Source organism: Paenibacillus sp. VMFN-D1, from assembly GCF_003386155.1.
GTDB classification, from domain to species: domain Bacteria; phylum Bacillota; class Bacilli; order Paenibacillales; family Paenibacillaceae; genus Paenibacillus_AQ; species Paenibacillus_AQ favisporus.
Genome location: NZ_QRDU01000004.1, coordinates 344,578 through 575,263, shown reverse-complemented (window position 1 = coordinate 575,263; position 230,686 = coordinate 344,578). Strand labels below are relative to the sequence as shown.

General features: G+C 54.3%; 191 protein-coding genes and 1 riboswitch (2 of these 192 running past the window's edge). Of the genes, 35 read left to right on the top strand and 156 right to left on the bottom strand.

What is annotated here, in order from left to right; all coding sequences use genetic code 11:
- Nucleotides 1-555 carry the 3' end of a molybdopterin-dependent oxidoreductase gene (locus C7820_RS26385; protein WP_116233536.1) on the top strand. It extends 693 nt beyond the left edge of the window, so 555 of the gene's 1,248 nt are visible here — the last part of the coding sequence; its start codon lies beyond the left edge, outside the window; its stop codon occupies nucleotides 553-555.
- A 21-nt stretch (nucleotides 556-576) separates the two neighbouring features.
- Here the strand turns inward: C7820_RS26385 and C7820_RS26380 are convergent, their stop codons facing one another.
- From C7820_RS26380 to uvrB, 16 genes are all read right to left on the bottom strand, one after another.
- The gene (locus C7820_RS26380; protein ID WP_116233535.1) at nucleotides 577-2,439 is read right to left on the bottom strand and encodes a transglycosylase domain-containing protein; all 1,863 of its coding nucleotides are present in this window, start codon (nucleotides 2,437-2,439) and stop codon (nucleotides 577-579) included.
- A complete protein-coding gene (locus C7820_RS33340) occupies nucleotides 2,436-2,678 on the bottom strand; it encodes a hypothetical protein (RefSeq protein ID WP_147306307.1) in 243 nt (80 codons plus the stop codon). The genes C7820_RS26380 and C7820_RS33340 overlap by 4 nt, the downstream gene beginning before the upstream one ends.
- Nucleotides 2,679-2,771: 93 nt before the next feature.
- Complete coding sequence (locus tag C7820_RS26375; RefSeq protein WP_116233534.1) at nucleotides 2,772-3,056, bottom strand: hypothetical protein; 285 nt, start codon at nucleotides 3,054-3,056, stop codon at nucleotides 2,772-2,774.
- Between the two features lie 271 nt (nucleotides 3,057-3,327).
- Nucleotides 3,328-5,349: an NAD-dependent DNA ligase LigA gene (gene ligA, locus C7820_RS26370; protein WP_116233533.1), complete on the bottom strand. Its 2,022-nt coding sequence runs from the start codon at nucleotides 5,347-5,349 to the stop codon at nucleotides 3,328-3,330.
- A 34-nt stretch (nucleotides 5,350-5,383) separates the two neighbouring features.
- Nucleotides 5,384-7,711 (bottom strand): DNA helicase PcrA, encoded by a 2,328-nt coding sequence (gene pcrA / locus C7820_RS26365; protein ID WP_116233532.1) that lies wholly within the window; start codon nucleotides 7,709-7,711, stop codon nucleotides 5,384-5,386.
- Between the two features lie 162 nt (nucleotides 7,712-7,873).
- Complete coding sequence (pcrB, locus tag C7820_RS26360; RefSeq protein WP_116233531.1) at nucleotides 7,874-8,560, bottom strand: heptaprenylglyceryl phosphate synthase; 687 nt, start codon at nucleotides 8,558-8,560, stop codon at nucleotides 7,874-7,876.
- A 195-nt stretch (nucleotides 8,561-8,755) separates the two neighbouring features.
- Entirely contained in the window at nucleotides 8,756-9,628 is an 873-nt protein-coding gene (locus C7820_RS26355; protein WP_116233530.1) for a phosphatidylinositol-specific phospholipase C/glycerophosphodiester phosphodiesterase family protein, read from the bottom strand.
- A gap of 199 nt (nucleotides 9,629-9,827) precedes the next feature.
- Nucleotides 9,828-10,712, bottom strand: a complete 885-nt coding sequence (gene rfbD, locus C7820_RS26350; protein ID WP_116233529.1) for a dTDP-4-dehydrorhamnose reductase — start codon at nucleotides 10,710-10,712, stop codon at nucleotides 9,828-9,830.
- Entirely contained in the window at nucleotides 10,709-11,737 is a 1,029-nt protein-coding gene (gene rfbB / locus C7820_RS26345) for a dTDP-glucose 4,6-dehydratase (protein ID WP_116233528.1), read from the bottom strand. Before rfbB ends, rfbD begins: the two co-directional genes overlap by 4 nt.
- Before the next feature lie 23 nt (nucleotides 11,738-11,760).
- Nucleotides 11,761-12,306, bottom strand: coding sequence for a dTDP-4-dehydrorhamnose 3,5-epimerase (rfbC, locus tag C7820_RS26340; protein ID WP_116233527.1), 546 nt, complete (start codon nucleotides 12,304-12,306; stop codon nucleotides 11,761-11,763).
- Nucleotides 12,307-12,651: 345 nt separating this feature from the next.
- Nucleotides 12,652-15,165, bottom strand: a complete 2,514-nt coding sequence (locus C7820_RS26335) for a U32 family peptidase (RefSeq protein WP_116233526.1) — start codon at nucleotides 15,163-15,165, stop codon at nucleotides 12,652-12,654.
- Nucleotides 15,166-15,629: 464 nt separating this feature from the next.
- A complete protein-coding gene (locus tag C7820_RS26330) occupies nucleotides 15,630-17,594 on the bottom strand; it encodes a copper amine oxidase N-terminal domain-containing protein (protein WP_258875428.1) in 1,965 nt (654 codons plus the stop codon).
- Nucleotides 17,594-18,748 (bottom strand): S1C family serine protease, encoded by a 1,155-nt coding sequence (locus C7820_RS26325; RefSeq protein WP_116233525.1) that lies wholly within the window; start codon nucleotides 18,746-18,748, stop codon nucleotides 17,594-17,596. Before C7820_RS26325 ends, C7820_RS26330 begins: the two co-directional genes overlap by 1 nt.
- Before the next feature lie 237 nt (nucleotides 18,749-18,985).
- Nucleotides 18,986-19,195 (bottom strand): hypothetical protein, encoded by a 210-nt coding sequence (locus C7820_RS26320; RefSeq protein ID WP_076174517.1) that lies wholly within the window; start codon nucleotides 19,193-19,195, stop codon nucleotides 18,986-18,988.
- A gap of 653 nt (nucleotides 19,196-19,848) precedes the next feature.
- Complete coding sequence (uvrA, locus tag C7820_RS26315) at nucleotides 19,849-22,710, bottom strand: excinuclease ABC subunit UvrA (RefSeq protein WP_116233524.1); 2,862 nt, start codon at nucleotides 22,708-22,710, stop codon at nucleotides 19,849-19,851.
- 100 nt (nucleotides 22,711-22,810) lie between these two features.
- The gene (gene uvrB, locus C7820_RS26310; RefSeq protein ID WP_116233523.1) at nucleotides 22,811-24,802 is read right to left on the bottom strand and encodes an excinuclease ABC subunit UvrB; all 1,992 of its coding nucleotides are present in this window, start codon (nucleotides 24,800-24,802) and stop codon (nucleotides 22,811-22,813) included.
- Between the two features lie 173 nt (nucleotides 24,803-24,975).
- On the opposite strand from uvrB, the gene C7820_RS26305 reads away from it, so the two are divergent.
- Both C7820_RS26305 and C7820_RS26300 read left to right on the top strand, forming a co-directional pair.
- Entirely contained in the window at nucleotides 24,976-25,773 is a 798-nt protein-coding gene (locus C7820_RS26305; RefSeq protein WP_116233522.1) for a flagellar motor protein, read from the top strand.
- Nucleotides 25,757-26,554 (top strand): OmpA/MotB family protein, encoded by a 798-nt coding sequence (locus C7820_RS26300; RefSeq protein ID WP_116233521.1) that lies wholly within the window; start codon nucleotides 25,757-25,759, stop codon nucleotides 26,552-26,554. Before C7820_RS26305 ends, C7820_RS26300 begins: the two co-directional genes overlap by 17 nt.
- Nucleotides 26,555-26,656: 102 nt before the next feature.
- On the opposite strand, the gene C7820_RS26295 is transcribed toward C7820_RS26300, so the two are convergent.
- The 5 genes from C7820_RS26295 to ftsE all read right to left on the bottom strand — a co-directional run bounded on the left by C7820_RS26295 (nucleotide 26,657) and on the right by ftsE (nucleotide 32,573).
- The gene (locus C7820_RS26295) at nucleotides 26,657-27,979 is read right to left on the bottom strand and encodes a PDZ domain-containing protein (protein ID WP_116233520.1); all 1,323 of its coding nucleotides are present in this window, start codon (nucleotides 27,977-27,979) and stop codon (nucleotides 26,657-26,659) included.
- Between the two features lie 66 nt (nucleotides 27,980-28,045).
- Nucleotides 28,046-29,470 carry a S41 family peptidase gene (locus tag C7820_RS26290; RefSeq protein WP_116233569.1) on the bottom strand — a complete coding sequence of 475 codons (1,425 nt, stop codon included), beginning with the start codon at nucleotides 29,468-29,470 and terminating at the stop codon, nucleotides 28,046-28,048.
- Nucleotides 29,471-29,606: 136 nt separating this feature from the next.
- Nucleotides 29,607-30,908, bottom strand: coding sequence for a murein hydrolase activator EnvC family protein (locus tag C7820_RS26285; RefSeq protein WP_116233568.1), 1,302 nt, complete (start codon nucleotides 30,906-30,908; stop codon nucleotides 29,607-29,609).
- 77 nt (nucleotides 30,909-30,985) lie between these two features.
- Nucleotides 30,986-31,897 carry a permease-like cell division protein FtsX gene (ftsX, locus tag C7820_RS26280; protein WP_116233519.1) on the bottom strand — a complete coding sequence of 304 codons (912 nt, stop codon included), beginning with the start codon at nucleotides 31,895-31,897 and terminating at the stop codon, nucleotides 30,986-30,988.
- The gene (gene ftsE / locus C7820_RS26275; RefSeq protein WP_089550485.1) at nucleotides 31,887-32,573 is read right to left on the bottom strand and encodes a cell division ATP-binding protein FtsE; all 687 of its coding nucleotides are present in this window, start codon (nucleotides 32,571-32,573) and stop codon (nucleotides 31,887-31,889) included. The genes ftsX and ftsE overlap by 11 nt, the downstream gene beginning before the upstream one ends.
- Nucleotides 32,574-32,786: 213 nt before the next feature.
- Here ftsE and C7820_RS26270 point away from each other — a divergent pair, with 213 nt between their 5' ends.
- Nucleotides 32,787-34,226 carry a VanW family protein gene (locus tag C7820_RS26270; RefSeq protein WP_116233518.1) on the top strand — a complete coding sequence of 480 codons (1,440 nt, stop codon included), beginning with the start codon at nucleotides 32,787-32,789 and terminating at the stop codon, nucleotides 34,224-34,226.
- Nucleotides 34,227-34,341: 115 nt separating this feature from the next.
- Here C7820_RS26270 and C7820_RS33580 read toward each other — a convergent pair whose 3' ends face one another.
- Nucleotides 34,342-34,497, bottom strand: coding sequence for a hypothetical protein (locus C7820_RS33580; protein ID WP_163882621.1), 156 nt, complete (start codon nucleotides 34,495-34,497; stop codon nucleotides 34,342-34,344).
- Nucleotides 34,498-34,664: 167 nt separating this feature from the next.
- Here C7820_RS33580 and C7820_RS26265 point away from each other — a divergent pair, with 167 nt between their 5' ends.
- Together C7820_RS26265 and dnaN are read left to right on the top strand one after the other, a co-directional pair.
- Complete coding sequence (locus C7820_RS26265) at nucleotides 34,665-34,910, top strand: ribbon-helix-helix domain-containing protein (RefSeq protein ID WP_258875424.1); 246 nt, start codon at nucleotides 34,665-34,667, stop codon at nucleotides 34,908-34,910.
- A 9-nt stretch (nucleotides 34,911-34,919) separates the two neighbouring features.
- Nucleotides 34,920-36,047, top strand: coding sequence for a DNA polymerase III subunit beta (gene dnaN / locus C7820_RS26260; protein ID WP_116233516.1), 1,128 nt, complete (start codon nucleotides 34,920-34,922; stop codon nucleotides 36,045-36,047).
- Between the two features lie 121 nt (nucleotides 36,048-36,168).
- Here the strand turns inward: dnaN and C7820_RS26255 are convergent, their stop codons facing one another.
- The 85 genes from C7820_RS26255 to C7820_RS25830 form a co-directional block, all read right to left on the bottom strand.
- Entirely contained in the window at nucleotides 36,169-37,701 is a 1,533-nt protein-coding gene (locus tag C7820_RS26255) for an MDR family MFS transporter (RefSeq protein ID WP_116233515.1), read from the bottom strand.
- 37 nt (nucleotides 37,702-37,738) lie between these two features.
- Nucleotides 37,739-38,476, bottom strand: coding sequence for a cytoplasmic protein (locus C7820_RS26250; RefSeq protein ID WP_116233514.1), 738 nt, complete (start codon nucleotides 38,474-38,476; stop codon nucleotides 37,739-37,741).
- 137 nt (nucleotides 38,477-38,613) lie between these two features.
- On the bottom strand, nucleotides 38,614-39,339 hold the full coding sequence (locus tag C7820_RS26245; RefSeq protein WP_116233513.1) for a bactofilin family protein: 726 nt from the start codon (nucleotides 39,337-39,339) through the stop codon (nucleotides 38,614-38,616).
- A 4-nt stretch (nucleotides 39,340-39,343) separates the two neighbouring features.
- Nucleotides 39,344-39,979, bottom strand: a complete 636-nt coding sequence (locus tag C7820_RS26240) for a YhbD family protein (protein ID WP_116233512.1) — start codon at nucleotides 39,977-39,979, stop codon at nucleotides 39,344-39,346.
- Nucleotides 39,980-40,125: 146 nt separating this feature from the next.
- On the bottom strand, nucleotides 40,126-41,529 hold the full coding sequence (gene argH, locus C7820_RS26235; protein WP_089549762.1) for an argininosuccinate lyase: 1,404 nt from the start codon (nucleotides 41,527-41,529) through the stop codon (nucleotides 40,126-40,128).
- Nucleotides 41,530-41,638: 109 nt separating this feature from the next.
- A complete protein-coding gene (locus C7820_RS26230) occupies nucleotides 41,639-42,871 on the bottom strand; it encodes an argininosuccinate synthase (protein WP_076174549.1) in 1,233 nt (410 codons plus the stop codon).
- A 26-nt stretch (nucleotides 42,872-42,897) separates the two neighbouring features.
- Entirely contained in the window at nucleotides 42,898-43,854 is a 957-nt protein-coding gene (gene argF / locus C7820_RS26225) for an ornithine carbamoyltransferase (RefSeq protein ID WP_089550484.1), read from the bottom strand.
- Between the two features lie 46 nt (nucleotides 43,855-43,900).
- Nucleotides 43,901-45,097, bottom strand: a complete 1,197-nt coding sequence (locus C7820_RS26220; protein ID WP_116233511.1) for an acetylornithine transaminase — start codon at nucleotides 45,095-45,097, stop codon at nucleotides 43,901-43,903.
- Between the two features lie 71 nt (nucleotides 45,098-45,168).
- Nucleotides 45,169-46,002 (bottom strand): acetylglutamate kinase, encoded by an 834-nt coding sequence (gene argB, locus C7820_RS26215; protein WP_089549760.1) that lies wholly within the window; start codon nucleotides 46,000-46,002, stop codon nucleotides 45,169-45,171.
- A gap of 33 nt (nucleotides 46,003-46,035) precedes the next feature.
- Entirely contained in the window at nucleotides 46,036-47,265 is a 1,230-nt protein-coding gene (argJ, locus tag C7820_RS26210; RefSeq protein ID WP_116233510.1) for a bifunctional glutamate N-acetyltransferase/amino-acid acetyltransferase ArgJ, read from the bottom strand.
- A gap of 17 nt (nucleotides 47,266-47,282) precedes the next feature.
- On the bottom strand, nucleotides 47,283-48,347 hold the full coding sequence (gene argC, locus C7820_RS26205; RefSeq protein ID WP_076174555.1) for an N-acetyl-gamma-glutamyl-phosphate reductase: 1,065 nt from the start codon (nucleotides 48,345-48,347) through the stop codon (nucleotides 47,283-47,285).
- Between the two features lie 480 nt (nucleotides 48,348-48,827).
- Nucleotides 48,828-49,715, bottom strand: coding sequence for a YitT family protein (locus C7820_RS26200; protein WP_076174557.1), 888 nt, complete (start codon nucleotides 49,713-49,715; stop codon nucleotides 48,828-48,830).
- A gap of 128 nt (nucleotides 49,716-49,843) precedes the next feature.
- Nucleotides 49,844-50,957, bottom strand: a protein-coding gene (gene prfB / locus C7820_RS26195; RefSeq protein ID WP_116233509.1) for a peptide chain release factor 2 whose coding sequence is annotated in 2 segments (ribosomal slippage) — nucleotides 49,844-50,884 and nucleotides 50,886-50,957 — 1,113 coding nt in all. Because the reading frame shifts where the segments join, the coding sequence is not laid out codon by codon here.
- 184 nt (nucleotides 50,958-51,141) lie between these two features.
- On the bottom strand, nucleotides 51,142-53,649 hold the full coding sequence (gene secA / locus C7820_RS26190; RefSeq protein ID WP_116233508.1) for a preprotein translocase subunit SecA: 2,508 nt from the start codon (nucleotides 53,647-53,649) through the stop codon (nucleotides 51,142-51,144).
- Nucleotides 53,650-54,096: 447 nt separating this feature from the next.
- Entirely contained in the window at nucleotides 54,097-54,675 is a 579-nt protein-coding gene (gene hpf, locus C7820_RS26185) for a ribosome hibernation-promoting factor, HPF/YfiA family (protein ID WP_116233507.1), read from the bottom strand.
- 284 nt (nucleotides 54,676-54,959) lie between these two features.
- Complete coding sequence (locus C7820_RS26180; protein ID WP_116233506.1) at nucleotides 54,960-55,157, bottom strand: cold shock domain-containing protein; 198 nt, start codon at nucleotides 55,155-55,157, stop codon at nucleotides 54,960-54,962.
- Nucleotides 55,158-55,379: 222 nt separating this feature from the next.
- Entirely contained in the window at nucleotides 55,380-55,577 is a 198-nt protein-coding gene (locus tag C7820_RS26175) for a cold shock domain-containing protein (RefSeq protein ID WP_105444832.1), read from the bottom strand.
- Nucleotides 55,578-55,789: 212 nt separating this feature from the next.
- Nucleotides 55,790-59,353, bottom strand: coding sequence for an S-layer homology domain-containing protein (locus C7820_RS26170; protein WP_116233505.1), 3,564 nt, complete (start codon nucleotides 59,351-59,353; stop codon nucleotides 55,790-55,792).
- A gap of 279 nt (nucleotides 59,354-59,632) precedes the next feature.
- Nucleotides 59,633-59,968, bottom strand: coding sequence for a flagellar protein FliT (locus C7820_RS26165; protein ID WP_116233504.1), 336 nt, complete (start codon nucleotides 59,966-59,968; stop codon nucleotides 59,633-59,635).
- Nucleotides 59,961-60,353 carry a flagellar export chaperone FliS gene (gene fliS, locus C7820_RS26160; protein ID WP_116233503.1) on the bottom strand — a complete coding sequence of 131 codons (393 nt, stop codon included), beginning with the start codon at nucleotides 60,351-60,353 and terminating at the stop codon, nucleotides 59,961-59,963. Before fliS ends, C7820_RS26165 begins: the two co-directional genes overlap by 8 nt.
- A gap of 23 nt (nucleotides 60,354-60,376) precedes the next feature.
- The gene (gene fliD / locus C7820_RS26155) at nucleotides 60,377-61,870 is read right to left on the bottom strand and encodes a flagellar filament capping protein FliD (protein WP_116233502.1); all 1,494 of its coding nucleotides are present in this window, start codon (nucleotides 61,868-61,870) and stop codon (nucleotides 60,377-60,379) included.
- Nucleotides 61,871-61,890: 20 nt separating this feature from the next.
- Nucleotides 61,891-62,283, bottom strand: coding sequence for a flagellar protein FlaG (locus tag C7820_RS26150; protein ID WP_116233501.1), 393 nt, complete (start codon nucleotides 62,281-62,283; stop codon nucleotides 61,891-61,893).
- A gap of 150 nt (nucleotides 62,284-62,433) precedes the next feature.
- Nucleotides 62,434-64,209, bottom strand: coding sequence for a flagellinolysin (locus C7820_RS26145; RefSeq protein WP_116233500.1), 1,776 nt, complete (start codon nucleotides 64,207-64,209; stop codon nucleotides 62,434-62,436).
- Nucleotides 64,210-64,283: 74 nt separating this feature from the next.
- The gene (locus C7820_RS34055) at nucleotides 64,284-65,975 is read right to left on the bottom strand and encodes a flagellin N-terminal helical domain-containing protein (protein ID WP_116233499.1); all 1,692 of its coding nucleotides are present in this window, start codon (nucleotides 65,973-65,975) and stop codon (nucleotides 64,284-64,286) included.
- 153 nt (nucleotides 65,976-66,128) lie between these two features.
- Nucleotides 66,129-66,368, bottom strand: coding sequence for a carbon storage regulator CsrA (gene csrA / locus C7820_RS26135; protein ID WP_116233498.1), 240 nt, complete (start codon nucleotides 66,366-66,368; stop codon nucleotides 66,129-66,131).
- A 3-nt stretch (nucleotides 66,369-66,371) separates the two neighbouring features.
- Nucleotides 66,372-66,821: a flagellar assembly protein FliW gene (gene fliW / locus C7820_RS26130; protein WP_116233497.1), complete on the bottom strand. Its 450-nt coding sequence runs from the start codon at nucleotides 66,819-66,821 to the stop codon at nucleotides 66,372-66,374.
- A gap of 162 nt (nucleotides 66,822-66,983) precedes the next feature.
- Nucleotides 66,984-67,550, bottom strand: coding sequence for a DUF6470 family protein (locus tag C7820_RS26125; protein WP_116233496.1), 567 nt, complete (start codon nucleotides 67,548-67,550; stop codon nucleotides 66,984-66,986).
- Nucleotides 67,551-67,571: 21 nt separating this feature from the next.
- On the bottom strand, nucleotides 67,572-68,528 hold the full coding sequence (gene flgL, locus C7820_RS26120; protein ID WP_116233495.1) for a flagellar hook-associated protein FlgL: 957 nt from the start codon (nucleotides 68,526-68,528) through the stop codon (nucleotides 67,572-67,574).
- Between the two features lie 21 nt (nucleotides 68,529-68,549).
- Entirely contained in the window at nucleotides 68,550-70,109 is a 1,560-nt protein-coding gene (flgK, locus tag C7820_RS26115; RefSeq protein WP_116233494.1) for a flagellar hook-associated protein FlgK, read from the bottom strand.
- 158 nt (nucleotides 70,110-70,267) lie between these two features.
- Nucleotides 70,268-70,768: a flagellar protein FlgN gene (locus C7820_RS26110; RefSeq protein ID WP_116233493.1), complete on the bottom strand. Its 501-nt coding sequence runs from the start codon at nucleotides 70,766-70,768 to the stop codon at nucleotides 70,268-70,270.
- A 10-nt stretch (nucleotides 70,769-70,778) separates the two neighbouring features.
- Nucleotides 70,779-71,063: a flagellar biosynthesis anti-sigma factor FlgM gene (gene flgM / locus C7820_RS26105; protein WP_116233492.1), complete on the bottom strand. Its 285-nt coding sequence runs from the start codon at nucleotides 71,061-71,063 to the stop codon at nucleotides 70,779-70,781.
- Between the two features lie 178 nt (nucleotides 71,064-71,241).
- A complete protein-coding gene (locus C7820_RS26100; RefSeq protein WP_116233491.1) occupies nucleotides 71,242-71,652 on the bottom strand; it encodes a TIGR03826 family flagellar region protein in 411 nt (136 codons plus the stop codon).
- Between the two features lie 128 nt (nucleotides 71,653-71,780).
- Nucleotides 71,781-72,545, bottom strand: coding sequence for a ComF family protein (locus C7820_RS26095; protein WP_116233490.1), 765 nt, complete (start codon nucleotides 72,543-72,545; stop codon nucleotides 71,781-71,783).
- A gap of 285 nt (nucleotides 72,546-72,830) precedes the next feature.
- Nucleotides 72,831-75,047 carry a helicase-related protein gene (locus C7820_RS26090; RefSeq protein ID WP_116233489.1) on the bottom strand — a complete coding sequence of 739 codons (2,217 nt, stop codon included), beginning with the start codon at nucleotides 75,045-75,047 and terminating at the stop codon, nucleotides 72,831-72,833.
- 350 nt (nucleotides 75,048-75,397) lie between these two features.
- Nucleotides 75,398-75,808, bottom strand: a complete 411-nt coding sequence (locus tag C7820_RS26085) for a hypothetical protein (RefSeq protein ID WP_089549740.1) — start codon at nucleotides 75,806-75,808, stop codon at nucleotides 75,398-75,400.
- Between the two features lie 165 nt (nucleotides 75,809-75,973).
- On the bottom strand, nucleotides 75,974-76,696 hold the full coding sequence (locus tag C7820_RS26080) for a response regulator transcription factor (RefSeq protein WP_076174607.1): 723 nt from the start codon (nucleotides 76,694-76,696) through the stop codon (nucleotides 75,974-75,976).
- 4 nt (nucleotides 76,697-76,700) lie between these two features.
- Nucleotides 76,701-77,855 carry a sensor histidine kinase gene (locus C7820_RS26075; RefSeq protein WP_076174609.1) on the bottom strand — a complete coding sequence of 385 codons (1,155 nt, stop codon included), beginning with the start codon at nucleotides 77,853-77,855 and terminating at the stop codon, nucleotides 76,701-76,703.
- A gap of 93 nt (nucleotides 77,856-77,948) precedes the next feature.
- Entirely contained in the window at nucleotides 77,949-80,663 is a 2,715-nt protein-coding gene (locus C7820_RS26070) for a stalk domain-containing protein (RefSeq protein ID WP_116233488.1), read from the bottom strand.
- A gap of 297 nt (nucleotides 80,664-80,960) precedes the next feature.
- A complete protein-coding gene (locus C7820_RS26065) occupies nucleotides 80,961-84,956 on the bottom strand; it encodes an Ig-like domain-containing protein (RefSeq protein WP_181909202.1) in 3,996 nt (1,331 codons plus the stop codon).
- 289 nt (nucleotides 84,957-85,245) lie between these two features.
- Nucleotides 85,246-86,448 (bottom strand): methionine adenosyltransferase, encoded by a 1,203-nt coding sequence (metK, locus tag C7820_RS26060; RefSeq protein WP_076174616.1) that lies wholly within the window; start codon nucleotides 86,446-86,448, stop codon nucleotides 85,246-85,248.
- A gap of 205 nt (nucleotides 86,449-86,653) precedes the next feature.
- Nucleotides 86,654-86,926 carry an alpha/beta-type small acid-soluble spore protein gene (locus C7820_RS26055; protein WP_089549734.1) on the bottom strand — a complete coding sequence of 91 codons (273 nt, stop codon included), beginning with the start codon at nucleotides 86,924-86,926 and terminating at the stop codon, nucleotides 86,654-86,656.
- A gap of 113 nt (nucleotides 86,927-87,039) precedes the next feature.
- On the bottom strand, nucleotides 87,040-87,582 hold the full coding sequence (locus C7820_RS26050) for a hypothetical protein (protein ID WP_116233486.1): 543 nt from the start codon (nucleotides 87,580-87,582) through the stop codon (nucleotides 87,040-87,042).
- A gap of 128 nt (nucleotides 87,583-87,710) precedes the next feature.
- Nucleotides 87,711-91,004 (bottom strand): immunoglobulin-like domain-containing protein, encoded by a 3,294-nt coding sequence (locus C7820_RS26045; protein ID WP_181909201.1) that lies wholly within the window; start codon nucleotides 91,002-91,004, stop codon nucleotides 87,711-87,713.
- A gap of 455 nt (nucleotides 91,005-91,459) precedes the next feature.
- A complete protein-coding gene (locus tag C7820_RS26040; RefSeq protein WP_116233484.1) occupies nucleotides 91,460-91,801 on the bottom strand; it encodes a hypothetical protein in 342 nt (113 codons plus the stop codon).
- A gap of 132 nt (nucleotides 91,802-91,933) precedes the next feature.
- Nucleotides 91,934-95,869, bottom strand: a complete 3,936-nt coding sequence (locus C7820_RS26035) for an S-layer homology domain-containing protein (protein ID WP_116233483.1) — start codon at nucleotides 95,867-95,869, stop codon at nucleotides 91,934-91,936.
- A 259-nt stretch (nucleotides 95,870-96,128) separates the two neighbouring features.
- Nucleotides 96,129-96,650, bottom strand: coding sequence for a stalk domain-containing protein (locus tag C7820_RS26030; RefSeq protein ID WP_116233482.1), 522 nt, complete (start codon nucleotides 96,648-96,650; stop codon nucleotides 96,129-96,131).
- A 233-nt stretch (nucleotides 96,651-96,883) separates the two neighbouring features.
- A complete protein-coding gene (locus C7820_RS26025; RefSeq protein ID WP_116233481.1) occupies nucleotides 96,884-98,005 on the bottom strand; it encodes a glycosyltransferase family 4 protein in 1,122 nt (373 codons plus the stop codon).
- Between the two features lie 113 nt (nucleotides 98,006-98,118).
- On the bottom strand, nucleotides 98,119-98,883 hold the full coding sequence (locus C7820_RS26020; protein ID WP_258875419.1) for a WecB/TagA/CpsF family glycosyltransferase: 765 nt from the start codon (nucleotides 98,881-98,883) through the stop codon (nucleotides 98,119-98,121).
- A gap of 19 nt (nucleotides 98,884-98,902) precedes the next feature.
- Complete coding sequence (gene csaB / locus C7820_RS26015) at nucleotides 98,903-100,033, bottom strand: polysaccharide pyruvyl transferase CsaB (RefSeq protein WP_116233480.1); 1,131 nt, start codon at nucleotides 100,031-100,033, stop codon at nucleotides 98,903-98,905.
- Complete coding sequence (locus tag C7820_RS26010; RefSeq protein WP_116233479.1) at nucleotides 100,006-102,024, bottom strand: DUF5693 family protein; 2,019 nt, start codon at nucleotides 102,022-102,024, stop codon at nucleotides 100,006-100,008. The genes csaB and C7820_RS26010 overlap by 28 nt, the downstream gene beginning before the upstream one ends.
- A gap of 86 nt (nucleotides 102,025-102,110) precedes the next feature.
- Nucleotides 102,111-103,832 carry a phospho-sugar mutase gene (locus C7820_RS26005; protein WP_116233478.1) on the bottom strand — a complete coding sequence of 574 codons (1,722 nt, stop codon included), beginning with the start codon at nucleotides 103,830-103,832 and terminating at the stop codon, nucleotides 102,111-102,113.
- Nucleotides 103,833-103,869: 37 nt separating this feature from the next.
- Nucleotides 103,870-104,307, bottom strand: a complete 438-nt coding sequence (fabZ, locus tag C7820_RS26000) for a 3-hydroxyacyl-ACP dehydratase FabZ (protein ID WP_076174644.1) — start codon at nucleotides 104,305-104,307, stop codon at nucleotides 103,870-103,872.
- A 285-nt stretch (nucleotides 104,308-104,592) separates the two neighbouring features.
- A complete protein-coding gene (locus tag C7820_RS25995) occupies nucleotides 104,593-104,811 on the bottom strand; it encodes a DNA-directed RNA polymerase subunit beta (protein ID WP_076174647.1) in 219 nt (72 codons plus the stop codon).
- A 10-nt stretch (nucleotides 104,812-104,821) separates the two neighbouring features.
- Complete coding sequence (locus C7820_RS25990; RefSeq protein ID WP_116233477.1) at nucleotides 104,822-105,646, bottom strand: flagellar hook-basal body protein; 825 nt, start codon at nucleotides 105,644-105,646, stop codon at nucleotides 104,822-104,824.
- A gap of 30 nt (nucleotides 105,647-105,676) precedes the next feature.
- Nucleotides 105,677-106,558, bottom strand: coding sequence for a flagellar hook-basal body protein (locus C7820_RS25985; RefSeq protein WP_116233476.1), 882 nt, complete (start codon nucleotides 106,556-106,558; stop codon nucleotides 105,677-105,679).
- A 196-nt stretch (nucleotides 106,559-106,754) separates the two neighbouring features.
- Nucleotides 106,755-107,753 (bottom strand): rod shape-determining protein, encoded by a 999-nt coding sequence (gene mreB, locus C7820_RS25980; RefSeq protein ID WP_181909208.1) that lies wholly within the window; start codon nucleotides 107,751-107,753, stop codon nucleotides 106,755-106,757.
- Between the two features lie 233 nt (nucleotides 107,754-107,986).
- Nucleotides 107,987-108,274, bottom strand: a complete 288-nt coding sequence (spoIIID, locus tag C7820_RS25975) for a sporulation transcriptional regulator SpoIIID (protein ID WP_089549722.1) — start codon at nucleotides 108,272-108,274, stop codon at nucleotides 107,987-107,989.
- Nucleotides 108,275-108,510: 236 nt separating this feature from the next.
- Entirely contained in the window at nucleotides 108,511-109,266 is a 756-nt protein-coding gene (locus tag C7820_RS25970; RefSeq protein ID WP_116233474.1) for a M23 family metallopeptidase, read from the bottom strand.
- 69 nt (nucleotides 109,267-109,335) lie between these two features.
- Nucleotides 109,336-110,670: a stage II sporulation protein D gene (spoIID, locus tag C7820_RS25965; protein WP_116233473.1), complete on the bottom strand. Its 1,335-nt coding sequence runs from the start codon at nucleotides 110,668-110,670 to the stop codon at nucleotides 109,336-109,338.
- A 562-nt stretch (nucleotides 110,671-111,232) separates the two neighbouring features.
- Nucleotides 111,233-112,588, bottom strand: a complete 1,356-nt coding sequence (gene murA, locus C7820_RS25960; RefSeq protein WP_116233472.1) for a UDP-N-acetylglucosamine 1-carboxyvinyltransferase — start codon at nucleotides 112,586-112,588, stop codon at nucleotides 111,233-111,235.
- A gap of 398 nt (nucleotides 112,589-112,986) precedes the next feature.
- Entirely contained in the window at nucleotides 112,987-113,244 is a 258-nt protein-coding gene (locus tag C7820_RS25955; RefSeq protein ID WP_116233471.1) for a DUF1146 family protein, read from the bottom strand.
- A gap of 343 nt (nucleotides 113,245-113,587) precedes the next feature.
- Nucleotides 113,588-113,992, bottom strand: coding sequence for a F0F1 ATP synthase subunit epsilon (locus C7820_RS25950; protein ID WP_076174668.1), 405 nt, complete (start codon nucleotides 113,990-113,992; stop codon nucleotides 113,588-113,590).
- 53 nt (nucleotides 113,993-114,045) lie between these two features.
- Nucleotides 114,046-115,449 (bottom strand): F0F1 ATP synthase subunit beta, encoded by a 1,404-nt coding sequence (gene atpD, locus C7820_RS25945; protein ID WP_076174670.1) that lies wholly within the window; start codon nucleotides 115,447-115,449, stop codon nucleotides 114,046-114,048.
- 248 nt (nucleotides 115,450-115,697) lie between these two features.
- The gene (gene atpG, locus C7820_RS25940) at nucleotides 115,698-116,561 is read right to left on the bottom strand and encodes an ATP synthase F1 subunit gamma (protein ID WP_076174672.1); all 864 of its coding nucleotides are present in this window, start codon (nucleotides 116,559-116,561) and stop codon (nucleotides 115,698-115,700) included.
- A gap of 219 nt (nucleotides 116,562-116,780) precedes the next feature.
- Nucleotides 116,781-118,295: a F0F1 ATP synthase subunit alpha gene (gene atpA, locus C7820_RS25935; RefSeq protein ID WP_076174674.1), complete on the bottom strand. Its 1,515-nt coding sequence runs from the start codon at nucleotides 118,293-118,295 to the stop codon at nucleotides 116,781-116,783.
- Between the two features lie 16 nt (nucleotides 118,296-118,311).
- The gene (locus C7820_RS25930; protein ID WP_089549717.1) at nucleotides 118,312-118,860 is read right to left on the bottom strand and encodes a F0F1 ATP synthase subunit delta; all 549 of its coding nucleotides are present in this window, start codon (nucleotides 118,858-118,860) and stop codon (nucleotides 118,312-118,314) included.
- The gene (gene atpF / locus C7820_RS25925) at nucleotides 118,857-119,345 is read right to left on the bottom strand and encodes a F0F1 ATP synthase subunit B (protein ID WP_116233470.1); all 489 of its coding nucleotides are present in this window, start codon (nucleotides 119,343-119,345) and stop codon (nucleotides 118,857-118,859) included. The genes C7820_RS25930 and atpF overlap by 4 nt, the downstream gene beginning before the upstream one ends.
- A gap of 142 nt (nucleotides 119,346-119,487) precedes the next feature.
- Nucleotides 119,488-119,712: a F0F1 ATP synthase subunit C gene (atpE, locus tag C7820_RS25920; RefSeq protein WP_036706394.1), complete on the bottom strand. Its 225-nt coding sequence runs from the start codon at nucleotides 119,710-119,712 to the stop codon at nucleotides 119,488-119,490.
- Nucleotides 119,713-119,800: 88 nt separating this feature from the next.
- The gene (gene atpB, locus C7820_RS25915; RefSeq protein WP_076174681.1) at nucleotides 119,801-120,610 is read right to left on the bottom strand and encodes a F0F1 ATP synthase subunit A; all 810 of its coding nucleotides are present in this window, start codon (nucleotides 120,608-120,610) and stop codon (nucleotides 119,801-119,803) included.
- A 30-nt stretch (nucleotides 120,611-120,640) separates the two neighbouring features.
- Nucleotides 120,641-121,018, bottom strand: coding sequence for an ATP synthase subunit I (locus C7820_RS25910; RefSeq protein ID WP_076174683.1), 378 nt, complete (start codon nucleotides 121,016-121,018; stop codon nucleotides 120,641-120,643).
- On the bottom strand, nucleotides 121,011-121,268 hold the full coding sequence (locus tag C7820_RS25905; RefSeq protein ID WP_116233469.1) for an AtpZ/AtpI family protein: 258 nt from the start codon (nucleotides 121,266-121,268) through the stop codon (nucleotides 121,011-121,013). Before C7820_RS25905 ends, C7820_RS25910 begins: the two co-directional genes overlap by 8 nt.
- Before the next feature lie 177 nt (nucleotides 121,269-121,445).
- Nucleotides 121,446-122,606, bottom strand: a complete 1,161-nt coding sequence (gene wecB / locus C7820_RS25900) for a non-hydrolyzing UDP-N-acetylglucosamine 2-epimerase (RefSeq protein ID WP_089549714.1) — start codon at nucleotides 122,604-122,606, stop codon at nucleotides 121,446-121,448.
- A gap of 15 nt (nucleotides 122,607-122,621) precedes the next feature.
- Nucleotides 122,622-123,251 carry a uracil phosphoribosyltransferase gene (gene upp / locus C7820_RS25895; RefSeq protein ID WP_076174689.1) on the bottom strand — a complete coding sequence of 210 codons (630 nt, stop codon included), beginning with the start codon at nucleotides 123,249-123,251 and terminating at the stop codon, nucleotides 122,622-122,624.
- A gap of 580 nt (nucleotides 123,252-123,831) precedes the next feature.
- Nucleotides 123,832-125,079, bottom strand: a complete 1,248-nt coding sequence (gene glyA, locus C7820_RS25890; protein WP_116233468.1) for a serine hydroxymethyltransferase — start codon at nucleotides 125,077-125,079, stop codon at nucleotides 123,832-123,834.
- 62 nt (nucleotides 125,080-125,141) lie between these two features.
- The gene (locus tag C7820_RS25885) at nucleotides 125,142-125,756 is read right to left on the bottom strand and encodes a TIGR01440 family protein (RefSeq protein ID WP_116233566.1); all 615 of its coding nucleotides are present in this window, start codon (nucleotides 125,754-125,756) and stop codon (nucleotides 125,142-125,144) included.
- Between the two features lie 21 nt (nucleotides 125,757-125,777).
- Nucleotides 125,778-126,233: a ribose 5-phosphate isomerase B gene (gene rpiB / locus C7820_RS25880; protein WP_089549712.1), complete on the bottom strand. Its 456-nt coding sequence runs from the start codon at nucleotides 126,231-126,233 to the stop codon at nucleotides 125,778-125,780.
- 147 nt (nucleotides 126,234-126,380) lie between these two features.
- A riboswitch (ZMP/ZTP riboswitch) is annotated at nucleotides 126,381-126,462 on the bottom strand.
- 109 nt (nucleotides 126,463-126,571) lie between these two features.
- Nucleotides 126,572-127,159, bottom strand: a complete 588-nt coding sequence (locus tag C7820_RS25870) for a low molecular weight protein arginine phosphatase (protein ID WP_076174699.1) — start codon at nucleotides 127,157-127,159, stop codon at nucleotides 126,572-126,574.
- Between the two features lie 39 nt (nucleotides 127,160-127,198).
- Entirely contained in the window at nucleotides 127,199-127,759 is a 561-nt protein-coding gene (locus C7820_RS25865; RefSeq protein WP_089549710.1) for a manganese efflux pump MntP, read from the bottom strand.
- A gap of 86 nt (nucleotides 127,760-127,845) precedes the next feature.
- Nucleotides 127,846-128,928 carry an L-threonylcarbamoyladenylate synthase gene (locus tag C7820_RS25860; protein ID WP_258875437.1) on the bottom strand — a complete coding sequence of 361 codons (1,083 nt, stop codon included), beginning with the start codon at nucleotides 128,926-128,928 and terminating at the stop codon, nucleotides 127,846-127,848.
- A 196-nt stretch (nucleotides 128,929-129,124) separates the two neighbouring features.
- Nucleotides 129,125-129,847 (bottom strand): stage II sporulation protein R, encoded by a 723-nt coding sequence (spoIIR, locus tag C7820_RS25855; RefSeq protein WP_116233565.1) that lies wholly within the window; start codon nucleotides 129,845-129,847, stop codon nucleotides 129,125-129,127.
- 313 nt (nucleotides 129,848-130,160) lie between these two features.
- Nucleotides 130,161-131,357 carry an FtsW/RodA/SpoVE family cell cycle protein gene (locus tag C7820_RS25850; RefSeq protein ID WP_076174703.1) on the bottom strand — a complete coding sequence of 399 codons (1,197 nt, stop codon included), beginning with the start codon at nucleotides 131,355-131,357 and terminating at the stop codon, nucleotides 130,161-130,163.
- Between the two features lie 83 nt (nucleotides 131,358-131,440).
- Nucleotides 131,441-132,679 (bottom strand): FtsW/RodA/SpoVE family cell cycle protein, encoded by a 1,239-nt coding sequence (locus C7820_RS25845; RefSeq protein ID WP_116233466.1) that lies wholly within the window; start codon nucleotides 132,677-132,679, stop codon nucleotides 131,441-131,443.
- Between the two features lie 71 nt (nucleotides 132,680-132,750).
- A complete protein-coding gene (locus C7820_RS25840) occupies nucleotides 132,751-133,797 on the bottom strand; it encodes a HemK/PrmC family methyltransferase (protein ID WP_181909207.1) in 1,047 nt (348 codons plus the stop codon).
- 25 nt (nucleotides 133,798-133,822) lie between these two features.
- Nucleotides 133,823-134,890, bottom strand: coding sequence for a peptide chain release factor 1 (gene prfA / locus C7820_RS25835; RefSeq protein WP_076174707.1), 1,068 nt, complete (start codon nucleotides 134,888-134,890; stop codon nucleotides 133,823-133,825).
- A gap of 168 nt (nucleotides 134,891-135,058) precedes the next feature.
- Nucleotides 135,059-136,357, bottom strand: a complete 1,299-nt coding sequence (locus tag C7820_RS25830; RefSeq protein WP_116233465.1) for an amino acid permease — start codon at nucleotides 136,355-136,357, stop codon at nucleotides 135,059-135,061.
- 193 nt (nucleotides 136,358-136,550) lie between these two features.
- Here C7820_RS25830 and C7820_RS25825 point away from each other — a divergent pair, with 193 nt between their 5' ends.
- The 5 genes from C7820_RS25825 to C7820_RS25805 all read left to right on the top strand — a co-directional run bounded on the left by C7820_RS25825 (nucleotide 136,551) and on the right by C7820_RS25805 (nucleotide 140,117).
- Complete coding sequence (locus C7820_RS25825) at nucleotides 136,551-137,456, top strand: LysR family transcriptional regulator (protein ID WP_116233464.1); 906 nt, start codon at nucleotides 136,551-136,553, stop codon at nucleotides 137,454-137,456.
- 90 nt (nucleotides 137,457-137,546) lie between these two features.
- On the top strand, nucleotides 137,547-138,080 hold the full coding sequence (locus tag C7820_RS25820; RefSeq protein WP_181909200.1) for an RNA polymerase sigma factor: 534 nt from the start codon (nucleotides 137,547-137,549) through the stop codon (nucleotides 138,078-138,080).
- Nucleotides 138,077-138,499, top strand: a complete 423-nt coding sequence (locus tag C7820_RS25815; RefSeq protein ID WP_116233462.1) for a zf-HC2 domain-containing protein — start codon at nucleotides 138,077-138,079, stop codon at nucleotides 138,497-138,499. Before C7820_RS25820 ends, C7820_RS25815 begins: the two co-directional genes overlap by 4 nt.
- Entirely contained in the window at nucleotides 138,496-139,017 is a 522-nt protein-coding gene (locus C7820_RS25810; RefSeq protein ID WP_076174717.1) for a hypothetical protein, read from the top strand. Before C7820_RS25815 ends, C7820_RS25810 begins: the two co-directional genes overlap by 4 nt.
- Nucleotides 139,014-140,117 (top strand): DUF4097 family beta strand repeat-containing protein, encoded by a 1,104-nt coding sequence (locus C7820_RS25805; protein ID WP_116233461.1) that lies wholly within the window; start codon nucleotides 139,014-139,016, stop codon nucleotides 140,115-140,117. Before C7820_RS25810 ends, C7820_RS25805 begins: the two co-directional genes overlap by 4 nt.
- A 184-nt stretch (nucleotides 140,118-140,301) precedes the next feature.
- Here the strand turns inward: C7820_RS25805 and ychF are convergent, their stop codons facing one another.
- From ychF to fni, 5 genes are all read right to left on the bottom strand, one after another.
- Nucleotides 140,302-141,402 carry a redox-regulated ATPase YchF gene (gene ychF, locus C7820_RS25800; RefSeq protein WP_116233460.1) on the bottom strand — a complete coding sequence of 367 codons (1,101 nt, stop codon included), beginning with the start codon at nucleotides 141,400-141,402 and terminating at the stop codon, nucleotides 140,302-140,304.
- Between the two features lie 327 nt (nucleotides 141,403-141,729).
- On the bottom strand, nucleotides 141,730-142,557 hold the full coding sequence (locus C7820_RS25795) for an energy-coupling factor transporter transmembrane component T family protein (protein WP_116233459.1): 828 nt from the start codon (nucleotides 142,555-142,557) through the stop codon (nucleotides 141,730-141,732).
- Entirely contained in the window at nucleotides 142,550-144,259 is a 1,710-nt protein-coding gene (locus C7820_RS25790) for an ABC transporter ATP-binding protein (RefSeq protein ID WP_220376675.1), read from the bottom strand. Before C7820_RS25790 ends, C7820_RS25795 begins: the two co-directional genes overlap by 8 nt.
- A gap of 41 nt (nucleotides 144,260-144,300) precedes the next feature.
- A complete protein-coding gene (locus tag C7820_RS25785; protein ID WP_116233457.1) occupies nucleotides 144,301-144,861 on the bottom strand; it encodes an ECF-type riboflavin transporter substrate-binding protein in 561 nt (186 codons plus the stop codon).
- Between the two features lie 291 nt (nucleotides 144,862-145,152).
- Nucleotides 145,153-146,220, bottom strand: coding sequence for a type 2 isopentenyl-diphosphate Delta-isomerase (gene fni / locus C7820_RS25780; RefSeq protein WP_258875412.1), 1,068 nt, complete (start codon nucleotides 146,218-146,220; stop codon nucleotides 145,153-145,155).
- 447 nt (nucleotides 146,221-146,667) lie between these two features.
- On the opposite strand from fni, the gene C7820_RS25775 reads away from it, so the two are divergent.
- A complete protein-coding gene (locus tag C7820_RS25775) occupies nucleotides 146,668-148,017 on the top strand; it encodes an Nramp family divalent metal transporter (RefSeq protein WP_116233455.1) in 1,350 nt (449 codons plus the stop codon).
- Between the two features lie 193 nt (nucleotides 148,018-148,210).
- Entirely contained in the window at nucleotides 148,211-149,740 is a 1,530-nt protein-coding gene (locus tag C7820_RS25770) for a phospholipase D family protein (RefSeq protein ID WP_116233454.1), read from the top strand.
- Nucleotides 149,741-149,956: 216 nt separating this feature from the next.
- Here the strand turns inward: C7820_RS25770 and C7820_RS25765 are convergent, their stop codons facing one another.
- A complete protein-coding gene (locus C7820_RS25765; protein WP_076174732.1) occupies nucleotides 149,957-150,784 on the bottom strand; it encodes an ABC transporter ATP-binding protein in 828 nt (275 codons plus the stop codon).
- Nucleotides 150,785-150,956: 172 nt separating this feature from the next.
- On the bottom strand, nucleotides 150,957-152,462 hold the full coding sequence (gene cls / locus C7820_RS25760; RefSeq protein WP_076174735.1) for a cardiolipin synthase: 1,506 nt from the start codon (nucleotides 152,460-152,462) through the stop codon (nucleotides 150,957-150,959).
- Between the two features lie 238 nt (nucleotides 152,463-152,700).
- On the opposite strand from cls, the gene C7820_RS25755 reads away from it, so the two are divergent.
- The 6 genes from C7820_RS25755 to C7820_RS25730 all read left to right on the top strand — a co-directional run bounded on the left by C7820_RS25755 (nucleotide 152,701) and on the right by C7820_RS25730 (nucleotide 158,934).
- Entirely contained in the window at nucleotides 152,701-153,282 is a 582-nt protein-coding gene (locus tag C7820_RS25755) for a TetR/AcrR family transcriptional regulator (protein ID WP_076174738.1), read from the top strand.
- 40 nt (nucleotides 153,283-153,322) lie between these two features.
- On the top strand, nucleotides 153,323-153,670 hold the full coding sequence (locus C7820_RS25750; protein WP_076174740.1) for a DMT family transporter: 348 nt from the start codon (nucleotides 153,323-153,325) through the stop codon (nucleotides 153,668-153,670).
- Nucleotides 153,670-153,984 carry a DMT family transporter gene (locus C7820_RS25745; protein ID WP_076174742.1) on the top strand — a complete coding sequence of 105 codons (315 nt, stop codon included), beginning with the start codon at nucleotides 153,670-153,672 and terminating at the stop codon, nucleotides 153,982-153,984. Before C7820_RS25750 ends, C7820_RS25745 begins: the two co-directional genes overlap by 1 nt.
- Nucleotides 153,985-154,071: 87 nt before the next feature.
- Nucleotides 154,072-154,518, top strand: a complete 447-nt coding sequence (locus C7820_RS25740) for a carboxymuconolactone decarboxylase family protein (protein ID WP_076174745.1) — start codon at nucleotides 154,072-154,074, stop codon at nucleotides 154,516-154,518.
- A gap of 214 nt (nucleotides 154,519-154,732) precedes the next feature.
- Entirely contained in the window at nucleotides 154,733-155,656 is a 924-nt protein-coding gene (locus C7820_RS25735) for a TetR/AcrR family transcriptional regulator (protein ID WP_181909199.1), read from the top strand.
- Between the two features lie 44 nt (nucleotides 155,657-155,700).
- On the top strand, nucleotides 155,701-158,934 hold the full coding sequence (locus C7820_RS25730; RefSeq protein ID WP_116233452.1) for an efflux RND transporter permease subunit: 3,234 nt from the start codon (nucleotides 155,701-155,703) through the stop codon (nucleotides 158,932-158,934).
- A 147-nt stretch (nucleotides 158,935-159,081) separates the two neighbouring features.
- Here C7820_RS25730 and mobA read toward each other — a convergent pair whose 3' ends face one another.
- Complete coding sequence (mobA, locus tag C7820_RS25725) at nucleotides 159,082-159,768, bottom strand: molybdenum cofactor guanylyltransferase (RefSeq protein WP_116233451.1); 687 nt, start codon at nucleotides 159,766-159,768, stop codon at nucleotides 159,082-159,084.
- Between the two features lie 225 nt (nucleotides 159,769-159,993).
- Here mobA and C7820_RS25720 point away from each other — a divergent pair, with 225 nt between their 5' ends.
- Nucleotides 159,994-161,232, top strand: a complete 1,239-nt coding sequence (locus C7820_RS25720) for an MFS transporter (protein WP_116233450.1) — start codon at nucleotides 159,994-159,996, stop codon at nucleotides 161,230-161,232.
- 169 nt (nucleotides 161,233-161,401) lie between these two features.
- Here C7820_RS25720 and C7820_RS25715 read toward each other — a convergent pair whose 3' ends face one another.
- Nucleotides 161,402-163,090: a glutamine--tRNA ligase/YqeY domain fusion protein gene (locus C7820_RS25715; protein ID WP_181909198.1), complete on the bottom strand. Its 1,689-nt coding sequence runs from the start codon at nucleotides 163,088-163,090 to the stop codon at nucleotides 161,402-161,404.
- 262 nt (nucleotides 163,091-163,352) lie between these two features.
- Between C7820_RS25715 and C7820_RS25710 the strand changes: the two genes are divergently transcribed.
- From C7820_RS25710 to C7820_RS25700, 3 genes are all read left to right on the top strand, one after another.
- Nucleotides 163,353-163,613: a DUF2164 domain-containing protein gene (locus C7820_RS25710; RefSeq protein WP_397334222.1), complete on the top strand. Its 261-nt coding sequence runs from the start codon at nucleotides 163,353-163,355 to the stop codon at nucleotides 163,611-163,613.
- A 93-nt stretch (nucleotides 163,614-163,706) separates the two neighbouring features.
- Nucleotides 163,707-164,255, top strand: a complete 549-nt coding sequence (locus C7820_RS25705; protein ID WP_089550478.1) for a GNAT family N-acetyltransferase — start codon at nucleotides 163,707-163,709, stop codon at nucleotides 164,253-164,255.
- Nucleotides 164,237-164,431 carry a hypothetical protein gene (locus tag C7820_RS25700; protein ID WP_116233448.1) on the top strand — a complete coding sequence of 65 codons (195 nt, stop codon included), beginning with the start codon at nucleotides 164,237-164,239 and terminating at the stop codon, nucleotides 164,429-164,431. The genes C7820_RS25705 and C7820_RS25700 overlap by 19 nt, the downstream gene beginning before the upstream one ends.
- Here the strand turns inward: C7820_RS25700 and C7820_RS25695 are convergent.
- The 5 genes from C7820_RS25695 to C7820_RS25675 form a co-directional block, all read right to left on the bottom strand.
- Nucleotides 164,428-165,087 carry an MOSC domain-containing protein gene (locus C7820_RS25695; protein WP_116233447.1) on the bottom strand — a complete coding sequence of 220 codons (660 nt, stop codon included), beginning with the start codon at nucleotides 165,085-165,087 and terminating at the stop codon, nucleotides 164,428-164,430. The genes C7820_RS25700 and C7820_RS25695 overlap by 4 nt on opposite strands.
- An 89-nt stretch (nucleotides 165,088-165,176) precedes the next feature.
- Entirely contained in the window at nucleotides 165,177-165,962 is a 786-nt protein-coding gene (locus C7820_RS25690; protein ID WP_076174766.1) for an SDR family oxidoreductase, read from the bottom strand.
- A gap of 237 nt (nucleotides 165,963-166,199) precedes the next feature.
- Complete coding sequence (locus C7820_RS25685) at nucleotides 166,200-166,703, bottom strand: GNAT family N-acetyltransferase (RefSeq protein ID WP_116233446.1); 504 nt, start codon at nucleotides 166,701-166,703, stop codon at nucleotides 166,200-166,202.
- A 60-nt stretch (nucleotides 166,704-166,763) separates the two neighbouring features.
- Nucleotides 166,764-167,990, bottom strand: a complete 1,227-nt coding sequence (locus C7820_RS25680; protein ID WP_116233445.1) for an MFS transporter — start codon at nucleotides 167,988-167,990, stop codon at nucleotides 166,764-166,766.
- 214 nt (nucleotides 167,991-168,204) lie between these two features.
- Entirely contained in the window at nucleotides 168,205-170,271 is a 2,067-nt protein-coding gene (locus tag C7820_RS25675; protein WP_116233444.1) for a molybdopterin-containing oxidoreductase family protein, read from the bottom strand.
- A gap of 331 nt (nucleotides 170,272-170,602) precedes the next feature.
- Here C7820_RS25675 and C7820_RS25670 point away from each other — a divergent pair, with 331 nt between their 5' ends.
- Nucleotides 170,603-171,250, top strand: coding sequence for an SDR family oxidoreductase (locus tag C7820_RS25670; RefSeq protein WP_116233443.1), 648 nt, complete (start codon nucleotides 170,603-170,605; stop codon nucleotides 171,248-171,250).
- 171 nt (nucleotides 171,251-171,421) lie between these two features.
- Here the strand turns inward: C7820_RS25670 and C7820_RS25665 are convergent, their stop codons facing one another.
- Nucleotides 171,422-171,898, bottom strand: a complete 477-nt coding sequence (locus tag C7820_RS25665; RefSeq protein WP_076171834.1) for a glutathione peroxidase — start codon at nucleotides 171,896-171,898, stop codon at nucleotides 171,422-171,424.
- Between the two features lie 45 nt (nucleotides 171,899-171,943).
- Nucleotides 171,944-172,354, bottom strand: coding sequence for a YjdF family protein (locus tag C7820_RS25660; protein ID WP_116233442.1), 411 nt, complete (start codon nucleotides 172,352-172,354; stop codon nucleotides 171,944-171,946).
- Between the two features lie 299 nt (nucleotides 172,355-172,653).
- Between C7820_RS25660 and C7820_RS25655 the strand changes: the two genes are divergently transcribed.
- Entirely contained in the window at nucleotides 172,654-173,865 is a 1,212-nt protein-coding gene (locus tag C7820_RS25655; RefSeq protein ID WP_116233441.1) for an oxalate decarboxylase family bicupin, read from the top strand.
- A gap of 156 nt (nucleotides 173,866-174,021) precedes the next feature.
- On the opposite strand, the gene C7820_RS25650 is transcribed toward C7820_RS25655, so the two are convergent.
- The 18 genes from C7820_RS25650 to C7820_RS25565 form a co-directional block, all read right to left on the bottom strand.
- Entirely contained in the window at nucleotides 174,022-175,041 is a 1,020-nt protein-coding gene (locus C7820_RS25650) for an LLM class flavin-dependent oxidoreductase (protein WP_116233440.1), read from the bottom strand.
- A gap of 335 nt (nucleotides 175,042-175,376) precedes the next feature.
- On the bottom strand, nucleotides 175,377-176,915 hold the full coding sequence (locus C7820_RS25645; RefSeq protein ID WP_116233439.1) for a DEAD/DEAH box helicase: 1,539 nt from the start codon (nucleotides 176,913-176,915) through the stop codon (nucleotides 175,377-175,379).
- 201 nt (nucleotides 176,916-177,116) lie between these two features.
- Complete coding sequence (locus C7820_RS25640) at nucleotides 177,117-178,787, bottom strand: ABC1 kinase family protein (protein WP_076171844.1); 1,671 nt, start codon at nucleotides 178,785-178,787, stop codon at nucleotides 177,117-177,119.
- A gap of 1 nt (nucleotide 178,788) precedes the next feature.
- A complete protein-coding gene (locus C7820_RS25635) occupies nucleotides 178,789-179,118 on the bottom strand; it encodes a phasin family protein (protein WP_076171846.1) in 330 nt (109 codons plus the stop codon).
- A 73-nt stretch (nucleotides 179,119-179,191) separates the two neighbouring features.
- Complete coding sequence (locus C7820_RS25630) at nucleotides 179,192-179,830, bottom strand: ThuA domain-containing protein (RefSeq protein WP_076171848.1); 639 nt, start codon at nucleotides 179,828-179,830, stop codon at nucleotides 179,192-179,194.
- Nucleotides 179,831-179,970: 140 nt separating this feature from the next.
- Nucleotides 179,971-180,783: a uroporphyrinogen-III synthase gene (locus tag C7820_RS25625; protein ID WP_116233438.1), complete on the bottom strand. Its 813-nt coding sequence runs from the start codon at nucleotides 180,781-180,783 to the stop codon at nucleotides 179,971-179,973.
- An 88-nt stretch (nucleotides 180,784-180,871) separates the two neighbouring features.
- On the bottom strand, nucleotides 180,872-181,414 hold the full coding sequence (locus tag C7820_RS25620) for a DUF2062 domain-containing protein (protein ID WP_116233437.1): 543 nt from the start codon (nucleotides 181,412-181,414) through the stop codon (nucleotides 180,872-180,874).
- A 142-nt stretch (nucleotides 181,415-181,556) separates the two neighbouring features.
- Nucleotides 181,557-182,648 carry a GerAB/ArcD/ProY family transporter gene (locus C7820_RS25615; RefSeq protein ID WP_116233436.1) on the bottom strand — a complete coding sequence of 364 codons (1,092 nt, stop codon included), beginning with the start codon at nucleotides 182,646-182,648 and terminating at the stop codon, nucleotides 181,557-181,559.
- A 30-nt stretch (nucleotides 182,649-182,678) separates the two neighbouring features.
- Nucleotides 182,679-182,894: a hypothetical protein gene (locus tag C7820_RS25610; RefSeq protein ID WP_116233435.1), complete on the bottom strand. Its 216-nt coding sequence runs from the start codon at nucleotides 182,892-182,894 to the stop codon at nucleotides 182,679-182,681.
- Nucleotides 182,887-184,074 carry a Ger(x)C family spore germination protein gene (locus C7820_RS25605; protein WP_181909197.1) on the bottom strand — a complete coding sequence of 396 codons (1,188 nt, stop codon included), beginning with the start codon at nucleotides 184,072-184,074 and terminating at the stop codon, nucleotides 182,887-182,889. The genes C7820_RS25610 and C7820_RS25605 overlap by 8 nt, the downstream gene beginning before the upstream one ends.
- Nucleotides 184,075-184,081: 7 nt before the next feature.
- Nucleotides 184,082-185,653, bottom strand: a complete 1,572-nt coding sequence (locus tag C7820_RS25600) for a spore germination protein (RefSeq protein WP_116233562.1) — start codon at nucleotides 185,651-185,653, stop codon at nucleotides 184,082-184,084.
- Between the two features lie 183 nt (nucleotides 185,654-185,836).
- A complete protein-coding gene (locus C7820_RS25595; protein WP_116233433.1) occupies nucleotides 185,837-187,795 on the bottom strand; it encodes a methyl-accepting chemotaxis protein in 1,959 nt (652 codons plus the stop codon).
- A 359-nt stretch (nucleotides 187,796-188,154) separates the two neighbouring features.
- Nucleotides 188,155-188,571, bottom strand: a complete 417-nt coding sequence (locus C7820_RS25590; protein WP_076171861.1) for a MerR family transcriptional regulator — start codon at nucleotides 188,569-188,571, stop codon at nucleotides 188,155-188,157.
- A 150-nt stretch (nucleotides 188,572-188,721) separates the two neighbouring features.
- Nucleotides 188,722-189,129: a ribbon-helix-helix protein, CopG family gene (locus tag C7820_RS25585; protein WP_116233432.1), complete on the bottom strand. Its 408-nt coding sequence runs from the start codon at nucleotides 189,127-189,129 to the stop codon at nucleotides 188,722-188,724.
- 131 nt (nucleotides 189,130-189,260) lie between these two features.
- Nucleotides 189,261-190,628, bottom strand: coding sequence for a glycoside-pentoside-hexuronide (GPH):cation symporter (locus tag C7820_RS25580; RefSeq protein WP_116233431.1), 1,368 nt, complete (start codon nucleotides 190,626-190,628; stop codon nucleotides 189,261-189,263).
- Nucleotides 190,629-190,882: 254 nt separating this feature from the next.
- A complete protein-coding gene (locus C7820_RS25575; RefSeq protein WP_116233430.1) occupies nucleotides 190,883-193,168 on the bottom strand; it encodes a beta-glucosidase family protein in 2,286 nt (761 codons plus the stop codon).
- A gap of 304 nt (nucleotides 193,169-193,472) precedes the next feature.
- The gene (locus C7820_RS25570; RefSeq protein WP_116233429.1) at nucleotides 193,473-195,983 is read right to left on the bottom strand and encodes a GH39 family glycosyl hydrolase; all 2,511 of its coding nucleotides are present in this window, start codon (nucleotides 195,981-195,983) and stop codon (nucleotides 193,473-193,475) included.
- Nucleotides 195,984-196,223: 240 nt separating this feature from the next.
- The gene (locus C7820_RS25565) at nucleotides 196,224-197,165 is read right to left on the bottom strand and encodes an aldo/keto reductase family protein (protein WP_116233428.1); all 942 of its coding nucleotides are present in this window, start codon (nucleotides 197,163-197,165) and stop codon (nucleotides 196,224-196,226) included.
- Nucleotides 197,166-197,376: 211 nt separating this feature from the next.
- Here C7820_RS25565 and C7820_RS25560 point away from each other — a divergent pair, with 211 nt between their 5' ends.
- Nucleotides 197,377-198,924: an FAD-dependent oxidoreductase gene (locus tag C7820_RS25560; RefSeq protein WP_116233427.1), complete on the top strand. Its 1,548-nt coding sequence runs from the start codon at nucleotides 197,377-197,379 to the stop codon at nucleotides 198,922-198,924.
- A 41-nt stretch (nucleotides 198,925-198,965) separates the two neighbouring features.
- Nucleotides 198,966-199,286 (top strand): antibiotic biosynthesis monooxygenase, encoded by a 321-nt coding sequence (locus C7820_RS25555; RefSeq protein ID WP_076171875.1) that lies wholly within the window; start codon nucleotides 198,966-198,968, stop codon nucleotides 199,284-199,286.
- A gap of 154 nt (nucleotides 199,287-199,440) precedes the next feature.
- On the opposite strand, the gene C7820_RS25550 is transcribed toward C7820_RS25555, so the two are convergent.
- The 3 genes from C7820_RS25550 to C7820_RS25540 form a co-directional block, all read right to left on the bottom strand.
- Nucleotides 199,441-199,911 (bottom strand): hypothetical protein, encoded by a 471-nt coding sequence (locus C7820_RS25550; RefSeq protein ID WP_116233426.1) that lies wholly within the window; start codon nucleotides 199,909-199,911, stop codon nucleotides 199,441-199,443.
- A gap of 123 nt (nucleotides 199,912-200,034) precedes the next feature.
- Nucleotides 200,035-201,159, bottom strand: a complete 1,125-nt coding sequence (locus C7820_RS25545; protein ID WP_116233425.1) for a nitric oxide synthase oxygenase — start codon at nucleotides 201,157-201,159, stop codon at nucleotides 200,035-200,037.
- 197 nt (nucleotides 201,160-201,356) lie between these two features.
- Nucleotides 201,357-203,576, bottom strand: coding sequence for an MMPL family transporter (locus C7820_RS25540; protein WP_116233424.1), 2,220 nt, complete (start codon nucleotides 203,574-203,576; stop codon nucleotides 201,357-201,359).
- A gap of 375 nt (nucleotides 203,577-203,951) precedes the next feature.
- On the opposite strand from C7820_RS25540, the gene C7820_RS25535 reads away from it, so the two are divergent.
- Complete coding sequence (locus C7820_RS25535) at nucleotides 203,952-204,512, top strand: TetR/AcrR family transcriptional regulator (RefSeq protein WP_258875408.1); 561 nt, start codon at nucleotides 203,952-203,954, stop codon at nucleotides 204,510-204,512.
- A 75-nt stretch (nucleotides 204,513-204,587) separates the two neighbouring features.
- Here the strand turns inward: C7820_RS25535 and C7820_RS25530 are convergent, their stop codons facing one another.
- From C7820_RS25530 to cidR, 6 genes are all read right to left on the bottom strand, one after another.
- A complete protein-coding gene (locus C7820_RS25530) occupies nucleotides 204,588-205,562 on the bottom strand; it encodes a DNA-3-methyladenine glycosylase family protein (protein WP_116233422.1) in 975 nt (324 codons plus the stop codon).
- A 214-nt stretch (nucleotides 205,563-205,776) separates the two neighbouring features.
- On the bottom strand, nucleotides 205,777-207,657 hold the full coding sequence (locus tag C7820_RS25525; protein WP_116233421.1) for an ABC transporter ATP-binding protein: 1,881 nt from the start codon (nucleotides 207,655-207,657) through the stop codon (nucleotides 205,777-205,779).
- Nucleotides 207,654-209,381 carry an ABC transporter ATP-binding protein gene (locus C7820_RS25520; protein ID WP_116233420.1) on the bottom strand — a complete coding sequence of 576 codons (1,728 nt, stop codon included), beginning with the start codon at nucleotides 209,379-209,381 and terminating at the stop codon, nucleotides 207,654-207,656. The genes C7820_RS25525 and C7820_RS25520 overlap by 4 nt, the downstream gene beginning before the upstream one ends.
- Nucleotides 209,375-209,917, bottom strand: a complete 543-nt coding sequence (locus tag C7820_RS25515; protein WP_116233419.1) for a MarR family winged helix-turn-helix transcriptional regulator — start codon at nucleotides 209,915-209,917, stop codon at nucleotides 209,375-209,377. The genes C7820_RS25520 and C7820_RS25515 overlap by 7 nt, the downstream gene beginning before the upstream one ends.
- A 156-nt stretch (nucleotides 209,918-210,073) precedes the next feature.
- Nucleotides 210,074-211,444, bottom strand: a complete 1,371-nt coding sequence (locus C7820_RS25510) for an MATE family efflux transporter (protein WP_116233418.1) — start codon at nucleotides 211,442-211,444, stop codon at nucleotides 210,074-210,076.
- Between the two features lie 276 nt (nucleotides 211,445-211,720).
- Complete coding sequence (gene cidR, locus C7820_RS25505; protein WP_116233417.1) at nucleotides 211,721-212,614, bottom strand: cidABC operon transcriptional activator CidR; 894 nt, start codon at nucleotides 212,612-212,614, stop codon at nucleotides 211,721-211,723.
- Nucleotides 212,615-212,870: 256 nt separating this feature from the next.
- Here cidR and C7820_RS25500 point away from each other — a divergent pair, with 256 nt between their 5' ends.
- Both C7820_RS25500 and C7820_RS25495 read left to right on the top strand, forming a co-directional pair.
- Entirely contained in the window at nucleotides 212,871-213,242 is a 372-nt protein-coding gene (locus C7820_RS25500) for a CidA/LrgA family protein (protein WP_116233416.1), read from the top strand.
- Complete coding sequence (locus C7820_RS25495) at nucleotides 213,242-213,916, top strand: CidB/LrgB family autolysis modulator (protein WP_116233415.1); 675 nt, start codon at nucleotides 213,242-213,244, stop codon at nucleotides 213,914-213,916. Before C7820_RS25500 ends, C7820_RS25495 begins: the two co-directional genes overlap by 1 nt.
- Nucleotides 213,917-213,920: 4 nt before the next feature.
- Here the strand turns inward: C7820_RS25495 and C7820_RS25490 are convergent, their stop codons facing one another.
- The 3 genes from C7820_RS25490 to C7820_RS25480 form a co-directional block, all read right to left on the bottom strand.
- Complete coding sequence (locus tag C7820_RS25490; protein WP_116233414.1) at nucleotides 213,921-214,895, bottom strand: Gfo/Idh/MocA family protein; 975 nt, start codon at nucleotides 214,893-214,895, stop codon at nucleotides 213,921-213,923.
- A 174-nt stretch (nucleotides 214,896-215,069) separates the two neighbouring features.
- Entirely contained in the window at nucleotides 215,070-217,385 is a 2,316-nt protein-coding gene (locus C7820_RS25485; protein WP_116233413.1) for a helicase C-terminal domain-containing protein, read from the bottom strand.
- A 166-nt stretch (nucleotides 217,386-217,551) separates the two neighbouring features.
- The gene (locus tag C7820_RS25480; RefSeq protein ID WP_116233412.1) at nucleotides 217,552-219,759 is read right to left on the bottom strand and encodes a methyl-accepting chemotaxis protein; all 2,208 of its coding nucleotides are present in this window, start codon (nucleotides 219,757-219,759) and stop codon (nucleotides 217,552-217,554) included.
- 501 nt (nucleotides 219,760-220,260) lie between these two features.
- On the opposite strand from C7820_RS25480, the gene C7820_RS25475 reads away from it, so the two are divergent.
- Together C7820_RS25475 and C7820_RS25470 are read left to right on the top strand one after the other, a co-directional pair.
- Entirely contained in the window at nucleotides 220,261-222,105 is a 1,845-nt protein-coding gene (locus C7820_RS25475; RefSeq protein WP_258875406.1) for an LTA synthase family protein, read from the top strand.
- A 254-nt stretch (nucleotides 222,106-222,359) separates the two neighbouring features.
- Nucleotides 222,360-223,352 (top strand): glycoside hydrolase family 113, encoded by a 993-nt coding sequence (locus C7820_RS25470; protein WP_397334221.1) that lies wholly within the window; start codon nucleotides 222,360-222,362, stop codon nucleotides 223,350-223,352.
- A 191-nt stretch (nucleotides 223,353-223,543) separates the two neighbouring features.
- On the opposite strand, the gene C7820_RS25465 is transcribed toward C7820_RS25470, so the two are convergent.
- On the bottom strand, nucleotides 223,544-224,614 hold the full coding sequence (locus C7820_RS25465) for a LacI family DNA-binding transcriptional regulator (RefSeq protein WP_116233410.1): 1,071 nt from the start codon (nucleotides 224,612-224,614) through the stop codon (nucleotides 223,544-223,546).
- Between the two features lie 334 nt (nucleotides 224,615-224,948).
- On the opposite strand from C7820_RS25465, the gene C7820_RS33575 reads away from it, so the two are divergent.
- From C7820_RS33575 to C7820_RS25450, 3 genes are read left to right on the top strand one after another with little or no spacing between them, the layout of a single operon-like run.
- Nucleotides 224,949-225,395, top strand: coding sequence for a hypothetical protein (locus C7820_RS33575; protein ID WP_181909196.1), 447 nt, complete (start codon nucleotides 224,949-224,951; stop codon nucleotides 225,393-225,395).
- A 10-nt stretch (nucleotides 225,396-225,405) separates the two neighbouring features.
- A complete protein-coding gene (locus C7820_RS25455) occupies nucleotides 225,406-227,151 on the top strand; it encodes an ABC transporter ATP-binding protein (protein WP_116233409.1) in 1,746 nt (581 codons plus the stop codon).
- Entirely contained in the window at nucleotides 227,135-228,982 is a 1,848-nt protein-coding gene (locus C7820_RS25450; protein WP_397334220.1) for an ABC transporter ATP-binding protein, read from the top strand. Before C7820_RS25455 ends, C7820_RS25450 begins: the two co-directional genes overlap by 17 nt.
- Before the next feature lie 194 nt (nucleotides 228,983-229,176).
- Here C7820_RS25450 and C7820_RS25445 read toward each other — a convergent pair whose 3' ends face one another.
- Nucleotides 229,177-230,181, bottom strand: coding sequence for an alpha/beta hydrolase (locus C7820_RS25445; protein ID WP_116233408.1), 1,005 nt, complete (start codon nucleotides 230,179-230,181; stop codon nucleotides 229,177-229,179).
- Nucleotides 230,182-230,349: 168 nt separating this feature from the next.
- Nucleotides 230,350-230,686, bottom strand: the 3' portion of a protein-coding gene (locus C7820_RS25440; RefSeq protein WP_116233407.1) for a hypothetical protein. The gene runs 68 nt beyond the window's last position; only the last 337 of its 405 coding nucleotides appear in the window; its start codon lies beyond the right edge, outside the window; its stop codon occupies nucleotides 230,350-230,352.

Genomic DNA, 230,686 nt, shown 5'->3' with positions numbered 1-230,686 from the left:
GAATCCCTCACTCCAATCGGTGGAGGGGCTAAGGGTAATTTTCGCATCTACACGGTAACCCCCATTCCCTCATTCGATAATGCCAACTGGTCTTTTACCGTAGATGGGCTCGTTAATAAACGGCTGCAGTGGAACTGGGAACAATTCGTAAACCTCCCACGTCTGGTCCAGGTCAGCGATTTTCACTGTGTCACCGGTTGGTCAGTGTACCATAACACTTGGGAGGGCATTCCCCTTAAAAAATTGTTGGATGAAGCCGGGGTTCAGCCCGCGGCACAAACTGTGAAGTTTTATTCGGGCGACGGGGTCTACACGGACTCTATAACGATGGAACAGGCTCGCATGGACGACATTATGGTGGCCGTTCTGCACGACGGCAAGCCCATTCCAAGCGATCTCGGCGGTCCGGTACGGCTGATCGTTCCCCAAATGTATACTTATAAGTCCGTCAAATGGTTAAACCGGATTGAATTGATTCAAGGCGACCATATCGGCTATTGGGAAGAACGGGGTTACGATAAAAATGCCTGGCTTCCGGACGCCAAAAGGACATAACTCGCTCCGGCAGCCCTTCAATCAACGTTCAAGCCCCCTCCTCATGACCGCTGAAAACAAGGCGGCGGCCTTCCCGCTGCCTGCGGTCATGTAATGATCCGCATCCGTTCTGTCAAACCCCATCCATACAGCCCCAGTCCATTCCGACGTATAGCCGACGAACCAAAGATCGCGGTTTCCCTTGCTGCTGCCGCCGGGCAGGTCAAGCTGCGTCGTGCCGGTTTTGCCCGCTACCGGCCGGTTCATCCTCGCTTTCATGCCTGTACCCTCGTTCACGACGCCGCGCAGCATGCTCGTCATATTTTCCGCCGTCGAATGCGAGATGACTTGGCGTTCATCCGGACGGTAGGCATACAGCACCCGACCTTTTGAATCCGTAATCTGCCGTACGAGATGCGCGTCACGATAAATCCCTCCACTGGCAAACACGCTGTACGCCTGCGCCATTTTCAAGGGAGAGACGCCGGAATGAACGCCGCCAAGCGCAATGGACAAATTAGCATCCTCAGATGTAAGCGGAATGCCCAGCTTCGCTGCGAACTGTGTCGCCTTTGTAATCCCTACCTGCTGCAGCAGCCATACGGCTGGAGCATTTACAGACTGCTGCAGCGCTTGCCTCATGGTCATTTGCCCCTGATAAGCTCCACCCAAATTCTGAGGCTTGTAGCTCCCGTAAGCTACCTTGCGATCCTGAAGCATGCTGTCCGGTGAAAATTCACCGCTCTCAAGGGCCGGGCCGTAAGCGATAATCGGCTTAAAGGCGGAACCCGGCTGCCTGGCATCAACCACGGCCCGGTTCAAGCTGCCTGCAGCAGGATGCCTGCCTCCGGTCAGCGCCACGATCTCTCCCGTCCGATGATCCATAATCACCATCGCTGCTTCAACCTGCTGATCCTTGCCGTCCGGCGGAAAGAAATCCGGGTTGGCGAAGGTATCTTCCAGTGCAGCCTGTGCAGCCATATTCATTCCCGTTACAATGGTATACCCACCTGTCTTCAACTCTTCCAACGTTTTGCCTGTTCGCTGTGAGGCTTCCTTGAGAGCAGCATCCATATAAGAGGCCCCCAGCACAAGAGGATTCACCTTTGCCGGCGGCTGATATTTCGTATTCATAGCAGAGATCATGTCTTCACGGGTGATCAAACCTTGCCGCTTCATAATACCAAGCACTACGTTGCGCCGTTGTATGGGCAGGTCGCCCTTATGTAACGGATTGTAAATGGACGGTCCCTTCGGAATGGCAGCCAAGGAGGCGATTTGCGCCACACTGAGCTTTTTCAGATCCGTCACCCCGAAATAATGCTCCGCCGCAGATTTGATGCCGAATTGCCCATCCCCCATGTAAATCTCATTCAAATACAATTCCAATATGTCATGCTTGGACAAGCGTTTCTCCAGAGACAAAGCAATAGAAGCCTCGTTCAGCTTGCGCAGCAGCGTTTGATCCCGGTTCAGATACAGATTTCGGGCCAGCTGCTGTGTAATGGTGCTGCCGCCTTCCGAAATCCGCATATGGGTGGAGTTGGTGTATACCGCACGCGCAATCCCTTTGTAATCCAGTCCATTATGTCTATAAAAACTCCGGTCCTCCACCGCCAAAAAAGTGTCCAACAGCAAATCAGGCATTTCTTCCAGGTGCGCCTTGGCCCTGTAGCCCGACTCCGGCAGTGGTATTTTCCGAAGCTTGGTCCCATCCGATGCCACCAGGATGCTCGACTCCGGCAATACCAGTTTCTCGGGATGACGCCCCACGACGATGCCTCCGTACGTATGTACATAAAACAAACCCGCCAGTACGATCACCGTACCGATGACCGCGACATCGAACGAGAGGTAGAACCCCCTCATCACCTTACGCCAAACCTTTGCCTGCAGGCTGTTCATGACGCCGTCATCAGGCTTTCCAGAAGCCTCTCCAGTCCTTGCGCTTCCCGCTTCACGGATTCCATATCGAAGTCTGGCGGCCGCTGACTGTCCAAATCCGCAGCCTCCAATGTGCGGAGCAGAGATTTGATTCGCAAAATGACCGCCATGACCTCTTCGTTGTCCAAAAGCGGAGTCGTTTCATTTTGGATGGGCGGTGTGGATATTCGATCGGCTGAAGATGCTGGAGATGTTGTCATCCATCTACGAATACCTTGTAAGTGGCTCGCCAATGCCTTCAACTCACCACCGGTGGCAACTTTCAGTTCACGGAAGGATCCTCGATCTGCCAGCTACTCCGCCGCTCTCACGATCTGTTTCATATCATCCGCAAGCTTTTGCGAGCGAAGCATGAACAAACCGGCAAACACGATCAAAAAAACAACGGCGGCTATCGGCGTTCTACCAATATAGTTCACCAAACCACGGGCCAGCCTGGCAAAAAATGAATCGGGCGAAACATGCGCATAGGACCACACAAAGACACGGTATGTCAAAAAGAGAACGATACCGCTCAACAAAGTGCTGCCCGTCACTGTATACAGATAAGCAGCCCGAACCGTTAACCATTTTCTCAAAACTCAGGCCTCCTCTCAGCAAAGCGGAAAACTCACCTACCTATGCGCAAAAGGATACCAGACAATTCTTAACAAACACCCGCGAAATCCTTAACATTCCCTTAAAATTCCACCGCAAGCAGAAATCCGGCTTCATGCAGAGAGCCCCTTCATGCGAGTTCCATCGAAGATCAAAACAGCAATGTCAGCATGAGATAAAAAGAAAAAGCCCTGGACCCATTTTTCAATGAGCCAGGACTGTGTTATCACTTCCTAAAGTCACGTTCTATAACTAGTTCGATTCTTCGTTCAAAAGACGGATGAACTCGTCCTCGTCCTCGATCACCTGGATGCCGAGCTGCTTCGCTTTGGCAAGCTTGCTGCCGGCCTTCTCTCCGGCAATGAGCAGGTCCGTCTTGGCCGAGACGCTGCCCGTCACTTTCGCTCCCAGCGCCTCCAGCTGCGCCGACGCCTCGTCGCGGGTCATTTGGTGCAGCGTGCCGGTCAATACGACCGTTTTCCCACTAAAGAAGGAGTCGGTTTTAACCGCCTGAGGTGCCTCAGGAGCCTTCGCCTGCACGCCGAGGGAGAGCATTTTCTCGATGCCCGCTACCACAAACGGATCAGCAAAGAAGTTCACGATGCTCTCGGCGACAATGCCGCCGACATCCGGAAGAGCGATTAACTCCTCTATGTCGGCTTTCATCACGGCGTGGAGATCACGGTAATGGTCCGCCAGCATTTTGGCTGTGGATTTGCCGGTGTTGGGAATACCCAATGCGTACAGGAAGGAAGCGAGATCCCTTCCCTTGCTTTTCTCAATCGCCTCCAGCAGATTCATCGCCTTTTTCTCGCCAAAACGATCCAGCTTCACCAGCTGCTCAAACGTCAGCTCATACAGCTCCGCCGCTTCGCGCACGTTCAGTTCGTCGTACAGCTGTCCTGCCGTTTTATCGCTGAACGTCTCGATGTCCATCGCGTCACGGGAGGCGAAATGCGTAATCCGTCCGATGATTTGCGGCCTGCAGTTCAGCTTGTTGTTGCAGAACAGATGGGCGCCGCGCATTTCCAGCGGGAAGCCGCACGCCGGGCAATGCTCCGGATAAATGATTTCACCGCCGTCGTTCTCTTCGGTCACTTTACCCAAAATCTCCGGAATGACGTCGTTAGAACGGCGGATAAACACGCGCGTACCCAGCGCATATTTCAGGTTTTTGCGCTCGATGTCCCCCACGTTGTTCAGCGTACAGTTCTGGACGGTAACGCCTGCCAGTTCCACTGCTTCTACCCGGGCGAGCGGAGTTACCTTGCCAGTGCGGCCTACGTTCCAGCTGACGGATTCCAGCACGGTCGTCGTCTCTTCCGCCTCGAATTTGTAGGCTACCGCCCAGCGAGGGAATTTGTCCGTATACCCGAGCGCCTCGCGCGTGCGCATGTCGACGATTTTGATAACCGCTCCGTCAATGAGATAGTCCAGGCTGGAACGGCGCTCCTGAATTTCGGCAAGCTGTTCCATCACATCGTCGAAGTTATCGAAATACGTGATGTAAGGATTGACTTTAAAATGATTTTCCCGCAGAAAATCCATCATTTCCTTATGGCTGTCGAACCGGATGTTATCCGAATAGCCCACGTTGTAGAAATAGGCATTCAACCGACGCTCGGCGGTCACCTTCGGATTCAGGTTGCGCAGCGCTCCTGCTGCCCCGTTCCGGGCGTTCTTGAGCGGCTCAGCCGCCGTCTTGTTGTACTCCTCAAGGACAGAAAGGTTCATAATCCCTTCGCCCTGCACCTCGATCGTTCCGTCCTTATATGGAATGCTCAAAGGCACAGACTTAATCGTCTTGATCTGCGGAAGGATGCCTTCGCCGACTACACCGTTTCCGCGCGTGGCCGCCTGGACCAATCTTCCGTTGGTATAAGTCAAATTAAGCGTGAGCCCGTCAAATTTCAGCTCCACCGCATAGCTCAGCTCGGGCAGAGGGTTATCCGGGTTTTTCTTGTTATAGTCTTGAACCAGCCTTACAGCCCTTGCGTTCCAGCTGCCAAGCTGTTCGATATTTTGGGCCTTATCCAAGCTCCACAGCGGAGCCAGATGACGATGCTGGACAAATCCTTTGAGCAGCTCTCCCCCTACACGCTGTGTCGGAGAATCCGGCAGCGTCATGCCGGTCTCCTTCTCCAATGCAACGAGCTGGTCGTACAAAGCGTCGTACTCTTTATCGCTAATGACAGGCGCATCCAGCGTGTAGTATTGATAATTGTGCTTATTCAGCTCGGCTACGAGCTGCTCCATGGTCAACTTCGGATCCATGCAGGGTCATCCCTCCGTCTATAGATTCATAATTTTAATTTTCCACTTTGGTGATCGGCGCAAACCCGGCTAAAAGGCGTTTCACGCCAACCGGGGCCGGAAAAGCGATCTGCAGCTCCGTATCGTTGCCGCTGCCTTTGACCGAAACGACCGTCCCGATGCCCCATTTGCCGTGGGAGACCTTGTCTCCCGCCTTCAGGGCGGTGAGGTCCGAGGTGCTGCCCGCTGCTGCCATTTTGGCTGGAGTGGAGGTAGTCACCGTCACCCGGCTCTCCCGGCCAACCGAAGTGGCCGTCGAACCGCTCTGCGAAGATGGCGCAGCACTTCTGCCGAAGTTGCTTCCGCCGCTGCCAAAACCTCTGCCGCCATAAGAACCGCCAATGTTGCCTCCGCGGCGGTAGCGATCACGGGCAACGACCGTATCTTCCTTCAGCTCTTCCGGGATCTCATCCAGGAAGCGGGAAGGCGGGTTCGCCGTCGTCCGGCCGAACAAGGTGCGCATCTGCGCGCAGGAGAGGAACAGTTGCTGCTCCGCGCGGGTAATCCCGACGTAAGCCAGCCGGCGCTCCTCCTCCAGCTCCTCATTATCCTGGAAGGCCCGGCTGTGCGGGAATACGCCTTCTTCCATGCCGATGATAAACACCACCGGGAACTCCAGCCCCTTGGCGCTGTGCATCGTCATCAGGACAACCGCATCCGAGCGGTCTTCCTCGCTGTCATTCATGCTGTCGATGTCGGCGATGAGCGCCAAATCGGTCAGAAACGCCACCAGCGACTTATCTTCATTATTCTTCTCAAATTCCATCGTAACAGACAGGAACTCGTCGATATTTTCCAGGCGGGACCGGGATTCAAGCGTATTCTCGCGCTGCAGGTCGACCCGGTACTGGGACATTTCCAGTATTTTTTCGGTCAGCTCAGTGACGGACAGGTACTCCACCATCTGATGAAGGGCCGAAATCATATCGTAAAACTCCACCAGCGCATTCCGGGTCCGTCCGGCAAAGCCCAGATCGTCAACGAACTCCAGCACGCGGAAGATGGACGCTCCCCGTTCGGCAGCCGCTGCTGCGAGCTTCGCCACCGTCGTATCGCCGATGCTCCGTTTCGGAACGTTAATGATCCGCGTCAAGCTGATATCGTCATCCGGATTGGAGAGCAGGCGCAGATAAGCCAGCATATCCTTGATCTCTTTGCGGTCGTAGAACTTGATGCCGCCGACGATTTGGTACGGAATGTCCGACTTGATCAAAATTTCCTCGATCACCCGGGACTGGGCGTTGGTCCGGTACAGGATGGCGTGATCCTGGTACGACTTGCCCTGATTTACGTTCTTGCTAATTTCCGAGGTGACGAAATACCCTTCGTCATGCTCCGAGTCGGCCCGATACACTTTAATCTTCGCGCCTTCGCCTTTATCGGTCCACAGCTTCTTCGGTTTACGTCCGGTGTTCTGTCCAATGACTTCGTTCGCTGCGTTCAGAATCGTCGCGGTGGAGCGGTAGTTCTGTTCGAGCAGAATGGTGCGCGCTTCCGGATAGTCCTCTTCAAAATTCAAAATATTGCTGATGTCCGCACCGCGCCAGCGGTAAATGGACTGGTCGCTGTCGCCGACGACGCAAATCCGGTGATGGCTGTCGGCCAGCATCCGGCACAGCATGTACTGCGCCCGGTTCGTATCCTGGTATTCGTCGACATGAATGTACTGGAACTTTTTCTGATAAAAATCCAGCACTTCCGGCACTTCCTTAAACAGCTGGATCGTAGCCATGATCAAATCGTCAAAATCCAGCGAGTTGTTGGCCTTGAGCCGCTTCTGGTACATCGTGTACACCTTGGCGACCAGGCCTTCGAAATAGTCTCCCGCCTTCTGTTCATACTGCGCCGGCGTCACCAGTTCGTTCTTCGCCGTGCTGATCACGGATTGGATCGCCTTCGGCTCGAATTTCTTCGTGTCAAGGTTCAGATCCTTCATGCAGTTGCGGATAACGGACAGCTGGTCTGTGGAGTCCAGAATGGAAAAGTTCGAGGTGAATCCGATGCGTTCAATATCTCTCCGCAAAATGCGGACGCACATCGAGTGGAACGTGGATACCCAAATGTCCCGGCCCTCATTGCCGACCAGCTTGGCTACCCGGTCCTGCATCTCGCGTGCGGCTTTGTTGGTAAACGTAATGGCCAGAATACCCCAAGGCGGAGCTTTGCGGGTTGCAATCAGGTAAGCGATCCGGTGTGTGAGAACCCGGGTCTTGCCGCTCCCCGCGCCGGCCATGATGAGCAGCGGCCCATCCGTGGCTTCCACGGCTTGGCGCTGCTGCGGGTTCAATCGTTGTATTGCCTGTTGTATATCAATAGGTTGCATGCGTGCATGCTCCTTCCTGCTATAGAAATTCACAAATATGATAGGACATCATAAAAGCGGTATGCAGTGTGGCCCAACGGCCAGCATCTATTATACCGGTTAGCGGTTATATGCATTTGGGGATTAGAGGTAGTACCGACGACGGTCTAAATCCACTTACTTTTATTCCTTAACAGCCTTAACCGTCAGCAGCGCCTGCTTCAAATTTTCGTAAACGGCGTTGCCGACGACGATGGTGTCGCATACGTCAGCAGCCTGACGGGCCGATTCGGCATCCTTGATGCCTCCGCCATAGAACAGCTTGGCCCCGTTCAGCGAGCGGTGAATGTGACGCACGGTCTCCATGTCCCCGAACGTCCCGCTGTACTCCACATAGACAACCGGCAGAGACATCAGCTTGTCCGCAACCTGGGCATACGCCGCTGCTCCGGCCGCATCTAGCTCGGTCTGTGCTCCGGTCAAGCGGGCAACCGTGGAATCCGCGTTCAGGACGATATATCCTTCGGGAACGAGCAGCTCCCACGGGATCATGTAACCATATTCCTCTACCGCCCGCTGATGATGGCCAACGAGCCATGCCGAATCCGAAGCATTGAGCACCATGGGGATCATATACAGATCAAAACCCGGTACGATCGCCTCCAGATCGGATACCTCCAATACGCAGGGCACCTCATATCGCCTAATACGGGACAGCAGCTCCACGGTGTTATCGAACGTTATCCCGCTGGACCCGCCCACCATGACGGCGTCCGTACCGGACATACACACCGCATCCAGCGCCTCATCGGAGATCTCCTTATCCGGGTCAAGCTTAAACACATGCCTCCATGGCATAATCATTTGCATCAAACGGCATTCCTCCACGACAAATCTTCATAAATCTAGTCTATGTCAGCACCGGGTGAGTGTCAATTTGTGTTCGCATAAAATACGAACATTTTTTCGCCAATCCGCCGCACGCAAAAAAGAAGATATGCTCCGGGTAGAGAAGCATATCTTTCAGGTCATAAACGATTCATCCGATGAACAATATGGATGCAATTACCACCCGAGGGCAACCAGCCAGCGGTTGTCTCCAAGCTCTTGTTCCGTTACAAAGTCAGAATACACGCCCGTAACCCCCATTCGCTGCAGCCTGCCAATTTCGGAAGGATCGTTAATCGTATTCACATAAGCCGTGATGCCCGCTTTTTTCAGCTTGGCCAGAAAGTCTGGCTTCGCCCGGGATTCCGGGATCGTAACCGCCTCAATCGAATGGCTGGCAGCGAAATCGATGACTTCCTGATCCGTATCCTTGGTCGCATACAGCGTGTATATAATGGACGGAAACTCATAAATACCGTTCACCATGTCCAGCATCGGCTGATCGTAAATTTGCGGCACGACCCTTTTCAGCAGCGCGGGATCGCGTTTTTTCGCCGTATCTACGAGGATCTCCAGCTCTTTTTGCATATCCGCCGGCTCCTGCTCCTTCGTATCCGTCACGATATAAATATCGGGATAATGCTCCATCAGGTCCAAAATATCCGACCAATCCAGCGGCTCGTATGTGCCGAGGATTTTACTGTTTTTAAAGTCGCTGTAGGTCAGTCTCCCCGACTGCTTGTCCTCCGGAAGCTCACCCTTTTGCCCCAGCAGCTCGGTCATGTACTGCGTCCATTCGTGCCTGGCCACCAAATGGCCGTCCGCCGTCAGAAGCAGATCCACCTCGAATACACGGTTTCCTTTTTCGTAGTTGGCAATAAACGCCTCGTAGGAATTTGTATACGCATGCTCGCGGATTCCGCCCATCGCGTGGGAAATGACCCGGTAATCGGTAAAATTGTTGTTGATGTCCTTGGAGCTTCCTTGGGGAACCCACATCATCAGGCCGGCCGCCACGACCAGCGCCAGCAATGCCACCCATTTCCTCATCGATATCACATCCTTTTCACCAGCGTAAGCGTGAGGGGAGCGTGTCTGATTCGTTGGGAGCCGAAGAAAGAGATTAGTATGTAGAGATTACCCGGACGGGAGGGGTGTCAAACGATGAGGGGGGAGGGGAATGCTGGGAAAAGAAAAAAGCACCGCAGCAGACGGTGCCTGATCGAACTTTTCATTAGAGAGTTCTAATCTACTCTATTCCTTGATTTTTGATTTTTGGTAGGTAGATTTGAATAAAATCATGCAGTCCCTCTCGCCAATCCCTCAAATCAGTCAGCCCATTGGCCCGAATCGCCATGTGATCCATGACCGAATATGCAGGACGGGGAGCAGGACGTGGAAATTGAGCCGTTGTGCAGGGTTCAAGTCGGGCGGTCAGCTGGATTCCAGCTTTGCCCGCTTCGTCAAAAATAGCCCGGGTGAAATCAAACCAGGTACACTGCCCCGCATTGGAGGCGTGGTAAATCCCGTATTTCTCCGTTTGGACGAGTTCGAGCAGAAAGCGGGACAAATCTACTGTAAACGTAGGAGAACCCAGTTGGTCGTTGACGACCTGCAGCACGGGCTTTTCTTGACCGAGGCGTAGCATCGTTTTAACAAAATTGGCTCCATGCGCACCATATACCCAAGAGGTCCGAACGATGAAGTACCGGGAAGACAGGCTCTGCACGAATTGCTCACCAGCCTGTTTGGTTTTGCCGTAGACGCTCTGGGGATCAGTCACGTCATATTCTCGGTAAGGAACCGAAGACCTTCCGTTAAAAACATAATCCGTGCTGATGTATACCAGCTTGGCTCCGCAGTTCTCCGCTGCCGTCGTCATATTCCTGGTGCCGATCGCATTAACCCGGTAAGCCCCGTCAATGTCCGTTTCTGCCGCATCCACGGCCGTGTAGGCCGCGCAGTGGACAATCGTGTCCGGCCCGAAATCAGCAACGGCCTGCTGGCATGCATCCAAACGGGTAATATCGAGCATGGAGCGCCCGCAGCCCAGAACCTGATGCCCCGCTTGCTGGAACAAGGCAGTCACATCCCGGCCAAGTTGTCCTTCAGCTCCTGTCACAAGGACTTTCATAAGCCGTCCCCCAAACGGGAACCGTACTGCTTCTTGTAATAATCCTGATACTCACCGGACTGAATACGCGCCCACCAATCCTTATGATCCAGATACCACTGAATCGTCTCCTTGATGCCGGATTCAAAATCGTACTTCGGCTTCCATCCAAGTTCCCTCGTTATTTTGGTAGGATCGATTCCGTAACGGCGGTCATGCCCCGGCCGATCCTGAACATGCGTAATTAATGATTCCGGTTTACCTAGTTCCTCCAATATCGTTCTGACGATATGAAGGTTCGTCCGCTCATTGTTGCCTCCAATGTTATAAACCTCGCCCGGCTTGCCCTGATGGATGACAAGGTCGATGGCAGAACAGTGGTCTTCGACGTACAGCCAGTCCCGAATATTCAACCCGTCGCCGTAAACAGGCAGCGGCTGCTCGTTGAGGGCGCGGGAAATCATGAGCGGAATCAGCTTTTCCGGAAACTGATACGGACCGTAATTGTTGGAACAGCGGGTGATATTTACGGGCAGTCCAAATGTTTCATAATAGGCCCGGACCATGAGATCTCCTCCGGCTTTGCTCGCGGAGTAAGGACTGTTCGGAGCCAGCGGTGTTTCTTCCGTAAAAAGGCCCGTATCACCCAGCGTACCGTATACCTCGTCGGTGGACACCTGAACGAATTTGGTCACCCCATGCTTCCGGGCTGCATCGAGCAGCACCTGCGCCCCCAGCACATTCGTCTTCACAAAAATATCCGGTTCCAGAATGCTCCGGTCCACATGGGATTCAGCCGCAAAGTTGACGACGATATCGATCCCCTGTTGAAACCATGATTCCACAGCCTCCGCATCGGTAATGTTGGTCGCCGTAAATGAATAATGAGGATGATTCTGGACGGAGCTGAGGTTTTCAAGGTTGCCGGCATAGGTCAGCGCATCCATATTGACGATTTCCAGTTCAGGATACTTTTGCAGCATGTATATAATAAAATTACTTCCGATAAACCCTGCTCCGCCGGTAACGAGCATTTTCCTTTCCATCGTTTGATCCCTCCTGGTCGTAATCAAAAGTTAAGCTCCGCATCCTTCAGCAGAGGATGGCGCTGATCTTTATCCGACAGGATCGGACTGGAGACCGGCCAATCGATGCCAAGCGCAGGATCGTTCCACAAGATGCCCCGGTCATGTTCAGGAGAATAATATTCATCCACCTTATACAGAACCTGCGTACCCGGAACCAGCGTGCAGAATCCGTGGGCGAACCCTTTGGGGACAAGCAGCTGCCGCTTGTTATACTCACTAAGAATCACGCCGGTCCACTCTCCAAACGTCGCTGAATCCCGCCGGACATCCACTATCACATCATAAATCACACCGCTCAGAACGCGGACCAGCTTGGTCTGGGCTTTGGGGTTCAATTGATAGTGAAGGCCGCGGATGACGCCCGCCTCTGCGGAGAGCGATTGATTATCCTGAACGAATGTGTGCGTAATTCCCTGCTGGCGCAGCACAGCCTCGTTATACCCCTCCATAAAAAAACCCCGGTTGTCACCATGAACAACAGGTTCAATCCATATGGCATCTGCCAAGCGTAATTGATTCACTTTCACACGGAAGGCCCCCTAATGGTAGTCTTGTAAGTAACCAAAATCGAATTCATTCTTATTAATATATGGTGCTACCAAACCGTAGGGTGATCTATTGGTCCGCCCTTTTTAAGTCATAAATCATCTTAGGGAAAACTGTTTCAAGGGAGTGGGGTCAGAGAGGATTAGGGGAGAATCGAATGAGCTGTAGTTAACACTTCCAAATTCCATATATATACAATACACCATACATCCAGCACGAGGAAATGAATATTTTAGAGATAAAAAACAAGCCATTATCATAAGCATTAGCACATAAAAAGGCAGAATCCGCACGACATGGCGGGATTCTGCCTTCATTTATTTTTCTTATTTCACCAGCTGTCCACGAGTTACCCCCAGCTGATTCGTCGCCTTCAGCGTCTTCCACACCTGCGTGCCGCTGATTTCGCCGCGCAGGGCACGGTTGTACAGGTCGATGACCTCGTGCACCTGTTCAGGCGTTTCCTCCAGGAACTCGACGCGGTAGGTCGAGACGCCGAGGTCCATGAAGTTCGTCAGGTACTCGGAACCGGACTGCTCGATGGCGTTGTAGACCGTGTTGCGGCAGCCCTCGTCCACGCGGACCGGATGGGACATGCCAATGCGGTCCTGCAGGGACGCCCGGTGCGATTCGCACGGACGGCCGCAGTTCGTGAAGTCGGTGCCTTCGCTCAGGAAGGTACAGTACACGCAGTGCTCCGTATGGAACATCGGCAGATGCTGGTGTATGACGATCTCCATCTGCGACGTTTTGGAGCGCTCCAGCAGATCGACCATTTGCTGGATGTTCAGGTCGTAAGACGGCGTGACCAGGTCACAGCCGGCTTCGAGGAACAGATCCACCGCTTTGTGGTTGGCGATGTTCAGCGAGAAATCGCCAATCAGCTGCGGATGATCGGCATCCGGGTTTTCCATCCGGTGGCGCAGGTAGAAGTACAGCGCCCCGGTGTTGCGCACAAGCACGGCGTCCGGCTTGAGGCGCAGGATGTTTTTGTGGTAGCCGTTCTCGTTTGGCATATGGATGCGCGGCGTCGCCAGCGCGATCCGCTTGCCGGCGGCATGAACGGCTTCCACCGCTGCCGGGAACTGCTTGATGAACTCGAAGTCGGCGTATATCATCTCTACGCCGGCTTCGAGCGCAGCCTCAACTTGCGGGAGGCTGCGGCACAGCGCGGTGAGCTTCGCCTCACCGCGGGCCACCGGCGATGCGCTGTGCGCGGCATCGCCGTACACGGTTGCCGCCCGTTTCACGTACACGGGCGGCTTCGGGCGCTCGCCTGCGAGCAGCTCCACCGCACGGCGGCGGATATTGTTCAGCTCGCGCATCGGCACGATGACGTCACCCTGCAGGTCGACGTCCAGCTTCTCGAGCTGGTAGACGGTGCCGCCCAGGCGGCCGAACTGCTCCTCGAGCAGAGCGTAATCCATCGGCCGCTTCTTGGCGATTTCCAGCTCCATCTCCGAGTCCACCTGCACCGTCGTGCCCTTCTGCACGTCGGTCCAGACGGTGGTCAGGAGACCGCCGGCATGGCCCACGGCTTTCACATGTACCGGGAACACCCGGTACGGCTTCTCCGTTTCGAACGTTTGACGCAGACGCTTGTCGAGCGCCGGATCGTTCGTTTTCCAGATGCGGTCACCGACATGCAGCTTACGCAGGTCCACGTCGCTCCGGCCCGGAACGATGTCCACGATCCAGCCTTCGCCGGCCTCCCCGTCAATCTTGACGCCTTTGCGTCGCAAATCGTAAATCCGTCCGCCCTCTTCCTGCTTTGTCGGGTCGCCGGCGTCGAACACGATGCCATCCCCACGCTTCAGCGGAGCTTCGATCTTGCAGACGACGCCGTCGCGCAGAATCTTTTCGACCCGGCCGACGTACACGCCGCGGCTTTTCGGGAACGTGCCGTCGACCAGTTTTTTATTGTTCGTGCCTTCGAGGAATCCGTGCGTAAAACCGCGCGAAAAGCTCTGCTGCAGCTCGCGCATTTCCTCTTCGCTCGGCGGCGTATTGTCGCCGTCAAAGTAACGGTCGATCGCCTTGCGGTACTTGCTGACCACGTTGGCCACGTACTCGGGGCTCTTCAAGCGCCCTTCAATTTTAAAGGACGTGACGCCCGCCTCGATCAGCTCAGGCATCAAATCGATGGCCGCCAAGTCTTTTGGCGACAGCAGATAAGCCACATCGCCCATCGGCTTCTGCTCGCCGTCCACGATCAGGTCATACGGCAGGCGGCAGGCTTGCGCGCATTCGCCGCGGTTGGCCGAGCGGCCGCCCCACATTTCCGACGTCAGGCACTGACCGGAATAGGAGACGCACAGGGCGCCATGCACGAACACTTCCATCGGAAGCTTCGCCTGTTCCCCGATTTTTTGAATCTGCTTCAGGTTGTTCTCGCGCCCAAGCACGACACGCTCCATGCCCCACGGCTTGGTGAATTCCACCGCTTCCGGTGAAGTGATCGTCATCTGGGTTGAGCCGTGAATCGGGAAGTCCGGGGAAATTTCCCGGATCAGCTTCACCAGCCCCAAATCCTGTACAATCACAGCATCCACGCCCGCATCGATACAGGCGTCGATCAGTTCCTTGGCATCCTCCAGCTCGTTTTCAAACACCAAAATGTTAAACGTCAAAAAGCCCTTCACGCCATAGCTGTGAAGAAACGACATGATCTCCGGCAGCTCCGCCATCCGGAAGTTGTTCGCCCGGGCACGGGCGTTAAACTTTTCCACGCCGAAAAAGATCGCATCCGCTCCGTTGGCTACTGCCGCACGCATGCAGTCCCAGTCGCCGGCCGGCGCCAGAAGCTCCACGTCTTCCCTTCTTAATGCTTGTTTGTTCATCTATATCCTCCCAAACCGGTCCTGCCGGTTCAAATTCTAGAATTCTCGTACTCATTGCTGACCTAACGAAAAGAATCACCAGCACCACTTCTGCTTTAACTTATCTAGTGTACCAGACATCTTCCGATCCTTCTACTATCCCCACGAATTATCTCGATTCCCATAGGAAGGCAGCAATTTTCGCATTACATACTATCAGGTTATCCGTGTTTGGTAGGGTGCAAACCAGGTGAATGGACCAGCGAGCATTATATAGTGTGCAAAACTCCATATGCAGCAAAACCAAAGCACCTCTAAGACGTTACCGCAGACGCCCGGCACATCACAAGCCAAGCCATCACCCTCTAACGCATTTCAGATCCCGCCAGCCACACCAAAAACCGGAACAGCCTTCGGCTATCCCGGTTCCTGATCAACATATATTCTACTGCTCTTATTTGCAGCAGCTATCTAACGTCCACCGGTCAGCTCTGTCCGGCAGCCGCAGTGGTCTTGACGTCATCTTTTTTCGTAAACGTAAAAGAATTCAGCGTCTCATCCAGCGTCTTCTTCTGAATATCCGTGGCGTTGGCGTCATTCAGGGACGCGGACAGCGTGTACACCGTGCCGTTATGCTGAACGACGATTTGGCGTGCGCTGTACGGAATGCCGTCCTTCACCTGGTGGATGGAAAAGACGACAGCCGGCTCGCCGGCAAAGGTCGTATTCTCTACCTTTTCCAGCTTCAAATCTTTCTGATACTTCACGGCTTCATTGTAGAACGACTTCAGCTGGCTTACGGCTTCTTCAAAGGAGCTATCCTTCTCGGCCGTGATCATCATGCGTCCGCCCACGAACTGATACTCCACCGGCGACAGCTCAAACTGGTCGCGATTCGCGCTCCAGTACTGCGGAATACGAATTTGGTACTGATAGGTTTTGGACGTCTTGGTCGTTCTCTTGGATTTATCGATCAGGAACGTGTTCTCTTCCATACTCCCGAAGGATTCCGGTACGACGGTAAAATCAATGTTGATCCCGTTCATCAAATCTTTGAACTTGGCCACATCCGCCGGCTGGTCTTCCGGAGCTGCATATTCCACATAATAGCGGTAACCGTCCTTCAAAATCATCACTTCATATTCACGGATCCAGCCGTCACCGTAGTTATACCTGGCTTCGTTCACCAGCGCCTGTTCCCCGGATACCTCCAGCGGGTAAGTATTGACGACCTCATACGAAGTTTTGACGAAAGACTCTTCCAGCCATTTCTTCATCTGTCCGCCCCACTGGTCGAGCGAGTCGCCTTTGGGTCCAGTGGACACGTTCAGCTTCAAGTAGCTGCCGTCCTTGCTTTCATAATACATGTCCGCATTGTCCATGCTCCAGTCGGCCGGGATGTCTAAAGCAATGCCGTAATCCTCGTTATACACGCCGCGCATGCCATTTTTGACAGTCGACAGATCCTTCACAGTTTTGTCCGCCGGATTAAAGCTCGTATCAAAAGAGTTCAGCAGCCCGGCATATTTATTCAGGTCCTTGTAGTTGGACGCCTGCAGATCAGCAAAATACAGCTCGTACAGACGATTATGGCTCGAATACATCCGGCACTCCCAGAAGGTTCCGTCCCCGTCCTTGGTCACAATACGGGCATACGGCACCTTTGCTTTCGGGAAGGTCCCCCGGTCCACTACCATCTCGCCGCCTTTTTTGGCGTCCTCCACCAGCCGATCCAGCAAATCATCGGTGCTTAGATCCGCATCCTCATCAGAAGCGTGGACTTCAATGTAGTACTTTTCCTCTGCATCGTTAAAAGACGCAATACTCTCGGTCTCATCGCCGCTGCCGACGATCAGGCCGCTCGGATAATTCATTGTCCAGCCGTAGTAGCTGTTGCCGATCTTCGTCTTGCCTACGTCCGAATCGATCCCCGGATCCTGCGGACTGGCATCATCCTCCGAAGGTTTCAGGCTGATCACCCATTCCCCCGCCGACCCTGTATTCATTTGCGCTCCGATGCCTTGCGCCACCACACGAAGCGGAACCATCAGGGTGCCGTTCATCATGGACGGGGCAGCCTCCAGCTTCACTTTGCGTCCGTCCACCCAAGCCAGATGGCTGTCGATCGTTAAGCTGATCTGATGAGGGCCGTATCCGATTTTGACCACATTGTTTTTTTCCAGCTTTACTTCGCTGCCGAACGCTTTGCTGAACACGCCCAGCGGAACCATTACGGTTCCATTTTTCTTGAACGGCTTCAAAATTTGTACGGTCTGCCCGTTAATCACCGCCGCGGTGCTTCCCGTCTTGAGCTGCAATGTCAGCTTGTCCGAGCTGCTGTCCGCCCACGCGGGCAATGCGGCTGCCAGCATGATGATGCCGGCCAGTGCCGCCGATCCGATGTTACGCAATGCGCTTCCCTTCATCCGTGACTGTCCCTTCTTCCCCATTAAAATTCCTCTCCCGGTCCGCTCTCGTCATTGTAGGCGTCACCATCGGCGCCCGCCTGCGACAGAACCAGCTTCCGCTCCACGATATCCCCGCCGCTCTGCATCAGCAGCTTAACCGTTTGCCCCGGTAAAAAGGACTTAAACATTTCGTTGATGTCCACGACCGAGGTCACCCGCTTGCCGTTAATGCTGTAGAGCACGTCGTCTTCCTGAATGCCGGCTTTTTTGGCCTGATCCGAAAAGACCTTCGTAACGGTTAACGGATCATCCGTCGGCAGTCCGACAATGGCAGACCAGCTCTCTTCCATGTTGAAACCGAGGCTTGGGCGCTTCACTTCCCCATACTTGAACAGTTGTCCCATCACGTACTGCACCGTATCCGAAGGGATGGAAAAGCCCATATTTTCCACGCCGACGGCTGCGAACTTCAGGCTGTTGATCCCGATCACCTCGCCCCGCATATTGACGAGCGGCCCCCCGCTGTTGCCAGGGTTAATTGCCGTATCGCTTTGGATCAGCCGGTAAAAAGCGTTCACGCCCCGGTTTAGACCGCTGACAACGCCCACCGTCGCTGAATTGCGCAGGGAAAAAGAGATCGGCGTACCGATCGCGATGACCTTCTCCCCTACCTGCGCAGTTTGTGCGGACTTGGCAAAGACCGCTGGCACTAAAGATTTGGCATTGATTTTGATTAAGGCAATATCACTTGTTTCGTCTATGTATGAATCCACAATGCTATACGATTTGCCGTCGGATGTGACGACCAGCGTACCTTCCAGTCCGTTCACCACATGCGCATTGGTAACGATCCAACCGTTGGACTTCACGATGACTCCTGTACCGTGCGCCAAATTGTAGCGGTTGGTCGCGCCTCCCGTCAGCGTCGTATCCGTCGAGCGGCCGATAATCCCTACAACCGAAGGCGATATGTCTTTGACGATTTGCGGGACCGGATCCGCTGCCACCTGGATGTTGACCTTTTTTGCTGTAGATGCGCTTGATGCTGCTGTTTTTGCCTTCTGCGCAGCTTGTCCCGCCTTGGATGCCGTTGTGGCCGTTTTGCCTGTGCTCTGTGCCTCGGCCGCAGCGCTTCCACTGACGAGCACGATCGTGCTGAGCAGCGTAATGACCCACTTTTTCCCCGTCGGTTTCATTCCCTCACCTGACCTTATCTTTATCTTGATCTGCAGATCTCCGGAGTCTATCCTTTCCCCTGAATCATAGCCTCAATGTATCACACAAACCGGGCGTGTACAATTGCTGGAAGCCCTATATTTAATAGGAAATTTCCACAGCCTGAATCCCAATGGCTTAAACAAAAAAAGACCCCTTGTCCGCCGGTTAGCGAAAGGTGTCTTCATTCGTCGCAATTTCGTTGGAGTTGTATCCGTTTAGCTCATCCAGTTCTGGATCATCGCAAAGTCGGACGCTAAAAAGACCAGCAAGCAAATCACGCTGAATCCGATTGCAAATTTGTTCTTAACCGGTTGCTTCACCAGACGGATAATCCCGATCAGGATCAAAATCGTAAACAGAATCATGAATACGTCAAAGGTATTGAATTTGGATGCAGCCGATGCAGCAGCTTCTGCAAGCAACATGGTTGGACCTCCTCTTGTGGCTTCGCTCAATTTACATATCTCTCTACATGTTATCGTTCTGGGCGATGAGATGCAAGACTTCGGATGTAAAAAATTGAAATTGTCATAAAATCGCCTTTTTCTGGTAATTGGGGCTTGTCGCCTCAGATCAATTACCATGTGCATGTGTAGAAACCTAATCCTTAATATTATTACCCCGGTTGGCTGCAATTTATGAAAAATGGCGCTTATTTCCGGATGGCTCATGGATCCTGCTCAGTCACCATGGAGGTTGGGATGGCGGATATATCCTAACGTATAAGAAATCCATATAAGTGAAAATTGAATTGGATGATGGGGCAAGTACGTAAAATGTCCCTACGATCCCTCTTGTTTTCGGATTTCTTGATTGTATTGAACCCACGTAAGGTAAAAAATCCGAAAGCCAAATGTGACCGCTTCGCTTCTTCGGAATCATTTTACTCCCTTGCTTACATCGTATTCTTTGGTTCAACTTACACAGAATCTCCAGAACATATACCTTCTTCATTACAAAAAAATCATGCCTCCCCCGCCTCGCGGCGGAATGGAGACATGATCAGATCTATATCCTTATTTCGTGTAATCGTTCCACACTTGACCCTGGTTACATCATTGGTACAAGCTGGTCGCTATTAGCTCGTCACCTTCAAAGCTTCGCTGCGCGCCGTGTCGCGCTCCAGGATCGGCTTCAGGTACTTGCCTGTGTACGACTGCTCGACCTTCACGATTTGCTCCGGCGTACCAGAGGCAATGATCGTTCCGCCGCCGCTGCCGCCTTCAGGACCCAGGTCGATAATGTGATCGGCCGTCTTGATGACGTCCAGGTTGTGCTCAATGACGAGCACGGATTCCCCGGAATCAACCAGGCGATGAAGCACAGTCAGCAAACGGTCGATATCGTCGACATGCAGACCGGTCGTCGGCTCATCCAGAATGTAGAGCGTCTTGCCAGTGCTGCGCCGGTACAGCTCGGAGGCCAGCTTCACACGCTGCGCCTCGCCGCCGGACAGCGTCGTGGCCGGTTGTCCCAAGGTGACATAGCCCAGGCCCACGTCGAGCAGCGTCTGAAGCTTCCGGTGGATCTTCGGAATGTTTTTGAAAAACTCCGTCGCATCCTCCACCGTCATTTCAAGCACGTCGGCAATGCTCTTTTCCTTGTACTTAACCTCCAGCGTTTCCCGGTTATAGCGTTTGCCTTTGCAGACTTCACACGGCACGTAGACGTCCGGCAGGAAGTGCATCTCGATCTTGATGATGCCGTCCCCGCGGCAGGCTTCGCATCGTCCGCCCTTCACGTTAAAGCTGAAGCGTCCCTTTTTATAACCGCGGATTTTGGCCTCGTTCGTCTGTGCGTAAATGTCACGGATATCATCGAACACGCCGGTGTAGGTTGCCGGGTTAGAACGCGGCGTGCGGCCGATCGGCGACTGGTCGATGTCGATGACCTTCTCCAGATGCTCGAGCCCGCGGATTTCCTTGTGCTGTCCGGGTCTGACCTTGACCGCCTTGTTGAGCTCCCTGGCAAGCGTTTTGTATAGGATCTCATTCACGAGCGTCGATTTGCCTGAACCGGAAACCCCCGTTACTGCCGTGAAGACACCTACCGGAATTTTGGCATTGATGTTCTTCAGGTTGTTCTCTTTCGCTCCGCGGATCTCCAACCAGCGGTTATCCGGCTTACGGCGTTCCGTATTGACCGGGATGAACTTGCGTCCGCTCAGGTATTGGCCGGTCAAGGAGTTCGGATCCTTCATGATTTCCTCCGGCGTGCCTTGAGCGATGACACGGCCGCCGTGAATACCCGCACCCGGACCGATATCGATGATATAGTCTGCGGCCATCATGGTGTCCTCGTCATGTTCTACGACGATGAGCGTATTGCCGATGTCCCGCATATGCTCCAGCGTAGAAATCAACCGATCGTTATCCCGCTGGTGCAGACCGATGCTCGGCTCATCGAGAATGTAGAGCACGCCCATCAGGCTGGAGCCAATCTGCGTAGCCAGGCGGATCCGCTGGGCCTCTCCCCCGGAGAGTGTGCCCGCGGCCCGGCTCAGCGTCAGGTAATCGAGCCCGACATTCACGAGGAATCCGAGGCGCGCGTTAATTTCCTTCAAGATCAAATTCGCAATCGAGCGTTCCTTCTCGGACAGCTCAAGCTGGTCAAACAGCTTCATCGCTTCGCCGATGGACAGGCTCGTCACATGCGCCATGTTGTAGTCGTTAACGGTTACGGCAAGCACTTCTTTCTTCAAACGGTGACCCTTGCAGACTTCGCATGGCTTCGCGCTCATGAAGTTTTCGATGAATTCGCGGATGCCCTCGGAAGCCGTTTCACGGTAGCGGCGTTCCAGGTTGGGAATGACGCCCTCAAACACCACAAACGCTTCTTTCCGCTGTCCGAAGTCATTTTCGTAACGGAAGCGAACCTTCTGGTTACCCGTTCCGTACAGCAGCTTGTTCATGTCTTCTTCCTTCAGTTGGCTGACCGGAACATTCTGAGGAATGTTGTAATGCTCACATACCGATTTCAAAAATTGCGGATAATAGTTGGACGTACTGCCTGTCCACGCCAGAAAAGCGCCGTCATCGATCGATTTCTCCCGGTCCGGAATCAGCAGCTCAGGGTCGACGATCATCTTCACGCCAAGTCCGTCGCATTCCGGACAGGCCCCGAACGGACTGTTAAACGAAAACATCCGCGGGGACAGCTCCTCAATGCTGAATCCGCAGATCGGGCAGGCGAAATTGGAGCTGAAACGCAGCTCTTCCTGGCCCATAATATCGACCAACAGCTGGCCTCCGGACAGCTTCAGCGCCGTCTCGATGGAGTCCGCCAGGCGCGCCTCCACACCTTCCTTAACGACGATCCGGTCGACAACGACCTCGATCGAGTGCTTCTTGTTTTTCTCCAGTTCGATATTTTCGGAAAGATCGCGAAGCTCGCCGTCTACCCGTACGCGTACGAAGCCCTGCTTGGCCACGTCGGTAAACAAAGACTTGTGCTCGCCCTTCCGGCCGGAAATCATCGGTGCCAGCAGCTGCAGACGCGTCTTCTCCGGATACTGCATAATCCGGTCGACCATCTGTTCCACGGTCTGGGACGTGATTTCAATGCCGTGCTCCGGACAGTGGGGATGGCCCACACGGGCAAACAGAAGCCGCAGGTAATCGTAAATCTCGGTTACCGTTCCGACGGTAGAGCGCGGGTTGCGGCTCGTCGTCTTCTGGTCAATCGATATGGCCGGAGACAGCCCGTCGATCGAGTCGACGTCCGGCTTCTCCATCTGCCCCAAAAACTGCCGCGCATACGCGGACAGTGACTCCACATAACGGCGCTGCCCTTCCGCATAAATCGTGTCAAACGCTAGGGAAGACTTGCCCGAACCGCTCAGTCCGGTTAAAACGACGAATTTATCACGGGGAATCGTGATATCTATATTTTTCAAATTGTGGGCCCTGGCACCCTTAATGACGATATTCTCGCTGGCCAATGGTCGCTCATCTCCTTTGAAAGGATCTATTTATGGGATTTATCCACAAAGAGAACGACCAGTACAAGCGGCCGTTCCCTTATCTTATCCATGTTCTTGTTTATTCCGCCTTCAGTTCCAGCAGGGCGTCACGCAGCTCGGCGGCGCGCTCGAACTGCAGGTTCTTCGCGGCATCCTTCATTTCCGCTTCCAGACGCTGGATCACCGACTGGCGCTCCTTCTTCGACATCTTGCCTCCGGTGCCGGTCAAATACTCCGCCTTCGACTCGGCCACCTTCGTCGCCTCGATGACGTCCCGCACCTTCTTGCGGATCGTCTGCGGCGTGATCCCGTGCTGCTCGTTATAGGCAATCTGCATGGTGCGGCGGCGCTGGGTTTCTTTGATCGCTTTGTCCATCGACTCCGTAATTTTGTCGCCATACATCAGAACAAAGCCCTCAGAGTTCCGGGCCGCGCGGCCGATCGTCTGAATGAGCGACCGCTCCGAGCGGAGGAAGCCTTCCTTGTCGGCGTCCAGGATCGCAACCAAAGATACCTCAGGCAGGTCAAGTCCCTCTCTCAGCAGGTTGATCCCGATCAGCACATGGAACGTACCCAGACGCAGGTCACGCAAAATCGCCATCCGCTCCAACGTCTTGATATCCGAGTGTAGGTACCGGACCTTGATCCCAATCTCTTTCAAGTAGTCGGTCAAATCCTCGGCCATCTTCTTGGTCAGCGTCGTCACGAGCACCCGCTCGTCGCGGTCGATCCGCTCCCGGATCTCCCCGATCAGATCGTCGATCTGCCCTTCGGTCGGCCGGACTTCGATCACCGGATCCAGCAGTCCCGTCGGCCGAATGATCTGCTCGACCATCGTATCGCAGTGTTCGATCTCATACGGCCCCGGCGTCGCTGACACGTAGATAATTTGATTCACTTTACTCTCGAACTCTTCGAACGTAAGCGGCCGGTTGTCCAGAGCCGACGGCAGACGGAATCCGTGCTCCACCAGCACCGTTTTGCGCGCCCGGTCCCCGTTGTACATCGCGCGGATCTGCGGCAGCGTCACATGGGACTCGTCGACGACGATCAGCATATCATCCGGAAAATAGTCCAGCAGCGTATATGGGGTTGCTCCCCGTTCCCGGAACGTTAACGGTCCGGAATAGTTCTCAATCCCCGAGCAGAAGCCGACTTCCTTCATCATCTCGATGTCGTAGCGCGTGCGCTGCTCCAGGCGCTGAGCCTCGAGCAGCTTGCCTTGGGAGCGAAGCTCCTCGAGCCGCTCTTCCAGCTCCCGCTCAATATTAACCAGTGCCACACGCATCGTCTCTTCCTTCGTTACGAAGTGAGACGCCGGGAAAATCGCGATATGATCGCGTTCACCGATCAGCTCGCCGGTCAGGACGTCGATCTCCGTAATCCGTTCGATCTCGTCCCCGAACAGCTCCACGCGGATCGCCTGTTCCCCCTTGGAAGCCGGGAAAATCTCAATGACGTCGCCGCGCACGCGGAACGTGCCCCGCACGAAGTTAATATCGTTGCGCTGATATTGGATGTCCACCAGGCGCGACAAAATCTGATTGCGCGGCTTCTCCATACCTACGCGCAGCGACAGCAGCATGCTGGAGTATTCCATCGGCGAACCCAAGCCGTAAATACACGAGACGCTCGCTACGATAATAACGTCCCGCCGCTCGAACAGCGAGCTGGTCGCGGAGTGGCGCAGCTTATCGATCTCTTCGTTGATGCTCGAATCTTTCTCAATATACGTATCCGAAGAAGGGATGTACGCTTCCGGTTGATAGTAATCATAGTAACTCACAAAGTAATCGACGGAGTTGTTCGGGAAAAACTCCTTGAATTCGCTCGCCAGCTGGGCGGCAAGCGTCTTGTTATGCGCGATGACCAGCGTCGGCCGCTGCACCTTGGCGATGGTCTGCGCAATGGTAAAGGTCTTGCCGGTACCGGTCGCACCGAGCAGCGTCTGATGCTTCTTCCCCTGCTTCAGGCCTTCCACCAGCTCGGTAATGGCCTTCGGCTGGTCGCCCTGCGGTGTGTATTCCGACTCAAGCTCAAACGTCTTGGTACTGACGACAATATCGCTCATTGCCCAACATCACCCTTATCATCTAAAATAGATATTCTAAACTATATGTCGAGATTTCCCGATATAAGCTATAGGAAATCATTGTTGAAATAAGAATATTTGTTCCCGTCTATTATACTCTGATCAAGTGCCGTATGCAAACCCTAACTCATGAACAGGAGTGATAGCACAACATGGAAATCACAACAATACTGGGCATCCTGGCGGGACTTGCCGCGCTGGTAGGTGGCTTTTTATGGGAAGGAGGTCAGATTAATGGATTAATGCAGGCAGCGGCCGCCCTGATCGTATTCGGGGGAACTATTGCCGCTGTCGTTGTCAGTTACCCGCTTCACCGGCTCAAATCGATTCCCAAAGCGCTGCGCTTTGCCTTCAGCAAACCGGCCGAGGATACGAACCAGCTGATCGAAGACTTGGTTGGCATGGCAACAGCAGCCAGACGCAATGGGGTGCTCTCCCTTGAAAGAATGGCGATGGACCATCACAACTCGTTCCTTCGCGAAGGCATTCAGCTGGTCGTCGACGGAACGGAAGAATCCCAGATCAAACAGATTATGGAGCTCGAAATGGACGCTGTAGAGCAAAAACATGAAAACTACGCCAAAATATTCGAGTCCGCAGGCGGCTACGCCCCGACCATGGGTATCATCGGCACCGTTATGGGGCTGATCCATGTCCTCGGCAGCTTGTCCGAGCCGACCGATCTCGGGCCGTCGATCGCGGTTGCTTTTACCGCTACGTTATACGGCGTGGCAAGCGCCAATATTATCTTTTTACCCATTGCGTCAAAAATTAAGTCCCGCAGCGCCGATGAAATTCAGCAATTGGAACTTTTGATGCAGGGCATTCTGGCGATTCAGAACGGCGAGCACCCCAACATGGTGCGTAAAAAGCTCGTTTCCTTCACACCGGTGGACAGCTATCATGCCCCTGCCGTGAAGGAGGAATTCATCGATGAGACAGCGGAATAGACGACAGGGCCGGAGGAAAAGCGAAGGAGACGGCGGCCGGGACCGGTGGCTGATCACCTACGCGGACCTGATCACGCTGCTCCTGATCTTTTTCGTCATGATGTTCGCGATGAGCCGGCTGGACGTTGAGAAGTACGAAGCGATCACACAATCCCTGCAGCATACGTTCAAAAGCGGCGACTCGATCCTCGAAAAGGGATCCGGCATCACCGGTCAAGCGGACAAAAATACGCATCGAAATCCCGACACGGCCAAAAAACCGCAGAACAGCGGTTCTCAGGAACTGACCGAACGGGAGCTTGCCTTCCGCAAGCAGGAGCAGGAGCTCCAGAACCTGATGCAGGTTATCTCGCAGTATGTGAAGGATAACCGGCTGGAGGACCAGATATTTGTGGCGGACGAGCCTCAAGGCATCTCCATTACGCTGAGCGACCAATTTATGTTCGATGTCGGCAAAGCGGACCTGAAGCCCGGCTCGGCACCGGTGCTGGACAAGCTCGCCAGCCTGTTCAAGAACCTGAGCACGGTGATCAGCATCGAGGGCCACACGGACAATCTGCCTATCGTGCATGCTTCAAATTACAAGGACAATTGGGAGCTTTCCGGAGCGCGGGCGCTGTCGGTCCTGCGGTTTTTCCTCGATCAAAAGCATCTGAACCCGGACGAGTTCCAGTACGCCGGATACGGCGACACGCGTCCTGTCGGGGATAATGGCACCGAAGCCGGAAGGCAGAAAAACCGCCGGGTGGAGATCATCGTCCTCCGCCAGCTTCAGGAATAATCCGTAACCTCCTGTTTCGCAAAAACCACCCGTTGGTTCTTTCATAAAGACAAAAAAAGCGTGGAAGCTTCAGAGCTCCCACGCTTTTTTTGCGTTCTTGCCTTACATGTCGGCTTCCCGCACATCATGCGATGCAGGGGTGGACGACTTGCTGCGGGCATGAATTTTCATGCCGATCAGCTGAAACAGATTGACCGGCTTAAGCACCAGCGCCACACCTGCATCCGGGTCCGGAGCCAGAATAACGCCCAGCTGGTGATGATCCCCGTCGTAGATCGCCCGCTGCAGGAACTTGACTTCACCCTGCAGGTTTTGCACTTCCAGCTTGCAGAAGGCCGGGTTTTTACGGATCGCCAGATGCAGCTGCTCTTTGGACCGGATCGCCACGCCGTTGACCTTCATAATCGATTCGCCAGCCGCAATGCCCAGCTCTTCGGCGGGGCTCCCGGGAATGACGGCCAGCACCTTCAGCCCCTGCGCAGGATGGACAAACACCGGACTCCGGTGCTGCTCCTCATACCGGCTGTACCAGGCCAGCCCTTCATGAAGCACGAAGGCGATCAAGGCCGCCACAAGGGCGAGCGGGCTCCACCAAGCCGACAGAATGCTGAAAGCCAGCAGTACGACGCCATAGATAAGAAGGCGTTTGAACGTCCGTTCGGCCTTCACCTGCGGAAGCAGGCTCTGCGTCATTTCGCTGAAGCCGATCACCACCGGCAGCGCCATCATGCTAAAGCCGCCGCTCCATCCTTCTCCGCCAAATAAAGGGGTCCAAGGCAGAACGGTATCCGAAGCTCCCGGAATCAGCAGAAACAGAGGAATCGGCCAGAATACCTGCATCTGATAGCCTCCAACGAGCTTGCCTCGCTTCCCTTCAATAAAGAGCGGATTAGCAAAGGACGCTCCCTGCAGGCGGATAAGCAGAGCCTCGGCCAAGTGCAGCACTGCGACCAAGGCAAGCAGGGCAGGAATATCCAGACCCGCTACCGTATCCTTCACCGTTTTCAGGAACCCGTCCGGACTCCAGGAAAACAGCCCCATCACAAACTGAATCACGCCCAAGATCCCAATGGCGTAGGCAAAGCATAAATACCTTACCCGGAACAGCAGCAGCACGATGGCTACCACCCAAATGCATATGACCGCTTCCGTGGTCAGCGAAATTCCCAAAAACGCTGCGGCCACCGAGACGCCAATTCCGGCCAGCAGTCCGCCCCAAAAGGTCCGCCAAGTCTGCAGCCCCCAGCTGTGCAGCCGGACGGAGAACAGCTTTCTCTCCAGCAGTACCTGCCTACGGTACACAAGTGCCATCAATATGATCGAAATATAATAAAACGGCTGCGTCAGCAGCTGTAACAAAGCATCCCCCAACTTCCACAGCAGTTCCAATGCGACATCCAATCCGTCACCACGCTCCTTTACCATGACATTTACGCACATCCAGGACAGACATCAGACGCAAGAAAAAAAGAAGGCTAAAGATCAGCCTTCTTAACGATTCGACGCGGCAGCGGTAATTTCCTTCCGCACCTCGTCGATCCCGCGGTTCAATTGATTATCGTATTTCGGATCGCGGATGTGCTCGATCAGCGCGTTCTCGAGTGCTTCCGCCGTCTTCACGTCAATGACACCGTTCGCTTTCAGCTTCGCGCTGCTTTGGAACGACTTGACGGCTGCCACGGTTTTCTCATCGAAGAATCCGTCTTTGCGTCCAGGCTTGAAGCCAAGGCCGTCCAGCATGATCTGCGCACTCTTCACGTCAGTGTTATTCATGTTGTATTCCAGCGATTTGTCCTTGTTGATCGGAGCCACCGAGAAGTAATCCGGCTGATCCACCGCAATGTCAGGCTTGATCCCCTTCTTGTGGATCCAGCTGCCGTTTGGCGTCAGCCATTTCGCGATCGTAATCTTGAGCAGGCTGCCGTCGCCCATTTGCTTGTCGAAGCTCGTCTGTACAGTTCCTTTACCAAAGGAATTTTCACCGATCAGCTTCGCTCCGGCCGATTGCTGCAAGGCACCTGCCAGAATTTCGGATGCGCTGGCGCTTCCCTTGTTCATCAGGAGGGCGACCGGATAGTCTTTGCCCGTTCCCTTGGACTCGCTCTTCTCGCGCTTCTTGTTCTTGTCTTCAACCTGAACGATCAGCTTGCCTTTCGGCACGAATTGCTCGGCGATATCGATCACGACGGACAGTACGCCGCCGGGATTGTTCCGGACATCAATGACGAGGCCCTTCATGCCTTCGCTCTCGAGCTTCGCCAGCTCTTCCTTAAAGCGATCACCCGTGTTCAGAGAGAACTGGGTAATTTCAATCACGCCTACCTTACCCGGCTCCATGTGGGCATTGACGGTCTCCAGATCGACATCGTCGCGTACGATAGTGTACTGAAGCGGCGTCGATACGCCGCTGCGGCGGACCGTCAGCTTCGCCTCGCTGCCTTTTGGACCGCGGATTTTCGAAACCGCATCGTTCAGCTCAAGCCCGCTCAGCGATTCTCCGTTCACCGTCAGGATGATATCCTTGGCGCGGAGTCCTGCCTTTTCCGCAGGCGATCCCTTGATCGGAGACACGATGACGACATTGCCGTCTTCCGAGGACACTTCGGCACCGATGCCGCTGAACGAGCCCTCGATGCTCTCCTCAAATTCCTGTGCCGTTTGCTTACCCATATAAGTCGAGTACGGATCTTCCAGCGATTCCATCATGCCGTTGATGGCACCGTCCACCAGCTTGCTCCGGTCCACATCCTCATAATAATTCCCTTGGATGAGATCCAGAGCCGTACCGATTTTCTTCGCTTCATCCTGCTTCAAGCCGCCGCTGACCACGCTCGCTAACACGCCCTGGCCCGTCGAGGCCTGATTCGCAAAGCTTGCGCTTGTTAACACGAGGGTCAGTACGCTTCCCAACAGCATACCTACGACGACCAACAATGCGACCGTACGTTTCTTCAAAGTAAGTTTCACCGCCTTTTATTTTCCGGCCGAACCTCTTATGACCAGACTTAACCATCCTAGTATATGTTCGGCTTGTACGGAATATTTATACGGTCTACAGATACGGCATCGGGTCCACAGGCGTTCCATTCTGACGGACTTCAAAATGAAGGTGAGGCCCCGTGACTTGTCCCGTTGCGCCGGATTCTGCAATCACCTGACCGCGGCTGACATGCTCGCCTACCTTTACTTTAATACCGCCTTCACGTATATGTCCATAGAGGGTCCACATTCCGTCCCCATGATCGATGATGACACAGTACCCGTAACCGCTCCACCATTCGGCCAGCGTGACGGTTCCCGTTTCAGCGGCGTGGATCGGCGTTCCCTGCGGAACGGCAAGGTCCACCCCTTTATGCATCTTGCCGACTTCACCCGTAACCGGATGGACTCTTCGGCCGAAAGACGAAGAAATGCGGGCTCCGCTAACCGGCATATACAGCGGTCCGCCGCTGCCCGAGAAGCCGCCCGAGCTTTCAACTGTCGTTGTCGTTGTGGCGCTCCTCTTCTTGGCCGCTGCCGCTGCTGCTGCAGCCGCTCTCTTTGCAGCAGCAGCCTTGGCTGCCGCCGCCTTTCTCGCCGCTTCTTCAGCCTTCAGCTTGTTCTTCTCCTGCTCCAGGGAAGCACGCTTGCTGACGAGCGTGACGAGCAGCTGATCCTGCTCTTCACTGGTGTCGTCGGATTCTTCAATCTTCTGGTCATACTGCGCGATCAGAATCTGCTTCTGCCGCTCGTTTTCAGCCAGAATGGCCTTCTGGTCTTCCATCTGGGCATACAAATCCTTGGCTTTGGCGTAATCCGACTCCAGTTCCTTTTTCTTAGCCAGCACCAATGCCTTGTCCTTCTTGTGCTGTTCCAGCAAATCCTTATCCTGGTCTACGAATTCCTTCAGCGCATCGGCCCGTTCCAGGAAATCGGAGAAGCTGGTCGATGAGAGCAGCACTTCCAAGTAGGATACGTTACCGTCGGTATACATAAGACGTACCCGGGACTCCAGCATTTTCTCCCGCGACTGAATCCGCTCCTCGGCGGCATCCAGCTCGGCTGCGGTCTGATGGAGCTTGTCCTGCGTGTCGTCAATTTGAACCGTCAATTTGGTCATCGTGTTGCTCACCGTATTAATCTGGTTCATGACGTACTGAAGGTTTTGGGTCGTTTTATTTTTGTAATGCTGCGCTTCCTGCTTCTGGGCTTCCGCCTTGCTCTTCTGCTGCTTGGCGGTCTTCGCCTGCTGCTGCAGCACTCTCAGTTCATGGTCGATCTGATCGACCGTTTTTTTCTTTGCCAGACCTTCCGAAGGCTGAAATACAGCCGCTGCGATCATAACTACAGCCAAACATGTGGCGATCTTTTTCAACTTGCGTTCCCCGTCCTTTTCCAAAAGTTTCTCCTGTATAACCAAGACTCTCCGTCAGCTGCTTATCGTTCTTGTTCTTATACCTTCAAAAATTTGCGAATAGATAGGGTCGTTCCCCACATGCCGATCAGCACGCCGAGGACAATCAGTAATCCTCCCCACTGCCACAGCTGGCTCAGCGGGAGAAGTGACATCTGGAGCGTAAAATCCGAGCCGATGGAGGCGGCCAGCCGGTCATAACCGATGAACAGCAGCGCCACCGTGATGACGGACCCGATCAGGCCGATCAGGGTGCCCTCCACGAAGAACGGCCAGCGGATAAAATAATTCGTCGCCCCGACCAGCTTCATAATGCTGATTTCCCGGCGGCGGGCAAGAATCGTAACGCGAATAGTGTTGGAGATCAGGAACATCGACATGACGGCGAGGCCGGCTACGAAAATAAACCCGATGTTGCGCACCAGGCGCGTCACTTTAAACAGCGTTTCGATTGTGCCTTTGCCGTACTTCACTTTCATGATCGGCTGCTCCGTATGGCTCGTGTTCAGCGCCTCGATCTTCTGGGCGACGAACGGAACCGTCGTCGGCTCGATCACCTCGACCATAATGGTGTCCGGCAGCGGGTTGTTATCCTTGCTGAAGCCTTCCAGCAGCTCCTTCCCCTCATCTCCCATACTGTTGCGGAAATCGGTGAGGCCCTGCTCCTTGGAAATGAACTGCACCTTGCTGACCTCCGGCATCGCGGAGATTTCGTTCTGCACCTTCTCGCGCAGCTTCTGGTCGACGTTCAGGTTGAGATAAGCGCGGATCTGCACTTGTTTATCGGCCTTGTCGGCCAAAGCGTTGACATTAAGCACCAGGATGATAAATACCCCGAGCACGAACAGGGATACCACGATGGAGGTAACGGAGGCTACGGTCATCCACCCGTTGCGGAAGATGCTGTTAAACCCGACCCGCAAATGCCGCAGAAAGGTGTTAAAAGTCATACCCGTACTCCCCTCTCTGCTGGTCGCGTACAATGTTGCCGTGCTCGATCGCGATGACGCGCTTGCGCATCGTGTTCACGATCTCCTTGTTGTGGGTGGCCATGACGATGGTCGTTCCGCGGAAATTGATCTCATCAAGCAGCTGCATGATGCCCCACGACGTTTCGGGGTCCAGGTTGCCGGTAGGCTCGTCCGCGATAATGACCGCCGGGTTGTTCACAATGGCTCTCGCGATCGCGATCCGCTGCTGCTCCCCCCCGGACAGCTGCGCCGGAAGGCGGGTGGCTTTGGACTTCAGTCCAACCAGATCCAGCACCTCCATCACGCGCTTTTTCATCTGCCGCTTCGGCGCTTCGATGACTTCCATGGCAAAAGCCACGTTTTCATATGCCGACAGCGTCGGAAGAAGGCGAAAATCCTGAAAAATGACGCCGATATTCCGGCGCACATACGGAATTTTCCGCTGCTTCAGCTTGCCGATATTAAAACCGTTCACAGAGATTTGTCCTTTGGTCGGCACTTCTTCTCTATAAATAAGCTTCATGAATGTCGATTTGCCTGCGCCGGACGGTCCGACGACGTATACGAATTCGTTGCGGTCGATCTTGACCGATACGCCTTGCAATGCATGGGTTCCATTCTGGTAGGTCTTCCATACGTCCTGCATTTCAATCACTTCGTTCATCACTTCCTAATTACATAATCAGCCATTATAAATTCGACACATTCCAGCTAATTCCTTTAAAAAAGCGTAGGAATCATCACGATGTGTTTCATTGTAACAAAATTGTTACCTTTTGAGTACCCGAAATTTTTCCACTTTGCCTACATATATATGGAAAGACAGCATCAATCACGATGAAGAGGAAGCGAAAGAGGTGGGAACCCTATGAAAAAAATTCATTTGAGCCTGATCATTATCGCCAGCATCCTGCTGATCGGTTCCGTCACCGCCGGGTGGGTACATCTTTATATCGGACAAAGCACCCTTCCGGATAAGATCCAAGTTGCCGGCTACCCGCTCGGAGGAAAAGATTCAGATGAGGCGCTTAAGCTGCTGGACGCCCGCCTCAGACAGATGGAGAGCATTCCCTTGACGCTGTCCGTGGCCGCCAAAGGCATTCCCGATGCCCAGCTGACGCTGAAAGAAGCCGGCGTTTCGTTTGAAGCGGACGCCTTTAAAGAGGCGGTTGTGAAGCTGCATGAAGGGAGCTGGCTGGACCAGCTGAAATACCGCTGGCATTTTCAGACGGACTGGAACATCGTGCCCCACTGGGACATTTCCGCGCTGAAGGAGAAATTTACGCCGGAGTGGGAGCAGGAGCATTTCGGGCTTCCGGTGGAAGCCACGCGGCGGATCTCAGGTAAAGACGAGGTCGTGTACACGCCGGAGGTTTCGGTCTCGCGGATTGACTGGAACACGCTCAAGGAGCAGATGACGGCGCTGATTCCGAAGGACTTCGCCCTGATTGCCGGCGGCGAAAAGCCCAAGCTCAGCCTGGACCTTCCCCTGTACCGGATGGTGCCGAACGTCACGATCGGCAGCCTCAAGGAAGAAGGAATCGAGCGAAAAATCATCGAGTTCTCCACCGGGCTCGGTTCGAGCGGGCCGGGCAGGGTATACAATGTCGATTCCGCCGCCAAGGCGGTGAACGGCATGGTGCTGAAGCCGGGTGACGTGTTTGATTACAGCAAGGTCATTGCCAAGGCGGAGGAAAAATACGGGTTCCAGGAGGCGCCGGTCATCCTGAACGGGAAGCTGGTACCCGGAGTAGGCGGAGGCATCTGCCAGGTGTCCAGCACGGTGTACAATGCGGCGGTCCGGACCGGGCTTGAAATCGTCGAGCGGCGCAACCATTCCCTTCCGGTCAGCTACTTGCCGAAAGGACAGGACGCTACGTTTGCCGAAGGCTCGATCAACTTTCGCTTCCGGAACAATACCGGCAAATCGCTGCTGATACAGGCCGAAGTCAAGGATCGGAATCTGATCGTCAAATTTTTTGGCACCTTCCCGAAAAATGTCACCTATGACCTCATGTCCCGCACGGTCGAAACTCTCCCGGTCACCGAGAAGTTCGTGCAGAATCCGACCCTTCCGGTCGGCGGCCAGGAGATCCTGCAGAGCGGCAAACCCGGCTACGTCGTCGAGACCTATCAAATCAAGAAAGTGGACGGCAAGGAGGTATCGCGCAAACGTATTTCCCGTGATACGTACCGTCCGCAAAGCCGGCTGATCGCGGTCCATACAGAAGATTCCAGAGAGGGCAGCCCTGCTCCGGGATCCGAAGAACAAATCGTGGAGGACGGCGTAAGCGGGCCGAACTTCTGAGGGCAGTTGAAGGGCAGCAATGGATTGTCAGCTATAATCCAAACGAAGCAAAAGGGTGCCTCCGCCGGTTTATCGAAACCGCTGGAGACACCCTTTTTATCATCATATGTGAGCTCTACTGAATAATCCCGATCCGGCGCGCCTGCTCCTCCGTCAAAATGTACTCCTCGCTCGGCCACACTTCCTCCTCGGCCTCGACGCCGAACATCTTCATGACTTCGCCCCAGATGCCTTTCTCTACCGCTTCCGCCTGCGTAATAATGATTTTCATGACGCTCACTCCTTTTCGATTCTTTTACCCTTTTATACCCCGTTTTGGGTGGGTTGATTCGCTTGGCGCTAAAAGGAGTACTTCTTGCCCAACACTTTCGAACTGTGATAGATTAATATTAGAAAACATTTGAAATAAGTTACCTTATTCAAACAGGAGGCATGATCATGGAGCGGCAAAACAAAGTAAAAATCGGCATCCCCGATAAGGAAGGGCAGTTGAGCTTCATGTTTACCCGTGGCGGAGCGCGCCGAGGAGCAGGCAGAAAAGGGATCGGGACGACCCGCAAAGTATCGTTAACTTTATCCGAGACAACATGGGACCGTCTGGATGCCTACTGCGACGACCATCAGTTTACTCGGTCTGAAGTTCTGCGTGGAATGATCGAACATTATTTTTCCGGTCAAAATTAAAAGAAAAAGGTGACGCCCGTGCTCGTCCGTATCCCAGGTGATCTTCTGGCTCAAACCGTTCAACAGGTTGCCGTCGCAGCGTCGGTATCCTCGGCACAACCGCAGAACTCTGTGATTCATTTACATACGAGTCTGAATGGACTGACACTTGCATCAGGAACAAGCTCGGGAATGGTCATTCAAGCAAAGCTTCCACTCGATGAGGGACACTATCAAACGGGGTCCATCGCCGTACCCTCGCGTCTATTCGCGGATATGATTCGCAAGCTGCCTGCCGGAGTCGTGGCCCTGGAAACACAGCCGCCTTTCCTATTAAAGATTAGCTCAGGCAGTACTGTATTCCGACTCTACGGAATGGATCCAGAGGATAGCTGTTCCGTTCCAGACCTCGGAAACCAGCTGTTGGATGTGGAGCTATCGAGCTCTCAATTTAAAAAAATGGTTCAGCAGGTCGTTTTTGCATCCGCCAGATCCAATGAACCCAGGCCAGTATTAACCGGCGCCCTGTTTCACATTGCAAATGGCTCAATGAAGCTGATGGCTACAGACGGTGTGCGCCTGGCTTCATGCACAATCCTTCTTAACCGCAATCTGAGCAATGAAGTTGAGGCTATCATACCTTCCGCATATTTAAAGCATGTCTCCAAGCTGCTGTCCGGAGAGAAGCTGCGGATCTCCTTCAGCAATCACCGGATGGTTATACATAATCAGGTTCTCGCGGCTTACATTCCTCTAATGACAGGATTCTTCCCGCCAATGGAAACGATGACCAACGCCACATATGTAACAGAAGTTCGGGTTTCCTCAGCAGCCTTTCTCAGCGCGATCGAGCGGGTTAATCTGGTTGCAGGCGGACAAACGGTTCTGCTGAATGGAACACCCCATTCCTTGGAATTAAGCTCCAATACGCCGGAGGTTGGCGATGTTCATGAGACTACTCCTGTGGAGGACTTTCAAGGGGAGCCATTTCGTATTGCTTTCAACGGGAAGTATATGCAGGACATCATACGTGTAATTGACAGCGAATGGATCAGCATTCAATATGCAAGTCCTTTAAAACCCCTCATTGTTACTGCTGCTTCTAAATATGAATCCCTGGTTTATCTAATCACTCCGCTAAGGACTAGAGCTACATAGATACATAGATACAAGCACCATGAATTGCAATCACCCGCCAAAATAAAGAAGAAGCCAGGGCACTGAACTGCACCCCAGCTTCTTCACTTCCAACAATGTAAGCTTTCAAATCACGGTTTCATTAATGATGCGCCCCATCCTTACGCGCTCCCGGTCTCATCTGGGACATTTGCAGCCGTGATCCGCCCATCAGGGAGACCGAAACCAGCGCCAGCGCCGCCGGTATCACGGCCCACAGGAACGCATGGTCCACGGAGACGGACAGCGCGCTGCTGATCTTCTCCATGACCGGTGCCGGAATAAGCGCTCTGCGCTCCGGCGAGAGCATCTGCTGCGGATCCATCGTGGCCGGCATATTCTGGCCGGAAGCTCCGCCCAGCGTGCTGCTCAGCCGGTCATGGAAGTCATTTCGCTGGATGATGCCGAAGATCGTAATCCCCACCGTCATTCCGAGCGAGCGCAGGAAGGAGATCGTTGAGTTGGCCGAGCCCCGCTGTCTGGCATCCACGCCCTGGATGGCCGACATCCCGAGCACGGAGAATGAAAATCCCATCCCGAAGCCGGCGACCAGCATATAGATGGACAGCATCGTCCGCGTTGTCTCCGGCGTAATCGTGCCGAGCAGCAGCATGCCGCCGCCGAAAATGACTGCCGACAGGATCATGACGCTGCGGAATGACATTTTGGTGGACAGCATGCCCCCTACTTGCGAGGCAACTACGGAACTCAGTGTCATCGGAAGTAGTATCAACCCGGAGTTAGTTGCATTTCCGCCCATTACCCCTTGCACGAAAATCGGAATGTACACGGCTGCGGTAATGAAAGCCGCTCCATAGAACAAAGCCGCTGCGCTGCTGAAGGCGAACAGTCTTTTGCGGAACATGTCGTAGGACACGATCGGTTCGGCCACCTTGGCCTCCACGGCCAGGAAGACGATCATCAGCACGGCAAACGCGGCGAACAATCCGATAATGACCGGCGAATCCCAGGCATATTTGTTGCCGCCCAGCTCCAGCGCGAACATCAGGCTGACCACGGAGCCCACCAGCGTAGCGGCTCCCCAAATGTCGATCTTTTGCTTGGAATGCTCATGTGATTCATGATAGAACAGCACCACCAGCAGAAAGGCTGCAATGCCTAAAGGCAGGTTAATATAAAATATCCAGCGCCACTCCAGATAATCGGTGATATACGCTCCGAGAAGCGGCCCGAACAAGCTCGACACCCCGAATACGGCGCCAAACATGCCCGCCATCTTGCCTCTGGACTCCACCGGGAAAATATCAAACACGATCGTAAATGCAATCGGCACCAGTGCCCCGCCGCCGATTCCCTGGATTGCCCGGTAAATGCTCAGCTCGGTAATGCTGTGCGCCGTCCCGCACAAGGCCGAGCCCAGCAGGAACATGATGATCCCGAATACGAAAAATCTTTTCCTTCCATACATATCGGACAATTTGCCGAAGATCGGCATGCCGGCCATCTCTGCCACCATATACGCGGAGGTGACCCAGACGAATTGGTCCAGACCGCCCAGCTCGCCGACGATCGTCCCCATTGCGGTGGAGACAATCGTGTTGTCCATCGCGGCGATCAGCACGCCGAGCAGCAGACCGGCGACGATCAGACCCAGCCTGTTCTTTTTCTCTGCCATGTTACGCACTACCCCTTTATATTGTTTGTAAAATATCTTATCCCAGCCGGACAAACCGTCCTACACTTGCCGCCGTGTCCTGCTTGAATTCGTCCGTATACTCCACCAATCCGATCTCGCATCCGCTCCCGATGTTCACCCTTCTGCCCCGGACGACGGCAGCCTTGGTGTTCTCCAGATAAACGACGTCGCCTTCAATGCTCTCCGCGCTCAGATCCCCGCCGTCGTAATGGGAAGTCATCTTCCCGAACAGCGGAATCTCCAGCCCTTTCTTGACGGTGATCTTGGCACCTACGAGCTCTCCAATCCGGCTCGGTCCATACATTTTAATCTCGACGAGCTCGCCGTTCAGCATGCCCGGGACTTCCACCACGCCCCGCACGAGCAGCTCCTCCGTCTGGCCGGACGCCGCCCGAAGGCCGCCGTTGATCTTGACGAAATCCGAAGACACATTGCCTCCGACGGCCAGCTCGCCGTTAATGCTGATGCTTTTCAACTGAAGATCCCCGGACACGCTTACCTCGCCCTGAGACTTCAGCAGTCCGCCCTGAAGGTTCTCCCGGACGTTCAGCGTTCCGTTGACGGATGCGGTTTCCGCGATCAGGGAGCCGTTCACCTGCGCCGTGCCCAGGCATTTAAACAGCCCGCAATCCGCCGTACTGCTGATTTCCGCGTCACCCATAATTTTGACCTGGTTAAAGGTTCCGCCTCCCGAGCTCCCGCTGCCCGTAATTTTGATATCGCCAAGCCCTTGGCGGTTTCCATTTGCCGTCATGACCTTTTCCTCCCTTATGAATACCCGGTCGTCCGGGCATTCCCTGAATGTTGTCTCATGCACCCGTATTGGGATTTTGCTCTGTTGCTGCCTAGCAGCTGGTTTCAGCGCAGATTCAGATCTGCTTCAACGCTGCTTCAGATTTGCTTGGCCGATCCGACCTGAGCGTCTCCGTCCCGCTTGAAATCGACCTTGTATTCGACTCTGCCGATTTTGCAGCCGGGGCCGATCCGTACTTCGCTTCCGCGGACGACATCCGCTTCGGTATATTCCAGGTCCACAAAGTCCCCTTCAATGAGATCGGCCTTCAGGCGGTTGTTGAAGACCGGGGCCAACTGAAGCAAAATAGGCGCTTTTTTCAACCGGCGCACGGTAATATGATCCCCGCCAATTTCCTTGGCTTTGCTGGCCAGACTCATCTTCAAGTCGATCTCGCCGGCGTTCACCAGCCCATCCACGTTAAAGCCGCCGTGAACCGAAAGCACCTCGCACTGCACGTCCCCTCTCGACTTCAGGCTGCCCGACACTTCCACTTTCTCGCTGTTTAGCCCCTTTTCCAGGGTGACCTGGCCGTTGATCGCAGCCGATTCGCTGCAGCGGGTCATCTCTTTGACCGATCCCATGCCGTCCAGAATCAAACGTTCGGCCGATAAATTGCCGCCGATCGACATCGTCCCGTTGATCTTGACCGTTTCCCCAAGCACCGAACCCGAAATGTTCAGGGTGCCGTTGGAATCCAGCGTAATGCAGTCGATATCTCCCTTCACCTTGCTGATCCCGTCAATCCTAACCGTTTTATACACACCGGACGCCACCGTCCCGATGCCCGACATCGACATGTCATGTCTTTGTTCCCGCTCCATCGCCTCAAACCTCCGATTGGTTGATTTTTAGTTTCAATTCCTCGATACAGCCCCTTAAAGGCAGGCGGAACACCCACTTGGCATCCCGGTCCATATATACATGCTCGGTAGTCTCGATTAGCAGCAGCAGCGGCACGCCCATTTTGCGGACGAGCGCCAGCTCGCACGGTCTGCTTGCCACTTTAGCGTAATGATCCCGCATGAGGGATAACAGCATCTTGCCTTCATCCCGGGTTATTTCTCCGCTCTTGAGCAGCTTCTCCAGTACATAGACCGAGAGAATGTCGGCGAACGTCAGCACGTCCTGTTTCCCCAGCTCCTGTTCGAACAGATCCAGCGTCATATTTGTAACAATGTTACGTTGTAAAAGCTCGCCTGGAGTGATCGATACTTCGCCGGAGCTCGGTGAAAACACATCGGCCAGCTCGTCGAGGGACAAACCGTCCTTCATATTGAGAATGCGGTCTATACGCTGCAGTATTTTTTGCTTTGGAAAAAAGGTCTCCTGTCCCGTGAAGGAAGACTTGCGGATAAACCATTCCTCGGGAATGAGGTTTTTCCGCTTCCAGCGGTACAGCTGTCCATAGGAAATCCCGGTCAGTTCCAGCAGATCCTTTTTGGAAATCTCTTCTTCGTTCATTGCACATCCTCCTCGCAGAAATAATGTAACATAACATTGTTACGTTGTAAATACGGCAAATGAAAAATATGGGGGACCCAACGAAAAAAGACGCCTCCACAAGGGAAGCGCCTTTCTATCTGCTATTTCTGATCTGCAATGTATCGTTATACGTGCTCGGCAAGCCACTGCTCCGTCATGCTGAGCAGTACCTCACCGCGTTTAATCGCCTCAGCCACCTGATCTGTCGCCGTGCCCCCGTACACATTGCGGGCGTTCACGACGGTTTCCGGCCGCAGCACCTCATAAATCGTGTCGTCGAACAGCGGCGAGAACTGCTGGAACTCCTCCATCGTCAGGTCAAGCAGGTACTTGCCCTGCTGGATGCAGTACAGCACCGTTTTGCCGATAACTTCATGCGCCTGGCGGAACGGCAGCCCTTTGCCGACGAGGAAGTCGGCGATGTCCGTCGCGTTTGAGAAGTCCTGGTTGACCGCTTCGCGCATGCGGCTCTTGTTCACCTTCATCGTCGCGATCATCGGCGCAAACAGCTGCAGGGCTCCCTCCAGCGTGGCCACCGTGTCGAACATGCCTTCCTTGTCTTCCTGCATATCCTTGTTGTACGCCAAAGGCAGCGACTTGAGCACCGTCAGAAGGCCCATCAGGTTGCCGTACACGCGGCCGGTTTTACCGCGAACCAGCTCCGGTACGTCCGGGTTTTTCTTCTGCGGCATAATGCTGCTGCCGGTACAGAACGCGTCGTCCAGTTCGATAAAGTTAAACTCCGTGCTGCTCCACAGCACCAGCTCTTCGGACAGGCGGGAGAGATGCATCATGATGATGGACGCGTGGGACAGGAACTCCACGATAAAATCTCGGTCGCTGACCGCATCCAGACTGTTCTCGTAGACCCGGTCAAACTGCAGCTGCTCCGCCACAAAATGGCGATCGATCGGGAACGTCGTCCCGGCCAGGGCGCCAGCGCCGAGCGGCAGGACGTTAATGCGCTTGTAGCTGTCCATAAGGCGCTCAATATCGCGCTGGAACATGGAGACGTACGCCATCAGATGATGGGCGAACAGAATCGGCTGCGCACGCTGCAGATGCGTATACCCTGGGATGATCGTATCCAGGTTGTCCCTTGCTTGTCCGATCAGCGATTTTTGCAGCTCATGCAGCATGCCGGCCAGCTCGACGACCCGTTTGCGCAAATACAGGTGCATATCGGTCGCCACCTGATCGTTCCGGCTGCGTCCCGTATGCAGCTTGCCGCCGACCGGGCCGATCTCGGCGATCAGATTTTTCTCCACGTTCATATGGATGTCCTCGTCCGCCACCGAAAACTCGATTTCGCCGCGGCGGATTTTATCCAACACGGTTTGCAGCCCCGCCTTGATCGTCTCCACGTCTTCCTGCGGAACGATTCCGCATTTGCCCAGCATCGTCACATGAGCCAGGCTGCCTTGAATATCCTCCTCGGCGAGCGCCTGGTCAAAACCGATCGAAGCCGTATATTCGTCTACCAGATGGTTGGTCTGCTTCGTAAAGCGCCCTCCCCACAGTTTGCCCACTATCGTTCTCTCCCCTCTTGCTTGACAGCAGAGGGCCGCTCCTTCCCGTGACCGACAAGGAACGGCCTCCCTACGACATGCTTGTGCTGTTGATTATATCATGGAAAAATTATTTGTTCTGTGCCACACCTGTGCCGACTTTAAGACGCAGGGCGTTCAAATGGATAAAGCCGGTAGCATCCCCTTGATCGTAAGCTTGGGTTGGATCGGCTTCCATCGTGGCGATGTCCGGGTTGTACAGGCTGACCGGGCTCTTCACGCCGGCAGCGATGATATTGCCCTTGTACAGCTTCACGCGCACTGTACCGGTCACGTTCTTCTGGCTTTCGGTCACGAGCGCCTGCAGTGCCAGACGTTCCGGTGCGAACCAGAAGCCGTTGTACACGAGCGTGCTGTAACGGGTGATCAGGCTGTCGCGCAGGTTCATCACTTCGCGGTCCATCGTGATTGACTCCATTTTGCGGTGCGCGGTGAAAAGGATCGTGCCCCCTGGCGTTTCATACACGCCGCGGCTCTTCATGCCGACAAAACGGTTCTCCACCATGTCCACGCGGCCGATGCCGTGTTTGCCGCCAAGCTCGTTGAGGCGCTCCATCACGGCCAGCGGGTTCAGCTTCTCGCCGTTAATGGCGACGCAGTTGCCCTGCACAAAATCGAGCTCCACGTATTCCGCTTCATCCGGCGCATCTTCAGGAGACACGCTGAGCAGGTACATGTCTTTATTTTCGGGAGCGCTGGCATCGAACCAAGGATCCTCGAGCACGCCGCTCTCATAGCTGATATGCAGCAGGTTGCGGTCCATCGAATAAGGCTTCGCCGCCGAGGCGGTTACCGGAATGCCGTGCTTCTCGGCAAAAGCGATCATTTCCGCGCGTCCCGGGAACTCGTTGCGGAATTCCTCCAGACGCCATGGGGCGATAACTTTGATGTCAGGTGCCAGGGCCGCAGCCGCCAGCTCGAAACGCACCTGGTCATTCCCTTTTCCCGTTGCGCCGTGCGCGATTGCCGTTGCGCCTTCCGCGCGGGCGATGTCCACCATGCGCTTGGCGATCAGCGGGCGCGCAATACTCGTGCCGAGCAGGTACTGACCTTCATACAGCGCTCCCGATTGGAACATCGGGAAGATAAAATCCTGTGCGAACTCGTCGCGCAGATCGTCAATGTATACTTTCGAAGCGCCGGTAGCCAGTGCCTTTTCCTCCAAACCGTCCAGCTCTTCCTTCTGTCCGATATCGGCCGTAAATGCGATGATTTCAGCGTCATACGTTTCCTTAAGCCATTTCAGAATGACCGACGTATCCAGACCTCCGGAATACGCCAGTACGATTTTTTCTTTTGCCATGTCTTAACTCCCTCTCCTGACTAATCTTAACCCATCAATGCGGCCATCAGCGCTTTTTGCGCGTGCAGACGGTTTTCGGCCTGGTCGAAAATAACCGAGTTTTTGCCGTCGATGACTCCTTCGCTCACTTCTTCCCCACGGTGTGCCGGCAGGCAGTGCATAAACAGGTAGTCTGCCTTCGCCAGCTGCGCCAGCTTCTCGTCGACTTGATAGTTTTTGAACGCCGCCTCGCGGACCTTCTGCTCTTCCTCAAAGCCCATGCTGGCCCATACGTCGGTATAAATGACATCCGCGTCCTTCACCGCTTCTTCCGGACTGTGCGTAACGACGATCTGCGCGCCGCTCTCCTTGGCAATCTCTTGGCTCGCCTTCACTACAGCCGGATCCGGGGTGTACCCTTCCGGACTTGCGATCGATACGTTTACGCCCAGCTTGGCGCCGCCGATCATCAAGGAATGGGCCATGTTGTTGCCGTCGCCGATGTAGGCGAGCTTCAGGCCTTTCAGTTGGCCTTTGTGCTCATAGATCGTCTGGTAATCCGCCAGCACCTGGCACGGATGCGCCAGATCGCTCAGGCCGTTGATGACGGGAACGGAGGCGTATTTCGCCAGATCCGTCACATTGTGATGCCCGAAGGTGCGGATCATGATGCCGTCCAGGTAACGCGACAGCACCTGCGCCGTATCGCTGATAATTTCTCCGCGTCCGAGCTGAATGTCGTTTTTGCTTAAAAAGAGCGCGTGGGCTCCGAGCTGGAATGCCCCCACTTCGAACGATACCCGGGTACGGGTGGATGATTTTTCGAAAATAAGTCCGATCGTTTTGCCCTTCAGCGGCTGGTATTCCTCGCCGTTCTTCTGCTTGCGCTTGAGTTCGATCGCCAGATCGATCAAGTACTGAATTTCTTCCGGTGTATAATCGTCGAGCTCCAGCAGGTCTCTTCCCTTCAGGTCGATATCCTGCAGCAGCCCGGTTTGGCTCAACATCGTTACGTCCTCCTTTATCAGTGCATGCTCTAATGCTGCCCGGCTACGCCTTGTTTACTGCGGTATGATCATGGATCAGCTCGGCAATCATGCCGACGGCCTGATCGATTTCTTCTTTGGTAATATACAGGTTCGGAAGCAGGCGGATCACGTTCGGACCGGCGGTCACGAACAGCAGCCCGCGTTTCTGCCCTTCCAGCACGATGTCGTTCACCGGCTCCTTGCACTCGATGCCGATGAGCAGCCCCAACCCGCGCACTTCATTGACAAAAGGATGCACAGCCACCTTTTCGTTCAGCTGCTGGATCAAATACTCGCCCATGTCCGCGGCGCGTTGCGGCAGCTGGTCCTCGAGAATCGTCTCGATCGTGGCGATCATCGCTGCCGTCGCGATCGGCGTGCCGCCGAAGGTAGAGCCGTGGCTGCCCGGCGTAAACGCGTCTTTCAGATAGCCTTTGCCGAGCATTGCTCCCGCCGGGAACCCGCTGGCAATGCCTTTGGCGAGTGTAAAAATATCCGGCTCAATGCCGTAATGCTCATACGCAAACAGCTTGCCTGTACGCCCCATGCCGGTCTGCACCTCGTCGAAGATGAGCAGAAGCCCATGCTGTTCGCACAGCGCCTTCACTGCCTTCAGGAAATCCGGCTGAACGACAAGCACGCCGCCTTCCGCCAGTACCATCTCGATCATGATCGCAGCCGTATCCGGTCCGATAGCTGCTTTCAGCGCATCCAGATCATGCAGCGGTACGCTCTTGAAGCCGGCAGGCAGCGGCAGAAAGCCGTCTTTTACCTTGTCCTGGCCGGTTGCCGTCAGGGTAGCCAGCGTGCGTCCGTGGAAGGATTGATGGAAGGTGATGATTTCAAAGCGTCCGGTGCCTTTCACTTTCTGGTGGTAGCGGCGGGCCAGCTTAATGGCCGCTTCGTTCGCTTCGGCGCCGCTGTTGCAGAAGAACACCGCATCCGCGCAGCTGTTCGCCGTCAGCAGAGTAGCTGCTTTTTCCTGGTTCGGAATGTGGAACAGGTTCGATACATGCCACAGCTCATCCAGCTGGGCTTTCAGCTTCTCGGTCACTTTCTTCGGCGCATGGCCCAGATTGGTCACCGCCAGACCGCACATAAAGTCGAGGTATTTGTTCCCTTTATCGTCCCACAGCCAGCTCCCTTGCCCTTTCACCAGGCTGATCGGATATCTGGCATAGTTCTGAAACAATGAGCTTGCCTGTTCGCTTGCACTCATCCCTAATCACTCCTTCTCCCGGAGCCGCAGGTCCCTCCCTGTGCCCCTGTTTAAATGGTCCTGTCTTTATCTTAATCCCGCACGATGCGGGTACCCAACACTTCACCCTGTAGCACCCGGCTCAGTACCCGGGGCTCACTGCCGTCCACGATAACGACTTCCTGCACGTCTCCTTGAATGCAGCTCACCGCGGCCCGAACTTTCGGAATCATGCCGCCGTAAATGTCGCCGCTGGCGATCATGTCTTCGATTTGCTGCACCGTCACCGACGGCAGCACCTGCTTCTCGCCGTCCACGGCTTTCAGGATGCCGGGCACGTCCGTGACCACGATCATCCGATCGACTCCCAGATGGGAAGCGACGGCGCCTGCCGCGGTATCGGCGTTAATGTTGTAGCGCTGCCCGGCCGCGTCCACCCCGACCGGTGCGATGACCGGCATGTAGCCCATGGCCGTAATGCCTTTAACGATCGCCGATTCCACGTAGGTCACGTCGCCGACATGGCCAACCTCGGCCGCATTCGCAACCGGCTCGGCCTGGATCAGTCCCCCGTCGACGCCCGACAGGCCAAGAGCCCGGCCGCCCGTGCTCTGGATCCGCCGCACGATCTGCTTGTTGATCGTTCCGGCCAACACCATCTCCACGACATCCAAGACGTCCTCGGTTGTCTTGCGCAGGCCGTTCACGAATTCCGTTTCAATGCCCAGCTTGGCGAGATTGTCCGAAATCGCCGGACCGCCCCCATGGACGATGACCGGCTGCACGCCCTGCTGCTGCAGCTGCTTCAGATCCTCAAAGAAGGAATCCGGCAGTGCCGCCAGCGTGCTTCCCCCGCACTTCATGACAAACGTCTGCTGGCCATCCGCCCCAATATGGGAGCCCTGCTCATTCTCCAGCGTCTTCATATGCATTCACTCTCCCCTGCAGCTGCCTTCGCCTTATGTCCGGTAAGCCGCATTGATCCGTACGTAGTCATAAGTCAAATCGCAGCCCCAGGCGGTGGCTTGCCCGGCTCCGCCGTGCAGATCCACGACGATGCGGACGGTGTCCCCTTTCAAGTAGGCCAACGCTTTATCTTCATCAAAAGCGACGGGACGCGATTGTTCCAATACGCTGATATCGCCGAGCCGGATGTCGACCGTCTCCGGATTTACCGGCTCGCCCGCACGCCCGACAGCTGCGATGATCCGTCCCCAGTTGGCATCGGCGCCAAACACGGCCGATTTGACCAAACTCGAGCCGATGACCGTCTTGGCAATCGCCCGCGCCGACAGGTCGCTGACTGCGCCGGTGACGCTGACTTCGACCAGCTTCGTCGCACCTTCGCCGTCCCGCGCAATCGCTTGGGCCAAGCTCCGGCACACATACGTAAACCCTTCGGCAAACGGCTCCCAGTCCGGATGCGCCGGTGTCAGCACTTCGTTCCCTGCCAGCCCGCTGGCCATGGCAATCAGCATGTCGTTCGTACTCGTGTCGCCGTCCACCGTAATCATGTTGAACGTCACGTCCGTCGCCTGCCGCATCAGCTGCTGCAGTGCTTCCTGGTCAATGGCCGCGTCCGTCGTCATAAAAGCGAGCATCGTCGCCATGTTCGGATGAATCATCCCCGAACCCTTGGCCGCGCCGCCAATCGTCACCTCTTTGCCGTTCACCAACACCGATACGCAGGCTTCTTTTTTCACCAGGTCCGTGGTGAGGATCGCCTGCGAGAAGTCCTCCGCGCCTGAATTGGCGCTGCTGAGCCGCGGCGGCAGCGATTCGATGCCCGCGTTCACGCGGTCCATCTTGAGCAGCTCGCCGATCACGCCCGTGGACGCGACGGCCACGTCCTGCTCCGCCACACCGAGGTGGCGGGCTGCGGCCGCCCGCATGTCATAGGCATCGGCTTCGCCCTGCTGCCCGGTGCACGCGTTGGCGTTGCCGCTGTTCACGATCACAGCCTGCAGCGTGCCATTCTGCAGGCTCTCGCGCGTCACCTTCAGCGGTGCCGCTTGAAATACATTCGTGGTGTACACGGCCGCAGCCACGGCCGGCACCTCGCACAGGATCGCGCCAAGGTCATGGCGATCCGTCTTCTTGAGTCCGCAGTGCACGCCTCCCGCCGAAAAGCCTTTCGGCGTGACGATCGATCCGTCCTTCACCTGCGTAAACGTCGTTAATTGTCCCATGTCTATGTTCATCCCGCTTACGGATACACCGGAGTATAGCCGAGTCCGAGATTCTCCTCCCATCCCATCATCAGATTCAGGTTCTGTATCGCCTGGCCTGCCGCACCTTTGACGATATTGTCAATGACCGAAATAATGGTGACCCGGCCCGTCCGCGGATCCGCCGCAAAACCGATATCGCAATAATTGGAGCCCAGCACTTCCTTCGTCGCCGGCCAAATGCCCGTGTCGCGCACGCGCACGAATGGCCGTCCTTGGTAATACTGCCGGTACAGCTCCACAAAATCTTCGTCGTTATACACGCCGTTCAAGTTCGCATACATCGTGCTCATAATGCCACGGGTCATCGGCACGAGCTGGGTCGTAAACGTCACGGTCACCTGCTCACCGGCCACTTGGCTAAGCACCTGTTCAATTTCCGGGATATGCTGATGCTTATTCACTTTGTAAGCTTTGAAATTTTCATTAATTTCCGCAAAATGGGTCGTCAAGCTCGTTCCGCGTCCCGAACCCGATACGCCGGACTTGGCATCGATGATGATGCTGTTCGGGTTAATCCAGCCGGCGCTGATAGCCGGAACCAGACCGAGCAGGGTAGCCGTCGGGTAACAGCCGGGATTGGAAATAAAGTCCTTGCCGGCGACTTCTTCCCCAAACAGTTCGCACAAACCGAAAACGGCTTCTTCCAAATAGGCCGCATCCGGCGCGGTGTGCTTATACCATTTTTCGTACGTGGCGCCGTCCTTGATCCGGAAATCCCCGGACAAATCAATGACCTTAAGTCCTTCTTCCAGCAAGCCCGGCACCAGCTTGGAGCTCACGCCCGAAGGGGTAGCCGTAAAGACGACATCCGCCTTGGCGGCGATTTCCTTCGGATCGGTACCGTCCAAATTTTGCACGATAATATCCGTTAAATGCGGAAAACCTTCCGAAATCGGCGTTCCCGCGCTCGATGATGAAATCACTGACGTAATGACTGCTTTGGGATGCCCCTGCAGCAGCCGGATCAGCTCAACCCCGCCGTAGCCGGTCGAACCGACAATCGCAATCCTAACCTTCTCCCCAGTACCGTGTTCTCCCATTCCCCGCGTTCCCCTCTCTACTGCCGCTTCTGTATAAATCATGAATAATTATGTATTATTATACGACCGCTTTTATATAAATACAACACTTTGGAACGAATTTCCCTTATCCTGTAAGGGCTTTTCCGCTCCCGTCTCCTATGGTCCGAGCCTACGTACCTTTCAATCTCCAAGAAAAAAAGACCCTGCTCAAGGTCCGCTTCGCTTCATGCCTATTGAAAACTTACGCGTCGCTCATTCATTGACTGTATGGATATCTGCTCGGAGTGCCGCCATCTGCACCATTCATATGCAGAAAACTCCCCTTGTTATGTATGCTGTTATTTATTTTTGATGCCGTATCGGTCCGGACAGGTGTGAACATCTAACCATTCCCTCCAACCTTTTCATAATGAAAAAGAGGCTGCCCAGTCCGCATGGATAACTGTTCGCCTCTTTTTGTTGTTCATTATTAAGCTATGATGGGTTGTAAAAAAATGCTCAGCTGCCCTGCAGCTTAAAGCCCTCGCCCAGCACCTCATGCGCATTGCTGATGATAACAAAAGCCTCCGGGTCCACCGACTGCACCAGCGTCTTCAGCCGCGTCGTTTCGCTCTGGCCGATGACGACCATCAGCACGGTCCGGTCCGTCCCGGTATAGCCGCCGGTGGCGTTCAGCTTGGTACAGCCGCGGTCCAGGTCCTTCAGCACCGCCGCCGTTATCGGCTCGATATGGTCCGAAATGATATAAGCCACCTTCGAGTAATTGAAGCCGAGCTCAATGGCGTCGATCACCTTACCGGTGACATACAGTCCCACCAGCGCATACAGCGCCTTCTCCAGAGACAGCGTACAGGCAGCCAAAACAATGACCGATCCGTCCAGGATCACGACGCACAGGGAAAAGCTGAGTCCGCTGTATTTCTGAATAATTTGGGCCAGCGTCGTCAGTCCGCCAGTGGAGCCCCGTCCCCGGTACACGATCCCGATGCCGAGACCGACCGCAATCCCGCCGTAAATCGAAGCGAGCAGCGGGTTGCTCGTCGGCAGCGGCCAGTCCTTCGTCAGATAGACGAACAAAGGCAGCACCACGCTGCCCAGCAGCGAGCGGATGCCGTAATTTTTTCCGAGCAGCAGGATGCCCAGGATAAACAACGGGATGTTGAGGGCCCATTGGGTAAAGGCCGGTTCCATGCCAAACCAGGCTTCGGTTAATACGGAAATCCCGGATACCCCGCCGGAAGCAATCCCGTTCGGCAGGAAAAACAAATTAAATCCTAAAGCGATAATAAAGGAACCGACAATGATGAGCAGCGTGTCCACCACGTGGCGCCGGGGTCCGCTCATAGGCAGAGATGCCTTTCTGCGGTTCGATGACTTCTGAGACATGAACAATTTTCTCTCCTTACCTAAAATATAAAATAGGCCATCCAACAGCCAAGCCTTCCGGAATGCTAAAATCAGTCCTTTACACCAAAAAATTCCTACACGAATAGCGTGTAGGAATTCACTTGGTTTTATTCGGTTTCCACCTTGATTTGGCTGCGCAAATAACCGTCGATGAACAGATCCAGGTCCCCGTCCATGACAGCGCCGACATTGCCGGTCTCCACTGAGGTGCGGTGGTCCTTTACCATACTATAGGGATGAAACACGTAGGAGCGAATCTGGCTGCCCCAGGCAATATCCGACTGTTCCCCTCGGATTTCATCCAGCTGTTTTTGCTGCTCTTCGAGTTTGCGCTCGTACAGCTTCGAGCGAAGCATCGTCATCGCGCGCTCCCGGTTTTTGATCTGCGAGCGTTCGTTCTGACAGGTTACGACCACGCCCGTCGGGATGTGGGTAATCCGAACCGCGGAGTCTGTCGTGTTGATGTGCTGACCACCAGCGCCGCTGGCCCGGTACGTATCGATCTTGAGATCCTCTGTCCGGATCTCTACGTCGACGTCCTCGGTAATCTCCGGCACGACATCGCAGGAGACGAACGACGTATGGCGGCGTCCCGACGAGTCGAACGGCGAGATGCGCACCAGACGGTGCACGCCCTTCTCGGCTTTCAGATAGCCGTAAGCGTTAAAGCCTTTGATCAGCAGCGTAACGCTCTTGATCCCGGCCTCGTCACCCGGCAGATAGTCCAGCGTTTCGACTTTGAAGCCATGCTTCTCTGCCCAGCGGGTGTACATCCGCAGCAGCATCTGTCCCCAATCCTGGGACTCGGTGCCGCCGGCACCCGGGTGAAGCTCGAGAATGGCGTTCATTTTATCGTAAGGCTGGCTCAGCAGCAGCTTGAGCTCAAAATCGTCCAGCTTCTTGGTTAACGACTCCACCGCTTCGGCGATTTCGGAGGCCAGCGATTCGTCGCCTTCCTCGTCGGCCAGCTCCGCCATCATGGAGGCGTCGTCGTATTCCTGCTGCAGCTTCTCATACTCGTCAACAGATGACTTCACCGCGTTCATTTCTGCGATGACCGATTGAGCCTTTTCGTTGTCATCCCAAAAGTCGGGAGCCGACATTTTCTCTTCGAAGTTCGCGATCATTTCCTGCTTCAGATCTAAGTCAAAGAGACCCCCTAAGATTGGTGAGTTTCGTTGCAATTTCCCGCAGGTCGTGCTTAACGCTTGGATCTAACATGGTTTACTCTTCACCTCTTTATCGACATAAACTCCCTTAAGCGGAAAGACCCTGCGGTACCCTCCTCTTCAGAGCAGCGCCCGCATTGGGTCTCCCGGTTTAAGGGAGTTTTGGCTCCGCTTCTTAGAGTTGCCTAAGAAACGGCTGTTGTATGAATGACTTTAACATTTGCTTCTATATTATCTTATGCTTCTTGACCGTGGCAGTGTTTGTACTTCTTGCCGCTGCCGCAAGGGCACAAATCGTTGCGTCCGATCTGTTCGCCGACTTGCACCGGCTTCTTCTCGGTCGGCTCGCCATTCGTGGATACCTTGCTCTCTTCCACGACCGCCTGGCGCTCCTGGTTCGCTTCGATATGAGCCTTCATCACGTACATGGCCACTTCCTCCTGGATGCTGGCCGTCATCGTGTTGAACATCTCGAAGCCTTCGAACTGGTATTCGCGAAGCGGATCCGTACCGCCGTATGCACGGAGGTGGATACCTTGACGGAGCTGATCCATCGCGTCGATGTGGTCCATCCACTTGCTGTCGACGGAGCGAAGCACGATAACTTTCTCGAACTCGCGTACCAGCTCGGAACCGATCCGCTCTTCGCGCTCGTCGTACTTCTTCTTCACCTTATCGAAGATAAACTCTTCAATCTCCTCAACCTCTTTGCCCCACAGATCGTCGCGGGTAATCGAGCCTTCGTCGAGAAGCTTGCTGTTCACGTAATCAGCCACTTCCTGGAGCTCCCAGTTTTCCGGAATATCGTCGGAGCAGTGTACCTCAACCGCGCGGTCAATGACCGGCTTGATCATCTCCATGACGATATCCTTGATGTTGTCGGATTCCAAAATTTCACGGCGCTGCTTGTAGATGATTTCCCGTTGCTGGTTCATGACGTCGTCGTATTGGAGGACGACCTTCCGCAGGTCGAAGTTGTTGCCTTCGACGCGTTTTTGCGCGGATTCGACCGCACGGGTAATCATCTTGCTCTCAATCGGCTGGTCTTCCTCGAAACCGAGGCGTTCCATCATGTTCAGCACGTTGTCGGCGCCGAACCGCTTCATGAGTTCATCGCCCAGCGACAGGTAGAACTGCGTCGAGCCCGGGTCGCCCTGGCGTCCGGCACGGCCGCGAAGCTGGTTATCGATCCGGCGGGATTCGTGGCGCTCCGTACCAATGATATGCAGACCGCCAATATCAGCCACACCTTCACCCAGCAAAATATCGGTACCCCGTCCAGCCATGTTGGTGGCGATCGTTACCGTACCCGGCTGACCGGCGCGGGAGATAATGTCCGCTTCCTCGGCATGGTACTTGGCGTTCAGCACCTGGTGCTTGATGCCCTTGCGCTTCAGCATTTCCGAAATCAGCTCGGAGTTCTCGATGGATACCGTACCAACCAGCACCGGCTGGTTCTTTTTGTGGCGTTCCACGATCTCGTCGACAACGGCCTTGAACTTGCCGTTCACGCTCTTGTACACGATGTCCGGCATGTCGTTCCGTTGGTTAGGTTTGTTTGTCGGTACCTGGATAACTTCCAGGCCGTAAATTTTCTTGAATTCTTCTTCTTCCGTCTTCGCCGTACCGGTCATGCCGGCCAGCTTGCGGTACATCCGGAAGTAGTTCTGGAAGGTAATCGTCGCGAGCGTCATGCTCTCGTTCTGCACCTCGATGCCTTCCTTCGCTTCGATCGCCTGGTGCAGACCGTCGCTGTAACGGCGCCCGGCCATCAGGCGGCCCGTAAACTCGTCGACGATCACCACTTCGTCCTCTGTTACGACGTAGTCAACATCGCGGCGCATGATGACGTTCGCCTTCAGCGCCTGCACGATGTGGTGGTTCAGCGTAATATGGCTGTGGTCATACAGGTTCTCGATGCCAAAAGCGCGTTCCGCTTTAGCCACACCCTTTTCCGTCAAAGCAACGGATTTAACCTTAATATCGACCGTATAGTCTTCTTCCTTCTGCAGCTGCTTCACAAAGCGGTCCGCTACGTAATACAGCTCCGTCGATTTCTGGGCTTGTCCTGAGATGATCAGCGGCGTACGCGCCTCATCGATCAGAATCGAGTCCACTTCGTCAATCGTACAGAAGTACAGCGGGCGCTGCACCATTTGTTCCTTATACAGCACCATGTTGTCACGCAGGTAGTCGAAACCGAACTCATTGTTCGTACCGTACGTAATATCACAGGCATAAGCCAATTGTTTATCCGCATGGTCCATGCCGCTCAGGTTCACCCCGACGGTCATGCCCAGGAATTCGTAAATTTGTCCCATTTCCGCGCTGTCCCGCTGAGCGAGATAGTCGTTGACGGTGACCACGTGCACACCTTTGCCGAGCAGGGCGTTCAGGTATACCGGCAGGGTACCTACCAGCGTCTTCCCTTCACCGGTCTTCATTTCGGCGATCTTGCCTTCGTGCAGCGTCATGCCGCCGACCAGCTGAACGTCGTAATGACGCTTACCGAGCACGCGCTTGGATGCTTCGCGTACGGTGGCAAACGCTTCAGGCAGGAGATCATCGAGGGTTTCACCCTTCTCCAGACGCGCACGGAACTCCTCCGTCTTCCCTTTCAGCTGCTCATCGGAAAGGTTGACGAATTCCGGCTCTAATTTGTTGATCTGATCAACCGTCTTCATCAGACGCTTAACCTCACGATCGTTGACGTCACCGAAGATTTTTTTGACAATACCTAGCATGGTTAACCCCTTTCGCGCAAAACAATTGTTAGAATCAACTTCAGTTATTTCAGGGTTATGTTCAAATGAAATAGATTCTTCATGAACCAATTCACACAGACACCGGCTGAATGAGATGGATTCAAAAAGAATCGATTCATACAGGAGTATTGAAGATCTGCTGCTTGTTGAAATTGATCCGGACAGAATCGGCTTCATACAGACAAAATGCAACTGCTTGAAGTTCATTCCAGTCGTGTTCAAACCGGTAATTAAAATAAAAACGGGTTTGCATAAATTGTAACAGTTTGTAAGAGATGCCGCAACAACTTACAGCCCTTACAAACGGCCTCTATTTATATACGCACGAAGAGCCCCATCCGTTGCAGGACAAGGGCTCTTTTTTTACTCGAAACTCAATAAATATTTACATAATCATGAAAATTGTTACAACGGACCGTCATTTTGTTAATACGCGCTGCCTTCATTTTGCTCGATCAAACCGTATTTTCCATCATTCCGTTTGTAAACGACATTCACTTCCTGGGTATCAATGTTCGAAAAAACAAAGAAATTATGTCCGACCATGTTCATCTGCAAAATGGCCTCTTCCACGTCCATCGGCTTCAGAGTGAAGCGCTTAGTGCGGACCACTTCCAGATCATCGTGCTCTTCCTCCGTCATCGTCGGCAGCAGGCCGGTACCGGTCGCGGCTTCTTCCGTGAACAGCATCTTCAGGCTTCCTTCCTGGCGGAACTTGCGGTTGAGCTTGGTCTTGTGCTTGCGGATTTGACGTTCCAGCTTGTCCACGACGGCATCAATGGACGCATACATGTCATCGCTGCGGTCTTCGGCCCGGAGCATCACTCCAGGGAGCGGAATCGTTACCTCCACGCTGTGCAAACCTCGAGTAACTCCAAGTGTCACATTTCCTTCTGAGGCGGGGGGTGCATCGAAATACTTCTCAAGCCTGCTGAGCTTCTTGTCGACATAGTCCTTCAAAGCGTCAGTAACCTCGATTTGTTGACCTCGAATAGCTAAATTCATAGGGCACTCCTCCTTTGCAGTTCCATTATATCACAATTGTTAACGCTAAGTAAAAAGGCGTTTTCGGGCGGCTGTCCGCCAAATGAAAGCCCTTTACTCACCCCCGCTGTCCGCCTAAAGCAGGGTAAAATTCCTTAACCGCTCAGGAGGAAATGAAACAGGCTTGATCATGGTAAAATCCGCCGAAACGCAAAGAAAGACCCTGGAGATCCAGGGTCTTATCGCTACCGTTCTTCAATTACTTAACCATCGAACCGTATATGTAGGTCGGCCTTGCCGGATGATTATAATTTCGTTACGTTAGCTGCTTGCGGTCCACGAGCGCCTTCGACGATGTCGAATTCAACGTCTTGACCTTCTTCCAAAGTCTTGAAGCCTTCAGATTGGATTGCGGAGAAGTGTACGAATACGTCGCCACCTTCAGCAGTCTCGATGAAGCCATAACCTTTTTCTGCGTTGAACCATTTAACTTTACCTTGCATGCACTAACATTCCCTTCGTCGTCAAATAAAGTGTGACTTACGCCCACATTCCTGAATATACCACCCAAACTTGTCCATTGTCAATTGGAATGGAAAGGGGTTTAATTGTATAAAATTCCATATCGATTTACATTTATGTGATTTATAAAGAAGGAATTTAACAGTATTATCATCTGTTTTTCTTCGTTCCATAAATTCATATGTAAATCGATTTAATAAAAACTATAACTTAGTTACATTAGCTGCTTGAGGTCCACGAGCACCTTCGACGATATCAAATTCAACGTCTTGTCCCTCATCCAATGTTTTAAAACCGTCTGTTTGAATTGCGGAGAAATGAACAAATACGTCGCCGCCGTCAGCCGTCTCAATAAAACCATATCCTTTTTCTGCGTTAAACCATTTCACTTTACCTTGCATGTGTTAACATTCCCTTCGTCATCAAATAATATGAGAGTCCAATATATCTCTGAAACTATTACTGGGAAGGAGAGGTACACGTGCCTCTCCCTTCTGCAGCATAACTAGAAAGTTTAGTTTGTTCAGAGATATCCTGTACATCACATAATATATTTATCTTTTAACCCAATAATTCCTTTAATGAAACAAAGGAAGTTTCATTTTATCATTTATTATGTTTCTGTAGTTGGTACAACCGTTACCTCTTTTTCTACCGTCTCACTAACACGACCTTCATTATCCGTTACGACGATTTGGACCACATACGTCGCCGGATCGTTCCAGTTGATATCTACATAGTCCATGTCTCCGCCTACACCATGAAGACCTTGGTTTACTAATGTCGCCAGTTTGGTTCCCGCCGCGATCTGATCCGAGTAGTCTGCGTTCCCTAATTCTCCCGAAGAATAGTTCTTATGAGTTTCTACATCCCATAGGTATCCATCCCACAGTTTGTTCTTAACTAGATCCGAATCACTGATCGTGTTATGGATCGGTACTAGGTTGCCCTCGGCATCTTTCGTAAAGTAGATAATCTTCACATCTGCTTTTGTTTTCAGATCTATCGCTTTGTCGATGCTGAAGTTTAACAGAAGTCCGTTCGAATCCACAGACAGAGCCGCATCTTGGATCACTGGTTTTTGCACGGGCGCTTCTACGGTTACCTCTTTTTCTACCATCTCACTGACACGGCCTTCATTATCCGTTACGACGATTTGAACCACATACGTTGCCGGATCGCTCCAGTTGATATCTACATAGTCCATGTCTCCATCTACTCCATGAAGACCTTGGTTTACTAATGTCGCCAGCTTGGTTCCTGCTGCGATCTGATCCGAGTAAGCTGGGTTCCCTAGGGCTCCTGAAGAATAGTTCTTATGAGTTTCTACATCCCATAGGTATCCATCCCACAGTTTGTTCTTCACCAAATCCGTATTGATTTTCGTATTGCGAATCGCCGTTAGTGTTCCATCAGCATCTTTCGTGAAGTAGCTAATTCGAACATCTGCTTTTGTTTTCAGATCGATCGCTTTGTCGATGCTGAAGTTTAACAGAAGTCCGTTCGAATCCACAGACAGAGCCGCATCTTGGATCACTGGTTTCTGCTCTGGTGCTTCAACCGTTACCTCTTTTTCTACCGTCTCACTGACACGGCCTTCATTATCCGATACGACGATTTGGACCACATACGTCGCCGGATCGTTCCAGTTGATATCTACATAGTCCATGTCTCCATCTACTCCATGAAGACCTTGGTTTACTAATGTCGCCAGTTTCGCGCCTGCCGCGATCTGATCCGAGTAGACTGGGTTGCTTATGGCTCCTGAAGAATAGTTCTTATGAGTTTCTACATCCCATAGGTATCCATCCCACAGCTTGTTCTTAACTAGATCCGATTCACTGATCGTGTTATGGATTGGTACTAGGTTGCCCTCGGCATCCTTCGTGAAGTAGCTGATCTGCACATCTGCTTTTGTTTTCAGATCGATCGCTTTGTCGATGCTAAAGTTTAGCAGCAGTCCGTTCGAATCTACGGATAGAGCCGCATCTTGGATCAATGGTTTTTGCTCTGGTGCTTCAACCGTTACCTCTTTCTCAACCGTCTCACTGACACGGCCTTCATTATCCATTACGACAATTTGGACCACATACGTCGCCGGATCGTTCCAGTTGATATCTACATAGTCCATGTCTCCACCTACACCATGAAGACCCTGGTTTACCAATGTCGCCAGCTTGGTTCCTGCCGCGATCTGATCCGAGTAGACTGGGTTGCTTATGGCTCCTGATGAATAGTTCTTATGAGTTTCTACATCCCACAAGTATCCATCCCACAGTTTGTTCTTAACTAGATCCGAATCACTGATCTTGTTATGGATCGGTACTAGGTTGCCCTCGGCATCTTTCGTAAAGTAGCTGATCTTCACATCTGCTTTTGTTTTCAGATCGATCGCTTTGTCGATACTGAAGTTTAGCAGCAGTCCTTTCGAATCGACAGACAGAGCTGCATCTTGGATCACTGGTTTTTGCACAGGCGCTTCTACCACGACCGTTCTAGTCACTTCTTTTGCTTTATTCCCTGCTGCATCGCTCACGTTGTAGTGAATCGTGTAGGTACCGGCTACTTCCGTATCAATTTTATCTACAACCTTACCGTCCTTAGAATAAGTGACTTTAGCTTTCAAGCCAGTGTCTTTGTTATCCGCAATGGTAACACCTGCATCGACATAATCCGCGCCATACGCGAGAGTTACGGTAGCTTCGCCTTTCAGGGTAATAACAGGAGCTACTGTATCCACTGGATTCGTCGTTCCCCCACCATTATTTCCTCCGCCATTCGATCCGCCGGAAGAACCGCCGCTGCTGCCCCCATTACTGGAACCACCGGAACTTCCGGAAGAAGCAGGAGTGTTCACTTGGATGGAATCTTTTTGAGAACCTTCCGTTTGGTTCGGCTTAGTTTGGAAAGTAGAACCTTTGGCGCCGTCGTTAATCGTTGCAGTTTGAATCTGGCCGGAACCGAGGAGTTTCGCAACCGCATCCAAAACAAGTTTCACGATCTTCGCTTCACTGCTCAGTTCGATCGATGTATTTCCTGCAGAACCATCAACTTGAACATTTTCGATGGAACCCTTAACCAATTGAACAGAAATGGATGCAGCAAAAACTTCAACATCATCGAATGTTCCGTTTAGCGTGACTTTTGCATTGGCCGGGAGTTCCTTGGACAATTCAACATTTGTAAAGCCCTCACCGCTGGCATGGTCTTCTTCCAATTTGGCCGACGACTTTACAACGACGCTTTGGGTAACTGTAGATCCTTCAGCAACGATACGTACGGTCCCGTCTTTCTTGTTAACAACAATATTAACTAGCACGGAATCAACGAAGTGGATCGAGTTTTCGCCGCCACCCTCAACGTTGGTGGTTCCATGAACTTTGACGTTTTTCAGGGTAGCATCTCCGCTGCCGATTCCTTCGGCAAGGGTCAGATTGCCCTGGATCTCTACATTTTGGAGTGTCACTCCTGGAGCGCTGATGACAACGTTTCCATGAATAACCTGGATTTCTTGATCCTTACCGCCGTAGGTGCCTGCCTGATCAAAGGTCACAACCTCCGATGTTTTCTTCGCAAAGGCTGCGTCAATCAGCACTACCGCTTCCGCTCTCGTTAAACTTTTCTGCGGTTCAAAAGTTTGATTCGGGTAGCCATTCATGATTTTACTTTCCAGAACTGCGGCGACACCTTGCTTGCTCCACGCAGAGATGCGGTCGGCATCCTTCAAAGTGGACAACGAATCCGTCTGTCCCGCGGTCAGTCCCACGACTTTGCCGATCATAGCCGCAGCTTCTTGCCGGGTGACATCAGCAGAAGGGTGAATCGTCTGATCTTGGTACCCTTGGACGTATCCTGCTTTAACCGCTTTGGCCACATCAGTATAGGCCCAGTTGCTGCTGGACAAATCGTTAAATTGAACTTGAGCAGATTCGGTGTATCCAAAAATACGATTGACCAACGCGATAAATTCAGCCCGAGTAATCGATTGATTGGGTCTAACTGTACCATCCTCAAAACCTTTCAAAGTCCCTTGGTTTACCCACTCCTGCAGCTGTTTTTCAGCCCAGTGACCATTGATATCTTTTACAGGTTGCGCTGCAAATGCGGGACTAACAGCCCCCAAAGTCATCCCCAAACCTAGCAATCCAGTTAACGTACCATGCAAACCTATTTTCACAAAATATCCTCCTATGGACTTATGTAATCATACATCAAAACGAAAAATATGAACTAAATCGACATTATTTTCATCCGATATTGCTTTACCCAACCTCCCTTTCCCAAAAAAACAGAAAATTTATAACAATAGAACCAGGACTTAAAGACTATCAACACTTCTTGTATCCTACCATATTTAGACAAAGAAAATCCATACTTTTGTTCCTTTTGTTTCCTGCTTATAACAAAAATAGAGCTACGATCCTATGATCATAGCTCTTAAATCATACTATATTAATTAATTTCTTCGATCCATTAAAATGCTGTCTGGTGTATATTTCGCCTCATATGCATTTCGATGAACCTTAGCATCGCTTCGATTTTTCAACCAATTCGCTGCCTCATCCTTATAAAAGTTCATTCGATACAGGATAGCTCCATCATGCTTTAAAACATTTTGTAATCGTGCACGCTGCTCCATTGTTAACTGGTCCGCTGAGGAATTATTGGTGATCCGGCTGATATACTGTCCACGCTGTTGAACAAAATCCACCAGTTCTTCATAAGAAGATATCATAATTCTCTCCATCATCTCAGACGTGAGTTCTTCAATTTCGGTAATAAGCTCATCCATTTTGCGCCTCTTGTCCTGCCAAAGCAATTTTCGCAGCTTGAGCCCATGTTTCCCGGAGATCGGTTAAATATCCTAAAGCCTCTTCGGCCGACTCACTGCTCTTTTTTATGTTTGCTTCAATAAGTAGATGGTTGGTATATTCGTAAAGCGCATAAAGGCTTTGAGATACCTCATATTTTTGATCAAGGGTCGACATTAGCTCGCTTACAATTTTTTGAGCTTTCCCAAAATTCAGATTCGTATTTTGAACATCCTGGACTTTCAAAGCTTCTAGACCAGCGCGAACAAACCGAATCGCTCCATCAAAGAGCATTAATAAGAGCTGTGAGGGGCTAGACGTTTGAACTGACGATTGACGATATTTTTCATAAGGAGAAGTAATCAAGTCATTCACCCTTTACTTGAAAATTAGGAACCACCCAAATAACTAGTTAGACTGGCCGACTGAGAGTTGTATTGGTTCATAGCAGTTTCCATGGCCGAAAATTGTTTATAATAACGGTCTTCCATATCACTTAATCGGTTCTGTAAATCTAGAATTCTTTTATTGTAATCTTTCAGCTGCTTTCCCATTACGCTTTCTTCTTTATACACACTGTTGAGATCGCCGCTATATTTCGTGGTACCTGCTTTATCTGATAAGCTGCCCATGGCATCATTCATAATATCAGACATTTTATCGAAAATTCCATCCGATGACGCACTTGCAGGGCCTTGAAATAAATCCATGACTCCTTGTGGATCTTTCTCAATTGCCTGTTTTAGCTTAGACTCATCTAAGTAGAGCTTACCACCCTCATAATATTGTCCCGTTGTAATTCCCAGGTCGCTAAGTTTGCCCATGTTCTCAGAAATAGTCATACGCATACTGCTGATTGCTGAACTCAGAATGGAATCATTCTTAAGAAGACCACTCTTGGCCTTATCTTCCCAAAGCTTTATATCATTGTCAGTCATTTCTTTCTTCTGATCATCTGAAAGAGGAGGGAAGTCTCGATATTTCTCTTCCCCAACTTTTGTATTCAGCGTGTTTATTAAATCATTGTAATCGTTAATAAAGGATTTAATGGTTTCAAGCGTCTTGGTGGCATCAGGCTGGATCTTTATCGTAGCAGGCTTGTCGTCTGCCATGCTAACTGGGTCCCTCATCGTAGTGGATAAAAGCGTAAGCTGAACACCATTGATCGTAAATATGTTACTCTCAAAAGAGAGGGGCTCATTATTAATAACTACCGATGCATTTTTACCAGGTACCGCAGACTCTCCTCCTCCAAACAGGTCCAGGAGTGTACTCGGTTTAGTAGAGTCTTCGCTTAGTGTAATTGATTGCTTATCTCCAAAATCCTTAGATAAAATGGTCAGCTTGCCCGTAATCTCATCAAAGCTTGCAGTAGCATTTGCTTTGGTATCACTGCTAATTTTATTTATGACATCAGCAATGGTTAGCGATTTATCAAACTTGAAATCTACACCATTAACATGCAGCTCATAAGCATCCGGACTTTTGGTTCCATCCACTTTTTTCTGTATGTCTGCTAAAGTCGTTTTTGTAGTAATACCGTAACCAACACCTTGAGTCCCCATGCTTGCTTGTGTAGCCAGGCTCTTAACGCTAATGTCCATAGGTACTTTGTTAGCGCTCGGCGTTGCTTCCGCTTTTACGGCATCTGTATTCCCGGACACGACAGCATTAAAACTGTTCATTGACGAGGATTGGCCATATTTCATCAATTTATTATTTCTAAAGTCGAAGAACTTACTGTTCATCTCCCGATAACTATCCCGAGTCCATTGCAAGACTTGTTTTTGCTGGTTCAATTTATCCAAGGGTGCACGCTGAGCTGTCATTAGGGATTTAACCATGCTGTCAATGTCCATTCCTGAAAATCCATTAATACGCATCTTCTATCACTCCACCCTTCTTAAACTTTTTTATCGACGAGAATGCCGGCAATTTCCATCATTTTGGCTACCAAATCCAAAGTTTTTTCTGGCGGAACCTCGCGGATTAGCTCACCAGTGTCTTTATTCAGCACCTTGACCATAATTTCTCTTGTCTTTTCGTGAATACTTATATCTAATACGGTTTCCGGACCTTGAAGCGATTTTACTGCCCGGTCTATCGTTCGGATTAGCTGCTCTTCACCGATAGAAACAGGTACACCTTGCTTTTCAAGTTGGGCCAGTCCTTTAGTGTCCTTAATAGCTGCCACACTAGAGGGAGTTGAGCCTGAACCCTCTGGCTGTGAAATATGATCTGAATGTTGACTGACTGATGATGAAGTACTCGCAGAAATCGAGAATTGTACGTTCATCTTTCCTAGATCCTCCGACAATATGATTTACATATTATATCGGTATTTTTTCAATTTACATTTAGGATTTTCCCATAAAATTATAAGGGGTAGCTGGACTTCCCCATAAAAAAACCTTAGGAGTATCTCCTAAGGTTAGATAATTTCGATTTAGCGAAGCAACTGCAGAACGCCTTGAGGCTGTTGATTGGCCTGAGCCAGCATGGCTTGGGCTGTCTGGGTTAAAAGACTAGCTCTCGTCTGCTCCATCATTTCTTTGGCCATATCTACGTCCCTGATGCGAGATTCGGCATCGGTTAAGTTGGTTTTATTGATCTCTGTAACCGATAATGCATGTTCCAATCGGTTCTGCATCGCACCAAATCGAGATCGTATACTGGATACCTGCGAGATGGCCCGGTCGAAGGATGTGATCGCTTTACCTGAGTCGGCTGCAATATCAACATTATCCAATTTTAGCACGGCCGTACTGACATTAGCTAGTTCAACACCCATCGTCTGTCCTGCATTTGCACCAAGCTGCAAGATCAATGGCTCTGGTGCAACAGTATCCTCTGCCCCAATGGTTCCTGGAAAGATGACATTCCAGTACTTCAGCGGATTCATGGCCTTATCCGGGTCAGATAAATCGTCTTGAACAACATCCTCCTGATTAACAGGAGAAGCGGGTGAGCCGACATCTTTCGAGTTTTCAAAATCGTCATACAACTGCTTTACTGTATTAAGCCCGTTTTCCTTAAAATCTGCGACAAAGTCTGCCATACTTCCCCAACGCGTACTGGCATTAGAAGATGTAATCTGAGCAAAAATGCTATCTACCGTTTGCGCTCGGGATCCGCTATCGTATAGCGCATTCAAAAAATCCTTATATCCTGTAAAAGCTCCACCCGACTCAGTAGAAATGTTATTATTCAAATATACTATTGCTGCATAGGCCGCGGCATAGTCCACGCTTCCACCGCCCCAGGCTTGTCCATCGTCGCCCAATGAATTCATCACTTCAGTAGCCGCATCATCAAAGCTCTGGCCGCCATTCACACGGTTTGCAATCTCTGCATACAACCGATCGGCCCCACCTTTAATGTATTCGGCTGATCCTTCGTTAAACCATTTGGGTACAGCTAGATCTCCGGCCGTCCCATCATCATTTAAATCCTGGTCCATATTTAACGTTCGATCAAAAACGGCATGTACCATTTCATGAGCAATAGTCCTGTCCAAATAATTAAAAGGATCGCTATTTCCATTGGGAGCAATGTATTTCGGGAAATCGGACATATCGATATGAAGCTCAACATTTTTCCCCTCATTCCCTTGTACGGATGCGCTTACAAAGGCGAGTGTCCCGCCCGGTCCATCATAGCTGTCATCGAGGAATACAGTCATATTTGAAAAATCGCCATGAAGTCCAAAGTAATCCTCAATCATCTTTTCGGAATTTTCCAAAATACCCGGTAGTGCATCTAACACCTGCTGCTTTATATCCTTTTCTTCGGTGACAGGGGTGCCCCCAACATTCAATAGCTTTATCCCGTTAAACTCTGTCCGATTAGAAATGCCGTTAATCTCGTCTTTTATCTGATCCACTTCTTTTTGAAGCTCTTCTTTATCGCTTGTGGTTAAGGTATCATTCGCTGACTGCACCGCCAACTCTCGCCCGCGCTGTAACAAGGCGTGAACCTCATTTAGGCCCCCTTCAGCCGTCTGAATCAGAGATATACCATCTTGAATATTTCTAGAGGCCTGATCTAAGCCCCTGATTTGCGACCTCATCTTCTCCGATATAGCCAGACCGGCTGCATCATCCCTGGCACGGTTAATTCTCATCCCGGAAGAGAGCTTTTCGATTGATTTATTTACCTGGTTAGTATTAAGGGCAAGCTGTCGGTGAGTATTCAGCGATGCTAAGTTATGATTAATGCGCAATGGCAATCCTCCTTCGTTGAACTAGAAAAAAAGCCAAAGGTATAAAATACCTAAGGCTTTTATTCAAATCAAAATTAACGGAGCAATTGCAGAACGCCTTGTGGCTGTTGATTCGCTTGAGCCAACATCGCTTGAGCAGCTTGTGCCAAGATGTTGTTCTTCGTTTGTTCCATCATTTCCTTAGCCATATCCACGTCACGAATACGGGATTCAGCTGCTGTCAGGTTCTCGGAAGAAGTTCCTAAGTTGTTGATGGTGTGCTCAAGACGGTTTTGTACCGCACCCAGTTTAGCACGTTCGCTGGAAACTTTGGAAGTAGCGGCATCAAGAACAGTAATTGCATTTGCTGCATTTTTAGCATTCGTAACATCAAGTGCTTTCTCTACGTTGGTGTTGTTTGTTCCATCTGTTACATTAGCTGCGGAAGAGAATCCATCACCAGTACCAGTGATTCCCAAAGCTGCAGCGCGCATATCATTAACGCCAAGGCTCAAGGATTGGTTTTGGTTAGCACCGATTTGGAACGTAGCGGACTTGTCTTCAGTTACTTCGCCTACGTTGGTTGTAGTTTTTGTGTCCTTAGTATCTAACTTAATAGTTGCATCGAAGGTACCAGTTGCCCCTGTACCTAATGTAAAATCAAACTTAATTCCGTTAGCATCGTAATTAAGTGTCTCGCCGGCTGCAAGAGAGAATGCAGTGCTGCTTACTTTAGAACCGTCTGCCTTCTGAAGTTCTACCGTTGCATTAGTACCATTCCATTTAATAGAAACCTGCGATGCACCATCAAGAAGTTGATCACTATCACCATCAACCTTAAAGTTACTGATTGTAGAATCAGCTGTTCCCGTTTGAGTTGCAATAGCTTGTGTACCAGAGTTGGTGCTAATTGCTCCACCAGTCAGATTACCAGAAGCAGCCTTAGCAGCTTGATCCAGGTCTACTGTTACAGAATCACCAGTTTTCCAAGCATCCGCTTGTTCTTTTGTAAAGGAAAATTTAATTCCGTGATTGTCATATGTGTAGACATTCTTGCTCGAGTCAAATGCAACTGCATCAGCGTCAACTGTTAAAGTTTTAGCACTACCATCTGTAGCTTTAATGTCAACTGTGAAACCAGCAGCAGTTTTGCTAATTTTCAATTGCTGGGCATTATCACTTGTACCATCATCAACGCTCGACCAGTCAAACCCATTGTCAGCGGTACCAGTGAAGGTAATGTCAAACTTTTGTTTATCAGTGCCAGACCAGGTAACTGGATCGTCACCTACAGCAATTTCTTGAGTAATCGCTTTTGTAACTGTTGTTGTTGTCGGAGTACCTGCAGTAACCACTTTCTTGTCGGACAGGTCACCGTTCAACAGTTTCTTCGTATTGAACTCAGTTGTGTTACCGATACGGTTGATCTCGGAAGTCAACTGGTTCATTTCTTTTTGCAGTTCTTCACGGTCTTGAGTTGTGTTCGTATCGTTCGCAGATTGAACAGCAAGCTCACGCATACGCTGCAAAATGGAATGAGTTTCGTTCAATGCGCCTTCAGCTGTTTGGATCAAGGAAATGCCGTCTTGGGCGTTACGAGTAGCTTGGTCCAAGCCGCGGATTTGGCCGCGCATTTTTTCGGAGATTGCCAGACCAGCAGCGTCATCACCAGCACGGTTGATGCGAAGACCGGAAGACAGTTTCTCGATATTTTTGTTTGTGTTTGTTGTGTTGATAGACAGTTGGCGGTGAGTGTTCAGCGCCGCAATATTGTGGTTGATAATCATGAGTAAATGCACCATCCTTGAAATAAATTAGTTCCACGTCCATGTGGTAACGCTACCTCATTAAAGGTCGGCCGCCCTGCCGAAGCAGCGTCTAATTTATATATCGACACAGCCCAATCAACACTTTAGAGTTTTTTTGATATTTTTTGGATTCTATTTCTTGTTGTGATCTCTCATCCGCTGCATGAGCACCTCCAGATTGGCAGGTGCCGGAGCGGCGGATTCCCGGTTACTCTCTTTGATAGAAAGGTAAACTTCCTTGCGGAATATGTCGATATGGGGTGGCGCGGAGATCCCGACTTTTACCGTATCCCCTTCCACGCTTAGAATGGTCAGCTCGATCTGATCCTGGATGACGATCGATTCGCCTTTCTTCCGAGATAATACCAGCATTGCTTATTCACCCGCCTTTTCTGACGACGACATGACCGGATCCGACCACAGGAGATGCTTTGTCTGATATTTGGAATTATGCAAGACGACCTGTTTGCCCAACCGATGATCCGGATTAAGGATAACAGGGGCCAACAAGTTCATCGTGGATTGTTCCACTTTCTCTTTTAGTGAAATGATGCAGCGCACGAAGACGTTCTGCTCAATTTTGAGCTCTTCTTTGTCCGCGGCAGGCAGCTCAAACTCATACTCCGGATAATAGACAAAAGGATCACCGAGCAGAAAAGCCAGCTCCTTCTCCTTCGTTGACTGTAAATAATCGAAAGGGCTGTCTTCCAGCGTAATCAACGCAAATTCCGTCTCTTCCTCAAATCCGGGCATTCCCTTGGGGAATCCATAAACCTTTTCATCTGATACTTCCAACTCTCCCCACGAAGATGTTTGTATAATCACGATGCTCACTCCTTTGTTCATTTATCAATATTAGTTATCAATCTATATAAACAAAAAAGAAACTATAGAAGGCAGTCAGGCCCATCTATAGTCTTTCGTCTGCGTAGTTTCATAACTTCATGACTTAATAAGTTCATCACTTATAATCTCTTACCTTCCCAATCAGCGCTGGGTATCAATCGCCGACGGGATATACTGCACGGACGCGTACTGCTTCATATAAATGTCCAGCTTGCCGCGGGTATATTCGATCTCCGGCCGATTCACCTGCACCTGAATATCCGTATGCGCCTTCCGGAACTCGATATCCGGCGGACGCGTGTCGATCTGAATGTCGACGTTATCGATGGAAGCTGGCGTGCGCGTCTCCGGAAAAGGAACCGGCTGCCAGTCCTCGCCATAAATATTCGCGATCGTGTTGCTGGCAATATGAATGGCCGCGGCACGGTTGCCTTCCTCGACCCTTCGAGCAATCCCCTGCAGGTACAGCTCCTGAAAGCCGGAATAGATCCGGCTGTTCATATCGATAAAGTTGCCGCCGGTGAAGGCCGAAAATGCCTTGGACTGATCCACATGAAGCTCCGGCTTGTACTGGTGAATTTCCAGCTCCGACGGCGTAGTGTTCATGGTCACGTCAGCCTTAGGCTGGCGGATGGAATACTGGCCCAGGTCGGCATCGATCCCAATCTGGGCCCGGGTCTGGCGGATTTGCAGAATAGGCTGTACCATACCTTCCTCCTACAAACGATACTATCTCAGAAAATCAACCAGGGATGGTTGAATGATTTTGGAGCCGGCAGACAGCGAGGCGTTATAAATGTTCTCCTGGATTTTGGAGTTCATGATCAGCTCCGCATAGTCGGCGTCTTCGGTTTTAGCCTGAAGATCCGTCAGGTTGATGTTGAGATCGGACAACCGGTCCTGCATCAGCTCGATCCGGTTCGTTTTGGCACCAAGCTCCGCGCGGGACGTGAGCATTTTCTCGGTGCGGCTGTCGATCAGTTCGAGCTGGGAGGACAGGCCGGCAAAGTTCCCATCGTCGAGATTTTTGGTGATATTTTCGATAATGGTGAAAATGTTATCCGGATCGTTCCCGTTCCCGAACACGTCTGTACCGGTCATGTTGATTGGGAGCTTCACGCTTTCGCCAACGCTGAAATTGATGAGACCCTTATCCGTAACGATATCGGCAATCCCCATACCATTGGAGGACCCGTCCGCGTTCAAGCCGGTCGTGTTGGAGGTACCGTCATCGTTTTTCGGAAAATCGTACGGCTTCTTGTCATACGCTTCCCCGTTAAAAACATATTTCCCGTTCAGCTTGCTGTTTGCAATATCAATCAGCTGTTCCTTCAGCTGGGACACTTCCTGCTTGATACTATCCAGGGCAGACTGCGGATTCGTGCCGTTCGCCGCTTTGGTTGTCAGCTCGCGCAGACGCTGCACGACATCTCCAGCTTCGCTGAGCACTGTATCATTAAAATCCAGCCAGGACAGCGCACTGTCCACGTTGGATGTGTATTGGTCATTGGAAGCCAGCTCCGAACGGTAGCGCAGCGAGTAAGTAATGCCCACGGGATCGTCCGAAGGACGATTCAGCTTGCGGCCGGTGGCCAGCTGGTTCTGCGTGTTGTTCATCTCGCGCGCGTTGCGGTTCAAGTTCAGGAGCAGCTGGGAGTTCATCATATTGGAAGTCACTCTAAGCATTTCGTTAACCCACCTTTACCGTTATCTTCCTACAGTTCCTGTAGAGTTGATCAGTTTATCCAGCAGCTGGTCGAACGTGGTCATAAAACGCGCGGACGCGCCGTACGCATGCTGGAACTTGATCAGGTTCGCCATCTCCTCGTCGAGAGAAACGCCGCTGACCGACTGGCGCTGGCTCTCGACCTGCTGTACCAGAATGTCCGAGTTTTGCGTCTGCCGGCTCGCTTCCTGGGCTTGTACCCCCAGCTGTCCCACCATCGAGCTGTAATAGCCGTCGATCGTCGTGGAGCGGGTGCCGTCCGGCGAAGTAAAGTTGGTCTGCTTCATATTAGCCATGAGCAGGGCCAGCGTATTGCTTCCTTTGACAACCTTCTCGTCCGTTCCCGAACCTTCAGTTCGCATTGAGGTAGCAATCAAGGTGGGATCTTCCGCAATCTTCGTGTTCAGGCGGATATTTCCCGCCGTAATCGGACCACCGTCGCTAGATTCAAAGAAAGGCAGACCGCCCGTGGTGGTCCCATCCATCGTATATCCCAGCTGGTGCAGGCCGTTCAGGCCTTTGACGTTTACGACCGTATCCTGATCAACAACGCGCCCGGTAATGCCCGGGATGGTGACGCCGGCCGGCAGTACGCTGCCTTTAGGAATCGTGATCTGGATATCGCCGTTCGCCAAGGTGTTGGCCAAGTCATTGAGCTGCTTCTGGTAATCCTTCACGTAGCCTTCGCGGGACGCAATGATGCCGTAAACCTCTCCGCCCTGCAAATTTCCTGACGCGTAGGCTGCTTCAAGAAAAGCACCGCGGTCATCCGGACCCGTACCATCCACATCCGCACTCACGGCAAACCCTTCGACGAGGGCTTGTCCGCCCACCGAAATATTATATCCCTGGTCGGTGTCCTGGACCGTGATGTTAATGATTTTGGACAGCTTGTCCGTCAGCAGGTCGCGTTGGTCTCTAAGGTCATTGGCGTTGTCCCCGAGCCCCTCAATCCGCGTGATTGACTGGTTCAGGTCCGCGATGGAGTTCAGGTAGTTTTGAACCTCGCTGGCTTTGACGCCGACGTTGGCGGTCAAATCCTGGCTCATTTTATCCAATTGGCCGCTCATATAGTTCATTGCATCCGTCAGGGCCGTTGCATTTTCCTTCACGACTTTGCGCGCCGCGGCGCTTTCCGGATCTTTGCTCAGGTTGGACCAGGAGTTCCAGAAGTTGCCGAGCACCTTGCTGATGCCCGTGTCCGACGGCTCGTTAAAAATACCCTGCAGCTTGTCCAAGGTGTCCGATTTGATCGTCCAGCTGCCGTTGGCGTTGCTTTCGCTGCGGAACTGCGTATCGAGAAAGCTCTCGCGGATCCGTTCAACCGACTGGTATTCAACCCCCGTGCCCAGCTGTCCAGGCGCAGTGGAGCGGTTCATGCCGTAAGCCTCAATCGGACGGGATGCCTGCATTTTTACGGTTTGCCGGCTGAAGCCTTCCGTATTGGCGTTGGCGATGTTATGGCCGGTCGTACCCAGTGCAGCGGTCTGCGTAAACAGACTTCGCTTCGCCGTCTCGATGGAATGAAATGTGGATGTCATGCAACAAAATCCTCCTTCACGTTCGGGGGAGAGCCGGGCTCACCCATGTCTCAATTGCCCCACGTTGTGGGTCTCTGCTTCGTCGTTGGTTCATGTGAAAATCTGCGGGGAGCCCCGACACTCGTAATGCTCGTAAGAAAAATACTTTAAAGGAACAACTAAGCCCTTGAATCGAAAAGGCCGCTCCGGGCCATGTTCCCGCTCCGATCCGCCGGATGGTGGTAGGTGACATCCTGATTCGGTCGGCCGACCAGAATATCCAGGGACAAATCTATAAACGAAAGCGACTGCTCGATCAGCTTCTGGTTCAGCTCGTTCGCCCTTTTCAGCTTCTGCAGGGTCTCCGACAGCTTCTCCTGAATGGCAAGCAGCCGCTTCTTCTCTTCCACGTCAAAAACAAGCCGCGACAGTTCCGTCAGATTCAGGTTCAATTCCGACTTGATGCCGCGTTCGCGTAAATACTGCTGAGCGGAGGCCGCGCGCTTCTGTTCGAGAATTTCGATCTGCTTCACCAGCTTGGCTTCCTGGTTCATGATCTTGATGAGAGACTCTACTTCGTTGGCAATGATGACTTTCTTCTTCTCTGCAGCCAAGTCCAGCATATGGTGATGAACCGTGTCCAGCTGCTCCAGCAGGTCGATTAAAGTATGAACAGACATATGGGGTCACCTAATTCCTTGGGAACTCTTTAAAATAGGGCATCAGCTTATCGGCCAGTTTACCTGCATCTACTTGGTAGGTGCCGGATGCGATTCTCTGCTTCAGATCCTCGAGCTTCTTCACTCTCTCCGGGTCATTGGCACGGCTCTGGGCCTCAAGCATTTCAATCGCCTCCGAGGAAATGGAAACTTGGTCCTTCTTGCGTGCAGGCTTTTGCGCTTCCTGCCGCTGCGTCTCCATATTCCGTTGATAAGGGTTAACTCCACCAATTCTGCCGGTATCATTAATTTTCATATCTTCCACCTTCTTTCACAATATGCGGGCTGCTCCGCCGGGTACTCACCCGGCCTCCCAAGCCGACACGTCAGCCCGTTCGCATGCAAAATGCAAACAACCGATAATCTTTACTAAGTTTATCGGTCGTCACTGAAACATTATTAATAGCTGCTGCCGTTTTTAGTGCGGCAGTCGGTTATTTGTGGAATTTATCCACGACACGGTAGGCACCTTCACCCGGTTTTCTAGGACCTGAATCCTGATCTTGGCCTGCTTGTGCAGCCTGGCTGAGCTCTCGGGTCAGACGGGTGCGGCAAGAGTCGCACATATGCCCCTCACGAATCAGTGTACCGCAAACCTCGCACGGATACATCAAGTTCGGTGCATTCACGACCGAGATCCGGCCCTCACGGACAAAACTCGTAATCTGCTTGACGGAAACACCCGTGGCTTCCGACAGCTCCTGTATATTGGCACCCTTCTGCTCCCGCAGATAATCCACGCAAATCTCATATTCGCGTTCGATCTCCTTGATGCAGTTCGGGCAAATGTCTCTGAAATTGGCAGCAAACAATCTGCCGCAGCGTGGGCAATTCGCAAGTTCCACAATAACTCTCCCCTTATCGAATACCAAATCAAGCCATGATGACATGGTTCTAGATTACCTTATTCCGGCTCCCCTCGTCCATCTTAATTTACGAATTTCGGTAAATCTTGACAAGGTTTTTGTCGTTATTACGACCTGGCCCATGTCAGGCTATACACTTCAGAGGCAAGCCCCAATCCCTGGTGCAAAGTATCACGCAGCACCTCTGCACACGCATTGATCGTGCTTCCCGTCGTATAAATGTCGTCTATTAAAAGAATTTGCATGGGCAGAGGGGCATCCTGAGCCGTTATAGCATGTCCATGGCTTTCATGACGAGTCATCTCGCTATTACTATGACTTATATTAGTTGGTATCCCATATGTACGTATATACAACGATAAGGCAGCTTCTAATCCCTCCTCATGAACAGAAAACACATTCTTCATCGAATCGATCCGCTCCTGACGGGATTTATAGCTCTGCTTGGCGGTGTGCTCCCTGCGGACCAAAAGCGGTATGACGGGAATCCGATGCTTGCTTCCAAGCCCTCTCGCCAACACCTCCGCCTGATTAAATCCCCGCTCCTTCAACCGGACGTTGCTTACGGGGACATAAGTAATCAAGTCCGGCTTCCATAAAGCCTGTTGCGATGATTCTCTTAATTTATGGAAAAGGGGCACCTCTGGCAAAACGAAATCGACCCTTGAAATAACCTTGGAAATAACCGCTGAAAAGAACCCAATAGAGGCATCCGATTGAATACGCTGATTTGGGGTATCAGAGTTAAGGTCAAGCATAAACATGCCGAGCTCCTCCTGCATCTGCACAAAAGCTTGATTCAGCATATGGACAATCAGATCCGCGTATTTCTCATGCCCGCGATACTTATATTGGGCCAGCCACTCCCTCATTCCCCCGTTATACTGGACGGCACTCCGGTTACAGACAAAAGATCGGTGTCTCATCTCTTCCCTCAGACAGTCCGGACAGCCGATGGCACGGCCGCAACAGAGGCAGCGGGGTTTGTGAATCCAGGGGATCGCCTCCGCACAGGATCGGCAAATGCCCGGCCATTCGCGGACAAGACGGCTAACGCTGCCGCAGGTCAGGCACGTTTCGCCGGGTGGAGACAGCAAATACTGCATCATCTGTAACAATGAACTACTGGACTTCAACTTATCATCCCTCCTATCGGCTTATGACTTAGAAGGCTGCTCCTTTAAATATCCGTGCTTGCCGGCAATCCGGTTCATCGCCTTGATCTGGTTTACGGCCAGCTTTTGGGACAATGTCCACTGGGATGAAGCAAAAATGACCCTTCCTGCCGGATCTTCCGAAGACCGCCCGGCCCGGCCAGCCATTTGGACGAGCGACGCCTCGTCGAACAGGCTGCTGTCTGCGTCCAGAATATATACGTCGCTGCGTGGAACGGTGACACCCCTCTCCAGAATGGTCGTCGTGACGAGCAGGCGGATGTCCTTCTTCCGGAAGGCCATGACTTTCTCACCCCGCCCAGAGTCTTCCGAGGATGTCCCTTCCACCGCAATATCTTTGAACCGGCGGCGTAAAATCTCGACGAGCGGTCCGATATGACGTATCCGGGAAACGAACAAAAAGATCTGCGCTCCCCGGTCGATCGACCGGCGAAGCTCCGCGGCAAGCGGCCCTAGCAGCTTCGGCTGCCGCAGGCAGGTTTCCACGCTGCGCATTGGGATCCTCCTGGGCACGGGCAGCGGGTGGCCGTGGTACCGGACGGGTACCTTGGCATGCGGCAGCGTGCCCCGGGACACCTCGCGCTGCAGCGGACGCGGCGGCGTCGCCGACAGGTACACAAATTTCCCGTCCGGCTTGCAGGCATGCTGCGCCGCATAGGCCAGCATAGGGTCGTTATGATAGGGAAATGCGTCGAGCTCATCGATCACCACCAGGTCGAATGCGTGATAGAAACGCATCAGCTGGTGGGTGGTTGCGAGCGTCAGGGCGCCGCTTACCCAGCGCTCGGCGCTGCCGCCGTACAGGGTGACGATCCGGACACCGCTGAACGCTTTGGCCAGGCGTGGGGCGAGCTCGAGCACCACGTCCCGGCGCGGCGTGGCCACAAGCACGCGCCCGCCCACCGCCAGCACGGAGTCCAGCAGCGGAAAGATCATTTCGGTTTTGCCCGCGCCCGTCACGGCCCACAGGAGGAAGCGGGAGGGCGCGGTGCTGGTGCCGCTTCTCCGCGCGGCACCCCATCTCGGCCGCATCCAGCCGGTGCGGCCGCCTGCCGCGGAGCCCCCTTCGGGCGGCTCCGCCAGGAACCCCAGCGCGGCCCAGGCAGCATCGCCTTGGGCTGCGCTCAATCCCCACCGCCCCGCGACGGCGGCGGTGGATTCCCCGGCCGTGCCCCGCACGGCCGGATCCGCTGCTGTGCGAAGCAGCAGCGAGCAGGCGCGGCTGCGCCCAAGCGCGAGGCATGCCTCGCAGTAGGCGCAGGCCGCGAGGCCGCACGCAGCGCATGCCGTGCGGCCCGTGGCTTCGCTGCCGCACCGGCGGCAGCGGGGGGCCTGGCCGCGGCCGGCGCGAAGCGCGCCGCGGGGCCCTTTGCGTGGGCTAGCGGCAGCCACGCCCGCGTCGAGCGCCAGCTGGCCCTGAAGGTAGGCCAGCTGCGCAGCACTGTGCCAGGCGCCGGCAAGCCCCGGCGCCCGGTCGCTCAGCAGCGAGTCGACCTCCGCTGCGAGCAGCGACCTGCCGCGCAGCCTGTCCACCAGCTGCGCGGCATGCTCCGCAAGCACCCTGAGCACAACCGGATCCCTTACGTCTCCTGCCCACTGCCCTTCCTCCGGCTGACGCATCAGCCCCTGCCATACGGCAGGAGATAGCGGCTCGCCGAGCTCCCAGCTCCACATTCCTGAACAGCCATCCCCGACTTTTCTGTCATTGCCTTTTGTGTTGATTCCATCCCGCGCTGACCCGTCATACCCCTTGACCTTGAGTCCATCCTGAACAGCACCGCCATGGTCCTTGGATTCGAAACTATTCCAAACTCCCATTCCCTGATCCTCCATGCCCTTTAAACGGCCCCTTGTTACAGGATCATGTCTTTTCCCGGCAGTAGCCAACCACCCATTCTTTCCCGACCGAGACCTATCAAAGCCAATCTGTTCCCGCTCCCTCTCCTCCCTTAACTCCGCCTCCAACCACCCCTTCCACTGCTGCATCTTCCAGTGCACCATCTCCGGCCCGCCCACAAAATCCTTAGCCGCCTTGCAAGCCCAGCCTAGAGGCATATCCCCTGACAGCAAAACCATCGTTCCATCCATCCCGGTATTCCTGCTCACATACTCCCACCATACGATATCAATACGCAGGTCCAGCGAAATTTTCATCCTCCACCGTTGCCCTTGCCGGATGGCATATACGGCGATACGCATGCGCCCGCCTCCTTTCTCCCTTCCCGTTTCGGTGAAACGTAAAAGCCGAATATCCTGTCCTCTTACGGAAAACCTCAATCTCTTCAAGAATCTTTTCAGCACGAGTGATATGTAAATCTACATAGAACGAACTAAAAAAAATGAAAAGAAATGAATGTTATAGACCTCTATTGGGCCGTTATAACAAGAAGTCCAATACAACATCTATACAAGTCCTTAGAATTCACAAACCACCGCCGATCCTCCGCCCAACGCAAAAAAGCACACCCCCGGCTTGTAGCCTTTGGAGTGTGCTTCACTCTGTATTCTGCATTATGCCGCCTCCCGGCATGAACGCAGTTCCCTGCGTATTAGACATAGGGGATGCGCTCCGCTTCATGCGGCTTTCTCAAATCAATCATTTCGGAAATCATGCCGTCAGCCAGTACCAAGGTTCCTTCGATGTCTCCGTTCTCCACGGAGGACTGCATCGGGACGACGGATAATTCCATACCCGCGGTTCCGTGCATTCGGTGGACAATCTCCACGGTCTGATCCGTGGAAGCTGCATCCATCACCGTTAGACGAAGCTTCTTGCCTGAAATGAACGAATACCACCCGAATGCCCGGATGTACCATTCGATCTGTCCTTCATGGTTGGACGTCACCAGCGTATAGTGAACCCAGGGTGAACTTTTGCGCTTCTGCCAAGCATGAAATAAGTGAACCGCCGCAGCCGCCAGCACGTATACCGCCGTGATCCACAAAAGCGGAATCATCATGCAGACTCACCTCCTGTATACCCACACTATATGCGGGTACAAACCGGACGGTGAATGATAAAGGCCGGATCGCCCACACCTCTGACGAAAGGGGCATGAGCGAACGTACAGTGGAATTTTTCACAAACTTTGGCAAAGGCAAGCAGCTATCCCAAAATTATGGTATTAGAGCGTTACCCAACCGTATTTAATCGAGTTGATAACTGCTTGCGTACGGTCGTCGACTTCCATCTTCTGCAGGATGCTGCTGACATGGTTCTTGACCGTCTTCTCGCTAATGAATAAAAACTCTCCGATCATCTTGTTGCTCTTGCCTTCCGCCATCAGGCGCAGCACTTCAGCTTCCCGCCGGGTCAGCGGATTGTTCTCGCCGGCCACGAACTTGACGCCTGCTTCGCGGACGCCGCTCTCAGTCATGGCACCCGTTTCGTTCAGGAAGGTCATGCGCCGCAGCTGCTGAATCAGCTTGCCGGTCACTTTAGGATGAATAAATGCATAGCCTTCCTGAACCGAACGGATCGCATTGATCAGCGACTCGGCTTCCATATCCTTGAGCAGGTATCCGTTCGCGCCCTTGCGGAGCGTCTCGAATACGTAACTCTCATCATCATGAATGGATAGAATAATGACCTTTACATCCGGAAACAGCTCGCGGAGCTTCTCCGTGGCCTCCACACCATTTTCCACAGGCATATTAATATCCATCAGGACAATGTCGGGTTTGATATCGTTGCAAAATTCGAGCACCTGAATACCATCGCCGCATTCCCCGATGACCTCAATGTCTTCCTCCATGTTCAAAATACGCTTCAGACCCTCGCGAAACAATTGATGATCGTCAGCCAGGAGGACCTTAATGGTTGTTTTGCCGGAATCTCTCGTTTCCATCCAACTACTCCTTTCCCTTTTCCACGTTCGTTGGGATATGGATAATGATCTTCGTACCCTGGTTCTCGGCCGATTCGATCTCCATTCTCCCTTCGAGAAGCTCTACCCTCTCGCGCATTCCGATTAAACCGAAATGATCCTTGCTCTTCTGTTCCAGAAGCTCGACTCGGAATCCAAGTCCATTGTCTTGAACGACAATTTTAACCATCTGCGCTTGATATGTAATCTCAATTAACACATAGGTTGGGTGGGCATGCTTCGCCGCATTGCTCAGTGCTTCCTGGACCAGACGGTAGATCGCCGCCTCCATTGCAGAAGAAAGACGATGCTCTTTCCCTCTCGTTTCGAACATGGTACGGATCTTGGTCTTCTCCTCGTAATCGTGCGCGTATTTGCGCAGCGTCGGGATCAGTCCCAAATCATCGAGTGCCATAGGACGCAGATTAAAAATGACCTTGCGCATTTCTTCAAGGCTGGAGCGTACCTGCCCCTTCAAATCTACTATTTCGTCCTGCACCATCTTAAATTCCTGCTTCAGCAGCATTCTTTCCACAATTTCGGTTCTAAGGACCAGGTTAGCGAGCAGCTGCGCCGGACCATCATGGATTTCACGGGCGATGCGTTTGCGCTCTTCTTCCTGCGCCAAAATAATTTTCAGACCGATCACCTGGCGGTTCTTGGCCGTCTCGATGATCCGGGTCACTTGTCCCAGCTCTCCCGACAGGTATTCCATGACAACGCCCATCTGCGATCCGATGGATTCGGCACGTTCTATCGAATTTTCGACACTTCTCACCCGCTTCTGAAGTTCATCGCGTCTCGCTTTCAAATACATTTCCTTCTCACGATAAATCATCACATCAAGCTGCAGCTGCGTCGCTTTCTCGTAGGCCTGCCTAATATCATCCTCTTTGTACCGGACGAAGTCCCGGCTGACCTCGGTCAGCCGGATCCGGGAACGCCGGTAGTTCAGCTCCAGCTGATCCACCTTCTGCAGCGTCTCCACGGTTTCCTTCATCACTAACTGCAGTTCCTGATTCAACGTGAGCAGCTCGTCCCTGGCCGTCTCGAGAATCTCGAACATCTGATATTTGCTGTTTTCAACCACCTGGATGGCATTCTTAATGACTCGGTCTATCGCATCGGCTTGAAAATCCACGAATGTTCTACTCCATTTCTAACCATTACAGTTCTACATAGAATGAGCTGCAGTCGCATTTCCTAAGTTCAATTCTATACATATCATACCATATCATGATTGGATGGTAATGGTCTTCGTGTTTTGTTCCCAATTTACTTGTAATCCTAATTGCTCGGAAACGAGCCGGAGTGGGACTAAAGTACGACCTTGGGTAATGAATGGAGCGACTTCTGCGCTTTTGCGCTTGCCGTTTAGGATATATTCCTTTTTGCCGACCGTCAAGTCCATCAGCTTGCCGCCCCGCAGGACGCTGATCCGCTGATTGGCCGAATCCCATGTCGCTTGTCCTCCAAAGGTATCCAGTACGTATTTCACCGGAATATAGGTCGTACCGTTCTTCATGACCGGCGCAGCGTCCATAGATTTCTTCTGACCGTTCGACATATAGGATTTCTGCCCGACCGCCATGATCACCTTGCCGGTTGGAAGGCCGGCATCGCTGGACAGCGAAGGCATCGTGAATTTAATGTTGTCAAAAGCGACCGTACCCGTCTTCGCCCGCTCGTCCTGGCCATCTTCAACATTGACGACGTAGAGGCGCTTCAGCTGGGCCGGGAAGGCAATGCCAAGGCTGCTCAGATCCACGTTGATCGTCTTCCAGCCCGTCCAGTCAATGGCTTTTGCCAGGTCGACGTATACCGTCTGTCCTTTCGCATCCGTCAACTCGGCACGCATCCAGTTCAGGCTGTTGTCGCCCATCGCGTCGATCGACATCGACGTGGCCGCTGCATTAATGCCTTTGCCCGAGGTGCCGTTCAGTTGTGCATAAGCATACATTTTGCCGCTGCCGGCCGTCATGTCATACTGCAGCTGAAGCACTTTGGAATTGGCATGGTCGCCGGTTCCCTGCGTCACCTGCGCCGATCCGGTCACCTGGCTGCCGCTGTTCGTCGTAAAATCGACCGGGTATGTGACATTTTCAAAGTTTTCCCACATGTCTTCGCCTGCCGCCGACAGCACGACGACTGTGCTGAAGCCGTTATAACGGGCGATGGCATAACCAACCTTCGTATTCGCATTTACCGAAGCGACGGTCAGCTTGTCATCCTGCACGCTGCCTTTAAAGCCGATGAATTCCCATTTCAGGGAGCCGGCTGGGACCGTAATGCTCTGCCCGTCCTTCGTCACCGCCGTAACCGGCACCGATACCGTGCTGCCTGCCTTCAGCGGAGCCGTTGCCGTTCCGACGTTCAGGGCGGACAGGTCGTCTCCGCCGATCACCTTCACCTGCATGCTGGCGTTGGCATTGCCGCTGACCGCGGTGATCGTCGATGTTCCCGGCTTCACGCCCTTCACCGTCTGCCCGCTAACGACGATGTTGCCGTTGCTCGACTTCCAGGTCGGCGTAATGCTCGACACGTCGATCGGGTTGTAGTAGGTGTCATAGCCTTTCAGCTGGAACGACGCCTGCTGTCCGATCAGGATCGCGGAAGAGCCGCTGATTTTCAGCCCGAGCAGGCTGCCCTGCGGCGCCTCGGTGTACACGCCGACAGCGTTGACGACGCTGCGCTGGGTCGTGCCGTATTCCGTGTCGAACGTCAGCTTCGTTCCCGTTTCGCCGAGCGGCCGGTCGATCATCGTTGTGGAGCCGCCACCGTCCAGGTTCATGCCTTTCCAGACGCCAACCTTGACCATAAAGGTCTGCAGCTCGGACAGCGACATGCCGGAGCTGTTGTCGTTTTTCTCAACGGCTACGATATATGCGTAGCGCTGATCCTTCGAATATCCGAGTGCCGTACGGGCGCGGTAGCCTCCGATGCTGGATACGTCGCGCGAAAAGGCTGACGCCGCTCCATTGTTCACCAGGATGGTATGCCCGCCGATCATCATCTGCAGGTTGGCCGGATCAAGCGACTGTCCGGACGTTTTGGACAGCAGCTTGTAGTCGGTTTGGATCGTTTGGCCGACCGCCATATGGTTGGTTACAAACTGCGCCGCCGTTCCGTGGGTCCGCAAAATGTACCCGTCCTCCGGCACCGCGAAATCGAAGCCGCCCGGCTCGGAAATTTGCGTAATCACGTTATTTTGCACCAGGACCTCGACCGGTGTAGTGGAGCTGTTCTTCGGACGAACCGGCGACTTCCAGGCGCTTGTATAAATATACATGGCATTCGCATGGCTGTAATTTGAAGTACCGCTCTCCGGCGTGTAAGATGCCTTGTTGACGCCTGCCAGCGGGAACGTCGAGCCGTCTTGGGCTGTTACCGTTCCGTCAAACGAAAACTGATCAATAACCGGCGTACCGCTCTTGGTAACCGCAAAGGAATACATCCCCTTCAGATCCGAAGGCGTCGATACCAGTTCCCCGCTGGTGACCTGACCCCCGATCGGTGCCCCGTCTCCGGCCGTATTAAAATAGTCCCCGTTCACGCCCGCTACCGCACCGGTCTCTTTGACCATGCCGCCGGTGCTCTGTTTGGTTGTCAGCTGACCGTCCTGGCCGTTCATGACGTCAATCTTGACGTTCGGATTCTGCAAATCTACTTTGATGACGTCCGCCAGTGTCGTCGCCTGTTTGCCGGAGCGCGTCGTCGTAAATTTGTACTTGGTCATTATCGCCCCAGACGTAACCGGGCTTTCGCTCAGCTTCGTTACGGTCGCCGCCGTGGCCGCGCTGGCCACCGACGCAATAGAATGTCCGTTCAGCGGGATGCCGCTGCCGATAACCGGTGTGATAAACAGCAGGCCAGCCAGCGATACGACCATCCACTTCTTGCCTGCACCCTTCTTGTGCTCGTTCCCCATGCGATCATTATGCCATTTCATGTACTGTTAACTCTCCCATCTTCTTCATACGCAATGCTATTCTATCGTTGCTCGTTCATAAACAGGACCAACCGACTATTCACGTTACAGCATGAGTTCACAGACTCTATTATCTAGGTCCAGTATGAACTCCCTATTAAATAGACTGAAATTATCCAAAAAAGTTACGGAAAATTAATCTTTTTAGCAAAATCCACCGAAAAATCCCACAAAAAAAGCCCCACCGAAGTAGGGCTGACGTACCGAAATGGAAACTCTATGATTTTGTGAGAGATTTTGGCCTGTTCACTGCTCTGGTTACATGTACCCGATTTTCTCCAGCAGACGCTGCAGCATGACAGCTGCCTGGGCGCGGGTTGCATTTCCGCGGGGCTGGAACGTGTTCGCCGTGACGCCCTGGATAATGCCTTCCTTCAGCACGCGTGCTGCAGAATCCGGATACTGGATTTGCTTGCTGTCCTTAAAAACTTTCAGGTACGTGGACGCCGGATAGCTCAGCGTCGAGTTGTATCCCGCATAGTTCATGGCACGGACCATCATGATCCCCATCTGCTCGCGCGTGATCGAGCTGTTCGGTTTGAATGATCCGTCCGTATTGCCGGTGACGATGCCGGCTTTGGCCGCCGCCCCGATATAGGCGCTGGAGCCGATGTTGACCACGTCATAGAAGCGGTCCGCGCTCTGCGCATCCCCTTCCAGTCCGAGTGCCCTGGCCACGTACTCGGCAAACTCAGCGCGGGTGATGCTCTGATCCGGGGCAAACAGCGTATTGGTGCGGCCCTCGATCACCTGCTTGGCAGACAGCGTGCTGATCGCGTCTTTCGCCCAGTGATTGCCGAGATCGCTGTAATACTTGTAGAACGTCGCTCCAAAAACAGTGAAGTTCCCCTTTACCTTGGCATGGAACACCCGGCGGCTGCCTGCCGTGTCGATCACTCCCGGAACGTAGGTCAGCTTGTTGGCTCCGCTGTCGAAGCGTACCAGGCTGGACCGGCTGTCCTGCAGCGCACTGCTCGTCCGGACGAGAACCTCCCCGCTGAGCTTCAGCTCACGCGGATTGTTCGGCGAACTGTTGTTCACGGCGGATACATAGAAGTCTACTGGCTCGGTGATCTTTTGGCTGGAGCTGGTGTTCAGCTTCTTGCTCAAATCCGCGGCTGCCTCCGTCGACAGCTTCTCTACCGTGATGTTAAGCGTGACGGAAGAGCTGCTGGCATTCAGGCTGCTGGCAATGTCCGGCAGATTCATTTTGCTAAAAGGTACCATATACACGGCGTCCCCGGCTTTCACCGCCAGCACCGCACTGCGATCGATATTATAGACTTGCTGCAGCGCATCCAAAGGGAACGTAACCGATGCTGAGCTCAGCCCGACGGCCGCATCCACAACGAGCGTGTGCAGCTTTTCACCGGAATTCAGCATATATTGGTAGGCCTGCTTCAGCTTCTCGCCGTCGACCCGGTACTGCTTAATATATTCGTTGTTGCGGGACTTCACGTCCGACACGGCCGTCGCCTGATTGCCTAGTGCAAACATGGCCTGTCCAAACTCTCCCGCTTCCATGAGTGTCAGGTAGGACGGACGGTTCGGATCGGTCGATCCGCTGCCGGTTGTCGTGCCCGTGTTGCTGACCGGGACTTTGTTAAAATACTTCAAATAAGTGCCTGCGCTGTCCCTGAGCGGCGTGGCCCCTGGAATGTAGGACAGCTCCACCTTTTGGCCGCTGATGACCGGATTGCTGAGCTTGATCATCAGCGTGCTGCCATTGACCGAGGCGCTTGCCAGGGGGCTTGTCGTTCCGTCCACCAATACTTGGAATTGGGTTACTGTGAGGGAGGACTGGGACACCAGCGTTTTATTGAACACGACCTGGATCGTATCTCCCTGCACTACCGCCGATTGGATGTCACCCATATCGAGCAGCGTCGTAACCGTAACCGGCTCCAGATTCAGATATCCGGCCGAGTTCCCATTTAGGTCCGTCAGGCGCGCGGTACCGGGTACGTACGAGATCGTCACTTTGTTATCTTTGCTCAGTGCAGACGTCAATGTCAGCGTTACCTGGCTGCCCTTGATCTCCACCGCGGTTACGTAATTCGGCACATTGTTGGCCAGTACGGAAAACTGGCTTTTCATCGGCACATTGGTCGTGCTGAGCAGCTCGTTATACGTCAGAACCAGCTTGGTGCCGCCGCCTTCCGCCTTTTCCAGGACCGGGGGCTTTGTGTCCCAATAGTTGCGGACGATGTAGTCCGTGAATCCGGCGATATTTTGTCCGCGGTAATCCTGAATCGGATACGCCCCCGGCTTGTAGCTGACCCGCACTACCTGCCCGTCGCCGACGGACGTGTTCAGAGACAGCGTCAAGGACTGGCCGCTCTGACTCACGCTTTTGACGCCCATGCTCGTTCCGTCCGCCGTCACTGTGAACTGCTCGTAGGCATAGGCAGAGGGACTTTTCAGCGACTGGCTAAAATACAGCACCACCGTGCTGCCCGAAATCGTGCCGCTGGTCGGCTTCGGCAGCGCGGAGTCCACGCCATTCACAACTTCGCGGGCCCCAAAAGCCGCCGCCGCATTCCCCGAAGTATCGCGGATCGGGCTGGAGCCGCCGCTGTAGCTGATTTTCACATTTTGCCCGACGGCGACGCCGGTCTCCAGAATGACATAGACGCTGTCACCAGAGGCGTTCACGTAGCTGATCCGCCGCGCTTCATCGTTCACCGTCACGTTAAAATTGGCTGTCGATGGCCAGGAGTCCGAATACAACGCTTCATTATATACGAGCCGGATCGTCGTGTTGCTGTACATCTCACTGCTCTGCAGTACTGGAGCTTGCTTGTCCGACGTGTTCGTCTGGAACGTCCACCCCGTACTGCTTGTAATTCCAGCATAATTCATGCCAGGGTTCTGTTTGTCGTAAAATGCCCCCGGGTCAACGGTCACGTAATAGGAGGCGTCTTTGTCGAGCGTGTAACCGGATTGCAGCTGGATTTTGGCCTGAGTCCCGTTAGCCGTGGCTGTTACTGGAACACTGGCACCATTAGAGGATTTGCGGAGCAGTACATTCCCCGAACCGCGAACCACTTCCCGGTTAAAATTCATATACAGTGTCGCGTCTACCGCCACGTTCGTGCTTCCGCTTGTTGGGGACAAGCTGGTCACGGACAGCGGAGTCGTACTGCCTGGTGCCGCAGCTGTCGTGAAGGTCCAGCCTGTGGTCGAGGTGATCCCCGCCACGTTACTGCCTCCCCGGTCCTGAAAAGCTCCTGTAGGCACAATCACATAATATGACGTCCCGTATGCCAACACGCTCCCCGGATCGATCGTCACGACTGTCGAGCCGCCGCCTGTCACCTGGGTGGATTGGACGTTAATCGAAGTTACCTTGGTGCCATTCGATTTATATAAATCGATTGTTCCCTGCCCCGGATACACCGGGTTGTTGAACGTCAGCTGGAGCTTGCTGTTCGTGGCGATCCCGGTCGCGGCGCTTTGCGGCGATTTGGCCGTAATGACGGTATCGCCCTGCGTCGTAAAATACCACTGCCCGCCCGTCGTTAATCCGCCGAATGATTGTCCATCCAGCGTGGTAATCGCACCTTCAGGAATATACACGTAATACGTCGTGTTTTTGTCCAAAGAACGGGACAACGTGAAGCTCACCTTTTTCCCATCCACTTGAACCCGCGAATTTGTCTGCCCCTGCGTCAGCGTAATGGAGTCCACCACTTGGTTGTCGGACACGCGTTTGATCTGCACGCTACCGCTTCCCGTTTGGATCTCCTCATTAAAAGTCAGCTGCAGCGCGTTGGAAGGACTGGCCCCGATGGAACCCACCTGTGGCGAATAGTCCACGACAGCCAGCTTGCTTAGCGTGGTAAACGTAAACGTCGACCCGTCCAACGGCTGGTTAGAAGTGTCCTTTAGAACTCCCCCTTCGACTTCTACCTGATATTTCGTCTTATAGGACAGCCATTTACCTGCTGGCAGCTGGAAGGTGAATTTATCGGAGGGTGTTGGATTCTTCGAATCCATGGCCTTTAAGTCGCTTAGGCTCAGCTTGATCTGATTGGCCTCTTCCTGATGAGCCAGATCAATGATCCGGACAACCGGATCTTTCGTTGAATCACCGGATGGATCGGCAATATGTACGTTTTGGTTAAAGGTCAGCTGAAAATCCGGACGTCTCCCGACTTCCACGGCCTCATCTGCCGGCAGCGTGGAGATAAGCGGTCCGCTCAATTGAGCCTGCACTGCCGCAGCTGCAGCAGATACGGGACTTCCTCCCATCCCTCCTGTGATTCCTATGTCCAATGCCATGGCGAGTGCTAGCATGCATGCCGTTACTTTTTTCATAGAATGGCTTAAACCTACCTTTCCTCGTATTCCGACCTGTGAAATGAAACATACCGCGCCCTTTTCACAGGCACACGCTTATACTTCTATGTCGGTTAAAATGGAAAGGAAGTTTAGCCTATGGCTAGAAACGCTAGGTGAAAGTAACACAAAAAACCTCAGCCCGACCATTTGGCCAAACTGAGGTTAAAAAAATATCTTCCATTATAAGTAGTCGCTTCGATTACAGACCGGCTTGCGCACGCAGCTCTTCGGCTTTGTCGACACGTTCCCAAGGCAGATCCACATCGGTACGGCCAAAGTGACCGTATGCTGCGGTTTGCTTGTAAATCGGACGGCGCAGATCCAGCATGCGGATGATGCCGGCTGGGCGCAGGTCAAAGTTGGCGCGAATCAGCTCAACGAGCTTCTCGTCGCTCACTTTACCCGTTCCGTACGTATCGACGTTGATCGATACCGGAGTCGCTACGCCGATCGCGTATGCCAATTGGATTTCACACTTGTCAGCCAATCCAGCTGCGACCAGGTTCTTCGCTACATAACGCGCAGCATAGGCGGCGGAACGGTCCACTTTCGTCGGATCCTTGCCGGAGAAGGCACCGCCGCCGTGACGGGCATATCCACCGTACGTATCCACGATAATTTTACGTCCTGTCAAACCAGCGTCCCCTTGAGGTCCGCCAATGACAAAACGCCCCGTAGGATTGATGTAATACTTTGTCTCGGCGTCAAGCAGTTCAGCAGGAACCACCGGCAGAATGACTTGCTCTTTCACGTCTTTCTGGATTTGCTCCAGCGTCACGTCTTCCGAGTGCTGCGTCGAAACGACGATCGTATCGACACGGACAGGCTTATCGTCCACATACTCGATCGTCACCTGCGTTTTACCGTCCGGACGCAGGTAGTCCAACGTACCGTTCTTGCGCACCTCAGCCAAGCGGCGGGCAATGCGGTGAGACAGCGCGATCGGAAGCGGCATCAGTTCTGGCGTCTCGTTGGTCGCAAAACCGAACATCAGACCTTGGTCGCCGGCACCGATGTTTTCGGTTTCCTTGTCGACCTGGGCAGGATCACGGCTCTCCAGGGCGGCGTTAACGCCTTGCGCGATGTCAGCCGACTGCTCGTTGAGCGATGTCAACACGGCCATCGTGTTGGAGTCAAAACCATACTTGGCTCGAGTGTAGCCGATTTCTTTTACCGTATTTCGAACAATTGCGGGAATATCCACATATTCGGATTTCGTACTGATTTCACCGATGACGAGCACCAGGCCGGTCGCAACCGACACTTCGCACGCCACGCGGGCATTCGGATCATTTTCCAGAAAAGCGTCAAGAACCGCATCGGAGATCTGGTCGCAAATCTTGTCCGGATGTCCTTCCGTAACGGACTCGGATGTGAACAGATGACGTCCTTTTACAGACATTGTATCAACCTCCTATAAGGGTATTATAACAACGGCAGATAAGTTCTAAACAAAAAATGAACCTTTTCCGCAAAGGAAAAGGTTGTTCTACAATCCTCGTATGTCATATTAACGTATTTGTCAACCCATGTCAATCAATGCAGAGGGAACATGGGCCTCGAAAAAAGCTGCATGAGTGCTCTCTGATCAGCGTTGAAATGGCTTGTTACAGCAGGTTCTGCTGCGCCAGACGAACGAGGCGTTTCGTCATTTCGCCGCCCACCGAACCGTTCTCCCGGGATGTCAGATGAGCCCCGTTCACGCGGCCAAATCCAACGCCTCCAGCTTCACCCAGGTCGGATGCAAATTCAGTGTCCGCACCGCTAAATCCTGCAGATCCGTACGCTGCACCCAGCCCAAACTCGGCAGCGATTTCGTACTTCATTTGATTCAGCATATTCCGGCTTTCCGGTACCACTTTACGATTACTTCTTGCCATGATGGATACACCTCCTGCAAATATGGTCTTGCAAGAGTAGTATTTGTCATCCGGCTGTCCTTAGACGTATAAATCATTGTTACTTCTGGCAAAAATAAGCTTATGTAGCGCGATTATTGGATCGAATAACCGCCGCGAACCATAACCGTCAGGCTGGATTTCACGCCGTCTTGCACCATGATTCCGCGTCCGGCTCTAGGAAAGGACATCAGATGGTTGTTTCCAACCGCTTGTCCATTCGTTACATCTTTGCCATCCGTAAGGTCAGCAACGCCATTGGAGTCGGCACTGTAGATGACAGCATGTCCATTGCGGACGATAAACTCGGCACCTGCAGCGGCAATCAGCTTCTCGCCTGGTTTAACGGTGACGATGGTGACTTGGTCACTAGAAGACGATGAATTATTATTCCCGGAATTGTTGTTTCCATTATCCGTTGGTGCTGTTGGATTGGTTGGCGTCGTAGGCGTTGTTCCTCCGCCCAACGCTTTTTGGATTTGTTGGTCAACGTAGCTCTTCGTTACCACCGGATCATCGGCTGTGCCAGCTTGACCTGTCACACCTGCGCCTTGCGCGGTGATGTCGAAGATTGAGCCAAGGGCTATGCCCGCGCCGAGAACGATCACGGTAAAGGTGATTCTCTTGATTGGTTTCATGAGGGACCTCCTGATTTTACTTCTATTAAATGATAGAGGAAGTAATTAAGGTATTCAATAGACTAATATTAAACAAAAAAAGAAAAGACTAGAGATGTGATCCCTAGTCTTTTCTGATAAATCACGAATTACTTAGCAGCTACTGTAACATCAGCAGTTCCAGCAGGTACTGTCACAACAAAATCTTTTGTTACAGAATCAGTACCTTTTTTGATTGTAGCCGTCAAAGTAACTGTTGTATCAGTAGCTTCTCTAGCTACAGTGTAGGTCTTAGAAACAACTGCGTTGCCAGCTTTCCAAGTAATAGTAGTTCCATTGTCACCAGTCTCAGGCAAAGTGATCGTTGGTGCTGCATCACCTGGGTTAGTAACAGCCAGCTTCAAGGTTTTTGCAGCTTCCGTAGCAGCAGTTATATCTGCAGTAGCTGGAAGCTCAACACTTTCACCTTTGAAATCAGCAATTGCATTACCAGCTGTATCTGTGATCAGATTTGCACCAGCAACACTTACACGATAAGACGTTGCATCAGTTCTAGTAGCGGCATCGTTAAGTTTAACGGTCACTGTGTTGTCTTTTACAGCTACAGTGAAGTCGCCATCAACAGCTTTCAATTCTTTGTTATCCGTATTACGGATAATTGTGAAAGCACCTACTGCAGAATCATTAGAAGCTGCTTTTACATTTTCAGAGAACGGAATCACGAACGAATTGTCATCTACTTTCGCAAATTTAACGTCCGTATCAACCACTGGTGCTACGCTATCTTTGAAACCAACTGTGTTTTTGTCGACAGTGATGGTTTTGTCTCCAGCTGCATTACCAGCAGTAGTAGTCAAACCTCTCAAGTCAACAGACAGATTCAAGTTAGAACCATCAGTAGCCAAATCAGAGCTGAAGTGTACTGTTACTTTAGAAGTACCGTCAACATCAACGCTAGAAACAACAGGGTTACCCGGTGCATTTTGGATCGCGTTTCTGTTATAAGAGTAGATTCCAGCATTGAATTTGATAGTTACCGTTCTTTTGTCAACCAATTCAACTTTATCGCCCAGACCAACTACAGTATCTTTAGTCAGGTCAATAATTCCACCGTTATTGGTGAATTCCTTAAGAACATTACCATCGGCGTCTTTCACTGCAAGAACGCGCAATTCAGAGATGTTAGTGTATCCTGAACCACCAGTTCCTTTGGTAAGATTCACGTATTTGCCATTGAGGCTGTCAGCAAAAGTAAGTGCTACAGCAGTTCCATCCTGCAATGGAGTAATATCAGCAATGTTGGATGTCAATGGTTGAGTTTTATCATCGATTACAACAAGGTAGTTGGAGTAGTTAACCAAAGTCTCAACGTCCATTTTCTTGTTGAATTTGATAACAACACGACGTTGTTGCGTGTTTACAGTACTAGAATCAATTTCCGGTGCATTCTTATCTGCCAAAGTCACTGTTCCAGTGTAGTCGAGAAGAGTGTTTTGCAGTCTTGTGTCATCTTTAACATTTTGAATTGTCAATGTGTTGTTTCCAACAGACAAGTCAGTGTAAAGATCCACGTAAACCACTTTGTTATCTTTGTCATCGCGTTTCGCTTGTTTCACAGTAACTGCTTTACCGTCTTTATCCTTCACAGTATAGTTAGCAGGTTTTTCTGCACTATCTTTGTTAACCGCTTTAGAGAAAGTTACTTTGATTTGACGAGCGTTCTCTGCAGACACATTACTTACTTCTGGACGCGTTTGATCGATTACTGGATTAACAACAACGGAAGTGTCTTTTGCGATTTCGTTGCCAGAGTAGTCTTTAACTCCTTCAACGAATACCGAAACTGCTCCAGTTGGGAGAGCACGGTCAGCACCAAAGTCAAATCTGAATTTGTTGTCAGCCAATTGTTTCACGCTAACAGCCGTGATTTTACTGGAACCGGACTTCCAGTAAACTTTGCTTGCAGATACAGTGTCTACGTCCACATCTTCAGAGAATGTAACCGTTACGCTTTCCAAAGTAGCAGATGCTTCAGAAACTGTTGGAGCAGTTTTGTCTTCAGCTACAGTGAAGTCATGGGAAGATGCCAGGGAAACAAATCCAGCATAGTCTTTAACTCCGCTAACTGTTACTTTGTGATCGCCAACTGCAAGTGCAGTTGTGCTGAATGGCGTCAGAACAACTGTTCTGTCGTTGTTGCTTACAGTAACTTTACCAAAGAACTCTTTGCCATCAAGGCTGAAGTTGCTTTGTGTTACATTGCTTACAGGCTCACTGAATACCACTTTCAGCGATTTCGTTCCCAAAGATTTAACAGAGGAAACTTCTGGGAGCGAGTTGTCAACAACGGAGAACTCAACATTGCTTGCGCTAATTGTTTTGTCGCCAGCTTTTACATTGGAAACGGAAACAGCGTCAGTTTTGTTGTTGTTCAATACACTGCCGGCTTTCAGCAAGAGGGTTGCAGTTGTCTTGTCATCAGACAAGGAAACCGAGTCAACCAGTTTACCGGATCTCAAAGTGTAGTTTGCTGCGTTTTCAGCAGTGTCTTTATCAACTTCACCGTCGAATTTAACCACTACTTCTTTGAGGTTCGTAGCGCTAGCGCCTTGAACTTTAGTTGCAGTCGTTACAGCCCAAGTCACTTTTGCAGTATACTCGTTGCCAGCTGCGTCTTTGAATTTAACTTCAGTTTCTTTGTTAGCTTCAAGCGGTTTGTCAAGTTTAACCTTTACTACTTCACCAGTAGAAAGTGTGAACTCAACGTTGCTTGGGTCAACGACTTTGTAAGTGAAAGTGATGTTGGCCGCTTGGTCGATTGCGTATGCAGCTTCAACCAGTTGGGAACGGCTAGCGTTTGCTTTGAAGTTAGCATCTTTAGAGATAAGGCCTTTGTCGATTGCTGCTTGAACATATCCTTTAGCCCAGTCAGCTGCGTTGTTGCTTGGGTTTGCAGGAACTTCAAGTTTCAGCGCACGAGTCAGAACAGTCGCCATTTCTTGGATGGTTACTTTTCCGTTGTAGTTGAAGATTTTCTTCACGCTGTCTTGACCTTGCATGATACCAGCAGCAGTTACTGCTTCAATGTAAGGTACTGCCCAGTTCTTGGCGTCGTAACCTTTATCTTTGTAAGAAAGAGTTCCAGTTACTTCTTTCAGTCCAAGAAGCTTCGTGATGACTTTCGCGAACTCAGCGCGAGTCATTTCTTTTTCAAGATGAGCAGATCCGTCTGGGTAGCCATTGAAGATCCCTTTAGCTGCCAGAGCGTCGAATTTTTGTTGCGGAGTTACTGCGGTATCACCGAATGCTACAGATGCAAACATGGAGAATGCCATTGCTGTAGACAGAGCGACTGTCAAAATTTTCTTCATAACCTTTTTTTCTCCTCCTTGAACATTCATCACATTAGAGTTTTCTTTAAATGGGTAGCTCGTGTTACTCATTAGCCAGTGCACCCCCTTTCCCGAGTTGAGCATGGTTCATATAAATGATGTCTGTGACGATATCACAGAAACTGGTAAACATATCAATTAAAAGCGGCAAAAAAAAGAGTAGATTCCTAATCCTACCTAAGTATTATACAATGGGCCCCACACAGCGTAAAGATAATTTTTCTAAAAAATAGACATCTTTCTTGCTTAGGGCAATGCTGGTTAAATACCCATCGTAATTGACTCTACATCTTAGACGCGCTGGTTTCTAAAAAGTTGCACCTTTTTTAAAAAAATTTCAAAATTGTTACCGAACCATAATAAAAGACGTCAGAAGCCTTGTTTGTCCAAGAAATATCTGGAAAACATTAACCTTTCCTCACTTGCTTGAAACAAGGAAAACAAAAAAACAAGGCGCCGATTGGCACCTTGTTGGACGATGTAAATGAGTCAAAGGTTACAAAATATTAACGGATTTTCATGGCAAGCTGAATGATCTGAGCGCGCATTTCCGGGCTTGTATTGAGGTTTTCGTACATTTGCTCGATCGGCTGCTTATTCTCACGGTAAGTCTTTTCGTGTTTAATTGTCGAATGGGACCACTCAATCAGTTCGTTTTCGGAAATGACCAGCTCGTTATATGCATCATGGAATCCGGTCTCCATTACGAGACCCTCCATTACTTCCTGCGTAATTTCTCTCGTTTTCCGAGTGGTTTCGATTTTCTTCTCCAAAATGCTAGCTTTATTCTCAAATTTGGTCTTCGCTTTCAAATAATCCAGCTGCGCCTTCGAATAGATCGGTTTCATAAGATTGCCTTCACCCTCTAAGATAAAATATCGTTCTACGCCATTGTATCCTAATTTCCGACAAATTACAAAGAGTTGAAATTGGAAAAAGATAGCCTCTCCCCATAAATAAAGGGAAGAGGCTTATCCATACTAGCTTAGATTTTTAGGGAAGATGCTGGTGCTCTTTTTGAGCAGCTCAACTGCAATCTTACCGGCTTCCGCACGCGTCATGCTGCTTTGCGGATTAAAATTATAAGAAGGTTTTTTCTGGCCCGTAATCGTAATCGGCTGACCGGCCATGATTTTAGCACTCACAACAGCTGAAATACCAGGACGCGCATAAATATCGATTTTTCCTGAATCCTGGAACTGCTTATCTAACGCAGCTTTTAACTTAGCGTCATTCGCAGGCATCTTCAGTTTCAGTGCACGTGCGACCATGACCGCTGCCTGTTCGCGGGTAATCGGTTCTTCGACACCAAAGTATCCCTCACCAATACCCGTGACAATACCGGCTCTGGAAGCCGTCTCAATGTATTTGAAATCCCATGTATCGGTTTTGGCTCCAGGCACGATATCGAAATAGGTCTGCACATTGTTATCATAATTCAGTGGGATGTCGAGACCTTTAACCAGCAATGTGGCAAACTCACCACGAGTCGTCAGATCATCTGCACCGAAGGCATCGGCTTGAACGTTAGACATAATGCCTTTGGCATAAAGGGCATTTAGAATGTCTCTCGCCCATGGATGCTTCGTAATATCACTGAACCCGCGGCTCTGCTTCATGACGACATAATAGCCCGAGTCATCAAAAGGAACCGTAATGGTGTGAGCCTTGGTGTTCACGGCTCCTCCGACATTTTCCCATTCTACTTTATCCGTAAATCGGAATACAGTAACGGTAGTGCCTGCCGCATCGACTACGTCAGGGTTGAACGCAATGGTCAACGTTCCCCGCTGGGAAGGTACAATTTTTCTCTCTGGCTCGAGGATCGACAGATCTCTGAAGTTCCCTTCAATAGAGTATGGCGCCAATCCATTTGTTGATGGCTTATAACCCGGTGTTTCCGGAGATCCCGATTCCCCTAATCCCGCGCTGATCCAATATACGTTAGATACTCGTGTGAAGTTGTAAGTTTTGGCCGTGGAATTGAAGAACTCCAGCAGGTCGACCGGCAGCTTGATCGTTTCCTGTCCATTCGGCGTTCTTTGGTCCTTATTCAAGCCGATCACGTCTCCGTAATCGTTCTTTCTTTCCAACACACCGTCTTTCGGGTCGGCAATGCCGAACAGATACTTGTTGTCAGGATAGAACTTAGCCACTTCGCCTACACCGACATTCGCCGATTTCAGCACGGTTCCTTTCGGGAAGGAAAGCTCCAGGGCTTTATTGAATGCACTATACTTAGTGGCCGGTTTTTCCGTCATGTATTGGGAATCAACGGTCACAGCGCTGGTGTAATAGACATCCACCGTTTGGGTGAGCGTCTGCGTGCCTCTTACAATTGATATCTTGATCTTCGTGGATTTGTCCGGTTTCAGTCCTACATAATCATAGAAGAAACGGTCGTTCATATCCGATCTCTTAGTGGCTACACCTTTATCGACCAGAACTTGAGTGGCTCCTTCTGCCTCGATATCGAAACGCACAAAGTTCTTGTTGACCACGATCTGGTCTCCAACCGTTGCTTTCGGCGACAAAATACGGAACGGTGCCACGACGCGTGTGATTTCAAGGCGTTGACTGGTACGCGCCCCTGTACTGTTAATCAGCTCCAGATTATAGACATGACTTCCTGGTGCATCAAACGGAATGTTTCGGATTCGAAGCAGGAACTTCCCATCAACTATGGCCAGATCATAGTCATAATCCTTGCCATTGTATTGGAACTTGTCTGTTTTAATCTCTGTGGTTCCCGTTGTCACTTTGGATAGATCAATTTTTTGGTCCTGAGACGAGAAGAACTTTTGCGATCCAAGGTTTAGATTGATTATTTTCGTTCCGCCACCTTGAATCACCAAGTCGTACTTCAACTGACTTGTTTCATAAATATTGTCCTTATATTCAAAGAGCGGCGAACGTTCCAAAATCTTATCCAGCTTCGGATTGCTTGTCGTCTGCGCCAAGTTCAATTGGCTAAACGGTTCACGGTTTGCATCATCGGCAATGGAAGGCTGGAATGTCGTAATATTCGAAACGTTCGTATCTACGATATAAATTCGCAGTTCTTTACGGACGACCCGTGTATTGCCCTTACCGTCCATCGAAGAACCTGTCAGAACGATCCGGTTCTCTCCATAATAAAGAGGACCTGACACATCAACCTTAAGATTTAAATCAAAGGTTTTGGTTGTGTTGTCAACTTTAAACGACGGATTAAGCTTCAAATCGGTTCCCGTCAGGCCGTTGACGAATAGTTCGGCATTGGAGATGTTTTCAAAATCACGGTATTCACCTTTCAGACGAATCGTTGCTTCTCCCTTACTGGAGTCAATTTCAAATGTCTGACCGTCGTAGAGATTTTCTACATAAATATAGTTCTTTGTAGCATAAGCGATATTGACCGTATAATAAGCACTGGAGTCATTGAAATGGAATCTCACCTGCTGTTTGCCGTTTGAGAATCCTGTTACTTTGTATACAGCTTCGTTATCAGCAAGATCAGACGGTTGTGATCCCTGACTTACCTTACTTATATTTAGAGTCCCAACAGGAAGATACTCTGCATTTAATACTGGCTCAGGAGTAACTCCTTTTATTTTCTGATCAGCTTGAACAAGTACATAAAAAGTATCCGCCTCAAGTTCCGTTCCATCCAGCGGCAACACACTCGTGTCGGCTAACTTATTGCCTTCCTTATAGCCCTTCAGGTATTTCATATTTAAAATACCAACTTCGCCCGGCAAATATTTGAAGATCAAGTCCGTAGCGGCATCGATCTTGTTGTCATACGAAACGCCAAGCTTGATTTTTTGCGCTTGGACACCGGCAGTGAACGCCAGGGAGTTTACTTTAAACGTAACAAGACGATATGCTGGAGTAACTCCGTCTGGTCCCGGAATAGCTGCTTCCTCTAAAACCGAGTAATCAGTTATTTTTTGGTTGTCAATGAGGACCGTACCGGCATCTTTAAAGGACTTACCCGTGTCATCAAGAAGAACTCTTGCGGTTAGAGTGCCCGCAGGAGACCCGTTTTGGCCGTTATCAGTAACGGTTGGCGTGTTATTCAGCAGGTTGTAGTCCTTACCGTTATAGTTCATGTCCAACGTTACAAACGGACTCTTCTTGTCGTAGTAATAAACCTCGCGTGTAACGGAGACTGAGTCCGAGCCATTCTTGATCGCAATCGTCAGCGTGTTAAGACCCGTTTTCAGTTTCAACGCCGGGGAAAAGAACTTACCCGTTTGCGTTAAAGTTGATACCAGCGGCGTATCACTATTTACGGCTACGGTAACATCCGTTGCATTCTTGACATCCCCTTGAAGGGTTACGGACTGCTTGTCCGATACAACCTGTGTTCCTTCATTAAGATAAATTTCCCCGAGGCTGGATCCCAGCAGCTTCAGGTTTTGGACATAAGGTACTTGGTCAAACAAAACGTAGAACACGTCAGATCGCGTAATTCCGTTTTGCGAGCCTGACAAGGTAATCTTGTTGAACCCAGGGAACAGGGATAAGTTCGTCGCCTTAAATTTTTGGGCTGATGACGAAGAGTCTTTCGTAATATTCCCGTCTTTAAAATGGGACGAATCCGTCACCCATTCAATTCCGCCGCCCTGCAAAGTTTTGGAGCTTAGCTGCTCCACTTTTGCTTTGAGTGAATCCTCGGTAACATATGCGTATGTACCGGTTATGGTAAGGGTGGGACTGCTGGACACATACACATTACTCCTGCTAATTTGGTCATCGGAGACTTCAGTCGTTAATAACGATGTTTTCCGCAGATCTAGGTCATCCGGTATAAAATAGGTGGCCGGCTGCGAATCCGCTGCATGCGCAGGCTGAGTTAACCCTGCTGGAAACAATGAAACGATCAATGCCATGAGCATGATCCAGACATACGTCTTCTTAATGCGGTGCATAAATGTTTGATCTCTCCTTTTCGCCTAACTTTTGTGAGATTTCCGGTAATCATGACTGGAAATTCCAATTGGTTCTCTTACTCTTTCTATCGGATACTTTCTTCCTATTTTTTAGGTGAAACTAGAAAAAAGTCCCCCCCTATGTTAAGCATAGTGTTGTTGTAATCGAAATAAAGAGAAAATAAAAAAATCCCAAACCCGGTGCACCTCAGTGCTTCCAGGCTTGGAATCCTTAAAATTACACAAGTATAAGTAATCTCTACATTAATCCAGCTTTTTTCAAGCTTTCTTTGCTCAGAACAAGGGAACCGTTTATTTTAGTGAAATAAATGACAGTTCCGTTTGTAGTCGTAGATGAGCCTCTTTCTTCTCGTTCTTTGAGATCCTGCGTGTTAAAGGAAGATATAATTTCGTCTTTGCCTCGGATCAGGTTGTAAACATATGGTTTTTTCTCATCCACTTCAACTTTGAAATTTGCTCCGCCGGCATAATCCCCGAGTGTAATCCAACCCTCAGTTCCGTTTTTGGGAATAAATTTAATCGTTTTGCTTGCCGCTTCATACGTTGTGTTATAACCAAAAATAGAGCCGGCATCGCGCAGTTGAACATAAGTGTTCCCATTATAGGACAATTGGTTGGATGCCACCTGTTTCGGTATTCCATTCGCGATAATTTTATACTTAACAAGCGTTGCTTTCACTGTGCTCGAAGTGGCAGCCATAGCTACCGTAGAGGACCCGATGAGCATTCCAACCGTAAGACCAATAATCAATTTTTTCATATGTACCCTTCTCCCCTTTTAAATTACTTACACTCATGTTTATTACCCAGCTAGTTAGCATTTGACTAAACAAACTTTATTTATTTTTTAAATTATTGTCGATAGGCTGTTCATCCTGATTTTGGATAGGCAGAAAGACTTATGACTGCTCCATAAGTAATAAAAAACGCCGCACCCCCAGGTGCGACGTTCCTCTACAATATATATAATTGCAAAACGCTTCTTATCTTACCCTAATTATGACGATTCTCACTAACCTTCATCCGCAGCCGGGCAATCAGATTCAGGATCGGCCGCTTCGTCTTGCCGACGAGGCCGATGATCTCTGCGCCGATTTGCAGGAAGAACATCATGACGCAGATCACGACGAACGTGACCCAGTTCGCTTCATACATCGCCGCCGAGGACTGGATGACCGCCAGGACGCCGAAGAACGCGGCGATGCCGTACACGATCAGCACCGACTGGCGGTGGCTGAAGCCGATTTCGCGAAGGCAGTGATGCAGGTGGCCCTTGTCCGGTGCGAAGATCGGTTTCTTCTGCACCCAGCGGCGGATGATCGCAAAGAACGTATCCGACAGCGGCACGCCGATGATGATCAGCGGGGTGATAAACGAGATGATCGCAATCTGCTTGAATCCAAGCAGGGAGAGCATCGCCAGACAGAAGCCCAGGAACAGCGATCCCGTATCCCCCATGAAAATCTTGGCCGGGTGGAAATTGAAGTACAGGAACCCGACGATGGCGCCGAGAAGCAAGAGACACAGCATAGCGACCATCATGTTGCCCATTAGCAGGGACATCACGAGGATGGTGCCGATCGCAATGCCGGATACGCCGGCTGCCAGGCCGTCGAGACCGTCGATGAGGTTAATGGCGTTCGTCACGCCGATAATCCAAATGATGGTCAGCGGAATGGAAATCCAGTTTTCAAGCGAAGAATAGTTATCAGCAAAAGGAATATTTACAAAGTCCACTTTGATGTCGAATCCGAACACGACCACGCATGCAGCGATGATCTGTCCGAGCAGCTTCACCTTGGCCGACAGTTCGAAGCGGTCGTCGAGCGCGCCGATCAGCACAATCAGCGTTCCTCCCAGCAGGAATGCCTTAATAAAGTTGGAATCCCGCATCGAGAAATGATCAGCGACAAACGGAAGCACTGCGAACATGGCTAGTATAAAAGCAAGATATATGGCTAAACCGCCAAGCCGGGGCATAATTCGCGTATGCACTTTTCGGGCATTCGGTACGTCCACGGCTCCGATCTTCACCGCCAGCTTCTTGACGAGCGGCGTCAAGACCAGTGCCAGGATGAGCGACACGATACATCCGATGATGGCTAGCATTAACATGTGATTGTTCAACCCCCAATTGTTCTACCGGATTGAATTATACTCTGATCGAAAAATAAAACCAATCCCGTTTTTTCGCAAAATATCGGGTTATTCAAGACGATTTCATCTTTTTATCTGGGTTTTGTCAGGTTTTCTTTATCCCGCAGCACTTTCACTACGAATTTCGGCAGCGCAAGCATTCTTTTGGCTCGCGTCGGTTCCTTTAACAGGCGGTATAACCACTCCGCCCGCAGCTGCTGGAACAGCTTGGGAGCCCGTTTGGACTTGCCGGAAATGACGTCGAAGCTTCCTCCGACGCCCATCATGACCGGTACGCCGAGCTGCTCCTTGTAACGCGCGATCCAAGGTTCCTGCGTATCTACGGCGCGTGCCACGAACAGAATGTCCGGCTCCGCTTCACGGATTGCCGCGATCACTTCGGCGTCCTGCTCCTGGGAAAAGTAGCCATCACGAAATCCCGAGATTTGAACCCCCGGATACTGCAAATGTAACCGCTCCGCCGTCGCCTGAATCACTTCAGACGTCGATCCGAGCAAATACACTTTCCAGTGATAGTCTTCTCCGACCTTCATCAATTCATGTAGGAGGTCAAAACCTGCAACGCGTTCCTTCACGGGCGATCCGGCTTTATCCGCCGCCCATACCACTCCCGTCCCGTCCGGGACGAGCAGATCGGCTCCCCTCATGACGTCCATGTAAGCAGGGTCCTGAAGGGCCGTCATCACCATAATGGGATTGGCGGTAATGATCTGATGCGGCCGGCGCTCACCCGACTGGATGAGTCCGGTTAAATATTGAACGGTATCGGTCATGCCCCATCGGCTCACCGGAATGCCGAAAATCGGCACCGTGGGCACTTGGCTTGGTTGGTTCACGCTATAATCACCTTATCCTTTATTGCTGCTGCAAAAAATCAATAATATGCTGCGCCGGAGCCTGCGCCTCTTCCATCAGCACCGCGATGCGCTCGCGGTTCGCCTCCTGCCAGAGGCTGCTCTCGCTCAGCAGGCGGGCCACTTCGCTCTTCAGCGCCTCAGGCGCCAGCGAAGCGCTTGTCCCTACAGGCTCCAGATCCAGCCGCTTCAAAAAGTTATCGATCTTCGGATCATAGGACACGCCGATCATCGGCACCAGCTGATTCGCGGCATAGATGAGGCTGTGCAGCCTCATGCCGATAACGACGTCACAGCGGCCAACCTCGGCCAGCATCTGCTGCGGATGTACCGCATCGCGGCACACCGACACGACGCTGCCGTTCGCGGATACATCGCCCATCCGGTCGATGATTTCCTGCGACGCTTTCACATCGTCCGGCAGATGGAAAGGCAGGAAGCGCAGATGCACCGCCTGCTCCTGGCACAGCTTGCTCAGCCCGTCGGCCATCGCCTGCAGCTCCCGGCGCTCCGGATCCCAATAGCGGACCGAGATGCCGATTACCGGCAGCGGACGTTCAGCATCCTCCTGCAGCGATTCTGGCTTCTTGCCGCCGGTCGTCAGGCCCATCACCGGATCAGGCACGATCTGAACCCGGTTCCAGCCCAGCCCCATGCGCTCCAGCAGGCGTGCCGACTCTTGATCCCGAACCGATATATATTCACATTTGTTAAATACGCTTTTGATGAACGGGTGAAACAACTTCCGGTTGACGGGCCCAATCCCTTGAGAGTAGATAAAGACCGGCTTTTTCAACCACTGGGCCAGCTTGATCACCCCGAGATAATAAGGGATCGTCTTGGAGCTGGTGGCATCCTGCAGCAGGCTGCCGCCGCCGCTGATCAGGCCTGAGCTTTCCTTCAGCGCCTGTCTCACTTCGCCCAGCTTCATCCGGTGTACCGCGTCCACGCCGTAGGTGACCTTGGTCCACTCAGGATCGATAGAGAGAACCACCGGCCGAATCGAAACGCCGGCTGCCTTCCCCCGCTCCTCCAGAGCGGTCAAGATCGATTGGAGCACCGCCTCATCCCCGCTGTTCCGGAACCCGTAGTATCCGGAGATGACTACGGTCTTCTGAGACGTGGTACCCATCGTTTCCAACACCCTTCCAGTACTTGCCATACGCCAATGGCGATCAGGCCAAAGATAAATCCGAGACCCAGACCAAGCAGGTCACGAACGAACGAAATTTTCATCGGCGAGTGGATATGCGCGAATGTATCCACCATCGACAGCTGGCCGATGACAGTAAAGATCATCAAATAAACAACGTTCCGGTATCTAAGCGACAAGAAGATGCCCAGCAGGAACAGTGGATGCGCGACGAGCTCCTTGCTCCGCGGACGAACGTGGAACGTATTCTCCAAGAACGTGCGGAATGTCATCTCGATCGAGCTGACGCTTCCCCCGTTACCGGTGCGGCTCAGATAATATAAGCCTAACACACCTAGGACAGCGGCTGCCACTACCCAGACCAATGTAATCGGGGTGCGGAATAATTTACCGATTTGCTGCAGCGGTTTTCCGCCGCGGTACAGCACGACATAAATCGCAATGAGACCGATCGGCGCCGCATGCAGCAGGCTGACGCCGCGGAACTGATTCAGTACCAGGCTGTACGTAATGTTGTTCAGCAGCGCGATGACAAAAGGAATCGCACTCATCGAAATAATCGCCGTCTTGATATAAGTCACAACCGCATGAGCCAACCGGCGTCCAGATGTAAGCCCGGCGTTGGCCGCGTTCATTTCGTTCAGCTTTCGGACCGCCAGCAGCACGGCAATCGTCGGGGCGCTGATCGCCACGAGCAGAGCCAGCGCTTGTTCAAACAGCGTCGGCTTGAGGACATACAGTCCTGCGCTGCCAATTAACCCAAGCACAAATGCGATCAGGGTCAGTGCCGGGATAAAGTAAGAAACGAGGAGCGCAACGAAGGCAACCCCGCCGAGCACGACAACCATTTTAAAATAACGCTGTCCGGCCGAATCATAAATATGGAATGCTCCCGCTTGTCCCATCTTGAAGCCGTTGTTCTCCATCTGCTTGATGGCATTTCCCGGCTCCTGCAGAGTTTTCACGATATTTTCCACAGAATCGGTAATCGTGGCCTTGGTTACGTTGCGGGATGGAGCGACATTGATATACAGCATCCGGATGTTCCGGTCCTTCGTCGCCAGCGCAAACCGGTCGGCAATCGTCTCCGGGCTCAGCGCCGCAGCATCACGGTCGCTCAGGGAGTACAGACGGGCTACATTGTAATCCGTATCGTAGGCCAGCTTGGACAGCCCCTTCTGCGGCTGCTTCAGGTTCTCGATGGCCGCAATGCCGATCCCGTATTGGTTCAGCAGGTTGGCAAAGCCCTGCAGGCTGTTCATATCCTCATTGTCATTGAAGCCTTTAACGGAATCGCCCTCAAACAATACGCGTTTGACGCCGTTCGCCTGATAGTAGGCCAGCAGCTTGTCCATCGCTTCCTGGTTGTAAGGAAGGCTGTCGGACATCCGCGGCACGATGTTGAATCCTTTGCTGCGCAGCATTTCGAATGCAATCGGATCTGGCTGCATTGGCTTGAGCACGGCATCCTCCGGGGAAGTTTCCAGAATCAGGCCCTTCTGCCCGTTGAATTCCCATGGCTTGACGCCGATGCCGATCCCCGTAAAGGTGTCTTCGATCAGGGGAGACAAGCGTCCCGCATTCTCTTCGTTCGTAAACAGAATATAGGTATAGTTATCGTTGGTTGGGATGACGCTCTTCGTCATCGAGGCGACGTCCCCCGCATTAAACATCATGATGCGGCGGGATTTTTTAAAATCGTCCAGCGTACTCTCGAACATCGCCATGCTCGTCACGCCCGCCGCCTTCAGCTGATCCAGCTGCTGCTGAAGGTATTCCTCCGGATGGGCTTGATACGAAGCCGTCTCCACCAGTCCGCGATAGTTATACACCAACTCTACGTTATTGGAAGATGACTCCGTCCGGTAGCGGTCATAAATCACCGGAATCGCGGCGATTATGCCCAGCACGACGAGAATCCACAGCCATTTGCGGGATGCCGTGTTCCAACGCTGCCATTTCTGATGCACCAAAAGTACCTCCTCATAATAACTCCGGGAATCCGCAGCGTTCTTCTTCGAACACGCGGCCTCCCGGAATATCCATTTCTTAAATGTTAGGCGTCAACCCTTGCCATCACTTCATCCGACAATTTCTGAATACGCGCATTCGCATCATCCAGAGAGTCGCCTCTCACGGCAAAGTATACCTTGATCTTCGGCTCTGTCCCCGATGGGCGCAGGCAGAACCAGGAACCGTCTTCCAGCATATATTTCAGCACGTTTTCCTTCGGCAGGCCGTCCAGCCCTTTCGAATAATCCAGAACCTGCGTGACGGCTTGTCCTGCCACCGTCTGCGGCGGGTTGCTGCGCCAATCGGACATTTTTGCCTGGATTTGGGCCAGGCCGTCCTTGCCTTTCAGCGTGCGGGACTCCAGTTTCTCCTGGAAGTAGCCGAACTGCTCATACAGCTCCTGCAGCACTTCGTACAGCGTCTTGCCTTGAGCCTTGTAGTAGGCACCCGCTTCACAGATGAGCAGCGAGGCCAGTACGGCGTCCTTATCGCGGGCATAGTTGCCGGCGAGGTATCCGTAGCTCTCCTCGTATCCGAACAGATACGTATGGGAGCCGGTCTTCTCGAACTGGGTCATTTTCTCCCCAATGTATTTAAAGCCGGTCAGCGTGTTGAATACTTCCGCCCCAAAATGCTTGGCGATCGTCGCACCCATCTCGCTGGTTACAATCGTTTTGATAACCGCCCCGTTGCTTGGCAGCTTGCCGGCTTCTTTTAATTGGCTGAGCAAATAATAAATCATGAGTGCCCCGGACTGGTTGCCGGACAATACGACGAACTCTCCTGCCTGGTTCTTCACCACCGCACCCATGCGGTCGGCATCCGGGTCGGTTCCGATCAACAAATCAGCACCGATCTCCTGCCCTACCTTCATGGCCAGCGTGAACGCTTCGCGCTCTTCCGGGTTCGGAGACTTCACGGTGGAAAATTCCGCGTCCGGCTGCTCCTGCTCCGCTACGATATGCACGTTCGTAAAGCCGACTTCCTCCAGCACACGGCGGACCGGAATATTTCCTGTCCCATGAAGCGGCGTGTAGACGATTTTAAAATCTTTGCCAAGCTTCGAAGCAATCGCTTCGCGGTTAACGCTGACATCGGCTACGGTGCGGATAAACGCATCGTCATCCTCTTGGCTGAGCCATACGAGCAGCCCCTTCGCTTCCGCTTCCTGCTGATCCAGCCGCTTCACCGCAGCGAAGGAATCGACCTGCTGGATGTAAGAGATGACCTTCTCCGCTTCGTCAGGGACAAGCTGTCCGCCCTCGGCATTATAAACCTTGTACCCATTATATTCCGGTGGGTTATGGCTCGCCGTAATGACGATGCCGCCGGTCGCTCCCAAATGGCGCACGCTGAACGACAGCTGCGGCGTCGGGCGCAGGGACGGGAATAGCTTGGCGGTAATACCGTTGCCTGCAAGCACCAGAGCGGCTTCCAGCGCAAACTCCGGCGAGAAGTGGCGGGAATCATGGGCGATCACGACCGAAGGCGTGCCCTCAGCCGAACCGTGCTGCTCCAGTATGTAGCGTGCAAATCCTTGCGTCGCCTTGCCGACGGTGTACCGGTTGATGCGGTTGCTTCCTGCGCCGATCACGCCGCGGAGACCGCCTGTGCCAAACTCCAAATCTTTGTAAAAACGGTCTTCCAGCTCCAGCGGCTGATCGGACAGCCCTTCGAGCTCCCGTTTCGTTTCTTCATCTATAGAAGGATCTTGAAGCCATTGCTTGACATTCTCACTTGCTTGAGTGCTGAGTTGTTGTGTCATTACTGCTTCTCCTTTCCATAATAAGAATGATGGTTACTTAAGATTGTGCGGGGTCGGACAGGGCAAACATGATGTCGCCTTCCGCGACGACTTTATCGTCGACCTTGGCTACGGCGTGTCCCTTCCCGATGCTTCCCTTCAGGCGGGTAATTTCCACCTCAAGGCGAAGCGTATCGCCGGGCACCACTTGTCCACGGAAGCGGAAGTTATCGAGACCGGCCAGAAAGCCGATTTTGCCCCGGTTGCTCTCTTCCTTCAAAATAGCGGCTGCCCCTACCTGCGCCAGCGCCTCGGTGATCAGCACGCCAGGCATAACCGGATATTCCGGAAAGTGGCCGATGAAAAAAGGCTCATTAATGGTTACATTCTTGATCCCGACCGCGCGCTTACCGACTTCCATCTCGATGATGCGGTCCACCAGCAAAAACGGAGGCCGGTGCGGGATGATCTCCTGAATTTCTTTCACGTTAAGCACGTCTCTCAAACTCCTTTCAAAATAGGCGAATCACCGCAACTTTCAAGGGTTATACTGCATAAAATCCATAGATTTCGGAAAAAACTAAACTATCCTTCACCCTCTGCAGAAGTGAAGGTTCAGATAAGGGGCCTTTCTCCGGTATGCCGATCCTGATGAACGGCACGGGGGAGGCCCTTTTGTACGGGCTTCGCAAGTCCCCCATCATTATACATTTTCCGAGCAAAAAAAGAAAACTCCCGAATGGAAGGAGTTTTCTGTCAAAAGTCAGCGGTTAGACGCCCGTTAGGGCGCAAATACCAAATCGATCACATGCTGCCAAGTCTTCCATTGAAACACGTCGGACAGGCTCTGTTTGCCGATAAAGACATAACCGAAGGTCATTCCGCCAACCAGAGCGAGCAGCAAAAACAGCGGAATCATCCAGCGGATGACGATTCTCCATCTTGCCGTCTTCCGCACGGCCGGTTTCGCTTTGCCAGCTGCTTGGGTTTTCTCACTCATTGCAGAACTCCTATCCACGGATATTGTTCGCCAGATTCATCATCGTGTCGCTGGATGTCAGTGCCCGGGCGGATAGCTGATAAGCGCGCTGCGCCTGCATCATATCCGTTATTTCTTGCGCATAATCGACATTCGACTGTTCCAGATATCCCGAACGGATGGTTGTCCCGGAGGTGGCTGCGGTATAAGGGGCGTTGCCGAACACCTGAGCCTTCGTCAGGTTGCCGGGAATAACAAACAGGTTGCCGTCCATCTGCACCAGCGCATCCGGGCGGACCGGCGATGCCAGCTGAATGGTAGCCACGGTGTTTGTTCCCGCCGCATTCTTAACAATGACCTGTCCGTCCTGATCGACGGCCACCTTGGCATTGTTGGCGACGGAGATTTGTCTGCCGTTCGTATCAAGAACGAAGTATCCCTGATTGTTGACCAGCACCATGTTATTCTGCCTGGCAGGGTCGGGATCGGGCACAAAATGGAAGGCGCCTTCCCGGGTGTAGGCCGTGCGTCCGTTCGCTTCAACCGCAAACAGGCCCGTGCCTTCAATCGCGAGATCCAGCGGATTCCCCGTCTGATTCAGCGGTCCCTGCTGCATATCCCGGGTGATTTCCGTCATCCGCATCCCAAAACCGTTTGTGTATCCAAGCGGGGACACCCGTCCGTTCTGCTTGAAGCCGTCAGGCTGCTGCGTGACCGTGGTTAGCACGTCCTCGAAGGAGCTATCCTTCCGCTTGTATCCGTCCGTATCGATGTTGGCGATGTTATCCGCGATGACGTCCAGCTTCCGCTGCAGCGCATTCATGGATACCATCGCGCTGATCATGGAGTTATTCATTTACGTGCACCCTCCCTAGTCCGTAGCATCCTATACCTTGCCGACCTCGTTGACAGCCTTGTCCAAACTTTTATCATAAAATTGCACGACCTTCTGATTGGCCTCGTAGGCCCGAAGCGCCGTGTTCATGTCTACGACCGCCGCGGAGGAATCCACGTTGGACTGCTCCAAATAATGCTGCCGCACTTCTACGCGGTCGGCGTTACCCAACGCGCGGACACCGGCAGCTGCGGTATCATCCACCTTGAACAATCCGTCACCCGTACGCACCATCTGGCCGGGCTGCCCCACGACGGCAATGCCAAGCCGTGTTCCGGGCGCACCCGTTGCGGGATTCAAAATAAACCCCTGCTCGTTCACTTTAAGGCTGTCCACCGAGCCTGTCAACCGAATGGGCCGATTATTGGCATCCAATACCTGGTACCCGGCCGAAGTCAGCAGCAAACCGTCCGGAGTCACTTTGAAGCTGCCGTCTTTCGTATACCCGATTTCCCCATCCGCATTGCGGACCGTAAAGTACGCCTCCGGCTTGTACGTCACTTTGCCGTCCGCATCGACATACTTGCCGGATTGGTCGAACGGAATGTTCTGGCCCGTTGCCGGATCGGTAACTTCAATATCGGACACCAGCGCAAAGTCAGTCGGCTTCTCGCTCTCCGTGATGACGCCCTGCTGGTACATGGACAAGCTCTCTTCGGCAAAAACGCCTGTGTTCAGCTTGCCGAGCTGCGGGTTCGGATTCTCCGCTCCCCCGCCGATCATCGAAATCAGCACCTCGGGGAACGAACGGGCAACGCTGTTGACCTGCTTGTACCCAGGGGTGTTGATGTTGGCAATATTTTGGACGTCGGTATCGTGGCGGCTCTGCTGCGTCATCATGCCGGCAGCGGCGGTGTAAAGTCCTCTCAGCATTGAGATGGGGTCCCTCCCTGTTTCATGTGCTTGTTCATTGGGTAATAAAAATTTTATCTTCATATAATATAGAATACATCGCTGATCTATATGAACGGGCTCCTCAGAGCCCGCGATCCATAGTACATATATCGGACATAGGCCCGGGTTTTTTTAGGGTTTTGCCGCAGCCGGCTCAGGGGCCGGCCACAAATTATTAGAATGCTTTCTTGGACACCTTGTCCAAGTGATCGAGCATGAGTCCCGTACCTTTCACGACACAGTGCATCGGGTCTTCCGCGATCAGCACCGGCACGTGCAGCTCTTCGGCGAGCAGCTCGTCCAATCCGTCAAGCAAAGCGCCACCGCCGGTGAGAATCACGCCGCGGTCGATAATGTCGGCGGACAGTTCGGGAGGCGTCCGTTCCAGCACCGACTTGGCAGCAGCCACGATCATCGAGACCGGTTCCCACAGCGCTTCCTGAACTTCGTTCGATGAGACCGTCACGGTAAGCGGCAGTCCGCTGACCATATCGCGCCCGCGGATATCGATCTCATCCTGGCGTCCGCCCGGACGGACGGTGCCTACCTTGATCTTGATATCCTCCGAGGTGCGTTCACCGATGAGGAGCTTGTACTTATTTTTAATATATTTCACGATCGCTTCGTCGAACTTGTCCCCCGCCATTTTAATAGAAGAGGCGGTAACGACGTCGCCCATGGACAGGACGGCTACATCCGTCGTTCCGCCGCCGATATCGACGACCATATTGCCGCTTGGCTGATAAATATCCATACCCGCGCCAATGGCTGCGGCTTTCGGTTCTTCTTCCAGGAACACATCCTTGGCTCCGCTTCGCTCGGCGGCTTCCCGGATGGCCTTCTGTTCAACAGAGGTAATATTCGTAGGCGCGCAGATCAGAATCCGCGGCCGGCTGCTCCAGCTGCGTCCTCCCACACTGCTGATGAAGTACTTCAGCATCGCTTCCGTAATCGCAAAATCCGCAATGACCCCGTCGCGCAGCGGACGAATCGCCACGATATTCCCAGGCGTGCGGCCAACCATTCTCCGGGCTTCTTCCCCGACGGCAAGGACTTTTTTGGTGTCGCTTTCGATCGTCACGACGGAAGGCTCGTTGAGTACAACCCCCCTCCCTTTGACATGAATCAGCACGTTGGCTGTGCCAAGATCAATTCCAATATCCTTGCTAAACATCATGAAAAGAGCCCCCAAAGTATTATTTTATGGTAAAAGAGTCCCTGTTACCGCTTATAAGAAGTCCCATTTCGACAGGATGTGGCAGGAAGTTATGTATTTTTGGGAAAAAGGGATCACATTTTTCGACCTTATACCATCTTTTAACATATCATACTTCAGGGGAGGGATACAATGGGCACAGGTGTGCCCTGCCGCAAGATCATATGAACCGGGCCCGGAAGCCCAGATGGTCAGGCTTTGGCGGAAGCGACGGCTTCCCGTTTTTTCCCGCTGGTCTTTTTATACTTAATCTTGGTCGCTTCGCCTCCCCGGAGATGACGGATCGATTTGTGGTATTCAAGAATGTGCTTAACCTGATCAGCCAGATCGGGATTGATTTCCGGCAAACGTTCGGTTAAATCCTTATGCACTGTGCTCTTCGATACGCCAAATTCCTTGGCAATGGTTCGGACCGTGTGTCTCGTTTCCACGATACAACGACCAATTTTAATGGTCCGTTCTTTGATGTAATCGTGCACGCTCCCGCCTCCCTACTGTGGATAGTTTGGTACATTATATGAGGGGCGTGCCTATATATTCGCGCTTTCCAAGCCTGACAAGCTCCGCAAGGCCCATTTATTTTACGGGCAGCGCAAAATAACCCCGCAAATCGAGGGGGCTGCCCAGAGCCCTTTCCCGCCATTCACAAGGGTTTGCACAACAAAAGGCAGGGATTGTCCCTGCCTTTAGGCTTATTTTTTATTCATGCTTTCGGTTATTGCTTCGGAAGAACCGTTTCCGGATTGACCGGAGTTCCATTGTCGTACACTTCGAAGTGTACGTGGTTGCCCAGTTCCTTCTCGATTTCGCTGCGTCCGGCGGTGCCGATCGTATCGCCCTGCTTCACGGTGTCGCCCAGTTTAACTTTGGCGTCCGAGAGGCTTTGGTAGACCGTCTTGAGATTGTTGTCATGGGTAATCTCGATCACGGTTCCCGTCAGCGGCGGGTTCAAATCGACGCGAGTGACTTTTCCGCCGAGAGCGGCTTTGACGTCAAACGCTTGGTCATCTGCGCGGGCCAGGTCGACACCGACGTTCGGAGTGAACGTGTCATCGTACTGAACCATCGCGGCTTGATGATTTTCTTCGGTACCATTTTCATCATAGAACGGCTTCACGACTTTTACGTCTTTGGCATTCGCCACCGGCCATACCATACCTTCGGCATTGGCGGTTACTTCAACAGCATTGTCCTTGGCGTCTGTGGCAGTGTCTTTACCGGCTGCAGCATCCGAAGCGGTAGTAGATTGCTCCGTTACTTTAGCGGGGTCTTGGGTAAGGTTCTTCTGGCTGGTATCCTGGTAGACCCACACTAAGGTTAGTATAATTGCTGCTGCGGCCACGTAAGCTGCCGGGTATACCCACCGTTTGGACAACAGCTTTTTCCACGAAGAAGGCTGATTTACAGGCTCTCCTTGCACTTTTTTAGGAGCTTCGCCGTGGTTTTGACTACTTTTGTTTTGTTCATTCATATGTTTATCACCTCAGTAACATTGTTACCGGGGCGGAATCTTTTATACGTATCTCTTTATATTATTTTTTCAATCTTTAGAGAGAAGTTTTGAAGCTTGCGTAAAGTCGATGCCCGTATAGTAGTGTTTGAGAATTTGCGTGGCGGTCGACCCTTCCTTGGCCATCCCGTCCGCGCCCCACTGGCTCATCCCGACGCCATGCCCGTATCCGTACGTGGTGATCTGGATGTCGGCCCCCGAGGTCTTCCAAGTAAACTCGCTGGACCGCAGGTTCAGCTTCTCTCTCACTTCCCGGCCGCTGAACACATGACCCCCGATGGAAATCTCTTTAATCCGGTGCCCCTCCGTCGTAGACAAGACTTGAATGAAAGGCTGTCCCGTCGATACCGTGATAGCCTGTCCGGCCAAACCGAGCTTGGTGATAAAATCTTTCCGGCTGATCGTGACCGTTTCCTTGTACCCCGGTGCCAGCTCTTTGTCCCATGGGCTCGCTACGCTGCGGAGGTACGGGATGTCATCCTTCCAATAATCTTCCGAATTTTCGGTATACCCGTTGCTGGTAGAGAAAAAGGATGCCGTAATCGGCTTGCCTTTATAGGTCATGATCGTATTGCGAGTTTCCCGCACCGCCCGCTGCAGCTTGGCCAGCTCTGCGGATTTCCCCTGCGCCTTCCATTCCTTCTCCAATACTTCTTTAGAGATATACGCCTGGTGGCTGACCGTATCGGTCACCATCGCCTTGCGGTCCGGCACGCCGCTCATGTCGCCGTCGATGAGTCGGCGGACGATAAAAGTGCGGGCCGCGATCGCCTGCGCTTTGAGCGCCTCAAGCTCAAAGTCCGCCGGCATCTCGGCCGCCAGCACGCCGGTGACGTAGTCTTCCATCGGCAGCACTTCCACTTGTCCCGTCTTCGTCAGATAGACGGACACGTTCGGCAGCTGCGCCTCCGCTTGCGGCGCGGCAGGCTTGGCCGGTGCCGGCGCCGGAATGGGCGCAGGCACCGGTGCGGGGTGGTGGTTCGTCGACACCACCACCAGCGTGGGCAGCAGCAGCGCCAAAGCGAGCACCCCGCCCGCCCCCCACAGGGCGGCTGGGGGCACCTTGCGGGCGCTGCCCGGGCGGCGCGGCCCTTTGGCCGGGCCGCGGCTTGGCGGCGGCGTCCATGGGCGCCGCCCCGGGGTGTGCCGGGCGCCGCCAGGTGCGCCCGGGGCCTCGGGCCGGAGCGTGCCTTGGCGCTCCGGCCTCACCGGCGCTGCAGCCTCTGGCGGCTGCGCAGCCTGGCCGGGCAGCAGCGTCAGCTGCGGCCTGCCCGGCTTGGGGGCCGTGCTTCTCGGATCATCCGGCGTGAGCGCTTCGCTTCTGGGAGCGACGGGAATTTTTAATTGTGTGCGTGGATCCTTCATATTCTCTCAAACCTCCGTCCATGCTTCGTCTTCGTTACTAGACCTTCCGGATACCGGCTGCGCGGCGGGCAGATATCGATGGGACGCGGTGCTATCGTCCGCTCCCGTCTTCACCGTTCACATCCGATATTCATACATATGAGAGGCTTGAGAGTGATAGAACCCTTTTTAAGAGAAACAGAGATTGTGCCTTCCAAGCAGAGGGAACCTTCCATTCCTTAAGAGATAACATAGGCTGGGTCAGAACCCGATGCCCTGCATCGTATAGGAAGAAGTATGAACTGAACCAGAGCCGAAACGGCCCAGGGATATCGGCAGGATCGTTTCATTCACCCCGGGAAGTTCCTCATTATAATAAGAAAGACTAGGATTGAGGTGACGAAATCGAAGATAATGGTGGATCGCAGACAATTGGACGACAGAAAAGACCAGGCCGCAACGGGCCTGGTCTTTTCTCAGCTGCTTATGGTGATGACCGCGTAGCGCCGGCCATTTGTTTGTTTACAGTACAATGAATCGTTTCCAGTAAAATGTTCCGCCTATCACAAGATCAAATAAGGACTTACACCCAAGTCGGCTGCACATTCACCAGCTTGACTTCCTCTTCCTTGCTGTCCGCCTCTTTCTTAGCCGCTGCCGGCTGAGTCAAGGTCGGCTCATCGACGGAAATCCGCCAAATATCGGCTCCCAGGCCTTGCAGCTTCTCTGCCAGGTGAACGTAACCCCGGTCGATATGATGCGTTCCACTGACCTCTGTCGTTCCTTCTGAAACGAGGCCCGCCAGAATCAGCGCTGCTCCGGCCCGAAGGTCGGTAGCGCATACCTTGGCGCCTGTCAGCTTGGCACCGCCGGTTACGATGGCCGTACGGCCCTCAACCTTGATCTCCGCATTCATCAGCTGGAACTGGTCCACATGCATAAAGCGGTTCTCAAACACCGTTTCAGTCACGACACTCGTGCCCTCCGACTTGAGCAGCAGCGCCATCATTTGCGACTGCATGTCGGTCGGGAAGCCCGGATACGGCAGCGTCTTGATATCAACCGCTTTAAGCGGATGATCTGCCTTCACGCGTACGCCGTTTTCGCCTGGTTCGATCTCAACGCCCATCTCCTCAAGCTTGGCAATCACTGGACCCAAATGATCCGGAATCGCGCCTTCAACGTACACGTCTCCGCCGGTAATCGCGGCCGCCACCATGTAGGTGCCTGCTTCGATCCGGTCCGGAATGACCGTATGCTCGGTACCGTGCAGCTTCTCCACGCCTTCGATCCGGATAATACCGGTACCGGCGCCGCGCACTTTCGCGCCCATGCCGTTCAGGTAGTTCGCCAAATCGACAATTTCCGGCTCTTTCGCCGCATTTTCGATCACCGTCACGCCTTCAGCCAGCGTGGCGGCCATCATAATATTTTCAGTAGCGCCTACGCTGGCCACGTCCAGATAGATCTTGGCCCCGCGCAGTCTGCCATTACTTTTCGCTTCAATGTATCCTTGTCCCAGGCTGATTTCGGCACCCAGCGCTTCAAAGCCCTTCAGATGCTGATCGATAGGTCTTGTACCGATGGCGCACCCGCCCGGCAGTGAAATCCGCGTATGGCCCATTCTCGTAAGCAGAGGACCCATGACCAGAAAAGACGCCCGCATCTTCCGCACCCACTCATAAGGAGCCTCACATGAGGAAATCGTTTGGGCATTGACCCTCATTACATCGTTTTCGTATGTAATGACTGCACCTATGGATTCCAATACTTTACTGATTGTAATTACATCGTCAAGAGGAGGCGCATCGATAATGATGCTTTCTCCTTCTTCCCCAAGAAGAGAGGCAGCGATGATCGGAAGAACAGAATTTTTTGCCCCGCTGACTTTCACGCTTCCGGTCAGTTTATTGCCACCGCGGACGATAAATTTGCTCATCATGATTCCCTCCGCGTCCAATTTTTCCTTTATTTCTGGATATTCAAGAAATTACATTGCTAATTCCCTAACTTCCATCATAACACTGACCTTTTGACGGATACAAGCGTTTTTTGGCGAATATGCTCCTGAGGAACTATCGCTTCAAGCCGGCCGGCATCAGGGCACGCTAAGCGGGATGAGTTACGAAATCAGACTTTTTCGGCTCCAGGTCCACATCTTTTTTAAACGTGTAAGGCTTTCCTGCCACCATCGGCAAGTGGAACCGCCAGCCTTACCTAAACTGTTCTTTTTCATTGTTGACATAAAAAAATGTTATTATTCGACATCTTTCAACCATGTTCAGTTGCTGAAGTCCTACAAGCAGCCTATCAGTGATATAACCAAACGTTGACCGGTTAAAACATATACCGGATCATGTTGCTCCAGCCGATATAATCGAGCAGAAACTTAGCGACGAAATGCCCCAGTACTACCGCCAGCAGCAGCTGCAGCAGCTTCCCTTGAGCTCCCTTCGGATGCCTGATAAACAGGTCCAGCTTCAAGTTCTGGAGCGCCCACCAAGACAAACCGATGCAGAACAAAGACACCACAATGGACATCAGACCGCTGACTCCGATGGTGCTTGATATGTTGTGTGATACGTCCGAATCCATGCCCTTACCTCCATCATCACTTGATTTAAAAAAAGAATAACGATGAACGCTGGGTGTCCCTTCCAGCAACCAAGCTCATCAAGGGACTATTATATAATACTTGCCTTGACCTCAAGAATCCAGTTCCAATTCCTTTATTTTTGAATAATTTATCGTAAAGCGCTTTCTGTCTAATTTCCTCGGAAATAAATAGGTCATTTGGACTAGTCAGCACCTATATTCTATATGGAATATGGGGATTGTATGACAGAAGAATCCCCTGGTTTCATAGGAACTATACCTTCGGTTTATCCCGTTTCAATAAAAAAGCCTGTCTCTTTAACGAGACAGGCTTTCTGTACTATTATTTACGACCGGCCACATTGATCCGGTTAATCGCTTTTTGCAGGGCCATTTCCGCACGGCGGAAATCGATCTCATCCTGCTTGCCCGCTGCCAAACGGCGCTCGGCCCGCTCTTTGGCGGCACGTGCGCGTTCAACATCGATCTCTTCAGGAAGCTCTGCGCTCTCAGCCAGAACGACAACCTTGTCTTTACGTACTTCAACAAAGCCGCCGTTAACCGCGATCTCGGTAGTTTTCTTGCCGCTCGTCACGGCAATCGGAGCAACCCGCAGCGGGGTGACCAACGGAATGTGGTTCGGCAAAATGCCGAGCTCACCCTCCACACCGCGTACAACCAGGCTGTCCACCTCTCCGGAATAAGCCACGTGGTCCGGTGTGACGATTTCCAATAAAAAGGTGCTCACTTACATCCCTCCCTGAATGCTCACTTCGGAAGCAGTTAGCTCCCGGCAGGACACTATTCCAACGTCTTCGCTTTTTCTACGGCTTGTTCAATCGTTCCAACGAAGAGGAAGGCTGCTTCAGGAAGGTCGTCGTGCTTGCCTTCGAGAATTTCCTTGAAACTGCGGATCGTTTCTTTAACCGGTACATAAATACCCGGCATGCCGTTAAACGCTTCGGCCACGTGGAACGGCTGGGACAAGAAACGCTGTACGCGGCGGGCACGGCCTACGATCAGCTTGTCGTCCTCGCTAAGCTCATCCATACCGAGGATGGCGATGATATCCTGAAGCTCGTTGTAACGGGCCAGGAGACGCTTAACGCCTTGAGCGACGTTGTAATGCTCTTCGCCCACGATTTCAGGCGTCAGGATCCGGGAGCTCGATGCCAGCGGATCCACCGCCGGATAGATACCCATCTCGGAAATTTTACGCTCCAGGTTGGTCGTTGCGTCCAAGTGGGCGAACGTTGTAGCTGGAGCCGGGTCCGTATAGTCATCCGCAGGCACGTAGATCGCCTGGATCGACGTAACGGAACCTTTTTTCGTGGAAGTGATCCGCTCTTGAAGCTGACCCATCTCGGTTGCCAGCGTTGGCTGGTAACCTACCGCGGAAGGCATCCGTCCGAGGAGGGCGGATACTTCGGAACCGGCTTGGGTAAAGCGGAAAATGTTGTCGATAAACAGCAGCACGTCTTTGCCTTCTTGATCACGGAAGTATTCCGCCATCGTCAGACCCGTCAGTGCCACGCGAAGACGGGCGCCCGGCGGTTCGTTCATCTGTCCGAATACCATCGCCGTCTTGCTGATAACGCCGGAATCGCTCATCTCGTGGTACAGGTCGTTACCTTCACGGGTACGTTCACCTACACCCGCGAATACGGAAATACCGCCGTGTTCCTGAGCGATGTTGTTGATCAATTCCTGGATCGCCACGGTTTTACCTACGCCGGCACCACCGAAGAGACCGATTTTACCGCCCTTTTGGTAAGGAGCGAGAAGGTCGATAACCTTGATCCCTGTCTCCAGCATTTCTGCTTGGGTCGACAGTTCGTCGTATTTTGGTGCTTCACGGTGAATCGGGCTGGAAACCTCGGAAGTCACTTCGCCCGCTTCGTCGATCGGCTGTCCCAGTACGTTAAATACGCGTCCGAGGGTAGCGGATCCTACCGGAACAGTGATTGGGCCGCCCAAATCCACTGCTTCCATACCACGAACGAGTCCATCAGTGGAGGACATGGCAATGCAGCGCACCATGTTATCGCCCAGATGGTTTGAAGCTTCCAGAGTCAAGTCAATCTGGCGTCCGCCAGCGACTGTGCCCTCAACTTTAATTGCATTGTAGATTTCCGGTAGTTGACCTCTTTCGAATTCGATGTCGACAACCGCACCCATAATGCTGACAACGCGTCCTTTGTTCATCTTTTTTGTTCCCTCCTACAAGTCTGCTGTATTCGCAAACCTAAATCGTAAGCCATGCGGCTTAACGGTATGCTCCGTGCAAGGTTCTATTATGAAATATAGATCATGTCTATCGCAGGTAACCGAAGCCGACAGACCGATTAAGGATGAGTTTGCTGCTGAAAACCAGGCGGGGCTTCTCCATACGCGGACAAGCACCCCCGGGTTATGAAAACTGTTATTCGAAAATAAGACACCGTCTAAAAATCTTATACCTGAGCGTTCGCACCAGATACGATTTCCGTAATTTCCTGCGTGATCGCCGCCTGACGCGCACGGTTGTAAGACAACGTCAATTCGTTGATCAGCTTGGTCGCATTCTTCGTCGCCGCGCCCATCGCCGTCATCTTGGCACCCAGCTCACTGGCTTTGGCGTCCAGCAGTGCGCTGAAGATCAAGGTTTCGGCATATTTAGGAAGCAGCGCTTCCAGAACGGCTTCCGGGGATGGCTCGTATTCGTAGCTGGCCACCGGAGAAGCTGCGGATTCCATGCTGTCCATCGGCAGGAGCAGATTGGCTTCCGGAATTTGCGTCAACGCGTTCACAAAGCGGTTGTAGATGACGTACAGTTCATCGATTTTGCCTTCCTCAAACTCGCGGACCGCTGCGGAAGCGATCGACTTGATGTCAGCAAACGATGGCGTGTCGGACAAGTCCGTAACCTCTTTCACAATCGGAAGCTCTCTGCGGCGCATGTAGTCGCGGCCTTTCCGTCCAATCACGAACAATTCGTATTCATCATTGGACTTATGGCGTTCCTTAATCATCGTCGAGACAAGCTTCAACACGTTGGCGTTCGAACCGCCCGCAAGACCGCGGTCGGAGGTGATGACCAGGTATCCGGTTTTCTTCACGGGACGTTTCTCAAACATCGGATGCTTGATGCCTTTGGTACCGGACGCGATGCTGGAGACCACTTCCTTCAGCTTCTCGGAGTATGGACGGGAATGCTGCGCCATCTCCTGGGCTCTTCTCAGCTTGGAGGCAGCGACCATTTCCATCGCCTTCGTGATCTGCTTCGTGCCTTGAATACTTTTGATCTGACGTTTAATTTCGCGTAATCCTCTTGCCATGTTTTCACCACCTCAAAACTTTAGCAGAGCTAAAGTTACTTCGAAAGCATTTGCATAGCTTTGACGTAGTCAAAGCTAACTTCGTAAGCGAAACTGAACTTTAGCAAAGCTAAAGTTACTTCGAAAGCATTTGCATAGCTTTGACGTAGTCAAAGCTAACTTCGATGCGCATATCTAAAAAGATGAACCCGAGCCTTGCGGCCCGGTTCACGTCCAGGCTTACGCCATCACAGCAAAGCCTCTTTTAAATTTATCAATAGCCGCTTTCAGAGCCGTTTCGTTGTCGGCAACCAGATCTTTGGTATCGCGGATGGATGCCATGATCTCAGGATGGTTGCTTTCAAGGAACGCCAGGAATTCGCTCTCGAAACGACGGATGTCGCCGACAGGAATGTCGTCCAGGTGTCCTCTGACTGCCGTGTACAAGCTGGCTACCTGCTGCTCAACGCTGAGCGGCTGGTTAACCCCCTGCTTGAGGATTTCCATCAGTCTCGCACCACGGTTCAAACGGGCCAGCGTGGATTTGTCAAGGTCGGAACCGAATTGGGAGAACGCTTGAAGCTCGCGGTACTGGGCCAAATCCAGCTTCAAACCGCCGGCGACTTTTTTCATCGCCTTGAGCTGCGCGGAGCTACCTACCCGGGATACGGAAATACCTACGTTGATCGCCGGACGCTGTCCAGCATAGAACAGTTCGGACTCAAGGAAGATCTGTCCGTCCGTGATCGAAATAACGTTGGTTGGGATATATGCGGATACGTCGGACGCCTGTGTTTCAATGAAAGGCAGAGCGGTTAATGAACCACCGCCGAGTTCATCGGACAGCTTCGCCGCGCGTTCCAGCAAACGGGAATGCAGATAGAATACGTCACCAGGATAAGCTTCGCGGCCTGGAGGACGTCTGAGGAGCAGGGACAATTCGCGGTATGCCGCTGCCTGCTTCGACAAGTCATCATAGATGATCAAGGCATGCTCGCCTTTGTACATGAAGTACTCACCCATTGCACAGCCCGCATAAGGAGCGATGTACAAGAGCGGAGAAGGCTCGGAAGCCGATGCGGTAACGACGATCGTGTAGTCCAGAGCGCCGTGACGGCGAAGGTTTTCCACGACGTGCGCAACCGTCGATTGCTTTTGGCCGATGGCGACATAGATACATTTCACGCCATTGCCTTTTTGGTTAATGATCGTATCGATCGCGATTTGGGTTTTACCCGTTTGACGGTCACCGATAATCAGCTCGCGCTGTCCGCGGCCGATTGGCACGAGAGCGTCAATCGCTTTGATACCGGTTTGCATTGGCTCATGTACCGATTTACGGTCGATAACGCCTGGCGCGCTGCTCTCAACCGGACGATAAGCAGAAGCTTCGATCGGTCCTTTGCCGTCCACTGGCTGACCAAGCGGGTTGACAACGCGTCCGAGCAGGGCTTCCCCAACAGGAACCTGCATGATGCGTCCGGTACGTTTTACTTGGTCGCCTTCTTTGATTTCCGTGTAAGGTCCGAGGATAACGACACCTACGTTGCTTTCTTCCAAGTTCAGCGCAAGGCCTACGACACCGTTGGCGAACTCGACGAGCTCACCGGCCATAACATTGTCGATCCCGTGAATACGGGCGATACCGTCACTTACTTGAATAACGGTGCCGACTTCGGCCACTTCGATGTCAGATTTATATTGTTCAATTTGACTTTTAATCAGCGTACTGATTTCTTCAGGTCTGATACTCAAGTGTCTTCACCCCTATCTACTGTGCTAGTCTGTTAAAAGACTTTTCAAGCCGTTCCAGCTTCCCTGCCAAACTGCCGTCGTACAGCATATCGCCGATGACGACTTTTACACCGCCGAGCAGATTTTTATCAATCACGTTGGTTACGCGAATTTTCTTCTTAGCCAATGCTCCAAACTCCGCGGCAACCGTTTCGATTTCCTGGTCGCTCAGCGGATAGGTGGAGTACACCGTGGCGTCCGCAAGTCCAAGGCTTTCGCCTTCGATCCGGACGTAGCTGTCCAGCAGGTCGGCGAACAGATCCGCTCTGCCCCGCTCGATCAGCATATCAACGGTGTTCATGACCGGCTGGGATACTTTGTCTTGAAGGGCCTTCTTCAGCACATCCAGTTTCACCGATACGGCAATGTTGGGCGTGGAGATAAAACGGCGGATCTCGTCATCCTGGGTAATGGCCCCAACGACGGCCTTGAGCTCCTGCTCCACTTCCAGCGTTTTCTGCTGCTGCGCAGCCACTTCAAACAGCGCCTTCGCATAACGCTTGGCTGCTATTGTCTCCCGGCTCATGGTCTGCCCCCTACCTCTTTAAGGTACTGGTCCACGAGCTCTTCCTGAGCTTTGTCGCTGCTGACTTCCTTCTCAAGCAGCTTGGATGCGATCTTCACGGATACGGCGCCCAGCTCGCTGCGCAGCTCCTGAACCGCCTTGTTCTTTTCGCTTGCGATATCGCGGACAGCGTCCTCTTTAATACGGGCAGCTTCCACTTTGGCTTGTTCCATAATCTGGTCAGCCTGTTTGCTGCTCGTTTGTCTGGATTGCTCGATAATGTCGTAAGCCTCTTTGCGCGCATTTTCCAGAGCTTTTTTCTGTTCTTCTACGTAAGCAATGGCTTGTTCGCGGGTTTGTGCCGCTTCGTTCATTTGACTCGTCACAAGCTCACGGCGCTTCTCCATGATGGAGAACAACGGACCGAAAGCATATTTGCTCAGGAGCCAATACAGAATCACAAACGCAATCAATGCCACAATGAAAGACGAAGGGATAATATTCAATCTAGTCACTCCTTTCCGGTGCACGTTCAATCTTGTTCATCAGACAATCAGATAAGGAAGGATCCAAGAACCTCCCTTATCTGACGGCTAAAAAGAAGGCGCGGATGGCCGTGGCCTTCCCCGCCAAACCTTACTGCTTAAATTAAGCTCCTGCGTAGAACAAGAACGCGAGTACGACACCGATGATTGGAAGGGCTTCGACCAGACCTACACCGATAAACATTGTCGTTTGAAGCGTAGATTTCGCTTCTGGCTGACGAGCGATACCTTCAACCGTTTTACTTACGATCAGACCGTTACCAATACCTGCGCCAAGTGCGCCCAAACCTACTGCAATCGCAGCTGCAAGAAATGCCCAAACTCCCATTGATAAAATCCTCCTTAGAGATGTGTATTTGTTATTATTTATGTTTAGTTAAGAGTGAAGAAAGAAAACTCCAAGCTTAACTTTGAAGCTAGTGTTCGTGTTCGTCGTGACTTTCTATCATTTGTGAGATATAAACCATCGTCAGGATCGTAAAGACGAATGCCTGGATAGCGCCGACGAAAATACTGAAGCCCTGCCAAACGATGAGACCGAGTGCGGAAGCGATGTATCCGCCTACGCCGAGTGCGGTCAGTTTCAACAGAACCGAGATCAGCACTTCACCCGCGAAAATATTACCGAATAGACGCATGCCCTGCGTCAGCAGCTTCGCAAACTGCTCGATAACGTTGATCGGGAAGAAGAACCAGTAAGGTTGGAAATAGTGCTTGAAATAACTCTTTGTATTTCTGGTCATTCCCAGGAAGTGCGAAAGGAAGAATACGATAAACGCGAGCCCCATGGTAACCGAGGCATCAGCCGTAGGTGATTTCCACCAAGCCAGCTCGACTTCTTCTACATCCGGATGTTTCGCAAATTCTTCGGTGACAGATACGATTTCTTTGCCAAAGATATGCGCATGTTCCGGATCGTGGACTCCTGTAACGATACCAAAAGGAAGACCCAATAGGTTGCCGACGAAGATAAACATAATAAACGTCAATCCAAGGGACAGAAAGTGCTTCCCCTTCTTCCAATCCATCGTGCTGGAAATCAGGTTCTGGACAAATTCCACCGTCCATTCCATGAAATTCTGCAATTTCCCCGGGTTTTCGACTGACAAGTTACGGGTTGCCAGCTTCGCGATCACAAACACGATTACGGAGGTTACGATGAGCATCAGGATTGTGGAAAGGTCGAATTTTATGCCGCCCAATTCAATAATCGGTGATGTATGCATGTTTTTCTCACCCCTTTCTCAGTTGAAGGTCTACTCCTGTTTACGAGACAATCGAATCCCTATGAATAAGAGAAGAAACTGTGCCAATACCAGTGTTGCCGCTACGGCATACAGGTTAAACGTCTCCGGCCTTTGATAGGCCACAACGACGGCCAGCACACTGAGGGCTGCACGGGTCAGAAAACCCATATTTACTCTCTTGCCGCCCCCGCCTTCGACTGAATCCAACACTTTTTGCACTTTATAGCCCAAATAAAAGCTATTGGCAAGGCTGACACTGGAGCCAAGCACCATACCCAGCGCTATACTCCGGTATTGCGGGAAGACAGCAGCACCCAAGAAGCAAAGAGCCAGGAAATAAAGTGTCGCTCTAGTCAATACCCTGCGGTATTTCCATAGTTCACTCATCACTTTCCCCCATGACTGCCTTGGTGATCATAAAAACGCTTACGCCGCCAATCGCCAGACCCAGCAAAACTCCGAATGCAATCCAGAGTCCGGGTCCTCCCCAAATCTTGTCCAGCCAGGAGCCGAGATAAAAGCCCCCTAAAGTACACGCGGCCAGATCGATTCCGATGGCGCTTACAAGGCCCGCATACTTCAGAGGGCTTGCAGCAGCATTTTTATTGGATTTTTGCGGCTTATCAGGTTGATTCATCTCTGTCCACCCTCTAATCCCAGTTCATTTTACTGAATGACCCGAGAGTTTGTCAATTGAACAAATCCGTGTCGAAACTGGCTGGAAATGTGACTTAAATCACTGCAAAAAGCCCGCAAATCCGTGTCAACCGTACAGTTTAACTGTATGCTGTACCCTTTGCCCTCAGAATATGGCTTAACTTTCCTTTGTGAACATTCTGTGAAATTGTTCCGGACGTTCATTTTTGATGCCAAAATGATGCAAAATCGCGTCGACAATCCGCTGGGATGCCTTGCCATCTCCGTAAGGATTCGCGGCGCCGCTCATCGCATTATAGGCCTCCTGATCGGTCAGCAAATGCTTCGTCCGTCCGTACACTTGTTCCTCATCCGTTCCGACCAGCTCGAGCGTTCCCGCCTCGATCCCTTCCGGTCGCTCGGTCGTGTCACGGAGCACCAGCACCGGCACACCGAAGGATGGAGCTTCTTCCTGAAGACCGCCGGAGTCCGTCAAGATGAGATGCGTATGCGGATAAAAATTGTGCAAGTCTACAACATCCAAAGGTTCAATCAGCTTAATTCTTGGATGATTGCCCAAAATTTGATGTGCCGGTTCTTTGACCGCCGGGCTTGGATGGACCGGATACACGATGGCGATATCGTCGAATTCGTCAGCGATCCGCTTCACGGCACGGAAGATGTTCAGATGAGGCTCGCCCTGCGATTCGCGCCGATGCGCCGTCATCAGGATCAGCCGCTTGCCCTGCGCCCAGTCGAGCACCGGATGGTGATAATCCGACTTGACGGTGTACTGGAATACGTCGGTAACGGTATTGCCGGTCACGTAAATGTGGGACTCGTTCTTGTTCTCCTTCTTCAGGTTGCCTGCAGACCAGTCCGTCGGGGCAAAATGAAGATCGGCAAGCACGCCGGTCAGTTGGCGGTTCATCTCCTCCGGATAAGGGGAGAGCTTGTTCCACGTTCTCAGGCCCGCTTCGACATGTCCTACCTGGATCTTCTGCAGGAAGGCCGCATAGCTGGCCAGGAAGGTCGTCAGCGTGTCTCCGTGCACCAGAACGATATCAGGCTTGGCCTCTTTCAAAACCGGCTCCAGGCCCTGCAGAACGCGGATAGTCACCTCGTTCAGCGTCTGATTCTCTTTCATGACGTCCAGATCGAAATCCGGCGTAATCTTGAACACCTCGAGCACCTGATCCAGCATCTGACGATGCTGGGCCGTTACGCAGACGACGGATTCGATATGCTCGGGATGCTTCTGCAGTTCTAAGATGAGCGGAGCCATCTTGATGGCTTCCGGGCGCACCCCGAAGATCGTCATCACTTTAATTTTTGACATATGGTTTCCCTCTCCTTACTTGGTTCCGTACAGCCGGTCTCCGGCGTCTCCCAGTCCCGGAATGATATAACCGTGATCGTCCAGCTTCTCGTCCAGGGCAGCTACATAAATGTCCACGTCAGGATGGGCTTCCTGTACGGCTTTGACTCCTTCCGGCGCGGCGATCAGGTTCATCATCTTGATCTGGGTGCACCCCCGCTTCTTCAGGACGTCGATCGCGGCAATAGCCGATCCGCCGGTCGCCAGCATCGGATCGATGACGATCAGCTCGCGCTCGGTCACGTCCGTCGGCAGCTTCGTGTAATACTCGACAGGCTGCAGCGTTTCCGGATCGCGGAACAGGCCGACATGTCCCACCTTGGCGGCGGGAATCAGCTTCAGCATGCCGTCGAGCATGCCGAGCCCGGCGCGCAGGATCGGAATCAGGCCGAGCATGCGGCCCGCCAGAACCTTGCCGTCCATCTCAGCGACGGGTGTCTGCACCTTGACCGACTCGAGCGGAACCTCGCGTGTAATTTCGTAAGCCATTAAGGAAGCAACCTCATCGACCAGTTCGCGAAAATCTTTCGTGTTCGTCCGCACATCGCGGATAAATGTCAGTTTGTGTTGAATCAAAGGGTGATCACAAATCACCAGTTTTCCCATGTTAGTCCCTCCGGTTAAATCGTAAGTCTAAGTGCTGTCATTGCCGGTTAGTTAGATGCCCATTCGCATACGATACATGCAAGTACACAAATCTTATTTATTATATCATTCCTGGAAATGATTTTGCACCCAAGAAAGATATGTTTATTCTGGCCCAAAGATCAGCCGGCTTAAACGTTAACCGAAAGACCGCGCAAGGGAACCGGCATGTTGTAAACACCCCGTAAAGACCCGCCAATCTGACATCTGCCCTTCGCATCTACCAGTCTTAAATCTAGCAGCTCCCTCTGAACTACTATATAAAAGCCACTCTAAGAGTGTGAAGGCACACATCCGCTGTGACGACAGAAAGGTTTATTGACCTATACGGCTTTTGAGAGCGAAAAGAAAAACGTTTTATCGGCATTCATTCTCAGAAAACAGACCGCGTTTAGCGGGAGTTTCTTTTGCGAGATCAGGATGGTTAGCCTCGAAACCTCGGAATATCTCTATTTTTCTTATCTCTAAAAAAAGGGACCGGAGAACATTCCCCAGTCCCTTATATTCTCACAGACCTATACTTCTCAAGATCGGTGTCCTATTAGTAGTTCAGTTCAGGATACAGCGGATATTGATCCGTCAGTTCCTTCACCATCGCCGCTGCTTTGGACAGCACGGCTTCGTCCTTAGGCGCCTTCAGCGTCATAGCGATGATCTTGCCGATTGTCACCATAGCCGCTTCATCCATGCCGCGGGAAGTCGCAGCCGGCGTACCGATCCGGATTCCGCTCGTGACGAACGGGCTGGTCGGATCGAACGGAATGGCGTTTTTGTTGACGGTGATACCGACGGAGTCCAGCACCTTCTCGGCGTCTTTCCCTGTAATGTTTACGCTGCGGGTATCCACCAGCATCAGGTGGTTATCCGTGCCGCCGGATACGATGTTCAGGCCTTCGCTGATCAGCGTCTCAGCCAATACTTTGGCGTTCTTCACCACGTTTTCGGCATACGTTTTGAACGATGGGTCCAGCGCTTCGCCCAAGGCTACGGCTTTGGACGCGATAACGTGCATCAGCGGACCGCCCTGCGTGCCCGGGAACACGGCCTTGTCGATGGCCGCAGCCCATGGCTGCTTGCACAGAATCATGCCGCCACGCGGTCCGCGGAGCGTTTTGTGCGTTGTCGTCGTAACAAAATGGGCGTGAGGCACCGGGTTCGGATGAAGCCCGGCCGCAACTAGGCCCGCGATATGAGCCATGTCGACCATGAACAGCGCGCCTACGTCATTGGCGATCGAAGCGAGAGCTTCGAAATCAATCGTACGCGGATAGGCGCTCGCACCGGCGACGATCAGGCGCGGACGATGCTTGAACGCAAGCTTGCGGACTTCGTCATAATCGATGAGGAACGTATCTTCCTGGACCCCGTAAGCGACGAAGTTGTACAGCAGACCGGATGCGTTCACCGGGCTTCCGTGCGTCAGGTGTCCGCCATGGGCAAGGTTCATCCCGAGTACGGTGTCCCCTGGTTTTAGCGCTGCCAGGTATACGGCCATGTTGGCCTGAGCGCCGGAGTGCGGCTGCACGTTGGCATGCTCGGCTCCAAACAGTTCTTTCGCACGGTCACGGGCGATATCCTCAACGATATCGACGCGCTCGCAGCCGCCGTAGTACCGCTTGCCCGGATATCCTTCGGCGTATTTGTTCGTGAGGACGGAGCCCATGGCTTCCATAACCGCTTCACTGACAATATTCTCCGATGCGATCAGCTCGATGTTTGCACGCTGACGCTTCAGTTCCAAATTCATGGCCTCGAGTACAGCCGGGTCCTTCTTACGCAATTGATCCATGTTAATAGTTCCTCCCTTATTGGAATTCAAAATAAAATGTTCACTTTAATCATCCGCTCATGTTAATCGCAAAGATCTGAACTGCCGCCGTCACGGTCGGCTCTTCCGGCTTCTTCATCCAGACGGTACACCGCCCGTTCGCCGCCGATCAGCTTGGGCCGCGTGTAGGCCGCATTCACGCGCGCATGCCCCACATACCGCAGGGTCGGGCGGAAAGGTACCGCCACACGCCGCAGATGCATGCCGATCATCGTCTCGCCGATGTCGATGCCCGCGTGAGCCTCGATCGCTTCGGCCAGACAAGGCTCCTTCATGGAACGGTAAGCAGCGGCAGCCATAGAGCCGCCCGCTTTCGGAACAGGAACGGCGGCGACCTCGGTTAAACGAAGGCGCTCCAGTACGGAACGCTCCATCACCAGCGCCCGGTTCAAATGCTCACAGCACTGAAACACCGTGTCGAAGCCGAACTTGGCCCGGACCTCGCCGATCGCCTGCAGCAGCTCCTCAGCAACCCCGAGTGCCCCGGAAGTGCCGATGCGTTTCCCGGCCACCTCACTGGTGCTCGTTCCGACAACCAGTACCTTACCAGGGCCAAGCCCCGCGGCTTCCACCAGCTCATGAAGAATTTGGGATACCTGTTCTCCCAGCGAAACTTCCAATGGACTGCCACCTGACATGCTTTCCATGAGAAAACCTCCCTAATTGTGCAGATACCGCTCTTCAATCGCTTTAATCTTGTTCACGCGCCCGACATGACGCTCGCCGCCGCTGAACTCCGTGCCCAGCCACGCCTTGACGATTTCCTGGGCCAGACCTGGACCGATGACGCGTTCGCCCATCGCCAGCACGTTGGAGTCGTTGTGCTCCCTTGTGGCAATCGCCGAGAACACATCGTGGACCAAGGCGCACCGGATGCCCGGAACCTTGTTCGCCGCAATGCTCATGCCGATGCCTGTTCCACAGATCAGGATTCCCCGGTCGGCCTCGCCTTTGGTAACCAGATCGCACACAGGGAGAGCATAGTCGGGATAGTCCACGGAATCCGTGCATCCGCATCCCACATCCGCAACTTGATGCCCCATTCCTTCGATCACGGCAATGATGTCTTCTTTCAAACGTATACCCGCATGATCTGTTCCAACAGCAATTTTCATCTTTCGAAAAACCTCCTAAAATTTCGCGCAATACAGAGAAACGAATCTAGCGCTCCCCGGTATTCCCGTGACTTCTTGTACCATTATAACTCATTTGCAGCCACTAGACGAAAAAAAGAGCAGTCCGCGGATCATTCCGCAGAATTGCTCTTTTGCCCAGGCGACCGGCCGTATATTCCGGTGCTCCATCGTGGTTGGATCCACATTGTCGCCAGTTACACCGGAACCGATGTTTTTCACCTTCATCATAAAGCATGACGCGATGAAAATCAATCTGCAAATTTACTCCATTTTTTCAGGCCTAGGCTCCTGCCCAAGTGCCAATTTAAGCTTGTTTCTTAAAATGTACGGAACGCCTCCAGCTTATCCAGCAGCCGCTCGATAGCGGCGCGGATTTCTGCGGCGGTAACATCGTAATCATCGCGGGACCCGCCGAACGGGTCCGAAATATCAAAGCTCGGGATCCGCTGCTGGATCTCGATCAGCCGCTCCCGTTCCTCGTCCTCCAGCTGCTGTCCGAGCGCCCGCTTCATTTCCCAGGTGGCGTACAGGCTGTCGAGCTCCTGCAGGTCCTTGATCACGTTCTCGTCATCTTCGGTGTATTCCTTCAGGGTATAAATTTTGTCAGCCGCGAGCGGAAAGCTCCGGATCACATGCTGCTTATGCCCCTGGGTCAGTGTCAAAATCAAATCCGCCCAATCCACCGTGTCGGCCCTGAGCGGCTTGGCGGTCAAATGCTCATCGATCTCGTGGTCCCGCAGCACCGCTTCCGCATGACGCGAGATGGGTGTCCCTTCAAGGGCGGCCACACCGGCCGAACGGACTTCGAGCGGAACGCTGCGCTCCTTGGCCAGCTTGCGAAGCAGAGCTTCGGCCATCGGGCTGCGGCACGTGTTACCCGTACAGACAAACAAAATATGCTTCACGTCTCTAGCACCTCCCGAAGTGTCTTTGCCGATATTGTATCAGAAGATAAAGGCGAGGCCAAATGCCAGCAAAATCGCGCCGCCAAGGGCCTCCCCGTATTCGCCGAGATTCCGGCTTACCCTCCTGCCGAGCAGGAGTCCAAGCACGGCCATCGCGCCCCCGCAGATCCCGAAAGCCAGCACGGTCAGAATCCGGTTGCTCTCAAACATCCCCAGGGATACGCCTACCGAAAAGGAGTCAATGCTGACGCTGAGCGAAAACAGCAGCATCCCCAGCAAAGAGCGGTGATCCACCATTCGCGTTTCGCTTGTTTTGAAGGCATTCAGGACCATGTGCCCGCCCAGCAGCACAAGCAGCCCGCCGGCAACCAGGGCGGCTACTTGTCCAAGCAGCGAACTGACGTAATATCCCATAAACATTCCCAGCAGCGGCATCAACACATGGAAAAGGCCGATCAGCAGACTGATCTTGAGAATATGCAGCAGCCGGATTCCTTTCATGCCGATTCCTACGCCCAGAGAGAATGCATCCAGTCCTAATGCGACGGCCATTATCATGATTGTCATCAGCTGCCCTAAACCGGCAGAAGTCTCCAACATCCCTATTCCCCCATGTCCGTTAGGTTCTTGTACAACCATATGCGGACAAGAGGTAAATGATGTCTCTTAAAAGGTGCGGCGAGAGGTCACAAGCGCACAACCCGCTGGCCGGCGGCCTTGCGGAGCCGGTTCATAATGGCAGCGCCCAGACCCTCTTCCGGGCAGGCTTCCGACAAAATAAACGTCACGCCTTCTTCATCCATGCGGCGAAGAGCGGCGTACAGCCGGTGGGCGGCCGCTTCCAGTCCGGCAAGACTGCCGAGGGACTGCACGCAATCCGCGGCGTAACGGCCGATATGCTCCTCGAAAGCCATCACGCCGGTTCTCTCCCCGCGTCCCGCCGCGGCCTTCAGCTGCTCATCGATCCAGCCGGATACCTGCTCCGGCGTGCCGCCCTGCACAATGGTGAGCGCACCCTTGGGAGCGTAGTGCGTATATTTCATGCCGGGCGATTTCGGTGCGACGATCTCCTCTTCATCCGGAGAGCGTTCGATTCCCGGATCGGTCGTCACCGCCGTCCCGGAGGCGGCGGCAAGCTGCTCGCTAGTAATGCCGCCGGGCCGGAGAACGGTGACGCCGCCGTCTTCCTGGACCTGCACGACGGTGGATTCAAGGCCGACCCCGGTCGGCCCTCCGTCCAGAATACCGTCGATCAGCCCGCTCAAATCTTCCTCGACATGGCCCGCGAGCGTCGGGCTCGGCCGTCCCGAGCGGTTGGCGCTCGGCGCCGCCACCGGACAGCCGGATTCACCGATCAGCTTCAGCGCGATCGGATGGTCCGGCATCCGGATGCCGACTGTCGCCAGCCCCGCCGTTACGCGCGGGGACAGCACGCCCGGCCGAAGCGGCAGCACCAGCGTCAGCGGGCCGGGCCAAAAAGCCGCCATCAGCCGCCGCGCCGTATCGCTGACCTCCGTCACGAGCCCGTCCAATTGGCTTGCATCCGCAATGTGGACGATGAGCGGATTGTCGGACGGACGGCCCTTGGCCTTGAAAATCGCCTCGACAGCCTCCGTATTCCGGGCATCCGCCCCAAGGCCGTAGACGGTTTCGGTCGGAAAAGCAACGGTACCGCCATCCCGTAGAATGGCGGCTGCCCGGCCGATCGACTGCTCTGCACGGGACACCGCTTCCCTCTCCGCTTCTGCGGCAGCGGTGCTGCGTCCCATCAATACGGTCACATCCCATACCGGTGTGGCATGGCTCTTATTTGCATCATGGGTGGAAGGAGCGCTTCCTCCATCCTGCCCTTGGTTCAAACCTTTCATCGCTGTTCATTCCTGTCATCGAAATTGGTATGTTTTATTATAGCACATCTGCAAAATCCCCATGACGCACGCCCCTGGACAGGATGACTGTTAGTTCCTAAGCGAACAGCCCCGTCAGCCAGGACCACAGCCCAGAGAGCATGTCTACCAGGAAGAAGCGAACTTCCGGCTGGGAAGCATCGGCAGCTGCTTTCCCGGAAGCTTGAGCGGATGCCGTATCCGTCACCTTGGCCGACGCCGTGGTCACGGCGCCCTTAGTGTCACCCTTGGCATCCGCGGGTTGAGCCTTGGCATCGGCAGGCTGAGCCGCAGCATCTCCACTGGCCGCATCGATGAAGCAGAGCGGAGGGAACAGCACGCACCACCAATTTTGACCGTTGCCTGCCCCCAGTGTGATCCGGAGTGCTTCATAGTTCCCGGCTGGATACACTGTACCGCCGTACAGTTTGGTCGGAAACGGCACGATGCCCAGTTCAACATGGTAATCGTAATGAATGCCTCTCTTCTCCAGCTCACGGCCCACCAGATCGTTCAGTTCCGGCAAATGCTCCCGGATTGTCGTTCTCGCCTGATCCAGGCTTTGCGGGTCCTCAAGCTCCTGTACCCAGCCGTTCATCTCCGCTACTACGGCATCGCGAATCTCGCGTTTGACCAGCTGGTCATCCGGATTATCGGAATTGGCCAGGATGCGCAGGCGGATGGATTCCTGCGGAATCGGCCCGCCGGCCACGGCCGCGTCGGTCTTTTGGCTCTCCCACATCATGGCGATCATAAACAAAATACAAAAAATAATGGCGGTATCCTTCACTAAGTCGCGCAGCCAGTCTTGCCCTCTATATTTCCCCTGCTTCATCGTCTTTTCCATTTTCCCCGGGCCCCTCTCTATCAGAACAATTCTATGATAGTTCTTAGTATGTCCGGGAATGGTAGAGTCTAAACCTAGCAATCTATATATAGATTGAATTAAAGAAATCCAACCTTGGCACGGGTATTCCCCTTGGAAACAAGGAATGAAAAGAAAAACTAGAATTCATCTTATCTAGTATTTCTATAAGCTTTGAACCCGCAAAAAAGACCGCCTTCCCAAGTCCGAGAACTTGTCGAAAACGGTCGTTTCTTGTAAAACACCAGCTTCACATGCCGGCTTTCGCCTGTCCGCCTTGAGCAGCAGTCCCCTTAGCGGGGGTCAGCATCTCGTCGTCCACTTCCTCCCCATGAACGCGCACGCTCATGACGATACCGATGCTCGCCATATTGATCAGCAGCGAGGTTCCGCCGTAACTGATAAACGGCAGCGTAATCCCGGTCAGCGGCATCAAGCCGATAAAGGCGCCGATATTTTCGAAGATCTGATAGAGCATCATGGCGATAATGCCTACGATCAGAATCGGCCCTGCCCGGTCCCGGCACTCGAGACAGATCAGAATCATCCGGTGGATCAGGATAAAATAGAGCAGCAGCACGACCGATGAACCGACGAAGCCAAATTCCTCGGCGATTTCCACGAAAATGGAGTCCGAATAAGTATACGGCACGCGCCCGGATTGAACCGAGGACCCTTTCATATACCCTTCACCCATCATGCCGCCGGATGCGATCGCCAGCTTGGCGTTTTTCGTATGATAGGACGCCTTGGCCGTCGCCTTATCCGGCACCAGCCATGGGTCGAGACGTTCCGTCCAGTGCTCCCGCCCGATGTCCTTCATAAATTTCTCAATATTGTCGTGAAAATGAATGTAAGAAAAAATGCTTCCGACGGCGACGGCCCCCAACACCACCAGCGCAATCAGCGCATGCCAAAACTTGATGTTACCGATCCATAGCAGTCCGAGCAAAATCAGAACGTAGCTGAGCGCGTTCCCGAGGTCATTCTGAATCATAACGAGCGCAAACGGCACGAACGTCAGCAGTCCGATCGGGACCACGTCATGCCAGAACGAGAGCCTCGATTTATTTTTGCGCATAATGATATATGTCAGAAAAATAATCAGGATGAGCTTGAACAGCTCCGCAGGCTGCAAACTAAAGCTTCCCATCTTGATCCAGCCTTGGGCGCCGTTGACGTCGGTCCCGATGAAGTTAACCGCAACGAGCAGGGCCAACCCGAACAAATACAGATAAAGCGCATATTTGACAAGCAGCTTGTAATCGACGATAACCAGCCCAAAAAATGCGATGAAGGCAAGCACGTAAAACTCGATCATTTTAATATGGGAACCGGCAAACTTCGTCCCCTGTGTGACACTGTAAATGGACATGATGCTGATGCCCATAAAAATCAAAAGAATAAAAACGACGACATAATCCACTTTTTTCAGCTTTTGAAGCATGGCTATCCTCCTGTGCGGAGCCTTCCGCTCCTCGTTGCCCCTGATGCGTACCTGTCTATTGTAATAGAACAGCCATGCCATATTCAATTCCTGTTAAATCCATCCCGGATGAGGCGCAGAATTTTGCCCGTTCCTGTGGCCGGAGCCGGTTCGTTCTGCAGCGGGAGCAGCTCCTCTTCCTCCTGCCCGTGAATCCGGACGCTCATCACTACCCCGATGCTGACCATGTTGATCACCAGTGAGGTGCCGCCATAACTGATAAAAGGCAGCGTAATGCCGGTCAGCGGCATCAGACCGATAAAGGCGCCGATGTTGACAAAAATCTGGTAAATGAACATCGTGATAATGCCTGTAATCAGGTATGGCCCCGCCCTGTCGCGGCAGTCCGCGGCAATCAGAATCATGCGGTGGATCAGAATAAAATAAAGCAGCAGCAGCGCTGACGAGCCGATAAATCCGTACTCCTCGGCAATCTGGACGAAGATCGAGTCGGCAAAAGCCAGCGGAACCCGGCCGTCGGACTGGATCGTCGTCCCCTGCATGTACCCCTTTCCGTCCAGGCCGCCCGACCCGATCGCCAGCTTGGCGTTGTAGGTCTGCCAGCTGTCGTCACGGGAAGCTTTGTCCGGAACGAGCCAGGGGTCAAAACGTGCGATCCAATGCTCGCGGCCAATGGACTTGAACAACTTCGCCGCCTCGTCATGATAATGAATGTAAGCCTGAATTCCGCCGAAGATGGCGGCAAAGGCCACGGCGAACCCGATCAGCGCATGAACATACCGGATGCCGCCGATCCACAGGAGCCCTACCAGAATGAGGAGATAGCAGAGCGCGTTCCCCAAGTCGTTTTGCGCCATCACCAGCATAAGCGGAACCAAGGTGAGGAGCCCCATCGGCACGACATCCCGCCAAAAGTACAGGCCGCGGGACCGGTCTCGATTTTTCCTCAGCAGCAGGCTGGACAGAAAAATGACCAGGAACAGCTTGAACAGCTCGGCCGGCTGCAGGCTGAGTCCCCCGGGAAGGGTGAGCCAGCCGCGGGCACCGTAGTATTCGTTACCGGCAAACAGGACGAATAAGAGCAGCATCAGGCCGAAAATATACACGTACAGTGCATATTTGATCAGCAGCTTATAATTGACGAGCGAAGTCGCCAGAAACCCTGCAAAGCCGATGACGTAATAGACGGCCATCCGCACCGAATAATGATCGGTTTTGGGCCGGCCGGCGGTGACGCTGTATATGGAAGTCAGACTGAATGCCATCAGGCAGAGCAGCACCAGCATGACGGCGAAATCCAATTGTTTCAGTTTGCGCAGCATATCCTTTCCTCCAGGGAAAACATAGGTAGTTCCATTGTAGAGGAAATTGGGTCAAAAAGAAAATTATGGGATCACCGGCGGACGCCGAGAACGTGGCGCTCAATGCCGGCGAGGTCCGGGATGATCATAATCTCATCCCAATGGCCCGCCTGGCGGAGCAGGTCTGCGACCTCGCCCGCCTGGCCAATGCCCAGCTCGAATCCGATGAGCCGGGGCGGCTCCTGCAGCAGCGGCAGCTGCTGCATCATGATGCGGTAAGGCGCGAGCCCGTCCGCTCCGCCGTCCAGCGCCGTGCGCGGCTCATGGTCGCGCACCTCGGGCTGCAGGCCGGGAATATCGGCCGCAGGAATGTACGGCGGATTCGACACCAGGATGTCGACCCGCCGCCCCGCAAACGGCTCCAGCAGGTTGCCTTCCTCGAAGGCAACCTGGGCGCCGCTTACTTCGGCGTTGCGCGCGGCGACCCGCAGCGCGTCCGCCGAGATGTCGCTGGCGTAGACCTGCCAGCGCGGGGCGTGCAGCGCCAGCGTGACCGCGATGGCGCCGCTGCCGGTGCCGATGTCGGCCGCGACCAGCGGCCGCAGGCCGTCCGCGGTGCCGGCACCGCCGCCGGGCGCAGCGGCTGCGCTGCCCTGTGCCGCCGGACGAGCCGCTTCGCGGTCCGGCAGCTCCGCGTCAGCCGGCCCCGGAACGCGGCCGGCTCCTTGCCCTTGCGGCGGCTCCTGCTCCGCCGCAGATGCCGCTCGCCCAGCCGGTGCCGCTCCTTGCGGCCACAGCCGCGCGGCCTGCTGCAGCACGGCCTCCACGAGCAGCTCCGTCTCGGGCCGCGGGATGAGCACGGCGGGCGTCACCTGAAAGGGGATGCCGTAGAACTCCTGCTCCCCGATAATGTATTGGGCCGGTTCGCCCGCCGCCTTGCGGGAGATGACTTCCTCCCAGGCCTGCTGACGCTCGTCCGGGAATGGATCGGGCAGCGCCATGTAATAGGACGCGCCGGACAGGCCCAGCACATGCTCAAGCAGCAGCTGGGCGTTCCGCTGCGGCTCCATCACTTCATGCGCCGCTAAAAAAGAGGAAGCCTCCGCAAAGGCTTCCCGTATACTCTGCTTTGTCGTCATCACAAACGTGCTTTCCTTCAAAGCCTTATTCCCCTTTATCCATCATTTCCGCCTGCTCCGCAATGTTCAGGGCCGAAATGATCTCTTCGATTTCGCCGTTCATCACCGAATCGAGCTTGTGCAGCGTCAATCCGATGCGGTGGTCGGTCACCCGGCTTTGCGGGAAGTTGTACGTGCGGATCCGCTCACTGCGGTCGCCTGTACCCACTTTGCTCTTCCGCTCACCGGCATACTTCGCTTCTTCTTCCTGCCGCATCATATCAAAGATCCGGGCACGAAGCACCTGAAGCGCCTTTTCCTTGTTCGAGTTCTGCGACTTGCCGTCCTGACAGGTGGCCACGATTCCGGTTGGAATATGGGTCACGCGAACGGCGGATTTCGTGGTGTTGACGGATTGTCCGCCCGCACCGCTGGAGCAGAACGTATCGACGCGGATATCCTTGTCATGGATTTCGATGTCGATCTCTTCAACTTCCGGCATGACTGCCACTGTGGAAGTGGAAGTATGGATCCGTCCGCCGGACTCTGTCGTCGGAATGCGCTGCACGCGGTGCGCGCCGCTTTCGTATTTCATTTTGCTGTAGGCGCCGCGTCCGTTGATCATGAAGATGACTTCCTTGAAGCCGCCCAGATCGTTCGTATTGGCGTCCATCAGCTCTACACGCCAGCCTTGGGTATCCGCATAACGCGTGTACATCCGGTACAGGTCGGAAGCGAACAGAGCCGCTTCGTCGCCGCCCGCCGCGCCGCGGATCTCCACGATGACGTTCTTGTCGTCGTTCGGGTCCTTCGGCAGGAGCAGAATGCGGATGCGTTCCTCCAGCTCAGTACGGCGCTGGGTCAGCTCCTCGATTTCCATCTTGACCATTTCACGCATTTCGTCGTCCAGCTTCTCAGCCTGAAGCGCTTTGGCGGATTCGAGTTCTTCCATGACGGATTTATATTCGGTATAAGCCTCATATGCAGGCTGCAAATCGGATTGTTCTTTGGAATATTCCCGCAGTCGCTTACTGTCGTTCGCAACGTCAGGATCGCAAAGCAGTTCACTAAGCTTCTCATAACGGTCCGCCAAGGATTGCAATCGGTCCAACACTGGGATTCACCTCTCCTATTTAAAAAATACACTAGGTATATATATGCTCTGATCGTTATCGCTGCTCTCTATCAAAATAGAGGGTAGACGACTTTTTATTATATCACGGTGCGCGCATATTTACCATAGCCGACATGGGTGAACAGGATAGCCGAAAGCCTGTTTATGTTAAGCTTGCGCTTTGTTTTTCCGACCTATACTTACCAAAAAATATACGCCGCAAATGACCAGCGGATACAAGATCGCCCACCCGACGAACGGAAACACCACCGCCGTGAGGATAAAGGACAGCCAGCTGACTGTCCGTCCCCACCGCTGGCCTTTCAGCAGCCGGATCCCGGCTGCGCAGCCGCCCAGATACGTCAAAATAAACGTGGCATTGGGGAGCGTAATCAGCGTGGTCAGAGACACCGCGCCGGTTCCGTACAGAACGAGCACGAGCACGAAACAGCCCGCCAGGAAGCCCAGTCCCCCGACAGGCGTCTGGAATCGGGACGACATCTTCCCCATCCAGGCCGGCGCCTTTCCTTCCCGGGCGAGCGCGTAAGCCAGCCTCGACGAAGCGCCGGTATACGAGATGACCGTGGCTGTGCAAATAAACATCCCCGTCAAGCCCGCAATGACGGCCCCTGCCGGACCGAGCAGCTTTTCAATAACCAGCAGCAGCGATACATCCGAGCCGCTCCCCCCATAGCTGTGCGTTCCCACCGTGGCCAAGGCCGTCAGAAAATACAGCACGCCGACGATGATGGCCGCAACCGTCACGCCCTGCACCGCCGCCCGTTTCGGGTCCACAAACTCCTCGGACAAATGCGATACCGCTTCCCAGCCGATAAAGCACCAGAACAGAATGGCCGCACTCTGGCCGACGCTGATCCAACCTTCCGGCATAAAAGGCGTGAAATGCCTTGCTTCCATATGGGGAAAAGAACCGGTTATCGCCAGGATGAGCACCAGCACGATCGCCGATACGACGAAGATCTGCACGCTGCCGGCCAGCTTCATGCCAAAGACGTTGATGAACAGAGACACAGCCAGCATCAGAGCGGCGATGACGATTCTGGCGCCGTCCCCCAGACCAAAGGCAGCCGTCATATACCCTGCTCCCGTCAACGCTGCTACCGGTGCGCCTATCGGCACCGACATGAGGAAAAACCAGCCGACCAGCGTCCCGGCTTTGGTGCCGTATGCTCTGGAGACAAACGAGGACACGCCCCCGGCATCGGGGTAACGCGCCGACAGCAGCCCCATGACAAGGGCCATCGGCAGGACGAGCAGCGTCATGAGACCCCAGGACAGGAGCGAGGCCGGACCCGCGATATGCGCGGCGAGCCCCGGCACAATCAGGATGCCGGATCCGAGCACCGAACCGATATATAAAGCGATGGCTTGAGGCAGCCGAATGGAAGAGGTTAAGTATGATGCTGTAGAAGTCTTTTCGAATGAGGTTTTTTCTAATGAAGCCATAGATTTGATCATCCTATCTGCTGTTAATGGTGTAACCGGCAGGGATTACCGGTCATTCTAGGGTTGTGCAGTGCTCACAGCTTAACAGATAATAGATGAATAGGTAAAACAGATTATTTTGATCGTTTCCATCGGGAGAACCGATGGTTGATGATTGCTACGAATTCATATTTCGCATCATGGAGGATCATTGATGGACTTAAAACACTTACACACCTTCCGAACCGTTGCGGATACGCATGGCTTTACCAAAGCCGCCGAAATCCTGTCCTACGCCCAATCGAGCGTCACAGCGCAAATTCAGGCGCTGGAGGAGGAAGTCGGCTCGAAGCTGTTTGACCGTCTGGGGAAAAAGGTACGGCTTACATCCGCAGGCGAGCGCCTGCTTCCCTATGCCATCCAGCTGCTGGAGCTGCACGACCGGGCGCTGGCCGAAATGTCCGCTGGCGGAAGCCTGCCCTCCGGGACGCTGAACATCGGCGCACCCGAGTCTCTTGCGGCGTTCCGGCTCCCGGACATTATTAAGGAATACACGGAGCTGTATCCGGACGTGAAGATCATTCTTCGGCCCGCCGGCTGCAAGGAGCTCAAGAAATTGGCCCTGTCCGGCGATATGGACCTGGTGTTCGTGCTGGAACCGGAAGCCGATGACCCGCACTTGCAGTCGGAGACGCTCATCCATGAACCGATGGCGCTCATTGCGCCGCCGGCCCATCCCCTGACCCTGCTGCCGCAGGTCGATACTCTGGACTTGAAAGACGTTTCTTTTATCCATACCGAATCGGACTGCAGCTACCGCCTGCTGCTCGAACAGCATTTAAACAGCCACGCGATTTACAGCAGCAGCGACCTGGAATTCTGGAGCATCGAGACGATCAAGCACTGCGTCATGTCCGGTCTTGGCATCTCCCTGCTCCCGGCCATTGCGGTCAAGGACGAGCTGTCCTCCGGCCGGCTCATCCGGCTCCCTTGGGACGACAGCCCCTGCCAAGTGGCCACGCAAATGCTGTACCATCCCGGAAAGTGGCTGTCCCCGGCCCTTGGGGAGTTCATCCGCCTGACCCGAGAACATGCCGCCAGATGGCGCCAATGCAGTTGAAAAAATATTTTTAAAAACTTTGCAGGGATGCCTCGACATGCGGCGTCTAACTTAACGTATCGGGAGGAGGGGAGAAGACTGGAAGAAGAGTTGCAGTGGATCCGGGCGGTCAAAGCCGGCCATCCGGAAGCCTATAAATTTCTGGTGCAGCGGTACCAGAGCATGGTATACCACGTATGCCTGAAAATGACCGCCGACAGCGTCTCGGCGAAAGATTTGTCGCAGGACATTTTCCTTAAGGCATATTCGGCCCTGCCTGCTTTTCGGGAAGAATCCTCCTTCTCCACCTGGCTGTATCAAATCGCCGTCCGGAAGTGCCTGGACTGGAAAAGGGCCCACCAAAGGGAACAGGCGCGAAGGACGATGGGAGAGGTTAACGAAAACGATTGGGTAACCGCCGAGACACCCGAGAAGATCGTCCTCTCCGAAGAGACGAACAGCCGGATCCGTCAAATCGTCGATGAGCTGCAAGAGCCGTATAAGTCGGCCGTGCAGATGTATTATTTTGAACAATGCTCCTATCAGGAGATTGCCAAGAGGCGGGGCATTACCGCCAAAACCGTTGAGTCCCAGTTATACCGTGCCAGACAAATGATGCGTCAGAAAGGAGAGGAGCTCAGGTGAAATGCGAACTCATTCAATACCAGATGGCCGCTTACGCCGCCCATGAACTGCCGCCCGAAACCTCCCTCTTGATCGAAAAGCATTTGAACCAGTGTCCGGAATGCCAGGCTTGGTATCAGGAAATTACGGAGATGTCCCAAATTTGGGGGAATCCAGATCCGGTCATGGATATGCCGGATATCGTTGCCGGCGTGATGGAGGAAGTCCGTCAAATGCCGCCGCTGGCGGTAAGATCGCTGCCAAGAAGCCGGCCCCGCGAGTCGCAGAAATCCAAGCTGGCCCATTTCGGGCTTGCGGCCTGCCTGACCTTTTGCTTATTCCAATTCGGAATTTTCGAGCATCTGGGGAACGGGCTGACGGAGGCCACGCAGCATTTATCCACTCGAATGGAGCACATATTTAAGGAGGGTAACCCATGATTAGAAAAAGTAGATGGCTCACGTTTATGTTGTCCATGATTCCCGGCCTCGGCCATTTATATTTAGGATTCGCCAAACAGGGACTGCAGTACATGATCGGCGCCTGCGTCTGCATCATCCTCATCCCGTCGATTCCGATGCTGTTTCCGTTCGCTCTGGCGATTCTGTGGTTCTACCAGCTGTTTGACGCCCTGCAGAAGGCGAGCTGGATGAAAGCCGCGGCCATGGAGCATGAGCGGATGATGATGGGCCAGGATACCTTCGGCTATCCTTGGACCGAGCGTGACTGGATTCAAATGAACGGATATCAGAAGGAATCGGCGGTCCATCCGTTTTGGATCGGGGCGACCTGCATCGGCATGGGCATTCTCGTGCTCCTCGTCGGCGTCTTCCCCGGCTTGTGGGAATGGCTGCTGAACCGCAATATTACCAGCGTGCTGCTGGCCGTCGGCCTGATCGTTTACGGCATGTGGCTGCTTGGCAAAAGACCAAACCATAAGGGAAGTGAGCATCTGTGACCGCACCGCTTGAGACGCGCCCGCCGGTCCGAAAGATCGGCAAATGGACCACCGCCATCGGATTGATCGGCCTTGGGGTCATCATCATTCTTCAAATGAATCAATTCATCAGCTTTGAAGTTCTGAAATATGTATGGCCCACCCTGCTCATCCTGCTCGGCATTGAAGTTGTCATTTCCAATGTCGTGCATGCCAACCAGCGGGTTCGTCTGGGCGGCGGAAGCGTCACGATCCTGATTCTGCTTCTGATTGTCAGTGGAGCCCAGGCGATTTACCCCGACTGGACGTTCCTCTTTAACAAGGGTTACCTCAGCGCCGTGCAGGGATCGGTTCCGGCGCAGGGAGAGATCAAGCGGGTGGAAGTTTTCCTCGACAGCGGCAAGGTCAACGTAACGGAAGCTCAAGGTTCGAATATTGCCTATGAGGGAAAAGTCCGCGTGCGCACCGAATCCTCCCAGGCTAATGCCGACAAATGGACGAACCAGCACTGGAAGTCGGAAACGTCGGGAGACACGCTGACCCTGACACTGGATAAACACCAGCCGGATATCGTCCTGATCGGCGGCTGGTCGATGCCAGAAGATTACTTTAACCTCCAGGTTCCGGAGTCCGTCGAAGTGGAAGTGCATACGAAAAATTCCACCATCGACGCTTCCGGGCTTCATGCCGGACTAACGGCCGTAACGTCGAACGGCACCCTGAACGTAAAGGATATCCAGGGCAAGGTGTCGGCCAAGACCAGCAACGGCCGGATCGTAGCAACGAACATCAACGGCCCTTCCGAGCTGGTGACCAGCAACGGTGCGGTGACGGCCAACCAGCTTGGCGGCCCGGTCTACATCCGGACCAGCAACGGCGCCGTTCGGGGCGAGAGCGGCATCGCCGGCAATTGGGACGTAAAAACCTCAAACGGCAGCATTAACCTGACCGTTCCCGAGGACATCAGCGCCAAGCTGACCGCCAAGACGTCCAACTCCTCCATCAAGGGCAACATCGGCTGGGTGGATGAGAGCGACTCCCGCGCCACGGCCACCTTGGGGGACGGACAGTATACCGTGGGGCTGGCTACGTCCAACGGCAGCATTACCGTGAATCATTAAGGGACTGTGAGCGTCGCAAGCTCAAGCGATAATCGGCCTTTCGCGCTGGGTAGGACGGGGATAACTGACCACTCAGCCCTACCAAAAAACCGCCATTCCAAGGGTTACCCGGGGAATGGCGGTTTTACGTTGACTATGAGCTTACTCGAAATCCAAATGTTCGTATCCATTACACGTTTCACGTTTACACGTTGAAACGGAAATGCATCACGTCGCCGTCCGCAACGACATAATCTTTGCCCTCCAGGCGAAGCTGGCCGCGTTCCTTCGCGGCGTTCATGGAACCGGCTGCGATCAGATCGTCGTAGGAGACCACTTCGGCACGAATAAAGCCGCGCTCAAAATCGGTGTGGATGACGCCGGCTGCCTGCGGCGCCTTCGTTCCTTTGCGGATCGTCCACGCGCGCACTTCCTGCACGCCTGCCGTAAAGTACGTGTACAGCCCGAGCAGGCGGTAAGCCGCCTTGATCAGACGGTTCAGGCCGGACTCTTCGAGACCGAGCTCCTCCAGGAACATTTCCTTGTCTTCCCCTTCCAGCTCGGCGATTTCCGCCTCGACCTTGGCGCTGATCGGAACGACTTCGGCGTTCTCGCCTGCCGCAAAGTCCTTGACCTGCTGCACGTACGGATTGCTGTCCGCATCAGCCACGCCGTCCTCGCTGACATTGGCCGCGTACAGAACCGGTTTCAGGGTCAGCAGGTGCAGATCGCGCACGATCACTTTCTCTTCGTCCGACAGCTCGACACTGCGGGCTGGCTGGTCATTGTACAGCGCTTCTTTCAGGCGCTCCAGCACTTCAACTTCCTGGGCGTACTGCTTGTTGCCGCCCTTCATGTTTTTGCGCGAACGGTCAATGCGCTTCTCCACGCTCTCCAGGTCGGCCAGGATCAGCTCCAGATTAATGGTCTGAATGTCGCTGACGGGGTTGACCTTGCCGTCCACGTGCGTGATGTTCTCGTCCTCGAAGCAGCGCACCACGTGCACGATCGCATCCACCTCGCGGATATGGGCGAGGAACTTGTTGCCCAGACCTTCCCCTTTGCTCGCGCCGCGAACCAGGCCGGCGATATCGACGAACTCAAAAGCGGTCGGGACGGTTTTGTTCGGCTGAACCAGCTCGGTCAGCTTATCCAGACGCTCGTCCGGAACTTCGACAACCCCGACGTTTGGATCAATCGTACAGAACGGATAGTTGGCGGATTCGGCGCCCGCCTGGGTAATTGCGTTAAACAACGTGGATTTGCCGACGTTCGGCAGTCCAACGATCCCTGCTTTCAAAGCCATTTATATGACAACTCCTATTTAGGTAATAGTTAAACAGACGTCTCTCAATCCTACCCATTATATATTAGAACCCCCGGAGCGGCAAGGATTGGACTTTACGATCGGATGCCCGGCTTAAGCCCTCATTTCGCCATGCTGCTGGGACGAAACGAACCGGGGAGAGTAAAGTGCGTAAGGATAAAGATGCAGCGATCGTGTGAAAACGAAAAGGCGGCAAAATGAATGAAAGCTGCGAAAACCAATGCCGCAGACGCAGGCAATCAAGCTTTCAACGAAAAAGACCCGGATTCTCCGGGCCCCATTGCCAGATCATTTGCCAGACGATCCCTAAAAAGGATACCAAAATCCTTTTAGCACCCGCACCTTCAGCCAAATGCCCACAGCCAGCAGCAGCACGCCAAGCACGGCTAACGTCCAGTCCAGCCCTTCCATCTCCTTGCCGCTGTACCAGGTGCGCTTCTTCTGCGTGCCAAAGCCCCGCAGCTCCATGGCGTTGGTCACCGAATCGATCCGGTGCAGCGCGGACTGCAGCACAGGAACGACGACCGCCGCCAGGTTGCGCAGGCGCTGCGCAATGCTGCCGTCCTCTTTCGTAATCCCCATGCCGCGCGCCTGCATCGAGTTCAGCGTGCTCCGGAATTCTTCCGTCAGGTCCGGAATATAGCGGAGGGCAATACTGACGGCGTAGGCGATTTTATAAGGGACTCCGATCCGGTTCAAACTGCCGGCAAATGCGCTAGGCTGCGTGGTAAAAATGCACAGGATCGTAATCGGCAGCAGCGTCAAATATTTGGCCGACAGCGTCAGCACATAAAACAGCGTCTCCGCATTGATCGTGTTATAGCCGAGCGGAATCAGCGGCGTATCCGTCCCCGTCAGCCGTGTGCCGAAGGTCGGCGTGATGAGCAGAATAAAGATGCCGTTCAGTACCGTGAAAATAATCATCAGCCAAAACAAAAACGCCATCTTTTTAAAAGGAATCCCTGCCGTTACCAGCAGCGCAATCCCGACAACCAGCATCAGCACAAACACCCGCAGGTCCAGAAACATGTACGTCATGACCGTCCAGGCCATAAACAGCACCAGCTTGACCGCTCCGTCCAGCCGGTGAAACAGCGAGTTCCCCGTGACATAGAGGCTGCCCGTTCTATTCATGGCCCTTCTTCTCCTTCTTCTCTGCGTTGATAAAAGCCTGTACAAACCGCTCCGGCGAAGCCAGGCCGTTGGCTTTGGCAAAAAGGGACAGCGACGTCTCCTTCAAATGGGCCGGCTCCGTCACCTCCGGACGGCTGAGCACCGAGGCGACCGTGTCGGCGGCGACCACCTCGCCCCCGCTGAGCACCACGGCGCGCTGCGCATACTCCAAGGCCAGATACATGTCGTGCGTAATGAGCAGGAAGGCGATGCCTTGTCCGGCCAATTGCTCGATAAAATCCATAAACTCCTGGTAATGCCGATAATCCTGCCCGGCCGTGGGCTCATCCAAAATCATCAGCTTCGGTGCCATTACGAGAATCGCGGCGATGCTGAGCCGCTTCTTCTGGCCGTAGCTGAGCGCGGAAACGGGCCAGTTGCGGAAAGGATACAGCCCGCAGGTCTGCAGAACGCCCGCGACCCGCTCCTTGATTTCAGCGGCAGGTACGCCGCGGACCTTCAGGCCGAGGCCAACCTCGTCCGCGATCATATGCTGCGTGATCATCCGGTTCGGGTTCTGCATCACATAGCCGATCGCTTCACCCCGGCGGCGGATCGACCATGCGGCCATATCCTGGCCGGTATAAGACATCGAGCCGGACTGCGGCTTCAGAATGCCCGTAATCAGCTGGGACAGTGTCGATTTGCCCGCCCCGTTGTTCCCCAGGAGCGCAACGATTTCTCCGGCGCCGACTTGAAGCGACACATCCTTAAGAACCGGCTGCCCGGGCTCATACCCGAATGTCAGCCCGCGTACGTCCAGCAGCGGTTCTGCAGGCTGTGACGGCGCTTGTGCGGCTGCTTGTTCGCTCCATCCATCCAACCGTTCACCAAGGCCGGGAATGCCCAGCGGCTGCGGCCGGCTGAGGCCTTGAACACCGTCCAGGGATACGCCGGCATACCGCAGCGCATCAACATACAGCGGCGGCCGCAAGCCGCAGCCGCGCAGCAGGCCGGACGCCAGAATCTCGTCCGGCGTACCGACCGCCTCGATGCCTCCGTCCTTCATCAGCACGATCCGGTCGATCGGCTGCTGCAGCACATCTTCCACCCGGTGCTCGATGATGATGACCGTTTTGCCGCCCTGCCGGTGGATGTCGTCGATGAGCTGCATTGCTTTGCGCCCGCCCGCCGGATCGAGGTTGGCCAGCGGCTCGTCGAACAGCAGCACCTCCGCATCCGTCGACAGCACACCGGCCAGGGACACGCTCTGCTTCTGTCCGCCCGACAGCTCGTAAGGGCTGTGGTCGATATATTCCAGCATGCCGACCCGTTCCAGGGAAGCGGCCGTTTCCCGCTTCATTTGCTCGCGGGGCATCGCTTTATTTTCCATGACAAACGCCACGTCCTCGGCCACGCTTAAGCCCACGAACTGGGAGTCCTGGTCCTGCAAAATCGTCCCCACCGTGCGGCTCAGCTCGAAAATGCTCAATTCGGCAGGATTCCGTCCGGCAATGCTCAGACTGCCGCGGATGTCTCCGCCGTAGGTAAAAGGAATAAGCCCATTGATACAATGGGCCAAGGTCGATTTACCGGAGCCGCTGGGACCGGCGATCCAGATCTTTTCTCCGGGATAAATGTCCAGCGTAATATCCTTCAGCGTGGGCTCCGACTGATTTTTATATTTAAAGCTGTATTGTTGAAACGAGATGATCGGCTGCATCATGACGTAAATCTCCTATCCTGTGGCGCTCTGCCAAGCACCTACTCGTTGACGCTTAAATTGCTGACTTTGGCGTTTCTGCGGGCAAATCCGATCACAGCCGGAACCCCAAGCACCAAAAAGACGACGATATTCGAAATCGAAGCGGCCGTGACCTGCACCAGCAGCTTATCCGACGGCTCGCCCATAAACGTGATGTCAAACCATCCCGAGAAGAGCAGCGACAGAATGATGCCGACGACGCCGTATACGATGAACAGGCCGATATGCTTTCCTTTGTATGTACCGTTCTGCGGGTCAAACCCCTTCGATAAGTAAATGAGTCCCATAAATGCAGCCGTAATGCCGGAACCGAGCGCCCAGCCCCACCATACCGTACCGCTGGTGAGCAGGTCGTTCAGCACGTGGCCGATCAGCCCTGCGATAAACCCGACCACCGGGCCGAACAGGGCGCCGAAAATCACTAGCAGCGCAATCGCCGGACGCAGTGAGGTATCGGGTCCCACGGGAATTCCAATAAAGCTGGTGGCTCCATAGAGGGCCGCACCGATGCCTATCGTCACCACGGTTCTTGTGTTTAACTGAAAAATGGATTTCTTCAAAGCAGAGTCACCTTCCCCTTTACATCAATTCAACAACCTTCATGTCCTAAAGGCGAACATTTCGCGTTATTTGTACTCTTAATATAAGGGCAGGCAGAAACGAAGGCAAAACTTTTTTTGGTAAATATTATATCAATTTTTTGGATCGATCGCCGCACGGAACGCGGAAACACCCATAAGGGCAGCAAAAAGGCCCAATTTCCGATGAGGAAAATGGTCCTTTGGTTGATTGTTTGCTTTTTGGCATCATCCAGCTGCCTGCGGCCTGGGGGCTGCGGTCCGCCGCCCGGGTCAGGTCCGGGTCCGCACCAGCCGGCGCGTACCCTTCAGCGCGGCGACGTCCGCCGCGCCGATGCCAAACATCGCGGTGCGCAGCTCGAACTCGACCTGCGCCAGCGCCTCGTCCAGCGCCTGCTCGGACGAGACGGCCGGGCCGAGCAGGCTGCGGCCAAAGCCCGCGAGATCGGCACCGAGCGCCAGCGCCTTGGCGGCGTCCACGCCGCCCTGCAGCCCGCCGCTGCCGATCAGCCCTCCCTGCGGGGATACCGCCCGCACCTCGGCAATGCATTCCGCGGTCGGGATGCCCCAGCCCGCGAACGCCTCCGCCGCCCGGCGCCTAACCGCGTCCCGGCTGCGGAACTTCTCGACCTGGCTCCACGAAGTCCCGCCTGCGCCGGCCACATCGACGAAAGCTGCGCCGGCGTCGTACAGCCGCGCCGCCGTATCCCCATCGATGCCCCAGCCGACCTCCTTGATGCCGACCGGCACGTCCAGCCGGCGGCACACCTCTCCGATCCGGGTGAGCAGGCCGCTGAAATTCGTGTTCCCCTCCGGCTGGAACACCTCCTGCAGGCCGTTCAGGTGCAGCACAAGCATGTCCGCTCCAGCGATATCGACTGCTCGTTGGCACTGCTCCACGCCGAATCCGTAGTTCAGCTGGACCGCGCCCAGGTTCGCGATCACCGGGATCGTCGGCGCATGCGTGCGCACATGGAAGGTCGGCGCAAGCTCCTCCTTCTCCACCGCCGCGCGGACCGAGCCGACCCCGAGCGCCCAGCCGCGCCGCTCGGCGACGGCAGCCAGGCGGGCGTTGATCGCCCCGGTCGTTTCGCTTCCGCCCGTCATGGAGCTGATCAGGAGCGGCGTCCGAAACGTCCGCCCGAGGAAGGAGGCTTCGAGGGAAATCTCCTCGAAATCGATCTCGGGCAGCGCACAGTGGCGAAAGCGGTACTGCTCCAGGCCGGAGGTAACGCCACTGCCGACATCTTCGTTCAAGCACAGGCGCACGTGCTCGATTTTTCTTTCCCCTGTAGGTATTTCGGGCAGCAAAGACCCGTTATCCGCTTCGTTTCCGTTCATCTGATGCGCCCCTTTCATGGATATGCTGCAAACCTTGATTAACTTCGTGACCCGCTCGTCACCGCACGATTCTCTAAAGAAAGTATTATACCACAGAACCTCTGGTAAATTCGCCAACTTGCCTCAAACCGAGCCGACCTTCCATCCTGTACATCACGGATGATGCATCCGGCTGACCAAAGTTCACAAGGCCGCGGCCTTCCCCTCCCGCGACCCGGTTCACACATCGCGGTGTAATGCTGGCTGCTCACACAGGCACACGTCACAGCAGCGAGCCATAAATGCTTTGCAGGTTGTTTCGGCCGAAGCGTTGGCTTAGGAGCCCACAAAGTTTCCTTGGGGAAAATTTTTGAAGTACATGCAACCGCCCAGGTGCTTTCCAATAGGATGTGATAGCCGTTTAGACTCGATTTGAATCGAAAGATTGTTGTGAAAGGAGTGCTGCCCATGAACGCAAGTGAGGAGAGCCGACTGGCGGCCGCCGGAAGCGGCTGGCGCAAAGGAGGCGGTCCGCCCAGCCTGCCTGAGGTCCATAAATCGATGAAGGTTCCCTTGAAGGGCAGCTTCTTCCGCAAGATGCTCGCCTTTGCGGGTCCCGGATACCTCGTCGCCGTCGGATACATGGATCCCGGCAACTGGGCCTCCGATTTGGCCGGCGGAGCCATGTTCAACTACTCGCTGCTGTCGGTCATCATGATTTCGAACCTGATGGCGATTCTGCTCCAGTCCCTGTCCGCCCGCCTTGGCATTGCTACGGGAAGGGACTTGGCCCAGGCCTGCCGCGATCATTACAGCAAGCCCGTCAGCATCGGGCTCTGGATATTATGCGAGCTGGCGATTGCGGCCTGCGATCTGGCGGAAATTATCGGCTCAGCCATCGCGCTGCAGCTGCTGTTCGGCCTGCCGCTGCTGGCAGGCGTCCTCATCACGTCCGTGGACGTCCTTCTGGTGCTGCTGCTGCAAAATAAAGGATTTCGGCATATCGAAATTTTGGTCATTTCGTTTATCGCTGTTATCATCATGTGCTTCGGGGTCGAATTGTTCCTGTCCAAGCCGGAGATGGGCGCGGTCATGGCCGGATTCGTTCCGACGACAGACATCGTGCAGAACCCGGAAATGCTGTACATCGCCCTGGCTATGCTCGGCGCGACCGTCATGCCCCACAACCTGTACCTGCACTCTTCGATCGTGCAGACCCGGCGGTACGATGAGTCCATTGCCGGCAAGAAATCGGCCATCCGTTTCGCTACCGCGGATTCCACCGTGGCGCTCACCATCGCCCTGTTCGTCAACGCGGCCATTCTGATCCTTGCGGCGTCTGCCTTTTATTCAACGGGGCATACTGAAGTAGCAGAGATTCAAGACGCCTACCAGCTGCTTACTCCGCTGCTCGGCACCGGTGCGGCCAGCGTCCTGTTCGCCGTCGCGCTGCTCGCTTCCGGCCAAAACTCGACGCTGACGGGAACGCTCGCCGGCCAGATCGTTATGGAAGGCTTTATGAACATCCGCCTGAAGCCATGGATCCGGCGGCTAATCACGCGCCTGATCGCTATCGTTCCCGCCGTGATCGTGATCGGAATTTACGGGGAAGGCTCCACCGGCCAGCTGCTGATTTTCAGCCAGGTCATCCTTTCGCTGCAGCTGTCCTTTGCCGTGTTCCCGCTGGTCAAATTCACTTCCGATCCCGTTAAGATGGGACCTTTTATCGCCCCGCGCTGGGTACGGATACTGGCCTGGATCGTAGCAGCCGTCATCGCAGCGCTGAACATCTATTTGCTGTATGGCACGTTTTTCTAGGCTACCGAGGGTCACCATGCCCTTTTCCCATATGATGACAACGTTCCGCTGCTTCAAACAGGCCCTTTCGACGTTAATAGTTGGTTAGACCGCTGTACCAAGCAAGGCAGGGTTCCAAACCGTGGGGCACTCCCTCAGAGAACCCTGCCGTTTAACCCCGATGCAGTGGACAAGCAAAGGAGGCGATGACTCGATGACCCACCATATCCCATCCCAGCACGCACCTGAACCGTACCATTCGCGTTCGGCCAGCTGGCAGCCGCAGGGGAAAAGCCGTAAACGCAGGGTTCGGCGCTGGATTCTGGCTGCAGCCTGCTTGCTCATCCTTTGGCTCGCCGGGGTCATCGTTTATCAGACACACAAGCCGCTTCCTCCCGGCATATCTTACGAGAGCCCACTCTACCATGTCGATCAAGTCCGCTTCTATCGCGACTTGACTTACCCTGATAACCAAGGGCAGGTCATCCATGAGCCCCAGATTACGAATCGGATCATGCAGATTGTCGATGAATCCAAGGAGTTTCTTGTCATTGATCTGTTCCTGTTTAACGATTACAAGCATAAAGGGCAGAAGTTTCCGACCGTCAGCAAGGACTTGGCGGACAAGCTCATCGCGCATAAAAAGCAGTATCCCAAGATGCAAATCGTCTTTATTACGGACCAGATCAATACGAATTACGGCTCCGCCCCGAACTCCCTGCTCGAAGCGATGAAGGCGGCGGGCATCCAGGTCGTCGTGACCGATGTGGATCCGCTGCGGGATTCGAACCCGATCTACTCCGCCGTGTGGCGGACGTTTATCCAGTGGTTCGGCCAGTCGGGCAAAGGATGGATTCCGAACCTGATGGCCAACGAGGGGCCCAAGGTCACCGCAAGGTCGTATTTAAAAATGCTGAACGTCAAGGCCAACCACCGCAAGGTTGTGGTCAGCGAGAAGGTCGCCCTGGTCTCTTCCGGCAACGTGCATGATGCCAGCGCTTACCACTCCAATATTGCCTTTGAGGTGCAGGGCCCGATTATCGGCGATATCCTGAAAGGCGAGCAGGCCGCGGCCCGGCTGTCCGGAGACTACCGGCTCCCGGTTTATACCCCAGCCTCCGAGGACCCTAAGAAATCATCCCAAGGGAAAATAGCCGTCCGCTATCTGACCGAAGGCAAAATCGACAAATATACGCTGCTGGAGATCAACCGGGCGCCGCAAGGGTCCACCCTGTGGATGGGCATGTTCTATCTGGCCGATGAAAAGGTGATGAGCGCCTTGTTGGAGGCCGCCGACCGCGGCGTCAACATCCGGCTGCTGCTTGACCCCAATCAGAACGCTTTTGGCCAGGACAAAATCGGCATTCCGAACCGTCCGGTCGCGAAAGAGCTCACCAAGCGTTCCGATGGCCGTATCGCCATCCGCTGGTACAACACGACCGAGGAGCAGTATCATACGAAGCTGATGTACATCTCCAACCCTTCAGGCAGCTCCGTGATCATGGGCGGCTCGACCAATCTCACGCCGCGAAACCTGGACAATTACAATCTGGAGAACGACCTCTGGATATCCGTTCCGCGCGGCGATGCGCTGGACCGGCAGATGGCCGGCTATTTTGACCAGCTCTGGAACAACCGGGACGGACACTACAGTCTGGACCTGAGCGCGTATCAGGAAAAGTCCACCTGGTTCAAGGACTTTCTGTTCCGCGTGCAGAAGCTGCTTGGATTCACGACCTTCTGATGCGTTACCAAGCACCGGTGCTTTCACAGGCGTCCTCCCATTCTGACCAGGGCCTTATCAGCATAGTCATCTCATCCGGATAGGCCCACCGATAATCTGGCCGTTATGATCACACAACGCAAAAAAGGCGCCTTCTGTTATGCAGAAGCGCCTTCTGTTATATGTTCCATCTTGTTATTACAATTCAAGTGAATTCCTGCTCACTGAACGGATTCCCTAAGCTTCGCAGACCGCCGACAGCTTGCACCGGTCTCCGCACAAGCGGCCTTTGCCGTGCGGCACGCACATCGGCGTTCCGAAGATCGGATCCTCCGCAATCATGCAGTCCATGCAGAACACTTCCTTGACCATCTGCGGCGTCAGCACGTCTTCCGGTGCACCGGCACAATAAACGCCCTGGTTCTTCACGGCAATCATATGATCGGCGTAACGGCAGGCCAGGTTCAGGTCATGAAGCACCATCACGATCGTCCGTCCCTGCTCGCGGTTCAGCTCATACAGCAGATCCAGCACCTCGATCTGATGGCTCAAATCCAGGTACGTCGTCGGCTCGTCGAGCAGAATCAGGTCGGTGTTTTGCGCCAGCGTCATGGCAATCCAGGCCCGCTGCCGCTGTCCGCCGGACAAGGAGTCGACCGCGCGGTCGGCCAAATCGGTGAGACGCGTCATTTCCAGCGCTTCGTTCACCAGACGCTCATCCTCCGCACTCCACTGCTTCAGCCACGATTGGTGCGGATAACGCCCCTGCTTCACCAGCTGAAGCACGGTCAGCCCCTCCGGAGCCGTCGGTCCCTGCGGCAAAATTGCCATATTCCGGGCAACTTCCTTGGTCGACGTCCGGTGGATTTCCTTGCCGTCGAGCAGTACCGATCCGCTCTTCGGACGCAAAAGACGCGCCATGGAACGAAGCAGCGTGGATTTGCCGCAGCCGTTGCTGCCGATCAGAACCGTAACTTTGCCTTCGGGAATGTCCAAATGCAGGTCTTTAATAATATCGGTATCGCCGTACCCCAGCGTCAGTGCTTCCGTTTGCAAAAGCGTCATCTTTCCCGTAACCCCCAATTCTGCCTATCATATGATTTAAACCAGTCTAATAACGTCCGTCCACAATAATGAGAATCATTATCACAAATATAAAGGGCGGCCGCGTGAATGTCAACCACTCACGGGCCGCCCAAAGAAGCTTTTCCGCCTACCTTATATCACCGCAAAGCCGCTACAGCAAAGGGGATAGCAGCCTCGCGAGCGACTCCATAAAGCGCTCCGGTATTTTTTTCTTATTAAATTTATCGGGAATGATTTGCTTCGTATACACCAAATCCCGTTCAAAGTCCGACACGATCCGCTGCACGCTCTCGGTCTGCACCAGCAGCGCGTTCACTTCAAAATTCAAATGGAAGCTGCGCATGTCCATATTGGCGGTTCCGATCGTCGCCACTTCGCCGTCAATGATCAGCAGCTTGGAATGCAGGAACCCTTTTTCGTATTCGTAAATTTTGACGCCCACGTCGAGCAGCGAAGGAAAATACGAATGGGAAGCCAGGAACGGCAGCCACTTATCCGGCTTGGAAGGAAAAAGGATGCGTACGTCGAGCCCCGACATCGCGGCCACGCGCAGGGATGTCAGGATATCGTCGTCCGGGATAAAATAAGGCGTCGCCAGCCAGACCGATTTCTGCGCCGAGGTGATCATCGAGAAGAAAATATTTTTGAGCGTACGCCGGTCGTTGTCCGGTCCGCTCGGGATAATCTGCACGGCGCCGCCGCTGCTTTCCGCCAGCTCGGGAGACAGATATTCGGCGTCCAGCACCTTTTCCCCGGTCATATAGAGCCAGTCCTGCAAGAAAATAATTTGCAGCGTCCGCACCGCCTCGCCCCTGACGCGCATATGGGTGTCTCTCCAGAAGCCGTATGCCGCATTGCGGCTCAGGTACTCGTCCCCGACGTTCAGCCCGCCGATAAAGCCAACCTTGCCGTCGATCACGACGATTTTACGGTGATTGCGGAAGTTGACCCGGGAGAGAAAAAACGCCTTGGAGCTTCCGTACGCGACGACCTGAACCCCGGCTTCCTGCATGGCCCGGAGGAACGATTTGGGCAGCTGCATGCTTCCCCAGGCATCGTACATAAAGCGGACCTGCACGCCGGCTTTGGCCTTTTCAATTAAAATCTGCTGAATCCTTGTTCCGATATGATCGGCGCGGTAAATGTAGTATTCCATATGAATATGATGCCTGGCCTTCTCGAGCTCCTTCAGCAGGGTGGAGAACGTTTCCTGCCCGTTGGTCAGCACTTTGGTATCGCTGGAGAAGGAAATCGGAGTCCGCGCCAGCCGCTGCGAGAGATGCAGCAGCTGCTGCTGCATGGGATTAAAGGAAGAGAGATCCGGATGGAACCGCGCACCATTCTCTTCAAGCCGGTCATATGTTCTGAGGTCCTGCTCGGCTTTTTTATCGAACTTGCGCCGTTTGAAGTAGTTTTGCCCGAAGAGCAGATAAAAGAACAGACCCACCACCGGCATCAGGGCGAGCAGCAGAATCCAGGCCATCGTCGAGGACGGGTTGCGGTTCTCCATAAAAATCATGAACCCGAGCGACACGACGGTAAGCGTGGAAAATATACTGACAATGGTTCCCGCGGTTTTGCCGAACACGCCGAAACCAAAATAGTAAAACGCAAATAATATCGCGGCAATGATAAAGATTTGTATTCCCCGTCTCATATGTTACCTCTCTTAAGTATCATTAAAAAACATGCATATCCATGGTCATCGTCCAAACCCATAAGGTATATTTTACATGAACAAGTTCAAAGTTCCTACGAATTTTTATCGAATGGACAAGCCCGCCTGAAATTTCCGTGCATGCCTGATGTTAGAATGCCCATCTTCTTGACATTGGCTGCATTGTGTGAAAAAATATCACCTAACGACCGTTAGGTAGTCAATAGGAGTCGATGATATGAACGCAAAAAACACCCTGCTCGAAGCTGCATTATCGCATTTTGCCAAGGATGGATATGAAGGAGCGTCCCTGCAAAAAATAGCCGAGGAAGTCGGCATCAAAAAGCCGTCCATCTACGCGCATTTTAAAGGGAAGGATGAGCTGTTCCTGCAGACGCTGAAGGGCGCCCTCGATGAGGAAGGGACCCGGATTATCCGCCGCTATATCAGCCTGAAAGACCAGCCGCTCGAGCAGCGGCTCAAAGGACTGCTGGAGTATCTCCAGGAGGAGTACACCCGGAGCAGCAAAACCAAGTTTGTGCTGCGCATGGCCTACTTTCCACCTTCCTCGCTGCATGATCAGGTCATGGAACTGGTCTTTCCGTTTCTGGATTCGATGGAAAAGCGGATGATTCGCGTCATGCGCCACCACGCTTCCGCCGGCCACCTCCCGGTTAAAGATCCGGACGGTGCCGCCGTCGCCTACATGACGCTGATCGACGGGGTCCTCATCGAAATGGTGTGCGGCGGGCTGGAGGGATCGCAGCGAAGACTGGCGGCATCATGGCCCGTATACTGGGCGGGCATTCATCATATTTGACGCAAGTGGCATCCTAACGGACAAATAAAGGAGGATCATCATGAACCGCCACTGGCTTTCTGTTATTATCGGGGGCGTTGTGGAAGTGCTGTGGGTGTCCGGCCTGAAGCACTCGGACAATGCGCTTGAATGGATTCTTACGGTCATCGCTATCATCGCGAGCTTCATTCTCATTATTAACGCTTCGAACCATCTGCCGGTCGGGACGGTGTATGCGGTGTTTACCGGCCTGGGAACGGCCGGCACCGTAGTTGCCGAGATGCTGTTCTTCGGCGAACCGTTCCGATGGTCCAAGTCGCTGCTCATTCTCGTTCTTCTCGCCGGAGTGATCGGCCTTAAGCTGGTCACTGACAAAGACGGCAAGGGACAAAAGGAGGCGAATCACTGATGGCTTGGATTGCAATCGTCATCGCCGGCCTGTGCGAAATGTTCGGCGTCATCGGGATCAAGGGCGTCACGCAAAAGAAAGGGCTGCCGGCATATGTCATGCTGATCCTGTCCTTTATCGTCAGCTTCTCCCTGCTGTCCTACGCCATGAACTCGATTCCGATGGGAACGGCGTACGCCGTCTGGACCGGCATCGGTACGGTCGGCAGCACGCTGGCCGGCATGTTTCTGTTCGGCGAGCCCAAGGAATGGCGGCGGATTCTGTTTATTGCGATGATTTTGGCCTCAGCGGTAGGTTTGAAGCTGATCTCATAATTTTTTTTGCTTTTTTATGGAATGATGTCACAAATCCCGCACCTGATCAGTCTTCTTTGTGAACGAACCTAAAGGAGGCTGTTATCGATGGAAATCAGATTGAATTACAAGGACGCCAATATGCCGGCTCTTAGAGCGATGCTTGCTTTTGAGCAGTTTGCCCAGAGCACTACGATCGACAAGGTGCTCTCCGAGCTGATCAAGATCCGGGTGTCGCAAATTAACGGATGCGCGTTTTGCCTGGATATGCACAGCAAGGACCTGCTCAAGCTGGGAGATTACCAGGAGCAGCTGACGCTGGTCTGCGTATGGCGGGAGGCCCCTGTATTCACCGAGCAGCAGCGCGCAGCACTGGAGCTTGCGGAATACGTGACGAAAATTTCCGAGGCAGGCGTCCCGGATGAGGTGTTCGGCAGGGTCAAAGAACATTTTGACGAGAAGGAAATCGTCGACCTGCTGATGGCGATCAACGCCATTAACTGCTGGAACCGGCTGGCCATTTCGACCGGTATGTTTCCCGGCTGTATGGGTTAAGAGAACCGCCTATCTAAACCGTCACAATTTCGCCATATTCATTCCCTATAAATGTGGAGCCCAACCGGCACCTTCCTGCGTAATACAACCAGGAAGGTGCCTTTTTTTGTAAATGGCGCCGGGTTGTTTGAAAACGACCTTCCTTTGTAATATAATCGTTCTGACTAGGCGGTCAATTTGAGAACCGAAGTGTCAGAAAGAGGTGAAGGTGCATTTGTCTGAGAAATTGGCGGACAAGAAAAAACAGATTCTGAAAACCGCCCTGCAGCTGTTTTCCACAAAGGGGATTTCGGCCACCTCCATGCAGGAAATCGCGGAATACTGCGGCATGTCCAAAGGCAGCTTGTATCTGCACTTCAAATCCAAGGAGGATCTGGAGAGCAGCATCTACCTGTACTGTGAGGGCCTGATCCGGGACAGCGTTATGCAGGTGGAACAGGAACACCTTCTGACTCCCAAAGAACAGCTGCGGAAACAGCTGGAAGTCGTGCTGAATCTGCTCGTAGAACTCCGGGAGTTTCTGGTGGTGCAGATTCAGGATCACCATGCTTCGGGAAAAAAGCCACCTTCCCAGAAACATTTGCGTGAAAAGCAAATCATCGGCATCCAGTGGTTCAAAAACAAGCTCGAGCAAATTTACGGGGATGACGTCTATCCCTACACGCTGGACCTTACCATGTTTGTGGTGGGCCTTCTCGACGGATATATCCGGACGCTGTTTATTCCGGGTCTGCCGCTGAACATCCGGCGGGTTGCCGATCATATCGTGTTTTTGCTGGACGAAGTCGCCGGCGGCATGGTCCGGTCGCAGCGGGATCCGCTTATTTCCCCCGGGATATGGACCGAGTGGACGGAGAAGCTGAAGGACCGGTCCGGGGGGAGCCTGCGGCATCCGCTTATTATTACCAAGCAGATGCGGGATCTCTTAAAGGACAAGCTGTCGGAAGGACCAGAGCGTGACCTGGCTCAGGAGTCGATCGATATCATCGACAAGGAGTTTCGGGACATCGAACCGCGCAAAGCGATCCTGGCCGGCATGATCGCCAACCTGGAGAGCGTGCCCGAGCTTGTTTCCTTAAGCCGCGAATTGAAGGAAATCTGCAGGCTGTACGTGTTTTCAAGAACCGATCGTACCTGAAGCGTGAGCAAGAGATACAAAGGAGAGGAGCAGAAACCTGCGAAATGAAGAGCATTATTAATTTTTCATTGAACAATAAATTCGCCATCTGGATCCTGACGGTCATCGTCGCCGCCGCCGGCTTGTACAGCGGGCTGGTGATGAAGCAGGAGACGATTCCGAACATCAACATCCCGTTTCTTAGCGTGACCGCCGTTTACCCGGGCGCAGCGCCGGAAGGCGTCGTGCAGGATATTACGATCCCGCTGGAGCAGCGGCTGCAGAACGTGGACGGGGTCAAGAACGTCTCCTCTACGTCTATGGAGAACGCAGCCAACATCGCCATGGAATTCGATTACGGCACGGACCTCGATCAGGCCACCGCAGCCGTCCGGGAAGCGCTCAACGAAGTGACGCTGCCTGACGGCGCCCAGAAGCCGACGATCTCCAAGTTCAGCCTGAGCTCATTTCCGGTCGTATCCCTCAGCGCGTCCGACAGCTCAAGCGATCTTGAGGGTCTGACCAAAAACATTGAGGACGAAGTCGTGCCTGAACTGGAGAAAATTCCAGGTGTCGCTTCCGTCTCCGTCTCCGGACAATACGTCAAGGAAGTCCAGCTGACATTTAATAAGGAGAAAATGGCCCAGCTCGGCCTGACTGAAGATACCGTCAAGGGTATCGTTCAAGGCTCCTCCGTACGGGTTCCGCTCGGTCTGTTCAATCTGGAGCAGTCCTCCAAAGCGGTAGTCGTGGACGGCAACATCACGACGCTCGATGATTTGAAAAAGCTGACGATTCCGGTTACGCCGGGAGCGGGCAGCGCACAAGGACAGAGCGGTACTGCTGGAGCAGCCGGTCAAGGTGCCGGCGGCGCGGGCACTGCTGCCGGTGCAGGCGCAGGCAGCGCAGCCGGTGCTGGCGGCGCTGGGGCAGGCAATGCTGGAGCAGGCAATGCTGCTTCCATTCAAGGCGGCCAGGCCGGCGTTCCAACCGGCATTCCGACGGTGAAGCTCAGCGATATCGCCGACATCAAGGTGGTCGGCAGGGCGGAGTCGGTGTCCCGCACGAACGGCAAGGCCTCGATCGGCCTGCAAATCGTCAAGGACAATGACGCCAACACGGTGGACGTAGTCAATGCCGTGAAGGACAAAGCCAAAGACCTTGAAGGCCAGTTCAAAGGCATGGAGCTTACGGTGCTGCTCGACCAGGGCAAACCGATCGAAGACTCCGTGTCGACGATGCTGGATAAAGCGGTCTTCGGCGCGCTCTTCGCCGTTATCATCATCCTGATCTTCCTGCGGAACATTCGCTCCACGATCATCTCGATCCTGTCGATTCCGCTGTCGCTGCTGATCGCCCTGCTGATTCTGTGGCGGCTCGATATTACGCTCAACATGATGACGCTCGGCGCGATGACCGTCGCGATCGGCCGCGTCGTCGACGACTCCATCGTCGTCATCGAGAACATTTACCGCCGCTTGACCAGCAGCGGCGAGAAGCTGCGCGGACGCGAACTGATCCGCGAAGCGACGCGCGAAATGTTCGTTCCGATCATGTCCTCGACGATCGTAACGATCGCGGTCTTCCTGCCGCTGGCGTTCGTTACCGGCATGGTCGGCGAGCTGTTCATGCCGTTTGCGCTTACGATGGTCTTCGCCCTGCTGGCTTCCCTGCTCGTAGCGATCACCCTCGTGCCGATGCTGGCCCACAGCTTGTTCAAGAAGGGCATCAAGTCCTCCAAGCAGCATGATCACGACAAGCCGGGCCGGATGGCCCGCGGCTACCAGCGGATTTTGAACTGGGCCTTGTCCCACAAGCTGATCACGTTCGGATCCGCGGTTATTCTGCTCGTGGCAAGCTTCTTCCTGACCCCGCTGATCGGCACCAGCTTCCTGCCGGATCAGGAGGACAAATACATCATGGTGACCTACTCGCCTGAACCTGGCGCTCAGCTGGAAACCGTGGAGAAGCGGGCCCTTGAAGCCGAGAAATACATTTTGAGCCAGCCGAACATCGACAAGATGCAGTATTCCGTCGGCGGCAGCGGCAATCCGCTGGCCGGGGGCTCGTCGTCCAATTCGGGTCTGTTCTATGTAGAGTACAACAAAGATACGAAAGACTTCGAGAACGTGAAGAAAAACCTGGTGGAAGGTCTGAAGAAACAGGTATCCACCGGAGAATGGAGCTTGATGGACATGTCCGGCGGCATGGGCGGAAGCTCGCTCAGCGTCAGCGTCTACGGCAACAGCCTGGATGATATCAAGCCGGTCTCCGAGCAGATCCTCAAGCTGGTGCAGGCAGACACGGATAATTTTGAAAAAGCGAAAACCAGCCTGACCAAAGCTTATGACCAATACACGATCGTGGCGGATCAGCAAAAACTCAGCTCGATGGGCTTGACGGCCGGTCAAATCGCCATGAAGCTGAGCCCGGTCCGCGAACGTCCGGTGCTGACCGAAGTGACGGTCGACAACAAAGACTACAAGGTTTATATCGAAACCGACAACAAGGAATACAAGAGCATCAACGACATTGAGAACGAAACGGTTCAGTCGCCGCTGGGCATGAACGTTCCGATCAAAGACGTCGCCAAAGTGGAAAAAGGCACGTCGCCGGATACGATCACCCGCAACGACGGCAAAATGGTCGTGGACGTGACGGCCAACATCGTCACCTCCAACGTCGGCAAAGCTTCCTCGGACCTGCAAAAGGAAATCGACAAGATCGACTTGCCGGACGGCGTCGAAGTTAAATTCGGCGGCACCACCGAGCAGATCAACGATACGTTCACCCAGCTCGGCCTGGCCATGGCTGCGGCGATCGCCATCGTCTACTTCGTGCTCGTCGTGACCTTCGGCGGCGGCCTGGCGCCGTTTGCGATCCTGTTCTCCCTGCCGTTCACGATCATTGGCGGACTTGTCGGCCTCTGGATCGGCGGAGAGACGCTGAACGTATCGGCCCTGATGGGCGCCCTGATGCTGATCGGTATCGTCGTGACCAACGCGATCGTGCTGATCGACCGGGTGATTCACAAGGAACGCGAAGGCTTGTCAACGCGCGAAGCGCTGCTGGAAGCCGGAGCCACCCGTCTCCGTCCGATTCTGATGACGGCGCTCGCCACCATCGGTGCCCTGCTGCCTCTCGTATCGGGACTGGAGAACAGTGCCGGCATCATCTCCAGAGGTCTCGGCATCACGGTTATCGGCGGTTTGGTCAGCTCCACGCTGCTGACGCTGGTCATCGTGCCGGTTGTTTATGAGTTCCTGATGAAATTCCGGAAACCGAAAGTAGAAGATTAATTTCTTCAAATAAAAAGGACGTGCTTCTCTCCCTAAACGGGAAGGGGCACGTCCTTTTTCTATATAGTTTAGGCTTGCCGACGAAACCTAACCTACTAACCTATGCATAAAATCGGAATATACAGACAACTTAACAAAAATCCTCTCTCAAGAAAGACCTGTTATGGCACGCTTATAGTCTAAAGGCTCATTCATGTTATAGAAGGCTTTGTCCGCACCGGGCCCAAGCTCCTGGATGAGCTCTTCCTCGGAGACATAGCACACCTTCAGCTGCTCCAGCCACGCGGTCAGGCGCAGCCGGCCGGAAGACAAGCACGTCTCCAGGGACGGCAGAACACTGCGATGGTAGGCAGCCAGCAGCGGCTGAATGCGCCCTCCCGATACCGGGACGATGGCCTGGAGTTCGCTTTTATCATCCATAACCGCCGCCGCTTCTTCTGCCTTCTGTGCCAGAAAACGAAAAACCTCTTCCGTCACAAACGGCATATCACAAGCCGTGACGACGCTCCAAGGTGTGGCGGCAGCATGCAGTCCGGCATGCAATCCCGACAGCGGTCCCTGTCCCGGATAACGGTCATGCACCACTTCTTTGCCCAGGAACGCATATTTTTCGTCGTCATTAGCCGAAATGATGATATTTGAAGCAGACGGCGTCATCAAGCGGACGATCCGCTCGATTACCGTTTCGCCGTTCACGTTCAGCAGTGCCTTATCGGTCCCCATCCGGCTGGATTGACCCCCGGCCAGCAAAATTCCTGTGACCTTGAACATCGTTCGTCTCACCCCTCTCATTACAAGCATGAACAGGCAATCCAGGTCGTATTTTTCATACATTTAAAGTAGCTCCAAATAAATTATGGGATAATTCTCAAAAGTTGGTTTGTATCCCTTTTCAACTAATGATAAAGTGGGATTGGCAGTCTTTAAAACGCCGCTTTCGATATGGAATGAACGGAAGAATTTCTAACTTTGCGCACAGAAGCGGGTCATCAGAGATTACAATGCGGAACTTCAGTTCAACCTATATATTAGCAAACGGCCGGAAAGGAATGTGCTAGCGTGCAGGAAAACGGAATCAAGCCGTCTTCGTTAACGTCGCTCAAGGCGTTCAACTTTTTAATTTACGGCACCATGGTGATTTTCACCAGCTATTTTCAATTATACCTGCAGGATGCGGGAATGAACAAACTGGAAATCGGCAGCCTGATGGCACTGGGGCCGCTGATCTCTCTGCTGGCCAATCCGGTCTGGACGTTTGCCAGCGAGCGCCTTCGGGACACCAAGCGCAGCCTGCTTCTCATGATGGCAGGCACCCTGCTGCTGACTCAATTTGTATTTCATGCCGATACGTTTACGATGATTTATGTGGCCATGATGCTCTTTTTCTTCTTTCAAAGCCCGATGTTTGCGCAGAGCAATACGCTGATTCTCGGCTATATTCCGGATCAGCCGCACCGGTTCGGCGCGTTCCGGATGTGGGGCTCTATTGGCTGGGCGGTGACGGCTGTGGCGGCCGGCCTCTTCCTCGACCGGATCGGAATCTCCCGCCTCTCCTTCGTGTTTACGGGAATCCTTGTCCTGGCGATCGTGTCCGTCCTGCTCCTGCCTCCGCTTAAGCGGACCTCCGAAACGCCGCCGATGCGTCTCCGGGGCTTTGGCAGATTTGCGGTGAACCGTTATTTTATCGCTTTTATCGTTCTGGGGATGGCTGTCTCCGTCCCCACCTTTATGAATAATACGTTCATGTCGCTCTACATCACAGAACTGGGAGGATCAAAAACGGTAGTGGGACTTGCCGTCTTCCTGTCATCCATTCTGGAGATCGGTGTGCTGATTCTGTTCAATCGTTATCTTAGGCGTAAATTATCCACGCTCGTGGGCTGCCTTTCCCTTGTGAGCCTTCTGTTTGTCCTTCGCTGGCAGCTGATGGCGAACGCCACGAGCCCTGTCGAAATCGCCGTCATCCAGATCCTTCACAGCATCACCTTCGGCGGCTTCTTCTTTGTCGGAACCCAGGTGGTGCGCCTGCTGACGCCGGCTCCCTTCCGCGGACCCGCTCAGGCGCTCTACACGCTCACTTGGAGCGGCATCTCCGGCATGCTCGGCAGCCTGGCCGGCGGCTGGCTGTTCCAGAACTTCGGCGGCGCGGCCATGTACAAAATTTGCGTGATGCTGGCACTGATCGGCGCGGCTGGATTCGGCATTATGTGGTACTGGATTCGCGTTCAGCATCATACCCAGGCGGGGGCTGCCGGAACGGTGACCGGGCCTGCCGATGATGACGATGCACCGTTCTAAAGAAGCTGGACCCGAATGGCCGGGCCAAAGCTTGACATAAGCGAGACAGAGCAAGCTAAACTGAAACAAAAAGCCAGCCGCTGGATGATTGCATCTGCGGCTGGCTTTTCTATATGTCATTCGAACGTTGCAGGTCTTCTCTAGGTTCTTGTGCCGAGCCGATCCCGCCTTATTTCGGCAGTTGGAAGGAGCTCTTCAGGGAGACGACCAGGTTAAATACCGGTTGTCCGGGCGCAGAATACTTCGAATCCACGTTAAAATATCCGTGCCGGAAAAACTGGAACTTGTCCTGCGGCTTGGCATTCTTCATGTCCGCTTCCACAAAGCCGTGCAGCACTTCGAGGGAGTTCGGATTGATTTCGTCCAGGAAGCTTTTCTCTGCCGTTTCGGCTTCGTTCTCCTCGGCTGGGGCGTCCGTCTCCTCCGCCTTGATCAGCGGCTCATACAGACGGAACTCGGCCGGTACGGCATGGGAAGCTTCGACCCAGTGGATGGTTCCCTTGACCTTGCGGCCGGTAAAGCCGGTGCCGCTCTTCGTCTCCGGATCATAGGTGCAGTGAATTTCCGTCACCTGGCCGTTCTCATCCTTCACGAAATCATGGCATTTAATGAAATAGGCATTCTTCAGCCGGACCTCATTGCCCGGGAACAGGCGGAAGTACTTGTTCGGCGGGTTCTCCATGAAGTCGTCCTGCTCGATGTAAATTTCACGCGAGAACGGGATTTGCCGCGTGCCCATGTCCGGGTTCTCGGTATTGTTCTCCGCTTCGAGCCATTCCACCTGGCCTTCCGGATAGTTAGTGATGACCACTTTCAACGGCCGCAGCACCGCCATCGTGCGCGGCGCCTTCAGCTTGAGATCCTCGCGGATAAAATGCTCCAGCATTTGCAGATCCACCAGGCCCTGGCTCTTCGAGATGCCGGTCTCGTACACGAAATTCCGGATCGCTTCCGGCGTGTAGCCGCGGCGGCGGAGTCCGGAAATCGTCGGCATGCGGGGATCGTCCCAGCCGTCGACGATCTTCTCGTCCACGAGCAGTTTCAGCTTCCGCTTGCTGGTCAGCGTCTGTGCCAGATTCAGGCGGCCGAATTCGTATTGATGCGGCGTGCTTTCCATCTCGCATTCCTGGATGACCCAATCATAGAACGGGCGCTGATCCTCGAACTCCAGTGAGCAGAGGGAGTGCGTTACGCCTTCGATGGCGTCCTCCAGCGGATGAGCGAACGCATACATCGGGTAAATGCACCACTTGTCCCCTGTGTTGTGGTGCGTGGCATGGGCGATCCGGTAAATGACCGGATCCCGCAGGTTGATGTTCGGCGAGGCCATGTCGATCTTGGCGCGAAGCACCTTCTCCCCATCCTTGAACTCACCGCTGCGCATTTTCTCAAACAGCTCAAGGTTCTCCTCCACGCTGCGGTCACGGTAAGGGCTGTTCTGGCCCGGCTCGGTCAGCGTGCCGCGCGTCTCGCGGATTTGATCGGCTGTCTGATCGTCGACATACGCTTTGCCTTTTTTGATCAAGAGCACCGCACGGTTGTACATCTCATCGAAATAGTCCGAGGCATAACGCTTCTCTGCCCATTCGTATCCAAGCCATTTCACGTCTTCCTCAATGGATCTGACGAACTCCACGTCTTCCTTCAGCGGGTTCGTATCGTCAAAGCGCAGGTTCGTTGCGCCTTCGAATTCGCCGGCCAGCGCGAAATTGATCCAGATCGCCTTGGCATGCCCAATATGCAAATAGCCGTTCGGTTCCGGAGGAAAGCGGGTGACCACTTTCTGAACCTTGCCCGACTTCAGGTCTTCCGTTATGACATTTTTAATAAAATTGGAGGGAGTGCTTGGTTTCTCCACAGTTATCAACCTTTCATCCATAAAGTCTTCTTTATAGATAGACCTCGTCCATCTTATTCTCTGTATAAAGCTTGTTTCATATAAATATACCTGTAATGCCGGGAGAGTTCAATCATTCGCGCTCCTCTCCCCTTTTACGTGAACGCGAAGCCTTATTCATCCTTCCCCAATCCAGGGACAAACATGAAAATTGGGGCTAATACCATTTTGACGCCATTTGAGGAATAAGGTAGCATGGAAATAAAAGCCGAAGGGGGCCTAAATGCATATGCAATCGATGAAGCTGGCGAAGGAACAGCGGGACCTGGCGATTCAGCAGATCCAGCAGTTTTTTGAGGATGAACGCGGCGAAGCCATCGGTGAGCTGGCAGCGGACGGCGTGCTGGACTTCTTTATGACGCGCATCGCTCCGCATGTGTACAACCAGGCGCTGAGTGACTGCCGCCATGTAGTCAGCCAGAGAATGATATCCCTGGAAGACGATATATACGCATTGGAACAAAAGGTTAAAGCGTCCCGTTAAGTACGAGGGGAGAAGTGAAAACGCATGGTTGGTTACATTTATAAGCTGGCCGCCAATTTCGCCGATCTTGGGAAAAGAAAGAGGGATTCATTCATGTTTACATACGCACTTGACGACCAAATTGAGCTCCGGCCCCTGGCGCTGCAGCATGCACGCCCGCTGTTTCACTTGACCGACCGGTCACGTGACCGGCTGCGGGAATGGCTCCCCTGGGTGGATGCGATCCGGGAAGTGGAGCATACGGCCAATTTTGTGAAAAATGCCATCAAGCAGGGCGCCGAGAACGGCGGCATTTCCGCCGGCATTTGGGTGGACGATGAAATCGCCGGTCTGATCAGCTACCATCAGATCGACTGGAACAACCGCTCCGTCAGCATCGGCTACTGGCTGGGGAAGGAATTTGAAGGCAAAGGCATTATGACCAGCGCCTGCCGGACCTTTGTTGATTATGCCCTGATGGACATGGATCTCAACCGGGTCGAAATCCGCTGCGCAACGGGCAACCACCGCAGCCGCGCGATCCCCGAACGGCTGGGATTCGTTCTCGAGGGAATCGTCCGTGAAGCGGAGAAGCTGCCCCAAGGGTATGTGAATCACGCGGTCTATGGGATGATACAAAGCGAATGGAAGCTGCTTCGGTAGCCCGTTTTGAAAACCCTTCCTCCAAGGCAGACAAAATGCCGCCGCTCCTGTCCAACGGACAGGGGACGGCGGCATTTTTGCGATACGATGAAGCGGTCATTCAGCGACACACAGATGTTCGGCAGCCGCTGGAAAACTGGGCTGCCGGTGGCCTGGTCGCAGCATGTCCCGTCTAGGCCAGCCAGTTGCTGAACTGCTCCTTCACGGTCGTAGCAAGGGCTTCGACTTGGAGCATCCGGGCAATCTCTTCCCGGTCCGCCCGCTTGCGTCCCAGCGCCAGCTGGCGCAGAACCGCGGCCACCGTCACCCCATCCGGGCTGGATCCACGCTTGACGATGGACGATTGGCGGTCCAGCACCCCTTCCTGGAGCACGCGGAGATAAAAGCCGCTGTATCCGGTATCCAGCACCCGTGCCGGGAAGTCCGTCACCCCATGCTTGCTGGCGATTTTGAAGCAGGGAAATCTCGGCTGGGCGACCTGCATGACCGTCCCGCCGATTTCAAACGTATCGCCGATGCATACCTCTTCTTCCAGCAGCCCGGATACGGTCAAATTCTCGCCAAAGGCCGGGCATTCCATCGGAATGCCCAGCTCCCGTTTCCAATAGGCGTAATGCTCTACAGGATAGACGCACACAGCCTTGTCAGGCCCGCCATGATTTTTCAAGTCACCCTGGCCGTCCCCTTCCATCTGCGTGCGTCCAACGAACACTTCTCCTTCAATCGGGCGTTTATGTATGCCGGTTGTGAGCGGTTTGCCCATATACTCCACCGTGATCGGCTTGCCGACGTTCACCGATACGATCCGGTAAGCGGTATCCACCTGATTCATTGCGGCTTCCCTCCAATTGATCATCTTGCTTCCATCATAGCATTTGGGGGTGCGCCGGTACAAAAGAATTACACGAGCTGGGATGGTTCTTAGAGGGCCTGTACCAGCCCGCCGTCAATGACAAGGGTTGTGCCGGTAATATAGGTGTTGGCACCCGATAACAGGAATACGACCCCTTTGGCGAATTCCTCCGGCGTTCCGTACCGTCCGAGCGGAATTTCGCTCTGGGACTGCTCTGCGACCTCTTCCGCGCTGACACCCTTCGCTTTCGCATTCGATTCGTTCAGCTGGATGATCCGGTCGGTCTCGATCCGCCCCGGTGCCACCGTGTTCACCAAGATTCCGTACTGAGCCAGCTCCTGAGACAAAGACTTGCTCATGCCGGCTACGCCGTTGCGGAACGTATTCGACAGAATGAGCCCGGGAATCGGCTGCTTGATCGACGTCGACGTCAAATTGACGATATGCCCGCCCAGTCCCTTCATATGGGGGAGCACCTCACGGATCATTCGGACATAACTGAGCAGGTTCAGCTGGAAGGCTTTATCCCAGTCTTCATCCGTCAGCGTTTCAAACGTTCCCGGAGACGGACCGCCTCCGTTGTTGACCAATATATCGATGCGGCCGAACTTCTCGGCCGTATAACGCACCATCGCTTCCACTTCATGCGGAATCGTAATGTCCGCTGCGTAATACTCCACCACGCCGCTGCCGAGCTTCTGCAGCTCCTGCTGTACTGCCTCCAGCTTGCCGTCGCTGCGGCTGACCAGCATGACATCGGCTCCTTCTCGCACCAGTTCAGCGGCGATCGCTTTGCCCAGTCCTTGACTGGATGCAATGACAAGCGCCTTTTTACCCTCAAGATGAAGATCCATTCTCTTATGACCCCTCTTCTATAAATTCTGCTATTCCCTTATAAACTGATCATTCGGGGATGAAACCATTCGGATTCTTGAATGCTGCTGATGACAAAGCGTTAATTATAGTATAAAAAGGAACCTTCACCTTGTGAAAGTCCCTTTTGTACCGTTTTATATCGGGCAGATTGACTAATTATACACAAAAAATGTCATATCATGGTATTTTACGGGACAGATAGCCCCATAGCCCCATTAAGGACGCGCCAGAAAGCAGCTCATCAATATATCATCGACATCGCGGCCGCCGATACAAAATTCCCGTTCCAGGCAGCCCTCCTGTACGAAACCACATTTGCGGTAAAATGCGATGGCTCCGGGGTTGGAAGACAGGACTCGCAGTCTCAGCTTTCTTTTTCCTTGCTCCTGCGCCCATTTCTTTCCCGCCTCGATCAGCCTCGACCCGATCCCCTCCTGCTGATAATCGGGATGAACCGCAATGTTAATTTCATAAACATGGCTGTTGCTGGAGAGACCCGTAGCCGGACGAAATCCGATGTACCCGCACAGCACGTTGTCCACCACGGCCACCAGTTGGGAACCCGGCGGGCAGTGACGCAGATAGTCCTCCCGGGAAGACCAGCGGACCGGTTCCGGGGCGGTCCACTCGTTCCACACGAGGGCGTCGATATCCATCAGCGCCTGGGCGTCCCTCATTTCCGAGAGGCGGATGGTCAAAACACGATGTTCGGATGGCATAACAGCTTCACCTCAATTGATAGTAAACTAGGACCAGGTTCAGGGGTATTCGAGTCATCGTCAGCTTCCGAAGGATTCGGCCAGATCGATCTCCGCCTGCCGGTTTCGAACCGCGTGCGTCACAAAGAACACGACCGACAGCACCGCTACCCCAATCGCCAGCCAGGTCACCGGCATGATTCCCCCGTTATCATACAGTATTCCCATGACATAGGGCCCTGCCATTCTTCCGACGGCCCCCATTCCCCCGGTCAAACCGATATAGAACGGAGCCGCCTTATAGGCGTGATCGGAAATGAAAGCCGGGATGGCCGGCGAGATCAGCATCTCTCCGAGCGTCGCCAGGATCATAGCCATGACCATTCCCGGATAACTGTGCAGACCAGCAATGACAAGATAGGCCGCCAGATAAAAGAGGCCGCTGGCCGTAATTTGGGCCGACGAGGTCCGTGCGAACCAGCGCTTGATCAGGCTTGTCAGCGGCTGGGCGACAAAAATGAGAATGCCGTTCATCGTCCAAAGGAAGCCATAGGCCCGCTTCGGCATGCCCTCAGAGATAATGAAAGGGGACACGCCTGTGTTCCAGATCGAGTTCCCCAGCCAAAGGAACAGGGAACCGATGCCGATGAACAGGTAAACCCTCGTATTGCAGAGCAGGGACCAGGTACCGTCGGCACGTTCGGGCTTGTCCTTCTTCTGCAGATGAACCGGCCCCTGCTCCTTATCAAGCCGGCTGAGATAATTCAGGAAAAACATCGCGAAAACCGCCGATGTGACCCCGTTCAGAATAAAGGTCAAGTCGTAGGACAGATCCGCAAGGAATCCGCTCAGCGCCGTCCCCAGGGCAACGCCGATGTTGTTGGCGACGTACACGACGTTAAACAGCTCGCCCCGCCGGTCGGCGAAGCGGTAGCCGATGAATGCCTGGATCGCCGGCATGGACACGGCGTTGCAGAAGCCGATAAAGCCCATCAGAGCCATGTATAAATACCAATACGGGCTGATGAAAGGCAGGGCGAACAAACCAAGCGCATTCAGGCCAAGCGATCCGACGATGAGCCGCTTCACCCCGACCCGGTGGTACAGCGCGCCGCCGAGCAGCTGGCCGATGATGCCGCCCAACGCCTGGACCATGATGACCAGGCCGGCATCGGCCATCGAGTGGCCCAGCTCCTCAAACACGTACATGGTGGTGAGCGGCCACATCAACGACCCGCCCGCCGAGTTGATCAGGCTGGCCGCCAAAAATATTTGAACTTCCCTTGGATAGGATTGCAGAAATTTCATGTTAAGAATCTCCTGTGCAGCGGTATGTGGTGAGGCCGGGCAGATGTCCGGCTTCTGAAACCGGCAGATAACGAACGAAAAAAAGAAAGCCCCTGGGGGCTCTCCGGCAGGTGTCCGCCAAGCGTAAAGCCGGCTGACACCCGTAGCAATTTATCGTTATGTCTGCCGTCCCACATGACAGTATCTATCATATTGTGTCATCCCGCAATGACCTTCACTGACGCTTTACTTCGACAGTGGTTGAGAAGAAGGTGGCTCCACCGCCCATGTCGGCCAGGCGGTCGGGCGTCAAGGCGTTAGCCCGCTGCCTGCGGCCGTCCTTTGCCCACCACAATCCCTGGCTTACGACAGTGCCGGGAAGCATTTTATCCGTGACCACAGCCTTCAACTCATACTGTCCCCGCTCGTTGTATACGCAGACGGGATCTCCGTCCGTAATGCCGCGTGCAGCGGCGTCTTCCGGGTGGATCTGCAGCACCGGCTCCTTCTCCAGCTTCTGATGCTTTTCCACATTGGCGAAGGTGGAGTTCAGGAAATTGTGGTTCGGCGGCGAAATGAACATGAGCGGGAAGCTCTCTCCTGCTGCAGGACGGCGCTCACCGTCGTAGCCTTCCTTCAGCGGGACATACTCCGGCAGCGGCGGCAATCCTGCCTGCTTCATCGCTTCGGAATACAGCTCGATTTTGCCTGAAGGGGTCGGCAGCCGGTCCAAATAGTGCTGCTTCGGCGTCATGTCGAGCTTGACGAAGCGCTGCTCCTTCAGCGTCTCCAGGGTTACTCCGTTCAGATAGGGATTGTCCGGATAATCCAGCGCCGCCTCGATCATCTGCTCCTCCGTCTGGGAGAAGGCCTCTTCATCGAAGCCCATCGCCCGGCCCAGCAGGGAGAACAGCTCCACATTGCTCCTGCTCTCGCCCTGCGCCGGAATGACCGGCTCCTGGATCTGAACATATTGATGCCAGTAAGAGCCGAACAAATCTGTGCTCTCAAAGGAAGAGGTCGCCGGCAGAAGGATATCGGCGTATTTCGCCGTATCGGTCATAAACAGGTCATGCACGACCGTAAACAGGTCCTCCCGGGCAAATCCGGCCTGAACCCGCGCCGTATCCGGCGCGACGACGAGCGGGTTGCTGCAATAGACAAGCAGCGCCTTGATCGGCTGCTCCGTCATGGCCAGCGCTTCCCCGATCCGGTTCATGTTGATGCTGCGCGCCTCCGGATTCGGACGCAGATCCGGGCGCTCCAGCGCTTCGCTGTTCATCGCGTTATAGCCGCCGTTGGACTTGGCGGCACCTCCGCCCTGCTTCAGCCAGTGTCCGGTCAGCGCCGGCAGGCAGGCGATGCTGCGAATGTTCATGCCTCCGTTGTCATGATGCTGCAGCCCGTTGCCGATGTGGATGTAGGCGGCTTCCGCTTCGCCGTACATACGGGCCAGCTTCTCGATATCTTCCTCCGGAATGCCTGTAATCTGGGATACACGGGCCGGGGTGTACGCCTTCACATGCTCCCGCAGCTCCTCATGGCCGACAGTGTACTTGGCCATAAAGTCATTGTCCGTCAGTCCGTCGCGGAACAGGATGTGCATCATGCCCAGTGCCAGCGCCGTATCCGTTCCGGGATACAGCGGAATAAACCAGTCGGCCCACTGGCCGGTGCGGTTGCGGTGCACGTCGATGACGACCACTTTGGCTCCGCGCTTGCGGGCTCTCTCCGCAATGACGACTTGGTGCATGTTCGTGCTGATGATGTTGCCGCCCCAGACCAGAATCAGGTCGGCGTATTCCGTATCCTCCGGCGTCGTCCCGCCGCCGAAGCCCATCGTATATTTCCAGCCGGCACCGCCGGCGGAGTTGCATATCGTTTGGTCCAAACGGCTTGTACCCAGCGCATTGAGGAAACGCCGGTCCATACCGTCGACGCTGAGAATGCCCATATTGCCGTAGAAGCTGTAGGGCAGTATCGCTTCGGAGCCATGCTCCGCAATAATATCCCGAAAGCGCTGGGTAATTTCCATCACCGCTTCGTCCCAGGTAATCCGCTCAAAACGGCCTTCCCCTTTGGGCCCCGTACGCTTCATTGGGTACAACACACGGTCCGGATGATAAACCCGCTCTGTCATATTTCTTACCTTATTGCAGATCGCACCCTGAGTAATCGGGTGATCCGGGTTGCCGGTCACTTTGACGATTCTACCGTTCTCCTTGTGCAGCAGCAGGCCGCAGGTATCCGGGCAGTCCAGCGGGCACACCGCAGGAAAAACGCCGTTCTCTTGCTCGATCATCTCCCGCTCCATCTCCCTCTATATGAAGTCTGTATATGCTTGTATTTCTATCTTAAAGCGAGTCGGCAAAATCCGCAAAAGAAAAAATGGGGACTCCTGTTTCAACCTTATGGCCGCCGGGTATAAAAAGAACAGGAGCATAGAGTGGACGAACCGTGTTCGCCCTGCCTGCTATGCCATATATCATGGACCACTCCCAACCGAATTCGCCAGGTCGATGTTTCGTTCCCCCGGACGCCGACCTGGCGAATTTGTTTATTTTTGGAATCCTATCAAAAGCTGTGTTCCCGCCCTGGACATCGGGGTAATGCATACGTAGAGGTGATCAACGATGACAACCGTTTTTGTGGCAGGCGCAAACGGGCAGACCGGGCGCAGAATCGTATCGAAGCTGATTGAGGCAGGTTATGACGTGAGAGGGCTTGTCCGTAAAGAAGACCACCTCCGGGATCTGGAATCCGCAGGAGCCAAGGGTTACCTTGGAGACTTGTCGGGGGCTTTCTCTGACGGTATGAAAGGAGCGGACGTCGTCGTCTGCGCCGCAGGGGCCGGCACCTCGGGAGATCCGGAGCATGTGGATCATGTCGGAACCGTTCGACTCATTGAGCAGAGCGTGCTGGAGCAAATTCCGCGGTTTGTGCTGATCAGCTCTATGGGCACCAAGGATCCGGACGCCATGCCTTCTTTCCTGAAGCCCTTCCTGATGGCCAAACGCAAGGCCGAGACCATCCTGGAGGAAAGCGGGCTGAGCTATACGATTATCCGTCCGGGCGGGCTGACAAACGAGCCGGGCAAAGGCAAGGTGCATGCCGCTCCTGAGCTGCAGCGTCACGGCCGGGTATCCAGAGATGATGTAGCCGCAGCTGTTCTCGCTGCGCTGCAAATCCAACAGACCCATAACCAGTCGTTCGACCTGCTTGAAGGCGATACTCCGGTGGAGGAAGCCTTGAAGGGATTAAACGGCAGCGTTCCGCAGTAACCTCCGTTTGTGGGATGCAGCAAGAACACGGTTATCCGGAAGCACTGGCTCTGGAGTTTATACGTTCTGATATTAACAAAAGGTCTGTCCCGTTTTCGGGACAGACCTTTTGTTCAAGATATTATCGGTTCGTATCGCTTTCAGGAAGATTTCAGAAAGCTTCCCGGCAGTTTACAGCAAACCGCGGATGGCTTCTGTCATGGCCTCAGGTGACTCCTTCGGCTCAAAGCGGGCAACCACCTCTCCCTGCCGGTTCACCAGAAACTTCGTAAAGTTCCATTGAATCTCGCCGTCTTCGGCCGGACCCGGCTGCTGCTGTTTCAAATATTGAAAGAGCGGATGAGCCCCTTCCCCATTCACTTCCACTTTGGCGAATACCGGGAATTGAACCCCATAATTCAGCTGACAGAACGATGCGGCTTCTTCACTGGTACCCGGCTCCTGTCCTCCGAACTGGTTGCAGGGAAATCCAAGGATTTCGAGCCCCTGTGCCTTGAACTGGTCATACAGCTTCTGCAGGTCGCCATACTGCGGCGTTAATCCGCATTGGCTTGCCGTATTGGCGATGACCAGCACTTTACCTTCATAATCCTGAAGAGACACCTCTTGACCAGAGGTCTTGGCTGCTGTGAATTGGTACACGGACATGTGATTACCCCTTTCTATCCTTCATATAGAATTGGCATTCTGCTGCTATTTACCCCGATGCTTGGCCTTGGCCTTCCTTACGGCGATCTCCCGCTTGTAAGCGGCCAGGGCTTCCCGCTGTTCCCTGCTTCGGCAGGCGCGCTGCTTCTTTGACTTCTCCAGCTCCAGGCGAAGCGCCTCCTGGCTCTGGGTGCTGACGCCGCGGGAGCGGGACTCCTTCGCCGCCTGCCGGGCAAGCCGCTTCGGGTTGACCGACTTCACAGGCAGCCGCGCGGCCGGGACGCTGCAGGATAAACGCTCCACCAGCGTGGGAAGATCGTTCATAACATATTCCCACACTTCCTGCAAAGACGGCTCGGCACCAAAGACGTGCCGACCCGCCTTAAGCCCGTCTGCTCCCTGCACTTCGACGACACCGACCCAATAAGGATCTTCAAAAAATACCGTGAGTTTCACCAGTATTCCCCCTCTGTATAAATCGGACCGAGGGACATCCCGAGGGGGGAAGGCTACTGACATGTGATCCGGGAGGTTGTGCTGGCGAATCGCCCTCTGCCTCCGTACATGCGCCACGGACTACCGACCGGGCTGTGATTTTACGATCCACTTTCCATGATACTCCAAAGCGGCCGTGATGCAAGTCCGGACCCAAGCGAATCCAATGAAGCCGGGAATCAGCCTCATATCGACATGCGGCGGTTCATATACTTTCCTGTAGCTAAAAGCGAGATTACTGCTGAAAAGGGGCCATACACATGAATCATTCATCCAATCGGCCGGAGTCGGGCAGGCGGGTTCCCCAGCCGATCCGCGGCCGTGAAGGGGCGACCGACGACGGGCCGCGCGACGTGCTTCGGGACATGGAGAATCCCGACATGCTCGTTCCACCGAAGACCGATAACGGGCTGATACCCAATTTAAAATTTTCCTTCTCCGATACGCACATGCAGCTTAATGAAGGCGGATGGTCCAGGGAAGTGACCGTTCGCGAGCTGCCCATCGCCACCACGCTGGCCGGCGTCAACATGCGCCTCACCCCTGGCGGCCTGCGTGAGCTCCACTGGCACCAGCAGGCCGAATGGTCCTTTATGCTGCTCGGCAGGGCACGCATTACGGCGGTGGACCAAAACGGGCGCAATTTCATTGCCGATGTGGGTCCCGGAGATCTCTGGTATTTCCCGCCAGGCATCCCCCATTCCATCCAGGGGCTGGAGGAAGGCTGCGAGTTTTTACTTGTTTTTGACGACGGACATTTCTCCGATCTGAATACCCTCAGCATCTCCGACTGGTTCGCCCACACGCCCAAGGAGGTGCTCTCAGCCAATTTCGGCGTTCCGGAAAGCGCGTTTGCAGGCATCCCTCCCAGCCAGGTTTACATCGAGCAGGAACCCGTTCCCGGTCCACTGGACAGCCAAAAGATAACCTCGCCCTACGGGGAGGTGCCCCAAACCTTTACGCACCGTCTGCTCGCGCAGCCTCCGATCATCACATCCGGCGGCAGCGTGCGGATCGCAGATTCGTCCAATTTCCCGATCTCGCGCACCGTAGCGGCGGCACTGGTGGAAATCAAACCCGGCGGAATGAGGGAGATGCACTGGCATCCAAATCAGGACGAATGGCAGTATTACCTTACCGGCCAAGGCAGAATGACCGTATTCGCCGGTGGCGGCAAGGCCCGTACGTTCAACGTTCGCGCGGGCGACGTCGGCTATGTGCCGTTCGCCTTCGGACACTATATCCAGAATACCGGAACAGACACCCTCTGGTTTTTGGAAATGTTCAAAAGCGACCGGTTCGCGGATGTGTCATTGAACCAGTGGATGGCCCTGACGCCGCGGGAGCTGGTGGCGGAAAACCTGAACGTCGGGTCCGATCTGCTGGATGCGCTGAGCAAGGAAAAATCGCCCGTAGTCAAGCACCCCGGCTTCACCTACACGAAGCCAAAAGACGGCGCCCCGGACGGGTAACATCCAGGGGGCCGTCTTTTTTTCTAGATATAAGAAGGTATAAGCTTCAAAAACTTGGCTTCCTTGATACCGCAAGAAAAGGTTAACGTTAAAAGCGTTCCGTCTCCTTTGAAAATAAGTCTTTAAACGTTATTCTAATTTCGCCTGTTCATTCCTTTATCGTCCGGCGGCGTCAGGCAGTCCGAACGCTTCGGCGATCAACCGGAAGGACTGCAGCTTATCCTCAAAACGATGGGTAATGCTGGCGATCATCACCTCATCGGCATTGTATTCCTCGCACAGCTCTTCAATCCTGCGCTTCACCTGCTGCGGGGAACCGACGACCATCCGTTTGCGGTTCTCCTCGATGCGGATTCGGTCGTACCGCGAATACGGATATTCCAGCGCTTTCTCCACCGACGGAGTGCCTCCAGACGATCCGCCCTTTTCCAATAAAATGAGCGAGAGATCCATGCTGGACGCAATCCGGTTGGCTTCCTCCTCCGTTTCGGCGCATACGGCAAAGATGGCCACCAGGGACTGGGGTTTATCAAATATGGCCGACGGCTGAAAATGCTCCTGGTACCAGCGCATCACATCGCTGCCGCCGGAACCGTTGATAAACTGGGCGAAGGCAAAGCCGGTTCCCTGCATGGCGGCAATCCCGGCGCTGCCCCCACTGGAGCCAAGCAGCCACATTTCCGGAACGGTTTGGACCATTGGCGTGGCCAGAAGGCCAGCAAAAGGATGTTCCGGACTCAGGGAATCCGTCAAATAGGCGATTAAGTCGTCGATCTGATCAGCGTAGCGGTCCTCCCCGCGCATCTTGCCTTCCTGAAGAGCACGGGTGGCCAAAGGCATGCCGCCCGGCGCGCGTCCGAGCCCCAGGTCGATTCTGCCCGGATAGAGGCCTTCCAAGAGCCGGAAGTTCTCCGCCACCTTGTAAGAGCTGTAGTGAGGCAGCATCACGCCGCCTGATCCAACCCGGAGCGTCGACGTCTTCGCCGCCAGATGGGAGATCAGCACTTCCGGACTGGAGCCGGCCAGGTTCGGGGAGAAATGATGCTCCGATACCCAAAAACGGTGGTATCCGAGGCGTTCGGCTTCCTGGGCCATGGCCGCCGTCTGGGCCAGCGCTTCCACCGGATTGCTGCCTTCCGATATCGTTGATTGATCCAATATGCTCAGCTTGATCATTACGCATCAAGACCTTTCTGCTTATAACTGATTGCAGCGGGTGCTGACTGCTATTGCAGCAGCGGCATCCATGTTTTGGATGAGCTGCCCTGCTATTATATCATGCGCTTGACGGGTTGCCGAAACGCTTGGACCAAAGCGGGAGGGTGCCCGAATTATCCGAGTCAGAAAGCAAAAAAAGTCTCGCAGTGGTTGAGTAAGGCTTGCACGGGAGGCCAACTCACCTCATTAGAAGATCTGAAGATTCGCCCCTGCATTTCGGGCATTCGTGAGGACAAAAAAAGGCAGCAGCTGACCCCTCCTGGGTTAGCTGCTGCCTTGACCGCGGGGCGCCGTTATTTCCGGCGCCCGCGTCCTCCCGCGCTCCGGCCTCTGCCGCCGGGAGCGGATGGGCGGCCCGTGCCGCTCCGCTTGGCATCCCGGCCGCCGCGGGAACCGCCAACCGGCGCGCCGCGTTCCGCGCGGGCCGCTTGGCCCCGGCCGCCGCCAGCGCTGCGGCCGTCACGCTGCCCGGCCGCACCAGTGCGGGAGCGGCCGGCACCTGCACCGCCTGCGCCGGCTTCGCTTCCGGCGTAGGCGCCGCGCGCCCGCTTGGCCTCGCCGCGGGCGCTTCTGCCTTCACCGCCCGCGCGTGCGGGGCGGTCATCCCGGCGCGGACGGCCTTCGCCGCGCCCGCCGTCTCTGCCGCCGCGTCCGCGTTCATCGCGCTCCGCATGGATGGAGCGCGCCTTGGTCCCCGCGGCGGTGATGCCGGCGCCCTTGTCATACCGGCGCCGTTCGATGTTGTACTGGATGTGCTGCTCGATGCTTGCCAGCTCACCTTTGTCTTTGGGGGCGACCAGCGTGATGGCCATGCCCTTCTCCCCAGCCCGGCCTGTGCGGCCGATCCGGTGAATGTAGCTCTCCACGTCATGCGGAATATCGTAGTTAAACACGTGCGTGACGCCTTCCACGTCAAGCCCGCGCGCCGCCACATCCGTGGCGACCAGCAGCTGCAGCTTCGCCTCGCGGAACCGCTTCATGACCGCTTCGCGTTTCGCCTGCGACAAATCGCCGTGCAGCTCGTCCGAGTTGTAGCCTTGTTCGAGCAGCGCCTCGTTCAGCGTCGACGCCCGCCGCTTGGTGCGGCAGAATATGATCGCCAGAAACGGTCGGTAGGTGTCGATCATGGAGATCAGCGCCTCCTGCTTCGTCCGGTCCGTCACTTCCACGACGATCTGCCGGATATGGTCCAGCGGTACCGGCGATTTCTCCCCTTTGATCACTACGTCCTCCGCGTCCCGGGTATAGGCTGCCGCAAGCCGCTTGACCTCGGCAGGCATCGTGGCCGAGAACAGCATCGTCTGGCGCTTGTAGGGCAGCGCCTGAATCAGTGTCTCGACCTCGTCCAGGAAGCCCATGTGCAGCATTTGGTCGGCTTCGTCCAGCACGAGCATTTTAACGCGCCCGAGTTCAAGCGTACCGCGCCGGAGGTGATCCAGCAGCCGGCCCGGCGTGCCGATGATCAGCTGGCGCCCCCCTTCGAGCTTCCGCAGCTGCTTCTCGACGTCCTGTCCGCCATACACGGCCAAAATCCGGATATCGGTCCCAGCTGCCAGCTTTTTTGCTTCCTCGGTAATTTGCAGCGCCAGCTCGCGTGTAGGCGCAACGACAAGCGCCTGCGGGTACAGCTGCGTCGGGTCTATTTTTTGCAGCATCGGCAGCATAAAGGCCAGCGTCTTGCCGGTTCCTGTACGTGCCCTCGCGATCACGTCGCTCCCTGCAAGCAGGAGCGGAATCGTCTCCACTTGCACCGGTGTCGGGATGGCAATACCGTTCGCCCTAAGTGTATTGACCAATGATTCGTTAACGCCCAAACTTGAAAACTTCAACAAAAATGCACCTCATTCATTAAGTTCCGCCTTTAGCGGGATATATAGTGGATTAACTCGGTTCAGACGCTTGTACTTCTATATCTTAAAAAGGAGGACCGTCACGTGACCCGTGCAGGGCCGCCGGACAGACCTCCCTTAAAGGATGAAATGAAAAACGCATGAATAACAATGTATGGATCATAATGGCGGGAATACGGGCAGCTAAAACCTGCCGGATTTGAATATGGAAAACAGCAGCCACAGCACCATCAACAGCGCCACAATAAAACCGGTTCCGATCACCGGAAAATGCCACAGCACGGAGGATTGCTGATTCAGGGAAGAACCGATGATCAGTCCGACCATAATGATGCTGAAAGCAAGCAGCACGATGCTGAAAGACAGCCGGTTGCTGATCTGGTCGAGCTTCCTCATCAGGGCCTCCATCTCCGGAACGCTGATCTCAACCTTCAGCTTGCCCTTGCTGATTAACGATGAAATCTGCCTTGCCTGGTCCGGCAGGTCAAACAGCGCCTCCGCCAGACCCGCCGCTCCGCCCAGCAGCTTCTTGCGCAGGTTGCGGGTGCTGAAGCGGTCCTTGATCAGCTTCCGTCCAAACGGCTCCGCCATGTCGATGATGCTGAGCGTAGGATCCAGCTTCTCGATGACGCCTTCCATCGTCAGCAGCGCCTTGCCGAGCAGCGTCAGATCAGGCGGAATCATCACTTTGTGACGCTGGGCGACCGCGAACAGATCGTTCAGCGCCGTCCCCATGCTGATTTCGGAAAAAGGAATATTATAGTACTGCTCCCGCAGACTGTCCAAATCCCTGCGCAGCTCGCGAATATCGCCGTCTTCCGGCATCATGCCCAGCCTCAGCACGGCGCGGACCATGCTGTCGGTGTTTTTCCGCATCAGGGCGATGATCAGCGAAGACAGATGATCCTTCATCTCCTCGCTAAGCCGTCCCACCATCCCGAAATCCAGATAAGCAAGGCTGCCGTCCTTACGCACGAGCAGATTGCCCGGATGCGGATCGGCGTGGAAAAAGCCTTCGATGAAAATCTGGTGCAGCATGCTTTCCACGAGCTTCTCGGCCGTTTCCTTCAAATCATATCCCTTCGCCACAAGCTCCTCCTGATGGCTTAAAGAGATGCCCCGGACGTATTCCATCGTCATGACTCGCGAAGATGTATACTGCCAAAATATTCGCGGGATGCACACGGTCTCATCGTTCTGAAACTGCAGTGCGATTTTTTCCGCGTTGCGTCCTTCCTGGGTATAATCCAGCTCAGCCCGCATGGAGCTCGCAAACTCTTCCACCAGGCGGGCGATCTGGTACTGCTTGACCCATACCCAGCGCTTCTCCGCCAGTGCGGTTAGGTCTCTGAGGATTTCCAGGTCTCTGACCACCATCTGCAGAGCGCCCGGACGCTGGACCTTGACCGCTACATCCTCACCGGTCTTGAGCTTGGCGAGGTGAACCTGTCCAATGGAAGCAGCCGCGATCGGCGACTCCTCAAACCAGGAGAAAATATCCTCGATAGCGTCGTCCAGCTCCTGCTCGATTATGCCTTTGGCTGACTCGGACGAGAAAGGCGGAACCTGATCCTGAAGCTTGATCAGCTCCCGGATAATCGGCTCCGGCAATAGGTCCGACCGGGTGCTGGCCAGCTGCCCCAGCTTGACGAAGGTCGGCCCCAGGTCTTCCAGAACCAGCCGGATCCGTTCCCCCAGCGTCTTGGTCTGCGGCGTCTCATGGGTAATCCACCGTCTTGGGATGGACAGCATCTGGAACAGGCCCAGCTCCTCCACGATATAACCAAAGCCATGACGCATAAGCGCCATGGCGATCTCCCGGTAACGACCGGTATGTCTGATGCGCAGTGCCATCTTATTCCGCGGCCGGTCCGGAACGCTCTGCTTCGAGCTCCGCCACCCTCTTCTCCAATGTTGCAATGCGCTGTTCCAAACTGACGATATCCTGATCGGAAGGAACGTGAATGTCCGTTAATACACGCCGAACCTGGTCTTGAATCCACGTTTTAAATTGGGACTGCTCCTCCTCGCCGCGTTCCACCAGCCGGTTGACCAGATCCTTGGATTCGGACGGCGCCAGCTCGCCCCGTTTGACCAGATCGTCCACGATCTTCTCGACTTTCTCTTTGCTCACTATGGTAAGGCCCCAACCTAATGAAATTGCTTTTTTAAACAGATCACTCATGGTTATTCCTCCCAAAGCTATAGTCAATATATTATACCCCCAAATGATGGGTCATATAAACCCGGGGGCCGTATTAACCCGGAAGATGCGCCGCCCACTGCGCAGCCTGCAGAATAAGCCGGCGGATTTGCGGATGGAGGAATGTCGGCTCGTGATGCCCCGGCATCAGAAAGGCGACTCTTCCCATACCGTAGCTATGCTTCCAGGCCGCCGGATGCCACGTTCCTTCCAGCTCGTATTCCAGCAGCACGGTTCTTTCGCCAAACGGGTCAAAATCAATCTGGTACGGCTCTTCGTCGAGTTCAAAAGGCTCGATGCCTTTCGTAACCTGATCCTCTGCGCTCACCCGGAACGACAGCGGCTGGTACGGCGGATGACCGTTAAAACGGCCGCCGGCCAGCTGGGCCAGCTCATAGCGCCGGTTGCCGATGGACAGGCCATTGTGGATGACAAGCAGGCCTCCACCCTGGCTCACGTAAGACAGCAAACCCGCTGTCTGCTGCGGAGACACTTTCTCGTCCCACAAGTCGAAATAGCATATGCAAAGGTCAAACGGCTTCAAATGCTCCTCGAGCAGCAAATTTTTGTTTTCGCTGCATTGAACCGAAATGACATCGTTCAAAATATGGCTGATCTGAGCGTCTACCCCCTGCAAAGGGTGAAATTTCGGATGCGTGTAATCACCGAGTAAAATGCTTTTTTTCTTGTTCATTATGTTCCTCCTTGCTCGCTCTCGTTCCCTATAGCATTCCACACTTTCTGGAAAAAACCTTTAATTCCTTTCGTTTTGATGAAGGAAAAAGGGATGCAGCCAGCCGCATCCCCCCGTCTGTATGGACATGTCCCTTTCCTTCAGTTTCGAACAAAATACCTTCCCAGTTCCACCATCATGCTGCCCATCCGCTCATCTTCCTCAGGCGAGCAGACGCGTTCGATGCCTTCTTCCCGCAGCGCCTGGGCTGTAATTTTGCCGACAGCCGCCGCGACCACCGGTCCGGAGAAAGCCGATACCAGCTTCGAGAGCTCGCCCTTCGCCCGGGCGTACTCGATCAGGTTACGCACCTGCGGCCCGCTGGTGAACGCCACGGCGTCCAGCTCCGCCGCCGTAATTTCGGCGAGCAGCCGCGCAAGCTCCGCTTCCTCCGGAGCAATATGCTGATACGGCAGCACTTCCCGCACCTGGGCCCCCTGTTCCTGCAGCCAGGCCGTCAGCTTCGGGGCGGGATCGCCGTGCAGCTGAAGAATGACGTCCGCCCCTTGAAACGAATAGGACGCCAGCCCCCGGATCAGACCGGCCGTGCTTCCGTCGTCATCCCGTACGATCGGAATCAGCCCTCTCTTCTTCAGTGCATTCACCGTTTTGTACCCGCGGGCGGCAATGGACGAGCCCTGCAGCGCTTCGAGCAGTGCAGCGCCAGCCCCCATCTCCTCCGCCACCTGAACGATGGCGTCGAGCCCCATGCCCGTCGTCAATATGACCCAAGCGGGGGGATTGGTGATCCAGGCTTCAATATCCTTGCGCAGCTTCACATCGTCGAGGAATACCGTTCCCTGTGCGGGACGAATCAGCGGAATGCCTCCCATATTCTCCACAAGTTTGGCCATTTCGGCCGCCTTGCGGGGACCGGTTAACGCAATTTTTTTACCTGCCAAATTCCGAGCCATGCATCCTTCTCCTCATCAGGGTTCATGGAACCCGCCACTGTTTTACTAAACAGTATACTTGAAATTCCGCCCAAGGAGATGAAAAGATTCACAGACTTTTGACGGCAGTGGCGTTCTGGCGCTTGGCCAGGCGGTGCCTTTTACGCTGGTTATACAAGAATCGAACGACAAAAAAGGAAATGACGCCAAGCACCAGGCCGAACACCGACATGCCGATCAGCACGTGAAGACCGCCCTGCAGCAGATGCTTAAATATGGTGAAATCGCCGGACAGCAGATTTCTCCAAGCATGTTCCTGGACCGGAATATCCACCATTTTTTTCGGGAAAAACCATTCTCCGATTTTCTTGGCAAAAGGGAGGAGGACGATAGGAAGGAAAGTGAGCTTGCCGATGACATTGCCTATAATAGCTGCCGGAAGCGAGCCGCCGGCCAACCTTACCGTAGGGTAAAAAATCAAATACACCAGCGATCCGGTGGAAATGACGATCATCTCAAGCCCGAACCCGAGTGCGAATCCGAGCGACACTTTGCGTGCTCCACCCGGGGAACGGAACAGCTTGATCATGTTCAGCTTGATTTTCCGGTAAAACTTATGAAAAATGTTGTACTTTCTCGATTTAGTTGTCATGTAATCACCCTTCAGGTATGCCTAGCAGGCAGGACATCCCCTTCAGCCGCAGGCTTCAGGGCCGCCCGTTCCTTCTATTGTATCACTTTTATTCCCTCTAATCTAACCGAAAGAGCCTGTTTTATTTTTGCCGGCAGGTGGGTCAGGTAGCGTCCTCCCGGGGTTCCTGCATCCGGGGCTTTCGATGCGGCCGATGGAACAAAAAGATGAAGATCGGCAGCACGATGACGAACACCAAGGCCACGACCGTCCACTCTCTGTCGAACCGGAACACTTCGATCGAATTGGGATAGATCCAGAATGCGGTGACCACGGCGAATAACCCGATGGGCGAGGTCATCATTTTTCCGGAAATCTGCGGGATCATCGTTTTTAATCCGTAACAAATGATGAACAAGCTGGTGGCGATATTCAGCAGAACCGCCGGAAACCAGAGGCCAACGAGCAGCATGTCGAACCGGTCGAGGAAATCCGTTATTTTAATCTGCCGGGACATTTCGTAAGACGGGTACATCAGGCTTTCGGCAATGGGCACGCCCACCAGCAGCGAAATCATAATGACGATCAGCAGCAGCAGCCCTGTCGACAGGATCAAAGCGTACATCCCGTCACGGATCCGGTAATCTTTGCTTGAGAAGATGAACGGGAGCGCCAAGATCTGGCCCAGGTAAGAAAAGACGACCCAGCTCCCTTTGCCGACGCCCGCCCAATCGACATAAAAGTAAGGCTTGATATAGCTGAAATCAAAATCCTTGGCAACGATAAACGGTATGATGAGGACCACCGTTGTCATCATCGGCCCATACAGGTCGGCAATGCCCATCACCGTCTGCACGCCTCCTCTGGCAATATAAATCACCGTCGCCGTGATCGCAATAGAAATGATGAAGATCGGCGTGAGCGGCAGCAGGACGACATTGGTAAAGTCAGCAACCATACGGATATCTCTGGCCAGGATGATAAAGAAAAATATCAGGTACAGGATGGTAATCACTCTTCCGATCACTTTATACCGTCCGTTCAGGGATTGGAACAGGTCCTTGCCGGGGAACCGCTTGGCGCTTTTGGACAGCAGCAGAAACATCAGCGCAACGACGATTCCCGCCGGAAAAAAGGACAGGTAGGCGTGCTGCTTGGCATAATTGGCCAGCTCACTCGGTACGTGGATTAATGTGGTGTTCAAGATGTAGGTAATTCCGAGCATCCTAAACTGCCGGTTCGTCACTTTATTCACAGCCCTGCCTCCTTTATTGCGATTTCACATTCAAAAAGGAACGAATTTGTCGAGATAATGTCCCGCCAGCACCGATCCGTACACGACGTGGCCAAACTGCAGGCAGTAGGCCCATATTCCGAACCCGCCTGCGAGCAGAATATAGGCCATCCAGCGGTTAATCCCCGGAATGTCGCGCATGACCTTCCGATCAATCAGGATTACCAATATAGCGGCCAAGATATACAGCCCCAGAAGCTTAATCATTCCTGATTTCCTTTCTGCCGAAGGGCTTGCCGACGGCTCCGATATTCTCGATATGAAGCTCAGGTTTTACGATAACCCTGACCTCGGGATATACTTTCTTCCAATTGCCCTTAAATCTCTGCCATGCCTTCGGGTCGTGCTCGTAGATCGTCCTGCCGAATCCCAGAATATCCGAATTGTATTTATGCTGCAGAGAACGCATGGCGAGCTGCACTTTATCGACAATCTCCTCGCTGGCCCGGCGCTCCAGGTCCCGGAGGCTATGCTCATCGCTGATAATGCTGTTTGAGTCATTTTCGTACACGGCGCCCTTGGCGTAAATTTCGATGGTCATCGTGATATCGTTGCCGCGGACAACCGGTTTCAGCTTGGCCTCATTTTCGCTGAAGCGAATGGAAATGTGGCCCTTGCCTCCGGGCCCGTCGACGATAATGTCCGGGGAGGGAGCCTGATTCATGGCCAGGTTAATGATTTTGCCCTCCTGTCCTTCCAGGGCTCCCACGAACTTGTCTTCATCAAAAAGGGCCAGGCCCGTAACCTGGATATTATTTTTGGACGTTCCCACGCCCGGCGGCACTGCCTCTTGAATAGACAGGAACGGAAGTGCCACGTCCACGCCATCGGTCATAAGTGTGTTAACCAGCTGTTTCAGCGAATCGGGCCTTTTCGTGAATTCGTTGATCAGCTCCCGGATCATCTCGCTGGAGAATTGCTCCATCGGCGCATCGGCGTCCAAAATTTTGTACGCTGCTCCGCTTGTCACCGCCACCAGCGATGACAGGCGATTCTGAGGAATCCGGGCAAATTGGTCCAGCATTGGTGCAATGCCGTCCCTGGCGAATTCCTCGCCGATAAGCAGCACGCGGCGGAGGGAGAAGGAAAGGTTCCGGGAGTTGCCGGCCTGGATTTCCATATTGGCGCTGCGCAGCGTAATGCCCGTTTTCGATTCCAGGTAGTAGGACTTTCCGCCGCTGGTGCCTCCGCCGCCGCCTTTGCTGCCTGCCCCGCCTAAATTCCCCGGCAGGGCGATCTGGAGGGCACTTCGGTACAGCCCGTTTTCCTTGTCGACGGAAGATCCGATGACGAAGGCAATGTCGTTGATTTCTTTACGGTCCCAGCAGCCGGCCAGCGCAAGCGGGCTCAGGAGCAGTAAACCGGCTACCGCCCATTTCTTGATCATGTCCATATCACCACACCTTGTTTGATTGCGGGGTACCGTTGATCTCCTTCTTCTCGCGCACCCGGTCTTTTTTCGATGCCCAGGATGGGCGCCGCTTCATCTTCCACCATGGGGCGCGAACGAACACGTCCTTGTTATCCTGGACATGGAAAGGGCTGATGCCGGACATATACGGCACGCCAAAGGAGGTCAATTGGGTCACGTGGACCAGAATCCAGACCGTGCCCAGCACGATGCCGAACAATCCGAGCACCCCGGCCAGAATCATCAGCGGAAACCGCAGCAGGCGGACCGTGATGGCCAGGTTGAAGCGCGGAATCGTAAAGGAGGCGATCCCCGTCATCGACACGATAATGACCATCGGGGCCGATACGATGCCGGCTTCGACCGCAGCCTGACCGATAACGAGTGCCCCCAGGATGCTGACTGCCTGGCCGACGGTTTTCGGGAGCCTTACGCCTGCCTCGCGCAAGGCCTCAAAGGAAATCTCCATAATGAGCGCCTCGACGACCGCAGGAAACGGAATTGCCTCCCGGGCAGCCGCGATGCTGAGCACCAGGGTCGAAGGAAGCATGTCCTGATGATAGGTCGTCGTAGCAATATACAATGCAGGTAGGAAGAGGGCGATAAACACGAATAAATACCGGATCCACCGGACGAAGTTCGTGATGAAGTACCGCTCGTAATAATCCTCGCTCGCCTGCATCAGTTGGAAAAAGGTCACCGGACCGATGAGAACGAACGGCGTACCGTCCGTGAATATGGCAAAACGTCCCTCCAGCAGCTGAGCCGCTGCGGTGTCGGGGCGCTCGGTGTACTGGAGCTGGGGAAAAGGCGAAAACGGATGATCCTCGATCATCTCCTCGATATACCCGGATTCCAATATTCCGTCGATTTCAATGTCCTTGAGCCGCTTCTCGACGTCCCGGATCATCTTGGGATTCGCCAGTCCCTCGATGTACGAAATGACCACATCCGTTTTGGTCTCTGTCCCGAGAACGATACTCTTCATCTTCAGCCTCGGGGACTTAATTTTGAAACGAAGCAGCGCTGTATTGACGCGAAGCATCTCCGTAAATCCTTCGCGCGGCCCGCGGATGACCGCTTCGGTCTCCGGCTCGGATACGGTTCGGCGCAATCCGCCCTTCACATTGAACAGGTGGGCTTCCGAATACCCGTCTACCAGGACGACCGCGCTGGAATTCATCAGCCCCTCGATGACATCCCCCCACATGGTGGCGCTGTTGACCTGGGACAGGGATACGCGCGTATTTTCCAATGGTTCCAGATCAGGGTCTTGCTCCTTGCTCTCGTCCCCCTCATTCTTTAGGCGCACCAATCCCTGGATAATGGGCTGAATCATATGGATCTGAAGTTCTTCGGAGAACACGATCCCTTCCACGTATACGAGCAGGCCCTCAACGCCCGGGGCAACCTCCATGCTCCGGTAGACCATGTCCGAGCAGTCATCGAAGATATCCTTCAGCATCTCCGTATTGACTTTCAGATCCTTCTGGATCGGCACCTTATCCAACGAAGGAGACGGCAGACCCAGTGCCCTTCCTGTTGGAAGGGCCATACGCGGCTTATCCGGTGTTGCATCGCCTTTTTTCATCTCCACTAGTCACCTCGATTTCCGCTCCTTGCCAGCAAGAAGGAATTTAACCGTAGGTTGTGCCAGAAATGGATAAATTATGTGGATGGCTCGGGGAATGTACAAAAAAGGCGCCACCCGCTTGCAGCTTCGGGTGGCGCCTGCCTATTAGATTTTAAATTGTGCGACCTGCTCGAGCAGCTGCTCAGCCAGCTTGTTCAGACTGGCCGCCGAAGAGGCAATCTCCTCAATGGAGGCAAGCTGTTCCTGGGCGGAAGCCGATACGGCCTGTGTGTTGCCTGCAGCTGCTTCCGAATACCCCTGAATGAGCCGAATCGACTGTTCGACGCTTTCGCCGCTCTGCGCAAGCGAGCGCGAAGCCTCGGCGGCCGAGGCGATGTCCGCGCTGGCTCCTTTGACGGCCTTGCGGATCCGCGTGAACGATCGTCCTGTCAAATCCACCGCTTCGATGCCCTCGGACACCCTCGTCTTCGCATCGTTCATGGCGGACAGAATCCGTGTCATCTCACCCTTCATGCCGCTGACGAGCGTCTCGATCCGCTGGGCCGATTGCTCCGACTGCTCCGACAGCTTCCGCACCTCGATGGCGACGACCGCGAAGCCCCGTCCATGCTCTCCGGCCCTGGCCGCCTCGATCGACGCGTTCAGCGCCAAGAGGTGGGTCTGCTGGGCAATGCCTGTGATCAAATTGACGATTTCGCCGATTTGGGAAGTACGCTCGTTCATCGTATCCACGATGCCGTCGAGGTCGCTGACCGTCTCGTGGATGCTCTGGATTTTGTCCGTGACGCTGATCACGGCCGCGTTGCCTTCTTCCGCCGACTGGGTCGTCCGCTGCATCGTCTGCATGACATCGTCCATGTTGGCCCGAATCCGCTCAGACTCCTTGGACATGACCTCCATGCTCACCATGCTCTGCTCCACACTGCGAAGCTGCTGCTCACTTCCGGCGGCGACCTCCTGGATAGCTTCGGTCACATGCTCGATCGCTTTGGTCGTCTGATCAGCGCCTGCAGCCAGCCCCTTGGCAGACGCGTTCACGTGATCCGTGATTTCCTGGACACTGACGATCATGGTGCGGAGATTGTCCACCATCGTCTGGAAGTGACGGCTGAGATTGCCGATCTCGTCCCTCTTCGCCGTGTCCAGATCCTCCCGCAAATCCCCCTTGCTGATGCGCTCGGTCGCCAAGGTGAGCGCAGAAATCGGCTTAATGATCGAGCGGATATTGAACAGGATGATGGCCAGGGCGGCCAGAATGGATATCGAAATGACCAGGATCACCGTGTTGCGGATACCGCTGACGGCACCGGCCACCTCTTTGTCGTACATCGTTCCGGCTATTTTCCACCCGGTGAGCTCGTTCGTCGTGAAGGACGCCCGCTTCTTCTCATTTTCGTATGTATAGCTGAATGTTCCTTCTTGGCCGGCAAACAGATGCTTGGTCACCACTTCTTCCGCGGGTTCCCCCGTCTTGTCCGGATGCACCACATAGTTTTTTGCCGTATCGACGATCACGATGTATCCGTCCTTGCCCAGCTTCATTTGGGTCAGGCTGCGAATCGTATCCAGATTGAGCTCGATCGACATGACGCCTTTGCCTGATGGGAGCATCTGGGCGATGGAAGCGGACACTTGGCCGTTGGCCGCTTTAAACACAGGCGAGATGGTCGCGCCCTTCCCCTGCTTGATCGCCCGGATATACCAGTCCTGCTTGCGGACATCGTACCGTTCCGGCAGCGGGTCCTCGGAGGCCCGGACGAAATCGCCGCTATCTGTGCCCAGCAATATATCCTTGACCTCCTTATGCAGGGTGAGATACTGCCTCAGCTGAGCTTTGAGCTCGCCTCCCTTGCCGGTGGGATCGCTTTCAGCACTGGCTACATAAGGCTGCTGAATCAGGTAAGCGAGATCATCCACCTTGGCCTGGATGTTCTGCGTGATGATCCGGTCAGCGGATTGGCTGCTCTCCAGAGCGCTGGTCATCAGCGTTCCCTCAATTTTCCCCTTGGCCGACTGGTAAGACAGCATTCCGATCATGACGCTGGGAATGATCAGTACGACGAGATACGATACCAGCAATTTTCGTTTAATGGACAGCGACATTCGTTTCACTAGCACTTTCCTTTCTACTGGGTAATCTGTATCTCCCACCCTCAAATTTGTTACTTGAGTCACGGTCTATATGAGCATATTATCATAGATTGTTCTCGCTCATCCCCATAACATTTCTACATATATCCATTTTCTTTAAAAATTTTGAACTTATCAATAGGTAATAAGAACTAGTAAAGGCATTTCCCAGGCGTCATTCATCCGATAGAGTCAAGGGCATTTTCTCCGAGGGATACGGCGTTTTGCACAAAAAAACAGCCTGGTGCTATGCACCCAGACTGCTTGCCGACTCACTGCTGATTATTGACTCCCGGTAAATAAAGTCATCGCTGTTTGCCTCTGAAGGCAAACTATCGTTTTAACGCGTTCGTAATCCGTTCCTGCAGCGCCACGAGCTCTTCCCGAACGCGGGCGATCTCCTGGATTTTGACGTCCAGCAGGCCGATCTGCTTGGTAACCGCTTCCCCCATCTGCTCGAGCTCAGCCGTGCGCTGGTCGTCGTCGGACGAGGACGAAAACTTGCTGCGGTGGAGCTCCACCTGCTCATGAATCTGCAAATACTCTTGAATCTCCTGCAGAGAAAAGCCGAGCACCTTGCGGGCCAACACGATATTTTTCAAATGCTGCACGTCATCTTCTGTATATAAACGCATGCCTCCGTCCGAGCGCTCGGGTGATTTGATCAGGCCGATTTCCTCATAGTAGCGGATCGTGCGCTTGGTCAGGCCGGTTTCCTTCGCCACATCGTCAATTTTAAGCCAGTCCATTCCGTTCCTCCCATTCAAGGTTCTCCCCCAAGTATATCGTTCTCCCCGGCGGAATGCCAATGCGCGGAGAGCGGCAGGCGGGAGACTCAAGGCAAATGAGAAAACAATTGAAACGCCGTCAGGCGCTCATGAATAGGGGGCAGAAAAGCACTAAACGCTGTCCTTCGGTTTTTCTCCGATCAAACCAAGCAAAAACATTTGGGAATAAGCAAACCCGCCATGAAGCTTCTGAACAATCGCGGGAACGGTCAGATCGTGTTCCAGATACATCGAGAGGATGCGGTGCGTGAATTGTTTTTGATCCGTTAGAGAGAACTCCTGAAGCTGCTTTACAAAGTCCTTATCGATCTGCTCCCTCCCTCCCAGCTCCTGCTGCAGCCGGAAACCCGCCACATACAAATCAGCCGCCGTTTCTTCGTCGGTTTTGCGGTGCTCGGCGACATAATCGGCAATCCAGTCCCTGACCAGGGTGGAAGTATCCTTATGATTATCCTTTGCCGCCTGCTGAAAGCTTTCTTTCAGCTCTTTCGGGAGACGGATATGCAAGCTTGAATCCATTGGTCGTTCCTCCTATTTTGGCATCCATATACGTACGATTTTATACACGATGTGTACACATTGTCAACACAAATAGCAAAAACAAGGCAGCCAACCCTAAGATTGACTGCCTTATTCAGCTGCATCGTAATTTAAGCCTGCTGCGCTTTGCGCTGTTCCAGCTCCTGAATGATTTCGGCGTATTTGCGGTCCGTCAAATTATAGAAGAAGATCAGGACCATCGCGCCCAGTGTCAGAATGGCCGGAGCCAGCGTGAGCGAAAAAGCGATGCCGTGCAGCGCGGTAATCGTCTGTGCCTGGTTAGCCACATACCCGGTCAGCGTAAGCAGAATACCAGAGAGCGAGCCGGCAAGCGCCGTCGCGACCTTCTGGGCGAAACTGAAGGAAGCGTAGCTGATGCCCTCGGCCCGGACCCCGGTTTTCCATTCGCCGTAGTCAACCGAGTCCGCCGCCATCGTCCAGCCGACGACCCACGGCACGGTGAGGGTCAATCCGATCAAAGCCGAGAAGATAAAGATCAGCGTAATGCTGCTGTAGCTCGTAAAGTACAGACACACGCTGCCGACGATCGTGATCAAAAAGGCGAGCTGAAGCGTGTTTTTCTTGCCGATTCTCTTTTCCACAAATGGAACGCAGGCCATGCCGATCATGCCCATCAGGAGGACCACCGGGATGTAATACGCCGCCAGGTCCTCCCGGCCTACATTATATTTGAAATAATACGCCGGAATGGCGAAGAAAATCGTATTGGCTCCGCCGCTCAGCATCATGGCAAAGGAGGAGAGCAGCAGCGGTCTGTTTTTCGCTAACGTTTTCAATCCGCCCTTGGTGCTGACTTCCTTCTGGATCGGAATCCGCTCCTGCGTGCTCTTGAAGCAGCCCAGCAGCAGCACGATCGCTACGATGGCGTACAGCCCCACCGTGTATTGATAGCCTTTGGCGGTGTTGTCGCCGCCGAACCAGCTGGCTAATGGGCTGGTGGCATACGATACGATGAGCGTCGCCACGTTGGCGAAGATCATGCGGTATGTCATCAGCTTCGTGCGGTCTCTCTGATCCTGTGTAATGACAGGCGACATGGCCGAATAAGGAATGTTGACCAGGGAATACAGAAATCCGAGCAAAATATAAGTCACGTACGCATAAACCAGTTTACCGGTGTTCCCCATATCCGGCGTCGAGAAGCATAATACGAACATAACCGACAGCGGAATGCTGCCGAACAATAAATAAGGTCTGAAGCGTCCCCATCTTGAATTCGTTTTATCGACGATCATCCCGATGATCGGGTCAAAAATGGCATCCAAGAACCGGGCGACCAGAAACAGCGATGCGACGGCCGCCGGGCTGATGCCGTAGACGTCCGTGTAGAAGAACATCAGGTAGACCGACGTCATGCCCCACACGAAGTTGTTGGCCGCGTCGCCCAGCCCGTATCCCATCATTCTGAACGAGCTGAGCTTGCCGTACACTGATGCCGCTGATGTTTTAGCTCCCATGTGATTGCCCCACTTTCAAAAATTCTTCATTCAGGATGTTTAGGTGAGCTCCTGATATATTCAATTATAGGAAACGCTTGATATCGCTTTCATCGCGTTTTTTGCTCAGAACCTTCACGTTTTTTGTTGAACCGGTCCGGACGCATCCGCATACCGGCGCAGTTAGGGGAATCATGTTACCCGAAGAGCGCAAAAAAGGTACAGCCGTTCCAATGAACAGCTGTACCTTATAGAGTGAACGTTATGGGCTGTGCTTAAACCTTCGCCTGGTGAACCGAAGCGAGCAGCTCGTCGACCATCGATTCAGGCGAGCGCTCAATCAGCATTTCCTGACCGTACAGCTGGATCAGCTTGATGAGCGGAAAGTCACCAAGAAACTCAAGCGACTGTTCGCTTAGCGAAATCGGATCGGAAATTTGCCCGTTCATACGCTCCATAAACCGCTCCAGCACTTCCCGGGACCGGGGCTCCGCCATCCAGTCGCAAAGAAGGCTGTACCGGTGCAGACTTGGACTCCGCTGCGCCTCAAAAGCCATGTCTACCCGTACCGTCGCACGGATATCCGCAGAGGAGCTGCCGGCCATGAGCGTGAACCAGCCGCTTTCCGCCACCCATTGCCCCCGCTTGGGATCATAGTAAGAGAAGTCCCGCGGGGTCAGCGTAAAGACGGCAGTCTTCGTTTCCCCGGGCTCCAGCTGCAATTTGCAGAAGCCTTTCAGCTCCTTGACCGGCCGGATCAGGCGGCTCTCTTCGTCCTGAACATAGAGCTGGACGACTTCCTGACCCGCGCGATCACCCGCGTTACGGATATCCACTTCGACCGTCGTCACCCCGCCGGCAGTGCGGGCGCGCAGGCCGCCGTACTCAAATGACGTGTAGGACAAGCCGTGGCCGAACGGGAACAGCGGCTCAAGCTCCTTTTTGTCGTAATAGCGGTAACCGGTAAAAATCCCTTCGCTGTACACCGCCTGCTGGTTGCCGTCGCCGAATGTAAGGTAGGACGGCGTGTCTGACAGCTTCACCGGGAACGTCTCGGACAGCTTGCCGGAAGGGTTCACCCGCCCAAACAGGATGTCCGCCACGGCCCGGCCGCTGCCCTGTCCGGACAGCCACATCTCCAGCACGGCCGGCACGCCGCCGATCCATTCCTGCATCGCCACTGCCGTACCGTTGCACAGAACGACGATACAGTTCGGCTGAGCCGCGGCAACTTCCTGGATCAGCTTCACCTGGGCCGGCGGCAGGTCGATCGTCTTGCTGTCGTAACCTTCGGATTCCGTGCCTTCAGGCTGGCCGACGAAAAGGACAGCCGCTCCGGCCTGGCTGGCCAGCCGCACGCTCTCTTCGATCAGAGCGTCGTCCGGCTCGTTGTCGTTGCGGTACCCTTCCGCGTACGCCAGATGGTCCTCCCCGCCAACCATCGCCGCGATTTCATCGTACGGGATGTCCAGTCGGGTTGGCGTAACCCGTGCGCTGCCGCCGCCCTGGTAGCGCGGCTTCTTGGCCTTCTGGCCAATGACGGCCAGCCGGCGGAGCTTCCCGGCCGCAAGCGGCAGGATGCCGTTCTCGTTCTTCAGGAGAACGATGCTCTCCGCTGCGGCCCGGCGCGCCAGCTCATGGTGCGCGTCCACGTCCCAAGGCTGCCGCGCCTCCTTGCTGCCGGCTGCGGCGGTGACCTTGGCGACCAGCTCCAGCATGCGCCGCACGGACGCATCCAGCACGCTCTCGTCCAGCTCGCCGCTCTTAACGGCGGAAACCAGCTTCACGGCGTTGTATTTCGCCGGTCCCGGCATTTCCAGGTCAAGCCCGGCCCGCAGGCTCTTCAGGCGGTCGTGGACGGCCGTCCAGTCCGACATGACGACCCCGTCATAGCCCCATTCTTCGCGCAGCACCTGGCGCAGCAGAAAATCATGCTCGCTGGTATAGGTACCATTCAGCAGGTTGTACGAGGTCATCACCGTCCAAGGATTCGCCTTCTTGACGATGATTTCAAACGCGGTCAAGTAGATTTCCCGCAGGGTGCGTTCATCCACAACGGAATTTGAAACCATCTTCTCGGTCTCCTGATTGTTGCCGGCAAAATGCTTGACCGATGCGCCGACGCCCATGCGCTGCAGCCCGTTCACCATGGCCGCGCCCAGCTCTCCGGTCAGCACCGGGTCCTCGGAATAATACTCGAAGTTCCGTCCGCCAAGCGGAGAACGCTTCATATTGACGCCGGGTCCAAGCAGAATCTGCGTATCCAGCGCCAGACTTTCCCGGCCGAGAGCTTCGCCCACTTCCTCAATGAGCTCCGTGTTCCAGGTGGACCCCAGCGCCACGCCGGTCGGATAGCAGGTCGCAGGCATATTTTCCGAAAACAATCCCATTTCCTGCGTGCTTCCGGGCTTGCGGACGCCGTTGGTACCGTCAAACATCGTAATGGACGGAACGCCCGCCCGTTCAATCTCTTGCGTCTTCCACATGTCGGCTCCCGCGACGAGCGTCGCTTTCTCTTCCAGGGTCAGCGATTTCAGCAGCTTATCTATGGATGTATTCATGATGACTCATTCCTTTAATCATGGATTGTACATAGACGAACTAAAGTTTTGCATGAAACTTCCTGTTATATTACGGTCCCATCGGGCCTATAACATCCATTTCTTTAGATCATTCCATGTAGACGTTTGCAGAATCAGCAAATGACTGCTTGTTCTCATTCTAACCCTGAAGCCAAAGCCCGTTCTTGTTCTCTTTTGCCTAAAAGCACCCCTTTTTTTGCGGTCATCCACCGCTGCTGCAGGCATATCGCGAACAGCCCCGAATTTCCGTCCGGCACAGGAACGGGAAATTTCGGAGCTGTGTTCAATACTGTTTATGGAGCGTGATCAGCTGCACGCCGTGCGGCGGTACGGTGACCCGAACGGTATAGGAAGAAGTGTCCCGGATTTGGGACACCTTCAAGTCGGGCCCGCTTTGGCCGCGCAGATAGGCGACCTCATCCTTACTGGGAAAGTCCGGCGCTCCCATCGCCTGCCATGCGTCAAACACCGATCCGTGCTCCCTGTCCAGGGTGTAGTGCGACACCTTGTAATCCCCCTGCAAACCGCGAATGTCGAGGCTGACGTCCAGCGCCTCCTTGCTTTCAAACACGTTGTACCGGTTTTGCTCGCTGATGCCCGACCATTCGCCTTTGGCGTACAAGCTGTCCACATGTGTATAGTTGTACAGCAGCACCTGGATGTCTCCGTTCTCCTCGGTCGCGATATAATACGGTCCTCTGGCCAAGATCCGGCGGCCGAGCTTGTTCAGCAGCGCAAAAGCGTAATAGGAGGGCTTCTTGAGCCCGTGCATGCTGATCAGCCCGAATCCGCCGTGAAACGGGCTGTCTCCCGCCCGCATCTCCTCAAAAATGTCGGTGAACGTCCAGAACCCGAGCGACTGCAGCAGGCCGATGGAATCGACCGCGTTTTTGATAATAAACGGCGCCATGAACATCGTGTCATGCAGCAGATTGTGCGGATACAAGGAAAAGTTCCATTCCGTCAGATGCAGCTCCAATGCCTCCGCCGGAGAATCGGCGATCCGTTCGCGGACCTTGTGGATCGTATCCACAAAAAATTCCGGCGGCTGTGTATGGGATAGACCACCTGAGTGTTCGTCCCCGGGCCAATATTCCGAATAGCTGTGGAAGGAAAAGAAATCGATATCCACCCGGTGCTCGTGGCAGTACTGCAGGAAGGTCTGAATCCAGTCCGTCTCCCACACGGTAATATAATTCAGCGCCGGCCCGCCGACCCGGAGATCCGGGGAGACCGACTTGATCGCCTGCGCGGTGGCGGCGTAAAATTCGAAATATTCCTCCTTCGTCCCCGACCAGCAGATCTCGATGGCATCCGGCTCGTTCCACACTTCAAAATACCACTGCCGCACCTCTTCCATGCCGTAGCGGTTGACCAGATGCCGGACAAACTGGCGGATGAGCTCCGACCACTTGGCCATATCCTTCGGTGGCGATATGTTCCCTTTCCACCAAAAGAGGGTCTCATCCGAACGCTTCAGCCTGCCGGGCATAAACCCGAGCTCAACGAAGGGACGTATCCCTTGACCCAGCAAAAAATCGTACAGCTCATCGGCATAACTCCAATTGTACCGCGGAGTCCCGTCCTCGGATTCGTCGTATATCATCATCTCGTCATTGAAAATACCGTGGAACCGGATATATTGAAACGGCTGCTCCGCCTGGATTTCTGCCAGCTGCTTCCGCCAGTCCTCGCGCAGCCCTTCGGCTGCCCTTCCTGCCGTAAGCAGCCGGTTCCAGTGAGGCTCGTACGATTCCCCGGGAGCGGCCGCATCCAGAACGAGGCTCTCCTCAACGCTCCGGGCAGGGGCGGGCGGCACGGACGGCGCCGCGGCTTCAACCTGCGGCAGATGCCGGTACAAGCCCTCCAGTACTTTTACCGTATCGACCTTGATGTAGGAGCCGCTCTCCGATGTATCTCTCGTAAAAGGAAGATGCTTGTCATCCGCTCCTCCGCTCTGCCGCTCATGCTTCTGCCGGTACTCGGAAGGCGTCACGCCCATTTTTTCCTTAAAGCTCTTGTTAAACAGCTTCACATTGGCGAACCCGCAGTCCGCGGCGATGTCGATAATGTTGCTCGTCGTCTCCCTCAGCATCGTCTCCGCTTTTTCCAAACGGATGAGGGTCAAATATTTCTGAAAGGAGATGCCGATCTTGCTTTTGAAAAAGTGGGAAAAATAATAGAAGCTCAAATGCTCCTGTTCGGCCATCTGGTTCAGGTTGATTTTGTACATGTAGTTCTCGTCCACGTATTGAATGATCCGGCGAAGGCGCTCGAGATCCACGTCGCTCGCATTCGCGCTGTCATCCAGCCGCTCCGCGGTTGCGAAATATCGGACCAGCTGGCCCAGCAAAAGATGCAGATGCCCCATCACTTTGTCGCCGTAGCCGTCCTCCCGCTTGTTCAGCTCCCACATCATTTGGGCAAGACCGGAGCGGATGGGCGCAAAGCGGGCTTCGTCCGCACCCCGGGCGTTCACGGAGCTGCAGTCGATCCGGTTTTTGGACTGCTGCGGCTGGGCCTGAACCGTGCCGGGATCGACCTGCAGGGTAAGCAGGACGTTGGCCTCGCCGGTCTTGTCGATTTTGTGCACGTCCATGCTGTTGATGACCAGCAGATCCTCTTCCCGCAGAATCAGCCGCTCCTGGGCGACATGAATTTCCACCGAGCCTTTGAGGACGTAGATCAGCTCCAGCTCTTTATGCCAATGAAACGGAATATGGTCAATGCTGTTGATGAACAGCGTAAAAGGCATATGCTCATGGTGTTCGATAAACTCGTATCTGTGTTTCAATCCGATTTCCTCCACTTGGCTTTCTTGCCGCAACAGATTCAACGTAGAACTACTTTACAAGCTGCTCCGCCCGATGTAAAGCTGCGGCCCGGCGGGGGCCCTTGGCGTATCTAGAGCATTCCCGTTATCCGGTTGGCATAGACGAGCGATATATTCTCGGTCTGGAGAAAAAAAGACCGCCCCCAGCGCGGTACCGGGATACCCGCTGCAGGACGGCCTTTGCCATGCCTTATTCGATCATTATGAGTTCAAAATTTGTTCGATCCGTTCCAGCACGTCCGCCGAAAGCTCAATGCCCGAGGCCTTCACGTTCTCGGTGACCTGCTCCGGACGGCTCGCCCCCACCAGCGCGCTTGCCACATTCGGCTGCCGCAGAATCCAGGCCAGGGCCAGCTGGCCTACCTTGATGTCCAGCTCGGCGGCGACATTCTCCAACTGGCGCACCTTCGCGATCTTCTCTTCGCTGATGCGGTCTTCCTTCCAGCCGAGCTTGGCTGCGCGGCTGCCTTCCGGAGCCTGGCCGGGCGCCGTGTATTTGCCTGTCAGCAAACCTTGCGCCAGCGGCGAGTAGACGACCTGGCCGATACCCTTCGCTTCGCCGAGCGGAATAACCTCGTGCTCGATCTCCCGCTGAAACATATTGTATACCGGCTGGTTTACGACGATGCGGTCCAGCAGGTAGCGGTCAGCCGTGCCGAGCGCGGCCTCCATCTGCGCCGCGGTCCACATGCTGACGCCGACGTACAGCACCTTGCCCTGGCGAACCAGGTCATCCAGCGCCCGCAGCGTTTCATCGATCGGCGTATCGGCATCATACCGGTGACAGTAGTACAGGTCCACATAGTCGTGGCCCAGCCGCTTCAGGCTGGCGTCGCACTGCTCCATAATGTGCTTCCGCGACAGTCCCTGGTCGTTGGGCCCGTCCCCCATTTTTCCGAACACCTTGGTTGCCAGCACGTAAGACTCCCGCGGGTACGCCTTCAGCGTCTGCCCCAACAGTTCCTCGGCCGCACCCCGCTCATACACATTGGCCGTGTCAAAGAAATTTACGCCCTCGTCATAGGCCGTCCGGATTGCCTGAACCGCATTTTCACGCTCCACGTATCCGCCGTAAGTCAGCCAGCTGCCCAGGCTGATTTCACTCACTTTCAGTCCGCTTCTTCCCAGTCTCCGGTATTTCATCGTTGCATCAGCGCCTCCTTGTTCATATCGGGATTCCCCAATTGGCCGCCCTAAGGCAGGTTTTCTGCCCGCCCGCAGGACGATTTAGGCTTTCCCTACTATTGTAAACAACCCCCGCAGGGAAGAAAAGTCGCCGCCGTGGCAAGCTCCGTTTCTTTTTGGCGAAAAGTGGTAATAAATGAAATGAAAATACTTAGGAGGCTACGATGCTATGCAACCATCTGAACCGATATCCAATGAGCTGCCGCAGTACCCTGAATCTTTATGGAGAGCGACAACGGACCTCCCTTCCTTTCCGCGTCTGGCGGAAGACATCAAGGTGGACGTTGCTATCGTAGGCGCGGGAATTGCGGGAATTACGACCGGGTACCTGCTTGCCCGGGAAGGGCTGAAGGTCGCCCTGGTCGAAGCGGGAAGAGTGCTGAACGGCACCACCGCACATACGACCGCCAAAATTACAGCCCAGCACGGCATGCTGTACGATGAACTGCTGAGCCATTTTGGGCAGGAACGGGCATCCATGTATTATCAGGCCAACCGGGATGCGCTGCAATTCATCCGGGATACGGCGTCCAAGCTGAATATCGACTGCGGTCTCCATGAGGAAGACGCCTATGTATATATGGAGAAGGATAAGGATCTCAATAAGCTGGAGAAGGAATTCGAAGCTTATGAGAAGCTCGGCATCCCCGGCGAATGGGTGAACAAGCTGCCGATTCCTCAGTTCGCGTCGGGTGCCATCAAGCTGCCGGGACAAGCCCGGTTCCATCCGCTGCATTATTTGCGGCGCCTGCTGGAGGAGTTCGTGAAGGCTGGCGGACAAGTGTATGAGAATACGACGGTCCATAAGGTGGACAAGGAGGGGCCGTTATCGGTCGTCACCTACCGCGGAAGCCACAAGATTCAATGCAGCCATGTCGTCGCTGCTACCCACTTCCCGTTCCTCGATGAAGGCGGCTTTTATTTCGCGCGGCTGCATGCTGACCGCTCGTACGCGCTGGCTATGAAGCCGGAGACGGCGTTTGCCGGCGGCATGTATATCAGTGCAGACAAGCCGACGCGCTCGCTGCGGGCCGCCTCCTGGAACGGCGAAGAGGTGGTCATCGTCGGCGGCGAAGGGCATAAAACCGGGCAGCATATGTGCACCTTCTCTTACTATGAGGCGCTCGAAGCCTATGGGGGCAAACTGCTGGGCAGCAAAGGCATTCCTTTCCGCTGGTCCACCCAGGATCTGGTCACCATCGACAAAGTGCCGTACATCGGACAAATTACGTCCAAGGACGAGGGGATCTATGTAGCAACCGGCTTCAACAAATGGGGCATGACCAGCGGTACCCTCGCCGGGCGGATGTTATCGGATCAAATCATCGGCAGGGACAATCCGTACAGCGAGCTGTACACGCCGTCCCGTTTCCTCGCCGACCCGTCGATTATGAACCTGGTGAAGGAAAATGCCGATGTGGCTGGAGAGCTGATTTCCGGCAAAGTCGGCCTCGTCCACACCCGGATCGAAGACCTGAATCCTGACGAAGGCGCCGTGGTCCGCCATAACGGTAAAAAAGCCGGTGCTTATAAAGACCCGGAGGGCAATCTTCATCTGGTGGATAACACGTGTACGCATATGGGCTGCGAAACCGAGTGGAACGCGGCGGAGCGGACCTGGGACTGCCCTTGCCACGGCTCCCGGTTTTCCTATGACGGGGTCGTGTTTGAAGGACCGGCTATCAAGCCGCTTGAGAAACTGGATGCACACGAGTAGACTGAATTAAGGAACGATACCACAATCGGAGGCGATTCCTTATGATAGTCATTACCAATACGATTTTGATCAAGGAAGGGCACGGACAAGCCGTGGCCGAGCGTTTTGCGAATGCCAAGGGCGTACAGGACATGCCGGGCTTTGTCCGGATGGAGGTATGGCTGGGCAAGAGCAAGGAGGCGGAAGCCGAGGAGCTGAAGGTGTCCACCGTCTGGGAGGACGAGGCGTCGTTTAAAAACTGGACGCAGAGCGAGTCCTTCCGCGCTTCTCACCGCGGGGCCGGAGGCAGCAAGGACGTCCTTCTGGGCTCTACGCTGAACCAGTATGAGCTCGTCGTCAGCCCCTTGAACGCAGCGGAATAAGCAGTCAATGCTGTAGGGCAGGTGGATTTTGGCCGAGCAACCAGAAAAGGATAGGTTCGAGAGATCCAAAGGGTCTGCCCGAGCCTATCCTTTATTATTTTATAAGATGCAGCTGATCCGCCTCTGACCCCGCGGCAGCCGGTTCCGACTGACATCAGGCGATGCCCGCCTCGGCTCCCGCTTCCTCCACCTGAAGCCGGTACGCATACAGCGACTCGTCGATAATGGCGCTCATCATGGGCAGATCCGCTTCGGGAATCAGCTCCAGCGCATAGTTCCATGCGTTCTCTTCAATCTGCAGCGCCACGCGCATCCGCTGTTCCTCAGTAAGATTCATGTCTTCCAGCGATTCGGAGAGCGCAGGCAGCTCCGGATCCGCGGCATGCCCAAGCTCATGGGCCAGAACAATCGTAAAATACTCCTCCACCCGGTCCAATGATCCGAACATCTGCATGCATTGTTCCTCGATCACACCGGTATACATCGTGATCCGCTTGGAAACCATCCCGTACTTGCCGCCGATCAGGCGTCCATCCCGGGACCGTGTTCTCAGACGGACCTGAACGCCCAGTCCCGACCGTCCGACCAGCTCACGGATGATTTCGTTCAAATGTATGGTGTTCAACGCTCTATCTTTATCCCCTTTAATGTCAAATAAACCTAATAAATCATTATACGACGCAGCAGGCGAAAAGCAACAAGCAATCAAGCACTTTTTTCGGGTCTTGAGGGAGTCGGAGTCGATCAGCTAATGGTGAAAAGGGCATCCCGCTTGTACCGGCGTAGCGTTTGACGCCTCTCTCTTAAAGAAGTTTGGCGTCTTGACCGTGTTGTCATACGAGTGGTGAAAAATATGGGTCGTCGCCGGTGATAACGGCGGGATCAACCACGTCCAGTTCCCGGTGACCTCTCTGCCGCTCCTGGCTTCCCGCTCTTCAAACAGCCGAAACTGGGAAGCCGCCGTATGGTGATCCACCATGCTGACCCCCGCCTGCTTGTAGGAATGCAGCACGGCGACGTTCATCTCGACGAGTGCGCGGTCTCGCCAGAGCGAGGTTTCGCTCGCTGTGGACAAGCCCATCAGCTCCGCCACCCGCGGCAGCATGTTATACCGCTGTTCATCGGCGAAATTTCGCGCACCGACCTCGGTCACCATGTACCAACCGTTAAATGGAGCGGCCGTATAGCGGATGCCGCCGATCACGAGTTCCATATCGGAAATGATCGGCACGGCGTACCAGCGCAGGCCCAGCTCGGCGAAGGCGGGCATATCCGGATGCGTGATCGGCACTTCCATGACCAGCTCCGGGGGAATGGGAAACAGCTCAGGTCCGCCTTCCCCGCCTTGAATGACAAGCGGAAGGACGTCGAAGGGTGTCCCTTCTCCCGTCCAGCCCAGCTTCATGCACAGCCTCGTAAACCGAGCGGAAGCCGGATCACCGGTGATCGTTCCGCCGTTCTCGTACCCCGCATAGCGGATCAGCTGGTGGTTCAGGATGCGGATATCGCTCATGCCGGGTACCGACGGTCTAAATACCGTGATCGTCGGCACGATTTTGCCGCCGCCCGTGCCGCGTTCGATATGACGCAGCAGCGCCCCGGCAATGTCGCCGGGCCGCTCAAGGCCCCGCTCATCGATGACCTGCATCGAGTCCCAGAACAGGCGGCCGATGCAGCGGTTGCTGTTGCGCCAGGCCATTTTTGCCCCGTGAACCAGTTCCTCGTACGTATGCTCATACATTCCGGTCTCTTCAATGCTGGCCCTGATCTCCGCGAGCCTCCGGACGGTCTCGGCCTCTGTCTTGCCAAGCTCCTGATAACACAATAATATATATTCTTCCGCATCTTTCTGCAGAACGTCATACACCTTCATGCCGCGTTCACCTCGTCGTTCGTAAAAAGGGTCTGTCTCTCCCTATTATAAGCCAGACGCTGAAGCCACAGCCGTGTAAGGCTTGAGCAAATGGTGAATCTTGCGGCAGGCTGGATGGGTCGGGTTGGGCGGCGGACGAGAGATGTTCGGTGAGAGCACAAAAGAGGAGCCCCTGCAGGGACTCCTCCTTTGATGGATCAGGACGGCATGCCTGCCTTGGTGTTCTCGGCCTCCGTATGGGAAGACGGCCAGAAAGCAAAGCGGCCCAGCAGCGCCGTAATCGCCGGCACGAGAAACGGCCGGACGATGAAGGTGTCCAGCAGGACACCCGCGGCGGTAATGATGCCGAACTGGACCAGCACCTGGATCGGCAGCGAGGCGAGCACCGCGAAGGTCCCGGCCAGAATGAGGCCGGCGGAGGTGATGACCGAGCCCGTCTCGGACACGCCCTCCTGAATCGCCTGATTTAACGGCATATGCTTCCGTTTTTTCCAGATGCTCGAGACCATGAAGATGTTGTAGTCCTCGCCCAGCGCCACCAGGAACACGAATGAATAGAGCGGAATCGCTCCTTGGATCGCGTCCGCGCCAAGCCCGTAATGGATGATAAGCCAGCCCAGGCCAAGCGCCGAGAAATAAGACAAAATAACAGTCAACATCAAATACACCGTTGCGGTGATCGACCGCAAATATACGAGCAGCAGCAGCGTAATCATCCCGATGACGACCGGAATAATGATCATCGTGTCGCGGTCGCCGGTCTCGCGGGTATCGTATTGTTCGGCGGTCTGGCCGCTGATCCACACTTTATCCGCCGGGGAACCCACACCCGCCGCCTGAAGCGCCTGCTCTGCCGTACTCCGCAGGTGGGGAATCTGGTCCATCGCTTCACTGGAATAAGGATTCATGTCGAGCGTGACGTCATAGGCGATAATATTGGCGTTTTGACTTCCAGGCTGCCCTTTTGACACCTCATCCACATAAGGCAGCTCCTTCAGCTTCTGATCCAGGCCGTCCGGTTTGCCTTCCGTATCGACTATAATTTTCACCGGAGCCAGTTCCCCGGGGCTGAACTGCTTCCCGATCGTATCGAAGCCTTCACGCGAGGCCATATCTTTCGGAAAAGATGACATAATATCGTAGGTGAACTTCACCTGGCTGGATACGGAAGCGAGCGCGCCCAGCACGATCACCGTCACGATGACGATCATCCAAGGTCTGCGGACCACGAGCCGGCTGCCAAAGCCGGGACGCTTCGGCTTGCGGGCGGGTACCGGTTTGCCCTTCTTGCGGGCGCGTTCCTCTTCCATCTCCGGCGTGCGGGGAACGAACGGAAAGAACGACGTCCGCCCGAAAATCGCCAGCAGCGCAGGTACCAGCGTCAAGCTCGCGATCACCATCACAAGAATGGAGACGCTGAACGGAACCGCAAAACGGTGGTATGCTCCATACTTCGCCAGCAGCAGGGCCAGCAGCGACAGAACCACAGTGAAGCCGCTCATGGCGATCGCGCCTGAGGATTCCGTCACTGCCCGCAGCAGCGCCCGGGTCTTGCTCTCTTCTTCCTTCAGCAAATGGCGGAAGTGCGAGATCAGGAACAGACAGTAGTCCGTCCCGGCCCCGAACAGCAGCACCGTCATGATCGAGACGGCTTGGGAATCGACGGTGATCCAGCCCTTCTGGGCCATCAAGCCGAGCAGGGGGCTGACTGCGCCATACGCAAAGCCGACCGCGATCAGCGGAATCAGCGCCAGAATCGGCGAGCGGTAAATGAGCAGCAGGATGACCAGCACCAAAATGACGGTGGACATGAGCAGCTTGAAATCCGCGTTCTTGAAGAGGCCGGTCGCGTCGATCGAAATGCCGACCGGACCGGTGACGCGGACGCTGAGGTCCGAACCGGCGTTATGGCTTGCGGCGAAGGGATCCTGCCCGGTTTCATGCGTGATCCCGGACTTCAGCTGCTCCACCCCTTCTTTCAGCTGGTCGCTGTCTGCGCTTTTCTCGAACAGCACGGGGGTGACCAGCGTGCTCTGGTCCTCGGACAGCATCGCTTTCAGCGCAGCCGCCGGCATTTGGTGAAATGGCGGAACCGAATCCTGATAAGGAACCGGATTCGCGCTCCATTCGGCATACACCTTCTGTACATGCTTCAAATCGTCGTCTTCCAGCCCGCCTTCACGGTGCCAGACCAGCAGGGCGGGAACCCCTGCATCGCTGCTGAACTGCTCCTCCGCGACGCGTTCAGCCTGAACCGATGGCTTGGCATCGTCCAGATTGGCCGCATTGTTCTGGACCTCGCTGTTGACCATCGGCCAGATGGCACTCAGCACGCCCACGATGATGACCCAAACGGCCAGCGTGATCCATTTGCTTCTTTTTCCGGCGACCCAGCGCCCGTATCCGGAATCCCCCATATTCTGCTCCTCCCCACCTGTTACAGGTGCCAAAATGGTATAAAATTAAGTACATGTTCATGCCGATAAAGTGCGGCTTCCGCAGGCTCCGTGATACAATATGGGACAGAACGGACCGCCATACTTTCCAGCCTTATCAGGCGGCATACAATCTCAGATTTCAATGAAAGGCACATCCGCTGTTGCCATGCCACATTAATTATATATACCGGAAGGTTAATTATCAATCAGGATTTAGAACAGGATTGCGGAACTACTGGAGGACAACGATCAACTACTTAGATTATGGAGGACAACGATATGGAACAATCCCAGGGAAAACATCCGGCTAAACGCTCCCCGGGCCGGCCCAAACGCCGGCAGGAGGACACTCCCATGAACGAATTCATCCTGAAAACAGCTTCCGCCCTTTTCATGGAGTACGGCTATGAGCCGGTCTCGCTGCAGCAAATTGCCCAGGTATGCGGTGTAACCAAGGCTTCCATTTACTATCACTTTGAAAATAAAGCCCAGCTCTTCACGGCGGCCGTCACCGCCATGATGCAGAAGGCGCGCAATGCTTCCCTCCGGATTATGCAGCAGGACAAGCCGCTCTACGACCGGCTCGTGGAGCTGGCCGAGAACAAGCTTCGTTTCCCGCACGGAGACTTTGAAACGATCATGCGCGATGCCAGCGCCTCGCTGGCGCCCGAACAACTGGAGGAAATCCGCGTCAGCGAGGACCGGATTCACGATGTGCTGACCGTCAGCTTCACCGAGGCGATCAAAAACGGGGAGGTGCGCTCCGCACACCCGCTCCTTATGGCGCACACGCTGGCATCCATGCTGATGATCGGCAACCGGGAGATTGCCAAAGAATTCGCCCCGTCCGCGGGCGAACTGGCCCAGGAGATCGTCAACATGTTCTGGAACGGGGTCGGCGTGCAGGAAGCGTAACGGTTAGAACTGGCTGAAGGCGGCCTCGATGGGTTGGTGGCATGCGGCTCGATTATGGGCGCAGGTCAGCCGCCGCTATTCTTCCGAGGCTTTCTTGGCCGACTTGCCACGGGCCGGCTTCTTCTGTTCCTTCTCCTGTTTCTGCCGCAGCTTCCACTCGTCGAGCCAAGCCCATAAGTAGTAAGCGGCGTAGCTCCGCCATGGCGACCAGCTGCGGCTGATTTCCAGCATGAGCGGAGAAGCCGGCTGGCTGTCAAAGCCCCACAGCACCTTCATCGCATTTTTCAGACCGATGTCGTCGGCCGGGAAGAAATCGGTTCGGCCCACGCTGAAGAGCAGGAAGCACTCGACCGTCCATTTGCCGACGCCGCGGATCGGGAGCAGCCGGTTGAAAATCTCATCGTCCGCAAGGTCCGGCATGGCGTTAAGGTCGAGGGAGCCGTCCGCTACCTGCCGCGCCAGGCCAGTAATATACTCGGCTTTGCGGCGGCTGAACTGCAGCGGCAGCAGCTCGTCCGGTTCGAGCGCGGCCAGCGCTTCCGGCTTCGGGAAGCTGTAGAGCGTATGGTCCCCGATCGTCACGGGGGTGCCGTACTGCTCGGTGATCCGCGAGACGAGCGAAGCGGCAAAGCTCAGGTTCATCTGCTGGCCGATAATCGTTCGCACCAGATTTTGAAACAAATTTGGCTCCAGCAGTATTTTCAGCCCATGCAACCCCGGAAGAATGGAGCCTATGACAGGCTCATCCTGAAGCTGCGCATAGAACGGCCTGAGGTCCACATGGTTGGACAGCATTTTACCTACGTACGCCCGGACGGCTTCGGTTTCCTTCGAATTGCAGGCCTGCAGCAGCTCCACCTCCGCCGCTGGTCCCTGGCTGGTCTCCACCAAGGACACGGTGACCGGAATGTCGCGCCCTTCCGCCAGAATCACCTTCGTGAATACCGGGTATTCCGGATGAGCCAGCACGAGCCGGGGATTTTGCCCCCTGACTGCGACCATGGTTCGTTCGATGCTAAAGGGCGTAAGCAGCGGGATCGTTTCTTTCATGTTCCGTACCTCCTGACTCCTGTAAAGTGATCAAGCATTCACCGCAGGTTCGGTCTGCGTTTTATATTCCTGAATGAACTTCTAAGATCAATATTGACAAACACACGTTCGATATTCAAGCGTAAACTGCCAATATTCCAAAAAAAGAGCAGCCGCCATGGCTGCTCTTTTGAAATGCGGATGATAAGGGTCGCGGGTGGGGTCGCCTTCACCCTCAGACAACCTCCTGAATGCTTCCGCCGGAAAACTGGCTGTTATACAGATCGGCGTAGAAGCCGCCTTTGGCCAGAAGCTCCTCGTGGTTGCCCTTCTCGATCACACTGCCCTGGTTCATAACCAGGATCAGATCGGCGTCACGGATCGTGGACAGCCGGTGGGCGATGACGAAGCTCGTTCTGCCCTTCATCAGGTCGTTCATCGCCTTCTGAATAAAGACCTCCGTCCGCGTGTCGACGCTGCTGGTCGCTTCATCCAGAATGAGGATAGACGGGTCGGCCAGAATGGCACGCGCAATCGTCAGCAGCTGCTTCTGCCCTTGGGAAATGTTCGACGCTTCTTCGTTAAGCACGGTGTCGTAGCCGTCCGGAAGCGTACGGATGAAGTGATCGGCATGAGCCGCCTTGGCCGCCTCGATCACTTCCTCGTTCGTGGCGCCGGCCCGGCCGTAAGCGATATTTTCCATAATCGTCCCGTTAAAGAGCCAGGTATCCTGAAGCACCATGCCGAAAATGCTGCGCAAATTGCCGCGCTTCAAGTGGGTAATGTTCACGCCGTCGATGGTGATCGCCCCGCCGTTCAGCTCATAGAAGCGCATCAGCAGGTTAATGAGCGTCGTCTTGCCGGCACCGGTCGGCCCGACGATGGCGATCGTCTGTCCCGGCTTCACGTCGATGTTCATGTCTTCAATGAGCATTGCGTCTTCCTTATAGCCGAACCGCACATGCTCAAACTCCACGGCACCTTTTGGATTGTTCAGGACAGCCGCATCTGCCGCTTCCGGCACTTCTTCTTCTTCATCCAGCAGCTCGAACACGCGCTCCGCCGAAGCGATGGTGGACTGGATGATGTTTGCGATGTTCGCCGTCTGCATAATCGGCTGGGTGAACTGTCTGGCGTACTGGATGAACGCCTGCACATCCCCGATCGTAATGCGTCCGTGCGTGACGAAGATCCCCCCGACCACGCAGACCAACACATAGCCGATGTTGCCGATAAACATCATCATCGGCATGATGATGCCGGAGATGAATTGGGCTTTCCAGCCGGAGCTGTACAGCTTTTCGTTGATTTTGTTGAAATCCTCGACAGACTCCCGCTCGCGGCCGAAGGCTTTCACGATTTTATGGCCCGTGTACATTTCCTCCACATGGCCGTTGAGCTGTCCCAGAGAAGCCTGCTGGGCCATGAAATGCTTCTGGGACCGGGAAGCTACCGCTTTGATGACGATGAAGCTGAGCGGCAGCGTCACGATCAGAATCAGCGTCATCCATGGGCTGATCGACAGCATCATCACGATGACGCCGACCAGCGTCACGATCGACGTGATCAGCTGCGTCAAGCTCTGCTGAAGCGTGGTGCTGATGTTGTCGACGTCGTTGGTCGCGCGGCTCAAGATTTCCCCATGCGTCCGGGAATCAAAATATTTCAGCGGCAGGCGCGACAGCTTCGCGTTGATCTGCTCCCGCATATCGTACACAACCTTCTGCGCCACGCCGGCCATCAGATACTGCTGAATATAGCTGAACGCTGCGCTGAACAGGTACAGACCAATCAGAATCAGCAGGATCTGGGTGATGTAGGTAAAGTCAATGCCAGCGCCCGGCGTCCCCTTCGCCATCGCGATGACGCCTTCCAGCAGCTTGGTAATCGCCTTACCAAGAATTTTCGGGCTCGCGATGCTGAACACCGTACTAAGAATCGCCGTCAGAAAAATAACGATCAGCGTTCCCCGCCGCGGCCGCAGGTACCCGACCAGCCGCTTCAGAGAACCCTTGAAGTCCTTGGCCTTCTGCGCAGGCATCATTTGGCCGGGATGGCCTCCCGGATGCCGCGGTCCTCCCGGCGGAGGTCCGGGTCTTCTTGTTTGCTCACTCATGCGATCTCCTCCTCTGACAGCTGTGAGGATACAATTTCGCGGTAGACGTCACTGGTCTCCATCAGCTCGCGGTGGGTGCCGATGCCGGCAATCCGCCCTTCGTCGAGGACGATGATCCGGTCGGCGTCCATGACCGTGCTGACCCGCTGCGCCACGAGAAGAACGGTTGCGTCCCGCGTCACCGGCTTCAGCGCGCTGCGCAGCTTCGCATCCGTCTTGAAATCAAGCGCCGAGAAGCTGTCGTCGAACGCATAGATTTCCGGTCTGCGTACCAGCGCCCGCGCGATGGACAAGCGCTGCTTCTGCCCGCCGGACACGTTGTTTCCGCCCTGGGCAATTTCCGACTCAAAGCCGTCTTTCATATTCATAATAAATTCGGTCGCCTGGGCGATATCCGCCGCTTCGCGGATCTCTTCATCGGTGGCGTCCTTTTTGCCGTAGCGGATATTGTCCGCAATCGTCCCGGTGAACAGCAGCGCCTTCTGCGGCACGAAGCCGATCTTGGCGCGCAGCTCCTCCTGCGTCATCTCGCGGACGTCGACCCCGTCGACCAGCACGCTGCCTTCCGCTACATCATAGAAGCGCGGAATCAAGCTGAGCAGCGTCGACTTGCCGGAACCGGTGCCGCCGATAATCGCCGTGGTCTCCCCCGGCTTGGCGGTGAATGAAATCCCCGACAGCGCCGGCTGCTCCGCGCCCGGATAACTGAACGTCACGTCCCGGAATTCCAAATAGCCGCGTCCTTCTTCAGAGGATTGTGCAACGAGCGGATCGTCGATATCCGGCGTAATGCTGAGCACCTCGTTAATCCGCGCAGCGGATGCGGAAGCGCGCGGTACCATGACGAAGATCATGGAAACCATGATCAGGGAGAACATGATCTGCATGGCGTACTGGATAAAAGCCATCAGGTCCCCGACCTGCATATGTCCGTCCCTGATGCGCAGGCCGCCGAACCAGACGATGGCGATGGTCGATAAGTTCATGACGATCATCATGATCGGCATCATGGCCGCCATGATTTTGTTGACCCGGACCGCCGTGCTGGTCAGATCGTAGTTGGCTTCCTTGAAACGCTCCTGCTCATGCTGAATCCGGTTAAACGAACGAATGACCCGGATCCCGGTCAGGTTTTCGCGGAGCACCCGGTTCAGTTTGTCCAGCTTGACCTGCATCGCCTTGAACAGCGGCATTCCCATACCGGCTATGAGGGCGATGGAGCCCGCCAACACCGGAACGATCACGACGATGATCAGAGACAGCTTGGCGTCCTTGGACACCGCCATAATAATCCCGCCGATACACATCATCGGCGCGCTGATCATCATCCGCAGCATCATGGTCAGCACCTGCTGGGTCTGGGCGATATCATTGGTGGTCCGGGTAATGAGCGAAGCCGTGCCCAGCTTGTCAAATTCCTGCAGGGAGAAATTCTGGACATGCTGGAATACCCGGCTGCGCATCGATCTGCCGAATCCGCCCGCCACTTTGGCGGACAGGTAGCTCGCGGCGATGGAGCAAATGGCTCCCCCCAGAGCTACGGCCAGCATAAAGCCGCCGATTTTCCAAATGTAGGGAATGTCTCCCTCGATGATGCCCTTATCCACAATGTCCGACATCAGCGTCGGGAGATACAGGTCCGACATGGACTGCAGAAACACAAGCACAAATGTGAACAGGATCAGAAGCCAGAACGGCTTCAATGAACGAAAAAGCTTCAGCATGTTGACACTTCACCTCCATCCGATGAATCATTCTGCGTTTTGCTTTCATAATACTTATAAGCCTTGGTCAGCAGCTCGGACAGCTTCTCGCTCTCCTCGATGCCCAGGTGATCGACAAGCCCCTTGAAGGAATGGATCGTCGCCTTGCGGGCTTGGATAATCGCTTCCCGCCCCTCTTCGCTGAGCTTGATCCGGACCACCCTTCGGTCCGCCTCATCCGGCGTCCGTACGATCCATTTCTTCTTCTCCAGCGCTTTGACAAACTGGGTGACGGTCGGAGAAGTGACCCCCAGCATCCCGCTGATCTCGGACACCTTCAGTCCCGGGCTATCCGGCTCGACATGACGCATGAGCAGGACCATCAGCCCCATCTCGCTCATCTTCAAGCCCTCGATTACCCGGTGGCGAAACTCACCCCTGTTAAATCGCATGACCGCCGTAAGCAGTTGGACAACAGTTTCGTGGTGCTGATCATGCTCCTGCGGTTCGGTACCCTGGCAGAAGGCTTTCTGACGGTTGTTGCCATCGTCGTTCATGACGCCAACAATCCTCCTTTCCCCAACGTGCTATGAAGGATAATATCCCGCACAAAAAATAATTAGGTTACCAATTAAATAGGCAACCTAATTATATGACCTTTCCGATTTATATGTCAATTAAAACATATCTAATAAAGTCCAACAATATTTTGTTCATGGATCGGCTGTGCTTGCAAGATCAGGATTCCGCAGCAGACGTTTGACCGTCGCCGCAAACAAGATGCAGCAGGTGACCGCCGCGCAGGCATCTGCAATCGGCTCGGCCATAATGACGGCATCGGCTTTGGGCGATATGAGCTCCGGCAGCACAAAAACCAAAGGAATCAGCAAAATAATTTTACGCAGGACGGCAATAAAGATGGATACCTTCGCCTGCCCCAGCGCAAGAAACATTTGCTGCAGCGCCAGCTGAATGCCGTAAATGCATGTCCCCAGAAAAAAGACCGGCATCAGCCTTTCCGTCAGCGCAATCAATTCAGCCTGATCCGTGAAAATCATGACGGGAAACCGCGGCAAGAACACCGCCACCGCCCACATCACGATGCCGAGGACACCGCAAACGGCCGTACCAAACCGGATCGCCGCCTTCACCCTTGCGTAGTCTCCCGATCCATAATTGTAGCCGATGACCGGCTGTGCTCCCTGCGCAAAGCTGGATAACGGCAGGGAAAACAGCTGCATGAGGCTGGTCAGAATGCTGATTGCGCCCACATACAAATCGCCGCCATACCGTGCAAGGGAAATATTAAACACGATCTGGATCAGGCTTTCTGTCGACTGCATGATAAAAGGGGACAGCCCCAGCGCAAGGATGCGGCACGCCATGCGGGGGTTCACCCGCAGGTTGCGGAGCCGAAGGCGGAGGTGGCTGCGCCTGGATGTAAGAAACGACAGCACCCATACAGCGGACGCAGTCTGGGAAATGACGGTTGCCAAGGCGGCCCCGCGGACTCCCATATGCATCGGAAATATAAAAAGGGGTGCCAGGATGGCGTTCAGCACAGCTCCGGCACAGACCGTGGCCATTGCCGTTTTGGCAAAACCCTGAATGGAAATAAAAGAATTCAGCCCAAGGGACATCAGCACGCTGACCGTCCCCAGCAAATAGATGCCCATATAATCACTGGCATAGGGCAGTGTGTTATCGCTCGCTCCGAAGGCGATCAACAAGGGACGGTGAAAACACAGCAACACCGCCGTCAGCACTCCCGAAACGAGCAGGAGCATCAGGCAGCAGCTGCCGAGCAGCTTCTCCGCTTCCTTTGGTTTCCCTTCCCCCAGCATCATGGAGGCCAGCGGAGCGCCGCCAAGGCCGATGAGGGCCGCAAACGCCGAGATGGTCATGATCAGCGGGAAGGCGATGCCCAGTCCGGTTAATGCAAAGGTGCCGCCTCCCGGCATCCTGCCGATCAGCATCCGGTCGACGACATTGTACAGCGCGTTGACGATTTGAGCCGCAATCGCCGGAAGTGCAAGAGACAACAGCAGCTTGGGGATGCTCCCCGCGGCAAACCGGCTGCTCATTTCATCGTGGTTGATTGTAAATCAGTCCTTTTCGCTCGTAGTTTCCGTAGAAATGCGCATTTCCATCTTTTATTATATCAGACTGAAATCGCATGAAAACACGAGTTTTAAGGCATCTATACAGCCGTTTAAGGGTTGTAAAATATAAAAGCAATGAGGAGATACATGTCAGAATAAAAAACGCATTAAAAGCAAAATTAGGAGGTCTGAGGAGGTGTGGGTAAACGCGTTTTTTCTTGTCACCTCATTAAAAATAATGCATTCCAGTCTGCCCGGTTACCCCCTGCCCTCCATCAATTTCCCCTGCGTAAACGCGATCCATTCCCGCGCGGCATAGGACAGGTAACGGTCCCTGCGCCAGATCATCCCCAGCTGCCACGGGATGACCGGCTCCACCAGCGGCATAATCCGGATCCGCTCCCGGTTGATTTCCCGGCAGATCGTTTCCGGCAGCAGGGCAATGCCCAGATTGGCGGCGACCATGCCGCTGATCAAGTCCCATTGGGAGCTTTCGTAGACGATATGCGGCTGGAAGCCGACCTTGACGCATTCCGTAATGATCCGGTCATGCAGCGCAAAGTCCTCCCGGAACAGCACGAAGTTCTCTTCCGCCAGATCGGCAAGACCGGCGCACTCGCGATGCGCAAGACGGTGAGACGGGTGCACCAGCAGCATCAGGTTTTCCCGGACGAACGAAAACGAGTGGAACAGCGAGTCGTCGGTCGGAAGCACCACAACGCCAATGTCGAGCAAGCCGCTCTCCACGTCGACCTCTACCTTTTTGGCGCCGTCCTCAAAGATCTGCATCGTCACCTGCGGGTATTTCTGATGGAACTGCCCGATCACCTCAGGGAAAAAGCTCGATCCGACCATCGGCGGCAGGCCGATGCGGATATGTCCCTTCTTCAGGTTTTTCAAATCGCCGAGCTCGGAGGACAAGCTCTGGAACGACTTCACGATCGGCTGCGCCTGCTCGTAAATAATGCGCCCGGCATCGGTCAGCACCACCTTTTTGCCTGAACGGTCAAACAGGGTGACGCCCAGCTCCTCCTCAATGTTGCGGATCGTTTTGCTGATCGACGGCTGCGTGATATAGAGTGATTCCGCCGCCTTCGTAAAACTCTGCAGCCGGGCGACCTCCATAAAATACTGCAATTGGCGGATGTCCATACGTCGTTCTCCTTCCTTGAGTCAACTGCGGTGGATCCATATAAGTTGAATTAAAGAATGCGATGCAAGCAAGGGAGAAAAATGATTCCGAAGAAGCTTACGTACTTGCCCTACCATCGATTTCAATTATTCAACTTATATGTCATCCTTATGCCATAGCCATATGGAATGATATCCATTCGATATATGCATTTTACCTATGAAAATGAATGCTGTAAAATTTTCATTATAAATGAAAGGAAGGCGAAAACAATTGATGAAGCATGCCGTCAAAGGGACCGTTCAGGTCGCCGTTTTAATGCTGTTTTCATATGCGATGAACCAGCTGGCCGGTCTGCTGCATCTGCCGGTGCCGGGCAGCATTCTCGGGATCATCGTGTTGTTTCTTTTGCTCGAATCCGGTGTCGTCAAGCTCGAATGGATCGAAGTCGGAGCGAACTGGCTGCTCGCCGAGCTTCTGCTCTTCTTTATCCCGGCTGCCGTCGGGGTGATGAAATATTTTGCGATGCTGGAGAGCGACGGGGTGCGAATCCTGCTCGTCGTTATTTTCAGCACGGTCGTGGTCATGGCCAGCTCCGGCTTGACCGCCGCACGCATCGCCAAACATAAAGAACGGAAGGTGTCATGATGATCGGTCTCATCTGTCTGCTGCTAACCCTCGTGATCTACATGGCAGCCAAACGATTGTATAAGCGGTATCCCAAAGTGTATCTGTCGCCGCTGCTGGTGACGCCCTGCATCATTATTATTTTCCTGCTGTGCACGCATATTCCCTATGAACATTACAACGCCGGCGGGAAATGGCTGAGCGATATGCTCCAGCCTGCGACGGTCGCCTTTGCGGTGCCGCTCTATAAAAATTTCAAAGTACTCAAAAAGCACGCCGTCGAAATCGTCGTCAGCGTGCTTACCGGTTCCTTCATGGCTATGATCTCTTCGGCGGTGCTCGCCAAAGGGCTGAAGCTGGACACTTCATTGGTGACCAGCCTGATCCCCCGCTCGATCACGACGCCGATCGCCATGAACGTATCGCAGGTCATCGGCGGAGTGCCAAACATCACGGCGGTCTTCGTCATAATGACCGGCCTGCTCGGCTCCGTGCTCGGGCCGATGATTCTGCGCATCCTGCGGATCGAGAACGAAATTGCCCGCGGCGTGCTGCTCGGCACGAGCGCCCACGGGACGGGAACGTCCGTAGCCTTCGGCTTCAGCTCGATGAGCGGAGCGATCTCCAGCGTCTCGATGATTCTGGCCGCCCTGTTCACGCTCGGCGCGGCGCCGCTGCTCATGCTGATGTGGTAAGGAGTTAGAGGCGGACCGGCTTGCCGGTAGATGCCGAGGCCAATGCCGCACAAGTCACGGCCTGCGTCCGGCAGGCATCCTCATAGCTTGAAAGAATACGGGAGCGGTCTCCGGTGCGCAGCGCATGGAGAAACGCTTCCGTTTCGCGTACATAGGGGCTCCCCTGCTCCGCATATTCTGTCGTGACGCCGGGCGCCGCCAGCTGCAGCCGCTGCGGGTTCCAATCGATGATCCCGCGGTCGGTGTAGAACGTCAGTCCCGTCTGGCTCAACCCGCCGCCTTCCGGCAGGACGCATGTGTTGGAAATGTTCGCCACCACGCCGCTCGCCAGGCGGAGCGTGACCGTTCCTACGTCGGCGACCTCTACGCCTTCCACCTGGCTCCGCTTGACCCGGTCCCCGTAAAGCGCATACACTTCTTCCACTTCGCCAGCCGTATACCGGAGCATGTCGACCATATGCGTCGTCTGCTCGATGAACTGCCCGCCGGAGCCGCTTTGCCGTCTCCACCAGGACACGCCCGGCATGCTGTCCATCCACCGCCCCAGCACCATGCCGGTCGTATGGTTCGACAGCTCCTCCTTCAGCCGCGCCGCATTGTGCTGGTAGCGGAAATGGTACCCCACCGACGTCAACAGCCCCGTCTCACGGACCCGGGCCAGAATTTGTTCCGGCAAGCTGGTGTCGAGCCCCAGCGGTTTTTCCACCAAAAACGGAATACCGCGCTCAATCAGCTTCATTTCGATTTCGCCGTGTGCCATCGGCGGCACGCAGATATATACCGCGTCGAGCGGCCCCGCGTCCAGCATGGCATCCAAATCCGCATACCCCTCGGCGCCGTAACGCCGCGCCATCCGGTCTGCTTTCTCCAGGCTTGTACCACAAACCGCCGTCAGCCGTACTCCATCCATCGCCGCCAAGTTGTCGGCATGTACGCCGCTGAACCATCCGGTTCCGATCAATCCGATACGAAGTGTCATCCTGCGCGATCCCACCTTTATCCTGTTTTCTCCACTATACCGGGGGCCGTCCCGTTTGGCTACGATTTGTTGGGAACGCATCGCACGCCCTCGTATCCATCCCGTTCGCCGCACCAAATCCCGTTGAGACCAGGCCGCCCGGCGGACCACTGCGCTGTGCCGCTTCTCGCCCGTCTAAGGCTTCCCGACAGTGAATCCCTTCCACTCATCCGGGAGCAGCCCCTGATAGTGCCGCTGGAGAAAACGGTCATCGACCAGCACCAGCACGCCCGTATCCTGCTCGGAGCGGATCAGCCGCCCTCCGGCCTGCAGCACCTTGTTCATCCCAGGGAACACATAGGCGTAATCGTAGCCGCTTTTCCCGTTTTCATTAAAGTAATCCCGAATCAGGTTCCGTTCAAAACCGAGCTGCGGCAGGCCCACGCCGACCACGACGACGCCTCCCAGCCGATCCCCCTGCAGGTCGATGCCTTCGGAGAAAATGCCCCCGAGCACGGCGAAGCCGACGAGCGTATCGGCATTGTCCGCCTGGAACGCTGCGAGGAACCGCTCCCGCTCCTCCTCGGCCATTCCGGTATCCTGCACGATGATGCCAACCTCCGGGTGCAGCTCCGCAAAAGGCTCGACCACCATACGCATATATTGATACGACGGGAAAAAGACCATGTAATTCGCTTTGCGCTCCGATATAAGGCCATGCAACAGCTTCACCAGCGCGTCCCGGGTGTCGTCCCGGTCCCGGTACCTGGTGGACAGCGGCTCGATGCGCACATCCAGCTGCTCCCGGCTGAACGGCGACGGCACAGACAAGCTGTAGTCCTCCTCGCCGGCGCCCAGCATGTCCCTATAGTAGGACAGCGGAGACAGAGTGGCCGAGAAGAACACGGTCGAGCGGAAGCCTTTTCCCGCCTGCGCGAGCAGGTAGGACGGATCCATGCAGAACAGCTTCAGCACGCAGTCGCTGCCGTGAATCTCGGCATACGTCAGAAAGCGTTCGTCATACAGCTTGGCGATCCGGATATAATGCTGTGACGCAAAATAGGCATCCAGCAGCTGCTCCTGCAGCCCGGGGTCGCCTTTGGGAGCCAGCAGCTCCCGCTCGGCTTCGGCGATGAACAGCTCCAGCCGCTCACCGAGCTCGCGAGGCTGTTCCTGCCACTGCTTCTGGCGGGCTTCGCCCATTTCCTTTTTCAGTTCGATAAAAAATTTATTGACCGCATCCGCCGCCTTCTGAACCCCGGCATCCACGCCCTTGTATCCGCGCTTCAGCTCAAGAAATGCCGACTTGCCGATCTCAGCCGAGAACATGTCCCGGCCCCGATCAACGAGGTTATGGGCTTCGTCCACGAGCAGCACCGTCTGCCTCTTCTGCTCCTCGGGCAGCCGTTTGAACGAAACCCGCGGATCAAAGATGTAATTATAGTCGCAAATGACCGCATCCGCTGCGTAAGCCGCGTCCAGCGAAAACTCAAAGGGACATACCTGATGCTTGCGCGCGTAACGCTCAATGACGGCGCGGTCCATCACCGTTTCCTGGGACAGCATGTCCAGAATCGCCCCGTTAACCCGGTCATAGTAGCCGTCCGCAAACGGGCAGGCGTCCTTCCGGCAGACCGTCTCTTCCTGAAAGCAGACTTTGTCCTTGGCCGTAATCGTCACCGTCTGCATCCGCAGCCCCTTGGCCTGCATCAGCGCAAAAGCCTGCTCGGCGGCCGTTCGGGTGATCGTCTTGGCCGTCAAATAAAAGATCTGCCCAAGCAGCCCCTCCCCGATCGCCTTCACGGACGGGAACAGCGTGGACATCGTCTTGCCGATCCCCGTCGGGGCCTTGGCAAACAGCTTCCGCTTCTCCTTCACCGCCTGATAGACCGCTCCCGCCAGCTTGCGCTGTCCTTCCCGGTAAGTGTCGAACGGGAACGGCAGCGCGCGGATGCTCTCGTCCCGGAGATGCGCATTTTTCAGCCGGAGCGCGGCATACGGGGTATAGATCTCGAGCACCCCCATCACAAATGCCTCGAGCTCCGCCAGCGTCAGCACCCGCCGGAAACGGCGCTCCGTGCCGGTATGCGTCTCGACGTAGGTGAGCTGCACCGTCATCCGATCCAGGCTGTGGTCCATGGCATAAATATAAGCGTAAACTTGGGCCTGTGCCCAGTGAACGGGCTTTCCGTCCCCCTCCATCGCATCCAGGCTCGCAGCGGTCGATTTGATCTCATCGATCATCCAGCCGTCATCCGTTTGGATCAGGCCGTCGCATCTTCCTTCGATGACATAAGTCAGGTCCCCGAACGGGATTTCCCGCTTCAGGAACACCTCCTTCTGGTCGCCTTCCCCGTAAGTTTTCTGCACCTGCTGGTGAATTCGTGTGCCTTCGACCATGGCGGTGGCCGACCGGAATCCGGAATCGATATCCCCGCTTGAGAAAGCATATTCCACCAGCGGCCGGACCGATATCCGAACCTCCGCCCGCTCCCGGTTCTCTTCAGACATAGGATCACCCGTTCCCCTTGTTTTTTCCATCATACCATAACTGGAGCAGGCAGTCCCAATTCGCTATCCACTAAAAAAAGCCCGCGCCGCCCTGATAAAGAGGCACGAGCTTTGTCTAATGAACTTATCCGGCAGCAGCAGGTTATGCGACGCCACCGTCTTCCCGCTATCTTCTCCGCGTCTCGGTCAAGCGGAACTGGTTGACAAGCTGAAGCAGCGATCCGGTGATGGACTCCACACTTTCCGATGTGCCCCGAACATGCTGCATGTCCTCCTGCAGCTCCTGCAGGGTGCCTTCCACCTCTGCCGATATGCTGCGGTTTTCGATGCTGACGGCGGCTACCTTTTCCATGATGCCTACCACTTCACCGACCATCTTGGTCTTGAGGCTGTCCTGATTGCCAGCCTGTCCCAGCATTTCAGAGGCCGAAGCGACGATTTTCGTGCCCTCCTCCACTGCCCGACTGCCTTCGTCCATGGAGGCAAAGGCCCGTTCCACCTGCCCGCCGATCTGCCGCAGCGTCCGTTGGATCTGCTCGGTGGAGTGCCGGGTAAGCTCGGCCAGCTTGCGGATTTCCCCCGCCACTACCGAGAAGCCTTGACCGTGCTCGCCCGCCCTCGCCGCTTCTATTGATGCGTTCAGCGATAACAGATTGGTCTGCTTGGAAATGTTCTCGATGGCCGTCAGCAGGCCGGCAATATCCCGCGTCGTTTCCATAAACGTCCGAATAGTCCGGTGGCTCTCCTCCACCTTATCCTGAATTTGCTTCATCTTGTCGCCGATATGCTGCACTTCGCTTTGCGCCACCGCAATTTGCTGAGCGGCCGCCTCCTCGATTTCCCGCAGACTAACGCTCATCTCCACCGACACGTCCTTGGCCACGTCAATATCCTTCAACTGGCCGCGGATGCCGCGGATCATGCTGTGAACCTTCCCGCTCACCCGCTCCGTCGAGTTGGCGGTCGACTGGGCCGTTGCATGCTGCACATGCTGACTGTCCTGAACGTCCTGCGCCGCCTGCTTAACCTGCAGCATGATGCCCTCCAGGGCATCGATCATGCTGTTTACCCATTTGCCGAGCTCCTTGGCCTCGTCATCCGCAAATTCGCGCAGGTCCAGCCGCTGCGTCAAATCCCCTTTGCCTTCGGCATTGATTCGGATGAACCGGCTCAGGCTGCGAAAATGCTCCGCCGTCCGCCGCGTCCCCCTGCGTTCAAGAACCGAGACCGCGATCCAGCCGAACAGCAGGTTTGCCGCCAGAACCGCGATCAGCCCCGTGACCGGAGGCAGACTCCAGGCCAGCAGGCCGAATAGAAGACCGTTCAGCACCACGCCCGCCAGGCATGTCATCAGATGCATTTTCTTCATCTTCCAACCGAAGCTCCGGAAGCGGTACACTTCCTCCAAATCCCCTTCGCACATCATCCCCCATACGTCCGGGCAATGCGGAAGCTGAAAGGTAACCCCTTTACCGATCACCGGAATGTGCCGGTAGTCCGAATACCCCGGAAACTCTACAAACAGATTGCTTCCATTCTGTATCGTGTTCGCCACTCCAGGATGCAGTTCTCCTGTGGCGGGGTCCTTGAACACCAGCTCCAGCTCGGTATGGTTCTTTACCTGAACCGTCCCGTAGTCGGTCCGAACCCCTTCTTTCAGGTTATCGCCGTGCGTAAAGGTAAAGTCCTCGAAGCGGCTCCGCGACAGCGCCGTTCCGGGCGCAATGTTCTTGTTCAGTCCCGGCTTGGCCATGAAAATGTAGTTATCGCCTGAATCGGGATACACATGCCCCTGCTCCCGTTGGATCAAGTCACCCAGGACATCGTTTGGAACCCGGCCGCACAGTGCCCCTTTCCACTCACCGTCATTCATGACCGGCAAAATAAACATCAGCGTCATCGCGTCGTGAAACGCCGAAGTGCTCGGGCCGACCTCTAATGTGGCCGGGTCGGAATAGGGACCGAACAGGCAAGGACTCCCCTGCAGCGTATACTTCAGACCCGGCTCGATCAGGCCCTCCCGGCTGCAGCTTGCCCCAATGCGGGACGGATGGGTGGAGTATACCACCTTCATGTCGTCACGAATCAGGAAAATCTCCGAGAAATCGGCACCCCTCTTCATATAGGAAGCGAACAGCGGCTCCAATGCAGCAGCCCCGGCAGGATCCTGGACGATATGGCCGAAGTTTGGGCCAAGCTGTATACTCAAGCGCTCCAAATGGGACCAATACTCCGTAACCCAGCTCTCTAATATTTGTATACGATTCTGGGCGATTCCCTCAAAAATGTTTTCGATATCCTCCTTCAAATGACGGTTTAACCGGTACGACCACCAGAGTGGCAAACCTGTTTTAAAGCCAAGCCAGTCAAACATCCCCCTCAACCCCTTCAGTGAACATTACATCATGTGTTAAATTATTTAACACAATATGATTTTCGCACATTTTACCTAAAATGCAGCCCCGGTTCAACACAATATTTTACAGTTTTTAGGGGGTTATTGACCGGTGGGAAATAAGCAGTGTACTGCAGTGTTTAGCGGGGTGTCGTAGTGTTACAGCTCAGTCCGCCTTCATCCGGCGGATCGGAAATCCGGACGTTTTCAAAGAATGGTTCAGAGGAGCGGCGGAAGCGGTTCATTTACTTCCCAATATGGTAAATGATAACTAGAAATGACAAGGATTCGCCTTTTGACATCTTTCTGAGCCAAAGGCATAATAAACCTATTGCCCTCGATTCCATGCGACAAAAGGGCTCAAGCAACCGCAGGATATTCAATTTTATGCGCAATCATCCAGCTTTTCGCGCGATATACTCAGCTGCCCGGCTTAGATCAGCCAGTCAGCCCGTTATTAAAAGGAAGGAAGTTGGTAACGTGTCTTCACTTCGTGAATTTCTGCGAAAACCGTTTGTCTTATTCACCATTCTTTTACTTTTAAAGGGGTATTTGGCATGGGCCGTTACGTTTAATGACCTGATGCCCTGGAAGCCCATCATTACCGAAATTCCGTTTATTTGGCTCGTATTCTGTCTGATTGAGTGGTTTGCCGGCAAGCGGAAATTCGGCGCTTATGTCATCGCCAACCTGCTGCTGACCACGATCTTTTTCGCCGTCATTATGTACTTCAAATACTATGGCGTCATCGCGACTTATCATGCCCTGGAGCAGGTCAACCAGGTTACGGCCGTCCGCAACAGTGTCTTTTCACTGATGGACCCTTACTATTTGCTGATCTACGCCGACATCGTCGTGATCTTTATCATCATGGTGCGCGGCCGTAAAGCGCGGCAATGGAAGGATCAGACCAGCCGCCGGGCCCGCCGGAGCGTCGTTACCGTACTGTTCATCCTGTCCCTCGTGATCTGCCTGTTTAATATCGTTCCGAACCGGGCCAGCATGAACGAGATCAAAAAAGCCCAGCAAATGGGCATTTTGAATTATGAAGCGTATACGATTTTCTCCAAGAAGAAAGAGGACATCGTTCCGTTGAACAGCATTACCCAGGCTTCGATCGATGAGCTCAAAGGCATTAAGAAGACCGATCAGCCGCAGCATTTCGGGGACGCCAAAGGCAAGAACCTGATCATTATCCAGCTGGAATCGTTTCAGAATTTCCTGATCAACCTGAAGATCGACGGCCAGGAAATTACACCTAATATGAACAAGCTGGCCAAAGAGCAGTACTACTTCCCGAACTTCAACCAAATGGTCGGCCAAGGCAATACATCGGATGCCGAATTCGTCGTGAACACCTCGTTCTACGTTCCGCCGAGCGGGGCAGCCACGCAGAACTATGTCGACAAGAAGCTGCCGAGCCTGCCGAGGCTGATGGAGAGCAACGGTTACGCGACCGCGACCTTCCATACGAACGACGTAGAGTTCTGGAACCGCGGGGAGCTGTATTCGTCCCTTGGCTTCCAGCATTATTACGACAAGTCCTTCTTCGGTGACGAAGACTCCTTCTTCTTCGGCCCATCGGACGAAGTGCTGTACAAGAAGACTGCCGCGAAAATGAAGGAAATGGACCAGGAAGACAAACCGTTCTATGCCCAGGTCATCTCGATGTCGGCGCATCATCCGTTTACGATTCCGGAGAGAAAATACCACATGCAGCTGCCTGAGCGGTACGAGGGTACGTTCGTCGGGGATTATATCCGCGCCCAAAATTATGCGGATTATGCGCTGGGCCAGTTTATCGATGAACTGAAGACTAACGGTCTCTGGGACGACAGCCTCATCGTCATCTACGGGGATCACATGGGACTGCCGCTGTACTCCCTGGATCGTGATGATAAAGAATTGATGAAGGAAATTTACGGACATGAATATTCCTATTCGGATATGATTAACATCCCGCTGATTCTGGCGGGCGGCTCGATCAAACATCCGGAAGTGAATAACACCGTGGGCGGACAGGTCGACATCCTGCCGACGGTCGCCAATCTGACGGGCGTTTCCGTCAAAGACCATATTCATTTCGGACAGGATCTCTTAAATCAGAGCTATAATCTGATTCCGGAGCGTTATTATTTGCCGACCGGTTCCTTCCTGACCGACAATGCGCTCTTCGTGTCGGGAGCCGGATACGAGGATGGAGCGCAGTACCCGCTGAGCGGCCGGACCTCGGTGGACGGCGGCACTACGGAAGACGAATATAACCGGGCACTTAAGCTCCTGAACCTGTCCGACAGCTACGTGAATCAGCAGCCGCTTAAATAAAGAATGGCCTCATGCATATCAAGCCTTGCCTGTACAATTACGGGCAGGGCTTTTATTTTTTTCGTTGTTATCATTGTGTTATCTACCTCCCACACATCCTTTCTCCACTCCAACACGTTCAGACTACCTATAATCATCATATTTCCTCAGCCGCACACTTGATCTTCAGGCTTATTTTGTTTATAACAAGTATATAAAGTTATCATAACTAAATGACGGAATACACTAACAAAATAACACAAGAAGAGGTGCACATGGTGAATTTAATGCGCAATAACTTGCTGGAAGGATATATCGGCGGCATGACCTGGGGATGGACCGGCATCCGGGGCACATGGGACACCCCTGAGGCCGGACATTCGATGGAGGAAATGGTAAAACGCCTCGGCGTAAACTGGACGGCCGTCACCTTTGCGGCCCTGCAGGATACGGCCCATTCGACGGAAATCCATTTTGCGGAAGAACCGACCGTAACGGATGAAGAGGTTCGCCATGCGATTGCCTCCGCCAAGCGTCTCGGCTTGCGCGTCTGCCTGAAGCCGGTCGTCAACTGCGCCGACGGAACTTGGCGGGCCCATATTAACTTTTTCGATATTGACGTGCCTTGTGAACCGAAATGGTCCGAGTGGTTTGACTCTTATACCCGGTTTATGCTGCACTATGCGGCTATGGCCGAGGAAACCGGCTGCGAAATGCTGTGCATCGGGTGCGAGATGGTGCAGACCGACCGCAGGGAACGGGAATGGCGCGAGCTCATCCGCCAGGTTCGGCAAGTATACTCCGGCATCATTACCTATAACTGCGACAAATATCAGGAAGGTCAGGTGGCTTGGTGGGATGCAGTGGATGTCATTTCATCCAGCGGCTATTATCCGATCGACAGCTGGGAAGAGCAGCTGGACCGCATTGAGCCGGTCGTCCGCCGGCACGGCAAGCCCTTCTTCTTTATGGAGGCGGGATGTCCCAGCCGGACCGGTTCGAGCCGGATTCCAAACGACTGGGGACTGCCCGGAGATCCAAACGAGGACGAACAAGCCGCTTATTATGAGCGGATGTTTGAAGCCTGCGCCAGCCGTTCATGGGTGGGAGGATTTATGCTGTGGGACTGGCCGGCAGCACTGTATGCACCAGAGGATGCCGCCGGGAATGATGATTACTGCCCTTATGCAAAAATGGCGGAGGGCCTCATCCGCGATCATTACAAGGCACAAATCCGCGAGCTCGGTGGACTGCCTGCCCAGCAATAAGCGATCTAAAGGGCGCACCGCACAGGAAGACAGAGCCTCGCGATTTCAACGTCTTCAGTCCGTACATACGGACAACCTTGTACACTCTCCGGAAACTTTGGAACTTCCTTTATCGATAAAAAGCATCCTGCCTGTTGGGCGGGATGCTTTTTGTTATGACTGGCTGAGATTGTATCGTACCTGCCGTGAAGTCAGCTCCCGGAGCCATCCGGCGCCGGCGCCGTGGAATCGCGGTAGACGATATCGCCGGCGAGCAGGATTTTTTCCAGAGGCGTATCCGCCTTGTCCATTCGTTCGAGCAGCTTCTCGACAGCCCGGCGGCCCATCGCCTCCTTCGGAACATGGACGGTGGTCAGGGACGGACTGCCCTTGGCCGCATCGGCGATATTGTCGAATCCGGAGACCGACACCTCCTCCGGAACCCGCACGCCAAGCTCGATCAGGATATCCCGGGCCGTCAGCGCAATCGCATCGTTGGCGCAGACCAGTGCGGTCGGCAGCGATTTGGATTTGATTCTCCGCGAGATCCACGACCGGATCTCGGGCTCGAAGCTGCCGTTCTCCAAATCGGGAAGCGGAATGACCAGCCCTTCCTGGCTCGGCAGCCCCTGCTCATCCAGCGCCGTCCGGTAGCCGATGGAGCGGTCCCGGAAGCTGCGCGAATACCGGTCGTTTCCGATGAACTGCAGCCGCTGATGGCCGATGCCGATCAGGTGGGTCGTCAGCCGGGCCATCACATCCATATTGTTCGCAAAGACCGTGTCGGACGGAATGAGCGGATCCTCCATGTCGACCAGCACGATCGGCAGCCCCATCCGGTGCACCTCCAGCAGCAGCGGCGTGGAAATTTCCCCGACCCCAATGAGTCCGAGAATCCCTTCCGGATTCAGGAGGCTGACAAAGTTGTCCACGTTCTGCTCAGAGATGATCACCATGCCCAGTCCCCGTTCCTCGAGGCTGATCGAAATTCCCTCCATAATCTTGCCCCAGTACAGCGATTCCCTGTTCTGAAAACGGATATTGGGCATCAGCACGATCACGGAATGCTTGGCACCGCTGCGCTTAAGCGTGTTGGGTTCCGTGCGGGGGCTTCTCATATAGGCTTTCTTTTGCGAAAAATACCCGAGCTGGGAAGCAGCCTGGATCACCCGTTCCCGGGTCATTTCATTGACTCCGCCCTTACCGGACAGCGCCTTGGATACAACGAACTTCGATACGCCCAGATGGTCGGCGATTTGCTGCATCGTAATCTTTTTGGCCATCGTCTCTATTTCACCTCAAATAAACTGTCATTCATGTTACGAATATTGTAAAGGGCTGCATCGGGCATGCTGCTTCCAAGGCGGTTTAGACGCCAGTGATACTACGGGTCCGGATACAGCCGTTTCTGGAACCATGTTTGTTAGTCTGCAGAATCAACAACATTATAACAAAATGGACGCCGGCATTATATAGAGACGATAACGAAGAACAGTGAAAGCCGGACTTTTCCAGATTTAGGGTAAAAACAATTGACTCTCATTACACAATCGTATACATTTGTATACAAACAACATTACACGTATACACATTTATTAATTCTAAGGAGTGACGTCAATGAAAGAAGATATGAACAACGAGGCCGGCCGGCAGCCGGAATTAGCTGCTGATCCCCGGATACTGGAGGGCGGCCGCTGGGAGCGAGGCGACCGGCACGGCGGGGGCCGCGGACACGGGCACCACGACCACGGCCGGCGCGGCAAAAGGGAGCATCACGGCGACGATGAGGGCGGCCGGAGCTTTCAGAGCGCCCAGACGTTTCGGCGCGGCCGCGTGCTGATGTTTCTGGAGCGTATGCAGGTCATGCGCAGCACGCTGATGCAGCAGCTGAGCCAGCCCGAGTTCCAGCCGATCCAGCAGGTCATTACCGGTGAGCTGAAGGCCGTTGACCAGATGATCCAGGAGTACATTCATACGTTCGAGCTGCGCGAAACGGGAGATGGCAAAGCCCCGGGTTCTTCGCCGGGAGGCCAGGCGCAGGCAGCCGATTCTGATACCAAGTGAGGTCCCGCCCATGTGGAAACTGATGATATCCTACCTTCGCCCATATAAGGTGTCGGCCCTGCTGGCTCCGCTGCTGATGCTGCTTGAGGTATCCATGGACCTGCTGCAGCCGGCGCTGATGGCGAACATCGTTAATAAAGGAGTTGTCCCCGGCGACCTTGCGTACATCGAGCGAACGGGTCTTCTGATGATCGGGGTTGCCGTAGTCGGGCTGCTTGGCGGCGTGGGGTGCACCGTCTTTTCAACTTATGCCTCTCAGCATTTTGGCACCGATCTCCGGGACCATCTGTTCCGGAAAATACAAACCTTTTCCTTCCGCAATCTGGACGAGCTGAAGACCGGATCGCTCATCACCCGGCTGACAAACGACGTCGTTCAGCTGCAGACAGTAGTCCAGATGATCCTGCGGAGCATCCGCTCCCCGCTGCTGTTCCTCGGCAGCCTCATCATGGCCCTCTGGATCAGCCCCCGGCTGACGCTGGTCCTGGCGGTATCGATCCCTGTCCTGGTCGTCTTTCTGGTGCTGCTGATCCGGAAGTCTTTTCCGCTGTTCGGCCGGGTTCAGTCGAAGCTTGACCAGGTAAACGGCGTCCTGCAGGAGAACCTCGCCGGCATTCGGGTCGTCAAGGCCTTCGTCCGCGCAGGCTATGAACGCAAGCGTTTTGCCGGCGCCAACGGCGAATACACGAAGGAGGCCATCTCGGCCAACCGGCTCTTGGGGCTGAACATGCCGGTCATGACGCTGATCCTGAATTTGAGCATCGTGGCGGTGCTCTGGTACGGGGGCGCCCTTACCCGCGGCGGATCCCTTCCCGCCGGCGATTTGATCGCTTATATCAATTACGTGACCCAGCTCCTGTTCGCCATGCTGATGGTAAGCAACATGCTGACCTTCATCTCCCGGGCCAGAGTCTCCGCGGCCCGGGTGCAGGAAGTGTTTGACGCGCAGCCGGACATTATCAATCCCACCGGCGCCCAGGCCAAGGAACCGGCGGCCGCGAACGTGGTCTTCGAGAATGTATCCTTCGGTTACGGGGAGCATCCGCATGCCGATCCGGTGCTCAGCGGGATCAGCTTTACAGCCAAACCGGGACAGACGACCGCCATTCTCGGCGTAACCGGATCCGGCAAATCCTCGCTCGTGCACCTGATCCCGCGGCTCTATGACGCCACCGGCGGCCGCGTGCTCATCGGCGGCACGGATGTCCGCGACATCCCGCTGGACATCCTGCGCGGGATGGTGGGCATGACGCTGCAGCAGTCCGTGCTGTTCAGCGGCACGGTGCTGGATAACATCCGTTACGGCCGGCCCGGCGCTCCGCTGGAGGAAGTGACCGCGGCGGCCAAGGCCGCTCAGGCCCACGATTTTATCATGCAGATGCCGGACGGCTATGAGACCGTGATCGGGCAAAAAGGCGTCAACCTGTCCGGCGGGCAAAAGCAGCGCCTGTCGATCGCCCGCGCGCTACTCGTTAAACCGCGGATTCTCATCCTGGATGACAGCACGAGCGCGGTCGACGTCGGCACGGAATCGCGCATCCAGGCAGCGCTGAAGGAGCTGATGAACCGCAGCACCAACATCATCATCGCGCAGCGGATCAGCTCGGTCATGGAGGCCGACCAGATTCTCGTGCTGGAGAACGGCTCCATTGCCGCCCGGGGGACCCACGAAGAACTGCTGCGGACCAGCGCGATCTATCAGGATATTTACCGTTCGCAGCGGAAGGAGGAAGATACGCATGCCGCAGCCAACTAAACCCGCCGGCGCTGAAGCCGGCCGCGGGGGCCCTCCCATGATGGGCCATGGACCCGGCCGAAACATGGTCATGCAGAAAGCCAAGCCCAAGCAGGCTGGTGCTACCCTCAGAAGACTGTGGGCCTATCTGAGCCGCCAGCGGTTCGAGTTGATTATCGTATACGTTACGACCATTCTCAGCGCGGTCATTTCCCTGATCGGCCCCTTCCTGCTCGGCAAAGCGATCGACCGCTTCATTATGCCGAAGGAGCATGACGGCTTCTGGTCGCTCTGCCTGCTGATGATCGGCATCTATGCACTGGGCAGCGTCGTTTCCTGGATTCAGGTGTACGTCATGACGGCCGTTTCCCAGCGCACCGTCTTAGCCCTCCGCCAGGACCTGTTCGATAAATACCAGCAGCTGCCGCTGCGCTTTTTTGATACCCATCCGACCGGAGAGCTGATGAGTCGAACGACCAATGACATCGAGAACGTGTCGAACACGCTGAACCAGAGCGTAACGCAGCTCTTGAACAGCATCATTACGCTGTTCGGGTCGCTGGTCATCATGCTGAAGCTCAACCTGCCCCTTACGCTCGTCAGCCTCATCAGCATTCCGCTCGTCCTCGTGGCCACCCGCCAGATCACGCGGCTGACCCGAAAGCTGTTCAAAGCCCAGCAGCAGCATCTCGGCGAGCTCAACGGCTTTATCGAGGAGACCGTCAGCGGGCAGAAAATCGTCAAGCTGTTCCGGCGGGAGCCTGTCGCGGTCGAGCAGTTCCAGAAGATCAATCACAAGCTGAATCAGGTCGGCATCCGTGCGCAGATCGCCTCCGGCATGGTCGGGCCGGTCATGAACATGGTGAACAACCTCAGCTTCGCCCTGATCGCGGCAGCCGGCGGCTGGATGGTGTTAAAAGGGCACACCTCCGTCGGCATCGTCGTCAGCTTTCTGAACTATTCCAAGCAGTTTGGCCGGCCGATCACTGAACTGGCCAACCAGTTCAACCTGATGCAGTCCGCTATTGCGGGTGCCGAGCGGGTATTTGAGATTTTCGACCTCGACACCGAGTATGCCGAAGACCACAAGCGGGCCGTCGCGGAGCTTGGAGAGGTGAAGGGCAGCGTCGAGTTCCGGAATGTAACTTTCAGCTATAAACCGGGAACGCCGGTGCTGCAGGACGTATCCTTTACCGCCGAGCCCGGCCAGATGATCGCCCTCGTCGGCCCGACGGGCGCAGGCAAAACGACGATCATCAACCTGCTGACCCGGTTCTACGAGATCGACCAAGGCGACATTTGCATCGACGGGGTGAGCATCCGCGATATGGATAAAGACAGCCTGCGGAGCAAGGTGGGAATCGTCCTCCAGGACGCCTACGTCTTTTCCGGCAGCATCCGCGAAAACATCCGGTTCGGACGGCTAGATGCGACCGATGCCGAAGTAGAACATGCTGCCAGGCTGGCGAATGCCGACCGCTTTATATCCCGTCTGCCGGACGGGTATGATACGATCCTGGCCGCCGAGGGCAGCAATCTCAGCCACGGCCAGCGCCAGCTGCTGACCATCGCCCGGGCGATCCTCGCCGATCCGGCCATCCTCATACTGGACGAAGCCACCAGCAGCGTCGATACCCGGACCGAAATGCATGTCCAGGAAGCGATGCAGACGCTCATGAAGGGACGGACCAGCTTTGTCATCGCTCACCGGCTGAGCACGATTCAGGATGCGGACCGGATTCTGTTCATCCACGGCGGACGCATTGCCGAACAGGGGAACCACCATCAACTGCTGGAAGCCAAAGGTTTTTATTATGACTTGTATACCAGCCAGTTTCAGCGGGCGATATAACTTAGTGGGTATAAGAAAAACGTCTATCGACGTACCTTCAAAGAAGACAGACCGCGTCTAAAGGAAGTTTTTCTTGCGAGATCAGGAAGCAGAAGCTCCGAAATTTATACTTTCTGATCTCTTAAATAAAACTCCGGATGCCTTCACAGGCGCTTCCGGAGTTCTTTGGATGAACGATGTTGTCAGGTCAGGATTTAACCCTCCACAGGGGTCAAAACAGCCTGCGGCTCCGGTTCGGGAATCATCTCCTTTTCCGTCCCCTCTCCTAACCGGATATAACGCCCAATAAATTGGCGTATCCTTCGTTCGTACTCTTTTTTGTCCACAAAATAAGCGTTCGCATGCGAAGCCCCCTGAACCACATAGACTTCCTTATCTCCTGCCGCGGCATCCACAAGACGGTGCAGCATCGCGTATGGAACAAAGGTATCGCGGTCCCCGTGAATAAAGAGAATCGGGAGCTTCGTCCGGGCGACCTGCTTCAACGCTGAGGCTTCTCCGAAGGAGTATCCTGCCCGCAGCTTGCACATCAGGCTGGTTGCCGGCAGCAGCGGAAATGGCGGGAGCTTATACATCTGCTTGAGCTGATGGGTCAAAATGTCACGCACTGACGTGTAGGCACAATCCGATACGATGCACTTCACCTGCCCGGGGAGCTCCTCCCCGCTTACCATCAGCACCGTCGCTCCGCCCATGGATACACCGTGCAGTATGATTTCCGCCCCGGGTCCGCTGCGGTCACTGACCGTGCCGATCCACCGCATAATATCTCTGCGGTCCGGCCAGCCAAACCCGATGTAATTCCCTCCGCTTTGGCCGTGCCCCCGGTTATCCGGCATCAGCACGTTCATGCCCATCTCATGGTACAGCTTAGCAAAAGCCCCCATTTCCCGGCCCTGGCTGGAATAGCCGTGCACGACGATGGCGGTTTGGCGGGCAGGCGTGGCTGCGGGGATGAAATATCCTTTGAGGGCAATTCCGTCCGAGGACGTCAGCTCCAACGTTTCAACAGGCTGGCTGTGGAGCCACTCCTCCTCAAGCTCCCAGGGGTGCTCTTCTTTGACCAGCGCCGGATCGGCTTCCAAAAACTCCTTCGTGCTGCGTTTGATGCCCACATTATAAAAATAAGCACTTGCCGCGGCCAGCAGCAAAACGATCACGGCCAGGCAAATGATGGCGACCCATACGGCGGTGAACATGATGGTGATCTTTCCCTCCCGGTCTTAGGCGAATATTGGATATGTATAAAATAACATTCCGCAGCACGGCATACAATGGCAGTTCCGCGTCCGTTCCTTTCGGTCACGCAAAAACAGCCCCTTCGGTCCATCACCGAAAGCGGCTGTTCGCTGTGCTGCAGGATCGTGCTACTTTTTGTTCTTCGCCATCGACCGCAGCGCTTCCCGGTAGGCGTTGTCCGTACTGTAGTCCGGCTTTGGCGCGGGCGGCTCCTCCTCCTTGGCCGGCGTGCCTCCGGCGAACTGCCGGAGAGCATCGCGGTAAGCCCGGTCGCCCTGCTGCTCTGCAGCCTGCGGCCTCCGGGTTGTCACCGGCACCGGCTCGGGTCTTCTTACCGGTTCAGAGGTCACCGGTCCTGTGGTTGCCGGCGGCGGTCCCTCCGCCTTCACAGGTTCAAGATGAGCAGCTGGCTCCGCCGTTTCTTGGACGGGTTCCTTTGCCTGCTTTTTCGCTGTTTTCTTGGAC

What these genes read in the sequence shown, in the direction of transcription:
- C7820_RS25790 (WP_220376675.1), bottom strand. Translation starts at nt 144,259, where the DNA reads ATGCAGCCGATCATCTCGTTTCAACAATACAGCTTTAAATATAAAAAT.
- C7820_RS25635 (WP_076171846.1), bottom strand. Translation starts at nt 179,118, where the DNA reads ATGAGTGATCTGTTTAAAAAAGCAATTTCATTAGGTTGGGGCCTTACC.
- C7820_RS26265 (WP_258875424.1), top strand. Translation starts at nt 34,665, where the DNA reads ATGGAGCGGCAAAACAAAGTAAAAATCGGCATCCCCGATAAGGAAGGG.
- C7820_RS25470 (WP_397334221.1), top strand. Translation starts at nt 222,360, where the DNA reads ATGGTGAATTTAATGCGCAATAACTTGCTGGAAGGATATATCGGCGGC.
- C7820_RS26030 (WP_116233482.1), bottom strand. Translation starts at nt 96,650, where the DNA reads ATGAAAAAATTGATTATTGGTCTTACGGTTGGAATGCTCATCGGGTCC.
- C7820_RS26355 (WP_116233530.1), bottom strand. Translation starts at nt 9,628, where the DNA reads ATGAGGAAATGGGTGGCATTGCTGGCGCTGGTCGTGGCGGCCGGCCTG.
- C7820_RS26295 (WP_116233520.1), bottom strand. Translation starts at nt 27,979, where the DNA reads ATGGTAAAGGAGCGTGGTGACGGATTGGATGTCGCATTGGAACTGCTG.
- C7820_RS25640 (WP_076171844.1), bottom strand. Translation starts at nt 178,787, where the DNA reads ATGGCACTGCGCATCAGACATACCGGTCGTTACCGGGAGATCGCCATG.
- C7820_RS25510 (WP_116233418.1), bottom strand. Translation starts at nt 211,444, where the DNA reads ATGAGCAGCCGGTTTGCCGCGGGGAGCATCCCCAAGCTGCTGTTGTCT.
- atpE (WP_036706394.1), bottom strand. Translation starts at nt 119,712, where the DNA reads ATGGGAGTTTGGGCATTTCTTGCAGCTGCGATTGCAGTAGGTTTGGGC.
- C7820_RS26330 (WP_258875428.1), bottom strand. Translation starts at nt 17,594, where the DNA reads ATGGGGAAGAAGGGACAGTCACGGATGAAGGGAAGCGCATTGCGTAAC.
- C7820_RS25680 (WP_116233445.1), bottom strand. Translation starts at nt 167,990, where the DNA reads ATGAAATTTCTGCAATCCTATCCAAGGGAAGTTCAAATATTTTTGGCG.
- C7820_RS26300 (WP_116233521.1), top strand. Translation starts at nt 25,757, where the DNA reads ATGAGACAGCGGAATAGACGACAGGGCCGGAGGAAAAGCGAAGGAGAC.
- C7820_RS25500 (WP_116233416.1), top strand. Translation starts at nt 212,871, where the DNA reads ATGAAGCATGCCGTCAAAGGGACCGTTCAGGTCGCCGTTTTAATGCTG.
- C7820_RS26175 (WP_105444832.1), bottom strand. Translation starts at nt 55,577, where the DNA reads ATGCAAGGTAAAGTGAAATGGTTTAACGCAGAAAAAGGATATGGTTTT.
- C7820_RS25665 (WP_076171834.1), bottom strand. Translation starts at nt 171,898, where the DNA reads ATGTCCGTGTACCAATTCACAGCAGCCAAGACCTCTGGTCAAGAGGTG.
- C7820_RS26040 (WP_116233484.1), bottom strand. Translation starts at nt 91,801, where the DNA reads ATGAAACCGATCTATTCGAAGGCGCAGCTGGATTATTTGAAAGCGAAG.
- C7820_RS25480 (WP_116233412.1), bottom strand. Translation starts at nt 219,759, where the DNA reads ATGTTTGACTGGCTTGGCTTTAAAACAGGTTTGCCACTCTGGTGGTCG.
- atpD (WP_076174670.1), bottom strand. Translation starts at nt 115,449, where the DNA reads ATGAACAAAGGACGCGTTGTCAGCATTATGGGTGCGGTTGTCGACATC.
- csaB (WP_116233480.1), bottom strand. Translation starts at nt 100,033, where the DNA reads ATGGGTACCACGTCTCAGAAGACCGTAGTCATCTCCGGATACTACGGG.
- C7820_RS26180 (WP_116233506.1), bottom strand. Translation starts at nt 55,157, where the DNA reads ATGCAAGGTAAAGTTAAATGGTTCAACGCAGAAAAAGGTTATGGCTTC.
- C7820_RS25990 (WP_116233477.1), bottom strand. Translation starts at nt 105,646, where the DNA reads ATGAATAACTCCATGATCAGCGCGATGGTATCCATGAATGCGCTGCAG.
- uvrB (WP_116233523.1), bottom strand. Translation starts at nt 24,802, where the DNA reads ATGAGCGATATTGTCGTCAGTACCAAGACGTTTGAGCTTGAGTCGGAA.
- C7820_RS25585 (WP_116233432.1), bottom strand. Translation starts at nt 189,129, where the DNA reads ATGGATTCAAGCTTGCATATCCGTCTCCCGAAAGAGCTGAAAGAAAGC.
- C7820_RS25955 (WP_116233471.1), bottom strand. Translation starts at nt 113,244, where the DNA reads ATGGATTCGGACGTATCACACAACATATCAAGCACCATCGGAGTCAGC.
- atpB (WP_076174681.1), bottom strand. Translation starts at nt 120,610, where the DNA reads ATGCATACATCACCGATTATTGAATTGGGCGGCATAAAATTCGACCTT.
- C7820_RS25750 (WP_076174740.1), top strand. Translation starts at nt 153,323, where the DNA reads ATGAACCGCCACTGGCTTTCTGTTATTATCGGGGGCGTTGTGGAAGTG.
- C7820_RS25885 (WP_116233566.1), bottom strand. Translation starts at nt 125,756, where the DNA reads ATGTCAGGTGGCAGTCCATTGGAAGTTTCGCTGGGAGAACAGGTATCC.
- spoIID (WP_116233473.1), bottom strand. Translation starts at nt 110,670, where the DNA reads ATGAAGGATCCACGCACACAATTAAAAATTCCCGTCGCTCCCAGAAGC.
- C7820_RS25985 (WP_116233476.1), bottom strand. Translation starts at nt 106,558, where the DNA reads ATGCTGAGAGGACTTTACACCGCCGCTGCCGGCATGATGACGCAGCAG.
- C7820_RS25775 (WP_116233455.1), top strand. Translation starts at nt 146,668, where the DNA reads ATGAACGCAAGTGAGGAGAGCCGACTGGCGGCCGCCGGAAGCGGCTGG.
- C7820_RS25535 (WP_258875408.1), top strand. Translation starts at nt 203,952, where the DNA reads ATGAACGAATTCATCCTGAAAACAGCTTCCGCCCTTTTCATGGAGTAC.
- C7820_RS26035 (WP_116233483.1), bottom strand. Translation starts at nt 95,869, where the DNA reads ATGCACCGCATTAAGAAGACGTATGTCTGGATCATGCTCATGGCATTG.
- rfbD (WP_116233529.1), bottom strand. Translation starts at nt 10,712, where the DNA reads ATGAAAGTCCTTGTGACAGGAGCTGAAGGACAACTTGGCCGGGATGTG.
- mobA (WP_116233451.1), bottom strand. Translation starts at nt 159,768, where the DNA reads ATGTATGAAAAATACGACCTGGATTGCCTGTTCATGCTTGTAATGAGA.
- C7820_RS25515 (WP_116233419.1), bottom strand. Translation starts at nt 209,917, where the DNA reads ATGAACGACGATGGCAACAACCGTCAGAAAGCCTTCTGCCAGGGTACC.
- C7820_RS26025 (WP_116233481.1), bottom strand. Translation starts at nt 98,005, where the DNA reads ATGTTAATGCTAGCCATCATCGGATGTATCGTGTCGCTCATCCTGGCA.
- C7820_RS26250 (WP_116233514.1), bottom strand. Translation starts at nt 38,476, where the DNA reads ATGACGGCAAATGGAAACCGCCAAGGGCTTGGCGATATCAAAATTACG.
- C7820_RS26055 (WP_089549734.1), bottom strand. Translation starts at nt 86,926, where the DNA reads ATGGCAAGAAGTAATCGTAAAGTGGTACCGGAAAGCCGGAATATGCTG.
- C7820_RS25685 (WP_116233446.1), bottom strand. Translation starts at nt 166,703, where the DNA reads ATGCCATCCGAACATCGTGTTTTGACCATCCGCCTCTCGGAAATGAGG.
- C7820_RS25490 (WP_116233414.1), bottom strand. Translation starts at nt 214,895, where the DNA reads ATGACACTTCGTATCGGATTGATCGGAACCGGATGGTTCAGCGGCGTA.
- C7820_RS26335 (WP_116233526.1), bottom strand. Translation starts at nt 15,165, where the DNA reads ATGAACAAACAAGCATTAAGAAGGGAAGACGTGGAGCTTCTGGCGCCG.
- C7820_RS25560 (WP_116233427.1), top strand. Translation starts at nt 197,377, where the DNA reads ATGCAACCATCTGAACCGATATCCAATGAGCTGCCGCAGTACCCTGAA.
- rpiB (WP_089549712.1), bottom strand. Translation starts at nt 126,233, where the DNA reads ATGAAAATTGCTGTTGGAACAGATCATGCGGGTATACGTTTGAAAGAA.
- C7820_RS26325 (WP_116233525.1), bottom strand. Translation starts at nt 18,748, where the DNA reads ATGAAACCGACGGGGAAAAAGTGGGTCATTACGCTGCTCAGCACGATC.
- argB (WP_089549760.1), bottom strand. Translation starts at nt 46,002, where the DNA reads ATGAAGACGCTGGAGAATGAGCAGGGCTCCCATATTGGGGCGGATGGC.
- C7820_RS26095 (WP_116233490.1), bottom strand. Translation starts at nt 72,545, where the DNA reads ATGAGGGAGTGGCTGGCCCAATATAAGTATCGCGGGCATGAGAAATAC.
- C7820_RS25650 (WP_116233440.1), bottom strand. Translation starts at nt 175,041, where the DNA reads ATGATCAAGCTGAGCATATTGGATCAATCAACGATATCGGAAGGCAGC.
- C7820_RS25545 (WP_116233425.1), bottom strand. Translation starts at nt 201,159, where the DNA reads ATGAAGGTGTATGACGTTCTGCAGAAAGATGCGGAAGAATATATATTA.
- C7820_RS25970 (WP_116233474.1), bottom strand. Translation starts at nt 109,266, where the DNA reads ATGAATGAACAAAACAAAAGTAGTCAAAACCACGGCGAAGCTCCTAAA.
- C7820_RS26090 (WP_116233489.1), bottom strand. Translation starts at nt 75,047, where the DNA reads ATGCGTATCGCCGTATATGCCATCCGGCAAGGGCAACGGTGGAGGATG.
- C7820_RS25930 (WP_089549717.1), bottom strand. Translation starts at nt 118,860, where the DNA reads ATGAGCCGGGAGACAATAGCAGCCAAGCGTTATGCGAAGGCGCTGTTT.
- C7820_RS25910 (WP_076174683.1), bottom strand. Translation starts at nt 121,018, where the DNA reads ATGAGTGAACTATGGAAATACCGCAGGGTATTGACTAGAGCGACACTT.
- C7820_RS25850 (WP_076174703.1), bottom strand. Translation starts at nt 131,357, where the DNA reads ATGCTTCAAAAGCTGAAAAAAGTGGATTATGTCGTCGTTTTTATTCTT.
- ftsX (WP_116233519.1), bottom strand. Translation starts at nt 31,897, where the DNA reads ATGACTTTTAACACCTTTCTGCGGCATTTGCGGGTCGGGTTTAACAGC.
- C7820_RS25745 (WP_076174742.1), top strand. Translation starts at nt 153,670, where the DNA reads ATGGCTTGGATTGCAATCGTCATCGCCGGCCTGTGCGAAATGTTCGGC.
- C7820_RS25675 (WP_116233444.1), bottom strand. Translation starts at nt 170,271, where the DNA reads ATGATCGAGCAAGAGAACGGCGTTTTTCCTGCGGTGTGCCCGCTGGAC.
- C7820_RS25865 (WP_089549710.1), bottom strand. Translation starts at nt 127,759, where the DNA reads ATGTTGGAGACTTCTGCCGGTTTAGGGCAGCTGATGACAATCATGATA.
- C7820_RS25620 (WP_116233437.1), bottom strand. Translation starts at nt 181,414, where the DNA reads ATGACAACTAAATCGAGAAAGTACAACATTTTTCATAAGTTTTACCGG.
- C7820_RS26270 (WP_116233518.1), top strand. Translation starts at nt 32,787, where the DNA reads ATGAAAAAAATTCATTTGAGCCTGATCATTATCGCCAGCATCCTGCTG.
- ychF (WP_116233460.1), bottom strand. Translation starts at nt 141,402, where the DNA reads ATGGCTTTGAAAGCAGGGATCGTTGGACTGCCGAACGTCGGCAAATCC.
- cidR (WP_116233417.1), bottom strand. Translation starts at nt 212,614, where the DNA reads ATGGACATCCGCCAATTGCAGTATTTTATGGAGGTCGCCCGGCTGCAG.
- C7820_RS34055 (WP_116233499.1), bottom strand. Translation starts at nt 65,975, where the DNA reads ATGATTATCAACCACAATATTGCGGCGCTGAACACTCACCGCCAACTG.
- C7820_RS25610 (WP_116233435.1), bottom strand. Translation starts at nt 182,894, where the DNA reads ATGATTAAGCTTCTGGGGCTGTATATCTTGGCCGCTATATTGGTAATC.
- C7820_RS25605 (WP_181909197.1), bottom strand. Translation starts at nt 184,074, where the DNA reads ATGATCAAGAAATGGGCGGTAGCCGGTTTACTGCTCCTGAGCCCGCTT.
- C7820_RS25845 (WP_116233466.1), bottom strand. Translation starts at nt 132,679, where the DNA reads ATGCTGCGCAAACTGAAACAATTGGATTTCGCCGTCATGCTGGTGCTG.
- pcrA (WP_116233532.1), bottom strand. Translation starts at nt 7,711, where the DNA reads ATGCAACCTATTGATATACAACAGGCAATACAACGATTGAACCCGCAG.
- glyA (WP_116233468.1), bottom strand. Translation starts at nt 125,079, where the DNA reads ATGGATCAATTGCGTAAGAAGGACCCGGCTGTACTCGAGGCCATGAAT.
- C7820_RS26110 (WP_116233493.1), bottom strand. Translation starts at nt 70,768, where the DNA reads ATGTCTGTTCATACTTTAATCGACCTGCTGGAGCAGCTGGACACGGTT.
- C7820_RS25595 (WP_116233433.1), bottom strand. Translation starts at nt 187,795, where the DNA reads ATGTCGCTGTCCATTAAACGAAAATTGCTGGTATCGTATCTCGTCGTA.
- C7820_RS25740 (WP_076174745.1), top strand. Translation starts at nt 154,072, where the DNA reads ATGGAAATCAGATTGAATTACAAGGACGCCAATATGCCGGCTCTTAGA.
- C7820_RS26245 (WP_116233513.1), bottom strand. Translation starts at nt 39,339, where the DNA reads ATGGAGCGGGAACAAAGACATGACATGTCGATGTCGGGCATCGGGACG.
- C7820_RS25575 (WP_116233430.1), bottom strand. Translation starts at nt 193,168, where the DNA reads ATGAATACATCCATAGATAAGCTGCTGAAATCGCTGACCCTGGAAGAG.
- C7820_RS26165 (WP_116233504.1), bottom strand. Translation starts at nt 59,968, where the DNA reads ATGGATGAGCTTATTACCGAAATTGAAGAACTCACGTCTGAGATGATG.
- C7820_RS26150 (WP_116233501.1), bottom strand. Translation starts at nt 62,283, where the DNA reads ATGAACGTACAATTCTCGATTTCTGCGAGTACTTCATCATCAGTCAGT.
- ligA (WP_116233533.1), bottom strand. Translation starts at nt 5,349, where the DNA reads ATGGATCCGAAGTTGACCATGGAGCAGCTCGTAGCCGAGCTGAATAAG.
- cls (WP_076174735.1), bottom strand. Translation starts at nt 152,462, where the DNA reads ATGAGACGGGGAATACAAATCTTTATCATTGCCGCGATATTATTTGCG.
- C7820_RS25555 (WP_076171875.1), top strand. Translation starts at nt 198,966, where the DNA reads ATGATAGTCATTACCAATACGATTTTGATCAAGGAAGGGCACGGACAA.
- C7820_RS25825 (WP_116233464.1), top strand. Translation starts at nt 136,551, where the DNA reads ATGGACTTAAAACACTTACACACCTTCCGAACCGTTGCGGATACGCAT.
- C7820_RS26305 (WP_116233522.1), top strand. Translation starts at nt 24,976, where the DNA reads ATGGAAATCACAACAATACTGGGCATCCTGGCGGGACTTGCCGCGCTG.
- C7820_RS25860 (WP_258875437.1), bottom strand. Translation starts at nt 128,928, where the DNA reads ATGGGACGCAGCACCGCTGCCGCAGAAGCGGAGAGGGAAGCGGTGTCC.
- C7820_RS25485 (WP_116233413.1), bottom strand. Translation starts at nt 217,385, where the DNA reads ATGTCTGAAGAGAACCGGGAGCGGGCGGAGGTTCGGATATCGGTCCGG.
- C7820_RS25700 (WP_116233448.1), top strand. Translation starts at nt 164,237, where the DNA reads ATGGAAGCTGCTTCGGTAGCCCGTTTTGAAAACCCTTCCTCCAAGGCA.
- mreB (WP_181909208.1), bottom strand. Translation starts at nt 107,753, where the DNA reads ATGTTTAGCAAGGATATTGGAATTGATCTTGGCACAGCCAACGTGCTG.
- hpf (WP_116233507.1), bottom strand. Translation starts at nt 54,675, where the DNA reads ATGAATTTAGCTATTCGAGGTCAACAAATCGAGGTTACTGACGCTTTG.
- fni (WP_258875412.1), bottom strand. Translation starts at nt 146,220, where the DNA reads ATGAACGGAAACGAAGCGGATAACGGGTCTTTGCTGCCCGAAATACCT.
- C7820_RS25445 (WP_116233408.1), bottom strand. Translation starts at nt 230,181, where the DNA reads ATGTTCACCGCCGTATGGGTCGCCATCATTTGCCTGGCCGTGATCGTT.
- C7820_RS26230 (WP_076174549.1), bottom strand. Translation starts at nt 42,871, where the DNA reads ATGGCAAAAGAAAAAATCGTACTGGCGTATTCCGGAGGTCTGGATACG.
- C7820_RS26320 (WP_076174517.1), bottom strand. Translation starts at nt 19,195, where the DNA reads ATGTTGCTTGCAGAAGCTGCTGCATCGGCTGCATCCAAATTCAATACC.
- C7820_RS25630 (WP_076171848.1), bottom strand. Translation starts at nt 179,830, where the DNA reads ATGAACAAGAAAAAAAGCATTTTACTCGGTGATTACACGCATCCGAAA.
- C7820_RS26290 (WP_116233569.1), bottom strand. Translation starts at nt 29,470, where the DNA reads ATGCTGTTGGGAAGCGTACTGACCCTCGTGTTAACAAGCGCAAGCTTT.
- C7820_RS25525 (WP_116233421.1), bottom strand. Translation starts at nt 207,657, where the DNA reads ATGAGTGAGCAAACAAGAAGACCCGGACCTCCGCCGGGAGGACCGCGG.
- C7820_RS25465 (WP_116233410.1), bottom strand. Translation starts at nt 224,614, where the DNA reads ATGGCCAAAAAGATTACGATGCAGCAAATCGCCGACCATCTGGGCGTA.
- C7820_RS25830 (WP_116233465.1), bottom strand. Translation starts at nt 136,357, where the DNA reads ATGGCTTCATTAGAAAAAACCTCATTCGAAAAGACTTCTACAGCATCA.
- C7820_RS25730 (WP_116233452.1), top strand. Translation starts at nt 155,701, where the DNA reads ATGAAGAGCATTATTAATTTTTCATTGAACAATAAATTCGCCATCTGG.
- fliD (WP_116233502.1), bottom strand. Translation starts at nt 61,870, where the DNA reads ATGCGTATTAATGGATTTTCAGGAATGGACATTGACAGCATGGTTAAA.
- flgK (WP_116233494.1), bottom strand. Translation starts at nt 70,109, where the DNA reads ATGACATCCACATTTCATTCCATCGAGACGGCGAAGCGAAGTCTGTTT.
- C7820_RS25695 (WP_116233447.1), bottom strand. Translation starts at nt 165,087, where the DNA reads ATGAATCAGGTGGATACCGCTTACCGGATCGTATCGGTGAACGTCGGC.
- C7820_RS26220 (WP_116233511.1), bottom strand. Translation starts at nt 45,097, where the DNA reads ATGAGTGCAAGCGAACAGGCAAGCTCATTGTTTCAGAACTATGCCAGA.
- C7820_RS25625 (WP_116233438.1), bottom strand. Translation starts at nt 180,783, where the DNA reads ATGGCTCGGAATTTGGCAGGTAAAAAAATTGCGTTAACCGGTCCCCGC.
- C7820_RS25690 (WP_076174766.1), bottom strand. Translation starts at nt 165,962, where the DNA reads ATGGATCTTCATCTTGAGGGTAAAAAGGCGCTTGTCATTGCATCCAGT.
- flgL (WP_116233495.1), bottom strand. Translation starts at nt 68,528, where the DNA reads ATGCTTAGAGTGACTTCCAATATGATGAACTCCCAGCTGCTCCTGAAC.
- C7820_RS25590 (WP_076171861.1), bottom strand. Translation starts at nt 188,571, where the DNA reads ATGGACTGGCTTAAAATTGACGATGTGGCGAAGGAAACCGGCCTGACC.
- C7820_RS25905 (WP_116233469.1), bottom strand. Translation starts at nt 121,268, where the DNA reads ATGAATCAACCTGATAAGCCGCAAAAATCCAATAAAAATGCTGCTGCA.
- C7820_RS26080 (WP_076174607.1), bottom strand. Translation starts at nt 76,696, where the DNA reads ATGGAAACGAGAGATTCCGGCAAAACAACCATTAAGGTCCTCCTGGCT.
- C7820_RS25710 (WP_397334222.1), top strand. Translation starts at nt 163,353, where the DNA reads ATGCATATGCAATCGATGAAGCTGGCGAAGGAACAGCGGGACCTGGCG.
- C7820_RS25540 (WP_116233424.1), bottom strand. Translation starts at nt 203,576, where the DNA reads ATGGGGGATTCCGGATACGGGCGCTGGGTCGCCGGAAAAAGAAGCAAA.
- C7820_RS26240 (WP_116233512.1), bottom strand. Translation starts at nt 39,979, where the DNA reads ATGAACGAAGAAGAGATTTCCAAAAAGGATCTGCTGGAACTGACCGGG.
- C7820_RS25765 (WP_076174732.1), bottom strand. Translation starts at nt 150,784, where the DNA reads ATGACGCTTTTGCAAACGGAAGCACTGACGCTGGGGTACGGCGATACC.
- C7820_RS33575 (WP_181909196.1), top strand. Translation starts at nt 224,949, where the DNA reads ATGAAAGAAGATATGAACAACGAGGCCGGCCGGCAGCCGGAATTAGCT.
- pcrB (WP_116233531.1), bottom strand. Translation starts at nt 8,560, where the DNA reads ATGCAAATGATTATGCCATGGAGGCATGTGTTTAAGCTTGACCCGGAT.
- C7820_RS26070 (WP_116233488.1), bottom strand. Translation starts at nt 80,663, where the DNA reads ATGAAATGGCATAATGATCGCATGGGGAACGAGCACAAGAAGGGTGCA.
- secA (WP_116233508.1), bottom strand. Translation starts at nt 53,649, where the DNA reads ATGCTAGGTATTGTCAAAAAAATCTTCGGTGACGTCAACGATCGTGAG.
- wecB (WP_089549714.1), bottom strand. Translation starts at nt 122,606, where the DNA reads ATGTCAAAAATTAAAGTGATGACGATCTTCGGGGTGCGCCCGGAAGCC.
- C7820_RS25455 (WP_116233409.1), top strand. Translation starts at nt 225,406, where the DNA reads ATGTGGAAACTGATGATATCCTACCTTCGCCCATATAAGGTGTCGGCC.
- argJ (WP_116233510.1), bottom strand. Translation starts at nt 47,265, where the DNA reads ATGGGACAATTAACGACGTTTACGCAGGTGAAGGACGGATCGATCGTC.
- C7820_RS26045 (WP_181909201.1), bottom strand. Translation starts at nt 91,004, where the DNA reads ATGAGTAACACGAGCTACCCATTTAAAGAAAACTCTAATGTGATGAAT.
- argC (WP_076174555.1), bottom strand. Translation starts at nt 48,347, where the DNA reads ATGGGAGAACACGGTACTGGGGAGAAGGTTAGGATTGCGATTGTCGGT.
- C7820_RS26085 (WP_089549740.1), bottom strand. Translation starts at nt 75,808, where the DNA reads ATGATGATTCCGCTTTTGTGGATCACGGCGGTATACGTGCTGGCGGCT.
- C7820_RS25530 (WP_116233422.1), bottom strand. Translation starts at nt 205,562, where the DNA reads ATGAAAGAAACGATCCCGCTGCTTACGCCCTTTAGCATCGAACGAACC.
- C7820_RS33580 (WP_163882621.1), bottom strand. Translation starts at nt 34,497, where the DNA reads ATGAAAATCATTATTACGCAGGCGGAAGCGGTAGAGAAAGGCATCTGG.
- C7820_RS25600 (WP_116233562.1), bottom strand. Translation starts at nt 185,653, where the DNA reads ATGGCCCTTCCAACAGGAAGGGCACTGGGTCTGCCGTCTCCTTCGTTG.
- C7820_RS33340 (WP_147306307.1), bottom strand. Translation starts at nt 2,678, where the DNA reads ATGACAACATCTCCAGCATCTTCAGCCGATCGAATATCCACACCGCCC.
- C7820_RS26065 (WP_181909202.1), bottom strand. Translation starts at nt 84,956, where the DNA reads ATGGGAGGAAGTCCCGTATCTGCTGCAGCTGCGGCAGTGCAGGCTCAA.
- C7820_RS25795 (WP_116233459.1), bottom strand. Translation starts at nt 142,557, where the DNA reads ATGAATAGAACGGGCAGCCTCTATGTCACGGGGAACTCGCTGTTTCAC.
- C7820_RS25655 (WP_116233441.1), top strand. Translation starts at nt 172,654, where the DNA reads ATGAATCATTCATCCAATCGGCCGGAGTCGGGCAGGCGGGTTCCCCAG.
- C7820_RS25995 (WP_076174647.1), bottom strand. Translation starts at nt 104,811, where the DNA reads ATGAGTGAGAAAACCCAAGCAGCTGGCAAAGCGAAACCGGCCGTGCGG.
- C7820_RS25810 (WP_076174717.1), top strand. Translation starts at nt 138,496, where the DNA reads ATGATTAGAAAAAGTAGATGGCTCACGTTTATGTTGTCCATGATTCCC.
- C7820_RS25520 (WP_116233420.1), bottom strand. Translation starts at nt 209,381, where the DNA reads ATGCTGAAGCTTTTTCGTTCATTGAAGCCGTTCTGGCTTCTGATCCTG.
- C7820_RS25670 (WP_116233443.1), top strand. Translation starts at nt 170,603, where the DNA reads ATGACAACCGTTTTTGTGGCAGGCGCAAACGGGCAGACCGGGCGCAGA.
- rfbB (WP_116233528.1), bottom strand. Translation starts at nt 11,737, where the DNA reads ATGGAAAGGAAAATGCTCGTTACCGGCGGAGCAGGGTTTATCGGAAGT.
- upp (WP_076174689.1), bottom strand. Translation starts at nt 123,251, where the DNA reads ATGGGAAAACTGGTGATTTGTGATCACCCTTTGATTCAACACAAACTG.
- C7820_RS26050 (WP_116233486.1), bottom strand. Translation starts at nt 87,582, where the DNA reads ATGAAACCAATCAAGAGAATCACCTTTACCGTGATCGTTCTCGGCGCG.
- C7820_RS25495 (WP_116233415.1), top strand. Translation starts at nt 213,242, where the DNA reads ATGATCGGTCTCATCTGTCTGCTGCTAACCCTCGTGATCTACATGGCA.
- C7820_RS25755 (WP_076174738.1), top strand. Translation starts at nt 152,701, where the DNA reads ATGAACGCAAAAAACACCCTGCTCGAAGCTGCATTATCGCATTTTGCC.
- flgM (WP_116233492.1), bottom strand. Translation starts at nt 71,063, where the DNA reads ATGAAAATTAATGATACCGGCAGAATTGGTGGAGTTAACCCTTATCAA.
- C7820_RS26200 (WP_076174557.1), bottom strand. Translation starts at nt 49,715, where the DNA reads ATGTCTCAGAAGTCATCGAACCGCAGAAAGGCATCTCTGCCTATGAGC.
- C7820_RS25840 (WP_181909207.1), bottom strand. Translation starts at nt 133,797, where the DNA reads ATGACGACAAAGCAGAGTATACGGGAAGCCTTTGCGGAGGCTTCCTCT.
- C7820_RS25705 (WP_089550478.1), top strand. Translation starts at nt 163,707, where the DNA reads ATGTTTACATACGCACTTGACGACCAAATTGAGCTCCGGCCCCTGGCG.
- C7820_RS25565 (WP_116233428.1), bottom strand. Translation starts at nt 197,165, where the DNA reads ATGAAATACCGGAGACTGGGAAGAAGCGGACTGAAAGTGAGTGAAATC.
- C7820_RS26380 (WP_116233535.1), bottom strand. Translation starts at nt 2,439, where the DNA reads ATGAACAGCCTGCAGGCAAAGGTTTGGCGTAAGGTGATGAGGGGGTTC.
- C7820_RS26125 (WP_116233496.1), bottom strand. Translation starts at nt 67,550, where the DNA reads ATGGTACAGCCTATTCTGCAAATCCGCCAGACCCGGGCCCAGATTGGG.
- C7820_RS26255 (WP_116233515.1), bottom strand. Translation starts at nt 37,701, where the DNA reads ATGGCAGAGAAAAAGAACAGGCTGGGTCTGATCGTCGCCGGTCTGCTG.
- murA (WP_116233472.1), bottom strand. Translation starts at nt 112,588, where the DNA reads ATGAGCAAATTTATCGTCCGCGGTGGCAATAAACTGACCGGAAGCGTG.
- csrA (WP_116233498.1), bottom strand. Translation starts at nt 66,368, where the DNA reads ATGCTGGTATTATCTCGGAAGAAAGGCGAATCGATCGTCATCCAGGAT.
- metK (WP_076174616.1), bottom strand. Translation starts at nt 86,448, where the DNA reads ATGTCTGTAAAAGGACGTCATCTGTTCACATCCGAGTCCGTTACGGAA.
- C7820_RS25580 (WP_116233431.1), bottom strand. Translation starts at nt 190,628, where the DNA reads ATGGGAGCTAAAACATCAGCGGCATCAGTGTACGGCAAGCTCAGCTCG.
- C7820_RS26005 (WP_116233478.1), bottom strand. Translation starts at nt 103,832, where the DNA reads ATGACACAACAACTCAGCACTCAAGCAAGTGAGAATGTCAAGCAATGG.
- atpG (WP_076174672.1), bottom strand. Translation starts at nt 116,561, where the DNA reads ATGGCAAGAGGATTACGCGAAATTAAACGTCAGATCAAAAGTATTCAA.
- C7820_RS25450 (WP_397334220.1), top strand. Translation starts at nt 227,135, where the DNA reads ATGCCGCAGCCAACTAAACCCGCCGGCGCTGAAGCCGGCCGCGGGGGC.
- C7820_RS25770 (WP_116233454.1), top strand. Translation starts at nt 148,211, where the DNA reads ATGACCCACCATATCCCATCCCAGCACGCACCTGAACCGTACCATTCG.